This is a genomic window from Microbacterium invictum (genome assembly GCF_014197265.1).
Classification (GTDB): Bacteria; Actinomycetota; Actinomycetes; order Actinomycetales; family Microbacteriaceae; genus Microbacterium; species Microbacterium invictum.
Map to the genome: position 1 here is coordinate 1,245,333 of NZ_JACIFH010000001.1, position 225,971 is coordinate 1,471,303.

General features: G+C 69.3%; 223 protein-coding genes, 1 tRNA gene, 3 rRNA genes and 1 pseudogene (2 of these 228 cut by a window edge). 65 read left to right on the forward strand and 163 right to left on the reverse strand.

What is annotated here, in order from left to right:
• A protein-coding gene (pknB, locus tag BKA10_RS06035; RefSeq protein WP_183499066.1) for a Stk1 family PASTA domain-containing Ser/Thr kinase crosses the window boundary here: on the forward strand, positions 1-585 show its 3' end. 1,356 nt of this gene lie to the left of the window's left edge; 585 of the gene's 1,941 nt are visible here — the last part of the coding sequence; its start codon lies beyond the left edge, outside the window; it ends in the stop codon at positions 583-585.
• Between the two features lie 79 nt (positions 586-664).
• Here pknB and BKA10_RS16615 read toward each other — a convergent pair whose 3' ends face one another.
• The 4 genes from BKA10_RS16615 to BKA10_RS06050 form a co-directional block, all read right to left on the reverse strand.
• A complete protein-coding gene (locus tag BKA10_RS16615; protein WP_277816517.1) occupies positions 665-796 on the reverse strand; it encodes a hypothetical protein in 132 nt (43 codons plus the stop codon).
• Positions 797-1,029: 233 nt separating this feature from the next.
• Positions 1,030-2,367, reverse strand: a complete 1,338-nt coding sequence (locus BKA10_RS06040) for a class II 3-deoxy-7-phosphoheptulonate synthase (RefSeq protein WP_183499067.1) — start codon at positions 2,365-2,367, stop codon at positions 1,030-1,032.
• A 38-nt stretch (positions 2,368-2,405) separates the two neighbouring features.
• Complete coding sequence (locus tag BKA10_RS06045) at positions 2,406-3,089, reverse strand: lysophospholipid acyltransferase family protein (protein ID WP_183499068.1); 684 nt, start codon at positions 3,087-3,089, stop codon at positions 2,406-2,408.
• Positions 3,090-3,092: 3 nt separating this feature from the next.
• Positions 3,093-4,028, reverse strand: a complete 936-nt coding sequence (locus BKA10_RS06050) for an ROK family glucokinase (protein ID WP_183499069.1) — start codon at positions 4,026-4,028, stop codon at positions 3,093-3,095.
• A 200-nt stretch (positions 4,029-4,228) separates the two neighbouring features.
• On the opposite strand from BKA10_RS06050, the gene BKA10_RS06055 reads away from it, so the two are divergent.
• A complete protein-coding gene (locus BKA10_RS06055; RefSeq protein ID WP_183499070.1) occupies positions 4,229-6,067 on the forward strand; it encodes an AMP-dependent synthetase/ligase in 1,839 nt (612 codons plus the stop codon).
• A gap of 66 nt (positions 6,068-6,133) precedes the next feature.
• Here BKA10_RS06055 and BKA10_RS06060 read toward each other — a convergent pair whose 3' ends face one another.
• The 3 genes from BKA10_RS06060 to BKA10_RS06070 are packed head-to-tail and all read right to left on the reverse strand — an operon-like array spanning position 6,134 to position 11,536.
• Positions 6,134-6,622: a peptide deformylase gene (locus tag BKA10_RS06060; protein ID WP_183499071.1), complete on the reverse strand. Its 489-nt coding sequence runs from the start codon at positions 6,620-6,622 to the stop codon at positions 6,134-6,136.
• Positions 6,622-8,082, reverse strand: coding sequence for a MinD/ParA family ATP-binding protein (locus tag BKA10_RS06065; protein ID WP_183499072.1), 1,461 nt, complete (start codon positions 8,080-8,082; stop codon positions 6,622-6,624). Before BKA10_RS06065 ends, BKA10_RS06060 begins: the two co-directional genes overlap by 1 nt.
• 46 nt (positions 8,083-8,128) lie before the next feature.
• Positions 8,129-11,536: a pyruvate carboxylase gene (locus tag BKA10_RS06070; RefSeq protein ID WP_183499073.1), complete on the reverse strand. Its 3,408-nt coding sequence runs from the start codon at positions 11,534-11,536 to the stop codon at positions 8,129-8,131.
• Positions 11,537-11,630: 94 nt separating this feature from the next.
• Here BKA10_RS06070 and BKA10_RS06075 point away from each other — a divergent pair, with 94 nt between their 5' ends.
• Positions 11,631-12,440: an AAA family ATPase gene (locus tag BKA10_RS06075; RefSeq protein ID WP_183499074.1), complete on the forward strand. Its 810-nt coding sequence runs from the start codon at positions 11,631-11,633 to the stop codon at positions 12,438-12,440.
• A gap of 206 nt (positions 12,441-12,646) precedes the next feature.
• On the opposite strand, the gene BKA10_RS06080 is transcribed toward BKA10_RS06075, so the two are convergent.
• The 3 genes from BKA10_RS06080 to BKA10_RS06090 all read right to left on the reverse strand — a co-directional run bounded on the left by BKA10_RS06080 (position 12,647) and on the right by BKA10_RS06090 (position 14,470).
• Entirely contained in the window at positions 12,647-13,204 is a 558-nt protein-coding gene (locus tag BKA10_RS06080) for a MerR family transcriptional regulator (RefSeq protein ID WP_183499075.1), read from the reverse strand.
• 100 nt (positions 13,205-13,304) lie between these two features.
• Positions 13,305-13,985, reverse strand: coding sequence for a transcriptional regulator FtsR (gene ftsR / locus BKA10_RS06085; RefSeq protein WP_183499076.1), 681 nt, complete (start codon positions 13,983-13,985; stop codon positions 13,305-13,307).
• The gene (locus tag BKA10_RS06090) at positions 13,982-14,470 is read right to left on the reverse strand and encodes an FHA domain-containing protein (protein WP_183499077.1); all 489 of its coding nucleotides are present in this window, start codon (positions 14,468-14,470) and stop codon (positions 13,982-13,984) included. The genes ftsR and BKA10_RS06090 overlap by 4 nt, the downstream gene beginning before the upstream one ends.
• Positions 14,471-14,646: 176 nt before the next feature.
• Between BKA10_RS06090 and BKA10_RS06095 the strand changes: the two genes are divergently transcribed.
• A complete protein-coding gene (locus BKA10_RS06095) occupies positions 14,647-14,994 on the forward strand; it encodes a hypothetical protein (protein WP_183499078.1) in 348 nt (115 codons plus the stop codon).
• A 10-nt stretch (positions 14,995-15,004) separates the two neighbouring features.
• On the opposite strand, the gene BKA10_RS06100 is transcribed toward BKA10_RS06095, so the two are convergent.
• Positions 15,005-15,418 carry a four-helix bundle copper-binding protein gene (locus BKA10_RS06100; protein ID WP_183499079.1) on the reverse strand — a complete coding sequence of 138 codons (414 nt, stop codon included), beginning with the start codon at positions 15,416-15,418 and terminating at the stop codon, positions 15,005-15,007.
• A 100-nt stretch (positions 15,419-15,518) separates the two neighbouring features.
• Here BKA10_RS06100 and BKA10_RS06105 point away from each other — a divergent pair, with 100 nt between their 5' ends.
• Positions 15,519-16,070, forward strand: coding sequence for a copper resistance CopC family protein (locus BKA10_RS06105; RefSeq protein WP_183499080.1), 552 nt, complete (start codon positions 15,519-15,521; stop codon positions 16,068-16,070).
• 9 nt (positions 16,071-16,079) lie between these two features.
• On the forward strand, positions 16,080-17,480 hold the full coding sequence (gene lpdA, locus BKA10_RS06110; protein WP_183499081.1) for a dihydrolipoyl dehydrogenase: 1,401 nt from the start codon (positions 16,080-16,082) through the stop codon (positions 17,478-17,480).
• Positions 17,481-17,547: 67 nt separating this feature from the next.
• Here lpdA and BKA10_RS16620 read toward each other — a convergent pair whose 3' ends face one another.
• The 5 genes from BKA10_RS16620 to BKA10_RS06130 all read right to left on the reverse strand — a co-directional run bounded on the left by BKA10_RS16620 (position 17,548) and on the right by BKA10_RS06130 (position 21,198).
• Complete coding sequence (locus BKA10_RS16620; protein WP_277816515.1) at positions 17,548-17,670, reverse strand: YciI family protein; 123 nt, start codon at positions 17,668-17,670, stop codon at positions 17,548-17,550.
• 16 nt (positions 17,671-17,686) lie between these two features.
• On the reverse strand, positions 17,687-18,370 hold the full coding sequence (locus BKA10_RS06115; protein ID WP_183499082.1) for a CYTH domain-containing protein: 684 nt from the start codon (positions 18,368-18,370) through the stop codon (positions 17,687-17,689).
• Positions 18,367-18,600, reverse strand: a complete 234-nt coding sequence (locus BKA10_RS06120; RefSeq protein WP_183499083.1) for a response regulator — start codon at positions 18,598-18,600, stop codon at positions 18,367-18,369. The genes BKA10_RS06115 and BKA10_RS06120 overlap by 4 nt, the downstream gene beginning before the upstream one ends.
• A 65-nt stretch (positions 18,601-18,665) precedes the next feature.
• A complete protein-coding gene (locus BKA10_RS06125; RefSeq protein ID WP_183499084.1) occupies positions 18,666-20,174 on the reverse strand; it encodes a CoA-acylating methylmalonate-semialdehyde dehydrogenase in 1,509 nt (502 codons plus the stop codon).
• 22 nt (positions 20,175-20,196) lie between these two features.
• A complete protein-coding gene (locus BKA10_RS06130) occupies positions 20,197-21,198 on the reverse strand; it encodes an NAD(P)-dependent oxidoreductase (RefSeq protein ID WP_372491419.1) in 1,002 nt (333 codons plus the stop codon).
• 83 nt (positions 21,199-21,281) lie between these two features.
• Between BKA10_RS06130 and BKA10_RS06135 the strand changes: the two genes are divergently transcribed.
• Positions 21,282-22,211 (forward strand): LysR family transcriptional regulator, encoded by a 930-nt coding sequence (locus BKA10_RS06135; RefSeq protein WP_308221556.1) that lies wholly within the window; start codon positions 21,282-21,284, stop codon positions 22,209-22,211.
• On the opposite strand, the gene BKA10_RS06140 is transcribed toward BKA10_RS06135, so the two are convergent.
• The 3 genes from BKA10_RS06140 to BKA10_RS06150 form a co-directional block, all read right to left on the reverse strand.
• Positions 22,172-24,673, reverse strand: coding sequence for a glycogen/starch/alpha-glucan family phosphorylase (locus tag BKA10_RS06140; protein WP_248198925.1), 2,502 nt, complete (start codon positions 24,671-24,673; stop codon positions 22,172-22,174). The two genes, BKA10_RS06135 and BKA10_RS06140, sit on opposite strands and share 40 nt — an antisense overlap.
• Before the next feature lie 102 nt (positions 24,674-24,775).
• Positions 24,776-25,534 carry an NAD(P)H-hydrate epimerase gene (locus BKA10_RS06145; RefSeq protein ID WP_183499086.1) on the reverse strand — a complete coding sequence of 253 codons (759 nt, stop codon included), beginning with the start codon at positions 25,532-25,534 and terminating at the stop codon, positions 24,776-24,778.
• Positions 25,527-26,690, reverse strand: a complete 1,164-nt coding sequence (locus BKA10_RS06150) for a YihY/virulence factor BrkB family protein (protein ID WP_183499087.1) — start codon at positions 26,688-26,690, stop codon at positions 25,527-25,529. Before BKA10_RS06150 ends, BKA10_RS06145 begins: the two co-directional genes overlap by 8 nt.
• A gap of 213 nt (positions 26,691-26,903) precedes the next feature.
• On the opposite strand from BKA10_RS06150, the gene BKA10_RS06155 reads away from it, so the two are divergent.
• Positions 26,904-28,517, forward strand: coding sequence for a GspE/PulE family protein (locus tag BKA10_RS06155; protein WP_338402329.1), 1,614 nt, complete (start codon positions 26,904-26,906; stop codon positions 28,515-28,517).
• Between the two features lie 67 nt (positions 28,518-28,584).
• Here BKA10_RS06155 and BKA10_RS06160 read toward each other — a convergent pair whose 3' ends face one another.
• Positions 28,585-29,931: an HNH endonuclease gene (locus BKA10_RS06160; protein ID WP_183499089.1), complete on the reverse strand. Its 1,347-nt coding sequence runs from the start codon at positions 29,929-29,931 to the stop codon at positions 28,585-28,587.
• 198 nt (positions 29,932-30,129) lie between these two features.
• On the opposite strand from BKA10_RS06160, the gene BKA10_RS06165 reads away from it, so the two are divergent.
• Complete coding sequence (locus tag BKA10_RS06165; RefSeq protein WP_183499090.1) at positions 30,130-31,653, forward strand: SulP family inorganic anion transporter; 1,524 nt, start codon at positions 30,130-30,132, stop codon at positions 31,651-31,653.
• 97 nt (positions 31,654-31,750) lie between these two features.
• Here BKA10_RS06165 and BKA10_RS06170 read toward each other — a convergent pair whose 3' ends face one another.
• The 15 genes from BKA10_RS06170 to BKA10_RS06240 all read right to left on the reverse strand — a co-directional run bounded on the left by BKA10_RS06170 (position 31,751) and on the right by BKA10_RS06240 (position 45,036).
• Positions 31,751-33,034, reverse strand: a complete 1,284-nt coding sequence (locus BKA10_RS06170) for a type II secretion system F family protein (RefSeq protein ID WP_308221555.1) — start codon at positions 33,032-33,034, stop codon at positions 31,751-31,753.
• Positions 32,986-34,164, reverse strand: coding sequence for a type IV pilus twitching motility protein PilT (locus tag BKA10_RS06175; protein ID WP_183499091.1), 1,179 nt, complete (start codon positions 34,162-34,164; stop codon positions 32,986-32,988). Before BKA10_RS06175 ends, BKA10_RS06170 begins: the two co-directional genes overlap by 49 nt.
• Positions 34,165-34,170: 6 nt before the next feature.
• On the reverse strand, positions 34,171-34,956 hold the full coding sequence (locus BKA10_RS06180; protein WP_183499092.1) for a hypothetical protein: 786 nt from the start codon (positions 34,954-34,956) through the stop codon (positions 34,171-34,173).
• Positions 34,953-35,597 carry a hypothetical protein gene (locus BKA10_RS06185; protein WP_183499093.1) on the reverse strand — a complete coding sequence of 215 codons (645 nt, stop codon included), beginning with the start codon at positions 35,595-35,597 and terminating at the stop codon, positions 34,953-34,955. Before BKA10_RS06185 ends, BKA10_RS06180 begins: the two co-directional genes overlap by 4 nt.
• Positions 35,597-36,661, reverse strand: coding sequence for a pilus assembly protein PilM (pilM, locus tag BKA10_RS06190; protein WP_183499094.1), 1,065 nt, complete (start codon positions 36,659-36,661; stop codon positions 35,597-35,599). The genes BKA10_RS06185 and pilM overlap by 1 nt, the downstream gene beginning before the upstream one ends.
• A gap of 25 nt (positions 36,662-36,686) precedes the next feature.
• On the reverse strand, positions 36,687-37,526 hold the full coding sequence (locus BKA10_RS06195) for a prepilin peptidase (protein WP_183499095.1): 840 nt from the start codon (positions 37,524-37,526) through the stop codon (positions 36,687-36,689).
• Positions 37,523-39,229 (reverse strand): polymer-forming cytoskeletal protein, encoded by a 1,707-nt coding sequence (locus BKA10_RS06200; protein ID WP_183499096.1) that lies wholly within the window; start codon positions 39,227-39,229, stop codon positions 37,523-37,525. Before BKA10_RS06200 ends, BKA10_RS06195 begins: the two co-directional genes overlap by 4 nt.
• Entirely contained in the window at positions 39,217-39,759 is a 543-nt protein-coding gene (locus tag BKA10_RS06205) for a PulJ/GspJ family protein (RefSeq protein WP_277816513.1), read from the reverse strand. The genes BKA10_RS06200 and BKA10_RS06205 overlap by 13 nt, the downstream gene beginning before the upstream one ends.
• Positions 39,756-40,196: a type IV pilus modification PilV family protein gene (locus BKA10_RS06210; protein WP_183499098.1), complete on the reverse strand. Its 441-nt coding sequence runs from the start codon at positions 40,194-40,196 to the stop codon at positions 39,756-39,758. Before BKA10_RS06210 ends, BKA10_RS06205 begins: the two co-directional genes overlap by 4 nt.
• Positions 40,197-40,280: 84 nt before the next feature.
• Entirely contained in the window at positions 40,281-40,712 is a 432-nt protein-coding gene (locus tag BKA10_RS06215; RefSeq protein WP_183499099.1) for a type II secretion system protein, read from the reverse strand.
• Between the two features lie 271 nt (positions 40,713-40,983).
• The gene (locus BKA10_RS06220) at positions 40,984-41,280 is read right to left on the reverse strand and encodes a DUF1905 domain-containing protein (protein ID WP_183499100.1); all 297 of its coding nucleotides are present in this window, start codon (positions 41,278-41,280) and stop codon (positions 40,984-40,986) included.
• 66 nt (positions 41,281-41,346) lie between these two features.
• Positions 41,347-42,171, reverse strand: coding sequence for an ABC transporter ATP-binding protein (locus tag BKA10_RS06225; protein WP_183499101.1), 825 nt, complete (start codon positions 42,169-42,171; stop codon positions 41,347-41,349).
• A complete protein-coding gene (locus BKA10_RS06230; RefSeq protein ID WP_248198920.1) occupies positions 42,168-43,238 on the reverse strand; it encodes a FecCD family ABC transporter permease in 1,071 nt (356 codons plus the stop codon). Before BKA10_RS06230 ends, BKA10_RS06225 begins: the two co-directional genes overlap by 4 nt.
• Positions 43,235-44,278 carry an iron chelate uptake ABC transporter family permease subunit gene (locus BKA10_RS06235; RefSeq protein WP_183499102.1) on the reverse strand — a complete coding sequence of 348 codons (1,044 nt, stop codon included), beginning with the start codon at positions 44,276-44,278 and terminating at the stop codon, positions 43,235-43,237. The genes BKA10_RS06230 and BKA10_RS06235 overlap by 4 nt, the downstream gene beginning before the upstream one ends.
• A complete protein-coding gene (locus tag BKA10_RS06240) occupies positions 44,275-45,036 on the reverse strand; it encodes a helix-turn-helix domain-containing protein (protein WP_183499103.1) in 762 nt (253 codons plus the stop codon). Before BKA10_RS06240 ends, BKA10_RS06235 begins: the two co-directional genes overlap by 4 nt.
• A 118-nt stretch (positions 45,037-45,154) precedes the next feature.
• Between BKA10_RS06240 and BKA10_RS06245 the strand changes: the two genes are divergently transcribed.
• The 6 genes from BKA10_RS06245 (at position 45,155) to BKA10_RS06270 (ending at position 50,265) form a co-directional block, all read left to right on the forward strand.
• On the forward strand, positions 45,155-46,159 hold the full coding sequence (locus BKA10_RS06245; protein WP_183499104.1) for an ABC transporter substrate-binding protein: 1,005 nt from the start codon (positions 45,155-45,157) through the stop codon (positions 46,157-46,159).
• 11 nt (positions 46,160-46,170) lie between these two features.
• On the forward strand, positions 46,171-47,934 hold the full coding sequence (locus BKA10_RS06250; RefSeq protein ID WP_183499105.1) for a siderophore-interacting protein: 1,764 nt from the start codon (positions 46,171-46,173) through the stop codon (positions 47,932-47,934).
• Between the two features lie 24 nt (positions 47,935-47,958).
• Complete coding sequence (locus BKA10_RS06255; protein ID WP_241739905.1) at positions 47,959-48,234, forward strand: hypothetical protein; 276 nt, start codon at positions 47,959-47,961, stop codon at positions 48,232-48,234.
• Positions 48,235-48,359: 125 nt separating this feature from the next.
• Complete coding sequence (locus BKA10_RS06260; RefSeq protein WP_183499106.1) at positions 48,360-48,713, forward strand: hypothetical protein; 354 nt, start codon at positions 48,360-48,362, stop codon at positions 48,711-48,713.
• Between the two features lie 22 nt (positions 48,714-48,735).
• Entirely contained in the window at positions 48,736-49,890 is a 1,155-nt protein-coding gene (locus tag BKA10_RS06265) for a serine hydrolase domain-containing protein (protein WP_183499107.1), read from the forward strand.
• Positions 49,891-50,010: 120 nt separating this feature from the next.
• On the forward strand, positions 50,011-50,265 hold the full coding sequence (locus BKA10_RS06270) for a hypothetical protein (protein ID WP_183499108.1): 255 nt from the start codon (positions 50,011-50,013) through the stop codon (positions 50,263-50,265).
• 8 nt (positions 50,266-50,273) lie between these two features.
• On the opposite strand, the gene BKA10_RS06275 is transcribed toward BKA10_RS06270, so the two are convergent.
• From BKA10_RS06275 to BKA10_RS06285, 3 genes are read right to left on the reverse strand one after another with little or no spacing between them, the layout of a single operon-like run.
• Entirely contained in the window at positions 50,274-51,194 is a 921-nt protein-coding gene (locus tag BKA10_RS06275) for a L,D-transpeptidase (protein ID WP_183499109.1), read from the reverse strand.
• A 42-nt stretch (positions 51,195-51,236) separates the two neighbouring features.
• Positions 51,237-52,226, reverse strand: coding sequence for an aldo/keto reductase (locus tag BKA10_RS06280; protein WP_183499110.1), 990 nt, complete (start codon positions 52,224-52,226; stop codon positions 51,237-51,239).
• Between the two features lie 9 nt (positions 52,227-52,235).
• Positions 52,236-53,270 carry an FUSC family protein gene (locus tag BKA10_RS06285; RefSeq protein ID WP_183499111.1) on the reverse strand — a complete coding sequence of 345 codons (1,035 nt, stop codon included), beginning with the start codon at positions 53,268-53,270 and terminating at the stop codon, positions 52,236-52,238.
• A gap of 102 nt (positions 53,271-53,372) precedes the next feature.
• Between BKA10_RS06285 and nrdI the strand changes: the two genes are divergently transcribed.
• Positions 53,373-53,801: a class Ib ribonucleoside-diphosphate reductase assembly flavoprotein NrdI gene (nrdI, locus tag BKA10_RS06290; RefSeq protein ID WP_183499112.1), complete on the forward strand. Its 429-nt coding sequence runs from the start codon at positions 53,373-53,375 to the stop codon at positions 53,799-53,801.
• Positions 53,802-53,833: 32 nt separating this feature from the next.
• Positions 53,834-55,462 carry an acyl-CoA dehydrogenase family protein gene (locus BKA10_RS06295; RefSeq protein WP_183499113.1) on the forward strand — a complete coding sequence of 543 codons (1,629 nt, stop codon included), beginning with the start codon at positions 53,834-53,836 and terminating at the stop codon, positions 55,460-55,462.
• Positions 55,463-55,603: 141 nt separating this feature from the next.
• Here BKA10_RS06295 and BKA10_RS06300 read toward each other — a convergent pair whose 3' ends face one another.
• Positions 55,604-56,173: a TetR/AcrR family transcriptional regulator gene (locus BKA10_RS06300; RefSeq protein WP_206686496.1), complete on the reverse strand. Its 570-nt coding sequence runs from the start codon at positions 56,171-56,173 to the stop codon at positions 55,604-55,606.
• Between the two features lie 49 nt (positions 56,174-56,222).
• Here BKA10_RS06300 and BKA10_RS06305 point away from each other — a divergent pair.
• Positions 56,223-56,417, forward strand: a pseudogene (locus tag BKA10_RS06305) (MMPL family transporter); the annotation flags it as partial.
• A 200-nt stretch (positions 56,418-56,617) separates the two neighbouring features.
• On the opposite strand, the gene BKA10_RS06310 reads toward BKA10_RS06305, so the two are convergent.
• A complete protein-coding gene (locus BKA10_RS06310) occupies positions 56,618-57,394 on the reverse strand; it encodes an IclR family transcriptional regulator (RefSeq protein WP_183499115.1) in 777 nt (258 codons plus the stop codon).
• Between the two features lie 196 nt (positions 57,395-57,590).
• On the opposite strand from BKA10_RS06310, the gene BKA10_RS06315 reads away from it, so the two are divergent.
• On the forward strand, positions 57,591-58,139 hold the full coding sequence (locus BKA10_RS06315; RefSeq protein ID WP_183499116.1) for a type 1 glutamine amidotransferase domain-containing protein: 549 nt from the start codon (positions 57,591-57,593) through the stop codon (positions 58,137-58,139).
• 128 nt (positions 58,140-58,267) lie between these two features.
• Here BKA10_RS06315 and BKA10_RS06320 read toward each other — a convergent pair whose 3' ends face one another.
• Positions 58,268-58,459, reverse strand: coding sequence for a hypothetical protein (locus BKA10_RS06320; RefSeq protein WP_183499117.1), 192 nt, complete (start codon positions 58,457-58,459; stop codon positions 58,268-58,270).
• A gap of 146 nt (positions 58,460-58,605) precedes the next feature.
• On the opposite strand from BKA10_RS06320, the gene ligD reads away from it, so the two are divergent.
• Positions 58,606-59,820, forward strand: coding sequence for a non-homologous end-joining DNA ligase (gene ligD / locus BKA10_RS06325; protein ID WP_183499118.1), 1,215 nt, complete (start codon positions 58,606-58,608; stop codon positions 59,818-59,820).
• A gap of 58 nt (positions 59,821-59,878) precedes the next feature.
• Here the strand turns inward: ligD and BKA10_RS06330 are convergent, their stop codons facing one another.
• The 3 genes from BKA10_RS06330 to BKA10_RS06340 all read right to left on the reverse strand — a co-directional run bounded on the left by BKA10_RS06330 (position 59,879) and on the right by BKA10_RS06340 (position 61,535).
• Positions 59,879-60,370 (reverse strand): hypothetical protein, encoded by a 492-nt coding sequence (locus BKA10_RS06330; RefSeq protein ID WP_241739904.1) that lies wholly within the window; start codon positions 60,368-60,370, stop codon positions 59,879-59,881.
• A 245-nt stretch (positions 60,371-60,615) separates the two neighbouring features.
• Positions 60,616-61,251, reverse strand: a complete 636-nt coding sequence (locus BKA10_RS06335) for a group I intron-associated PD-(D/E)XK endonuclease (RefSeq protein WP_183499119.1) — start codon at positions 61,249-61,251, stop codon at positions 60,616-60,618.
• Positions 61,252-61,461: 210 nt separating this feature from the next.
• Positions 61,462-61,535: transfer RNA gene (locus BKA10_RS06340), tRNA-Pro, on the reverse strand.
• Positions 61,536-61,637: 102 nt separating this feature from the next.
• On the opposite strand from BKA10_RS06340, the gene BKA10_RS06345 reads away from it, so the two are divergent.
• The 3 genes from BKA10_RS06345 to BKA10_RS06355 all read left to right on the forward strand — a co-directional run bounded on the left by BKA10_RS06345 (position 61,638) and on the right by BKA10_RS06355 (position 63,332).
• Entirely contained in the window at positions 61,638-62,222 is a 585-nt protein-coding gene (locus BKA10_RS06345; protein WP_183499120.1) for a GNAT family N-acetyltransferase, read from the forward strand.
• A gap of 70 nt (positions 62,223-62,292) precedes the next feature.
• A complete protein-coding gene (locus tag BKA10_RS06350; protein WP_248198918.1) occupies positions 62,293-62,976 on the forward strand; it encodes a lysoplasmalogenase family protein in 684 nt (227 codons plus the stop codon).
• Positions 62,976-63,332: an RNA-binding S4 domain-containing protein gene (locus tag BKA10_RS06355; protein ID WP_183499122.1), complete on the forward strand. Its 357-nt coding sequence runs from the start codon at positions 62,976-62,978 to the stop codon at positions 63,330-63,332. The genes BKA10_RS06350 and BKA10_RS06355 overlap by 1 nt, the downstream gene beginning before the upstream one ends.
• A gap of 74 nt (positions 63,333-63,406) precedes the next feature.
• Here BKA10_RS06355 and BKA10_RS06360 read toward each other — a convergent pair whose 3' ends face one another.
• Positions 63,407-63,826, reverse strand: a complete 420-nt coding sequence (locus tag BKA10_RS06360) for a ribosomal maturation YjgA family protein (RefSeq protein WP_183499123.1) — start codon at positions 63,824-63,826, stop codon at positions 63,407-63,409.
• Between the two features lie 19 nt (positions 63,827-63,845).
• Positions 63,846-64,742, reverse strand: coding sequence for an NUDIX domain-containing protein (locus tag BKA10_RS06365; protein WP_183499124.1), 897 nt, complete (start codon positions 64,740-64,742; stop codon positions 63,846-63,848).
• A 230-nt stretch (positions 64,743-64,972) separates the two neighbouring features.
• Between BKA10_RS06365 and BKA10_RS06370 the strand changes: the two genes are divergently transcribed.
• Together BKA10_RS06370 and BKA10_RS06375 are read left to right on the forward strand one after the other, a co-directional pair.
• Positions 64,973-66,790, forward strand: coding sequence for a ribonucleoside triphosphate reductase (locus BKA10_RS06370; RefSeq protein WP_183499125.1), 1,818 nt, complete (start codon positions 64,973-64,975; stop codon positions 66,788-66,790).
• On the forward strand, positions 66,787-67,524 hold the full coding sequence (locus BKA10_RS06375; protein ID WP_183499126.1) for an anaerobic ribonucleoside-triphosphate reductase activating protein: 738 nt from the start codon (positions 66,787-66,789) through the stop codon (positions 67,522-67,524). Before BKA10_RS06370 ends, BKA10_RS06375 begins: the two co-directional genes overlap by 4 nt.
• Before the next feature lie 211 nt (positions 67,525-67,735).
• Here BKA10_RS06375 and der read toward each other — a convergent pair whose 3' ends face one another.
• From der to BKA10_RS06445, 14 genes are all read right to left on the reverse strand, one after another.
• A complete protein-coding gene (gene der / locus BKA10_RS06380; RefSeq protein WP_183501080.1) occupies positions 67,736-69,208 on the reverse strand; it encodes a ribosome biogenesis GTPase Der in 1,473 nt (490 codons plus the stop codon).
• 40 nt (positions 69,209-69,248) lie between these two features.
• Positions 69,249-69,944 carry a (d)CMP kinase gene (gene cmk, locus BKA10_RS06385; RefSeq protein WP_372491418.1) on the reverse strand — a complete coding sequence of 232 codons (696 nt, stop codon included), beginning with the start codon at positions 69,942-69,944 and terminating at the stop codon, positions 69,249-69,251.
• Complete coding sequence (locus tag BKA10_RS06390; protein WP_183499128.1) at positions 69,934-71,058, reverse strand: prephenate dehydrogenase; 1,125 nt, start codon at positions 71,056-71,058, stop codon at positions 69,934-69,936. Before BKA10_RS06390 ends, cmk begins: the two co-directional genes overlap by 11 nt.
• A gap of 14 nt (positions 71,059-71,072) precedes the next feature.
• Complete coding sequence (locus tag BKA10_RS06395) at positions 71,073-71,855, reverse strand: pseudouridine synthase (RefSeq protein WP_183499129.1); 783 nt, start codon at positions 71,853-71,855, stop codon at positions 71,073-71,075.
• Positions 71,852-72,469, reverse strand: a complete 618-nt coding sequence (scpB, locus tag BKA10_RS06400) for an SMC-Scp complex subunit ScpB (protein ID WP_183499130.1) — start codon at positions 72,467-72,469, stop codon at positions 71,852-71,854. Before scpB ends, BKA10_RS06395 begins: the two co-directional genes overlap by 4 nt.
• On the reverse strand, positions 72,459-73,304 hold the full coding sequence (locus tag BKA10_RS06405; RefSeq protein WP_183499131.1) for a segregation/condensation protein A: 846 nt from the start codon (positions 73,302-73,304) through the stop codon (positions 72,459-72,461). Before BKA10_RS06405 ends, scpB begins: the two co-directional genes overlap by 11 nt.
• A complete protein-coding gene (locus tag BKA10_RS06410) occupies positions 73,288-74,193 on the reverse strand; it encodes a ParA family protein (protein ID WP_206686495.1) in 906 nt (301 codons plus the stop codon). Before BKA10_RS06410 ends, BKA10_RS06405 begins: the two co-directional genes overlap by 17 nt.
• A gap of 70 nt (positions 74,194-74,263) precedes the next feature.
• Positions 74,264-75,187, reverse strand: a complete 924-nt coding sequence (xerD, locus tag BKA10_RS06415; RefSeq protein ID WP_183499132.1) for a site-specific tyrosine recombinase XerD — start codon at positions 75,185-75,187, stop codon at positions 74,264-74,266.
• On the reverse strand, positions 75,184-75,834 hold the full coding sequence (locus BKA10_RS06420; protein ID WP_183499133.1) for an NUDIX domain-containing protein: 651 nt from the start codon (positions 75,832-75,834) through the stop codon (positions 75,184-75,186). The genes xerD and BKA10_RS06420 overlap by 4 nt, the downstream gene beginning before the upstream one ends.
• Positions 75,827-77,524, reverse strand: a complete 1,698-nt coding sequence (pyrG, locus tag BKA10_RS06425; protein ID WP_183499134.1) for a CTP synthase — start codon at positions 77,522-77,524, stop codon at positions 75,827-75,829. Before pyrG ends, BKA10_RS06420 begins: the two co-directional genes overlap by 8 nt.
• Before the next feature lie 6 nt (positions 77,525-77,530).
• The gene (gene recN / locus BKA10_RS06430; RefSeq protein ID WP_183499135.1) at positions 77,531-79,234 is read right to left on the reverse strand and encodes a DNA repair protein RecN; all 1,704 of its coding nucleotides are present in this window, start codon (positions 79,232-79,234) and stop codon (positions 77,531-77,533) included.
• Entirely contained in the window at positions 79,231-80,193 is a 963-nt protein-coding gene (locus BKA10_RS06435; RefSeq protein WP_183499136.1) for an NAD kinase, read from the reverse strand. The genes recN and BKA10_RS06435 overlap by 4 nt, the downstream gene beginning before the upstream one ends.
• On the reverse strand, positions 80,190-81,002 hold the full coding sequence (locus tag BKA10_RS06440) for a TlyA family RNA methyltransferase (RefSeq protein ID WP_183499137.1): 813 nt from the start codon (positions 81,000-81,002) through the stop codon (positions 80,190-80,192). The genes BKA10_RS06435 and BKA10_RS06440 overlap by 4 nt, the downstream gene beginning before the upstream one ends.
• Positions 80,999-81,163: a hypothetical protein gene (locus BKA10_RS06445; protein WP_183501267.1), complete on the reverse strand. Its 165-nt coding sequence runs from the start codon at positions 81,161-81,163 to the stop codon at positions 80,999-81,001. The genes BKA10_RS06440 and BKA10_RS06445 overlap by 4 nt, the downstream gene beginning before the upstream one ends.
• Positions 81,164-81,259: 96 nt before the next feature.
• Between BKA10_RS06445 and BKA10_RS06450 the strand changes: the two genes are divergently transcribed.
• Positions 81,260-82,282, forward strand: coding sequence for a peptidoglycan-binding protein (locus tag BKA10_RS06450; protein WP_183499138.1), 1,023 nt, complete (start codon positions 81,260-81,262; stop codon positions 82,280-82,282).
• A 59-nt stretch (positions 82,283-82,341) separates the two neighbouring features.
• Here the strand turns inward: BKA10_RS06450 and BKA10_RS06455 are convergent, their stop codons facing one another.
• Positions 82,342-83,373, reverse strand: a complete 1,032-nt coding sequence (locus BKA10_RS06455) for an HAD-IIA family hydrolase (RefSeq protein ID WP_183499139.1) — start codon at positions 83,371-83,373, stop codon at positions 82,342-82,344.
• Positions 83,373-84,260, reverse strand: coding sequence for a hypothetical protein (locus BKA10_RS06460; RefSeq protein ID WP_194385630.1), 888 nt, complete (start codon positions 84,258-84,260; stop codon positions 83,373-83,375). The genes BKA10_RS06455 and BKA10_RS06460 overlap by 1 nt, the downstream gene beginning before the upstream one ends.
• A 6-nt stretch (positions 84,261-84,266) precedes the next feature.
• Between BKA10_RS06460 and BKA10_RS06465 the strand changes: the two genes are divergently transcribed.
• Positions 84,267-85,064, forward strand: a complete 798-nt coding sequence (locus BKA10_RS06465) for a hypothetical protein (protein ID WP_183501268.1) — start codon at positions 84,267-84,269, stop codon at positions 85,062-85,064.
• 118 nt (positions 85,065-85,182) lie between these two features.
• Here the strand turns inward: BKA10_RS06465 and rrf are convergent.
• The 3 genes from rrf to BKA10_RS06480 all read right to left on the reverse strand — a co-directional run bounded on the left by rrf (position 85,183) and on the right by BKA10_RS06480 (position 90,428).
• A 5S ribosomal RNA gene (gene rrf / locus BKA10_RS06470) occupies positions 85,183-85,299 on the reverse strand.
• A 102-nt stretch (positions 85,300-85,401) separates the two neighbouring features.
• Positions 85,402-88,508 (reverse strand): 23S ribosomal RNA (locus BKA10_RS06475).
• 396 nt (positions 88,509-88,904) lie between these two features.
• Positions 88,905-90,428 (reverse strand): 16S ribosomal RNA (locus BKA10_RS06480).
• The 16S, 23S and 5S rRNA genes sit together here, the layout of an rRNA operon.
• Before the next feature lie 760 nt (positions 90,429-91,188).
• On the opposite strand from BKA10_RS06480, the gene BKA10_RS06485 reads away from it, so the two are divergent.
• Together BKA10_RS06485 and BKA10_RS06490 are read left to right on the forward strand one after the other, a co-directional pair.
• Positions 91,189-92,484, forward strand: coding sequence for a CoA transferase (locus BKA10_RS06485; protein WP_183499140.1), 1,296 nt, complete (start codon positions 91,189-91,191; stop codon positions 92,482-92,484).
• A gap of 21 nt (positions 92,485-92,505) precedes the next feature.
• On the forward strand, positions 92,506-93,621 hold the full coding sequence (locus BKA10_RS06490) for a pyridoxine/pyridoxamine 5'-phosphate oxidase (protein WP_183499141.1): 1,116 nt from the start codon (positions 92,506-92,508) through the stop codon (positions 93,619-93,621).
• On the opposite strand, the gene BKA10_RS06495 is transcribed toward BKA10_RS06490, so the two are convergent.
• Positions 93,607-94,428, reverse strand: coding sequence for a DUF4184 family protein (locus tag BKA10_RS06495; protein WP_183499142.1), 822 nt, complete (start codon positions 94,426-94,428; stop codon positions 93,607-93,609). The two genes, BKA10_RS06490 and BKA10_RS06495, sit on opposite strands and share 15 nt — an antisense overlap.
• Before the next feature lie 10 nt (positions 94,429-94,438).
• Positions 94,439-95,740 (reverse strand): tyrosine--tRNA ligase, encoded by a 1,302-nt coding sequence (gene tyrS / locus BKA10_RS06500; RefSeq protein ID WP_248198916.1) that lies wholly within the window; start codon positions 95,738-95,740, stop codon positions 94,439-94,441.
• Positions 95,741-95,865: 125 nt separating this feature from the next.
• On the opposite strand from tyrS, the gene BKA10_RS06505 reads away from it, so the two are divergent.
• On the forward strand, positions 95,866-96,450 hold the full coding sequence (locus tag BKA10_RS06505) for a hypothetical protein (protein ID WP_183499143.1): 585 nt from the start codon (positions 95,866-95,868) through the stop codon (positions 96,448-96,450).
• 25 nt (positions 96,451-96,475) lie between these two features.
• Here the strand turns inward: BKA10_RS06505 and BKA10_RS06510 are convergent, their stop codons facing one another.
• Together BKA10_RS06510 and argH are read right to left on the reverse strand one after the other, a co-directional pair.
• Entirely contained in the window at positions 96,476-97,144 is a 669-nt protein-coding gene (locus BKA10_RS06510; RefSeq protein ID WP_241739903.1) for a SatD family protein, read from the reverse strand.
• Between the two features lie 75 nt (positions 97,145-97,219).
• Positions 97,220-98,650, reverse strand: coding sequence for an argininosuccinate lyase (gene argH / locus BKA10_RS06515; protein WP_183499144.1), 1,431 nt, complete (start codon positions 98,648-98,650; stop codon positions 97,220-97,222).
• A gap of 343 nt (positions 98,651-98,993) precedes the next feature.
• Here argH and BKA10_RS06520 point away from each other — a divergent pair, with 343 nt between their 5' ends.
• Positions 98,994-100,034, forward strand: a complete 1,041-nt coding sequence (locus BKA10_RS06520) for a putative endonuclease domain-containing protein (RefSeq protein WP_183499145.1) — start codon at positions 98,994-98,996, stop codon at positions 100,032-100,034.
• Positions 100,035-100,212: 178 nt separating this feature from the next.
• Here BKA10_RS06520 and BKA10_RS06525 read toward each other — a convergent pair whose 3' ends face one another.
• From BKA10_RS06525 to infC, 19 genes are all read right to left on the reverse strand, one after another.
• Positions 100,213-101,289 (reverse strand): DUF418 domain-containing protein, encoded by a 1,077-nt coding sequence (locus tag BKA10_RS06525; protein WP_248198914.1) that lies wholly within the window; start codon positions 101,287-101,289, stop codon positions 100,213-100,215.
• Positions 101,268-102,191 (reverse strand): ornithine carbamoyltransferase, encoded by a 924-nt coding sequence (gene argF / locus BKA10_RS06530; protein ID WP_183499146.1) that lies wholly within the window; start codon positions 102,189-102,191, stop codon positions 101,268-101,270. The genes BKA10_RS06525 and argF overlap by 22 nt, the downstream gene beginning before the upstream one ends.
• Positions 102,188-103,441, reverse strand: a complete 1,254-nt coding sequence (locus tag BKA10_RS06535) for an acetylornithine transaminase (RefSeq protein ID WP_183499147.1) — start codon at positions 103,439-103,441, stop codon at positions 102,188-102,190. Before BKA10_RS06535 ends, argF begins: the two co-directional genes overlap by 4 nt.
• Positions 103,438-104,340 (reverse strand): acetylglutamate kinase, encoded by a 903-nt coding sequence (gene argB / locus BKA10_RS06540; RefSeq protein ID WP_183499148.1) that lies wholly within the window; start codon positions 104,338-104,340, stop codon positions 103,438-103,440. Before argB ends, BKA10_RS06535 begins: the two co-directional genes overlap by 4 nt.
• Positions 104,337-105,494: a bifunctional glutamate N-acetyltransferase/amino-acid acetyltransferase ArgJ gene (gene argJ, locus BKA10_RS06545; RefSeq protein WP_183499149.1), complete on the reverse strand. Its 1,158-nt coding sequence runs from the start codon at positions 105,492-105,494 to the stop codon at positions 104,337-104,339. The genes argB and argJ overlap by 4 nt, the downstream gene beginning before the upstream one ends.
• Positions 105,491-106,534 carry an N-acetyl-gamma-glutamyl-phosphate reductase gene (argC, locus tag BKA10_RS06550; protein ID WP_183499150.1) on the reverse strand — a complete coding sequence of 348 codons (1,044 nt, stop codon included), beginning with the start codon at positions 106,532-106,534 and terminating at the stop codon, positions 105,491-105,493. Before argC ends, argJ begins: the two co-directional genes overlap by 4 nt.
• A 223-nt stretch (positions 106,535-106,757) precedes the next feature.
• Positions 106,758-107,732: an NAD-dependent epimerase/dehydratase family protein gene (locus BKA10_RS06555; protein ID WP_183499151.1), complete on the reverse strand. Its 975-nt coding sequence runs from the start codon at positions 107,730-107,732 to the stop codon at positions 106,758-106,760.
• Positions 107,733-107,858: 126 nt separating this feature from the next.
• Positions 107,859-109,439: a hypothetical protein gene (locus BKA10_RS06560; protein ID WP_183499152.1), complete on the reverse strand. Its 1,581-nt coding sequence runs from the start codon at positions 109,437-109,439 to the stop codon at positions 107,859-107,861.
• On the reverse strand, positions 109,421-110,221 hold the full coding sequence (locus tag BKA10_RS06565; RefSeq protein WP_183501086.1) for an ABC transporter ATP-binding protein: 801 nt from the start codon (positions 110,219-110,221) through the stop codon (positions 109,421-109,423). The genes BKA10_RS06560 and BKA10_RS06565 overlap by 19 nt, the downstream gene beginning before the upstream one ends.
• 79 nt (positions 110,222-110,300) lie before the next feature.
• The gene (gene pheT, locus BKA10_RS06570) at positions 110,301-112,865 is read right to left on the reverse strand and encodes a phenylalanine--tRNA ligase subunit beta (RefSeq protein ID WP_183499153.1); all 2,565 of its coding nucleotides are present in this window, start codon (positions 112,863-112,865) and stop codon (positions 110,301-110,303) included.
• Positions 112,865-113,905 carry a phenylalanine--tRNA ligase subunit alpha gene (gene pheS, locus BKA10_RS06575; protein ID WP_183499154.1) on the reverse strand — a complete coding sequence of 347 codons (1,041 nt, stop codon included), beginning with the start codon at positions 113,903-113,905 and terminating at the stop codon, positions 112,865-112,867. Before pheS ends, pheT begins: the two co-directional genes overlap by 1 nt.
• Positions 113,906-113,953: 48 nt before the next feature.
• Entirely contained in the window at positions 113,954-114,874 is a 921-nt protein-coding gene (locus BKA10_RS06580; RefSeq protein WP_183499155.1) for an amino acid ABC transporter permease, read from the reverse strand.
• The gene (locus BKA10_RS06585) at positions 114,871-115,518 is read right to left on the reverse strand and encodes an amino acid ABC transporter permease (protein WP_183499156.1); all 648 of its coding nucleotides are present in this window, start codon (positions 115,516-115,518) and stop codon (positions 114,871-114,873) included. The genes BKA10_RS06580 and BKA10_RS06585 overlap by 4 nt, the downstream gene beginning before the upstream one ends.
• A gap of 75 nt (positions 115,519-115,593) precedes the next feature.
• Positions 115,594-116,499: a glutamate ABC transporter substrate-binding protein gene (locus tag BKA10_RS06590; protein ID WP_183499157.1), complete on the reverse strand. Its 906-nt coding sequence runs from the start codon at positions 116,497-116,499 to the stop codon at positions 115,594-115,596.
• A gap of 59 nt (positions 116,500-116,558) precedes the next feature.
• Entirely contained in the window at positions 116,559-117,350 is a 792-nt protein-coding gene (locus BKA10_RS06595) for an amino acid ABC transporter ATP-binding protein (RefSeq protein ID WP_206686494.1), read from the reverse strand.
• Between the two features lie 82 nt (positions 117,351-117,432).
• Positions 117,433-118,239 (reverse strand): TrmH family RNA methyltransferase, encoded by an 807-nt coding sequence (locus tag BKA10_RS06600; RefSeq protein WP_183499158.1) that lies wholly within the window; start codon positions 118,237-118,239, stop codon positions 117,433-117,435.
• A gap of 186 nt (positions 118,240-118,425) precedes the next feature.
• Positions 118,426-118,809, reverse strand: coding sequence for a 50S ribosomal protein L20 (gene rplT / locus BKA10_RS06605; RefSeq protein WP_183499159.1), 384 nt, complete (start codon positions 118,807-118,809; stop codon positions 118,426-118,428).
• 45 nt (positions 118,810-118,854) lie between these two features.
• Positions 118,855-119,049, reverse strand: a complete 195-nt coding sequence (gene rpmI / locus BKA10_RS06610) for a 50S ribosomal protein L35 (RefSeq protein ID WP_183499160.1) — start codon at positions 119,047-119,049, stop codon at positions 118,855-118,857.
• 82 nt (positions 119,050-119,131) lie between these two features.
• The gene (infC, locus tag BKA10_RS06615) at positions 119,132-119,761 is read right to left on the reverse strand and encodes a translation initiation factor IF-3 (RefSeq protein ID WP_366932107.1); all 630 of its coding nucleotides are present in this window, start codon (positions 119,759-119,761) and stop codon (positions 119,132-119,134) included.
• A 217-nt stretch (positions 119,762-119,978) separates the two neighbouring features.
• Between infC and BKA10_RS06620 the strand changes: the two genes are divergently transcribed.
• Positions 119,979-120,374 (forward strand): DUF1844 domain-containing protein, encoded by a 396-nt coding sequence (locus BKA10_RS06620; RefSeq protein ID WP_183499161.1) that lies wholly within the window; start codon positions 119,979-119,981, stop codon positions 120,372-120,374.
• Between the two features lie 131 nt (positions 120,375-120,505).
• Here the strand turns inward: BKA10_RS06620 and BKA10_RS06625 are convergent, their stop codons facing one another.
• Genes BKA10_RS06625 through BKA10_RS06650 form a run of 6 tightly spaced genes read right to left on the reverse strand, consistent with a single transcriptional unit; the run spans position 120,506 to position 124,840 of the window.
• Complete coding sequence (locus tag BKA10_RS06625) at positions 120,506-121,291, reverse strand: SseB family protein (RefSeq protein WP_183499162.1); 786 nt, start codon at positions 121,289-121,291, stop codon at positions 120,506-120,508.
• A complete protein-coding gene (gene priA, locus BKA10_RS06630) occupies positions 121,275-122,021 on the reverse strand; it encodes a bifunctional 1-(5-phosphoribosyl)-5-((5-phosphoribosylamino)methylideneamino)imidazole-4-carboxamide isomerase/phosphoribosylanthranilate isomerase PriA (protein WP_183499163.1) in 747 nt (248 codons plus the stop codon). The genes BKA10_RS06625 and priA overlap by 17 nt, the downstream gene beginning before the upstream one ends.
• Positions 122,022-122,071: 50 nt before the next feature.
• On the reverse strand, positions 122,072-122,722 hold the full coding sequence (gene hisH, locus BKA10_RS06635; protein WP_183499164.1) for an imidazole glycerol phosphate synthase subunit HisH: 651 nt from the start codon (positions 122,720-122,722) through the stop codon (positions 122,072-122,074).
• Positions 122,719-123,330, reverse strand: coding sequence for an imidazoleglycerol-phosphate dehydratase HisB (gene hisB, locus BKA10_RS06640; protein WP_183499165.1), 612 nt, complete (start codon positions 123,328-123,330; stop codon positions 122,719-122,721). The genes hisH and hisB overlap by 4 nt, the downstream gene beginning before the upstream one ends.
• Positions 123,331-123,370: 40 nt before the next feature.
• Positions 123,371-124,444: a histidinol-phosphate transaminase gene (locus BKA10_RS06645; protein ID WP_183499166.1), complete on the reverse strand. Its 1,074-nt coding sequence runs from the start codon at positions 124,442-124,444 to the stop codon at positions 123,371-123,373.
• 24 nt (positions 124,445-124,468) lie between these two features.
• On the reverse strand, positions 124,469-124,840 hold the full coding sequence (locus tag BKA10_RS06650) for a LysM peptidoglycan-binding domain-containing protein (protein ID WP_183499167.1): 372 nt from the start codon (positions 124,838-124,840) through the stop codon (positions 124,469-124,471).
• 269 nt (positions 124,841-125,109) lie between these two features.
• Here BKA10_RS06650 and lexA point away from each other — a divergent pair, with 269 nt between their 5' ends.
• From lexA to BKA10_RS06665, 3 genes are all read left to right on the forward strand, one after another.
• A complete protein-coding gene (gene lexA, locus BKA10_RS06655) occupies positions 125,110-125,775 on the forward strand; it encodes a transcriptional repressor LexA (RefSeq protein ID WP_183499168.1) in 666 nt (221 codons plus the stop codon).
• A 92-nt stretch (positions 125,776-125,867) separates the two neighbouring features.
• On the forward strand, positions 125,868-127,253 hold the full coding sequence (locus tag BKA10_RS06660) for a hypothetical protein (RefSeq protein ID WP_183499169.1): 1,386 nt from the start codon (positions 125,868-125,870) through the stop codon (positions 127,251-127,253).
• Between the two features lie 25 nt (positions 127,254-127,278).
• Positions 127,279-129,189, forward strand: a complete 1,911-nt coding sequence (locus BKA10_RS06665) for a dipeptidyl-peptidase 5 (RefSeq protein ID WP_183499170.1) — start codon at positions 127,279-127,281, stop codon at positions 129,187-129,189.
• A gap of 10 nt (positions 129,190-129,199) precedes the next feature.
• Here BKA10_RS06665 and hflX read toward each other — a convergent pair whose 3' ends face one another.
• Entirely contained in the window at positions 129,200-130,720 is a 1,521-nt protein-coding gene (hflX, locus tag BKA10_RS06670; protein ID WP_183499171.1) for a GTPase HflX, read from the reverse strand.
• An 82-nt stretch (positions 130,721-130,802) separates the two neighbouring features.
• On the opposite strand from hflX, the gene BKA10_RS06675 reads away from it, so the two are divergent.
• Entirely contained in the window at positions 130,803-131,444 is a 642-nt protein-coding gene (locus BKA10_RS06675; protein WP_183499172.1) for a class I SAM-dependent methyltransferase, read from the forward strand.
• A gap of 20 nt (positions 131,445-131,464) precedes the next feature.
• Here BKA10_RS06675 and dapF read toward each other — a convergent pair whose 3' ends face one another.
• The 17 genes from dapF to BKA10_RS06760 form a co-directional block, all read right to left on the reverse strand.
• Positions 131,465-132,337, reverse strand: a complete 873-nt coding sequence (gene dapF, locus BKA10_RS06680) for a diaminopimelate epimerase (RefSeq protein WP_183499173.1) — start codon at positions 132,335-132,337, stop codon at positions 131,465-131,467.
• Between the two features lie 40 nt (positions 132,338-132,377).
• The gene (locus BKA10_RS06685) at positions 132,378-132,800 is read right to left on the reverse strand and encodes a GNAT family acetyltransferase (RefSeq protein WP_183499174.1); all 423 of its coding nucleotides are present in this window, start codon (positions 132,798-132,800) and stop codon (positions 132,378-132,380) included.
• Positions 132,797-133,726 carry a tRNA (adenosine(37)-N6)-dimethylallyltransferase MiaA gene (miaA, locus tag BKA10_RS06690; protein ID WP_183499175.1) on the reverse strand — a complete coding sequence of 310 codons (930 nt, stop codon included), beginning with the start codon at positions 133,724-133,726 and terminating at the stop codon, positions 132,797-132,799. The genes BKA10_RS06685 and miaA overlap by 4 nt, the downstream gene beginning before the upstream one ends.
• Positions 133,723-135,276 carry a tRNA (N6-isopentenyl adenosine(37)-C2)-methylthiotransferase MiaB gene (gene miaB, locus BKA10_RS06695; RefSeq protein ID WP_183499176.1) on the reverse strand — a complete coding sequence of 518 codons (1,554 nt, stop codon included), beginning with the start codon at positions 135,274-135,276 and terminating at the stop codon, positions 133,723-133,725. Before miaB ends, miaA begins: the two co-directional genes overlap by 4 nt.
• 54 nt (positions 135,277-135,330) lie before the next feature.
• The gene (locus tag BKA10_RS06700; RefSeq protein ID WP_183499177.1) at positions 135,331-136,089 is read right to left on the reverse strand and encodes a regulatory protein RecX; all 759 of its coding nucleotides are present in this window, start codon (positions 136,087-136,089) and stop codon (positions 135,331-135,333) included.
• Positions 136,090-136,123: 34 nt separating this feature from the next.
• A complete protein-coding gene (gene recA / locus BKA10_RS06705) occupies positions 136,124-137,194 on the reverse strand; it encodes a recombinase RecA (protein ID WP_183499178.1) in 1,071 nt (356 codons plus the stop codon).
• Between the two features lie 311 nt (positions 137,195-137,505).
• Positions 137,506-137,730, reverse strand: coding sequence for a DUF3046 domain-containing protein (locus BKA10_RS06710; RefSeq protein WP_183499179.1), 225 nt, complete (start codon positions 137,728-137,730; stop codon positions 137,506-137,508).
• An 8-nt stretch (positions 137,731-137,738) separates the two neighbouring features.
• Positions 137,739-138,059 carry a helix-turn-helix domain-containing protein gene (locus BKA10_RS06715; protein ID WP_183499180.1) on the reverse strand — a complete coding sequence of 107 codons (321 nt, stop codon included), beginning with the start codon at positions 138,057-138,059 and terminating at the stop codon, positions 137,739-137,741.
• 146 nt (positions 138,060-138,205) lie between these two features.
• The gene (locus BKA10_RS06720; protein WP_183499181.1) at positions 138,206-138,754 is read right to left on the reverse strand and encodes a CinA family protein; all 549 of its coding nucleotides are present in this window, start codon (positions 138,752-138,754) and stop codon (positions 138,206-138,208) included.
• Entirely contained in the window at positions 138,751-139,317 is a 567-nt protein-coding gene (pgsA, locus tag BKA10_RS06725; protein WP_183499182.1) for a CDP-diacylglycerol--glycerol-3-phosphate 3-phosphatidyltransferase, read from the reverse strand. Before pgsA ends, BKA10_RS06720 begins: the two co-directional genes overlap by 4 nt.
• Positions 139,318-139,336: 19 nt before the next feature.
• Positions 139,337-141,994, reverse strand: a complete 2,658-nt coding sequence (locus tag BKA10_RS06730) for an FtsK/SpoIIIE family DNA translocase (protein ID WP_183499183.1) — start codon at positions 141,992-141,994, stop codon at positions 139,337-139,339.
• A gap of 87 nt (positions 141,995-142,081) precedes the next feature.
• Positions 142,082-142,573, reverse strand: a complete 492-nt coding sequence (locus tag BKA10_RS06735; RefSeq protein WP_183499184.1) for a GNAT family N-acetyltransferase — start codon at positions 142,571-142,573, stop codon at positions 142,082-142,084.
• 45 nt (positions 142,574-142,618) lie between these two features.
• Positions 142,619-144,295, reverse strand: coding sequence for a ribonuclease J (locus BKA10_RS06740; protein ID WP_183499185.1), 1,677 nt, complete (start codon positions 144,293-144,295; stop codon positions 142,619-142,621).
• Positions 144,295-145,272 carry a 4-hydroxy-tetrahydrodipicolinate synthase gene (gene dapA / locus BKA10_RS06745; RefSeq protein WP_183499186.1) on the reverse strand — a complete coding sequence of 326 codons (978 nt, stop codon included), beginning with the start codon at positions 145,270-145,272 and terminating at the stop codon, positions 144,295-144,297. Before dapA ends, BKA10_RS06740 begins: the two co-directional genes overlap by 1 nt.
• 76 nt (positions 145,273-145,348) lie before the next feature.
• Positions 145,349-146,113, reverse strand: coding sequence for an SDR family NAD(P)-dependent oxidoreductase (locus BKA10_RS06750; protein WP_183499187.1), 765 nt, complete (start codon positions 146,111-146,113; stop codon positions 145,349-145,351).
• 466 nt (positions 146,114-146,579) lie between these two features.
• Entirely contained in the window at positions 146,580-147,065 is a 486-nt protein-coding gene (locus tag BKA10_RS06755) for a dihydrofolate reductase (RefSeq protein WP_183499188.1), read from the reverse strand.
• Complete coding sequence (locus BKA10_RS06760; RefSeq protein ID WP_248198908.1) at positions 147,062-147,868, reverse strand: thymidylate synthase; 807 nt, start codon at positions 147,866-147,868, stop codon at positions 147,062-147,064. The genes BKA10_RS06755 and BKA10_RS06760 overlap by 4 nt, the downstream gene beginning before the upstream one ends.
• Positions 147,869-147,974: 106 nt before the next feature.
• Here BKA10_RS06760 and BKA10_RS06765 point away from each other — a divergent pair, with 106 nt between their 5' ends.
• The 4 genes from BKA10_RS06765 (at position 147,975) to BKA10_RS06780 (ending at position 150,407) form a co-directional block, all read left to right on the forward strand.
• The gene (locus BKA10_RS06765; RefSeq protein ID WP_183499189.1) at positions 147,975-148,409 is read left to right on the forward strand and encodes a TlpA family protein disulfide reductase; all 435 of its coding nucleotides are present in this window, start codon (positions 147,975-147,977) and stop codon (positions 148,407-148,409) included.
• On the forward strand, positions 148,402-148,977 hold the full coding sequence (locus BKA10_RS06770) for a DUF4395 domain-containing protein (RefSeq protein ID WP_183499190.1): 576 nt from the start codon (positions 148,402-148,404) through the stop codon (positions 148,975-148,977). The genes BKA10_RS06765 and BKA10_RS06770 overlap by 8 nt, the downstream gene beginning before the upstream one ends.
• Positions 148,978-149,077: 100 nt before the next feature.
• Entirely contained in the window at positions 149,078-149,503 is a 426-nt protein-coding gene (locus BKA10_RS06775) for an OsmC family peroxiredoxin (protein WP_183499191.1), read from the forward strand.
• Positions 149,496-150,407: a TIGR01777 family oxidoreductase gene (locus BKA10_RS06780; RefSeq protein WP_183499192.1), complete on the forward strand. Its 912-nt coding sequence runs from the start codon at positions 149,496-149,498 to the stop codon at positions 150,405-150,407. Before BKA10_RS06775 ends, BKA10_RS06780 begins: the two co-directional genes overlap by 8 nt.
• Position 150,408: 1 nt before the next feature.
• On the opposite strand, the gene BKA10_RS06785 is transcribed toward BKA10_RS06780, so the two are convergent.
• On the reverse strand, positions 150,409-150,855 hold the full coding sequence (locus BKA10_RS06785; protein WP_183499193.1) for a tetratricopeptide repeat protein: 447 nt from the start codon (positions 150,853-150,855) through the stop codon (positions 150,409-150,411).
• Positions 150,852-151,664, reverse strand: coding sequence for a 4-hydroxy-tetrahydrodipicolinate reductase (locus BKA10_RS06790; RefSeq protein WP_183499194.1), 813 nt, complete (start codon positions 151,662-151,664; stop codon positions 150,852-150,854). The genes BKA10_RS06785 and BKA10_RS06790 overlap by 4 nt, the downstream gene beginning before the upstream one ends.
• Positions 151,665-151,731: 67 nt before the next feature.
• Between BKA10_RS06790 and BKA10_RS06795 the strand changes: the two genes are divergently transcribed.
• Complete coding sequence (locus BKA10_RS06795; protein ID WP_183499195.1) at positions 151,732-152,205, forward strand: GNAT family N-acetyltransferase; 474 nt, start codon at positions 151,732-151,734, stop codon at positions 152,203-152,205.
• Here BKA10_RS06795 and BKA10_RS06800 read toward each other — a convergent pair.
• From BKA10_RS06800 to BKA10_RS06815, 4 genes are all read right to left on the reverse strand, one after another.
• On the reverse strand, positions 152,195-153,043 hold the full coding sequence (locus BKA10_RS06800; protein WP_183499196.1) for an aminoglycoside phosphotransferase family protein: 849 nt from the start codon (positions 153,041-153,043) through the stop codon (positions 152,195-152,197). The genes BKA10_RS06795 and BKA10_RS06800 overlap by 11 nt on opposite strands.
• Before the next feature lie 26 nt (positions 153,044-153,069).
• Positions 153,070-153,669 carry a histidine phosphatase family protein gene (locus BKA10_RS06805; RefSeq protein WP_183499197.1) on the reverse strand — a complete coding sequence of 200 codons (600 nt, stop codon included), beginning with the start codon at positions 153,667-153,669 and terminating at the stop codon, positions 153,070-153,072.
• Between the two features lie 79 nt (positions 153,670-153,748).
• On the reverse strand, positions 153,749-154,783 hold the full coding sequence (locus tag BKA10_RS06810; RefSeq protein WP_183499198.1) for an aldo/keto reductase: 1,035 nt from the start codon (positions 154,781-154,783) through the stop codon (positions 153,749-153,751).
• Between the two features lie 271 nt (positions 154,784-155,054).
• Entirely contained in the window at positions 155,055-157,334 is a 2,280-nt protein-coding gene (locus tag BKA10_RS06815; protein ID WP_183499199.1) for a polyribonucleotide nucleotidyltransferase, read from the reverse strand.
• Between the two features lie 295 nt (positions 157,335-157,629).
• Here BKA10_RS06815 and BKA10_RS06820 point away from each other — a divergent pair, with 295 nt between their 5' ends.
• The 3 genes from BKA10_RS06820 to BKA10_RS06830 all read left to right on the forward strand — a co-directional run bounded on the left by BKA10_RS06820 (position 157,630) and on the right by BKA10_RS06830 (position 158,675).
• Positions 157,630-157,812: a DUF5302 domain-containing protein gene (locus BKA10_RS06820; protein ID WP_183499200.1), complete on the forward strand. Its 183-nt coding sequence runs from the start codon at positions 157,630-157,632 to the stop codon at positions 157,810-157,812.
• 33 nt (positions 157,813-157,845) lie between these two features.
• A complete protein-coding gene (locus tag BKA10_RS06825; protein WP_183499201.1) occupies positions 157,846-158,022 on the forward strand; it encodes a hypothetical protein in 177 nt (58 codons plus the stop codon).
• 68 nt (positions 158,023-158,090) lie between these two features.
• On the forward strand, positions 158,091-158,675 hold the full coding sequence (locus BKA10_RS06830) for a gamma-glutamyl-gamma-aminobutyrate hydrolase family protein (RefSeq protein ID WP_183499202.1): 585 nt from the start codon (positions 158,091-158,093) through the stop codon (positions 158,673-158,675).
• Between the two features lie 3 nt (positions 158,676-158,678).
• Here BKA10_RS06830 and BKA10_RS06835 read toward each other — a convergent pair whose 3' ends face one another.
• The 3 genes from BKA10_RS06835 to BKA10_RS06845 all read right to left on the reverse strand — a co-directional run bounded on the left by BKA10_RS06835 (position 158,679) and on the right by BKA10_RS06845 (position 161,815).
• Positions 158,679-159,323: an FMN reductase gene (locus tag BKA10_RS06835; RefSeq protein WP_183499203.1), complete on the reverse strand. Its 645-nt coding sequence runs from the start codon at positions 159,321-159,323 to the stop codon at positions 158,679-158,681.
• 2 nt (positions 159,324-159,325) lie between these two features.
• On the reverse strand, positions 159,326-160,555 hold the full coding sequence (locus BKA10_RS06840; protein ID WP_183499204.1) for a CE1758 family FMN-dependent luciferase-like monooxygenase: 1,230 nt from the start codon (positions 160,553-160,555) through the stop codon (positions 159,326-159,328).
• A 96-nt stretch (positions 160,556-160,651) separates the two neighbouring features.
• Positions 160,652-161,815 (reverse strand): N(5)-(carboxyethyl)ornithine synthase, encoded by a 1,164-nt coding sequence (locus BKA10_RS06845; protein WP_183499205.1) that lies wholly within the window; start codon positions 161,813-161,815, stop codon positions 160,652-160,654.
• A 105-nt stretch (positions 161,816-161,920) separates the two neighbouring features.
• Between BKA10_RS06845 and BKA10_RS06850 the strand changes: the two genes are divergently transcribed.
• The 4 genes from BKA10_RS06850 to surE all read left to right on the forward strand — a co-directional run bounded on the left by BKA10_RS06850 (position 161,921) and on the right by surE (position 166,290).
• A complete protein-coding gene (locus BKA10_RS06850; protein WP_183499206.1) occupies positions 161,921-163,117 on the forward strand; it encodes an acyltransferase family protein in 1,197 nt (398 codons plus the stop codon).
• 225 nt (positions 163,118-163,342) lie between these two features.
• Complete coding sequence (locus BKA10_RS06855) at positions 163,343-164,359, forward strand: isopenicillin N synthase family dioxygenase (RefSeq protein ID WP_183499207.1); 1,017 nt, start codon at positions 163,343-163,345, stop codon at positions 164,357-164,359.
• Positions 164,360-164,485: 126 nt separating this feature from the next.
• Complete coding sequence (locus BKA10_RS06860; RefSeq protein ID WP_183499208.1) at positions 164,486-165,502, forward strand: 1-phosphofructokinase family hexose kinase; 1,017 nt, start codon at positions 164,486-164,488, stop codon at positions 165,500-165,502.
• Positions 165,499-166,290 carry a 5'/3'-nucleotidase SurE gene (surE, locus tag BKA10_RS06865; protein WP_183499209.1) on the forward strand — a complete coding sequence of 264 codons (792 nt, stop codon included), beginning with the start codon at positions 165,499-165,501 and terminating at the stop codon, positions 166,288-166,290. Before BKA10_RS06860 ends, surE begins: the two co-directional genes overlap by 4 nt.
• Positions 166,291-166,360: 70 nt before the next feature.
• On the opposite strand, the gene rpsO is transcribed toward surE, so the two are convergent.
• From rpsO to BKA10_RS16635, 3 genes are all read right to left on the reverse strand, one after another.
• Complete coding sequence (rpsO, locus tag BKA10_RS06870) at positions 166,361-166,630, reverse strand: 30S ribosomal protein S15 (protein WP_183499210.1); 270 nt, start codon at positions 166,628-166,630, stop codon at positions 166,361-166,363.
• A gap of 235 nt (positions 166,631-166,865) precedes the next feature.
• Positions 166,866-167,519, reverse strand: a complete 654-nt coding sequence (locus BKA10_RS16630) for an HNH endonuclease (RefSeq protein ID WP_366932111.1) — start codon at positions 167,517-167,519, stop codon at positions 166,866-166,868.
• Positions 167,464-168,336 (reverse strand): DUF222 domain-containing protein, encoded by an 873-nt coding sequence (locus BKA10_RS16635; protein WP_366932108.1) that lies wholly within the window; start codon positions 168,334-168,336, stop codon positions 167,464-167,466. Before BKA10_RS16635 ends, BKA10_RS16630 begins: the two co-directional genes overlap by 56 nt.
• Positions 168,337-168,397: 61 nt before the next feature.
• Between BKA10_RS16635 and BKA10_RS06880 the strand changes: the two genes are divergently transcribed.
• From BKA10_RS06880 to BKA10_RS06890, 3 genes are all read left to right on the forward strand, one after another.
• Positions 168,398-168,619, forward strand: a complete 222-nt coding sequence (locus tag BKA10_RS06880) for a DUF167 family protein (protein ID WP_183499211.1) — start codon at positions 168,398-168,400, stop codon at positions 168,617-168,619.
• Positions 168,616-169,944: an MFS transporter gene (locus BKA10_RS06885; protein ID WP_308221554.1), complete on the forward strand. Its 1,329-nt coding sequence runs from the start codon at positions 168,616-168,618 to the stop codon at positions 169,942-169,944. The genes BKA10_RS06880 and BKA10_RS06885 overlap by 4 nt, the downstream gene beginning before the upstream one ends.
• A 94-nt stretch (positions 169,945-170,038) precedes the next feature.
• The gene (locus tag BKA10_RS06890) at positions 170,039-170,974 is read left to right on the forward strand and encodes a DMT family transporter (RefSeq protein ID WP_372491417.1); all 936 of its coding nucleotides are present in this window, start codon (positions 170,039-170,041) and stop codon (positions 170,972-170,974) included.
• Positions 170,975-170,982: 8 nt separating this feature from the next.
• Here the strand turns inward: BKA10_RS06890 and BKA10_RS06895 are convergent, their stop codons facing one another.
• The 10 genes from BKA10_RS06895 to BKA10_RS06940 form a co-directional block, all read right to left on the reverse strand.
• Entirely contained in the window at positions 170,983-172,101 is a 1,119-nt protein-coding gene (locus BKA10_RS06895; RefSeq protein WP_241739901.1) for an ABC transporter permease, read from the reverse strand.
• Positions 172,098-172,748: an ABC transporter ATP-binding protein gene (locus BKA10_RS06900; RefSeq protein WP_183499212.1), complete on the reverse strand. Its 651-nt coding sequence runs from the start codon at positions 172,746-172,748 to the stop codon at positions 172,098-172,100. The genes BKA10_RS06895 and BKA10_RS06900 overlap by 4 nt, the downstream gene beginning before the upstream one ends.
• Positions 172,745-173,797 carry a peptidoglycan-binding protein gene (locus tag BKA10_RS06905; RefSeq protein ID WP_248198903.1) on the reverse strand — a complete coding sequence of 351 codons (1,053 nt, stop codon included), beginning with the start codon at positions 173,795-173,797 and terminating at the stop codon, positions 172,745-172,747. Before BKA10_RS06905 ends, BKA10_RS06900 begins: the two co-directional genes overlap by 4 nt.
• Before the next feature lie 126 nt (positions 173,798-173,923).
• Positions 173,924-174,442, reverse strand: coding sequence for a hypothetical protein (locus BKA10_RS06910; protein WP_183499214.1), 519 nt, complete (start codon positions 174,440-174,442; stop codon positions 173,924-173,926).
• 532 nt (positions 174,443-174,974) lie between these two features.
• A complete protein-coding gene (locus tag BKA10_RS06915; RefSeq protein WP_183499215.1) occupies positions 174,975-175,439 on the reverse strand; it encodes a hypothetical protein in 465 nt (154 codons plus the stop codon).
• The gene (locus tag BKA10_RS06920; RefSeq protein WP_183499216.1) at positions 175,436-176,449 is read right to left on the reverse strand and encodes a hypothetical protein; all 1,014 of its coding nucleotides are present in this window, start codon (positions 176,447-176,449) and stop codon (positions 175,436-175,438) included. Before BKA10_RS06920 ends, BKA10_RS06915 begins: the two co-directional genes overlap by 4 nt.
• A complete protein-coding gene (locus tag BKA10_RS06925; RefSeq protein ID WP_183499217.1) occupies positions 176,421-176,951 on the reverse strand; it encodes an RNA polymerase sigma factor in 531 nt (176 codons plus the stop codon). Before BKA10_RS06925 ends, BKA10_RS06920 begins: the two co-directional genes overlap by 29 nt.
• Positions 176,952-177,762: 811 nt before the next feature.
• Complete coding sequence (locus tag BKA10_RS06930) at positions 177,763-178,329, reverse strand: YceI family protein (RefSeq protein WP_183499218.1); 567 nt, start codon at positions 178,327-178,329, stop codon at positions 177,763-177,765.
• Positions 178,330-178,507: 178 nt separating this feature from the next.
• Positions 178,508-178,876, reverse strand: a complete 369-nt coding sequence (locus tag BKA10_RS06935) for an FKBP-type peptidyl-prolyl cis-trans isomerase (RefSeq protein ID WP_183499219.1) — start codon at positions 178,874-178,876, stop codon at positions 178,508-178,510.
• Positions 178,877-179,028: 152 nt separating this feature from the next.
• The gene (locus BKA10_RS06940; RefSeq protein WP_183499220.1) at positions 179,029-180,186 is read right to left on the reverse strand and encodes a PrsW family intramembrane metalloprotease; all 1,158 of its coding nucleotides are present in this window, start codon (positions 180,184-180,186) and stop codon (positions 179,029-179,031) included.
• 65 nt (positions 180,187-180,251) lie between these two features.
• On the opposite strand from BKA10_RS06940, the gene BKA10_RS06945 reads away from it, so the two are divergent.
• Positions 180,252-181,136: a fumarylacetoacetate hydrolase family protein gene (locus BKA10_RS06945; protein WP_183499221.1), complete on the forward strand. Its 885-nt coding sequence runs from the start codon at positions 180,252-180,254 to the stop codon at positions 181,134-181,136.
• Between the two features lie 55 nt (positions 181,137-181,191).
• On the opposite strand, the gene BKA10_RS06950 is transcribed toward BKA10_RS06945, so the two are convergent.
• The 5 genes from BKA10_RS06950 to BKA10_RS06970 form a co-directional block, all read right to left on the reverse strand.
• Positions 181,192-181,713 carry a DUF4190 domain-containing protein gene (locus BKA10_RS06950; protein WP_183499222.1) on the reverse strand — a complete coding sequence of 174 codons (522 nt, stop codon included), beginning with the start codon at positions 181,711-181,713 and terminating at the stop codon, positions 181,192-181,194.
• A gap of 84 nt (positions 181,714-181,797) precedes the next feature.
• Positions 181,798-183,240: an aspartate ammonia-lyase gene (locus BKA10_RS06955; protein WP_372491411.1), complete on the reverse strand. Its 1,443-nt coding sequence runs from the start codon at positions 183,238-183,240 to the stop codon at positions 181,798-181,800.
• 96 nt (positions 183,241-183,336) lie between these two features.
• A complete protein-coding gene (locus tag BKA10_RS06960; RefSeq protein ID WP_183499224.1) occupies positions 183,337-184,236 on the reverse strand; it encodes a phosphodiesterase in 900 nt (299 codons plus the stop codon).
• Between the two features lie 42 nt (positions 184,237-184,278).
• Positions 184,279-184,614, reverse strand: coding sequence for a peptidase (locus tag BKA10_RS06965; RefSeq protein ID WP_183499225.1), 336 nt, complete (start codon positions 184,612-184,614; stop codon positions 184,279-184,281).
• A complete protein-coding gene (locus tag BKA10_RS06970) occupies positions 184,611-185,951 on the reverse strand; it encodes an inorganic phosphate transporter (protein WP_183499226.1) in 1,341 nt (446 codons plus the stop codon). The genes BKA10_RS06965 and BKA10_RS06970 overlap by 4 nt, the downstream gene beginning before the upstream one ends.
• A 189-nt stretch (positions 185,952-186,140) precedes the next feature.
• Between BKA10_RS06970 and BKA10_RS06975 the strand changes: the two genes are divergently transcribed.
• Complete coding sequence (locus BKA10_RS06975; RefSeq protein ID WP_183499227.1) at positions 186,141-188,249, forward strand: S9 family peptidase; 2,109 nt, start codon at positions 186,141-186,143, stop codon at positions 188,247-188,249.
• A gap of 153 nt (positions 188,250-188,402) precedes the next feature.
• Here the strand turns inward: BKA10_RS06975 and BKA10_RS06980 are convergent, their stop codons facing one another.
• From BKA10_RS06980 to BKA10_RS07035, 12 genes are all read right to left on the reverse strand, one after another.
• Positions 188,403-189,254 (reverse strand): DUF559 domain-containing protein, encoded by an 852-nt coding sequence (locus BKA10_RS06980; RefSeq protein ID WP_183499228.1) that lies wholly within the window; start codon positions 189,252-189,254, stop codon positions 188,403-188,405.
• 462 nt (positions 189,255-189,716) lie between these two features.
• Positions 189,717-190,745, reverse strand: coding sequence for a 6-phosphofructokinase (locus BKA10_RS06985; protein WP_183499229.1), 1,029 nt, complete (start codon positions 190,743-190,745; stop codon positions 189,717-189,719).
• Between the two features lie 185 nt (positions 190,746-190,930).
• Complete coding sequence (locus BKA10_RS06990) at positions 190,931-193,087, reverse strand: DEAD/DEAH box helicase (protein ID WP_183499230.1); 2,157 nt, start codon at positions 193,085-193,087, stop codon at positions 190,931-190,933.
• A 229-nt stretch (positions 193,088-193,316) separates the two neighbouring features.
• A complete protein-coding gene (locus BKA10_RS06995) occupies positions 193,317-194,213 on the reverse strand; it encodes a glycerophosphodiester phosphodiesterase (protein ID WP_183499231.1) in 897 nt (298 codons plus the stop codon).
• Between the two features lie 95 nt (positions 194,214-194,308).
• The gene (locus BKA10_RS07000) at positions 194,309-195,172 is read right to left on the reverse strand and encodes an aldehyde dehydrogenase family protein (protein ID WP_183499232.1); all 864 of its coding nucleotides are present in this window, start codon (positions 195,170-195,172) and stop codon (positions 194,309-194,311) included.
• Complete coding sequence (locus tag BKA10_RS07005; RefSeq protein ID WP_183499233.1) at positions 195,169-196,635, reverse strand: aldehyde dehydrogenase family protein; 1,467 nt, start codon at positions 196,633-196,635, stop codon at positions 195,169-195,171. Before BKA10_RS07005 ends, BKA10_RS07000 begins: the two co-directional genes overlap by 4 nt.
• Before the next feature lie 10 nt (positions 196,636-196,645).
• On the reverse strand, positions 196,646-197,650 hold the full coding sequence (gene deoC / locus BKA10_RS07010) for a deoxyribose-phosphate aldolase (RefSeq protein ID WP_183499234.1): 1,005 nt from the start codon (positions 197,648-197,650) through the stop codon (positions 196,646-196,648).
• Positions 197,647-198,609: a bifunctional riboflavin kinase/FAD synthetase gene (locus BKA10_RS07015; protein WP_183499235.1), complete on the reverse strand. Its 963-nt coding sequence runs from the start codon at positions 198,607-198,609 to the stop codon at positions 197,647-197,649. The genes deoC and BKA10_RS07015 overlap by 4 nt, the downstream gene beginning before the upstream one ends.
• Positions 198,606-199,058, reverse strand: a complete 453-nt coding sequence (locus tag BKA10_RS07020; RefSeq protein ID WP_183499236.1) for a hypothetical protein — start codon at positions 199,056-199,058, stop codon at positions 198,606-198,608. Before BKA10_RS07020 ends, BKA10_RS07015 begins: the two co-directional genes overlap by 4 nt.
• Positions 199,059-199,082: 24 nt before the next feature.
• The gene (locus BKA10_RS07025; protein ID WP_183499237.1) at positions 199,083-199,451 is read right to left on the reverse strand and encodes a hypothetical protein; all 369 of its coding nucleotides are present in this window, start codon (positions 199,449-199,451) and stop codon (positions 199,083-199,085) included.
• Positions 199,448-200,341, reverse strand: a complete 894-nt coding sequence (gene truB / locus BKA10_RS07030) for a tRNA pseudouridine(55) synthase TruB (RefSeq protein WP_183499238.1) — start codon at positions 200,339-200,341, stop codon at positions 199,448-199,450. The genes BKA10_RS07025 and truB overlap by 4 nt, the downstream gene beginning before the upstream one ends.
• Positions 200,338-201,015: a nucleoside/nucleotide kinase family protein gene (locus BKA10_RS07035; RefSeq protein ID WP_183499239.1), complete on the reverse strand. Its 678-nt coding sequence runs from the start codon at positions 201,013-201,015 to the stop codon at positions 200,338-200,340. The genes truB and BKA10_RS07035 overlap by 4 nt, the downstream gene beginning before the upstream one ends.
• A 23-nt stretch (positions 201,016-201,038) precedes the next feature.
• Here BKA10_RS07035 and BKA10_RS07040 point away from each other — a divergent pair, with 23 nt between their 5' ends.
• Positions 201,039-201,905: an HhH-GPD family protein gene (locus BKA10_RS07040; RefSeq protein ID WP_248198898.1), complete on the forward strand. Its 867-nt coding sequence runs from the start codon at positions 201,039-201,041 to the stop codon at positions 201,903-201,905.
• Positions 201,906-201,908: 3 nt separating this feature from the next.
• On the opposite strand, the gene BKA10_RS07045 is transcribed toward BKA10_RS07040, so the two are convergent.
• On the reverse strand, positions 201,909-203,228 hold the full coding sequence (locus BKA10_RS07045; protein WP_241739900.1) for a glycosyltransferase: 1,320 nt from the start codon (positions 203,226-203,228) through the stop codon (positions 201,909-201,911).
• Positions 203,229-203,313: 85 nt separating this feature from the next.
• Here BKA10_RS07045 and BKA10_RS07050 point away from each other — a divergent pair, with 85 nt between their 5' ends.
• Positions 203,314-203,847 carry a TetR/AcrR family transcriptional regulator gene (locus tag BKA10_RS07050; RefSeq protein ID WP_183499240.1) on the forward strand — a complete coding sequence of 178 codons (534 nt, stop codon included), beginning with the start codon at positions 203,314-203,316 and terminating at the stop codon, positions 203,845-203,847.
• Positions 203,848-203,883: 36 nt separating this feature from the next.
• Here BKA10_RS07050 and rbfA read toward each other — a convergent pair whose 3' ends face one another.
• From rbfA to nusA, 4 genes are all read right to left on the reverse strand, one after another.
• Positions 203,884-204,318, reverse strand: coding sequence for a 30S ribosome-binding factor RbfA (rbfA, locus tag BKA10_RS07055; protein WP_183499241.1), 435 nt, complete (start codon positions 204,316-204,318; stop codon positions 203,884-203,886).
• Between the two features lie 133 nt (positions 204,319-204,451).
• The gene (infB, locus tag BKA10_RS07060; RefSeq protein WP_183499242.1) at positions 204,452-207,208 is read right to left on the reverse strand and encodes a translation initiation factor IF-2; all 2,757 of its coding nucleotides are present in this window, start codon (positions 207,206-207,208) and stop codon (positions 204,452-204,454) included.
• Positions 207,209-207,266: 58 nt separating this feature from the next.
• Entirely contained in the window at positions 207,267-207,539 is a 273-nt protein-coding gene (locus BKA10_RS07065) for a YlxR family protein (RefSeq protein ID WP_183499243.1), read from the reverse strand.
• Between the two features lie 30 nt (positions 207,540-207,569).
• Positions 207,570-208,559 (reverse strand): transcription termination factor NusA, encoded by a 990-nt coding sequence (gene nusA / locus BKA10_RS07070; protein WP_183499244.1) that lies wholly within the window; start codon positions 208,557-208,559, stop codon positions 207,570-207,572.
• A 147-nt stretch (positions 208,560-208,706) separates the two neighbouring features.
• On the opposite strand from nusA, the gene BKA10_RS07075 reads away from it, so the two are divergent.
• Positions 208,707-209,519 (forward strand): DUF1206 domain-containing protein, encoded by an 813-nt coding sequence (locus BKA10_RS07075; RefSeq protein WP_248198894.1) that lies wholly within the window; start codon positions 208,707-208,709, stop codon positions 209,517-209,519.
• A 12-nt stretch (positions 209,520-209,531) separates the two neighbouring features.
• Here the strand turns inward: BKA10_RS07075 and BKA10_RS07080 are convergent, their stop codons facing one another.
• Entirely contained in the window at positions 209,532-210,590 is a 1,059-nt protein-coding gene (locus tag BKA10_RS07080) for an LOG family protein (protein ID WP_183499245.1), read from the reverse strand.
• Positions 210,591-210,687: 97 nt separating this feature from the next.
• The gene (locus BKA10_RS07085; RefSeq protein WP_183499246.1) at positions 210,688-212,445 is read right to left on the reverse strand and encodes a proline--tRNA ligase; all 1,758 of its coding nucleotides are present in this window, start codon (positions 212,443-212,445) and stop codon (positions 210,688-210,690) included.
• Between the two features lie 72 nt (positions 212,446-212,517).
• On the opposite strand from BKA10_RS07085, the gene BKA10_RS07090 reads away from it, so the two are divergent.
• Positions 212,518-213,963 carry an RNB domain-containing ribonuclease gene (locus tag BKA10_RS07090; protein ID WP_183499247.1) on the forward strand — a complete coding sequence of 482 codons (1,446 nt, stop codon included), beginning with the start codon at positions 212,518-212,520 and terminating at the stop codon, positions 213,961-213,963.
• Positions 213,964-214,016: 53 nt separating this feature from the next.
• Positions 214,017-214,445 carry a VOC family protein gene (locus BKA10_RS07095; RefSeq protein ID WP_183499248.1) on the forward strand — a complete coding sequence of 143 codons (429 nt, stop codon included), beginning with the start codon at positions 214,017-214,019 and terminating at the stop codon, positions 214,443-214,445.
• A gap of 33 nt (positions 214,446-214,478) precedes the next feature.
• Here the strand turns inward: BKA10_RS07095 and BKA10_RS07100 are convergent, their stop codons facing one another.
• On the reverse strand, positions 214,479-214,970 hold the full coding sequence (locus BKA10_RS07100; protein WP_183499249.1) for an Lrp/AsnC family transcriptional regulator: 492 nt from the start codon (positions 214,968-214,970) through the stop codon (positions 214,479-214,481).
• 114 nt (positions 214,971-215,084) lie between these two features.
• On the opposite strand from BKA10_RS07100, the gene BKA10_RS07105 reads away from it, so the two are divergent.
• The 4 genes from BKA10_RS07105 to BKA10_RS07120 all read left to right on the forward strand — a co-directional run bounded on the left by BKA10_RS07105 (position 215,085) and on the right by BKA10_RS07120 (position 218,166).
• On the forward strand, positions 215,085-216,302 hold the full coding sequence (locus BKA10_RS07105) for a trans-sulfuration enzyme family protein (protein ID WP_183499250.1): 1,218 nt from the start codon (positions 215,085-215,087) through the stop codon (positions 216,300-216,302).
• A gap of 177 nt (positions 216,303-216,479) precedes the next feature.
• A complete protein-coding gene (locus BKA10_RS07110) occupies positions 216,480-217,499 on the forward strand; it encodes a 1-aminocyclopropane-1-carboxylate deaminase (RefSeq protein WP_183499251.1) in 1,020 nt (339 codons plus the stop codon).
• Positions 217,500-217,520: 21 nt separating this feature from the next.
• Entirely contained in the window at positions 217,521-217,793 is a 273-nt protein-coding gene (locus BKA10_RS07115) for a type II toxin-antitoxin system Phd/YefM family antitoxin (RefSeq protein WP_183499252.1), read from the forward strand.
• On the forward strand, positions 217,774-218,166 hold the full coding sequence (locus BKA10_RS07120; protein ID WP_183499253.1) for a type II toxin-antitoxin system VapC family toxin: 393 nt from the start codon (positions 217,774-217,776) through the stop codon (positions 218,164-218,166). The genes BKA10_RS07115 and BKA10_RS07120 overlap by 20 nt, the downstream gene beginning before the upstream one ends.
• 36 nt (positions 218,167-218,202) lie before the next feature.
• Here BKA10_RS07120 and ispG read toward each other — a convergent pair whose 3' ends face one another.
• A complete protein-coding gene (gene ispG, locus BKA10_RS07125) occupies positions 218,203-219,333 on the reverse strand; it encodes a flavodoxin-dependent (E)-4-hydroxy-3-methylbut-2-enyl-diphosphate synthase (protein ID WP_183501096.1) in 1,131 nt (376 codons plus the stop codon).
• 234 nt (positions 219,334-219,567) lie between these two features.
• Between ispG and BKA10_RS07130 the strand changes: the two genes are divergently transcribed.
• On the forward strand, positions 219,568-221,508 hold the full coding sequence (locus BKA10_RS07130) for a chorismate-binding protein (RefSeq protein WP_183499254.1): 1,941 nt from the start codon (positions 219,568-219,570) through the stop codon (positions 221,506-221,508).
• A gap of 9 nt (positions 221,509-221,517) precedes the next feature.
• Here the strand turns inward: BKA10_RS07130 and BKA10_RS07135 are convergent, their stop codons facing one another.
• From BKA10_RS07135 to BKA10_RS07145, 3 genes are all read right to left on the reverse strand, one after another.
• On the reverse strand, positions 221,518-222,777 hold the full coding sequence (locus BKA10_RS07135) for an RNA polymerase sigma factor (RefSeq protein WP_183499255.1): 1,260 nt from the start codon (positions 222,775-222,777) through the stop codon (positions 221,518-221,520).
• Positions 222,774-223,142 carry a YciI family protein gene (locus BKA10_RS07140; RefSeq protein ID WP_183499256.1) on the reverse strand — a complete coding sequence of 123 codons (369 nt, stop codon included), beginning with the start codon at positions 223,140-223,142 and terminating at the stop codon, positions 222,774-222,776. Before BKA10_RS07140 ends, BKA10_RS07135 begins: the two co-directional genes overlap by 4 nt.
• Positions 223,143-223,237: 95 nt before the next feature.
• Positions 223,238-224,542: a site-2 protease family protein gene (locus tag BKA10_RS07145; protein WP_183499257.1), complete on the reverse strand. Its 1,305-nt coding sequence runs from the start codon at positions 224,540-224,542 to the stop codon at positions 223,238-223,240.
• 75 nt (positions 224,543-224,617) lie between these two features.
• Between BKA10_RS07145 and BKA10_RS07150 the strand changes: the two genes are divergently transcribed.
• Positions 224,618-225,220 (forward strand): hypothetical protein, encoded by a 603-nt coding sequence (locus BKA10_RS07150; protein WP_183499258.1) that lies wholly within the window; start codon positions 224,618-224,620, stop codon positions 225,218-225,220.
• A gap of 127 nt (positions 225,221-225,347) precedes the next feature.
• On the forward strand, positions 225,348-225,971 hold the 5' portion of the coding sequence (locus BKA10_RS07155; protein WP_183499259.1) for a DUF1775 domain-containing protein. It continues 75 nt past the right edge of the window; only the first 624 of its 699 coding nucleotides appear in the window; its start codon is at positions 225,348-225,350; its stop codon lies beyond the right edge, outside the window.

Consider the following 225,971-nt stretch of genomic DNA (forward strand, 5'->3'; position numbering starts at 1 on the left):
GACGCCACGGCGGCGCTCGACGGCATCCACATCACCGTCAGCGACACTCCCGAGCGCTTCACCGAGGAGGCCGCCGGCACGGTCATCGATGCGACCATCACCACCGGAGTGGGCGGCGATGCCCACGAGGTCGGCTGCGCCCAGGGCTGCACCGCGCTGGAAGGCTCCACCGCCGTCCTGTACGTCTCGCTCGGCCCGGTGCCCGACGTCGTCGGCGATACGCTCGATGAGGCGACGTCGACTCTGAAGGACGTCGAGCTCGAGGTGACGAGCGCCGAGGAATACAGCGACACCGTCGAGTCGGGCCGCGTGATCAGCATGGGTGAGCGCGAGGACGGCGGCAACTTCCGCCCCGGCGACACCGTGCACCTCGTGGTGTCGAAGGGCCCGGCTCCGATCCAGGTGCCCGACGTGGTCGGACGCACCGTCGCCGACGCGATGCAGATCCTCCGCGACGCCGGCTTCGAGGCCGGCACCGCGCTGCCCGAGCTCGTCTGGGGCATCTTCACCGTCAGCAGCACAGATCCCGAGGCGTGGGAGTGGCGGCAGCGCGGTACGAACGTCACCGTGCGGGCGACCGGCTGATCACCGAGTCGCACAACCGCGCCAGTTCGCGGCATCCGCGCCATCAATACCTGGAGCGGATGCCAGAAACAGGCGCGGATCAAGCGTGAGGGCGCCGTGAGAAGGCGCGAATGCCGCGCGCGCGTCGGCGGCTACGCCGGCTCGGCATCGTCGCCGCTTCGAGGTATTCGTGCACGGCCGCGTCGGTCGGCACGGTCTTCAGTTCGCTCATGGGAGCCAGCTCCAAGCTCTGCATGTGGTTCGGGCGCGGGTCCAATGTGACGGCTGGGTGCGCCCGCCTCACAGCCTGAATAGCTGCGGTCACCTGAGTTGGGGAGCGGGCGTCGTCGCCGGAGGAAGGCGATTCGCCGGAGGAAGGCGAAATGCGGCGCAAAACTGCCTTCCTCCGGCTATCTGCCTTCGGCGGGCGAGGGCCGGTGAGGGATGGCGACGGGCGCCCGCGCCTCAGAGCTTCTCGAGCTCCTCGGCCACCAGGAACGCCAGCTCCAGGCTCTGCATGTGGTTCAGTCGCGGGTCGCACAGCGACTCGTAGCGGGTCGCGAGGGTCGCCTCGTCGATCTGCTCCGAACCGCCCAGGCATTCGGTGACGTCGTCGCCGGTGAGCTCGACGTGGATGCCGCCCGGGAACGTCCCGACCGCGCGGTGCGCCTCGAAGAAGCCGCGCACCTCGTCGACCACGTCGTCGAAGCGACGCGTCTTGTAGCCCGTGGGGGTCGTGATGCCGTTGCCGTGCATCGGGTCGGTGACCCACAGCGGCGTCGCGCCCGAGTCCTTCACGGCCTGCAGCAGCGGCGGCAGCGCGTCGCGGATCTTGCCGGCGCCCATGCGCGTGATGAACGTGAGACGCCCGGGCTCGCGCTCGGGGTCGAGCTTGTCGATCAGCGCCAGCGCCGTCTCGGGCGACGTGGTCGGTCCGAGCTTCACGCCGATGGGGTTGCGGATCTTCGAGAAGTAGTCGACGTGCGCGCCGTCGAGGTCGCGCGTGCGCTCGCCGATCCACAGGAAGTGGGCCGACGTGTTGTACGGGGTCATGGTGCGCGAGTCGATCCGCGTCATGGGCCGCTCGTAGTCCATGAGCAGGCCCTCGTGGCCGGTGTAGAACTCGACGCGCTTGAGCTCGTCGAAGTCGGCGCCGGCAGCCTCCATGAACTTGATGGCCCGGTCGATCTCGTTCGCGAGACGCTCGTACTGCTGATTGGCGGGGTTCTTCGCGAAGCCCTTGTTCCAGGAGTGCACCTCACGCAGGTCGGCGAAGCCGCCGGTGGTGAACGCGCGGATCAGGTTGATCGTCGACGCGGCGGTGTGGTACCCCTTCAGCAGCCGCTGCGGGTCGGCCTGGCGCGAGAGGTCGGTGAAGTCGTAGCCGTTGACGATGTCGCCGCGGTATGCGGGCAGGGTCACATCGCCGCGGGTCTCGGTGTCGGACGAGCGCGGCTTGGCGAACTGGCCCGCCATGCGACCCATCTTCACGACCGGCATCGAGGCGCCATAGGTCAGCACGACCGCCATCTGCAGCACCGTCTTGATGCGGTTGCGGATCTGCTCGGCCGTCGCCCCGGCGAACGTCTCGGCGCAGTCGCCGCCCTGCAGCAGGAACGCCTTGCCGCTTGCGGCACGCGCGAGCCGGTCGCGCAGGTTGTCGACCTCACCGGCGAAGACGAGCGGCGGCAGCGTCGCGATGTCAGCGGACACCGCGGCGACGGCATCCGGATCGGGCCAGGAGGGCTGCTGCTTGATCTCAAGAGCGCGCCAGTGATCGAGATCATCGTGCAGGGAGGGCATCCGCCAAGTCTAGCCATGCGCGGCGGTCCCCCGGCGCCTCATGACGGGGGTCTGCGGTCCTTCACCGTCGATGCGTAGACGTCGTCGTACTCCTGCGCGCCGAGCCGCTGCAGCGCGACCATGATCTCGTCGGTCACCGATCGCAGCACGTAGCGGTCGGACTCCATTCCGGCGAAGCGGGAGAAGTCCAGCGGCTCGCCGATGATCATTCCCACGCGGCCGATGCGCGGAACCGGGCGGCCGATCGGCATGATGGCCCCGGTGTCGACCATCACGACCGGGATCACCGGGACGCGGGCCTCGAGCGCCATGCGCGCCAGCCCGGTGCGACCCCGGTAGAGCTTGCCGTCGGGACTGCGGGTGCCTTCGGGGTAGATCCCGAGCAGGCTCCCGGAGCCGAGCACCTGCAGGCCGGTGTTGAGCGAGTCCTCCGACGCCTTGCCGCCGGTGCGGTCGATCGCGATCTGGCCCGTCGCCTTCATGAACATCCGGGTCGCCCAGCCCTTGATGCCCTTGCCGGTGAAATAGTCGCTCTTGGCGAGGAACGACATCGGCCGGTCGATCATCAGCGGCAGGAAGACCGAGTCGCTGACCGACAGGTGATTGCTGGCGAGGATCCCCGGACCCGAAGCGGGGATGTTCGTCCGGCCCACGATCCACGGCCGGAAGATCGCCTTCACGATCGGTCCGATCACGATGTACTTCATGAACCAGTAGAACATCGGCTACCCCCGGATGTGGGCCAGGTCTGCGACGCCGATGAGGCCGGCGTCGTTTCCGAGCGTAGCGATGGCGAAGGATGCCACGGGGCGCGCGCCGTGGCCCGGGAGCGCCGTGGCGTACGCGGCCTTGACCGGTTCGAGCAGCCGGTCGCCGAGGCTGGCGACCCCGCCGCCGATGACGAACAGGTCGGGGTCGAGGACCGCCTGGAACTCGCCGCAGGCCTCGCCGAGGGCCGTCGCCACGCGGTGGATGGCCTCGAGGGCACCGGCATCCCCCGCCTGGACGAGACGTTCCATCTCGGCGCCCGGGATGACCCCTTCGGCCGTGCGCGCGTCGGCCAGAGCGGCGCCGATGCCGCCCGCATCGGCGATCTCGTTCGCCTCGCGCTGCAGGGCGCGGCCCGACGCGTACTGCTCGAGGCAGCCCAGCTGTCCGCAGCCGCAGGGGCGCCCGCCGCGGATGAAGCGGATGTGGCCCAGCTCGCCGCCGATGCCGTTGCCGCCGATCAGCAGCTCGCCGCCGATGATGACGGCGCCGCCCACGCCGGTGCCGAGCGTCAGCATCGTCATGTTCGCGGAGCCCCGCCCGGCGCCGAAGCGGTACTCGCCCCAGCCGGCCGCGTTGGCGTCGTTCTCGAGGGTGACGGGGCGGCCGATGCGCTGCTCGAGCTCTGCGCGCAGCGGCTCGTCGTGCCAGTCGATGTTGGGGGCGTGGATGATCACCGAGCGGGTCGCGTCGATGAACCCGGCCGCGGCGACGCCGACGGCGTGGATCTCATGGCGCTCGGCGAGGGCCCCGACCATCTCGGCGACGGCATCGGCCAGCGCAGCCGGCGCTTTCGGGGTCGACACCCGCAGCCGCTCCATGATCGTGCCGTCCTCTGCCACGACGCCACCGGCGATCTTGGTGCCCCCGATGTCGATGCCGACGTTGCGCACGCCACTCCTCTCCGTCGTCGCGGATGGTGCGACAACCCTGAAGTCTAGTGCGCTGCCGAACCCATCCGCAGGCGGCGCGGTCACGCGCGGCCCGTCCCGCGACGAGCGGACTGAGACCGGTATTCGGGCCGGACCGGCAGGTAGACTCGGGGCAACCCGAAGCCACCTGGCCCCACCGGTACCAAAGGAGTTGCCGCCTCATGAGCGCCGTACAGTTCGAAGTCCCCGCCATCGTCCCCCCGGACCCGCAGGCGGGTGTCGCCGATCTGCTCGTGGAGCGGGTCAAGAGCACACCCTCCCTGGCGCTGTTCGCCGTCCCCGACGGTGAGGGCTGGCGCGACATCACGGCTGCCGAGTTCGAGCGCGACGTCATCGCCCTGGCCAAGGGCTTCGCCGCCGCCGGCATCGAGCCCGGCGACAAGGTCGGCTTCATCGCCCGCACCACCTACGAGTGGTCACTGGTCGACTTCGCGCTGTTCTACGCCGGCGCCGTGATGGTCCCGATCTACGAGACGAGCTCGCCCGCCCAGGTCAGCTGGATCCTGTCGGACTCCGGCGCGATCGCGGTCGTCGCCGAGTCGGCCGACCACGCCGCCCGCATCGCCGAGATCCGCTCGGAGGTGCCGCTGGTCCGCGAGGTGTGGACCATGGCATCCGGTGACCTCGACACGCTGCGCGGCAAGGGTGCCGAGGTCGGCGACGAAGAGATCGCCCGGCGCCGCCAGCTCGCCGTCGGCAGCGACATCGCGACGCTCATCTACACCTCGGGGTCGACCGGTCGGCCGAAGGGCTGCGTGCTCACGCACAGCAACTTCGTCGAGCTGTCGCGCAACTCCGCCAAGGCGCTCAAGGAAGTCCTCGACGCGCCCGGCGGCGCCTCGACCCTGCTGTTCATCACCACGGCGCACGTGTTCGCGCGGTTCATCTCGATCCTCAACATCCACGCCGGTGTGAAGACGGGCCACCAGCCCGACACGAAGCACCTGCTGCCGGCGCTGGGCTCGTTCAAGCCGACCTATCTGCTGGCCGTGCCGCGCGTGTTCGAGAAGGTCTACAACTCGGCCGAGCAGAAGGCCGAGGCCGGTGGCAAGGGCAAGATCTTCCGCGCCGCGGCGGCCACGGCCGTGCAGCATTCGCAGCTGCTCGAAGACGGCAAGAAGATCCCGTTCGGCATGAAGATCAAGTTCGCCCTGTTCGACAAGCTCGTCTACAGCAAGCTGCGCACCGCCATGGGCGGCCGCGTGACATACGCCGTGTCGGGCTCGGCCCCGCTCGGCCCGCGCCTGGGTCACTTCTTCCACAGCCTCGGCGTCACGATCCTCGAGGGGTACGGCCTGACCGAGACCACGGCACCGGCGACGGTGAACCTGGCCACCAAGTCGAAGATCGGCACCGTCGGACCGGCGCTTCCCGGTGTCGGCGTCCGCCTCGCCGAGGACGGCGAGGTCGAGGTGCGCGGCATCAACGTCTTCAAGGAGTACTGGCAGAATCCCGAGGCGACGGCGGCGACGTTCGACGGCGACTGGTTCAAGACCGGAGACATCGGCTCGTTCGACGACGAGGGCTTCCTCACGATCACGGGCCGCAAGAAGGAGATCATCGTCACTGCCGGCGGCAAGAACGTCGCCCCGGCCGCGCTCGAAGACCCGATCCGCGGCAACCCGGTCGTCGGCCAGGTCGTCGTCGTCGGCGACCAGAAGCCGTTCATCGCGGCGCTGATCACCCTCGACTCCGAGATGCTGCCGACGTGGCTGGGTAACAACGGCCTGCCCGCCGACATGTCGCTGGCGGATGCCGCGAACAACGCCTCGGTGCGCGCCGAGGTCCAGCGGGCGATCGACATCGCCAACAAGAACGTGTCGCGCGCAGAGTCGATCCGCAAGTTCACGATCCTCGACACCGAGTGGACCGAGGACAGCGGACACCTGACCCCGAAGCTGTCGATCAAGCGCAATGTGATCCTCGACGACTTCGCCGGTCACATCGATGAGATCTACAACGTCGGCGTCAACACCACCAACGTCGCCCTGGGCGGCTGACCCGTCCGATTCAGGAGCCCCGGTCCACCGCGGTGGGCCGGGGCTTCGTCGTGGGCGGGGCCGGCGTCAGAACCAGTCGCTCTCGCGGACCTCGCGCATCGCGACCTTGCGATCCTCGGGCGTCAGACGCGACAGGTAGAGCATGCCGTCGAGATGGTCGCACTCGTGCTGCAGCGCCTGGGCCATCAGCCCGTCGCCCTCGAGGACGATCTCGTTGCCGTCGAGGTCGATTCCGGTGACCTTGGCATGGGGATGCCGGATCGCATCGTGCCATAGCCCGGGTACCGACAGGCATCCCTCGCCCACCGGCTCGGGCTCGCCCGACACCTCGAGCACGGGGTTGAGCACGTAGCCGATGTCACCGTCGATGTTGTAGCTGAACGCGCGCACGCCCACACCGATCTGCGGCGCCGCGACGCCGGCGCGGCCGGGCGGGGTGACCGAGTCGATCAGATCCTGAACGAGCGCGCGCACGCCCTCGTCGATGGTCTCGATCGGCGCACACGCGGCGCGCAGCACAGGGTCGCCGAAGAGGCGGATCTGCCGGACGGCCATCAGGCCGGGACCTGCGCGCGCAGACCTTCGACCACGGCGGCCGCGAGATTGCGCGCGGCCAGACGTGTCGCGGGCTGCAGGTCCTTGAAGTTGATGGCGCTTCCGGCGGCGATGTGCGCGTCGTAGGGCATGCGCACGACGGTGCGGACCCGGCTGCGGAAGTGCGCCTCGAGCTCGTCGGCGCGCACCAGAGCGGTGCCGGGACGCGACGTGTTCAGCACGACGACAGCACCGCGGACCTGCTCGGCGAAGCCGTTGGTCTCGAGCCAGGTGAGGGTCTCGGCGGCCAGGCGTGCCTCGTCCACGCTGAGTCCGGCCACGATCACCATCTGGTCGGACAGCTCGAGGGTCGCCTCCATCACCGAGTGGACGATGCCCGTGCCGGTGTCGGTGAGTACGACCGAGTAGTAGTGCGCGGCGATCGCGGCGACGTCGTGATAGTCGCGGTCGTTGAACGCCTCGGAGACGCGCGGGTCGGAATCGGATGCCACGACGTCCAGTCGCGTCTCGTCGCGGGCGACGACGGCGGACAGGTCGTTGAACCCGACCACTTCGCCGCGCATGCGCACGAGGTCACGGACGGTCTTGCCGCTGGTGCCGCCGATCCGCTCGGCCAGGGTGCCGCGGTCGGGGTTGGCGTCGACGGCGATGACACGGTCGTCGCGGGCGTCGGCCAGTGCCATGCCGAGCAGGGTCGTGACGGTCGTCTTGCCGACGCCGCCCTTGCGCGAGAGCACCGGGACGAACCGGGCCCCGCCGTTCAGTGGTGCGGCGATGCGGTGGTCCAGCTCCTTGCGGGCCCGCGCCCGCTTGCCGTCACCGAGGTTCACCTTGCGCGCGGTGACCGTGTAGACGAAGTGCTGCCACGCGCCCTCGGGCTCGGGACGCACGCGCTGCGACGGCTCGAGCAGACGGTCGGCGGTCAGCAGGTCGCTGGTCTCGCGGTCCGCCTCGAACTCGCCGAGCCGGCGCGACTGCAGCGCGACATCGGCCGTGCGGGGGTTGCGGATCCGCTCCACGGCGTGCCTCTCGTCGCTGTCGTGGTGGAACGCCGCGCGCCTGGTCGCCGGAAGCGCTCCGGTCGAGGTGTCCTCGACCACATCGGCGTCGACGGTGTCGCCGGTGCCGCGTGTGCTCTCGGCGATGGTCGCCTCGGCGGCGTCGTCCTCGAGCACCTCAGCGGTGTACGTCTCCCCCGTGTACGGCTCGGCGGTGATCGGCTCGTCCTCGACCGCGGCATCCTCGATCGCAGCGCTCGTGCGTGCGTCGTCGGCCACCGCGACCGAGACGTCGTCGTCGACGAGGTCGTCGTCCTCGGCGCCCAGCGGCGGCAGTGTCACGTCGACCTGCGCGGTGGCGCCGTCGGTGATGCCGAAGGCAGCGGTGTCGAGGTTGCCGGTGCTGGCGAGCACGCCGTTCTCGGCCTCGTCGGGCACGTTGTCATTTCGGTCAGGCGTCACAGCTGCTCTCTCCACGTCTCAGGGCGCGCACGCCCGACGCTCCAGATTAGTCCGTGGGCTTCACCACGAGCAAAAGGTCGCCGGCTTCGACGGGCGCGGTCTCGGCGATCGCGAGCCGTTCGACGGTGCCGTCGACGGGGGCGGTGATGGCCGCCTCCATCTTCATCGCTTCGATGGATGCCACCGGCTGACCCGCTTTGACGGTGTCGCCGACGTCGACCTTCAGCGTCACGACGCCCGAGAACGGCGCGGCGACCTGGCCCGGCTTGGACGTGTCAGCCTTCTCGGCCTGACGCGCCTGGACCTCGACCGAACGGTCGCGGACGAACACCGGGCGCAGCTGACCGTTGAGGGTCGTCATCACGGTGCGCATGCCCTTGTCGTCGACCTCGCCGATCGCCTCGAGCCCGAAGAACAGCTGCACGCCGCGCTCGAGCTCGACCACGTGCTCGGTGCCGGGCACCATGCCGTACAGGTAGTCGGCGGTGTCGAGCATGCTGAGGTCACCGTAGGTCTCGCGAACCTCCCGGAATGCCCGCGTCGGCGCCGGGAACAGCAGGCGGTTGAGCATGTCGCGGCGCTCCGCCGACTCGGCGCCCAGCGCTGCGGACTCTTCGTCGGTCAGCTCGGTGATCCCCACCCTGACCTCGCGGCCGGCGAGGACCTTGGTGCGGAACGGTTCGGGCCACCCACCGGGCAGGTCACCCAGCTCCCCAGCCATGAAGCCGACGACCGAGTCGGGCACGTCGTACTTGTGCGGATTGGCCTCGAAGTCGGCGGGGTCGGCCTTCACTGCCGCCAGGTGCAGCGCGAGGTCGCCGACGACCTTCGACGACGGGGTGACCTTGGGCACGCGGCCGAGGATGTCGTTCGCGGCGGCGTACATGTCCTCGATGAGCTCGAAGTCGTCCGCCAGCCCGAGCGCGATGGCCTGCTGACGCAGGTTCGACAGCTGGCCGCCCGGGATCTCGTGGTGGTACACGCGGCCGGTGGGGCCGGGCAGGCCCGACTCGAACGGCCGGTATATGTGGCGCACCGCCTCCCAGTACGGCTCCAGATCCGTGACCGCCGCCAGGTCGAGGCCGGTGTCGCGGTCGGTGTGCGACAGCGAGGCCACCAGGGCCGACAGCGAGGGCTGGCTCGTGGTGCCCGCCATGGGCGCAGAGGCCGCGTCCACGGCATCCGCCCCCGCAGCACTCGCGGCGAGCAGGGTGGCAAGCTGTCCGCCGGCGGTGTCGTGGGTGTGGACGTGGACCGGAAGGTCGAACCGCTCGCGCAGCGCCGTGACGAGGGTCGTCGCGGCGGCCGGCCGCAGAAGCCCGGCCATGTCCTTGATCGCCAGCACGTGCGCACCGGCGTCGACGATCTGCTCCGCGAGGCCCAGGTAGTAGTCCAGCGTGTAGAGATCTTCGCCCGGCGAGAGCAGGTCGCCGGTGTAGCAGAGGGCGACCTCGGCCACCGCCGTGCCGGTGTTCAGGACCGCGTCGATCGCGGGCCGCATCTGGTTCACGTCGTTGAGCGCGTCGAAGATGCGGAAGATGTCGACCCCGGATGCCGCGGCCTCGGCCACGAACGCGTCGGTCACCTGCGTGGGGTAGGGCGTGTAGCCGACGGTGTTGCGGCCGCGCAGGAGCATCTGGATGGCCACGTTCGGCAGAGCCTGGCGCAGTGCGTCGAGACGCTCCCAGGGGTCCTCGCCGAGGAACCGCAGCGCGACGTCGTAGGTGGCCCCGCCCCACGCCTCCACGGACAGCAACTGCGGGGTCAGCCGGGCCACGTACGGCGCGGCGGTGACGAGGTCCTTCGTGCGGACGCGCGTGGCCAGCAGGGACTGGTGCGCGTCGCGGAATGTGGTCTCGGTGACGGCGAGGGCCGTCTGCTCGCGCAGGGCCTTCGCGAAGCCGGCGGGGCCGAGCTCGAGCAGGCGCTGGCGCGAACCGGGAACGGGCTCGGCAGTGCGGTCGATCGTGGGGAGCTTGGATGCCGGGTCGACCGACACCGGGTTCTCTCCGTGCGGCCGGTTGACGGTGACGTCGGCCAGCCACGAGACGATCTTCGTGCCGCGGTCCTTCGACTCGCGGCCGTTGACCAGATCGGGCCGCTCGTCGATGAACGCCGTGCTGAGGTCGCCCGCGATGAACGCCGGGTCGTCGAGCACGCGCTGCAGGAACGGGATGTTGGTGGAGACGCCGCGGATGCGGAACTCGGCAAGGGCCCGGCGCGAGCGCTGCACGGCGGCGGCGAAGTCACGGCCGCGGCAGGTGAGCTTGGTGAGCATGGAGTCGAAGTGCGGGCTGACCTGCGAGCCGGCGGCGGTCGTCCCGCCGTCGAGGCGGATGCCGGCGCCGCCGGGCGACCGGTAGGTGGTGATCTTGCCGGTGTCGGGCCGGAATCCCTGGGCGGGGTCCTCGGTCGTGATGCGGCACTGCAGGGCGGCGCCGCGCAGGTGGATGTCCTCTTGCCGCAGCCCGAGCTCGTCGAGGGTCTGGCCGGCGGCGATGCGCATCTGCGACTGGACGAGGTCGACGTCGGTCACTTCTTCGGTGACGGTGTGCTCGACCTGGATGCGCGGGTTCATCTCGATGAAGACGAACTCGCCGGTGCGGGGGCCGGCGGTCTCGAGCAGGAACTCGACGGTGCCGGCGTTCTCGTAGCCGATCGACTTCGCGAAGGCGATGGCGTGTGCGTGGAGCGCGTCGCGGACGTCGGGTTCCAGGTGGGGGGCCGGGGCGATCTCGACGACCTTCTGGTGGCGGCGCTGCACCGAGCAGTCGCGCTCGAACAGGTGCACGGTGTGCCCGGTCTTGTCGGCGAGGATCTGCACCTCGACGTGACGCGGCCGCTGCACCGCCTGCTCGAGGAACACCCGGGCGTCGCCGAATGCGCTGCCGGCTTCGCGCATCGCCTCGGCGAGGGCGGGCGCCAGCTGCTCGGGCGTGGCGACGCGGCGCATCCCGCGCCCGCCACCGCCGGCGACGGCTTTGACGAAGATGGGGAAGCCGATGTCGGCGGCCTGCGAGACGAGCAGATCGACGTCGTCCGACGCCTGGGTCGACCGCAGCACCGGCACGCCGGCGGCGATGGCGTGCTCCTTCGCGGTGACCTTGTTGCCGGCCATCTCCAGCGCGCCCTCGGGCGGACCGATGAAGGCGATACCGATCTCAGCCGCTTTGGCGGCCAGCTCCGGGTTCTCAGAGAGGAACCCGTAGCCCGGGTAGATGGCATCCGCCCCGCTCTCGGTCGCGACGCGGATGATCTCGTCGACATCGAGGTAAGCGCGCACCGGGTGACCCCGCTCGCCGATCTGGTAGGCCTCGTCCGCCTTGAGCCGGTGCAGCGAATAGCGATCCTCGTAGGGGAAGACCGCGACCGTGCGCGCCCCGAGTTCGAAGGCCGCGCGGAATGCGCGGATCGCGATTTCGCCGCGATTGGCCACCAGGATCTTGCGGAACATGCTCACCTCTTGAGATGCCAGGGCGCCTCTGCGTCGGGTCGCCGTGCGCGTGCTGAGTACCTTCACAGCCTAGGGGAAGGTAACGTAGAGCCTCGTGCACGTACTCTCCGTCAGCTCGCTGAAGGGCGGCGTCGGCAAGACGACCGTAACCCTCGGGCTCGCCTCTGCGGCGTTCGCCCGTGGGGTGCGGACCCTCGTCGTCGACCTCGACCCGCAGTCCGACGTGTCTACGGGCATGGACATCCAGGTCGCCGGCCGCCTCAATGTGGCCGATGTCCTCGCGAACCCGAAGGAGAAGGTCGTCCGTCAGGCGATCACTTCGAGCGGGTGGGCGAAGGTGCATCCGGGCACCATCGACGTCATGATCGGCAGTCCGTCGGCGATCAACTTCGACGGCCCGCACCCGAGCGTCCGCGATGTGTGGAAGCTCGAAGAGGCCCTCGCGACGATCGAGAGCGAGTACGACCTCGTGCTCATCGACTGCGCGCCATCGCTGAACGCACTCACGCGCACGGCGTGGGCGGCCTCGGACCGGGTGGTCGTCGTCACCGAGCCGGGCCTGTTCTCGGTCGCCGCCGCCGACCGCGCGCTGCGGGCGATCGAGGAGATCCGCCGCGGCCTCTCCCCCCGTCTGCAGCCGCTGGGCATCGTCGTCAACCGCGTGCGCCCGCAGTCGATCGAGCACCAGTTCCGCATCAAGGAGCTGCGCGACATGTTCGGCCCGCTGGTGCTCTCACCCCAGCTGCCCGAGCGCACCTCACTGCAGCAGGCGCAGGGCGCGGCCAAGCCGCTGCACATCTGGCCCGGCGACTCCGCTCAGGAGCTCGCGGCCGACTTCGACTCGCTGCTGGACCGCGTGCTGCGCACCGGCCGGATCGCCGGCACCGGCGAAGCCCGCGCCTGAGCCGGTCCGGTTCGCGCCGAGTTCGGGCCGGACACGCGCCTCACAGTGCGTCCGAGGTTCGATTCGCAGGACAGAAGCCCGATCCCGGGCGTGGCGGCGGGGTGACACGCCGTGCGCGACAGAATCTCCTGCGAGCCGAACGCGCGGCGGGTGCGTCGTCAGGCTGAGCGGGGCGGGATGCCGGGGCTCCGCCGGACGGGAGCGGGTCAGGCGGACTTGACGGCGCGACGCGCGGCGAGTTCGTCCACCGGGTCGGGCACCTGCGGGTCGAAGTCGAGCAGGGTCGACTCCACCTCGTGGAGCACCTTGCCCACGGCGATGCCGAACACGCCCTGGCCGCGGCTGACCAGGTCGATGACCTCGTCGTTCGAGGTGCACAGGTAGACCGAGGCACCGTCGCTCATGAGCGTGGTGCCGGCGAGATCCCGGATGCCGGCGGCGCGCAGCTGGTCGACCGCGGTGCGGATCTGCTGCAGCGAGATGCCGGTGTCGAGCAGTCGCTTGACGAGTTTGAGCACGAGGATGTCGCGGAACCCGTACAGTCGCTGCGAGCCCGAGCCGCTGGCACCGCGGACGGTGGGGACGACCAGTTCGGTGCGAGCCCAGTAGTCGAGCTGGCGGTAGGTGATGCCGGCGGCGCGCGCCGCGACGGCGCCGCGGTAGCCGACCTCGTCGTCCATCGCGGGAAGACCGTCGGTGAACAGCAGCTCGTTGGCGAACTGGGGACCGGACGGCGGTCCGCCGGGCGCATCGTGCGCAGTCATGTTCGCCTCCTGCCGTGTTCGGGGTGTGATCCCACGCTAGATGCTCCGGACGGTCGCGGCAACGACATCCGGCCGTGTCGCCCCGGCGTGTCGTGACCGTTCAGGGCAGCAGCCGCTCGAGGGCGACCTGCACGAAGCCGGCACGCACCTCATCGAGGCGTCGCACGAGCTCGGGTGCGAGCTCGCCGGCACGCCCGCGCGATGCGGCATCCGTCCGCCGCAGCAGCGGCGCCAGCGCGCTCTCGACGAGGGCGACCTCACGCTCGGCGGCCTGGCGCAGACCCCGCACGTGACGCGGCTGGATGCCGTGCGCCTCGAGCGCGACGAGCGCGCGCAGCAGCGCCAGGGTGTGTTCGTCGTAGGTCTCGGCCGCGGCGATCAGACCCGCACTGACCGCGTCGTTGAGCAGCGGCGCCGCGGCACCGGCGGTCTTCAGCAGCTCCTCGCGCTTGTAGCGCCGCGCGGCGGGCACGAGCGAGGTGGGCACGGTCGGGGCTGCCCCGTTGCCGTTCTCATCGAGGTACTCGCGGATGCGTGCCAGCGGCAGGTAGTGGTCGCGCTGCAGGGTGAGCGCGACGCGCAGCCGATTGACGTCGGCGGGCGAGAACTTGCGGTATCCCGACTCGGTGCGCATCGGTGTGACGATGCCCTGCACCTCGAGGAAACGCAGCTTGCTGCTGGTGAGATTCGGGAACTCGGGCGTCAGTCGCGCCAGGACCTGGCCAATGCTGAGGTGACCCGCGGCCGCCGAGCGGCTTCGGGGAGAGGCGGCGGGCGTCACGCTCCGTTCACCGAACCGCGGTCGAGTGGGGCGGCGAAGAAGTTCAGACGGAACTTGCCGATGCGCAGCTCGGCACCGTCGGCGAGGGTGGCACGATCGACGCGCTCGCCGTTGACGTACGTGCCGTTGAGCGAGCGCTGGTCGACGAGTTCGAACACGGTGCCGGTGCGGACGATCTCCGCGTGCCGGCGCGAGACGGTGACGTCGTCGAAGAAGATGTCGGCCTCGGGGTGACGACCCACGGTGGTCACATCGGTGTCGAGCAGGTAGCGGGCGCCCGCCGTCGGTCCGGAGCGCACGAGCAGCAGCGCGGAGCGTGACGGAAGCGCCGCGATCGCCTCGCGCTCGACGTCGCTCAGCTCGCTGCCGAACGGCACGAACGACAGGTCGGAGTCATGCCCGAACGTCTGGGTCGTGTCCGACGGACGTTGCTGTGCAGCATCGCCCTCACGCCGAATGTCGCCGGGTCGACTGTTCTCCTCCACCGTGGCCTCCTCCTGACCCACCCTAACGGATCGACCGGCCGGGCGAAGGGTCGGATTCGGGCCGAACGGGCGATGACTCCGTGTTTCGCCATGTGTCGCCCGGCATGACGCGCGCGGCGGGGGCGGCTTAGCCTGACGGCATCCTCAATCGGAGGACCATCGGAAAGGAATCGCTCGTGTCCACGTCGCAGAATCACCTCACGCCCACCCCGGTGCGTCAGGACACGGTCTGCATGTGCGCGCGCGGCGGCGCCTGCTCGTCCTTCGCGCCGGGTCACGCGGTGCATCTGATCCAGGCGCGGCTCGTGTCGGCGACGCCTGCCGAGTGGGTGGATGCCACGGTCTCCGAGCACCACGAAGACGGCACCCTCGTGCTGCATACGCTGGACGGCGAGCGCATCGAGCTGTGGAACGGCGCCGGCGCGGCCGGCACTGTGCGCAGTGGCGAGCCGGTGGCCCTCCACTCCCGCTACCACGCACTGTCTGCCGCGGGACGCCTGTTCAACGCCCTGCGACTGAGCTGATCCGGCCGGTTCAGCCGGCCATCATCATCTCGCGCATCTTCATGCAGGCGTCCATGCACGCCTGACACGACTCCGCGCACATCTTGCAGACCGGGCTCATGTCGGCGTGCGGCATGCACATGTCCATGCAGTTCTGACACATCGCGATGCAGGCGTCGAGCATCGCCATCATCGTGGCCGGCGTCATGCCCTGCATGCGCATCATCGAACGCATCATCGTGTTGCACATGTCGGCGCAGTTCATGCAGGCCGGTGCGCAGTCCATCATCTGCGTCGAGCAGACCGTGCAGGCCTGTTCGCATGCGGCGCACGCGTCCATGCACGCCTGCATGACGGCCATATCCATGGCGGGCATGCCCTCCATCGACATCATCTCGCCGGACTGCATTCCCTCGGTCATGGCCTTCATCACCATGGCATCCATTCGCGTCTCCTCCGTCGCCGTCGCGAGCAGGTGCCCGCCTTGCCGCCATGGTAGATCCGCGGCCCCGCCGGCACCAGGCATCGGTACGCTCGATCAGGTGATGTCATCAGGAATTAACAGGCGCTCCCGGATCCGCGCATCGATCGCGGTGCTGCTCGGACTGGTGCTGGCCGGCATCGCCTCCCCCGCTTTCGCCCACGATGAGCTGATCGGCACCGAGCCCGCCGCGCAGTCGACGGTCGAGGCGCTGCCGGATGAACTGGTCCTCACCTTCAGTGGCGTGCTGCTGGACGACGCCGGAGCGACCGCGGTCGCGGTGCTCGACGCGTCGTGCACATCGCTGACCGCCGGCGATCCCGTCATCGACGGCACCAAGGTCATCCAGCCGGTGACGGCAGGGGCGGACGGCGTGGTCACCGTGCAGTGGCGGGTGGTCTCCAGCGACGGTCACCCCATCTCGGGCGAGTACACGTTCACCGCCGGCGAGGGCGGGTCGGCGCAGGCCTGCGACGCTGCTCCCGATGAGGAGACGGATGCCGGGGCCTTCCCGATCGGGATCGTCATCGCCGTGCTGGGCGTGGGCATCGTCGCCGCCGGCGGCGGGGCGCTCGCGCTCATGCTCAGGCGCCGTCCGGCGCAGCACGAGGACTAGGCTTGACGCATGCCTCATTACGACGTCGTCATCCTCGGTGCCGGCCCCGGCGGCTATGTCGCGGCAGTGCGATCCGCCCAGCTCGGCCTCTCCGTCGCCATCATCGAAGAGAAGTACTGGGGCGGTGTCTGCCTGAACGTGGGCTGCATCCCCTCCAAGGCTCTCCTGCGCAACGCCGACCTCGCGCACACCTTCACCCACCAGGCCGAGCTGTTCGGCATCCGCGGTGACGTGACGTTCGACTTCGGCACCGCGTTCGACCGCAGCCGCAAGGTGTCCGAGACCCACGTCAAGGGCATCCACTTCCTGATGAAGAAGAACAAGGTCACCGAGTACGAGGGCCGTGGGTCGTTCACCGGACCCAAGGCCATCACCGTGACCCGCGCCGACGGCTCGACCGAAGACGTCACCTTCGACAACGCGATCATCGCCACCGGCTCGACCGTGCGGCTGCTCCCCGGCGTGCAGCTGAGCGACAACGTCGTGACCTACGAAGAGCAGATCATGACGCGCGAGCTGCCCCGCTCGATCGTCATCGTCGGCGCCGGCGCGATCGGCATGGAGTTCGCCTATGTGCTCTCCAACTACGGCGTGAAGGTCACCATCATCGAGTTCCTCGACCGCGCCCTCCCCAACGAGGACGTCGACGTCTCGAAGGAGATCACCCGCCAGTACAAGAAGTACGGCATCGACATCCTCGCCTCGACCAAGGTCGAGTCGGTCGTCGACAACGGCTCGTCGGTCACCGTCTCGTACAGCGCGAACGCCGACGGCACCCAGGGCCAGATCGAGGCCGACAAGGTGCTCATGTCGATCGGCTTCGCCCCGAACATCGAGGGCTTCGGTCTGGACAAGACCGGCGTGAAGCTCACCGAGCGCGGCGCGATCGAGATCGACGACTACATGCGCACGAACGTCGAGGGCATCTACGCGATCGGCGACGTCACCGCGAAGCTGCAGCTGGCGCACGTCGCCGAGGCGCAGGCGGTCGTGGCGGCCGAGACCATCGGCAAGGCCGAGACCCAGACGCTGGGCGACTACCGCATGATGCCGCGCGCGACGTTCTGCTCGCCGCAGGTGGCCTCGTTCGGCCTCACCGAGCAGCAGGCGCGCGACGCCGGCTACGACGTGAAGGTCGCGAAGTTCCCGTTCAGCGCGAACGGCAAGGCCAACGGCCTGGGCGAGCCCATCGGATTCGTCAAGCTCATCGCCGACGGCGAGCACCTCGAGCTGCTCGGCGGCCACCTCATCGGCCCCGACGTGTCGGAACTGCTGCCCGAGCTCACGCTGGCGCAGAAGTGGGATCTGACCGCCCTCGAGGCCGCGCGCAACGTGCACACGCACCCGACGCTGTCGGAGGCATTGCAGGAGGGCTTTCACGGCCTCGCCGGTCACATGATCAACATGTAGGCTGACTGACCATAGCTGACGCCGCCCCAACCGAAGCCGGGGGCGGCGTCAGTGCGTTCGGGGGTGTTCAGCCGGCGGCGTCGTCCATGAACTCGCGCTGCTCCTGCCGGCACCGGCACGCCGTCGCGATCTTGGCGGCCCACTCGACGGCTTCCTCGCGCGTGGCCTGCAGGTCGCCGGTCAGATCCATCTCACCGCGAGCCGACTCAGCCGCCCAGGGCGCGTGCGAGTTTCGATCCGGATGCCGAGACGTGCCCGCCGGCCCGCTCGACCAGCGTGTCCGCGGCGGCGAACAGCACGGCCCGGGCGGTCGCGGCGGTCGGCGCGGCGGGGCCGAGTTCGAGTTCCCACTCCCGCCACGTGGTCTCCACGCGTCGGCGCAGGTCGGTGGCGGTGACGCGGTCGTCGACGAACTCCGCGAGCACACCCCCGTCGGTGTCGTACAGCGCGTACGCGGTGCGGGCGTTGCGAATGCGCGCGACGACGGCGAACGGCCCGGCCGTGATCTCTGTCAGCGCCGCGATGACCGCTGCCGGCGGGAGCGGTGCGATATCGGCCGCATCACCGGCATCCACCCGCCCTGCGGGAACCCGCTCGATGCCCGCCTCGAGCGGCCACTGCGTCTCGAGCTTGCCCTCCGGCGTGGAGCGCTTGATGTGCCAGCCGGCGTCGGGTCCGCCGGTGCGTCGGCGCAGCGCCGTGAGCGCCTGCGCGAGTGCGGCGTCGGCCGTGTCGAAGTATCGCGCGTCGAGGTCGCGCGGCTCGGGCTCGCCGACGCGCGCGACGCCCGGCAGCGCCGACCAGTCCGGGACGCGCGTGTCGTCATCGACGTCGTACTTGCGCTCGATCTCGAGCGAGTGGGCGGGCGTCGTGTTCTCTGCCGCGGTCACTCGCCGTTGTCGTGCTCGTCGGGGTCGGGGTCGATGTCGTCCTCGGCGTGCACGAACCGGAACTCCGCCTCGGTGGGGCCGTCGCCGCTGCCCGTGTTCTCGAGCGCACCGGCGCGCGCGTAGACGATCTGCGTCTCGCTGTACGGCAGGATCAGCTGGTCCTGCTTCGGGTCGTCGAGCGGGATGACCTGTCCGTCCAGCGGACCTCCGTGCAGTCGTGCAATCGCCATGGTGACCTCCTGCGGCAAGCCTAGACCCGCACCCGGCCGGGTGGCCGCAGGAGGTCCCGTGGTTCTCAGTGGGTGGGGAACCCCAGGCTGATCTGGCTCTCGCTCGGGTCGGGCCAGCGGGTGGTGACGACCTTGCGGCGCGTGTAGAAGTTGAACGCCTCGGCCCCGTACATGTGGGTGTCGCCGAACAGCGAGTCCTTCCAGCCGCCGAACGAGAACGCGCCCACCGGCACCGGGATCGGCACGTTGATGCCGACCATGCCGACCTCGATGTCGTACTCGAACTGCCGCGCGGTCTTGCCGTCGCGCGTGAAGACGGCGGTGCCGTTGGCGTACCGGTTGCCGTTGATGAGCGCGACGGCCTCGTCGTAGGTGTCCACGCGCACGACCGACAGCACCGGTCCGAAGATCTCCTCGTCGTAGACGCGCATGCCGGGGGTGACCTTGTCGACCAGCGAGGGCCCGATGAAGAAGCCGTCACCGTCCACCTGCAGCTCGCGCCCGTCGACCACCAGCCGGGCGCCCTCTCCCTCGGCGCCGGCGACGAAGCCGTCGACGCGGTCGAGGGCGTCGCGCGTGATGAGCGGACCCATCTCGCTGGCGGGGTCGGTGCCGTCGCCGACCTTCAGCCCGCCGATGCGCTCGGACACCTTCGCGATGAGGTCGTCGGCGACCTCGCCCACGGCCACGACGACCGAGACGGCCATGCACCGCTCCCCCGCCGATCCGTACCCGGCCGACACCGCAGCGTCGGCAGCGGCATCGAGGTCGGCGTCGGGCATGACGATCATGTGGTTCTTCGCCCCGCCGAGGGCCTGCACGCGCTTGCCGTTCTCGGCGGCGCGGGCGTAGATGTATTTCGCGATCGGGGTCGAGCCGACGAACGAGACGGCGCGGATGATCGGATCGTCGAGGATCGCGTCGACCGCCTCCTTGTCGCCGTGGACGACGTTGAGGATGCCGTCGGGCACCCCGGCCTCGGCGAAGATGTCGGCGAGCCAGACGGCGGCGGAGGGGTCGCGCTCGCTGGGCTTGAGGATGACCGCGTTGCCGGCGGCGACCGCGGTCGTGACCATCCACAGCGGCACCATCGCCGGGAAGTTGAACGGCGTGATGCAGGCGACCACGCCGACCGGCTGGCGCACCTGGTGCACGTCGACGCCGCCGGCGACCTGCTCGGAGTACTCGCCCTTGAGGTGATGCATGAGGCTGGTGCAGAACTCGACGTTCTCCAGGCCCCGGGTCACCTCGCCGTGGGCGTCGCTCACGGTCTTGCCGTGCTCGGCGGTGATGATGCGCGCGAGCTCGTCGCCGCGTGAGGCGATCAGGTCGCGCAGCCGGAAGATGATCTGCTGCCGCTTCACCAGGCCGGTGTCGCGCCAGGCCCGCTGGGCGGCCTGCGCGGTGCGGGCCGCCTCGTGCACGAGATCGGCCGATGCCAGGGCGACCTCACCCGTCTGCTGCCCGGTGGCGGGGTTGAACACCGGCCCGACGCGGCCGTCGGCGGGCACGTGGCGCCCGCCGATGACGTGTGGGATCGCGGTGAGGGTCGTGGTCTCAGTGGTGGTGCTCATGGTTCTCCCTGGGTGAAGCGAGTCAGACGTGGGCGGTGTCGAGGGCGGGCTCGTAGCCGCGCAGCGTGCCGTCGGGGGTGTTGAAGCGGGCGACGAGGGTGCAGTCCTTGTCGGCGAGGCCCTCGTCGACGAGCTGCTGCAGCTGCGCGACGGCGAGCGTGCCGGCGGGCAGATGGATGCCGGTGGTCTCACCGGCGGCGACCGCGAGGCCGCCGTCCTTGTGGGCGAGCCCGACCGAGAACGTGGCATCGAAGTTGCGGTTCGACGCGGCCGTGTCGACGACGCCGGGCACGGGGTACCAGGTCTTCAGCGCCCACGATGAGCCGCTCGAGACGCTCGCGACGTCCCAGAACACCTTCGGGTCGAGGCCGAGCTGCTCGGCCAGCTGCGCGCCCTCGGACATGGCCATCACGTTGATCAGCAGGATGAGGTTGTTCGCGAGCTTCGCCGCGATGCCGGTGCCGTCGCCGCCGCACCGGATGACGTTGCCGGCCATCGGGTCGACCAGCGCGGCCGCGCGTTCGACGGCGTCGGGCTGCCCGCCGAGCATGAACGTGAGCGTGCCGGCCTCGGCGCCGGCGGTGCCGCCCGAGATCGGCGAGTCTACGAAGGCGAGTCCGCGGGCCGCCGCCTCGTCATGGCACCAGCGCGAGGTCTCGACATCGACGGTCGAGGTGTCCAGCAGCAGCATGTCCGCCGTCGCGTGCGCGAAGACGCCGTCGGGGCCGCCGAACACCGCGCGGACGTGCTCGGGTTTGGGCAGCGATGTGACCACCGCGTCTGCCCCGGTGACGGCTTCGGCGATGGATGCCACGACCTCGACGCCGTGCGCGGCGGCAGCCGCCGCGGCATCCGGATTCGGATCCACTCCCCGCACGGTGTGGCCGGCGGCGATGAGGTGGGCGGTCATCGGCGCACCCATGTGGCCGAGTCCGATCCAGGCGATCGTGGTCATGTTCTGCTCCCTGCGACGTCGAAGGTGAGGGGGCGTGCCATGGTCGGCCCTCCCCGTGCCTACGTCCAGGCTAGGCAGACTCGTTCTGCCGATCAATGCACATGCCCGTCACAATCTTGCACCGACGCTGTGCATCAGTGCACACTCGATGGGTGCCCCCCACGCCACAGCAGCCACCGCTCGACGCCCTGATGACCTTCCTCGCGGTCGCGCGGCTCGGCCGCTACACCGCGGCTGCCGAAGTCCTCGGCGTGAACCACTCGACGGTCTCGCGCCGCATCGCCGCTTTGGAAGAGGCGATGGGCGGCCGGGTACTCGTGCGCTCGGCCGGCGGGTGGGAAGTGACGATGCTCGGCCGCCGCGCGGTCGAGGTCGCCGAGCGCATCGAGGCGTCGATGGGCGAACTGGTCGCCGGCGACGACGGCAACCTGGTGCGCGGGGTCGTGCGCATCGCCGCACCGGAGGCGTTCACGTCGGTCTTCCTGGTGCCCGCGATGGCGCGGTTGCGCGAGCGGCACCCGGATCTGTCGATCGAGCTGCTCGCCGCAACACGGCGCGTGCGCCAGAACCGCTCCGGCGTCGACCTCGAGATCGTCGTGGGCCGCCCGCAGGTGCTGCGCGCGTACGCGACGCCGGTGTGCACCTACGAGCTGCGGCTCTACGCGACCCCGCAGTACCTCGCGCGGACGAGCACGCCGACGTCGCTGGCCGACCTCGCCGCCCACCCGCTCGTCTACTACGTCGAGGCGTCGCTGCAGGTCGACGAGCTCGACCGGGCGGTGCAGTCGCTGCCGGCCTCTCCCCCGTCGATCCGGTCGACGAGCGTGTTCGCGCACGTCGAGGCGACTGCCGCGGGGGCCGGCATCGGGGTGCTGCCCGACTTCCTGGGCGAGCACGATCCGCGCCTCGTGCAGGTGCTTCCGGGCGCCTACTCGCATCCGCTCGCCTATTGGGCGGTCGCCCGCGACGAGGGTGCGCGCAACGTCGCGATCGCCGAGACGCTCGCGGCGATCGCCCGTCACACCCGCGTCGCGCAGGCCGATCAGCGGACCGGCTCGGCCCTCCAGATGCGGTCGAGGTAGTCGCGCATCGAGCGGTCGGACGAGAAGTAGCCGGTGCGGGCGACGTTGAGGATCGCGGAGCGGGTCCACGACTCGGTGTCGGCGTACGCGGCATCCACCCTCTCCTGCGCCTGCAGATACGACGAGTAGTCGGCGAGGACCATGAAGCGGTCGTCGTAGAGCAGGTTCGACACGATCGGCTCGAACACCGACGCGTCGCCGCCCGAGAACGCGCCCGAGGCGATGAGGTCGATCGCGCGGCGCAGGCTGTCGTCGGCCTGATAGAAGTCGGCGGGGCGGTAGCCGCGCGCCCACAGCGCCTCGACCTCGGGCTCGCTCTGGCCGAACAGGAAGAAGTGGTCGTCGCCGACGAGTTCGCGGATCTCGACGTTCGCGCCGTCGTCGGTGCCGATGGTGAGGGCTCCGTTCAGCGCGAACTTCATGTTTCCGGTGCCCGACGCCTCCTTGCCGGCGAGCGAGATCTGCTCCGACAGGTCGGCCGCGGGAATCAGGCGCTCGGCGAGGGTCACGTTGTAGTTCGGCGGGAACAAGACCCCCAGCCGCCCCTCGACGCGCGGGTCGGCGTTGACGACCTTTCCGACCGCGTTGATCAGGTGGATGATGCGCTTGGCCATCACGTAGCCCGGCGCCGCCTTCGCGCCGAACACGAACGTGCGCGGCGTGACGTCGGCGGCGGCCACCCGGCCCGAGGTGATCCCCTCGTACAGCGTGACGATGTGGAGCAGCTTCAGCATCTGCCGCTTGTACTCGTGCAGGCGCTTGACCATGACGTCGACCATGTGGCCGTCGGCGATCTCGAAGCCGTCGCGGGCGCGGAGCACGTCGTTGAGGTGGCGCTTGTTGGCCGCCTTCACTTCGGCGAACGCGGTGCGGAAGTCCGGGTTCTCGGCGTACGACTCCAGCTCGCGGAGCCGCTCGAGATCGGTCAGCCAGCCGGTGCCGATCGCCTCGGTGATGAGGTCGGACAGGCCCGGGTTGGCGAGCTTGATGAACCGGCGCGGCGTGATGCCGTTGGTGACGTTGATGAACTTGTCGGGGAAGAACTCGCTGAACTGCGGCAGCACCTTGTCGCGCAGCAGCTGGGAGTGCAGCTCGGCGACGCCGTTGACCTTGGCTCCGGCGATGGTCGCGAGGTAGGCCATCCGGACGCTGCGCTCGGGGAACTCCGCGATGATCGACATGTCGCGCAGGCGCATGAGGTCGTCGCCGTAGCGCTCGCGCACCCGATCGAGGAACTCCTCGTTGATGCGGTAGATGATCTCGAGGTGGCGCGGCAGCAGGCGGCCGAGCAGCTCGACCGACCAGACTTCGAGCGCTTCGGGCAGCAGCGTGTGGCACGTGTAGGCGAAGCACTTCTGGGTGATCTCCCACGCGGCATCCCATTCGAGATGCATGTCGTCGACCAGCACGCGCATGAGCTCGGGGACGGCGATGACCGGGTGGGTGTCGTTGAGCTGGAAGATGACGCGGTCGGGCAGCGTCGACGGGTCGCCGTTCGGCAGCAGCCGGACGACGTCGGCGATCGAGGCCGCGACGAAGAAGTACTGCTGCTGCAGGCGCAGCTCCTTGCCCTGCGGCGTGGAGTCTTCGGGGTACAGGACCTGCGAGATGTTCTCGGCGTAGGTCTGCGAGCGGACGGCCTCTTCGAAGTCGCCGGAGTTGAAGATGCGCAGGTCGAACGCGTTGGTCGCCTTCGCGCGCCACAGGCGCAGCGTGTTGACGCGGCCGTTGAGGTAGCCGGGCACCATGTAGTTGTAGGGCACGGCTTTGACGCCCCACGCCGGGATCCAGCGGCTGCGAGTGACGCCGTCGTCGTCGTAGGTCTCGGTGTGCCCGCCGAAGCGGACGTCCTGCGCGAACTCGGGGTGGGGGAACTCCCACGGCGAGCCCATCGTCAGCCACGAGTCGGGCTGCTCGACCTGCTGGCCGTCCTCGAAGGTCTGCCGGAAGATGCCGTACTCGTAGCGGATGCCGTAGCCGACGTTGGCGACGCCCATCGTGGCCAGCGAGTCGATGAAGCAGGCGGCGAGGCGCCCGAGGCCGCCGTTGCCGAGGCCGGGCTCGACCTCTTGCTCGCGCAGCTCGTAGATGTCGATGCCGCATGCGGCCATCGCCTCGGTGGCGATGTCGGTCAGGCCGCTCGCGAGCAGGTTGTTGTCGAGCTGGCGGCCGAGCAGGTACTCCGCCGAGAGGTAGCAGACGACCTTCGCCTTCGACGCGAGCTGGCGGCGCAGGTCTTCGAGCCAGCGCGCCATGAGATAGTCGCGCACGGTCATGGCGAACGCGAAGTAGCGGTCGGCGACATTCGATGCGGACAGCGTGACGCCGCGTTCGTAGTTCAGATTGCGCAGGAACTGCCGGACGAAGCCGTCGACAGAGCTCGCGGGCCCCGCGACGGGGGCGAGGGCGAGCGGGTGGGTGGCGCCTGTTGCGGGCGCAGGTGTGATGTCGTTCTCGGGCACCCTAGAACGCTATCGTGACCGGCTGACTGCGACGCCCGCTGCGAGCGTGAATTCACCTGGCCGTGACACGAGTTCGCCTGCGCGTCACGCGGTGGCGTCGCGTCATACGGACATGTCGCTGAAGCGTGTGACCTGTGCCGAGCCGGCTCCGTCGGGCAGTGGAAGGCCGAGGTCGACGAGAACGATCTCGCCGGTGAGGCCCCGGGCTGCGGCGAGTCCGGTCTTGACGGCACCGAAGGTGACGGTGATGGATGCCGGCAGGACGACGTCGTCGGCCGTGCGGCCGGTGTCGGGCTGAAGGCCGCTGGGCAGGTCGACGGCGACGACCCGGGTGCGTCCGTCACGGATGGCGGGCAGCAGCGCCGACACCACGGTGCGGGCGGTGCCGCGGAGGGCGGGTTCGGCGCCGGTGCCGATGCCGAGGATTCCGTCGACCACGATCTCGTAGTCTGCGGCCACGATCGGGTCGTGCGGCACGGCTCCGGCCGCCGTTGCGGCAGCGAGCGCCTGAGGATGCGCCCGGGTGCCGGTGAGAATGACGTCGACGTCGGCACGCTCGGTGAGGTGGGCGGCGGCGAACAGTGCGTCGGCGCCGTTGTCGCCGCTGCCGGCGAGCACGAGCACGCGCGGGCGAGCGGGCGCCGATGCGGGTGAGGCCGGTGAGAGGGAGCTGTCTGTGGCCGGTGAGTCGGCAGCGTCTTCGGCCGCAGCGCCCGTCGTCTCGGGCAAGAGGCTGAGCACGACGCGGGCGAGGGCGTCGGAGGCCTGCGCCATGAGCGGGACGCCCGCCTCCAGCAGCGGGGCCTCGGCCGAGCGGACCTGCGCGGCCGAATAGGTGGGGACGCGTACGTGATCAGTCATCGGGCTCGTCCTTTCTCACCGGGCTGACCGGAGCGCTGACGTCGGCGCGGCGTCTGGCTTCGGGTGCCGCGTCGGGCCTGGCACCGCGTTCGACCTCGGGCGCTTCTTCGGCCTGAGGGGTGCGCTCCTCGGCTTCGGCCTTGTGGGCCTCCTCGGCCTGTTGAGCGCGCTCGTCGGCTTCGGCCTCGCGGGCGGTGCGCAGCTCGGCGCTCGCGACGGCGACGGCGTCTTCGGCGCGGCGGACGCGACGCTGCGCGAAGGTCTCGGCGCCGTAGCGCGCGCGGATCCGGTCTTCGTCCTCTTCGACGCCGGTGACGATGTACGACGAGGCGATGAGGATGACCTGTGCCGACAGGTTGAGCCACAGCAGCAGGGCGATCAGCGACGCGAAAGAGGCGAGGAGCGGGTTCGAGGAGGCGCCGCCGACGAACAGTCCGGAGAGCTGCTGCAGCACGGTGAGCCCGACAGCTCCGAGCAGCGCACCGCTCCACAGGGCGCGGGCGCGGGCGCGGACTCCGGAGAGCACGCGGAACAGGACGGCGATGATCGCGGCATCCAGGACGAAGGTGACGAGGATGACGATCCAGCGGCCGCCCCAGGTGACGAGCGGATGCCCGTGCGGCAGGCCGAAGACGTCGGCCATGATGTCGAGTCCGGCTGTTCCGATGACCGTCGCTGCCGCCGACGCCCCGAGTCCTGCGCCGATGCCGACGGCGAGGGCGAGGTTGCGCAGCATCACCCAGCCGAACCAGAGGTCGTCCGAGAGGGTGCCGGCGATGGTGCGCATGGCGATGCGCAGCGATCCGATCGCGCCGATGGCGGCGCCGACGAGACCGATGAGCGAGATGATGCCGGTCAGCGAGAAGCCGATCGGCTGGCTGAGCGCATCGAGCTGGATGAGGCCGTTCTCCCCGACGAGTCCGGGAATCACGTTGTCGACGGCGTCGACGAGCGCATCGATCGCGTCCGGATTGCCCGCGAGCCAGAGCCCGGCGATCGAGAAGCCGAGCAGGACGCCGGCGAAGACGCTGAACAGGGTGCGGTAGGTGACGCTGTCGGCGAGCATCGGCCCGCGGCTCTCGCCGTAGCGGAGGAATGCGCGGACGGCCTTGAGGGTGAGAACCCACGCGATGACCTTCGAGATGATCCGCTTCATCGCGCCAGGCTAACCATTCCGGGTGACGGGTGTCACAGGGGTCGACAGGAGCATCACTGTTCGCTACATGTCGGTAGGCGTCACAGATGCCACATGAACCTCACTGTTCACATCTGCCCCGTGAGCAGAATATGATCTAGCACAGGGGAAGGAAGTTCCATGCGAGGACTCGCCGAAACCCTCGTGCGTTCTGGGGTCGTGGGCGCTGAGGACATGTGGGATGCCGTTGCCGAAGTCGGTGAGGGCGAAGAATTGCGCGCGCGTTTGGTCGCGGCGAAGTTGGCGACTGAGACGCAGATCGCGCAGGGTATCGCCGAGCAGACGGGCTACACATTCGTCGATCTCTCGGGGCTGACGATGACAGCCGAGGTGATCGGTGCGGTGCCCGCAGCGCTGTGCCGCCGGTATCGGTTGATCCCTATTGAACGGGGTCGACGCAGCCTGACGATCGGCATGGTCGATCCCACCGATCTGATCGCGATCGACGACATCTCGACGGCGACGGAGTTGAACATCCGCCCGGCCGTGGTGGCGGTGGATGCGCTCAATACGGCGTTCTCACGGTTCCTGCGGTCGGATGAGGAACTGAGCGACCTGTCGGAGCAGATCGGCGAGAGCGCCATCGCCGACGGCTCATCTTCGACCGAGTCGATCGAAGACACCGCTGACGATGCGCCGATCGTCCGGTTCGTGAATCTGCTCATCTCGCAGGCGATCAGCGACAGGGCCAGTGATATCCATATCGAGCCCGGCGAGAAGCAGCTGACGGTCCGATACCGCATTGATGGTGTGCTGCATGAGATGCAGCGGGCCGATCGGGCCATTCAGGACGGCGTGATCTCGAGGCTGAAGATCATGGCATCCGTCGATATCGCCGAGCGCCGCAAGCCGCAGGACGGGCGTTTGTCGGTGCATCATGACGGTCGCCAGATCGATCTGCGGCTGGCGACGCTGCCGACGGTGTGGGGCGAGAAGATCGTCATGCGAATTCTCGACAGTTCGGCGCAGTCGCTGACGATGAGCGATCTGCGCTTCTCCATTCGCAATGAGCAACGGTTCCGCGGGGCGATCACTCGCCCACATGGGATGGTGCTGGTGACCGGCCCGACGGGCTCGGGCAAGTCGACGACGCTGTACACGGCGCTGAACACGGTGGCGAACCCACGCATCAACGTGATCACCGTGGAAGATCCGGTCGAGTATCGGATGGCCGGTATCAACCAGGTGCAGGTGAATGTGCGGGCCGGGATGACGTTCCAGGCGGCGCTGCGCTCGATTCTGCGCTCGGACCCCGATGTGGTGCTGGTGGGCGAGATCCGCGACCAGGAGACGGCGACGATCTCGATCGAGGCGGCGCTGACGGGCCACTTGGTGCTCTCGACGTTGCATACGAACGACGCGCCGTCGGCGCTGACGCGTCTGGTCGAGATCGGCTGCGAGCCGTTCCTGGTGGGCACTGCCCTGTCGGCGGTGGTGGCGCAGCGGCTCGCACGGCGGCTGTGCGTCAAGTGCCGCGAGGCGTACACCGAGACGACCGAAGTGCTCGGGTCGGTGAAGTTTCCGCACAATCCGCTCGATCCGCCCGTTCTATATCGGGCCGTGGGGTGCTCGGACTGCTCAGGCACGGGGTATCGCGGCCGCGTCGCTCTGCATGAGGTGATGGAGGTGACCGAGGCGCTGGAGGGTCTGGTCGTCGGCCATGCGACCGGCACCGAGCTGCGGCAGGCTGCGCTCGAGGACGGTATGGTTCCGCTGCGCGACGACGGCTTCAACAAGGTGCTCGAAGGCGTCACGACGATCGAAGAGGTTCTGCGCGTCTCGATCTGAGCGCGGACCTTGCGGGAGTCGCGCCACGGCGCCTGTCGGCCCCATCCTGTGGCGCACACCTCCGCGTTCACGCTGCGGTGTGGTCGTAGCGGTGGCGCACACCGAGTTGTGGTGTTCGGCCGGGGTCCACATGGGCAGGTGGAATGAACCAGACTTTCGCTTTGGTGCCGACACCCTCGATGCGGATGTCCCACCCGTTGTCGTGGATCAGATGGTGGCAGGCTTCACAGAGGAGCACGCCGTTGTTCATATCGGTGGTCCCGCCTCGCGACCACCATCTGATGTGATGCACCTTGGTGATGCCGGGCGGGGCGCCGCACCTGGCGCAGCCGTGGTCGCGTTCGCAGATCGCCCGGCGCTGCGCCTTGGTGAATAGGCGCCGCTGCCGGCCCCAGTCGATGATCTCGCTTTCGGTGCCCAGCACGCACGGGATGACGCCGCCGTCGGCGGCCATCCGTCGCACGGTGCCGATGGAGATCGGTGCGGACAGTCCGTCGATGGTGCCGTGCCCGGTGCCGTTCTCAAGGTCTTCCAGGCTCACCCGGACGATCACGGTCGCCCCACCCAGCGGCACGTCGCTGTGCTCGCAGGCCAGGACGTGTTCGCAGAGCCGGACCAGCGCATCGGCTTGGATCATCGGGATCGTCCGGTGCGGCACGTCCGGGTCGTCCGACGCCTCGGCGGCGCGCTGCGCGGCCAGCTCGGCGGTGACGAACCCTTCGATCACGGTCTTGACGGGGGCGGCATGCTCGGGTCCGACCCGACCGTTGAACATCAGCGCCCCGTCGGGGTCTTCCCACATCCGCAGGTAGCGGCTCGCCCGCAGCTCTTCCTCTCGGGCAGCGACTCCCTCGGGGTCGAGGTACGCCTCGGCGCTGCGCACCACCTTCCGCAGCAGGTCGATCGACAGGCCGGCTGCCTGCGCGACGAGGGTCTGTTCGGCCTCGTCGACGGCCTCGGCCCCTGCCCGGATCTGCACCCGCTTCAGCATGGTGGTGATCACCGACGCCGCGGCCGCGCCGATACGCCCCGCCGACAGCGCCGCGGCCACGTGCGGGAACCGCGCCGGGGCCCTCTCGCCGGTCAGCAGCACGCGGGGCGCCGTCGCCTCGCCCACTTCGATCAGCTTGGCGGCTTCACCACCGGTGGTGCCGAGTGAACCCGACAGCAGGCTGTTCGCATTGCGGAACCCGTGCTTCTTCGCCAGCGACTCCGGCCCCAGTTCGGGGCGTGACTGCCGCGAGATCTCGGCAGTCACTTTCGTCACTGCCGCATCCAGCTGCCTCCGCGCGGCGCCCAGCAGATTGTTCACCTTCACCAGGTCGGCGCCCGCGAGCGCGTCGAGCTGCTCCCCCGGCCACAGCTCGCGCACGGCATGGACCGTGTCGGCGAGGGCGTCGAGAGGGGAACTCATGTATCCCACAATACCTGATTCGGTGATTCGAGTCTAGTTCTTTTGTTCGATTCACCATGAGAGTTTTATCATCCTTACCAGGCATTTCTCGGGCCGTTGCATCTTATCGCCCACCTCGGACATCCGTTCGAAACGACAACGCCGGGTAGAGTTCCTGAGGCTGGCGAACGCGCGCCACTTCCCCGTCACAGGAGCATCATGACCGCCGTCGTCCCTGCCCGCGATCCGCGGAGTCGCTACCGCATCGAGCCGACGGTCTGGCAGGCGCTGCGCAGTCCGCGCCTGCTCACTCGCGAGGTGCTCGCCGGCCTGGTCGTGGCCCTCGCGCTCATCCCCGAGGCGATCGCGTTCTCGATCATCGCCGGCGTCGATCCGCGCGTCGGCCTGTTCTCGTCGTTCGTCATGGCGGTGGCGATCGCGTTCCTCGGCGGACGCCCAGCGATGATCAGCGCAGCGACCGGGGCCGTGGCACTGGTCATCGCGCCGCTCGTGCGCGACCACGGCATCCATTACCTCATCGCTACGGTCATCCTCGCGGGGGTGATTCAGATCGTGCTCGGCCTGCTCGGGGTCGCGAAGCTCATGCGGTTCATCCCGCGTTCGGTGATGGTGGGGTTCGTGAACGCGCTCGCCATCCTCATCTTCATCGCCCAGCTGCCGCAGCTGTTCGACGTGCCATGGATGGTCTACCCGCTCGTGACCGCAGGCCTTGCCATCATCTACTTCTGGCCCAAGCTGACCAAGGCCGTGCCCGCGCCGCTCGTCGCGATCATCGTGCTGACGGCGACCGTGATCGTGTTCGGCATCGCGGTGCCGACCGTCGGCGATCAGGGCGAGCTGCCCCAGTCGCTGCCGACGCTGTTCATCCCCGAGGTGCCGTTCACGCTCGAGACGCTCCAGATCATCGCGCCGTATGCCGTCGCGATGGCCGCGGTCGGGCTGCTCGAGTCGCTGCTGACCGCGAAGCTCGTCGACGACATCACCGACACCCACTCGCGCAAGACCCGCGAGGCGATCGGCCAGGGCGGCGCGAACATCCTCTCGGGCCTGTTCGGCGGCATGGGCGGCTGCGCGATGATCGGGCAGACGATGATCAACGTGAAAGTGTCGGGCGCGCGCACGCGCATCTCGACGTTCCTGGCAGGTGTCTTCCTGCTGATCCTGATCCTGGTGCTCGGCGATGTCGTCGCGGTGATTCCGATGGCGGCGCTGGTCGCGGTCATGATCGTCGTGTCGGCGTCGACCTTCGACTGGCACTCGGTGCGGCCGGCGACGCTGAAGACCATGCCCAAGAGCGAGACGGCCGTCATGCTCATCACGGTCGTGATGACCGTCTGGACCAACAACCTCGCCATCGGCGTGCTCGCCGGTGTGCTGACGGCGATGGTGCTGTTCGCGCGGCGCGTGGCGCATTTCACGTCGGTCACCCGCCATGAGGTGATGGATGCCGGGGTGCCCGCCGTCCGCTATGAGGTCGACGGCGAGCTGTTCTTCGCGTCGAGCAACGACCTCACGACGCAGTTCGAGTACACGCACGACCCCGAGCTCGTGGTCATCGACCTGTCGCGGTCGCACGTGTGGGACGCATCCACCGTTGCCGCGCTCGATGCGATCGAGACGAAGTACGAACGACTCGGCAAGCGTGTCGTGCTCGAGGGCATGAACGACGCCACGACGTCGTTCCACGGGCGGCTCAGCGGCGGTGCGACCGGCGGGCACTGACCCGGCGACCCGAGAGCCGCGACGCCGTGCCGAAGGTGCGAAGGCGCCGAGGTGCCGAACGGATGCCGGATTCTCCCCAGCTCTGGCATCCGCTCGACTATTGGTTGCCGAGCTCTCCGTAGATCGAGAAGATCGGCATGTAGAGCGACACGACCATGCCTCCGATGAGGATGCCGATGCCGACGATCAGGATCGGCTCGATCGACGCGGTGAGCTGCTCGGTGGCCGTCTCGACCTCGCCCTCGTAGAAGTCGGCGATGGATGCCAGCATCTCGGGCAGCGTTCCCGACTCCTCGCCGACGGATGCCATCTGCGCCACCATCGGCGGGAACACGCCCGCCTTGGCGAGTGGTGCTGAGAACGTCTTGCCCTGCTTGACAGACTCGCCCACCGCGCGCACGGCTTCTTCCACCTTGTAGTTGTTGGCCGCCTCACCCACGATCTCGAGCGCCTGCACGAGTGGCACGCCGGCCTTGAGCATCATCGACAGCCCGCGGCTGAACCGGGCGACGGCGATCTTGGTCGAGAGCGGTCCGAACACGGGCAGCTTCAGCTTCCAGGGGTCGACGACGCGCCGCACCTTTTCGGTGTTCTTGTTTCGCTGCCACCAGAACGCCCCACCAATGCCGACGACGATCATGAGGGGCAGGAGCCACACCATGTTGTTCGACAGGGTGACGAGGATCTGGGTCGGCAGCGGGAGTTCCGAGCCCATCCCGGTGAACATGTTTGCGAACACCGGCACGATGAAGGTGACCATGCCGATGACGCCGAGGATCGCGATGACGAGGACGATCAGCGGGTAGGTCGTCGCGGACTTGATCTTGTTGTTCAGTTCGGCTTCGTTCTTGTACGTCGCCGCGACGCTGGTCAGCGACTGCCCGAGAAAGCCGCCCGACTCCCCCACGCGCACCATGCTGACCATCAGCGGCGGGAACACCCGTTCGTGCTGGGCCATCGCGGTCGACAGCGGCTGCCCCTGTTCCACCGCGGCGTGGACCTGCAGGAGCGCGGCCTGCAGCTTCTTGTCCTCGGCCTGCTCCGTGAGGATCGCGAGGGTGCGCATGAGCGGCAGGCCGGCGTTGATGAGCCCGGCCATCTGCTTGGCGAACACCGCGAGCGTGTCGGCCTTGACGTTCTTCTCGAGACCGGGGATTGATATCTCTTGATTGAGCCCGGTCTTCGAGGTCAGCGCGACCTCGAGCGGGGTGAGACCCTGGGCGCGCAGCTTCGAGACGACGGCGCTCTCGCTGCCCGCCTCGATCGTGCCCTTGACCATCCCGCCGCCACGCGCGTCGACGGCGCGGTAGGTGTACTCCTCGATGAGCGACATCAGTTGCCCCAGCCCGCTGCCGAACGCTCCGAGGCGTGCATCGTCCACGCCTCCGCGTCGTAGTCCACCGGCCGCACGCGTGCCTCGTCGAACGTCTTCGGGTCTTCCGCGACCTCCTTGGCGAGCGCCAGCGAGATCGTCCCGCTCTCGACGAGACGCTTGAGGTCCTGATCGAGCGTGTGCATGCCGAGCGCACCACCGGCCTGCATCATCGAGTAGATCTGGCTGATCTCTCCCTCTCGGATGAGGTTCGCGATGGCGGGTGTGTTCACCAGCACCTCGGTGGCGATGACACGTCCGGCATCCTGCGCCTTCGGCAGCAGCGTCTGCGTGATGATGCCGCGCAAAGTGTCGCCGAGCTGGGTGCGCACTTGATTCTGCTGATCAGACGGGAACGCGTCGACGATACGGTTGATCGACTTCGCCGCGCTCTGCGTGTGCAACGTGGACATCACGAGGTGACCGGTCTCGGCCGCGGTCAGCGCCGTCGATATCGACTCGGGATCACGGAGCTCACCGATGAGGATGATGTCGGGGTCCTGACGCAGCACGCGGCGCAGCGCCTCGGAGAACGAGGCCGTGTCGCTGCCGATCTCACGCTGATGGATGAGCGCCCGCTTGCTCGTGTGCTGGAACTCCACGGGATCTTCGACGGTGACGATGTGGGCGGGCTTCGTCTGGTTGACGACGTCGATCATCGAGGCCAGCGTCGTCGACTTTCCAGAACCGGTCGGCCCCGTGACGAGCACGAGTCCACGCGGCTTCATCACGAGATCGGCGGCGACACGCGGCACGCCGAGCTCGGCGAAGCTCTTGATCCGGTCGGGGATGAACCGCAGCGCGACCGCCACCGCGCCGAGCTGGCGGAACACGTTGACGCGGAAGCGCGCGACGTTGGGCACCGTGATCGAGAGATCGACCTCGCCGTGCTGGCGGAACTCGGTGACCTGGTCACTGGTGAGCATGCCGCCTACCGCTGAGTCGAGCCAGTTCGCCGTGGTGGGCTCGAGGTATCCGGGGATGTCGGCAAGGTCGCCGTCGACGCGCATGAGCGGTGGGTGGTTCGCCGTCAGGTGCACATCGGACGCGCGCGAGCGCTGCGCGATGCCCAACAGATCGAACAGCGGCGACACACCAGCCGTCGAGGGCGGGGTCGTGGACGTGGTGGGGATCGACATGGCGGTTCAGCCTTCCGTCCGGGTGAAGGTGAGCACCGACAAGGTGAGCTTGCCCGTGGAGTACTCGAGGTTGATCGGTGAGAGCAGGCGTGGTCCGGCGCCGAGGGCATCGACGAACGCCGCAGCCTTCTGCGCGTCAGCGGTCATCTCCGCACGGACTGCAGCGGTGTCGACGTCCTCAGCATCTCCGCTGTCGGAGTCGTCATCCTCGGCGCCGGGCAGGGCATACGGAAGCGTCAGATCGACGGTGACGGTGACGAGCACCTGCATCTGCGGAGACTCGTCCGAGCCGCCGGGCGCTGCGGGAGCGGTCGTTTCGGGAACTGCCGCGTCGCTCACGGCCGAGTCGGTATCGGTCTGCTCAGTCGACGCAGCATCGGCAGCCCCGGTGCTTGCCGCTGCCTCCGCGACCGGGTTGCCGTCGGCATCCAGGCCCGTGCGGGGCGTCCACTGCTCCAACTCGCCGGCGACGACACTTTCAATGCGGATGTCAGCTGTCTCCGCCGCGGCATCGACGATCTCGTGGATGTCATCGAGCTTCGGTGCGGCGGCGATCTCGCTTCGCAGCTCGGCGAGGTTGCGGTCGATCTCGTCGATGCGGTCGTCGGCTGCGGACAGTGCGTCGATCTGCGTCTGGTAGACCGCGTTGCTCTGGTCGACCGAGTCGGCGTTCGCGTTGATGGTCTGCGCCTGCGCGAACATCGGCATCCCGATGAGCGCCACGCCCAAGACCAGCACGACGACGAGGAGGAGGATGCCGAGGAGATTGATCAGCTGCTTGTTGAGGGTCATTGCTGTGCCTCCGCAGCGTAGGTGCCCGTGTACACGGTCTGATCGAACGTGACACGCAGCTCGTAGTCGTATGCGTCGCCGGAGAGGGTCGTCGCCCAGCCATCGGCGTCGAGGACACCGGGCAGTTGACGCACCTCACGGATGAGGGCGACGAAGTCGGTCGGCGTCGCGCTGATGAAGTGGATGCTGCCGGAGGCACCCGCCTCGGTGGTCGGATCTTCCGTGTGCGGCAACCCGCCGGGCGCGAGCGAGTACTCCGAGATGCCGACGTCCGCTGGCAGGACATCCTTCACGGTCTCCAGCAGACCTCCCCATTTCAGGTCGGTGCCCATAGCCTGCGTCCGGAAGTCGCCGAGCTCGGACTCGAGCTGGAGCTTCTGACTGACCGGCTGCAGCGCTGCGACCTGGATGAGCAGCTCGTTGGTGTGCGCGTTCGCCGCCGCGAGGCGCACCGAGGCGGCGGTCAGCAGCGTGAACACCCCTGCCGTGCCGATGGCGACGACCGCGAGGACGGCCACGAAGCCCCAGCCCCACTTGCGCAGCAGACCAGCGCGTTCGCGGCGCTCGACGACGGTGCGCGGCAGCAGGTTTACTCGGGGCGCACCGCCCACGGTGAGGGTCGGTGCCGATGCGAAGGCCATCAGCGATCCCCTCCGAGGGCGAGTGCGGCAGTGGTGATGAGATTCAGGTCGTCGTCGGCCGACGCCACCGCGGTCTTGACTGCGATGACACCACTGGCGGCGAGCACCTGCACGGGCATCGGCAGGCTGGCCCCCAACGCGGCAGGAATGCCGGCGACGGCGGCACCGGCTCCGCTGACAAGCACCCGGGTGATGGGAGCGTCTGCCGAGCGGTCGGCATAGAACCGCAGCGTGCTGCCCAGGCGCAGCACGAGATCGTCGATGGCTGCGGGAGTCATCTCCGTGCTCGGCCGGGCGAGTGCGCGCGCCGCGGAGCGTCGCCGCAGCGGCACCTCGCCGCCTGCGGACGCAGGAACGGTCTGGAGGATCTCCTCCAGAGCGGGCACGTTCTCGGCATCGTGCTCCACGGTCTCGGAGGCGTGGGCGCGCACCGCCGCCGTCGCGATGTCGACCGGGATGATGCGCACGAAGCGGGGCGCGCCGTCCTGCACGACGACGACGTAACTCGTGTGGTCGCCGAGGTGGAGGGCCGCGACCGTCTCGCCCTGCGCCGCGACGCGCGAGACCGCTCGGGCCAAGGCGAACGGAGCGAGGTCGACCACCTCGACGTCGATCTTCGCCTTGGCGATGGTGCCGACGAGCTCCTCGACCGTCTCGGCAACGGCCGCGACCAGCAGGCCTGACACCTGGTCGCCCTCCTGCGAGATCGGGTAGAAGTCGAGAACCGCCTGATCGGCCGGCACCGGCAGCAGGTCCTGGACCTGGAAGGGCAGTGCCTGGGCGAGCAGGTCGGGCCGCATCGCCTGGGTCGTATAGTCGCGGACGAGAATGCGACGGCTGCCGATTCCCAGCACGACGCGCTTCGACTTGATGCCCGCGCGCGACCAGAGCTGGCGGATGGCCAGCGTCACGGCATCCCGATCGAAGACTTCGGAGTCCTTCGCAGCGCCGGGCGGAAGAGGGACGGCGCCGTACGCCACCAGGGTCGGGGACTTCCCCGTCGTCACCTCGGCGGCGCGCACGCCCTCTTCGGTGATCTCCAGACCGACGATCGTCTTCGCCATGTCGCGCTCCTCTCCCCAGGCCGGCTCAGCCGGCGACCAGCATTCCTACGTACCAACGGGCGATCGCCTCGCCCGACAAGACTCCGACCCACGCCCCGGCGACCATGTACGGGCCGAACGGGATCGCGCTCTTGCGCGTCGCCTTGCGCGTCGCCATCAGCGCGAGACCGACGACTCCGCCGATGAGGAAGGCGGCGAATGCGCCGACGACCAGCGCGCCCCAGCCGATCCAGCCGAGCGCGGCTCCGAGCACACCGGCGAGCTTGACATCGCCGCCACCCATACCGCCCGGCTTGACGACGCGCAGCAGGAAGTAGAACGCGAACAGCGCCAAGCCGCCGATCGCCGCGCGCAGCAGCGCCTCCCACGGCACGCCGAGAAGGCACGCGAGGGCGAACAGCGCGGCCAGCACGATATAGCTCGGCAGCACGATGACGTTCGGCAGTCGTCGCGTGTCGAGGTCGATCATCGTGAGCGCAATGCTGATGGATGCCAGGTAGAGGTAGGCGACCAGCACCGGCCAGAACTCGGGCGGGACCGATCCTTGAGCGAGCGCCGCGGAACCGAACGACTCGACCAGCCACCACGTCACGCCGACGAACGCGACTCCCGTCGCCAGTTCGACCAGCGGATACCGCGCCGAGATCCGCACACCACACGACGCGCACTTACCGCGCAAAGCTAGCCATGACACGAGGGGCACGTTCTGCCACGGCCGCACCGGTGCATCGCACACCGGGCACTGGCTGGGCCGGGTGAGCGGGATGCCCGCTGGCACCCGGTAGACCACGACGTTCAGGAACGAGCCGATGATCAGGCCGAGAACACCTGCGAAGACAAGGAGGACGAGTGCAGGAGCTGTCACGGTGACGCCACATCCCGTCGCGAGAGGAGGTCACCGAGTACGGCGCCTCCGCCCTCTTCGACGTCTTCATCCTCGCCCGGATCGACGCTCCCGGGGAACCCGACCGGGGTATACCAATAGTTCGGGTTTCCCTTCATCTGGCCGGCCTGCACCGATCCCAGCCAGTCCTCGCCGGCGTTCGGGAAGTTGACGGTGCACTGCGTGAAGATCATGGCCGAGATCTTCGACTTGCCACCGGCCGGCAACATGCGCGTCGTCGCGATGCTGACCGTGCCCGAGGTGGCGCAGTCGCGCGTGGGCGATTCGGGAACGATGAACCACAGACGGTGCTCCGCCCCGTCTGCGGACTCGTAGGTCTGCTGCTGCACGTTCATGGACGGTGCGACGAAGATGATGTCGGTCTTCAGTCGCATCGTCCCGCTGTAGTTGTGCATGTCCAACGTCGAACAGTGGCTCGCGTCGATGATCGTCGGAGTGGTGAGACTGTTGATCTTGGCGATCATCTCGTGCTCCGGATACCAGCTGTATGCGCACGAACCCGTCCACGCGATCTTCTGGAACACGCCATCCGTGACGAGTTTGTCCAGATCTGCCTGCGTGATTCCCTGCCATTGCGGGGCGTTCGGCAGCTGAGGCACGGTGACATTGGGTTGCAGCGACGTCCTCGTCACCGATGTCACAGCCCAGGCCTCGGCCGGCGGGTTGCTCGGAATGTTGAGAGTACCGCCGTACATGATTCGGTCGCGCGCCGCCGGTGCGCCGCCCGACAGCGTGAGGTTCCCACCCGCATAGATGCTCTGGACGAAGCGGGAGCTGATACTCGTCGCCACCACATTGGCCTTCGCGTGAATGCTCCCGTCGATGGTCATACCGCCGCTCAAGGTGACGTTGCCTGCCGATGACACCACGTCGCCGTAGATCCTCGGGCCGCCGGAGAACGTGATGTCGCCCTTCGCGTACACGCCGCCGTCGATCGTGCTGCCCCCCGACACGTGCACTTTGCCGTTGAGTGACACGAGATCACCGTGGATGTCCGTGCCGGACCCGATGGTGACGTCCTTCTCGGCGTAGACGTCACCCGTGACTTCGCACCCGCCGACGCCGATCACCGTGCCGGCGGGCAGGTACATCGAACCGGCGATCGCGCCGCCGGAGTTGCAGGTGAAGTCGCCGGAGATACCCTCCTCCGGGATGACCCACACCGTCGATGGCACCGCCGGGTCGACCGCCTTGATCTTCAGCGCGGCCAGGTTGAGCGGCGCGCGGGTGATGAGAGCCGGCTCGTTCACGACCATCGGCGCGGGCGTGTACACGTAGACCGCCTCGGTCGTGGTCACGGCGCCGTCGGCGGCATGCCCCTGGGAGCGGAAGATCACGCGTCCCGAGAGACTCACACAGTCGCGCGTGACGGTGAACGTGGATCCGCTGCCCATGTCGCCGCTGACGGGGTCGGGCTCGATCGGCGTGTCATCGCAAATGTCGCCATCGCGCAGCGCCACGGCGAGGGCCTCTGCCAGGCCGGCGTCTGCCGCGGCTCGCGACTGGGCTGTGCTCCGGCTCGAAACCACAGCGCCCGCGGTGTTGACGACGATGGCCGCCAACGCAAGCCCGCCGATCGTCAGCACGAGCATGACAACGAGCACGGTGACGAGCGAGGACCCTCCGTCTCGGTCTCCGCGCAGCCGATCTCTCAGTTCCAGCACAGCAGGCCTCCGTCGCTCACTGCCTGCGCGGTGACGCCGTCGGTCACGGCGATCGTGACCTGATCCATCGTGATCTCCATGCCGATGCGGAGGCTCTTACCGCCGTCATCGGCGAATACCTTCGCGTTGTCGAGTGTGCCGACGACGCCGGTGGCGAGCTTTCCCCAGGAGGAGTCTGCTGCGGGCAGCGCACCACTCGCGTCCACTCGGTACACGAGCGCGCCCCCGGGCAGAAGCTCCCACGCGCGGCACTCAGGCGTCCCGTCCGGCGCGATGTACGTGGCGTCCACCCGCGTGCCCTCGTCGTTGATGTGAAAGCCGGTCGCGTTGCGAACCGATGTCGCGATGCTGCTCGCGACAACATTCGCGGTGCCCGTCGCGCTGTCACGCGCGACACCGTCTCGCTGCACCGTGAATCCGTTGACGAAAGTGATGGCGATGAGGGTGAGAGCAATGGCACCGACCGCCACCGCCACAATCAGCTCGACCAGGGTCATGCCCTGCTCATCGCCGCGACCCCAGCAGGTCATGATGCCGCCCCCACGCTGATCCTCGTCGGAACCGACACCAGCCGTCCTTCACTGTCGGTCACCGTGAACGTGACGAGGATCGAACGGGGATACGCCGCCGCACCGGTCGGGCAGACCGGGTCGCCGGCTTTGTCTGGAGATGCGACCGCGGTGACGGTGAGGTCCCGGTTGCTCGGCTCGTCGGGATCGATCGCCGCGACCGCAGTCAGCAATGCGTTACACGTCCGAACTGTACCCTTCGCCGTCGGGAACTCGTCGCGGAGCTGAGCCAGACGATCGTTCGCGAGAGCAGTCGCCGCGACCACATCACGGTTGACCACGCTCAAGCTCACCCCCGAGATCAGCAACGGGAGAACAGCGAGCGAGATTACCGCGAAGAGGAACAAGGCGATAATGACCTCGACGAGGCTGAAACCGTCGTCTTCGGTCTTGGTCATGCTAGATCGCCTCCGAGCATGGAGTGACGGGATAGTGTCGAAGCCGGCCCGTTCGGGTCGGGCCGGCTTCGATCGTGAAATCGCTTACGGGATGATGCAACCCGGTCCCGCGAACGCAGCGGTCTTGCTCGACGCCGCAACCGCGGTCGGCTTCGTCCCCGTGTATGCGACGACGCAGATAGTCTCGATCGTCGGGTTTCCCGTGCCCATCTGGGCGACTGTGACGTCGTCCTTAGCCAACTGACCAAGCTCCTTCGTGATCGCCGCCGTGAGCTCGGTTGCGTCAGTCACCGATGCGACCTGCGACGCCACGGCGGTGGCACCGTTAGCAGCGATCGTCTCGAGCGACTGCTGCTTTGCCTGATCCTGCAGGCCGGCGAACACCGGGATCGCGATCGCGGCGAGGATGCCGAGGATCACGACGACGACGATCAGTTCGATGAGCGAGAAGCCCTCGTCGCCGTTCTCCTCGCGACGAGCCTTCACCGCCTGGACATAGTTGTGGATGCTGCGCATGTGCGTGCCTTTCCTAGGGGGTTGTGTACAGGAACCGGCCCTTGTGCGCACGCCGAATAACGGTCCGGGGGGACCTAGCTCTTCGGGGGGCTCTCGGTGTCGGGAAACGCCGAGAAGTGCAGAGCCTGGATCGGAAAGCTCGCCGCGAGGACGGTTCTCCCTCTCCGACGCCCATCATTAGAGACTTCTCATCTTCTGTCAATGGTGAATCTGAGAAACCTGTGAAAAAAGTGTTATCCGTTGCGGATGTGACTGGAGTGACGTAGGAGGATCACACCTCGAGCACCTCGAGACGCACCCGGATGACGTCGCCCTCACTGAAGCCTTCGGCATCGCGAACCGCACGCTTGAGCGGGAGAACGTATTCCCGGCGCTGTGCGTCCGGAAAGATCGAGGTGCGCCACTTCGATGTGCCGATCTGCACGTTCACCCGCACAGCACCGAAACCCCGTGGAACCCGTGGAATCTCACGGATATCGGCGCTCAACTCGGCGGGAACACCGACGAAGAACCACGCCTCGGTGCGCGCGTCCCACAGGAACACGTCCCCTTCGAATTCGACGATCATGACGCCAGGTTAGCGACCGGCGCCGTTCTTATGCCGCGCCAGGCATGTATTGCCCGGCGCCCGAGCTCACATCCCGAAGTCCTGCTCCAGCTGCGCGACGGCCCGCCCGCGCGGCAGCACCACCGGTCCCCCGGTGTCAGGGTCGGGAATCACCCGGCACGACAGGCCGAACACCTGCTCGACCAGCTCTTCGGTGACGACCTCGCCCGGCGCGCCCTCGGCCACGATGCGCCCGTCGCGCATCGCGATCAGGTGCGTCGCGTAGCGGGCGGCGAGGTTGATCTCGTGCAGCACCGCGACGACCGTGCGCCCCTCGGCACGCAAGTGCGCGATGAGGTCGAGCAGCTCGATCTGGTGCGCGATGTCGAGGAACGTGGTCGGCTCGTCGAGCAGGAGGATCGGCGTCTGCTGCGCCAGCGCCATCGCCACCCACACTCGTTGGCGCTGCCCACCCGACAGCTCGTCAAGAGGCCGGTTGCGCAGGTCGGTGACTCCCGTGGCATCCATCGCCTCGGCCACCACCCGCTCGTCTTCACGCGACCAGCGCGACATGAGCGACTGGTGCGGAAAGCGGCCCCGCGACACGAGGTCCACGACGGTGATGCCCTCAGGCGCGGTCGACGACTGCGGCAGCAGCCCGAGCCGGCGTGCCACATCGCGCGACCGGTACTCGTGGATGGCCCGTCCGTCGAGCACGACCGAACCGTTCGAGACCGGCAGCAGCCGCGCGAGCGCGCGCAGCAGCGTCGACTTGCCGCACGCGTTGGGCCCCACGATGACGGTGAACGACCCGTCGGGGATCGTGATGTCCACCCCGTTGATCACGGTGCGATCGTCGTACGCGACCTCGAGGGAGGTTCCGTACAGCCGGTCGGATGTCGAATCGGTCATTTGGACTTGGTCTCCCTTGCCAGCAGCCACACGAGGTAGACCCCGCCGATGCACACCGTGACGGCGCCGACGGGGATCGTGATTCCGGGCAGCGCGTGCTGCGCGATCAGATCGGCGAACGTCAGCAACGCGGCACCCGTCAGCGCCGACGTCACCAGGTCTACCGACGCGCTCGTGCGGGTCAGCCGGCGCGCGACCTGCGGTGCGGCCAGCGCGACGAACGCGATCGGGCCGGCGGTCGCCGTGACGATCGCAGTGAACGCGATGCCCAGCGCAATCATCGTGATCTTCGTGCGCTCGACCGGCAGTCCCTGCAACCCGGCGAGCTCGTCGCCCAGCTCGAGCTGGCGCAGCCGCGGTGCGGCGAGCGCGATCAGCACCAGGAGGACGGCGATGACCGCCAGCGACGGGAGCACCTGCGCCCACGTGACGCCGTTGAGCGTGCCGGCGCCCCACACCGCCGCCTGCATCGCGAAGTCGACGTCGACCTTCACCATGATCCACGCGTTCAGCGACGCGAGCATCGCGGCCAGCGCGATGCCCACGATGATGAGCCGGAACCCCTGCACACCCCGTTTGAACGCCAGCAGGTACACGGCCAACGCGGTGATCAGCCCGCCGGCAGTCGCTCCCCCGGCGATGGCCGCGAACCCGGCACCGCCCGCGAGCATCACCAGCAGCACGCCCGTGAACGACCCCATGTCGAACCCGATCACATCGGGGCTTCCGAGCGGGTTCTGCGTCAAGGTCTGGAACACCGCGCCGCTGAGCCCGAGTGCCGCGCCGAACGCCGCTGCGGCCAGGGCCCGCGGCAGCCGCCAGTCGACGACGACCATCCGCACGCGCTCGTCGGCCTGCCCCATCAGCGCCGCGAAGATGTCGGGCACCGACACCGTGTACGTGCCGAGGGCGAGCTGGGCCAGGATGCCGGCGACGACCACCGCGGCGAGGATCACGCACACGATCACCGCCCGCCGGCGCACCCGCGTCGAGAAGCCGCCGAGCCGGAGAGTCGTCACGCCCGGGGTGTCGACGACACCGGCATCCATTCTCTCGATCACACTCACAGCGCCGCCGCCTTCGTCCGGCGCACGAGGTAGATGAGCACCGGCGCACCGAGGAACGCCGACACGATGCCGACCTGCAGCTCGGCAGGCCAGACGATCAGGCGCCCGATGATGTCGGAGACCAGCAGCAGCACGGGCGCGAGCACGAGCGAGAACGGCAGGATCCAGCGCTGATCGGGCCCGGTGAGCCAGCGCACCGCGTGCGGCACCATGAGCCCCACGAACGCGATCGGCCCGACGGCCGCCGTCGCCGCGCCGCAGAGCAGGGTGACCGCGACGACCGTGGCCATGCGCGTGATCCCGATGCGCGCCCCGAGCGTGCGGGCGAGGTCGTCGCCGAGCGCGAACGCGTTGAGCGACCGGGCGAGCAGCAGCGCGATCACGAGACCGCCGACGATGAAGCCCGCGACGACCGGGATCACCTCGGGCTCGCGGTCGGCGAGGTCGCCCGCGGCCCAGAACCGCAGGTGGTTGAAGGCGGTGGGGTTGATGAGGGCGAGGGTGGATGCCATTCCCCCCAGCACTGCGCTCAGCGCCAGCCCGACGAGGGTGAGCCGCAGCGGGGTGGCTCCCCCGCCCCCGCGCCGCGCGATGCCGTACACGACCACGGTCGCGCCGATCGCGCCGATGAACGCGAACGGCAGGTACTGCGTGACCGACGTGACCCCGAAGACCGCGACGCCCAGGACGACGGCGAGGTTCGCGCCCGCGTTGACGCCCAGGATGCCGGGGTCGGCCAGCGGGTTGCGCGTGAACGCCTGGATGAGCGCGCCCGCCACGCCGAGTGCCGCTCCGACGAGCACGCCCAGCACCGTCCGCGGAATGCGCAGCTCGGTGATGATGAGGCTGTCCGGCGATCCGTCGGGGTGGAACAGCCCCGCGAGCACCACGTCGAGCGGCAGCGGCTTCGACCCGATCGCGAGGCTCGCCAGGCACACGATCGCCAGCACGCCGATCGAGACGAGCAGCAGCACCGGGCGCAGTGCGCGCGCCCGGGCCTCGGTCTCGAGCTGGGCCCCGGGTGCGGCGATCGCGGTCATGCGGCGGCGTCGAGCAGCGCCAGCGGCCCGTCTTCGTGGGCGATCAGGTCGGCCAGCGGCACCCCGCACTCGCGGCTCATCGCCTTGAGCAGCCCCTGGCGCGTCTGGAACCCCGACTCGTGCATCGCCGTGCGGATCGTCCCACCCGCGCGCAGGTTCGCGATGGCGGCGTTGAGTCTCGTCCTGGTGCGCCACCGCGCGAACGTCATACCGGTCTCCTCGAGAAACAGCCGTTGCAGGTGCCGGATGCTCGTGAAATGGCGCTCCGCGAGCTCACTCAGTGTGCCGTCGTACACCGCGGCATCCATCGCCACGGCATACGCGACCGCGTGCGTCGGGTATTTCAGCGGGAAGTGCTCGCGCGTCAGCGAGTGCAGCAGATCTTCGAGCGCCTGGCGGAACGGCTCGCGCTCGTCGTCGGTCTCGGGCGCGGCGCACAGCAGCACGGTGATGAAATCCGACAGCATCCGGATCTCCCCCAGGATCCGGGTGCGACCCTCCGGCGGCACGGCCGTGTCGTGCAGGATCGGCCCCAGTGCCATGCCGTCGTCCGAGAGCACCAGGGCGTGCGGTTCGCGCGCGGGGATCCACGCGCTGTGGTGTGCCCGCAGGATCACCGTGCGCCCCTCGACCGTGAGCCGTCCGGTGCCCGACACGAGATGGACGAGGTGCGGCTCGTCGTGGCTGTGCATCTCGTGCCCGTGGAACCGGATCGCGTTCGTGCGCGCCACGACGCGACCGAGTTCAGCGAAGTTCACGCTCGCTCCTTGTGTCGCGTCCGTTGCGGGAATGTCATGCTGGTCGCGATAAACGCGCCCAAGGTGAGGCTAGCCTAAATCGAGTATCCCCCGTTTCCGACATCCCACCCGAGGAAGCATGACTTCGCTGCGCCGCACTGTGCCCGCCCTTGCCCTTTCCGCATCGCTGATCGCCATGGCCGGCTGCGCCACCACCGTGCCCGGTGCGGGCGACACCTCCGACGTGGATGCCGCGGCCCCCGCCACGCGAGTAGTGAGCACCGAGCAGGGCGAGGTCACCATCCCCGCCGATCCCGAGCGCATCATCGTGCTCAACTCGAACCTCGCCGGCTACCTGTTCTCGCTGGACGTGCCGGTGCTTGCGACGCTGCCCGAAGAGGTCGGCGAGGTCGACCCCGAGTATCCGGAGTTCTGGGCCGACGAGGCCACCGAAGCGGGCACCGTGATCCTCCCCTGGAGCGAAGACGGCTTCGACTTCGAGGCCCTGCTCGAACTCGACCCCGACCTGATCATCGCGGGCGGTCAGGGATTCTCCGCCTTCCAGGCCGTCGAGTCGTACGACCGGCTGACCGAGGTCGCACCGACCGTCATGGTGAGCTCGTCCCTGCTCACGTGGCAGGAGCAGCTGGACTTCATCGCCGACGACATCCTCGACGACGCCGCCGGCGGTGCCGAACTGCTCGCCGCGTACGACGACCGGGTCGCCGAGGTCGCGGCATCCATCACCGTTCCCGAGCTGCCGATCGCCTACCTCATCACGACCGTCGACACCCCGTACTCGATCCCCGAGAACGCCGCGCTGCCGCAGGCGCTCGCCGAGCTCGGCTTCGAGCCGGCCACCGTGATCGCCGACAACCCCGGGTTCGAGACCTATGGCACCGGCGACTCGTTCGAGCTGTCGACCGAGCAGCTGAGCACCGTGTTCACCGCACCGAGCATGTTCGTCTTCCCGTTCTTCGAGGGCCAGGGCCCCACGGCCGACGATCTGAAGTCCGACCCGCTGTACTCGTCGCTGCCCGCGTTCCAGAACGACCAGGTGTACGAGCTTCCGGCGTGGGTGTATCGCGCCGACTACCTGAAGTCGATGGCGATGCTCGACGAGATCGAAGCCCAGTTCGGCTGAGCGGCTCACGCATGGCACAGCGCAGCTTCGTCCCCCACCCCATCGTCGTCCGCGAGCTCACCGTCGCGCGGGTCGCCGACGTCACGCCCCGCATGCGCCGGGTGACCCTGACCGGCGCGCAGCTGGCATCCTTCCACCGCGACGGACTCGACCTGCCCGCTTTCGTGAGCACCGGCTTCGACGACCACGTCAAGCTCGTCTTCGCGACCGAAGGCGACGTGCGCGACATGCTGCCCATCCAGCGCGCGCACTCGATCGATTGGACCGACGCCGAGCACCGCGCCCTGCGCGACTACACGCCCCGCCGGGTCACCGCCGATGAGCTCGACCTCGACTTCGTCCGGCACGGCCACGGGCCGGCGGCGTCGTGGGCCGAGTCCACCGCGATCGGCGACAGCCTGTTCATCCTGGGCCCGAAGTCGTCGATCCTCTTCCCGGACGACGTCGACTGGGTCGTGCTGGCCGGCGACGAGACCGCGCTTCCCGCGATCGGCCGCTACCTCGACGAGCGCCCGCTCGACGTGCCGGTGCAGATCGTCGTCGAAGTGCACGACACCTCGGCCGTGCAAGAGCTCGCGCTGCGAACCGGCGACACGCTGACCTGGGTCAAGCCCGGCGAGCTGGTCGACACCGTGACCGGGCTGGAATGGTGGCACGGCAGCGCGTACGTGTGGGCCGGTGCCGAGAGCTCGGCGCTGCTGCCGCTGCGCCGCTGGCTCAGCCGCGAGAAGCAGGTGCCCAAGACGCACGTGAACATCACCGGCTACTGGCATGTGACCGCCGACGATGCCGAGGCCGGCGAGGTGCCGGGCGAGGCGAGTGCCGCAGGCGACATCGAACGGCTGCTGTCGCCGATCCCCTGGTTCGCGGTGCGCACGGCCCTGTCGCTCGGGATTCTCGACCGGGTGGCGGCCGGCCGCCACCGCGCGGCCGACCTGGCTGCCGCGAGCCGCGTTCCGGTGGCCGGGCTGCAGACGCTGCTCGACGTTCTGCTCGCACACGAGATCCTGAGGTCGGATGCCGGGGTGCTGACCCTCGGGCCGGTCGGCGAGCACGTGCTCGCCGACGACCATCTGCGCGAGAGCCTCGATGACACGGCCGAGGCCCGGACGATCCTCGCCCTGGCCCAGCTCGAGGGCGCCCTGCGCGGCGATGTGGCGTTCGCGGAGGTGTCCGGAGCGAGTCTGGCGACGGCCGTGGACGCCGATGCGGACGGGTACGCGGAGCGCTATGACGAGACCATGGGGTTCGATTTCGTCGCCGCCGGGGTGGTCGATCACCTCGGGGACGCGAGGCGGGTGGCGGTCACCGGGCCGGGCAGCGCCGCCTTCTCGAAGGCCGTCGCAGATCGGGCTCACGTGCGCGTGGTCGAGTCGGCCGCGGGTGTCGAGGTGCTGCGCGCGCAGATCTCCGAGCCCCACCGGTCGTTCACGTCGGGGTTCGACGCCGCTGCCGCCGGGTTCGACGCCGACCTCGCTGTCGCCGCCCTGGCCCTGGCGTACCGCACCGACGACGAGGCCACCGAGGTGCTCACCCGCCTGCGCACAGCGTCACCGCGCGGATGGATCATCGAGCAGGTCGCCGCGCCGCACGACGACGCGACGACCCCGCACGCCCACGAGGCCGAGCACGGCCTGCTGACCTTCATGGGCACCGGCTCCGCTCCGCGCACGGTCGCCGACCTCGCGCGCCTGGCCGCGACATCCGGATGGGACGTGGTCTCCCACGAGCCCATCGGCTGGAACCACGAGGTCATCGAGCTGCGCCGGGCTTAGCGGCGCTTCGGCGACCCGACCTCGATGGGCGACCCGACCGACACCGAACGCTGGCTCGGGCCGGTCACCGCCTTTGACGAGATGGCCGAGCTCGAGCTCGCCGGGCGGGAGGGCTGGCACACGGTCGAAGCGGGAATGCTCGCCCACCGCGTGGTGCTCACCGACACCCGATGGGAGCATCGGCGCATCCTGTGGCGCGGGTCGCTCGCCGCCGAGCAGGCAGCGGGCTGGCAGGTCGGATGCCGCGCCTTCCCTTGGATCTACCTGGTCCGCGACACCGGTATCCGGGTCGAACGCTGACCGCCCGCTGCTTCCTCCACAACGGTCGCCCTGTGCCTCCTCTCCACAGTTCGCGTAGTTCCGCGGCTGCGGCCGGCACGCCGGTGGCAGGATCGGGGCAACCGATCCACAATGGAGGTGTGTACGTGTCGATCGAGACCATCAGCATCATCATCAGCGCCGTGGCGCTCCTGGTGACGCTCGGCGGCATGTTCTTCGCCGGGTGCGCCTGGGTGATTCGTCGTATCGACGAACTCGAGCAGCGACTCGGTGCGCGCATCGACGCGGGCGATGAAAAGCTCGGCGCGCGCATCGATAGCGTCGAAGAGAAGCTCGGCGCACGCATCGATAGCGTCGAAGAGAAGCTCGGCGCGCGCATCGATAGCGTCGAAGAGAAGCTCGGCGCACGCATCGACGGCGCGCAGAGGGAACTCGTCGAGCTCAAGATCGGGCTCGCACGGCTCGAGGGTCCGCCTCGGCACCTGATCCCGGCGCGCTGATGCTGTGCGTCCGGACCGAAGCGTGAGGCCGGCAGCCATCGACGACACCGTCGACACGACCATCGACGCCGGCGCACCCCTCGTCATCGCGGGTGTGACCTCTCCCCACGAGACGACCTACCTGCGGTCCGCCGGGGTGCGCACGCCCGGCAATGCGGATCCCGCCACGGCCGACACCGTGATCGCCTTGTACTCGGTGACGAAGGCGTTCACCGCGACAGCGGCGCTGCAGTGCGTCGAAGACGGACTGATCGACCTCGACGCTCCCGCTCGCGACTACGTGCCCGAGATCGGCGACCTCGAGGTGCTCACCGCGCTCGACGAGGACGGCACCGCACACACCCGGCCCCCGGTGCGCGACATCACCCCGCGCATGCTGCTGCTGCACACCTCCGGGCTGGGCTACGACATGTTCGATAGTCGCTACGCCGCACTGTCCCGGCGACGGGTAACCTCGGCGACACCGCTGCGCGACTCGATCACGACGCCGCTGCTGCACGACCCCGGCGACCGCTGGACATACGGCACCTCGATGGACTGGATGGGCCTCGTGATCGCCGCGGTGCGCGGGCAACGGCTCGAGGACGTGTTCCGTGAGCGCATATATGCGCCGTGCGGAATGGCATCCACGTCTTTCGACGTGACACCCGACATGCGGGCACGTCTCGCCACCGTCCACCGGCGCAACCGCGAAGGTGAGATCGTCGCCACGCGTGCAACGCCGCCGGATACGCCCGAACTCGACATGGGCGGTCAGGGGCTGTTCTCGACCGTGCCCGACATACTCGCGCTGCTGCGCGTCTGGCTCGGCGACGGCACCGCGCCCGGCGGGCAGGCGCTGCGGCCCGAGACCCTGGAGTGGGCGGTGCGCGGCCGGCCCGGACTGGAGATCACGCCGTTGCCGGCGGCGATCCCGGCGCTGACCCGGCCGGCCGAGTTCTTTCCCGGCCGCGAGAAGTCGTGGGCCTACTCGTTCCTCGTGAACGACGACGACGTTCCCGGCCGGCGCCGCGCCGGGTCGCTGTCGTGGGCGGGTCTGGGCAACGTCTTCTACTGGATCGACCGCACCTCGGGCGTGGCCGCCGTCTGGGCGGCGCAGCTGCTGCCGTTCTTCGATCCGGTCGCGGCCGACGGCGTCGACGCGTTCGAACGCGCGGTGTATGACGGTGCCCGCTGACGGTGCCTCCTCCCCAATCGGTGCCACGCGGCATCCATCCACAAAATCCCGTGGATCCCCGCTCCGACCGCACTGCCAGTGGCACGATCGGATCATTCGACCGACAATAGGAGGGTGCTCGTGTCGCTCGAGATCATCACCACCGTCATCAGCGCCGCCGCGTTGCTGCTGACGATGATCGGCATGTTCATCGGAGGGTTCGCCTGGGTGATCCGACGCGTCGACGTGCGTATCGGCCGCGGTGAGGACCGGCTCGGCGAACGCATCGACGGGCTCGGCGAACGCATCGGAGGCGTCGAGCGTGAGCTCGTCGAGGTGAAGATCGGCATCGCACGTATCGAGGGACCACCCCGGCGCCTCATGCCCGCGCGGTGAGGCCGAACCTACGGGTGGATCACCACCGGCGTGCCGGCCGGCAGCTGCGCCAGCCGATCGGTCGCGGGGCCGTCGAGGTAGATGCACCCGAACGAGTTCGGGCCCGACCGCACCTTGTAATAGTGGAACGCGGTCACAGCGACCTCTCCCCCGTCGAACCCGGCCATCGCCGGTGACTGCACGCCCAAGTAGACCAGCGGATGCCCCTTCGTGTACGCGAACCGCGGCTCGACCTTGGTGAGCATGATGAACGTGCGACCCGTGGGAGTGGGCGTGGAGGTCTTGCCCCACGAGAAGTCGTTCGCGACACGCTCCCACCCGCCGGCGGTCACGATGTCGATCGTGCGGTCCTCGAGGTGCACGTCGACGTACGAGTCGTTGCGACGCAGCTCGACATCGGCGGTGCGGAACCAGCCGGCCGCCTGACCGGCATCCCCCGACGGCGGCACGCCCTGCCGCCCCGGCAGCAGCACCTTCACCCAGTGCGTGTGTCGCTCGATCACCGGCACGGTCGTCCCGCCGTACGTCTGATTGCGCGGCAGATACGCGAAAGGGTCCTCGCCCGGTTCGGCGAACACCGGTGCGCCCGGATCGAGCGGCTGGGCGACCAAGCCGCTGAGCGCCCCGAACGGGTCATCGTCGACGGGCAGCCGGTGATCGACCACCCAGACGTCGAGCCGCGGCAGGCTCGCGATCCGGTACTCGCCGGTGTCGGCATCCGGTCCCGTTGCGGCGGGGACGACGTCTTCCGGCCCGTCGGCCGGCGGGGTGGATGCCGGGGCCCGGACCTCGATGTCGGCGAGCGCCGCTTCCGGCGCGGTGTCGCCGGGGTGGGTCAGCGCGGCGGCTCCCACCAGCCCAAGCACGCTGAGCACCGACAGCGCCGTGATCAGCCACGGCGCGACCGGAGTCCGGCGGTGCGCGCTCACCCTTCCATGGTCCGCGCCGCCGAGCTCACACGCAACCGGTCGTCACCAGCGCGGGTGGATGCTCTCGCGCAGCAGCCGGTCGTAGACCTCGACCACGGCCGCCTCGAACCCCGACAGATCGACCCCGGCAGCGGTCTCGGCCGCAGCCGCGTTGGCCGCAGCCTGTGCGACGTTGCGGGCACCGGGGATCACGGTCGTCACGCCCGGCCGCGTCGCCGCCCACGCCAGCGCCGCCGCGGGCAGGTTCACGCCGTCCGGCAGTGCGTCGCTCAGCTCGGCGACGGCCTGCAGGCCGGTCTCGAACTCCACGCCCGAGAACGTCTCACCCTGATCGAACGCCTCGCCGTGCCGGTTGTAGGTGCGGTGATCGTCGGCCGCGAACGTCGTCGACGCCGTGTACTTTCCGCTGAGCAGCCCTGATGCCAGGGGCACCCGCGCGAAGATCGAGACCCCGGCATCCACGGCCGCCGGCAGCACCTCGTCGAGCGGCTTCAGCCGGAACGGGTTGAGGATGATCTGCACGTTCGTCACACCCGGCCGCGCAATGGCGGCGAGCGCCTGGGTGCACGTCTCGACCGAGACGCCGTAGGCGGCGATGCTGCCCGCGGCGACGAGGTCGTCGAGGGCGTCGTAGGTGCCATCCGCGTCGATGACGGCGCTGGGCGGGCAGTGCAGCTGCACCAGGTCGAGCGTGTCGACCCCCAGGTTGCGCCGCGACCGGTCGGTCCAGGCGCGGAAGTTGTCGGGCGTGTAGTTCTCGGGCTCCTGCTCCAGGCGCCGGCCCATCTTGGTGGCCACGGTGATGCCGTGGCCGGGGCGGGCGGCGAGGAACCGGCCGATCAACGTCTCGCTGCGGCCGTCGCCGTACACGTCGGCGGTGTCGAACAGGGTGACGCCGGCGTCGGCGGACGCGGCGAGCACGTCGAGCGCCGCGTCTTCGGAGACGTCGCCCCAGTCGGCGCCGAGCTGCCAGGTTCCGAGGCCGATGACGGATACATCGCGGCCGGTGCGGCCGAGGGGGTGTTGCTGCATGCCTTCAGGCTACGCGTTCGGGCGCTCTTGGCGACCGCGCACGTAGGCCGAGACCACCGCCACCGCGGTGCCCACCACGACGCCGATCAGGGTGTCGAGCGTCCGGTCCACGAGCAGCGTGATCGGGTCGGACGGGTACGCCAGCTCGACCATGAGCAGCGCCAGCGGGGTGATGAACAGCATCGCCAGCCCGTAGTTGCGGTTCACGTAGAGTTCCGCGCCGACCTGACACAGCACGGCGACGAGGATCGTCGCCAGCGGCGGCAGGTGCAGCGCGAGCAGTCCGGCGGCGATGACCACACCCAGAAGGGTGCCGACCAGCCGCTGCGACCCGCGCACGAGCCGCGCCTGCAGGTGCGCACCGCCCAGTGCCGCGACGGCCGCGACCATCGCCCAGTACCAGTGGTCGCCGATCAGCAGCAGCCCGACGATGCCCGCGAGCAGCGCGCCGATGCCGATGGTGAGCGCGGCCCCCTTCGCGTGCCGGTCGGCCGGCAGCGGAGCAGGCGCCGGGGCCAGCACGCTCCGGCCGCGACGGGCGAAGGCGATGGCGATCGTGAGCGCGATGCTGAACAGTGCCGAGGCTCCCCCGATGATGATCACGTCGAGAAAGGACGAGACCGTCGCCGGCAGGCTCGCGCACGCACCCGCGGAGAAGACGGCGAACAGCGAGGACGGTGGATGCCAGCGCCAGGCGTGCGCGAGCAGTGCTACCAGCCCTGCGACGACCGCCACGACCACGACGCGCAGAGCGGCCGGGGTGCCGACGACGGACAGCGCTGTGCCGATCAGCATGCAGACGACCATCGTCACGCCGGCCGCGATCTGCATGCGGATGCGATCGGCGTACCGGTCGTAGCGGCCGTACAGCGAGGCGAACGCGCCGAAGCTGGCGTACACGCTCAGGTCGACGCGCCCGACAGCCCAGAGGATCAGCAGCGGCACGGCGATCGAGACCGCGGCCCGGATCGCGACGCGGTGGTCGCCTCGGTGCGGGGCGATGCGGATGAGGCCCGTCATGAACCGACCCTGACTCTCACCCATGCTTCGATCGTACGGCGGTGCCGGTCTCCGGCATCCATTCGCCGGCATTTGTCACGCCGATCTGGCGGTGCGCGGCAGCCGACGGCGGCGCAGACTGGCCGCATGCCGAAGGTGCCGGTGTACTACTACTCCTCTGTGTCGAACCTGACCGGACGATTCGCCGAGCACCTGGCCGCCGTCGACGGCCGCCCCGTGTTCAATCTCGCCGATGCGATGGTGCGCCGCCGCGAAGCCGGCGGGCCGTGGGTGCTGCTCACCCCGTCTTACAAGGCCGGCAATGCCGACGAGGTCACCCTGCCCGCGCCGGTGCGCAGCTTTCTGCGCTCGCCCATGAACCGGAGACGGCTGATCGGCATCATCGGGTCGGGCAACCGCAACTTCGGCGTGTACTACCAGGCCGCGGCACGCCAGCTCGCGCAGCTGTCCGGACGGCCGGTGCTGTTCGAGTTCGAGCTGTCCGGCACGCCCGAAGACGTCGAGCGGTGCGTGGAGATCCTCGACCGGCTCGACGCCGCCGTCGCCGCGGGATGAGTCCCTGGCGCCACCCATCCCCGCCTGATTCGATGGACAGCGTGAGCACCCACGACGTCGTGAACCAGTCCCCGCCCCGCACCGGCCTCGACGAGTACGGCACCCACACGGCGCTCGTCGAAGCCGTCGAGCGGCACGATGCGGGCTGGGCGCACCATCGGCTGCATCTGACCGGCCAGCGCGTCGGCACGGCATCCTTCCAGCGCGACGCGGCACGCGCGAACCGGCACGAGCCCGTCCTGCACACCCACGACCGGTACGGACACCGCATCGACGAGGTGGAGTACGACGACGCCTACCACCGGATCATCGGCGCCGCCGTCGCCGACGGGGCGCACACCTCGGCGTATGTCGAGCCGCGGCCGGGAGCGAGCGTCGCCCGCGCGGCGACCTTCATGCTCTACGCGCAGATCGAGCCCGGCCACGCGTGCCCGATCTCGATGACGCACTCCGTCGTCCCGGTGCTCCAGCAGCACGCCGAGGTCGGCGCCGCCTGGCTCGACCGCGTGTACGCCACCTCGTACGATCCGGCTCTGCACTCCGGCAAGCACAGCGCCCTGTTCGGCATGGCGATGACCGAGAAACAGGGCGGGTCGGACGTGCGCGCCGGCGCCACCGCCGCGCGTCCACTCGGCGACGGGCGATACAGCCTCACTGGGCACAAGTGGTTCTGCAGCGCCCCGATGTCCGACGCGTTCCTGGTGCTCGCCCAGGCGCCCGGCGGCCTCTCCTGCTTCCTCGTGCCGCGGCTGACCGATGAGGGCGAGCGCAACGGCATCCGCATCCAACGACTCAAGGACAAGCTCGGCAACCGGGCGAACGCCTCGAGCGAGGTCGAGTACGTGGATGCCGTGGGCCGGCTCCTCGGCGACGAAGGCCGCGGCGTGCGCACGATCATCGACATGGTCGCCCGCACTCGCCTCGACTGCGTGTACGGATCGACCGCCGGCATGCGGCAGGCCGTCGCCGAGGCCGCGTGGCACGCCCGGCACCGCGCCGCGTTCGGACGCGCGCTCATCGATCAGCCGGCGATGACGGCCGTGCTGGCCGATCTGCAACTCGAGACCGAGGCGGCCACCGTCACCGCGATGCGGCTGGCGCGGGCGCATGACGAGGACGCCTCGGACACCGAGCGCGCCTTCCGGCGCCTCGCCACCGCCGTGTCGAAGTACTGGATCTGCAAGCGCGGTCCCGGGCACGCCTACGAGGCACTCGAATGCTTGGGCGGCAACGGCTACACCGAGGAGTTCCCGCTCGCGATGCGCTACCGCGAGCAGCCGGTGATGGCGGTGTGGGAGGGCTCGGGAAACGTCATCGCCCTCGACGTGCTGCGCGCGATAGCCCGCGAGCCGGCGTCGCTCGAGGCGTTCGACGCCGAGGTGTCGCTCGCCCGCGGCGCAGATGCGCGCCTGGACGCCCACCTCGACCGGACCCGGCGAATGGTCGCGGACGTCGCGGCGGATGTGGAACCGGATGCCGGTGCCCGCGGCCTCGTCACCGCGCTCGCCCTCGCACTGCAGGCCTCACTGCTCGTACGTTTCGCGCCGGCCGCCGTCGCCGATGCGTTCACGGCGACGCGACTGGGCGACGCGGCATCCCTCGGTCTCTACGGCGCGCTCCCTGGTGGGGTGGATGCCGCGGCCATCGCCGCCCGCATCTGACGCGGACGGGGCGCGTGAACCATCGGCGCCGCGGCACCCCAGCGACCCGACGAACCGAATCGGGGTCACCTGTTGCCGCCTCACCCGGCCCGACCCGGCCACACGCGACCCCACTGTCGATCGCGGGCTCAAGACGAGGAACTACGCGCGCACGAGCGCGTCGACCAGGCGCGCGGCGTCGCCGGGCTGGCCCGCCCTGCCGCTCAGCGCCTTGAGCAGCACGGCGCCGACGAGCGCCTCGCTCAGCTCGACCACGGGGGCATCGGCCGGCAGCTGCCCGGCCGCGACGCCTGCGGTCAGCCGCGTGGTCACCGACTCCGCGCCGCCGAGACTGTCACGCAGCCGTGCGCCGATCTCGACGTTCGCCGTCGCCGCGGCGACCAGCGACGTGACCAGTCCGCGCCCGGTCGGCTCGTCCATCAGCGCGAAGATCTGCTCCACCCAGCCGACGAGGTCGCCGCGCAGATCGCCGGTGTCGGGCAGCGTGAGCTGCCCGGGCAGCAGGCGCCCCTCGAGCAGGCACTCCGCGACCAGCGCACTCTTGGTGGGCCACCAGCGGTAGATCGTCTGCTTGCCCACACCCGCCTCGGCGGCGATGCCCTCGATCGTCAGCTGCTCATACCCGCGCTCGGCGAACAGCTGCGCGGTCGCAGCGAGAATCGCCTGCCGCGCGGCCTCGCTGCGCGGCGCACCGCGGCGCTGTTCCGACATGTTCACATCGTATTCGGCAATTGCAAGACGGCGCGTTGCGTATTATTAGTCGGCCACCATTCGGCTGCTCGGCGTCGGGCTCGCGTTCGGCGTGCTGCTCGACGCATTCGTGGTGCGCCTGCTGCTCATGCCCGCGCTCATGCACCTGCTCGGCGCGTCGGCCTGGTGGTTCCCGCGCCGGCTCGACCGGATCGTGCCGAACGTCGAGGGTGCCACGCTGGAGCGCCGCCACCACCTGCGCTGAGAAGCCGGCGCGCCGCTCGGTCTGGGGAAACCGAACGGCGCGCCATCACGGAGAACGATCCGGTTTCGCGATCATGCGCGAGGTCCTGACGCCGCTCTGGGGGAAGCGGGCCGGCGCACCGGATGCCGTTACAGCTCCCACGGTACGACCGCCGATCCGCAGGCGACAGTGCCCGGTTTTCAGATGATGAAGCCCCGGGGTTACGCCGACGAGTCGCCGAGCTGTTCGGCGCCGAGTCGCAGCGACAGGCGATTCGCGATCGTGCGCAGCCGCGCGGCGAGCTCGTCGGGGCTCCCTTCGACCGTGTGGGTCGGCAAGGAGACGGCGAGGGATGCCATGACCCCCGGCGCCCGGACCGGCACGGCCAGGCAGGTGAAGCCGATGGCGTACTCCTGGCGGTCGAGGACGGGACCGACGGGCTGCTCGAGCTGCTGCAGCAAGAGCCGGCGGTCGCTGATCGTGTACGGCGTGAGCTCTTCGAGGACATGCCGCGACAGGTAGTCGTTGCGCTCGTCCTGCGACAGCTCGGCGAGGATCTGCTTGCCGAGCGCGGTGGCATGCGCGCTCGAGTGCAGCCCGACCCACAACTCGACCCGCGGGCTGGACTTCGCATCGACGATGTCGACGAGATGCACCTCGCCGTCGTCGTAGCGCGAGAGGTAGGCGGTCGCACCCAGGCCGTCGGCGACCTCCCGCAGCGACTCGCGCACGCGCGCGACGAAGACCCCGGAGCTCTGCTCGGGCACCCCGAGGAACCGCGATCCGAGCACGAGTCCGTCGGGCTCAGCGGTGAGATACCCCTCGCGCAGCAGCGTGCGCACGAGGTTGTAGGTCGTGCCGAGCGTGAGGCCCGCCACGTGCGCGAGGGATTTCGCGGTGACCGGTCGGGGTGCGTTGGCGACGATGTCGACCAGTCGCAGGGCGCGCTGAACCGAGGCGATCAGCGTCTCGCCGTGCCCCCGCACATCTGAGCTCATCATCGGCTCCCCCGTGTCATCAGGATAGGGCCCCGGGCGCCGGCGCGGGAGGTCGACTTCTCATCCGGCGGCTCCGCCGATCCTCCCCGGCAGGTTCGGACGCGCGCGGAGGATGTCAACCCCCGTGCGACCCGCTCCGGCAGTCCCGTACCGTGCACACGACAGCCGACCTATCGAACGGAGATGAGTGAGAACGATGGCGACTTTGACTGGAAAGAATGTGGCGTTCCTGGCGACGAACGGGTTCGAAGACAGCGAGCTGACCTCGCCCTGGTCTGCGGTGGTGGATGCCGGTGCCACGGCGACGCTGGTCTCGCCGGCGAGCGGATCGATCGAGGGCAAGAAGGGCCACTCCCAGCAGGTCGAGCTGGCCGCCGCAGATGCGCGGGCCGACGACTTCGACGCGCTGATCCTGCCCGGTGGGGTCGTCAACGGCGACCACCTGCGGATGGATGGCGACTCGATCGCGTTCGCCAAGGCGTTCTTCGAGCAGCACAAGCCCGTCGGGGCCATCTGCCACGCCGCGTGGATCCTCGTCGAGGCGGGCGTCGTCGACGGTCGTACGATGACCAGCTATCCGAGCCTGCAGACCGACCTCCGCAATGCCGGAGCCGACTGGGTCGACGAAGAGGTGGTGGTCGACGCGGGCTTCGTCACGAGCCGGAACCCCGACGATCTGCCGGCATTCAACGCGAAACTCGTCGAGGAGATCGCCGAGGGCCCGCATCGGGACCAGACGGCCTGACTCGACCACGTGCGCGCCGGTGGCGGAGACCTCAGCCCTCTCCGCCGCCGGCGCTTTCGGTCGAACAGGAGCGGATCGACTGGGAGTGGGCGACCGCACGCCTCGGTGACGCCTGACAGGTGCGCCCGTCAGTGCGAGCCGTCGTCGGCCGTGCCGTCGAGCGCGAGGTCAGGATCGACGTCGGTCGACTCACCGGCGCCGAAGCCCTCTTCGGGACGATCGGGGCGCGGGGGCGTCTCGGTGTCGCCTTCATCCGGCAGCGAGGGCTCCTGGGGAAGCCCGGTATCCGGGTCGAGCGGAGTCTGGTCGGGGGTGCTCATGCTGAGATCCTTTCGTCAGGTCCGTCGAGCGTGCGCGCCGGGGCGCGACCGGCACACGGTCTTGACGCTGCGCCGGCACGGGTGTAGCGATCGTGCGTGCGTCAACCCCGTGGCATCCATTCGACGACGCTTCTAAGGTGACGTGCATGGCGAAAGACGATGCGGTCACACTCGATGTCGGCGACCATGAGGTGCGCATCACGCACCCCGGCAAGATCGTCTTCCGCGAGGTCGGGTTGACCAAGCGCGATCTCATCGACTACTACCTCGCGGTCGCCGATGGTGCCCTGCGCGGCGCCGCCGACCGACCGATGGTGCTCAAGCGCTTCGTGAAGGGCATCGACCGGGAAGCCTTCTTCCAGAAGCGCGTGCCCGAGAACCACCCCGAATTCATCCAGACCGCGACGCTCGAGTACGCGTCGGGGACGAGCGCCGAAGAGACCGTGATCCGGGATGCCGCGGGCTTGGCCTGGGTCGTCAATCTCGGCTGCATCGATCTGAACCCGCATCCGGTGCGCGCGCGGGACCTGGACCATCCCGACGAGCTGCGCATCGACCTCGACCCCATGCCGGGGGTCGACTGGGCGCAGATCGTCGACGTCGCGTTCATCGCCCGGGATGTACTCGGCGACGTGGGGCTGGCCGGCTGGCCGAAGACGAGCGGGTCGCGCGGGATCCACATTCTCGTGCGGCTCCAGCCGGACTGGGAGTACCCGGACGTGCGGCTGGCTGCGCAGACGCTCGCGCGTGAGGTCGAGACCCGGGCGCCCGGGCTCGCGACCGCGCACTGGTGGAAGGAGGAGCGCGGCGAGAGCGTGTTCGTCGACTTCAATCAGAACGCGAAGGACCGGACGGTCGCATCCGCGTACTCGGTGCGGCCGCTGCCCGATGCGCGGGTGTCGACGCCCCTGGGGTGGGACGAGCTGCGTGAGCGCCGGCCCGAGGAGTTCACCGTGCGCACGGTGCCGGATCGGTTCGCGTCCGCGGGTGACCCGCACGCGGGGATGGATGACGCGGCAGGGTCTCTGGACGGGCTGCTCGCGCTCGCCGCCGAGCTGGGCCCGGCCGAGCGCGCACCGCGCGGCGACGGGTCGGGCAGACGACGGTCGACGATGCCGCTGATCGAGATCGCGCGGGCGAAGACGAAGGATGAGGCGCTGGCGGGACTGGAGCGGTGGAAACAGCGGCATCCGGATGTCGTGGACCAGCTCTCCCCCGCCGACGTCCTCGTCGACGGCATGCGCGGGTCGAGCTCGCTCTGGTACCGGATCCGCGTGAACCTGCAGCATGTGCCCGCGGGCGAGCGCCCGTCGCAGGAGCCGCTCGAGGTCGACTACGACCCGTGGGCGGGGCGCGGGTGACGGTCCCCGCACCACCCCGATCCGAACGGTCCCGACAGACCCGCGCGAACCCGGGTAGTCATTGCCGGCGGCTGAAGCGGGCGAACCGCTGCCTGTCCGACTCCCTCTTGGGTGCTGTCTCGCCGCGGTCGGCGTCAGGGGTGATGTGAGTCGCACTCGCGCCGACGAACTCGCCGAGCGCGCTGGGCGTGGGCAGATCCACCCACAGCCGGATGCTCCCGGTCGCCGGGCCGACACCGTTCACGATCGCCGCGCCTCCCATCCGGTCGAGGAATGGCCCCGTCTCCCCCGCTTCGCGGGTCGGCAGATAGCCCACGCCGCGCCCGTTGGAGAATACGGCGACGTCGGCCACCTCGCGCGAACCGTCAGGCTCACGGCGAAGCACATAGGCGCGTCGCTCACGCCCCTGACGCTCGCGATCGTTCACGAGATAGTGAGTCCGCTCCAATGCGACCGCGCGCGAGGACAGCTGCCGGAGATCGGGCAGGTCGTCATGACGCCGGATGCGCCCTGTCAGGACGTGAACGAACTCTTCCCACCATGCGGGCATGAATACCCTCCCCTCGGTTGATATGCCATCACCGAGGCGGAGCACGTTCCCACTGTCTCACGCCGTGCTGTGGGAGCCCTGACCGGCGCTCTCACACCCTCGCGGCCACTTAGTTGCCGGCGAGGCGAGCAGAGCGCATCCGCGCAGACGTCATCGTTCGATGGGTTGTCCTCGATCGCATCGAAATCGATCAGAGTCACTCATTCGGCAGGACTTCTGCGGTCGTGCGTCGCACGTGTGGCCGTTCACGTCAGAGTGGCTGCGGGCACCGTCTGAGAGATAGTGACAAGCCCAGCGACGCGATACTGCTCGTATGCGCTCAGCTGAATCATGTGTAGGCCGCCGACCGCTTCGACCGGGATGAGATAGCACTCGAGGTCGGCGTTGATGATGAAGAAGTCGTCGATCTCGTCTGGGTCATAGGTCGTGCGTTCGCCATGCGTGGTCGACAGATACACCTGCCACTTGTCGCTTCTTCGGGACGTCGTCGTCTTCACCTGGACCCGACGCATGCCATGGACGGTGTGGACGATCAGATCGAACCGGCTCGGCTCGAGCGGCCAGGACACGTCGTGGCCCGACAGCGTGTACCAGGACGCCGCGAGCAGAGCGCCGGCACGGCCGAGACGGTGAAGATCCAGCTTGGGCGACGGACGAGCATCTGCTGGTATCGGGGTCAGGTGCGACACATCGAGCTCCAAGCGCGCGGCGTGGCCTTTGACAATGGAAACGGCCGATCGCCCGGTGAGTCCCAACGCATCGACGACTTCGGTCCAACTTGTCTCCGTGGCGACAGCTGACTGCAGCTGCTCCTCGTTCCACCGACGCTGACCTGCGAAGTGCCCATACTCGAGCCCGAGGTGATCGGCGCGGCTCCGCACAGACCTCATAGCGCCCGCGGATGTCGCGACGAGGTTCAGCTCACGCAGGACGCCTCGCCACGAGACCGACGCCGCGATCGCATCGTGCAACTGTTCATCGGTGTATGTCCGCTGTCGGGGCATGCGCCGACGGTACGACGGGGTCCCGACACCGTGCACGCCAACGACGAAAGCCCTGGCGAGATCCTCTATCTCATCAGGGCTTTTCCGTCGGGTTGACAGGATTTGAACCTGCGACCCCCTCACCCCCAGTGAGGTGCGCTACCAAGCTGCGCCACAACCCGTTGCCGTCCGCGTGCGGACAACTCCCCTATCCTACCTGCTCGTCGACCGGCCCGCGAACCGCAGCCCTCGACGATGTCGGCGGCCGGCGCTACCGTCGGATCATGTCTGAGATCAGGATCCGCGAAGCCTCGCCGAGCCGCTTCGCCGATATCGAGCACTCCCTCACGGGCGGGGGCGACGGCGCCTCGTGCATGTGCCAATGGTGGACGCTCACGAACGCCGAGTGGAACGACACCGACGCCGACCAGCGTCGCGAGCTTCTCCGCGACGAAGTGGATGCCGGTCCCCCACCGGGGCTCATCGCGTACGTCGACGGCGAAGCGGCCGGCTGGGTGCGTGTGGCGCCCCGCACCGCTCAGGGCCGCATCCCGCGCATGCGCATCATCAAGGGCTCGAACGAGCCGCTCGATGACGACTCCGTCTGGGCGGTCACCTGCTTCGTCGTGCGGCGGGAGTACCGCCGGCAGGGGCTCAACGCGGCATTACTGACCGCCGCCGTCGACTTTGCGCGACAGCACGGCGCACGCGTCGTCGAGGGCTATCCGTTCGACCTCGCGGTGAAGAAGTCTTCGGCGAACTCGCTCTTCCACGGCACCCTGTCGACCTTCGTCGACGCCGGGTTCAGCGAAGTGGCACGCACCGCTCCCCACCAGCCGATCGTCGCCCTCGCACTCGCCGAGACCTGACACCGGACCGCGTACGATGGGGCAGTCCGCTTACCCGAAGCGAACCGGCCACCGGTACGAAGGAGCACCAGTGACACAGATCGAGACGGCACCGTCGACCCGCACGCGCACGCGCTGGTGGGGCTTCTGGCTCTACGCCGCCGTCTCGCTGTTCCACGTCGCCGCGCTCACCTTCGGCTGGAGCCCCGTCGAGTATCCGTCGAAGCTTGTTCTCATGCCGGCGCTGGCATTCGCCGTCCTCTGGGCGCTGCGCGGCACGCGCTGGTCGCTCGACGCAGCCCTCCTGCTGCTCGCCATCGGATTCTCGTGGCTCGGCGACGGCGCCGCGACCTTCTTCCCCTTCGTCGATGAGACGCTCATCCCGATGCTCGCCTGCTTCGGCATCGCCCACCTGCTCTACATCGCGCTCTTCGTGCGCCCCGCCGCCCGCCGGCCGGTTGCACGATGGTCACTTGTCTACATCGCGTGGTGGATCGGCATGCTGATCCTGCTGTGGCCGCACCTCGGCGGGCTCGCGGTCGCCGTCGCCGTCTATGGGCTCGTACTGGGCGGCACGGCCGCGGCATCCACTCGCGGCAATCTGCTCACGACGGTCGGTGGCGCGTTCTTCCTCGCGTCCGACACGATCCTGTCGATCCGCCTGTTCTGGCCCGACCCGACCCTCTTCGCCGGAGGCTGGGTCATGCTCACCTACACGCTCGGACAGGGCCTGCTCGCGGTCGGACTCGTCACCCTGCTGAGGCGCCAGGACTGATGGACAGCGCCCGCGTCGATGCGTGGCTGTGGGCCGTGCGGATCTACAAGACCCGTTCCGCAGCGACGACGGCCTGCCGCGCCGGCCACGTGCGCGTGAACGGCGAGCGCGCGAAGGCCGCGCAGCCCGTGCGCATCGGCGATGAGCTGCGCGTGCGCATCGCCGGGTTCGACCGGATCCTCGTGGTCAAGAAGCTCCTCATCAAACGCGTGGGCGCGCCCGTCGCGGCCGAGGCCATGGAAGACCGCACTCCGGTGCGCGAGCCGACCGCGAAGCTCGCGGTCCGCGATCGCGGGGCCGGTCGGCCCACGAAGCGCGAGCGCCGCGACATCGACCGTCTCCGCGGGCGCGACTGAAGCGCACGCCCACTGCGGCATACGGGCGTCTGAACCACGGGCAGCGGGTGACCCGGAGCCCGCACCGTCTCACGTCACCGCGAGCGGACCGCGGCGACCCGACGCGCGGCCAGGTCGAGCACCACAAGCCCGACCGCCGCAGCCGTGTAGACGAGCAGGTCGCGGGGATCGAAGACCGTGCCGAGCACGAGCATGATCGGCCAGAACACCGCACCCCACGCCTCCGGCAGGCCGGTCAGCTGGAACAGCTCCACCGCGATGCACCAGACGGCGGTGAGCACTCCGATCCAGAGTGGATGCCAGCGGGGCGCACACACGGCGATGAACAGGTACACGGCGACGACGTAGAGCACGTCGCCCGCGATGTCGCTGCCGGCCGTGTCCGGCAGCACGAAGTGCACCAGCATCCCCGCAGCCACCGTGACGACGATGCCGCAGACCGCGACCAGGCGACGGCGCGAGGTGGGACGTCCGACGACGGCGCCCCCGCTCATCGGCACACCGTGCAGGTGTTCACAGCTGCTCGCGCAGCCACGACACCGGCCGCGCCTGAGCGCCGAGGGCGGTCACCCGCTCGGTCAACTCGCGGTCGCTCGTGACCACGGTGACCTCGCGTCCCGCGGCCGAAGCCGCCTCGGCGTCGGCGACGATCGCGTCGTCGCCGTGCCCCTGAGCACGCACCACCTTCACACCGGTCACGTCCGCCGCATCGCGCGCCGCACCTTCGACCACCACGTGGAACTCGGGGAACCACGTGTCGGCCGGAAGGCCGAGCCCACCGGCATCCATCCCCCGCGCGGCGAGCGTCGCGACACCAGCGAGCAGCCGCGCCGCGGCACCGGCCCGGTCACGCCACCAGCCATCCGGCACCGAGCCGACGACGTTCGCGGCGTCGACCACGACCACGGGCCGCACCGTCAGCAGCTCGCGCAGACCAGGCCACGCCGCGGCGAACCCGGGGTGCAGCGGATACTCGTCGATCCGATCGGCCGGTACCCACGCGAGCTCGCGGCTCTCGGGGTCGCTGATGACGGGCTCGAACGGCACCGTCACGTCGGAGACGACGGTCGCATAGGTCCACACGTCGAGGTCGAGCACGCTGATGAAGCGCGGCGTCACAGCGTCGCGCGGCACCCCCGCCTCTTCGGCCGACTCGCGCAATGCGCCCTCGCACGCCGACTCGCCCTCATGCCGCGCGCCGCCGGGCAGTGCCCACGTGTCGCCGAAGTGACTCCACGACACGCGATGCTGCAGCAGGACGCCGCGGTTCGGGTCCAGTGCCAGCAGGCCGGCCGCACCGAACCGCCCCCAGTACCGTGTGCCGTCCTCGGCGACGACCCACGCGTCCCCCGGATCACGCGGCCCGAGCGGACGCCGCGGCTCGCCGGGAGCGGGGGGAACGATCGTCACCCGTCCAGACTCTCACACGGTCGCCGCGCCGGCCCTACACCCGCTGCAAGAAATGACATCGCACGACACGCGAGGCTGTACACCCTCACAAAGCGACCGTCCTTCATGGATTTTCCACGTGGGCGCACCCTACATATAGGTTTCCCAAGCGCAACGACCACTACATATAGTGGTCACGCGTACCGGTGGTCGGAAGAACGCAGCCAGCCCGAACCCTCAAGGAGAACACCATGCGCACACCGGAATCCCAGCCCCAACCGCGGACGGTCGCGGTCGGAGCGACCGTGAACGAGTACCTCTCGCGTGGCGATTGGCGCGTCAACGCGAACGCCAACCAGGGCTACTCACTGGGCGGCCTCATCCTCAACTCGGCGGGCAAGCTCATCGCCAATTACTGGCTCGACGAGGTCTACGCACCCGAAGCGGGCGTCGCGCACCGCGAGGGCGACCTGCACATCCACGACCTCGACATGTTCGCCGGCTACTGCGCCGGCTGGTCGCTGCGCATGGTTCTCGAACAGGGCTTCAACGGCGCCCCCGGCAAGATCGCCTCATCCCCGCCGAAGCACCTCACCAGCGCCCTCGGCCAGATGGTCAACTTCCTCGGCACGCTGCAGAACGAGTGGGCCGGAGCCCAGGCGTTCAGCTCGTTCGACACGTACCTCGCGCCGTTCGTCCGGCTCGACTCGCTCAGTCACGCGCAGGTCGAACAGGCCATCCAGGAGTTCGTGTTCAACCTCAACGTGCCCTCCCGCTGGGGCACCCAGACGCCGTTCACCAATCTCACCTTCGACTGGACCGTGCCCGACGACCTCGCCGACCAGCATCCACTCATCGGGGGCACCGTGTGCGACTTCACCTACGGCGACCTGACCGAGGAGATGGCCGTCATCAACCGCGCATTCATCGCGGTGATGAGTCAGGGCGACGCGGACGGCCGCTCGTTCACCTTCCCGATCCCGACCTACAACATCACGAAGGACTTCGACTGGGACGGCCCGCTCACAGACGGGCTGTTCGCGATGACCGCGGAGTACGGACTGCCCTACTTCCAGAACTTCGTGAACTCCGACCTCGACCCGCACATGATCCGGTCGATGTGCTGCCGGCTGCAGCTCGACCTCACCGAGCTCCTCAAGCGCGGCAACGGCCTGTTCGGCTCGGCCGAGCAGACCGGCTCGCTGGGGGTCGTCACCATCAACTGCGCGCGCCTCGGCTTCGTGCATTCCGGAGACGAGGATGCCGTGTACCGGCGCCTCGACGAGCTGCTCGAGATCGCGCGCGACACCCTCGAGGCAAAGCGCCGCATCATCGACCTGCACATCGACGGCGGCCTGTTCCCGTACACGAAGCGGTATCTCGGCAGCCTCGACAACCATTTCTCCACGATCGGTGTGAACGGCCTCAACGAGTTCGTGCGCAATTTCACCCGGGATGCCGCGGACATCACCTCCCCGGCCGGACGTGAGCTCGTCGGGCGACTGCTCGACCACGTGCGTGCGCGGATGGTCGAGTTCCAAGAGGCCACCGGCAACATGTACAACCTCGAGGCGAGCCCCGCCGAAGGCGCCACCTACCGCCTCGCGAAGTCCGACATCGCCCGGTTCGGCGCGGCCATCGTCCACGCCGGCACCGACGCGAACCCGTACTACACGAACTCTTCGCAGCTGCCCGTCGGCTACACCGACGACCCGTTCGAGGCCATGGAGCTGCAGGAGGCGCTGCAGGGCAAGTACACCGGCGGCACGGTGCTGCATCTGTATATGGGTGAGGCCATGGTCTCGGCCCGCGCCTGCAAGACGCTCGTGCGGCGCTCGCTCGAGGGCTTCCGCCTGCCGTACATCACGGTCACCCCGACGTTCTCGATCTGCCCGCAGCACGGGTACGTATCGGGGCATCACGAGCAGTGCCCCGACTGCGGGTCGGAGTGCGAGGTGTGGACACGCGTGATGGGCTACTTCCGGCCGATCTCGTCGTTCAACATCGGCAAGAAGGGCGAAGCGGCCGAGCGACTGTACTTCGACCAGGCTGCCGTGCTGTCGTCATGACCGCGCAGCACACCGGCGCGGCGGCCTGTCTGAAGGTCGCGGGGATGTCGCGCATGTCGAGCGTCGACTGGCCGGACAGGCTGGTGACCACCGTGTTCCTGCAGGGATGCCCGTGGGACTGCTTCTACTGCCACAACCCCGCGCTCATCGACCCGCGCGCTGCCGGTGCGCTGCCGTGGTCCGAGGTGTGGGCGCACCTGACCAGGCGCGTGGGCCTGCTCGACGGTGTCGTCTTCTCCGGCGGCGAGCCGACCACGCAGCACGCGCTGCTGCCGGCCGTGACGGCGGTGCGCGAGCTCGGGTTCGGTATCGGGCTGCACACCGGCGGCGCCTACCCGAACCGGCTCGCCCCGCTGCTGCCGCTCGTGGACTGGATCGGCTTCGACATCAAGGCCACCGCCACCGGCTACGCGCACGTCGTCGGGCGGCCGGGCGCGGCCGACCGTGCGTGGCGCAGCCTCGAGCTCGTCCTGGCCGAGCAGGCGCGTCGCGCCGGCACGCCGACGCCGCTCGAGTTCGAGGTGCGCACGACGGTGCACTCGGCCGCTGTCGACGAGGACGATCTCACCGAGCTCTCATCCCGGCTGGTGGATGCCGGAGTCCGCACCTGGGCGCTGCAGCGCTTCCGCGACACCGGCACCCGCGATGCGATGCCCCGTGTCACCGCGCCCGGGCGGCGCGTCGACTTCGGCGGCGTGCCGACCGACCGGTTCGAACGCGTGATCGTCCGCTGACAGCGCCGTCACCGGCCGCGGCGCCGGACGCCGACCCCCGCGGTGCCCGGCGCCGCACCCCCAGACCCCCTCGCCGTGCGCGACCACCCGCACGGCGAGGGTCACAGACTCCGAGCGAGGGAGAGCCGGGCACGCCCCGCAGGGCCGCGCGCCGGGGTACAAAAGGATGGGCCGGATGGTGATGGATGCCGGAAGCACCGGCATCCATCGCCTACCGCTGGCGGCGCTCGCGGACCCGCATGTTGGTGATGATCGGCGTGCCCTCGAACCCGAACAGCTCGCGCAGCCGCCGCTGGATGAACCGGCGGTAGCCGGGGTCGAGGAACCCGGTGGTGAACAGCACGAACGTCGGCGGACGGGTCGAGGCCTGCGTGCCGAACAGGATGCGCGGCTGCTTGCCGCCGCGCACCGGGTGCGGGTGCTCGGCGACCAGCTCGGCCAGGAACGCGTTGAACTTGCCCGTCGAGATGCGCTGGTCCCACGATGCGAGCGCGGTCTCCAGCGCCGGGACGAGCTTGTCGAGGTGGCGTCCGGTGCGGGCCGAGAGGTTGACGCGGGGCGCCCACGCGACGTGCGCGAGGTCCTGCTCGATCTCTCGCTCGAGGTACCGGCGCCGGTCCATGTTCTCCATGTCGTCGTCGTTCAGGCGATCCCATTTGTTGAACGCGAGCACGAGAGCTCGGCCCGACTCGAGCACGAGATCGATGATGCGCACGTCCTGCTCACTGAGCGGCTCGCTCACATCGAGGACGACGACGGCGACCTCCGCCTTCTCGAGAGCGGCCGAGGTGCGCAGCGAGGCGTAGAAGTCGGCACCCTGCTGCAGGTGGACGCGGCGACGGATGCCGGCGGTGTCGACCAGCCGCCACAGCTTGCCGCCCAGCTCGACGATCTCGTCCACCGGGTCGCGCGTGGTGCCGGCCAGATCGTTGACGACGACCCGCTCCTCGCCGGCCGCCTTGTTCAGCAGCGACGATTTGCCGACGTTGGGACGACCGAGGATCGCCACGCGGCGCGGACCGCCGAGCTCGTTCTTGGCGACGGCCGAGACCTCGGGCAGCACCTTCATGATCTCGTCGAGGAGGTCGGCGACACCACGACCGTGGATCGCCGAGACCGGGTGCGGCTCGCCGAGTCCGAGGTTCCACAGAGCCGCGGCCTCGGGCTCGTGGCGCTGGTCGTCGATCTTGTTCGCGACGAGGAAGACAGGTTTGCCGCTCTTGCGCAGCAGCCGCACGACCTGCTCGTCGGTCGAGGTGGCGCCGACCATCGCGTCGACGACGAACAGCACGACGTCGCACAGGTCGATCGCGACCTCGGCCTGCAGCGCCACGGACTTGTCGATGCCGCGGGCATCGGGCTCCCAGCCGCCCGTGTCGACGAGGGTGAAGGAGCGGTCCATCCACTCGGCCTTGTATGTCACGCGGTCGCGGGTCACGCCCGGGGTGTCTTCGACGACGGCCTCCCGGCGGCCGAGGATGCGGTTCACGAGCGCGGACTTGCCCACGTTCGGGCGTCCGACGATCGCGACGACCGGCAGCGCCGGCAGCACCTCGACGACCTCTCCCCCGGCGGTGAGGCCCGCGAGCAGCTCGGCGTCTTCCTCATCGAGGTCGTAGTCCGAGAGCGAGCTGCGCAGAGCCGCGGCACGCTGCTCGGCGAGCGTCTCGTCGAGCTCGGCCATCTTCTCTTCGAGGCGGTCGGGGCCGCCTTCGTACTCTTGTTCACCGGTCACGGTGCGCTCCTGTCCCCGCACGGACGACGTCGAGGACGGCGTCCACGGTCTGTGCGAAATCTAGTTCGGTGGAATCCACCACGGTCACGCCGGGTGCGGCGTTGAGGAAGTCGACGACTTTCGCGTCGGAGGCGTCGCGCTGGTGCAGTGCGGCGGCGACCGCGCCGGCGTCCTCGCCGGACAGTTCGGCGCTGCGACGTGCCGCGCGCACCTCGGGGGCGGCGGTCAGCAGGATCCGCACCGGCGCGTCGGGCAGGACGACGGTCGTGATGTCGCGACCCTCGACGATGACGCCGGGGGCATCGGCGGCCGCGACGAGTGAGCGGAACAGCGCGTTGACCGCCTCGCGCACCTCGGGCACGCGTGCCACCCCGCTGACGGCTGCGGAAACCCGCGGCTCACGGATGGCGTCTGTGACGTCGGTCTCGCCGACGCGCACCCAATAGCGGTCGGGGTCGAGCGAGATCGCATAGTCGAAGTCCTCGGTGGCGGCGACCACGACGTCGGCGTCCGCGGTCTCGGCCCCGCGGCTCAGCACGTGCCAGGCCAGCGCGCGGTACGCCGCGCCGGTGTCGAGATAGCCGTAACCGAGGCGGCGCGCGGCCTGCTTGGAGACGCTCGATTTGCCGCTGCCGGCGGGGCCGTCGATCGCGACGGCGACCGGTTCACGTGAGTCAGTCAACAGTGGTGCTCGCAATCTTCCAGCCGCGGGCCTCGAGTCCCTCGACGGCGTGGCGGACGGTGCTCGGGACGACACTGATCTCGGCCAGGCCGAACTGCGCCCCCGGCGAGTGCTCCAGGCGCAGGTCTTCGACGTTGACCTCGAGCTCGCCGAGCTCGCCGAACAGACGCCCCAGCTGGCCGGGGGTGTCGTCGATCATCACGACGATGGTCTCGAAGCGGCGGTTCTGGCCGTGCTTGCCGGGCAGGCGCTCTACGCCCTCGTTGCCGCGGCGGATCGTGTCGGCCACCGCGCGGCGCGCGCCGGGGCTGTCGGGTGCGCGCAGTGCGGACGAGACCACGCGTAGGTCGTCGGCGAGAGCGCCCAGGACGTCGACGACCGGCTCTGCGTTGGCCCCGAGGATCTGCACCCACAGTTCGGGGGCGGATGCCGCGATCCTGGTCGTGTCGCGCAGGCCCTGCCCGGTGAGACGCAGCGACCCGTCGGGGGCGTCGACGAGCCGGGCCGCGAGCAGCGAGGCCACCAGCTGCGGCACGTGCGAGACGAGCGCCACCGACCGGTCGTGCTCTTCGGGCGTCATCTCCAGCGGCGTCGCGCCGAGGTCGAGCGCGAGCCCTTCGACGAGCGCCAGATCGGATGCCGGGGTCTCGTGGTCGCGACAGACGACCCACGGCCGCCCGACGAACAGATCGGCGCGGGCGGCGATCGCTCCGCCCCGCTCGCGACCGGCCATCGGATGCGAGCCGATGTAGTGCGTCAGGTCGACCCCGCGCGCACGCAGGGCGTGGAGCGGCTCGAGCTTGACCGATGCGACGTCGGTGACGACGGCATCCGGAAACGCCCTGAGCTCGCGCTCGACGACATCGGCGATGACATCCGGCGGCACGGCGACGACGATCAGGACGGGCCGGTCGTCGTCGCGGGCGGCACGGCCGGCGCCGTAGTCGATCGCGAGCCGCAGCTGCGAGGGCGACGCGTCGGCGAGGGCGACGTCGACGCCGAGCTGTCCGAGCGCGTGGCCGATGCTCGAGCCGAGCAGGCCCGCGCCGACGACCCGCACCACACCGCTGGTGCGTGCGGCGCGCGTGCGCACCGAGGTGTCGGTCGATTCGGTCACGGTTTCTCCGCGGATCAGGGCTGGGGGTCGGCACCGGGCGAGGGCGCGTCGCGGCGTGCCAGAGTCAGCAGAGCGCCGCGTTCCACTGTAGTCAACTCGCGGGCCCTCCCCGCCGGGAGCGTTCCCAGGTGGAGCGGCCCGAACTGGCGGCGCACGAGCTCACGGACGGGGTGCCCGACGGCGGCCATCATGCGCCGCACGATCCGGTTGCGGCCGGAGTGCAGGGTGAGCTCGACGAGACTCGACTGCCCGGATGCGTCGAGCAGGCGCGCCTTGTCGGCGGCGATCGGTCCGTCGTCCAGTTCGATGCCGGCGGTGAGCTTGGCGATCGTCTGCGGCGTCACCCGGTCCTCCACCTTCGCGATGTACACCTTCGTGACGCCGAACGAGGGGTGGGCGAGCACGTGCGCGAGTCCGCCGTCGTTGGTCAAAACCAGCAGACCGCTCGTCTCGGCATCCAATCGCCCGACGTTGTACAGCCGCTCGGGCCAGTCCTTCGTGAACCGGCGCAGATCCGGCCGGCCCTGATCGTCCTTCATCGACGAGACGACGCCGGTGGGCTTGTTCAGCATGACGTAGCGCTTGGTCGCATCGAGCTGGATGGCGGTTCCGTCCACGTCGACGAGATCGGATTCCGGGTCGACACGCGTGCCCAGCTCGGTCACGACCACGCCGTTGACCCGGACCCGGCCCGCGACGATGTAGTCCTCGCAAACGCGCCGCGAGGCGACACCCGCGTTCGCGAGCACCTTCTGCAACCGCTGCCGGCCTTCGTCCTGGAAACCGCTGTCACTCATCGGAGCACCTCACTGTCGAATCCGTCTGCGCCGTCGTCGAGCAGCGGCGAGATGTGCGGCAGCTCGTCGAGCGAGTTGATGCCCAGGTGGGTCAGCAGCGCATCGGTGGTCTTGTAGTTGATCGCCCCGGTCTCGGAGTCGGTGAACGCCTCGGTGATCAGGCCCCGCGCCACGAGCGTGCGCACGACCGAGTCGACGTTCACGGCGCGGATCGAGGCGACCTGGCTGCGGCTCACGGGCTGCTTGTAGGCGATGACCGCGAGGGTCTCCAGCGCCGCCTGCGAGAGGCGTGACGGGGCCTGCGAATTGACGAACTCCGACACGAGGTCATCGTTCTCCTCGCGCACATACAGGCGCCAGCCGCCGCCGACCTCACGCAGCTCGAAGCCGCGGCGCGGCCCACCGGTCTCACCGTCGTAGTCGGCGACGAGGCCCTCGATCGCCTGGCGCACCGCGGGAACGGGTGCGGCGACCGCGGTGGCGAGGGCGACGAGGCTCTGCGGCTCGTCCACCACCAGCAGGATCGCTTCGAGTCGCCGGGCGACGTCGACCGGTTCGGCCGGCGGTGCGAGGCCGGCCTCGTCGTCGTCGAGGGATGCGTCGTCAGTGGTCATAGTCAGCTCCCAGGGTGGCGAGGTTCTCTTCCGACCACCGTTCGGCGGTCCAGCGCAGGGTGAGCTCGCCCAGCGGCTCGAGCTGTTCGAACGACAGGGCGGCGTGGCGGTACAGCTCGAGGACGGCGAGGAACCGCGCCACCACGATGCCCGGCTGCGCGACCCCGGCGATCAGCTCACGGAAGTTGAGGCTTCCGGCATCACGCAGCAGCGTCACCACGACCGCGGCCTGCTCTCGGATCGACACGAGCGGCGCGTGCAGGTGGTCCAGCCCGACATGCGGGATCTCCTTCGGCGTGAAGGCGAGCAGGGCGATCGCGGCGAAGTCCTCTTTCGACAGCGTCCACACGAGCTCGGGCACGGCACGACGGTACTTCTCGTCGAGGCGCACCGCGCGGACGTGCCGGCGATCCTCCCGCTCGAGGCAGCGGGCGAACCACACCGACACCTCCTTGAACGCGCGGTACTGCAGCAGCCGCGCGAACAGCAGGTCACGGGCTTCGAGCAGCGCCACCGATTCTGCGTCGACGAGCTCGCCCTGGGGCAGGAGGCCCGCGACCTTCATGTCGAGCAGGGTCGCGGCGACCACGAGGAATTCGGAGGCCTGGTCGAGGTCTGCTTCGTCGTCGAGACCCCGCAGGTACGAGATGAACTCGTCGGTGACCTTGCTCAGCGACACCTCGGTGATGTCGAGCTCGTGCTGCGATATGAGACTCAGCAGCAGGTCGAACGGGCCGTCGAAGTTGCCGATCGAGACCTGGAATCCGGATGCCGGTGCGTCGGGCGTCGGGGCTTCCTCGGGCGGGCGCGCCTCGTCGTCAGGCGACGGCGCCACGAGCGACCAGCTCCCGCGCCAGCCGCAGGTAGGCCTGGGCGGCCGGATGCTCGGGCGCGAACTTCGTGATCGGGACCCCCGACACCGAGGCGTCCGGGAACTTGACGGTGCGACCGATCACGGTCTCGAGCACGTCGTCGCCGAACGCGTCGACGACCCGCTCGAGCACCTCGCGCGAGTGCAGCGTGCGCGCGTCGTACATCGTGGCCAGCACGCCGTCGAGCTTGATCGACGGGTTCAACCGGTCGCGGACCTTGTCGATGGTCTCGATCAGCAGCGCAACGCCGCGCAGGGCGAAGAACTCGCACTCGAGCGGGATGAGCACGCCGTGGCTGGCGGTGAGTGCGTTGACGGTGAGCAGGCCCAGTGACGGCTGGCAGTCGATCAGGATGACGTCGTAGTCGTTCGCCACCTTGCGCAGCACCCGGGCGAGGATCGTCTCTCTGGCGACCTCGTTGACGAGGTGCACTTCGGATGCCGACAGGTCGATGTTCGCCGGGAGGATGTCGAGATTCTCGACCGCGGTGCTGACGACGACCTCCTGCGGATCGCGCTTGGAGTCCAGCAGCAGGTCGTAGATCGTCGGGATGTCGTGGGTGGCGATGCCGAGTCCGGCCGACAGCGCGCCCTGCGGGTCGAAGTCGACCGCGAGCACCTTGCGCCCGTACTGCGCGAGCGAGGCGGCCAGGTTGATGGTGGTCGTCGTCTTGCCGACGCCGCCCTTCTGGTTGCACAGCGCGATGATACGCGCGGGGCCGTGACCGTTCAGCTTCGGCGGGGTGGGGAACCCGTGATACGGACGCCCTGTGGGTCCGATCGGGGTGTCACCCTCTGCGGGCTTCTTCGCGCCCTGCTTGCTGCCCGCCACCGGCTCTCCTGCCTTCACCATCTCGCCACTGATTCTAGTCACGACGCGCTCAGGCCCGTCGGCGGCGCTTCGACAGCTGGGAAATCCGTTCTCACCGGGCCCGTGGGTGGGAAGTGGCATACACGTCGCGCAGGGCGTCGACGGTGACGTGGGTGTAGATCTGCGTGGTGGCCACCGACGCGTGCCCGAGCAGCTCCTGCACCACGCGCACGTCGGCGCCGCCCTGCAGCAGATGGGTCGCGAACGAATGGCGCAGCGTGTGCGGTGACACGTGTGCGGTGAGCTTCGCACGTTCAGCGGCCTGCTGGATGATCAGCCACGCGCTCTGCCGCGACAGCGCCGCTCCGCGCGCCCCGAGGAACAGGCGCGGCGTGGCCTTCCCCCCGCGCGCCAGCTCGGGACGCACGCGCGCCAGATAGGCCGACACCGCCGCCTGCGCGTACGTCCCGACGGGGATGATCCGCTCCTTCGAGCCCTTGCCCCGCACCCGCACCACATCGCCGTGCGCGAGATCGTCCACGTCGAGTTGGATGACCTCGGACACCCGGGCGCCGGTGGCATAGAGCAGTTCGAGCAGCGCGCGGTCGCGCAGACGCAGGGGCTCGGCGTCGACGGCATCGCCGGGCTCGGGGCCGGCGGCGGCGAGCAGGGCCATGACCTGCTCGATCGTGAGAGCCTTGGGCAGCCGCTGCGGAGTCTTGGGCGGGCGCAGCCGGCCGGTGGGGTCATCGGCGGTGATCCCCTCGCGCACGAGGAAGCGGTGCAACCCGCGCACCGAGGACTGCAGCCGTGCGAGGGACGTGGCCGCCGGTGCGGGCTGTGCCGATGCGCGCTCGGCGGCGAATTCCGCCACGAGCGGCTGCGACACGGCATCCACGTCATCGATGTCGCGACTGGCCAGCCACTGCGCATACCCCGCGAGATCGCGCCGGTACGCCTCGACGGTGTGCTCCGACAGCCCGCGCTCGATCGAGATGTGCCGCAGGTAGGCGTCGATCGCGCGGTCGAGCTTCACGCCTCGGGCTCGCCGATCGGACGGGAGCGGCGCGGCCACGGCGCGTCGGCCGGAGCGAGCGTCCGCCAGTCTCGGGCGCGCGAGGCATGGGCGGCCATCGCGCCGACGACGAGCGACGGGTTCTGCAGGCGACGGTCGAGCACGGCGTCGACGACCTCGTCCAGCGGCGCCCATCGCACCTCGATATCGGCCTCTTCCGCCGAGCGCGCGAACGCCTCGGGAGCGGCCGACAGGCCACGCGCGAGGTAGACGCGGATCGCCTCGTCGCTTCCGCCGGGGGTCGTGTAGAACTCGGCGAGCACGTTCCATTCGGATGCCACGAGGTCGGCCTCCTCGGCCAGCTCCCGCTGAGCGGCCGGCAGCGCGTCCTCCTCGGCGACGTCGAGCAGTCCCGCCGGGATCTCCCAGTCACGGACCCGCACCGGATGCCGGTACTGCTTGATCAGCAGTACCCGGTCGTCGTCGTCGAGCGCCAGGATGGCCACGGCACCGGTGTGGTCCATGTACTCGCGCACGATCGTCTCGTCGCCGTACACGACCTCGTCGCGGCGGATGTTCCAGACCCGGCCCTCGTACACCGTCTCGCTGCGGGTGACCTCGGCGGCGGCGGGCTCGTCCTGCAGCACGTCGGTCGTGGCGTCAGTCATTGTCGACGTCGAACAGCTCGCTCGCGCGGTGACGGTCCAGTGCCGCCGCGATCAGGCCGCGGAAGAGCGGGTTGGCCTCGGTCGGCCGCGACCGCAGTTCGGGGTGCGCCTGCGTGGCGATGTAGTACGGGTGCACCTCGCGGGGCAGCTCGACGTACTCGACGAGGTCACGGGTGGGCTCCAGACCCGAGAACACCAGGCCGGCCGCGGCGATCTGGTCGCGATACCTGTTGTTGACCTCGTAGCGGTGGCGGTGCCGCTCGGACGCCTGCGTCGATCCGTACACCTCGGCTGCGAGCGACCCCTCGGCGAGCTCGGCCTCGTACAGCCCGAGCCGCATCGTGCCGCCCAGGTCGCCGCGGTCGAGGATGTCGACCTGCTCGGCCATCGTCGCGATGACGGGGAACTCGGTGTCGGGGTCGAACTCGGTCGACGACGCCCCGTCGAGCCCGGCCATGTTGCGGGCGTATTCGATGACGATGCACTGCAGGCCGAGGCAGATGCCGAGAGTCGGGATGCCCTGTTCCCGTGCGAACCTCAGCGCACCGAGCTTGCCCTCGATGCCGCGGATGCCGAAGCCGCCGGGCACCACGATGCCGTCGATGCCCGCGAGCGCCTTCTCGGCGCCTTCCGGCGTCTCGCACAGGTCGGAGGGGATCCAGGTGACCTGCACCTTCGTCTCCTGCGCGAACCCGCCGGCCTTGAGCGCCTCGGTGACCGACAGGTACGCGTCGGGCAGGTCGATGTACTTTCCGACGAGCCCGATGGTGACTTCGTGCTTCGGGTTGTGGACGGCCTGGAGGACGGTGTTCCAGCGAGTCCAGTCGACGTCGCCGGCCTTCTCCGCCAGCCCGAGGCGGCGCGCGATGTAGGTGTCGAGTCCCTGTTCGTTCAGCGTCGAGGGGATGTCGTAGATGCTCGGCAGGTCGACCGTGTTGACGACTCCCTCGATGTCGACGTCGCACATCAGCGCGATCTTGTTGCGGTTGCTCTCGCTGACGGGACGGTCGCTGCGCAGCACGAGCGCGTCGGGCTGGATGCCGACCTGCCGCAGTGCCGCCACCGAGTGCTGGGTGGGCTTGGTCTTCTGCTCGCCCGACGCGCCCATGAACGGCACGAGCGAGACGTGCACGAAGAACACGCTGTCGCGGCCGAGCTCATGACGCAGCTGGCGGGCCGCCTCGAGGAAGGGCTGCGACTCGATGTCACCGACCGTGCCGCCGACCTCGGTGATGATGACGTCCGGCTTCGGCGTCTCATCGGCCTGCAGCCGCATGCGGCGCTTGATCTCGTCGGTGATGTGCGGGATCACCTGCACAGTGTCGCCGAGGTACTCCCCGCGACGCTCCTTCGCGATGACCTGCGAGTAGATCTGCCCGGTCGTGACGTTGGCGGCCTGACTCAGCTCGATGTCGAGGAACCGCTCGTAGTGGCCGATGTCGAGGTCGGTCTCGGCGCCGTCGTCGGTGACGAAGACCTCGCCGTGCTGGAACGGGTTCATCGTCCCCGGGTCGACGTTCAGGTACGGGTCGAGCTTCTGCATGACCACGCGCAGGCCCCGCGCGGTGAGGAGGTTCCCCAGACTCGCGGCGGTCAAGCCCTTCCCCAACGACGAAACGACACCGCCCGTCACGAAGATGTGCTTGGTGGTGTCGTTCGAAAAATGGCCCGAGTGAGAAGTGTCCGTCACGGGCTTTCATCCTATCAGTCGTGGAGAGCCGAGGCTGAGCAGCTCCCGGGCATGTTCCAGGGCGGTGTCCGAATCGCTGAGTCCCGACAGCAGGCGCGCCATCTCGGCTTCACGATCAGGACCGTCGAGCACGCGAACACTGGATGCCGTGACCGAACCGTCCCCGGCCTTGACCACGCTGAGGTGGTTGTTCGCGAACGCGGCGACCTGCGCGAGGTGGGTGACGGCGATGACCTGGCTGGATCGTGCCAGCTGCGCGAGCCGCCGGCCGACCTCGATGGCCGCGGCGCCGCCGATACCGGCATCCACTTCGTCGAACACGAACGTCGGCACCGGATCGGTCGCGGCGATCACGACCTCGATGGCGAGCATGACGCGGCTGAGCTCGCCGCCGGAGGCCCCGCGCGCGACCGGCCGCGGATCGGCGCCGGGATGCGGCGACAGCAGGATCGTCACGTCGTCGCGGCCGGCGGCGGTCTCGGTGCCCGGCTCGACGGTCACCACGACTCGCGCATCGGGCAAGGCGAGGTGGCGCAGCTCGGCGGTGACCTGCTCCCCCAACTGTGCGGCGGCGGCGGTGCGGGCCGCGGTGAGGGCGGCTGCCGCCTCGTCGAGTATGGATGCCGCGGTCTCGGTCTGTTCGGTCAGCCGTTCGATGCGGTCGGAGTCGTCGTCGAGGTCGGCCAGCCGGAGTGCACCGGTCTCGCGCACGGCGATGGCCGCGTCGAGCGTTCCGTGGGCACGGATGATGCCGCTCAGCGCGGCACGACGCTCCTCGACGGCGGCCAGCTCGTGCGGACCGGACTCGTCGAGGTCGGCGAGGTAGCCGCTCAGCTCGCCGGCGACATCGGCGACGCGGTAGCCGAGCTCTTCCAGCGTCGCGGCGAACCCGCCGAGGACTTCGTCGCTGTGGGCGGCGCGTTCGAGCACCCGGCGGGCCTCGCCGAGCAGCGCCTGCACGTCGGGCTGATCGTTCTCGCTCGACAGCGCCTCGTGCGCGAGGGCCGCAGCCTGCCGGAGCTCCTCGGCGTTCGCGAGGCGCTCGGCCCGCTGCGCGAGTTCGACGTCCTCGCCCGGCTGAGGGTCGAGCTGCTCGAGCTCCTCCAGCGCGGCGCGCAGGTCTTCGGCCTCCCGGGCACGGGCATCGCGTTCGCCGGAGAGGATGCGGAGCTCTTCGGTCACGGCGCGCCAGTGCGCGTGCGCGGTGCGATAGGTCTCGATCACTGCGGCGATCGTGTCGCCGCCGAACCGGTCGAGGGCGTCGCGCTGGGCGGCGGCCGATTTCAGCCGCAGCTGGTCGGACTGGCCGTGGACGACCACGAGCTGATCGGCAAGGTCGGCGAGCACGCCCGCCGGGGCGGTGCGTCCGCCCACGGTGGCGCGGCTGCGTCCCTCGCTGGACAGCATCCGGCCGAGGTAGAGCTCGGCGCGGCCGTCGCCGACGGGCTCGACTTCTCCCCCGGCATCCTGCACCCGCTCGGCGACCGCCCCGTGCTCGGGGACGAGCCAGACCCCGTCGACGGCAGCCTGCGCCGCACCGGAGCGCACGGCGCCGGAGTCGGCGCGCTGGCCGAGCAGCAGGCCGAGCCCGGTGACCACCATGGTCTTGCCCGCGCCCGTCTCGCCCGTGATGGCAGTGAATCCGGGGCCGATCGGCAGGGTGGCCTCGGCGATCACCCCGAGGTCGCGCAGCCGGATCTGCTCGATCACGGGGCGGCCTCCGCGCGCTTCTGCGCCGCGATGGTGCGAATGGCCGTGGTGGGTGTGCCGGGTCCTCGCCACCCCTCGACCGGCAGGTGGAACTTGCCGACGAGCCGGTCGGTGAACGCGGCCGGGTGCAGGCGGGCGAGGCGCACGGGACGTTCCGAACGGCGAACGACGACACGGGCGCCCGGCGGCAGGTCGTGCGAACGACGCCCGTCGCACCACAGGATGCCGGCGGTCATGTTGCGCTCCAGCAACTCGATCGCGACCGCATGCTCGGGTCCGACCACGAGGGGCTTGGCGAACAGGGCGTGCGCCGACAGCGGAACCACCGAGATCGCCTGCACCGTCGGCCAGATGACCGGACCGCCGGCGGAGAAGTTGTACGCCGTGGAGCCGGTCGGCGTGGACACGACGACGCCGTCGGCCCCGAAGGTCGACAGCGGGCGACCGTCCACCTCGATGACGAGCTCGAGCATGCGCTCACGACTGGCCTTCTCGACAGTGGCCTCGTTCAGCGCCCAGGTCTCATAGACGATGGCATCCGCCGCATCCTTCACCCGCACCTGCAGCGCGAGACGCTCTTCGACCTCATAGTCGCGCGCGATCACACGGTGGACGGCGGCGTCCATGTCATCGCGTTCGATCTCGGCGAGGAAGCCGACGTGGCCCATGTTGATGCCGAGCACCGGCGCAGTGCCCTCGCGCACCAGCTCGGCCGCGCGCAGGATCGTGCCGTCGCCGCCGAGGACGATCGCCGCTTCGATGTCGGCGATGGCCACATCGGCGCCGAGGAGGGCGGCACCGAGACCGGCGACGGCCTCGAGCAGAGCCGGGTCGTCGGACGGCACCACCGGGCATGCCCCGGCGGCGTGCAGCGCCGTGATGACGCGGCGCGCGGCGTCGACGGTGTCCTCGCGATGCGCGTGCGCCACCACGAGGATGTTGCGAGGGGCACTGGTCATGGAGCTCCTGCCAGTCGGTTCACCGTGCTCACCCATTCTGTCGGATTGCCGGCGTCTTCGTCCGCGCGCTGTGAACGAAACCACGCCACGAACTCGGCGTTGCCATGGGTGCCGACGATCGGCGAGGCGATCACCCCGTACGTGCCGAGCCCGACGTCCCACGCCGACCACAGCACGCCGGCGACGGCGTCGGCGCGACGGGTCGGGTGGGTGACCAGCCCCTCGCGGACGCCGGTGCGCCCGACCTCGAACTGCGGCTTGATCAGCAGTACGATCTCGGTGCCTGGTGCTGAGACGGCCGCGACGGCCGGCAGCACGTGTGCGAGCGAGATGAAGGACAGGTCCCCGGTGATCACGCGCGGTGCTCCGGTGATGCCGGCCGCCTCGGCCAGGCTCTCGGGTGTCATGTAGCGGACGTTGAAGCCCTCGACGGCGATGACCCCTCGGTCCCCGGCGACGGGACCTGCCAGCTGTCCGTGCCCGACGTCGACGGCGATCACCGGATCGGCGCCCCGCTCGCGCAGCACCTGCGTGAACCCGCCCGTCGACGCGCCCATGTCCAGCGCCAGGCGGCCCGAGACATCGATCTCGAAGCTGTCGAGACCGGCGATGAGCTTGTGTGCGGCGCGGCTGACGTAGTGGTCGGATGCCGCGACCTCGATCACCGCATCGTCGGCCACCCGCGCCGAAGCCTTGACGATCGCCGTCCCGTCGACGCTCACGACGCCCGCGTCGATGAGCTGCGCAGCATGGGTCCGTGATCGCGCCAGGCCGCGTGCGGCGACGGCAGCATCGAGGCGGGTCGTCATGCGGGCAGGTCGCGGGGCCCGGACTCGAGGCGGCGGGCCAGTTCGTCGTGAAGCGCGGCATACGCGGACGCACGTTCGCCCAGGGGCTGTCCCTCGATCACCTCGAGCGCGGACAGCAGATCTTCGCGGCGCTCGTCCGAGCCGGCGGCATCCATCGACATGCCCTCCACGATACGCGGGCTCGTGGGCAGAACTGCCCATTCACGCGGGGTTGCGTGCCCCCTAGCCTGGCGACGCCACCACCGATCGGAGGAATCATGAAGACCGGCACAACCACGCGGAAACTGGTCGCCATAGGCGCGGCTCTGACTCTCGCACTCACGCTCGCCCCCACGGCGGCGTCGGCGGCCAACTACAAGGAGAGCGACTACCCCAAGGCGGTCATGACCTACCGGGCTCATCCCGCCGGTTTCAACGATGCCGCCGAGGTGACCACGCCCGGCCCGCGCTGCAGCATCACCACGACGGTGGTCTCTGCGGGCGGCGTCCGCGTGTCCGTGCGCAACGAGCTCGCCTCTCTCGTGCGCGAGCTACTCGCCCGCACGAAGCAGATGGGGTACACCATGGAGGCGGCGAGCACGGGCGGTTACAACTGCCGCTACATCGGCGGCACGACCACGCCCTCGAACCACGCGTACGGCCGTGCCGTCGACATCAACTGGAACCAGAACCCGCACAGCTACACCTTTCGCAGCACGATCCCGCCGGCAGTGGTGAAAATGTGGATGAACGCGGGCTTCTACTGGGGCGGCCATTACGCGAAGCACGACACGATGCACTTCGAGTACGTCGGGGCCAAGAGCGCGATCGGCACGTACTACAAGAAGCTCACCGGCCAGTCCGTGCCCACTCCCCCCACGCCGCCCGCAGCCACCGAGACGTCGTTCCCGTCCCTGAAGCAGGGCAGCACCAACACGGCCGCGGTCCGCACGCTGCAGTACGGGCTCACCGCGCGCGGGTACAGCCTGACCGCTGATGGCGTGTTCGGCGCCAAGACGAAGGCCGCGCTGGTCAAGTTCCAGAAGGCCAAGGGCCTCGCGGCCGACGGCATCGCGGGCGCCAAGACCTGGCCGGCTGTCCTGCCGACGGTCAAGTCGGGTTCGACGGGGGCCGCGGTGAAGGCGCTCCAGACCGAGCTGCGAGCCGCGGGCTATTCGCTGACCGTCGACGGGTCGTTCGGGGCCAAGACCAAGGCCGCGGTCGTCGCCTACCAGAAGGCCCAGCGCCTCACCGCCGACGGCATCGTCGGAGCGAAGACCTGGGGGTCGCTGGTCGACTGAGCACGCAGGCCGCTGGCGGCTGCGACGGCACGATGCGTCGCAGCCGCCTTCTGCGCGTTTCAGGGGCGGTGGAACGGATCCGCGTAGAGACGTTCCGGAACGCGGAACCCGTAGATCGCGCGACCGGAGTTCCAGATCGCGGCCGCGCCGGCGCGCACGAGGTCGATCGGGCGGTTGCCTTCGGAGACGATGTGCAGATCGGCGCCGTCGATGCGAACCGCCGCGCCGCCCACGGTGGTCGTATCGCCCTTGACGATCGTCTCGGGATAGGGCTCATGCAGCTCGCGCAGGTCGCCGACGATGAAAGTCGGGCGCGACGTCGACGGAGCCGCGAGCACGTGCTTGGGCCGGTCGACGCCGGTGAGCACGAGCACGGATGGCATGCCGGCGGCCTGCGCCCCGGCGATGTCGGTGTCGAGGCGGTCGCCGATGAACAATGGATGCCGGGCCTCGAACCGCGCGACCGCGACATCGAAGATGGGACGTTCTGGCTTGCCTGCGACCACGGCCAAGCGGCCGACCGCGGTGTGCACGGCGGAGACGAGCGTGCCGTTTCCCGGGGCCATGCCCCGCGCCTGCGGAATGGTCCAGTCGGTGTTGGTGGCGATCCAGGGGATACCGCCCTCGTCCTCCGGCGTCGCAAGGGCGTACGCTGCTTCGGCCAGGTGCTCCCAGCCGACTTCCGGTGCGAAGCCCTGCACGACGGCCGCGGGGCTGTCGTCGGCGCTGCGGGTCACCGAATAGCCGGCACGCTCAGCCTCGAACACGAGCCCGTCTCCGCCGACGATGAGGATGGTGGCACCGACCGGTACGCGCTCGCGCAGGAGTCGCATCGCTGCTTGCGGGCTGGTCACCACGTCACCGGGCTCCGTGCGCAGGCCAAGCTCACGCAGGTGGGCGGCGACGGTCGCGTCTCGACGCGAAGCGTTGTTGGTGATGTAGGCCAGCCGCGCATTCTCGGCAGCCCGGTTCAGGCTGTCGACGGCGTACGGAAGCGCGCCCGGTCCCGCATAGACGACCCCGTCGAGGTCGGCGAGCACCAGGTCGATGCCCGCCAGCGGGGTCGGCAGGCTACGCGAGAACAGCGCCATCAGTCCTCGTCCTCCGCGCCCCCGGGCTCTGCAGCAGGGGACGTGTCGGACTCAGACTCGTCCGTCTCGCCGAGGAGTTCGGCGACCTCGGCCTCGATGGCCGCGGCTTCACTCAGCTCTACGACCTCGGCCTCGACAGGCGCATCGTCCACCGACTCCACGTCGGCAGGCTCGATACCGGGCACGTCCTCGTCTTGCACCGTCTCAGCCGCGTCGTCGAGGGGCTCGGCCACGACGTCGATCGGCTCATCTTCGCCGTCCACGGGCTGGACCTCATCGTCGACGGACTGAACCTCATCGCCGACGAGATGGTCTTCGTCATCGATGAGCTCTTCGATCTCGTCGACCTCAATGGTCTCGAGGTCAGCGTCGACGTCGCCCAGCGCGGCCTCAGCCACGACGGCGCGACGCTGCCACTGCTGTGCTTCATCGTCGCGGCCGAGCTCCTCGAGCACAGCTGCGCGTGCGGCGAACAGACCGGGGCTCCAAGAGAAGGCGCGGTCAGGATCGAGCTCGGGGATGTCGAGCTCCTGGAGCGCACGCTCGGTCTCGCCGAGGTCGAGCCGCGCTCCCGACATCGCGATGGCCAGTTCGACGCGCACTTCGATCGGCAACGTGGCGCGATCGACACCGCGTCCCACCTCGAGTGCACGGTCGGGCCGGCCGACACCACGCTCGCTGTCCACCAGGAGCGCGATCTGATCATCACTGCCCGAGATTCGGCGGTACGTGCGCGCCTCACGGAGGGCGAGCGCATAGTCCCCGACGGCGTACGCGGTGATGGCCACAGTCTCGCGGACGACTCCGACGCGTCCCGCGCTGCGCGACGCAGCGAGCGCGTGCTCGTGCGCCTGGGCGGGATCGTCGTTGATGAGGCGCGCGACCATCGCCAGGTGGCGAGCGACCTGCTCTGCGTTCTCCTTGGAGAGCGTCTTGAGTTCGTTGCGTGCAGCACCGTGCAGATCGCGGGGCGTCACATCATCCGGAATGATCGGTCCGGACGGCTGCTGCCGACGCTCGGCATCCTGCGGCGGACGCGACGAGCGGCGGTCGCCGCCGCCATCACGCTTGGCGTACGGCTTGCGGTCACCGTCACGCTGGTACGGCTTACGCTCACCATCACGGTTCCCGTAGGGCTTCCGCTCTCCATCGCGCTGGTACGGCTTGCGGTCGCCATCACGGCTTCCGTGGGGCTTCCGCTCTCCATCACGCTGGTACGGCTTGCGGTCGCCATCGCGGCTCCCGTAGGGCTTCCGCTCGCCATCACGCTGATACGGCTTCCGCTCACCATCACGCTGATACGGTTTCCGCTCACCATCGCGCTGGTACGGCTTGCGGTCGCCATCACGGCTTGCGTGGGGCCTGCGGTCACCATCGCGCTGGTACGGCTTGCGCTCACCATCACGGCTTCCGTAGGGCTTTCGTTCCCCATCGCGCTGGTACGGCTTCCGCTCACCATCACGCTGATACGGCTTGCGCTCACCATCACGGCTCCCGTGAGGCTTACGATCGCCATCAGGCTGATACGGCTTCCGCTCACCATCACGCTGATACGGCTTGCGGTCACCGTCACGGCTTGCGTGGGGCTTGCGGTCACCATCGCGCTTTGCGTGTGGCGTGCGGTCGCCCTGCTTGGCCGGCGGTTTCCGCTCGCCGTGACGCTCCGAGCGGCCGTGCGAGTTCCCCGATGAGGGACGCTGCGCACCCTCAGAACGGGAACGATCGTCTTCTGTCATCGGCTGGATCCTCTCACAAAGCGCGTTAACGAGAAATGGCCACCCATCAATGGGTGGCCATTTCACGAAAGAAGTCCGGCGGTGTCCTACTCTCCCACAGGGTCCCCCCTGCAGTACCATCGGCGCTGAGAGGCTTAGCTTCCGGGTTCGGAATGTAACCGGGCGTTTCCCTCTCGCTATGGCCGCCGAAACACTATTGATGTTTCAAATCGTGCATAACAAAGTCATTGTCATGCGGTTCTCGACCGTACATCGAGAACCACTCAGTGGACGCAAGCACCAAAAACGGTGTGTTATCAAGTCATCGGCTTATTAGTACCGGTCAGCTTCACGCGTTACCGCGCTTCCACATCCGGCCTATCAACCCAGTAGTCTGGCTGGGAGCCTCTCGCCCGAAGGCATGGAAGTCTCATCTTGAGGCCGGCTTCCCGCTTAGATGCTTTCAGCGGTTATCCATCCCGAACGTAGCTAATCAGCGGTGCTCCTGGCGGAACAACTGACACACCAGAGGTTCGTCCAACCCGGTCCTCTCGTACTAGGGTCAGATCCTCTCAAACTTCCTACGCGCGCAGCGGATAGGGACCGAACTGTCTCACGACGTTCTAAACCCAGCTCGCGTACCGCTTTAATGGGCGAACAGCCCAACCCTTGGGACCTACTCCAGCCCCAGGATGCGACGAGCCGACATCGAGGTGCCAAACCATGCCGTCGATATGGACTCTTGGGCAAGATCAGCCTGTTATCCCCGAGGTACCTTTTATCCGTTGAGCGACAGCGCTTCCACAAGCCACTGCCGGATCACTAGTCCCGACTTTCGTCCCTGCTCGACCTGTCAGTCTCACAGTCAAGCTCCCTTGTGCACTTACACTCGCCACCTGATTGCCAACCAGGTTGAGGGAACCTTTGGGCGCCTCCGTTACTTTTTGGGAGGCAACCGCCCCAGTTAAACTACCCACCAGGCACTGTCCCTGAACCGGATTACGGTTCGAAGTTAGATATCCAGAGTGACCAGAGTGGTATTTCAACAATGACTCCACATGAACTGGCGTCCATGCTTCAAAGTCTCCCACCTATCCTACACAAGCCACACCGAACACCAATACCAAGCTGTAGTAAAGGTCACGGGGTCTTTCCGTCCTGCTGCGCGTAACGAGCATCTTTACTCGTAATGCAATTTCGCCGAGTTCGCGGTTGAGACAGTTGGGAAGTCGTTACGCCATTCGTGCAGGTCGGAACTTACCCGACAAGGAATTTCGCTACCTTAGGATGGTTATAGTTACCACCGCCGTTTACTGGGGCTTAAATTCTCAGCTTCGCCTTGCGGCTAACCGGTCCTCTTAACCTTCCAGCACCGGGCAGGCGTCAGTCCGTATACATCGTCTTGCGACTTGGCACGGACCTGTGTTTTTAGTAAACAGTCGCTACCCACTAGTCTCTGCGGCCTCCAAACGCTTTCGGAGCAAGTCCTAATACGTCGAAGGCCCCCCTTCTCCCGAAGTTACGGGGGCATTTTGCCGAGTTCCTTAACCACGATTCTCTCGATCTCCTTGGTATTCTCTACCTGACCACCTGAGTCGGTTTGGGGTACGGGCGGCTAGAACCTCGCGTCGATGCTTTTCTTGGCAGCATAGGATCACCCACTTTTTATCCGCATCGTGTCTCAGCCTATGTGAGAGACGGATTTGCCTATCTCTCGGCCTACGCACTTGCCCCGGGACAACCATCGCCCGGGTTGGGCTACCTTCCTGCGTCACACCTGTTAATACGCTAGCCGCACCAGCATGGGGTCGAGCGTTCGCTCGGACGTCTTCACCCCGAAGGGATCCGTACATTCCGAGTTAGGACTCTTAGCACCACTGGATTAGCTTGGGCGGTTCTTCGCCGGTACGGGAATATCAACCCGTTGTCCATCGACTACGCCTGTCGGCCTCGCCTTAGGTCCCGACTTACCCAGGGAAGATTAGCTTGACCCTGGAACCCTTGGTCTTTCGGAGGACGTGTTTCTCACACGTCTTTCGCTACTCATGCCTGCATTCTCACTCGTGTAGCGTCCACGGCTGGTTCACACCGCCGCTTCACTCGCCACACGACGCTCTCCTACCCATCAACACGGCTGGACCACGAAGGCCTACCAATAATGTCAATGCCACAACTTCGGTGGCGTGCTTGAGCCCCGTTACATTGTCGGCGCGGAATCACTTGACCAGTGAGCTATTACGCACTCTTTCAAGGGTGGCTGCTTCTAAGCCAACCTCCTGGTTGTCACAGCAACTCCACATCCTTTTCCACTTAGCACGCGCTTTGGGACCTTAGTTGGTGGTCTGGGTTGTTTCCCTCTCGACTATGAAGCTTATCCCCCACAGTCTCACTGCTGCGCTCTCACTTACCGGCATTCGGAGTTTGGCTGACGTCAGTAACCTTTTGGGGCCCATCGGCCATCCAGTAGCTCTACCTCCGGCAAGAAACACGCAACGCTGCACCTAAATGCATTTCGGAGAGAACCAGCTATCACGAAGTTTGATTGGCCTTTCACCCCTATCCACAGCTCATCCCCTCAGTTTTCAACCTAAGTGGGTTCGGTCCTCCACGACGTCTTACCGTCGCTTCAACCTGGCCATGGATAGATCACTTCGCTTCGGGTCTAGGACACGCGACTGAATCGCCCTATTCAGACTCGCTTTCGCTACGGCTACCCCTCTCGGGTTAACCTCGCCACGTATCGCTAACTCGCAGGCTCATTCTTCAAAAGGCACGCTGTCACAGCTGCTAGGGCTGCTCCAACGGTTTGTAAGCAAACGGTTTCAGGTACTATTTCACTCCCCTCCCGGGGTACTTTTCACCTTTCCCTCACGGTACTTGTCCGCTATCGGTCATCTGGGAGTATTTAGGCTTATCAGGTGGTCCTGACAGATTCACACGGGATTTCTCGGGCCCCGTGCTACTTGGGATACTCTTCGCGTCAAGGGAGGCATTTCGACTACGGGGTTGGCACCCTCTATGACCCGCCTTTCAATGCGGTTCGTCTATACCTTCTTGTAACGCCGGCTGCTCGGCAGAACAGCCTGAAAAGTCCCACAACCCCGAATACGCAACTCCTGCCGGATATCACACGTACTCGGTTTAGCCTGTTCCGGTTTCGCTCGCCACTACTAACGGAATCGCGGTTGCTTTCTCTTCCTGTGGGTACTGAGATGTTTCACTTCCCCACGTTCCCTCTACCCGCCCTATATATTCAGGCGGGAGTCACTGGGTCGGCACGCCGCCCAGCGGGGTTTCCCCATTCGGAGACCCTCGGATCAAAGTGTGCTTATCCACTCCCCGAGGCTTATCGCAGATTGCTACGTCCTTCTTCGGCTCCAGATGCCAAGGCATCCACCGTTTGCTCTTAAAGACTTGAAATCACATGAGTTAAATCGTCAATTGAAATTGACTAATGATCTTTAAGATCATCTTTACGAGAACGATCAAAGATCGTCTCGAAGATGCTCGCGTCCACTGTGTAGTTCTCAAAGTACGGGCGGTACCTTCCCCGCTTGCCTGATTCGGCAGCCAAGAAAGGTCCTGAGGTTCGTCTGCTCCCGATCCGAAGATCGAAGCGCATCCGGTCCCTCAGGACCCAACAGCGTGCACGTGCCGGCTGACTTGCTCCGGACCGTTCCAGCTGCAAGCAGCGTACTGAGTTCGAAGGTCACCCTCCGGCACCTCGTCAAATGTTCCACCCATGAGCTGACCAGTCGAGAACATTCGTCTCGAGTCTGGCTCTGGAAGCTCCGAAGAGCTCCAAATGCTCCTTAGAAAGGAGGTGATCCAGCCGCACCTTCCGGTACGGCTACCTTGTTACGACTTAGTCCTAATTACCGATCCCACCTTCGACGGCTCCCTCCACAAGGGTTGGGCCACCGGCTTCAGGTGTTACCGACTTTCATGACTTGACGGGCGGTGTGTACAAGACCCGGGAACGTATTCACCGCAGCGTTGCTGATCTGCGATTACTAGCGACTCCGACTTCATGAGGTCGAGTTGCAGACCTCAATCCGAACTGGGACCGGCTTTTTGGGATTCGCTCCACCTTACGGTATTGCAGCCCATTGTACCGGCCATTGTAGCATGCGTGAAGCCCAAGACATAAGGGGCATGATGATTTGACGTCATCCCCACCTTCCTCCGAGTTGACCCCGGCAGTATCCCATGAGTTCCCACCATTACGTGCTGGCAACATAGAACGAGGGTTGCGCTCGTTGCGGGACTTAACCCAACATCTCACGACACGAGCTGACGACAACCATGCACCACCTGTTTACGAGTGTCCAAAGAGTTGACCATTTCTGGCCCGTTCTCGTATATGTCAAGCCTTGGTAAGGTTCTTCGCGTTGCATCGAATTAATCCGCATGCTCCGCCGCTTGTGCGGGTCCCCGTCAATTCCTTTGAGTTTTAGCCTTGCGGCCGTACTCCCCAGGCGGGGAACTTAATGCGTTAGCTGCGTCACGGAATCCGTGGAATGGACCCCACAACTAGTTCCCAACGTTTACGGGGTGGACTACCAGGGTATCTAAGCCTGTTTGCTCCCCACCCTTTCGCTCCTCAGCGTCAGTTACGGCCCAGAGATCTGCCTTCGCCATCGGTGTTCCTCCTGATATCTGCGCATTCCACCGCTACACCAGGAATTCCAATCTCCCCTACCGCACTCTAGTCTGCCCGTACCCACTGCAGGCTGGGGGTTGAGCCCCCAGATTTCACAGCAGACGCGACAAACCGCCTACGAGCTCTTTACGCCCAATAATTCCGGATAACGCTTGCACCCTACGTATTACCGCGGCTGCTGGCACGTAGTTAGCCGGTGCTTTTTCTGCAGGTACCGTCACTTTCGCTTCTTCCCTGCTAAAAGAGGTTTACAACCCGAAGGCCGTCGTCCCTCACGCGGCGTTGCTGCATCAGGCTTTCGCCCATTGTGCAATATTCCCCACTGCTGCCTCCCGTAGGAGTCTGGGCCGTGTCTCAGTCCCAGTGTGGCCGGTCACCCTCTCAGGCCGGCTACCCGTCGACGCCTTGGTGAGCCATTACCTCACCAACTAGCTGATAGGCCGTGAGCCCATCCCAGACCGAAGTTCTTTCCAGCTGCTGAAGATGCCTTCGCAGCTCGTATCCGGTATTAGCAGCTGTTTCCAACTGTTATCCCAGAGTCCGGGGCAGGTTGCTCACGTGTTACTCACCCGTTCGCCACTGATCCAGCAGAGCAAGCTCCGCTTTCACCGTTCGACTTGCATGTGTTAAGCACGCCGCCAGCGTTCATCCTGAGCCAGGATCAAACTCTCCGTAAAAGAATTTTGCTACGTCAGCCGGAATATGGCCGAGGCAGCGAGTTTGATCTGACCAAAGGGATGTCATTGCTGACTATCCGTGGACAGCCATCACTGACTATCCGTTGCCGGCCCGAAGGCCGGTCTTTGATCCAAAGGAATCTCTTCCAGCCGAAGCTGGAACGAGGTTATTTGGCATTTGACAAGTGCACGCTGTTGAGTTCTCAAGGATCGGATGCTCCTGCTGCTCAGCCTCTCGGCCTTGCCCGCAGGGCAACTTCTCAATCTTATTCGTGGTGATCCGTTTGTCAAATCGGCGCTTTTCGGCTGGAAGCCGGCTGGCATTCGACGTTGACCCGTCTCACCAAGAGAGATCCGCTACCCGCTCTCCCGACCGATCCGGCCGAGTCGCTGGGCAACTTCTCTATCTTATCCCTCTCGCTCAGCTTGTCAAATCGGCTGTCCGTGACTGTTTCAGCGTCTCCGGCAGCACTCTTCGACAGCTTCGAGGAGTGGGAACCTCCATCCTAGACCAGAAGGTCACGACACTCAATGAAGAGTGTTGATCAGATGGGGGGTTGGTTCTCCGCTTGAGGGGGCGAGGCCTTCCGGCCCTTCGCTCTTCCCTGTGGGGCGAACAAGTAATAAGTTACGTGGCTCCCGGGGATCGGGCAAATCCGGCCCGCATCCCGGGCGTGTCGCGAGTGCAAGCCGCGTATTTTCGCGGGTGGGGTCTTCAGGGACCTCGCGCGCACGTCGCCCTGGCGCGTACGGTTCGGACATGTCCGTGCCACGCGTCGTACCGCTGCCCGCACGCACTGACGTGGGCTCCCTCGCGTGGTCGAGCGTCGTGGCCGCGTCGCGCGCTGCGTCAGAACTGGCCGGCGCGCCCGAACCCCGGCTCGACCCCGCCCGGATCGCCGTCGCGTACTCGAGCGAGCGCTGGCTCCGCATTGCCGGCGCGCGTCCTGTCGCGTTCGCTCCTCTGTCCGGTTTCTTCCGGACGGCGGACGGCTGGGTGCGCACCCACGGCAACTACTCGCACCATGCCGACGCGCTCCGCCGTGCACTCTCACTCGATCTTGAGGCGGATCGGGATGCCGTCGCCGCGGCGCTCTCGGCTCGCCCGACAGGCGAGGCGATCACATCCGTCGACGCGCGCGGCGGACTCTGCGTCCGGGTCGATCGCGAGCGCCCGGAGGCGGATGCCGCCCTGCGCGAGTCGGAACTCGTCGAGGTGACGCGCCTCGGCGCCGCTCCCCCGTCTTCGCGCCCGGACGGTCCGCGCCATGCCCCGCTGCACGGCGTCCGCGTCCTCGACCTCACGCGTGTGATCGCCGGACCGGTCGCCACCCGCACCCTCGCGCTGCTCGGAGCCGACGTCCTGCGCGTCGACCCGCCGCAGCCGACCGAGATCGCCGTCCAGCACCTGGACACCGGTCACGGAAAGCGGTCCACGCTGCTTGACTTGACGGCATCCACCGCTCGCACCCGGTTCGACGCACTCCTGGAGACAGCCGATATCGTCGCCCTCGGCTATCGGCCCGCCGGTCTCGATCGGCTCGGCCTCTCACCCGCCACGCTCGCCGCGCGGCGCCCCGGACTGATCGTCCTGCAGCTCTCGGCCTGGGGTGCGTCCGGCCGCCGCGGCTTCGACAGCCTGGTGCAGGCAGAGTCCGGCATCGCCTGGCTCGAGTCGGTGGATGGCGAGACGCCCGGCGTGCTCCCGGCGCAAGCCCTGGATCACAGCGCCGGCTACCTCCTGGCGGCCGCGGTGCTCCAGCTGCTCGCGCGGCGGGCGGTCGAGGGCGGGTCATGGCTCGCCGAGACGTCGCTGCGCCGGGTGGCTGCCGACCTGCTGGGACGGCCCCGGACCGCCGGGCCCGAGCCCACGGCATCCATCGCCGATGCATCGGCGCACGTACAGGAGTTCTCCGTCGCCGGCATCGACCTCACCACGGCCGCCCCCGCGCTCGCCTACCCGGGTGGCCCGCGCGCGTTCGCCGCGCCTCGACCGTGGGGTGGCGACCGTCCGGTGTGGCGGGACCGCGTCACCGGACAACCCGAAGCTGTCTGACCCGGGCGCTACCGTCGAAACATGAGCGGTCGGCAGTGGATCACGGCAGATGACATCGCGAAAGCGCGGCAGGACTTCATCGACGCGATCCCCGGGTGGCGCGCGCCGACAGCCCACGGCGTCGCGTTCGTGCCCGGCGGTGGCCAGGCGATCGCGCCCGGGCATTTTCCGCTCGTGAACACTGCGGAGCACCTGCTGCCCGCCGCGGTTCTCGCCACCGTCGTCGGGCACACGGCGGGATCCGCCGCCTACGCGCTCACCCCACAGCAGCTCGACGAGGCGATCGCGCTCATCGAACCGGCCGAGGCGTCGACCGTATACGAGCATCCCAACCTCTGGCGATGGCGCGATCACATCCGTCCCGCGTGGCAGCGGGACCCCGACGCCCAGGTCATCGCGGTCTACATCGGCGACGATGCCGTCCGAGCAGACGACCACCCCGCCGTGACCGCGCTGCGCTCGGCGGCCGCGGAGCGCGCGCTGCCCTGGCGACAGAGGCTGCGTGCGCTGCCCACCTTCGACGGCCCGCTCCCCCGGTTCACCCCCGAAGCCGCGCCCGACGATCCGCGCGCGCTGTTCGACACATGGCTGCGCGCGGCGATCGCCGAGGGCGTCCACGCACCCCACGCCGCGACGCTCGCGACCGCCGACGCCGGGGGCGGAGTCAGCGCCCGCACACTGGTCCTGAAGGACGTCGACGAACGGGGTTGGTGGTTCGCGTCACGCACCGACGGACGCAAGGCGCGGGATGTGCGATCGAACCCGCGCGCGGCGATGACGTTCTTCTGGCGCGAGCACGGCCGGCAGGTCCGACTGTCGGGCCGGGTGATGGATGCCGGGAGAGCGGCCGCCGACGCCGACTTCCTCGCCCGCCCCGTCCACTCGCGCGCAGCCGCCATCATCGGCGAGCAGAGCACCCCATTGCCCTCGCGCGCCGAGTACGTGTCGGCGTTCGACTCGGCCCAGGCGGATGTGGCCGCCCACCCCGACCGGACCAGCGACACGTGGGCGGCGTTCATCCTGCAGCCGCTCGTCGTCGAGTTCTGGGCCACGACCGCCGACACCGGTCATGTCCGCCTCGAGTACCGGCGCAACGAGACCGCCGACCCCTGGCGGCGCGGCCTACTGTGGCCGTGAGCGGCGACGGGCACGCGCGACCTGGACGAGCACGCACAGCACGAGCGTGATCACGCCCCAGACCGCACACGCGGGTGGGAGCACGAGGTACGCCAGATGCGGCGGGGTCCACCCCGCCGTGAACGGACCGTGGGCGGCCATGCCCGCGAGCCACGCGACGACCAGGATGCCCGGCAGTGACAGCCACCAGGCCCAGCGCACCCAGGCAGGCAGCACACCGCCGACGGACGCTGCCGGGGCGCGCCGGATCAGCCAGACCAGGGCCCAGACCGCGATGATGACGAGCCCGCCGATGCTCGAGCCGTACTGCAGCCACTTGTAGCCCGGCAACGGCCCCCACGACTCGGTCAATGCGGGGAAGACGTCGAGTCCCCAGCGCCCCTCGTGCGTGAACGCATCCCAGACGACATGCGAGATCACCCCGATCAGCAGCGAGATGGCCAGCAGTGCGGCAAAGACGCCCCCGTCACGCCAGACCGGATTCCGCGCGCCGGGCCGCGGCCGGTGCACCGTCTCGACGATGTCGAGGCCGACGGCGTCCCAGTCCTCCGGAAGGCGCACCGACAGCCACCTGGGGCCGAGTTCACGCACCGCGGGGCGCAGTACCGCCCACCACACCAGCAGGAGCACGAGAGCGACGAGTGCGGTGAGGACGACGTTCGCGTGGGTGGCGCTGTACGTCAGCGGCGTGCCGCGCAGGAAGAGCGGCACGTCAGGCGTCATCGCGCCGACCGCGATCGCCGCCGGGATCAGCGGCGTGCGGACGAACGGCAGTGCGACGACCGCGTGCGACGGCGTGAACGGCACGGGGTCACGCTCAGCCGACGAAGACGCCGGCGAGCGTCTTCTTGCCGCGGCGCAGCACCGACACCCCGCCCGGCAGTCCCCCGGTCACCACCGCCGAGTCATCCTCGACGCGTACTCCGTCGAGCGAGACACCGCCCTGGGCGATGGCGCGGCGCGCCTCGCTGAGGCTCGCCACCAGGCCGCTGTCGACGAGGCCCTGCACCACCGGCGTTCCCGGGGCGACGTTCACGTTCGGGAGCTCCTCCAGCGCGGTACGCAGAGTCGCGGCATCCAGCTTCGTCAGATCGCCCTGCCCGAACAGCGCTTCGGATGCCGCGATGACGGCCGCCGTGGACTGAGGTCCGTGCACGGTGGTGGTCACTTCGAGCGCGAGCCGCTTCTGGGCCGCCCGGCGGAACGGCTCGGTGTCGACGAGCTGCTCGTACTCCTCGATCTGCGCGCGCGTCAGGAACGTGAACACTTTGAGCCGGTCGATCACGTCGCCGTCGTCGGTGTTGAGCCAGAACTGGTACATGCGGTAGGGGCTGCACATCGCCGGATCGAGCCAGATGGCGTTGCCCTCGCTCTTGCCGAACTTGGTGCCGTCGCTGTTCGTGATCAGCGGTGTGCCGATCGCGTGCGCCGAGACCCCCTCCACGCGGTGGATCAGGTCGGTGCCGCTGGTGAGGTTGCCCCACTGGTCGGACCCGCCCGTCTGCAGCACGCAGTCGTACTGCCGGTACAGCTCGAGGAAGTCCATGCCCTGCAGGATCTGGTAGCTGAACTCGGTGTAGCTGATGCCCGCATCCGAGTTGAGGCGCGCGGCGACGGCATCCTTCTTCAGCATCGTGCCGACGCGGTAGTGCTTGCCGATCTCACGCAGGAAGTCGATCGCGGACAGCGGCGCGGTCCAATCGAGGTTGTTGACGAGCCGCGCGGCGCTGTCGCCCTCGAAACTCAGGAAGCGCTCGACCTGAGAGCGGAGGTAGCCCACCCACTCGGCGACGGTGTCCTTGGTGTTGAGGGTGCGCTCGGCAGAGGGTCGCGGATCGCCGATGAGGCCCGTCGAGCCGCCGACGAGTCCGAGCGGCTTGTGGCCCGCCAGCTGCAGCCGGCGCAGCAGGAGGAGCTGGACCAGGTTTCCCAAGTGGAGGCTGGGGGCCGTCGGATCGAAGCCGCAGTAGTACGTGATCGGGTCCCCGGACAGCAGCGCGCGCAGCGCTTCCTGGTCGGTGGACACGTGCACCAGGCCTCGCCAGACGATCTCGTCCCACACGTTCTCGAACGTGGGATCGTTGGCGGGCGCGAGGGCGCTCACGACGGTTTCAGACACGCGCTCCAGGCTATCAGCGGGGCAGCCACGGCTCCTTCACGCGGGCCCGTCCGTCCGTGTCGCAACCATGTTGCCTCGCGGTGTCGCACGGGTGCCGTGTCGGCGGTGCGTGCCACACTGGCCCCATGGTGCCGGATGTGATGCTGACCGCGATGCTGTCGATCTTCCTCTTCCTGGTGCTGTGCGGTGCCCTGGTGCTCGCGGTCGTGAGTCTGCGCAAGCCCACGACGCTGCCCCTCGCGGCCGCCGCCGGTCTGCTCGTGCTGGCGACCACCGTCGCCGCCGTCTCGCCGGTCAACGTCCCGACGATCATGGGGCTCATCGTGGCGGTGCTCGGCATCACCGTCGCCGTGATCGGCGGCAATCCGCTCACCCGGCAGGTGCTCGACATCGCGACCGGTGGTCGGGTCCGTGAGACGCCGGACGGCGGCATCCTGCTACCGTCCTCGCGCCCGAACCACGAAGCGGGCGAGATGGAGCCGCTGCTGCGCGGCGGCACCACCATCGGCTATCTCGAGCGTCTCGGCGTCGCGATCGGCATCATCGCGGGCTATCCCGAGGCGATCGCGGTCGTGGTGGCCGTCAAGGGCATCGGCCGGTTCTCGGAGCTCGCCGCGGCAGAGGCGCGCGAGCGCTTCATCATCGGCACGCTCGCGAGTCTGCTGTGGGCGTGCATCGCCGGAGGGCTGGTGCGGCTCGCGATCTGGTGAGTCACGTGCCGGTGGGCCGGTCGCGTCAGCGACTCACGTGCAGCTGCTGGAAGCCCTCGACGATCGCCGAGGCACCTCCGGTGGCGAGTGCCTGAGACACCGCCGACTGGGTGATCTCTTCCTGCGCGGCGAGCTCGCGCTGGGTCACGCCGAGGCAGCGCCCGTAGGTGAGCCGGCGTGTCCGCTCACTCATCGTGACCACGAGCTCGTCACGTGCAAGCAGGTACGCGTTCGCCAGGCGTACGGCCCGGTGGATCTCGTCGCCGAGCTCAGTGGATGCCGCGATCCACGTCCGCGCACGCGGAGCGCGGCGCTGCTGCAGCGCGTGCAGATGGTCGATGGCGTCGCGGGCCGCCCACCAGCCGGGGCCCTCGGCGATGTCGCCGCCGACGGCTTCGACGACGCCGATGGCGCCGATGCCCAGGCCGAAGCGGCACTCGATGCCGTCGGGCAGCGCGAGCTGGAGCAGGAGCAGCGCCGCGAGCGCTTCGTCGAGACCCGGATAGACCCCCTGCTGCTCATCCCCCACCGTGGGCCGCAGCGGCCGGATCGCGAGCGGAAGGTCGCGCTCGACGCGGGCGATCGCCTCATCGAGCGTGCGCTGGGCGACCGTCCGGTCCACGAGCTGTCGCGAGCCGATGATGTCGGCTGTCACAGCGACCGGGCCCATCTGGGTGGTGCCTGCTGAACTCATGACATGAGCTTATCACTGATGTTTTGTAAATATCAGTCTTAAGCTTATTTGTCGGGCCGATCAGCTGTGGCCGTGTCAGAGGCCGAGCGCGTGCGCAGCACCCTGGGCGCGCGCGGTGAGCTCGGCGCGTTGCTCGGTGACGCGCACCGGGGCGGTGCCGCCGACACCGGTGCGACTGGCGACCGATCCCTCGATCGTGAGCACCTCGCGCACGTCGGGCACCAGGTGCGCGGAGACCTCCGCGAGGAGGGCGTCATCGGCATCCTCCAGCCCGATTCCGCGCTTCTCGCACGCCTGGACGAGCGCTCCGGAGATCTCGTGTGCATCACGGAACGGCACCCCCCGCTTGACGAGCCACTCTGCGACGTCGGTCGCGAGGGAGAAGCCCTCCGGTGCCAGTGCCGCCATGCGGTCGACGTCGAAGCGGAGCGTGGCGACCATGCCGGCGAATGCGGGCAGGACGACCTCGAGTGTGGTGATGGAATCGAAGATCGGCTCCTTGTCCTCCTGCAAGTCGCGGTTGTAGGCGAGCGGCAGCGCCTTGAGCGTCGCCAGCAGTCCGGTCAGATTGCCGATCAGCCGCCCCGCCTTGCCGCGCGCGAGCTCGGCGATGTCGGGGTTCTTCTTCTGCGGCATGATGCTCGACCCGGTCGAGTAGCCGTCGTCGAGGGTCACGAACCCGAACTCACGGGTGTTCCAGATGATGATGTCCTCGGCGAACCGCGACACATCGACGCCGATCATGGCGGCGATGAACGCGAACTCCGCGACGACGTCGCGGGCGGCGGTGCCGTCGAGGGAGTTCTCGGCAGGACGGGCGAGGCCGAGCTCGGTCGCCACCAGCTGCGGGTCGAGGCCGAGGGTGGCGCCGGCGAGTGCTCCCCCGCCGTACGGCGAGACGCGCGCGCGCGCCGACCAGTCGCGGAGACGCTCGAGGTCACGCACGAGCGGCCAGGCGTGTGCCTGCAGGTGGTGGGCCAACAGGATCGGCTGGGCGTGCTGCAGGTGGGTGCGGCCGGGCATGATCGCGGTGGGGTGCGCCTCGGCCTGCGCGACGATCGCGTCGATCACGCGCAGGATGTCGCGGGCGATCACCCGCGCGTGGTCGAGCAGGTAGAGCCGCACGAGCGTCGCGATCTGGTCGTTGCGGCTGCGGCCGGCGCGCAGCTTGCCACCGAGCTCTGGCCCGACCTCGGCGATGAGCGCCGCTTCGAGCGCACCGTGGACGTCCTCATCCTCGGGCTGCGCGACGAGCGTTCCGTCCTGGATGCCACGGGCGAGCGCATCGAGTCCCGCATGCATGCGGGATTCCTCGTCGGAGGTGAGATACCCCGCGACGGCGAGCGCCTTGGCGTGTGCGTGCGAGCCGGCGAGGTCGTAGAGCGCGAGCGCCCAGTCGAAGTGCGTGGACTTGCTCAGCGCCGCGAGTTCAGGCGAGGGCCCAGAGGCGAATCGCGCGCCCCAGAGGGCACCTTCGTTCGTGCTGTGCGGGTCGGATTCGGTCACCGGACCAGCCTAGCCCGGCGGGCCCGCGCGGGTTCATCCGGCCCGACCTGCCCCCATCCCGCCGCATGGCGACACGTCGCGACAGACGAGTGTCGCCGCCCGGGACAGCCGCACCGTTCATCCGGCCGAAGTTGCCATTGGGTCGACCGATAGCGGCGCTCTGCGACGGATGAGCGGGGTGGGTGGCTCGGAGAGGTCACAGACGGATGCCGGGATACGGCGCCCGGCGTGGGCGACGCACCCGCATCCGCCGCCTCCTCCACATCCGATGATGATCGCGAAGCTGTCCACAGACGCCGAGCGCGGAGGCGACGCCGGCTCTGGGGCGGGCATGCTCACAGGCATGGCCCGCAGACCTCGACCACTCCCGGACGCTCTGGGTGACGCCTTCTCGGTGGAGCAGGCGCGAGTCGCAGGGGTCAGCTCGGGACGGCTTCGCGGCTCCGATCTGCTCCGCCCGTTCCGCGGCACGAGGATGCGTCCGATCTGCGTCGACGACGACACGTCGGACGACGATGTGAGCCCGATGATGCGGGAAGCCAACGCCTTGCAGGCTGAGATCGGGCGTCGTGCACAGGCTCTCGCGACGGTCGCACCGCCGGCCTGGGTGTTCACCCATGCCACCGCGGCCGTGCTGTGGGGGCTGCCGATGCCCCTCCACCTGCTGAGACTCGTGCTCGACGGTGAGCCGCGGGCAGCGATTCCACCCCGGGGCCTCGATATCGCCACCCTCGATGCGCGTCGAGCGCCGCGAGGCTCGGGCATGTGCGGCCATCAGCTGAAGTCCACGATGGTCTCCGTACGGTCCCGCCATGGTTTGCGCGTGGCCGACCCCGCCGGAGTGTGGGCACAACTCGCGCCGCTGCTCACCATCGATGAGCTGATCGCGATCGGCGACGCAATCGTGCACATCCCGCGCCGCCGCGGCATGAAGCGCGGTACGAGTCGCGACGCGCTGGGGACGCCGGCGGAGCTCGCTGCCGCCCTCGTCGCCGGACGCCGCGAGGGCATAGGGAAGCTGCGGGAAGCACTCCCCCGGATAAGAGTCGGCAGTGCGTCACCGGGCGAGACGCGGATCCGTCTCGCGGTCGTACGTGCAGGGCTTCCCGAGCCCGACCTGGATGTCGACGTGGTCGCCGCGGACGGCACCCCGATCGGATACACCGAGCTGGCCTACCCGCGCTGGCGCCTGCTGGTGGAGTACGAGGGCGACCATCACCGCGTGAGCCGGGCACAGTGGAATCGCGACATCGAAAAGCACGCGGCGTGTGCGGCCGAAGGACTGACGGTGATTCGTCTGACCTCGGCACATGCGTATCCGAGCACAGGGCCGGCCGTGCGCCGCATTCGTGATGCACTTCAGCGCGCCGGCTGGCATCCGTGAGACCCGGGTCGTCGCGGCACCCGTCATCCGGCCGGAACTGCCGCCGACCGGGCCGGTGACGACAAGACGCGACGGATGAACCGCCGCCGCTCGCCGGCGGCATCCCTCATCCGGCCGGAACTGCCGCCACCGGGCGCCGTGACGACAAGACGCGACGGATGAACCCAGCCCAGAGGGGTCAGCGCGGCGCGACGATGCGGCATACCCAGGCGGTCAGGCGCTCGAGCGGGCCGCGGCCGAGCAGCAGCGCCCACGCGGTGCACGCGATCAGGGTGACGATCGTGAAGGGCCAGAACGGCTCCAGCGCACGGAAGCCGGGCAGGTCGCCGGTGTCGCCGAGGATGATCGCCGCCATCACGGCCCAGACCACGAGCTGGCCGACGTAGGCGGTGAACGGCATGGAGCCGACGGCGCGCAATGGCAGTGCCACCCAGGTGAGGGGCGTGCGGCACAGCAGCAGGCACGCCCCGATGGTGGCGAGCGCGAAGCCGCCCGAGCCGATCACCTCGAGCAGTCCGCCGGTGTGCGGTCCGCTCGCCCAGACCTCGGCGAGATAGGTGTCCGGGGGCGCCGCGAACGTGGCATCCATCGCCATCGCCAGCACCGCCGCACCGGCACCGGACAGCAGCAGCCCCCGCGAGGTGGCACTGCGCCGCAGGTCCGACCGGCCGGCGGCGAGCCCGGCGACCAGGAAGGCAACCCACAGCGTGAAGGGATAGTGCCAGCCCAGCACCAGCGACAGGGAGCCGCCGGTCGCGCCCTCCCACACCGGCAGTGCGTTCAGCAGCGGCTGGACCCACGGCATGACGAGCGCGAGCACGGCGGCGATGATCCAGAGTGTGCGCGCACGCAGCTGCACGAGCGGCAGGGCGAGCAAGAAGAGCACCCCGTAGGCGGGCAGGATGACGTACACCGGCACTCCGGTCGCGATCAGCGCGATGCCGAACAGCCAGAGCATCGCGGCGCGCACCGCGATGCGGCGCCGTGCCAGGCCGAGGGCGGACCTGCCCAGCGGGCGCGGGCCACCGGTGATCAGGGCGATCGACACGCCCGCGAGCACCGCGAACAGGATCGACGAGCGCCCGTTGGCCAGGTCGATCCACGTGAGCGGGTCGGCCGCGACGAACTCCGGGGTGACCAGCAGATGCGCGCCGAACATGCCCAGCACCGCGAGTCCGCGAGCCAGGTCCACGCCCTGCAGCCGGCCGGGGCCGTTCAGGGCGCGCGCGAACGTCACTGCTGACGCAGCAGCCACACCAGCAGGGCCTTCTGGGCGTGGAGCCGGTTCTCCGCCTCGTCCCAGACGACGCTCTGCGGCCCGTCGATCACCTCGGCGTCGACCTCATAGCCGCGGTCGGCGGGCAGACAGTGGATGAAGATCGCATCGTCCTGGGCCTGCGCCATGATCTCGGTGGTGACCTTGTAGCCGCCGAGGTCGCGGAGGCGCGTGGCCTTCTCCTCCTCCTTGCCCATCGACACCCACGTGTCGGTCACCACGACGTCCGCCCCGGCTGCCGCCTCGTTCGGGTCGGTGTAGAGCGTCACCGAGCCGCCGGTGGTCTGGCCGATCGTGTCGGCGTCGGCGATCACGTCCTCGCGCGGCGCATACGCCTCGGGGGACGCGACGCGCACGTGCATGCCGGCGGTGACGCAGGCCAGCACGTAGGAGTGGCCCATGTTGCACCGGCCGTCGCCGAAGAAAGCAAGGGTGAGGCCCTTCAGATCGCCCTTGTGCTCACGGATGGTGAGCAGATCGGCCAGCAGCTGACACGGGTGGAAGTCGTCGCTGAGCGCATTGATCACGGGGACCGTGGTCCCCGCTGCCATCTGCTCGAGGCCCGCCTGCGCATACGTACGCCACACGATCGCGGCGACCTGGCGCTCGAGCACCCGCGCCGTGTCGGCGGGGGTCTCCTTGCCGCCGAGCTGGCTGTTCGCGGTGGAGATGATCAGCGGCGACCCACCCAGGTCGGCGATGCCGACGGCGAACGAGACCCGGGTGCGGGTCGAGGACTTGTCGAAGATGACCGCCACCGTCTGCGGACCCTCGAGGGGCTTGAGCTTCCAGCGGTCCTTCTTCAATGAGAGGGCGAGATCGAGGATCTCATCCTGCTCGGCGGTGCTCAGGTCGTCGTCGCGGAGCAGATGGCGGGTCATGCGGGGGCCTCCGTGGGGGTGTGGTCGAGCAGCATCGCGCTCTCGACGGTGTGCAGTGCCCTGCCGAACTTGTCCTGGAACTCGTCGATCTCGACGTCGCCGATGGTCAGCGGGGGCGCGAGCCGGATGGTCGATTCGTTCGCGGCGTTGATGATCAGGCCGTGCTCCTGGGCCGCGGCGACGACCGCGCCGGCGAGTGGATGCCGGAGTGCGACGCCGATGAGCAGCCCCATCCCACGCGTGCCTTCGACCAGCCCGGAGCCGATCGCGTCGACTGCGTCGCGCACCTGTACGCCGCGCGTGGTAGCGGCCTCCACGAGCCCCGCCCGCTCGACCTCCTCGAGCACCGCGCCGGCGACGGCGGTCGCGAGCGCGTTGCCCCCGAAGGTCGAGCCGTGCGTACCCGGATAGAACAGTTCGCTGGCTGCCCCGAAGGTGATGAGCGCCCCGATCGGGAAGCCGTTGCCGATGCCCTTGGCCACCGTGATGGCGTCGGGCGTGATGCCGGCGTGCTGGAACGCGAACCACGCGCCGGTGCGCGCGGCACCGGTCTGGATCTCGTCGACGATCAGCAGCGCGCCGTGCCGGGCGGTGATTTCGCGCGCCGCCTGCAGGTATCCCTCGGGCAATTCGAGCACGCCCGCCTCGCCCTTGATCGGCTCGACGAACAGGGCGGCGACGCGGTCGTCCATCGCCGCTTCGAGCGCCTCGACGGTCGAGTCGATGAACTCGACACCGGGCACCATCGGCTCGAACGGCTCCTGCATCGCGGGCTTGCCGGTGAGGGCGAGGGTGCCCATCGTGCGGCCGTGGAATGCGCCGGTGAGCGCGAGGATGCGGGGCCGGCCGGGCTTGCCGTCGCCCGCGAGCCCGTGCAGCCGCGCGAGCTTGAACGCGGCCTCGTTGGCCTCGGCGCCCGAGTTGCCGAAGTAGACGCGGCCGTCCGGGCCTGTGCCGGCGAGGCGCTTCAGCCGTGCGGCGAGCGCGAGCTGCGGCGGGGTGGCGAAGTAGTTCGACACGTGCGCGAGGGTGGCCGCCTGGGTCGCCACCGCGTCGACGAACACCGGATGGGCGTGACCGAGCGAGACGACGGCGATGCCGGCGAGGAAGTCGAGGTAGCGCTTGCCGTTCTCGTCCCAGACGTAGGCGCCCTCACCGCGGGTGAGCATCTCGTAGCGGTCGCCCGCACTGCGCACCAGATCCCGCGATGCGTCGTTCCGCCAGTCCTCGACTGATTCTGCCGTGCTCACCGTGCCACCACTTCCGTTCCGATTCCCTGTTCTGTGAAGATCTCCACCAGCACCGAATGCGGCTGACGTCCGTCGATGATCGCCGCCGTGTCGACGCCGCCGTCGACGGCATCCAGGCACGCCTGCATCTTCGGGATCATGCCCGACTCGAGCGTCGGCAGCAGCGCACGCAGCTCGGTCGCCGTCAGGTGCGAGACGAGCGAGTCGCGGTTGGGCCAGTCCGCGTACAGTCCCGGCACATCGGTCAGCACCACGAGCTTCGTGGCGTTCAGCGCGACTGCGAGGGCCGCGGCCGCGGCATCCGCGTTCACGTTCAGCGACTGCCCCTGATTGTCGAGATCGGGAGCGATCGACGACACCACGGGGATGCGGCCGGCCGCGAGCTGGTCGAGGACCGGCTGCGGATCGACCTCGACCACGTCGCCGACGTTGCCCAGATCATGCTCGGCGCCGTCGACGATCACGCCGCGGCGACGGCCGCCGAAGAGTCCGGCATCCTCCCCCGACAGCCCGGTCGCGAGCGGCCCGTAGGCGTTGATCCGCGCGACCAGCTGCGGGTTGATCTGCCCGGTGAGCACCATCCGCACGACGCTGATGGCCTCGGTGCTGGTGACCCGGTAGCCGCCCTTGAACTCGCTGGGGATCGACAGCCGGTCGAGCATCTGCGAGATCTGCGGTCCGCCGCCGTGCACGACGACCGGCTGCACGCCGACGAAGCGGAGGTAGGCGATGTCCTGCGCGAACGCCTGCTGCAGCTCCTCTGAGACCATGGCGTTGCCGCCGTACTTGATGACGACGATCTGGTCGCGGAAGCGCTGCAGCCAGGGCAGCGACTCGATGAGGACGGCGGCCTTCTCGGCGGCCTCCTCGGGCGTGGTGTGCTGGATCTTGTCGGTCATGACGAATACGCGCTGTTCTCGTGCACGTAGTCGTGCGTCAGATCGTTGGTGAGGATCGTCGCTTCGGCGTCGCCGACCTTGAGGTCGATCAGGATGCCGGTGGCGCGCGGCGTCAGGTCGACTTCTTCGCGCGGGCGGTCGGGGCCGCCGGCGGTGCACACGCGCACCCCGTTGAACCAGACGTCGACGTCATACGGGTCGAAGCGGGCGTCGGTCGTGCCGATCGCGGCGAGCACCCGGCCCCAGTTGGGGTCGTTGCCGAAGATCGCGGCCTTGAACAGGTTGTTGCGGGCCACCGACCGGCCGACGGCGACAGCCTCTTCATCGCTCGCGGCGTGCACGACCTGGATGCTGATGTTGTGGCTCGCGCCCTCCGCATCGGCCTGCAGCTGCTGCGCGAGATCCTGGCAGACCTCGGTGAGCGCCATCGTGAAGGCGCTGTGATCGGGGTGGATGCCGGTGGCTCCGGATGCCAGGAGAGTGACCTGGTCGTTGGTCGACATGCACCCATCCGAGTCGAGCCGGTCGAAGGTGAGGTGGGTGGCCGTGCGGAGCGCCCTGTCGGCTTCGCCGGCGTCGAGCACTGCGTCTGTGGTGATGACGACGAGCATCGTCGCGAGACCCGGCGCGAGCATGCCGGCGCCCTTGGCCATGCCGCCGATGGTCCAGCCGTGGCGGCTCACGACGGCCCGCTTGGGCTGCGTGTCGGTGGTCATGATCGCCTCGCTGGCCGCATCGCCGCCGTCGGGTCCGAGCCCGGCGATTGCAGCGGTGGTGCCGGCGAGCACCTTGCCGCGGAAGACCTCGTCGCCGGTACCGATCAGGCCCGTCGAGCACACGAGGATGTCACCGGCGCTGACATCGAGCAGTTCGGCGGCCTTCTCGGCGGTCTGGTGGGTCGTCTGGAAGCCGAAGCTGCCGGTGAAGCAGTTGGCGCCGCCGGAGTTGAGGACGACGGCCTCGACGACGCCGTCGCTGACCGCCTGCTGCGACCACAGGATCGGGTTCGCCTTGGCGCGGTTGCTCGTGAAGACGGCCGCGCCGACCTTGAGCGGGCCGCGGTTGACGACGACCGCGACGTCCTTGTTGCCGGTGGACTTCAGGCCTGCGACGACGCCGGCCGCCTCGAATCCCTGGGCTGCGGTGACGCTCACGGCGCGACTCCGTTCACGGTCAGGCCCGTGGTCTCTTCGAGGCCGAGGGCGATGTTCATCGACTGGACGGCGGCACCGGCGGTGCCCTTGGCCAGGTTGTCGACCGCGGTGACGACCACGACGCGGTTCGCGTTGCGGTCGATCGCGAGGCCGATCAGCGCCGTGTTGGCGCCGAGCACGTCGGCGGTGCGTGGGAAGTGACCCTCGGGCAGCAGCTGCACGAACGTCTCGTCGCCGTAGGCGTCTTCCCACGCGGCGCGGATCTGGGCGTCGGTCACCCCCGGGGCGATCGGCGCGGTGGAGGTGGCCAAGATGCCCCGGGACATGGGCACGAGCACGGGAGTGAACGAGAGGCGGATGTCGGTGCCGCCCGCGCCCGCGAGGGCCTGCTGGATCTCGGGGATGTGCCGGTGCGTGCCGCCGACGGCGTAGGGGTTCGCGGTGCCGAGGATCTCGGATGCCAGCAGGTTGGGCTTGAGGCTCTTGCCGGCGCCCGAGGGCCCGACGGCGAGGACGCTCACGATGTCGCCCGGGTCGATGACGCCGGCGGCGACGCCGGGTGCGAGGCTCAGGCTGACCGTGGACGCGTTGCAGCCGGGCGCGGCGATGCGGGTCGCGCCGACGAGGTGCTCGCGCTGCTTGCGGCCGCCGACCAGGAGCTCGGGGACGCCGTACGTCCACGGCTCGTGGAAGTGCCCGCCGTAGAACTGCTCCCACGCCTGATCGGACGTGAGCCGGTGGTCGGCGCCCGCGTCGATGACGAGCGGCACAGCGCCGAGCGCGTCGGTGTACTGCCCGGACTGCCCGTGCGGCAGCGCGAGGAAGACGATGTCGTGACCGGCGAGGATCTCGGGCGTCGTGTCCTGCAGGGTGAGGTGCCGCAGCGAGCGCAGATGGGGCTGGTGGTCGATGAGAGGCTGTCCGGCGTTCGAGTGCGCGGTGACGGTGCGGATCTCGATGTCGGGATGGGCGGCGAGCAGGCGCAGGATCTCGCCGCCGGCATAGCCGGAAGCGCCGGAGACGGCGACCGAATAGGTCATGGTTCAACCTTATTGTCTGAGGAACGGGGGCCGGGGACGGCGACACCGGCGGCTCGACCCGCCGCCGGCGGGGAGCTCGCAGGGTCGCCTAGAGTCGGCGGCCGGTGTTCAGACGTCGGCGCGCGCGAAACACCGTCGAAACGGTGCGGATCGCGGCCGAAGGCATGCCGCGACGATATCGCCGCCCACCCCTTCGCCGCAAATCGCCGTGGCGCGCGAGCGGCTACAGGTCGGCGATGATCCCCCGTTCCTCGGCGCGCGTCAGGCCGGCCTGGCGGTCGCGGTCGAGCCCACGCGTCCGCTCATCGGCGAGCACGCGCGCCGCGGTCTCCTCGAGTGGACGGATGCGACCGCCGGCCGCTCGATAGGCGGTGCCGTCGTGGGCGGCGAAGCCTGGCATGTCCGGCGGGAGCCACAGCGGCAGCGAGCGCGGACCTGCCCAGTAGGCGACGTCGTGGGCGAGGAGCTGGTCCGGGGATGCCGGGACCTGCGGCCCCGTGTGACCGGCCACCGCGCGGATGACGGCCAGGGTGTCGGCCAGCGGCCGGGTGGGGCTGATCGCGTTGACCGTTCCCGTCCACGCGCGCGCTCCGGCATCCACGATGAAGGCGGCCACATCGTCGACGTCGATGACCTGCGAGGCGAGTCCGTCGCCGACCGGCACCAGGACAGGCTCCTCACCGGCGAGCGCGAAGCGGGCAGGCCAGTAGCCGAAGCGGTCGCTCGGGTCGCCGGGACCGACGATGAGCCCGGGCCGGATGATCGCGACGCGGTCGTCGCCCAGGGTGCGGACGGCGCGCTCGGCAGCAGACTTGGCACGCGAGTAGTCGTACTCGTCACCCGGCTCGGCCGGTGCCGCGAGCGGGGCCGATTCGTCGGCGCCGATGACATCGCTGTGGGCGTAGACGGACAGGCTGGAGACGTAGCTCCAGTGCGCGGCGCGGTCGCCGAGCGCGGAGACGGCGGCTTCGACCGCGGCGGGATCCGACGAGATGTCGACGACCTCGTCCCAGTCGCGGTCGGCGAGCGCGGCGTAGGCGCCGGGCCGGGTCCGGTCGCCGCCGACGAGCCGTGCGCCCTCCGGCGCGGGACGTCCGCCCCGGGCGAGGCAGGTGACAGCAGCTCCGGCATCCAGCCAGTGACGGGCGATGCGCCCGCTCACCCAGCCGGTGCCGCCGAGGATCAGAACGTCGGTCATGCGGGCTATCTCAGCACAGCCCGACGCACGTGCACAGGCATGTTCACTCGCGGCGGACGCGCGACATAGGCGCGGACGCCAGACGCACGCGCTCGAGGTGAGACACGCGCGCTCGAGGCAAGGGGGTCAGGTGGGGAAGGCCTTGATCCGGGCAAGCAGGTCGGGGCCGCTCCGGTCCAGGGTGCGGCCGCCGATGATCACCCCGCCGACGATGACGACGCCACCCCAGAGCACACCGACCAGCAGGGCGGCGACGCCGAGCGGCGACGACTGCGTGTTCAGCGCCATGATCCCGAGCACGAGCGCGGGCAGGGCGAGCACCGTGCACGCGCCCCACACCAGGAACACGAGCAGACCGCTGAGGAAGGTCTGGCCCGGCACGCTCTTGAACGGGCTGTCGCCGGCTGCGGCCACCGGCACCACGATCAGCGACGACGAGATGGCCGAGACGCCGTAGCCCACCAGCAGCAGCCCCCACGCCGTGCCCAGCACGGCGGGAAGCTGCGCCCACGAGTCTGCGAGCGCGGCGGTGGCCACGGCGACGATCCCCACTGCCGGCACACCGACGGTGGCGGCGCCCAGCACGCGTCCCCAGCGGTCGGCCCGTCCGCGCACGCCCGCCGAGAGCACCGAGGCGAAGGCGGTGCCGTCGTAGGAGATGTCGGCATACCCGCCGATGGCGAGGATGAAGGCGACGACGACCGCCGACGCGGCGAAGAAGAAGCCGTCGACGCCACCCGTGAAGGCGAACAGTGCGGGGAACAGCGGCACGAAGATCAGCTGCCGCAGGTACCGGGGGTCGCGCAGCCACGCGGTGAGAGACCGCGCCCACGTCGCGCCCACGCCGCCGGTCGGCATCGCGCCGAACAGGCCCAGCGCGCCCGCCTTCACCGCGCGGGTGGCCTGTCGCGGCAGGGTGGATGCCGAGGCCTCGAGCACCCGGGCCCACACCACCCACAGCACCACGAGCGTCGCGGCGGCGATCAGGAACTTGGCGAGCGCGGGCAGCCACGCCCCGGCGGCGACGTCGCCGGGCACGGCCCAGGCCGCCCCGATCGGCGTCCATCCCAGGATCCCGCCGATCTGCACGAACCGTGAAGCCGCATCGTCGCCGAGGTCGAGCAGGCTCACGATGCCGGTGATGATCGGACCCGTCATGATGAGCGCGGCGAGCACCACGGTTCCGATGATCTCGCGCCCGCGGCGGTTGCCGCCGAGCCCGCGGGAGAGAGTCGCGACCAGCCGGCTCGCCACGACGCACGTGGCGATCGCCACGAGGGCCGTCGGAAGTGCGACCACGGCCGCGGCCGGCCACCGCACCCAGAGGATGATCGTCGCCAGGCCCGCCAGCGTGGTGGCGATGCCGGGGATGCCGGTCAGTCCGGCTCCGGCCAGGGCGAGCATGAGCTGCCGGGTGGTCAGCGGGAAGGGTGCGAGCTGTGCGGCATCCACCGTCGAATCGGTGCCGGCGATCAGCAGCGGCCCGATCACCCAGCCGAGGATGAGCGCCGCGCCGCCGACGATCGCGACCGCGCGCGAGAGGCCCAGGTCGTCGACGAAGCTCAGCGCGACCAGACCCGCAACGACCATCCCGAGTATCCACAGCGCACCGAGCATGCCGAAGCAGAAGCCGACCAGCTGCCAGGGCCGGCGGACCAGTGTGTTGCCGAGGACGCGGTAGCGCAGGCTCAGGACTGTCGCAACCACTGCGGGCCTTCCGAGGTGTGTCGGCCGCCGACGAGCGAGATGAACCGCTCCTGCAGGCTCTCGCCCGCGCGCACGTCGTCGACGGTGCCGGCCGCGAGCACCCGCCCGGCGGCGATCACGGCGACGTGGTCGCACATGCGCTGGACGAGGTCCATCGAATGGCTCGAGACGATGACGGTGCCGCCCGAGCCGGTGTAGCTGCGCAGCACGTCTTCGATGTTGGCCGCGGAGACCGGGTCGACCGACTCGAACGGCTCGTCGAGGACGAGCAGCCGGGGCGCGTGCACGAGCGCGCACGCCAGCGCAATCTTCTTCGTCATGCCGGCCGAGTAGTCGGCGACGATGGTTCCGGCCGCCTCGCGCAGATCCATCAGCTCGAGCAGGTCGGCCACCCGCTGGGCGATGTCGGGCCGCGGGAGGCCGAACATCATGGCCGTGTAGGTGATCAGCTGCTCACCGGTCAGACGGTCGAACAGGCGCACGCCGTCGGCGAGGTTGCCGATGATCCGCTTCGCATCGACGGGCTGACGCCACACGTCGATCCCGTAGACCGAGGCCGTGCCGGCATCGGGACGCAGCAGCCCGGTCGCCATCGACAGCGTCGTGGTCTTGCCGGCGCCGTTGGGGCCGACGAGGCCGAAGAACGACCCCGCCGGCACCTCGAGGTCGATGCCCGCCACGGCGAGCTTGTCGCCGAAGCGCTTGACCAGTCCGGTCAGCTGGAGGGCCGGCGCGTGCGACGCGGCGGCGGGCACGGCCGGTGCGGGGCTGGGCGCAGGCATGTACGCCGGGATGGCGGGGGTGTCACTCACGAGGCGAGCCTAACGGGCCGGTTGCTCGGGGCGCACACCACGTGCGCTCCTACTCGCGCAGGGTCGCACCGAACCGCTCGGCGGCCACCGCGACACCGGCGAGCTTGGCCTCGGTGGCCTCGGCTGCGGTGAGCGTGCGGTCGCCGGCGCGGAAGCGCAATGCGTACGTCAGGCTCTTCGCGCCCTCGGGCAGTCCCTGTCCGCGGTAGTCGTCGACGAGGCGCAGCGACTCGAGCAGCGCGCCGGCGCCATCGAGCAGCGCGCCGCGCACGGCGGCGGCCGGCACTTCGGCGTCGACGACGAGCGAGACGTCCTGTGTCGCGGCGGGGTATCCCGAGAGGGATGCCGCGACGACGCGCTCGCCGGCAAGCGACAGCACGAGGTCGAGATCCAGTTCGGCGACGATCACGCGGCCGGGGATGTCGGCATCCGCCGACACCGCCGGCAGCACCTCGCCGACGTACCCGACCTCGACGGCGGCACCCGAGGCGGCGTCGGCGACCGACAACACGCCGGTGCGCCCGGGGTGCAGCGCAGCGCGCCGGCCCTGTTCGACGTCGATGGTCACGCCCGCCGCGAACGCGATCGTCCGGACGGCGTCGAGCGCATCGCCGAGGCCGGCCGGCACGGCGGCCTGGCCTGGCTGCTTGGCGACGAGGCTGCCCGTCAGCAGCACCGCGACGTGGCGTGGCTGCGGCGGGATCGACCCGTCCAGTGCGGCCAAGGTGGCGGCATCCGGTCGCACCGCCAGCGGCGGGACCTGCGGCGTGCCGTACGTGACACCCGGCTCGGGGAGGAAGACCACTCCGGTCTCGAACAGCACCAGATCGGTGAAGCCGCGCGCGATGTTGCGGTGTGCTGCCTGCAGCAGCCCCGGGATCAGCGAGCGGCGCAGGAAGGGCGCCTGGCCGTCGAGCGGGTTGGCCAGCTTCACGGAGGGAAGACGCTCCCCCGACTCCGACCCGTGCAGGTCGTTGAGCTCCTCGGTGACGAACGGGAACGATGGGGTCTCGACGTAGCCGGCGGCGGCGAGCGCGTTGGCGATGCGGCGGCGACCCTGCTGCGCGGCCGTGTGCCCGCGGCCCGACGGCGGGACGGGCAGGACGGACGGGATCCGGTCGTAGCCCGTGATGCGGGCGACCTCTTCGGCCAGCGTCCACTTGTCGGTCAGGTCGGGGCGCCACGTCGGCGGGGTGACCCACCACTGCTCCGCATCGGCCTCATCGCCCAGGTCCGAGATCTCGCATCCGATCATCTCGAGTGACCCGGTGATCTCGGCCTCGGTGTAGTCGACGCCGATGAGTGCGGGCACGAACGGCTTCGGCAGCGCGATCGCGTCCTGCTCGACGGTTGCGAACAGCGCGCCGCCCACCTCGGTGTCGAGGGTCCCGCCGGCGTACTCGACCATGAGATCAGCGACCCGCCGTGCGGCCACGAACGGGATGAGCGGGTCGACGCCGCGCTCGAAGCGCCGCGATGCCTCGCTGGGCAGCTTGTGCCGCCGGGCGGTGCGGGCGATGGACACGGTGTCGAAGATCGCCGCTTCGATGAGGACGTTGCGGGTGGTGCCCGACATCTCGGTCGTGCCGCCGCCCATGACGCCGGCCAGCCCGATCGGGCCCGACTCGTCGGTGATCAGCAGGTCTTCGGTGCTGAGCGTGCGCTCCTTGTCGTCGAGCGTCGTGAGCTTCTCGCCCTCGCGCGCGCGACGGACGGTGATCCCGCCCGTCAGCTTGTCGAGGTCGTACCCGTGGATGGGGTTGCCGAGCTCGAGCATCACGTAGTTGGTGATGTCGATGAGGATGCCGAGGGAGCGGATGCCGGCGAGGGTCAGCCGCGCCACCATCCACGCCGGGGTGGGCTTGCCCGGGTCGACGTCGCGCACGATGCGCACGACGAACTCGCTCGCACCCACGGTGCCGCGGATCGGCGACTGATCATCGACGACGACGCTGAAGCCCTCGGCGGGCTGCTGCAGCTCGCCCCACTCGCGGTCGCCCGGGTCGCGGAAGGCCGCTCCGGTCGCGTGCGCGTACTCGCGGGCGACGCCGCGCAGCGACAGCGCATAGCCGCGGTCGGGCGTCACGTTGATCTCGATCGCGACGTCGTCGAGACCGAGCAATGCGATCGCGTCGGTGCCGACGGGTGCGTCGATGCCGAGCTCGACCAGCCGCAGGATACCGTTGTGCTCCTCGCCCAGGCCCAGCTCCTTCGCCGAGGCGATCATGCCGTCCGAGACATGCCCGTAGGTCTTGCGCGCGGCGATCGGGAACGGGCCGGGCAGCACCGCTCCCGGCAGCGTCACCACGACCTTGTCGCCCTCGAAGAAGTTGCGGGCGCCGCACACGATGCCGTGCACCGCGTCACCGCCGTCCGCGGCGGTCTCACCCTCGGGCGCGACCCGCACCTGGCACCAGCGGATCGTCTTGCCGTTGGACTGCGGCTCTTCGACGAACTCGAGCACTTCGCCCACGACGATCGGGCCGGTCAGCCCGAAGGTGTGCACGTCCTCCTCTTCGAAGCCGACCGACACCAGCGCCGCGAGGACGTCTTCGGGCGTGGCCGTCTGCGGCACGTCGACGTACTCACGCAGCCATGAGAGTGGGACGCGCATCAGACCACCATTCCGAACTGTTCGCTGAAGCGGACATCGCCCTCGGCCATGTCGCGCATGTCCTTCACGTCGCTGCGGAACATGAGCGTCCGCTCGATGCCCATGCCGAACGCGAAGCCCGAGTACTCCTCGGGGTCGATTCCGGCGGCGCGCAGCACGTTCGGGTTCACCATGCCGCAGCCGCCCCACTCGATCCAGCGCGCGCCGCCCTTGAAGGTCGGATGCCAGAGGTCCAGCTCGGCGGACGGCTCGGTGAACGGGAAGAAGTTCGCACGGAAGCGCGTCTTGGCCTCGGGACCGAACAGCTGGCGGGCGACGTGATCGAGCGTGCCCTTCAGGTGCGCCATCGTGATGCCCTTGTCGATGACGAGACCCTCGAACTGGCTGAACACCGGCAGATGGGTCGCATCGAACTCGTCGGTGCGGTAGACCCGGCCCGGGCAGATGACGTAGATCGGCAGGTCGCGTTCGAGCATCGAGCGCACCTGGACGGGGCTCGTGTGGGTGCGCAGCACCAGGTGACGGTCGACGGGGTCGACGAAGAACGTGTCCTGCATCTGCCGCGCGGGGTGGTCGACGTCGAAGTTGAGGGCGTCGAAGTTGAACCACTCGTGCTCGAGCTCGGGACCCTCCGCGATCTCCCACCCCATGCCGACGAAGATGTCGCCGATCTGGTCCTGGAGCAGGGTGAGCGGATGCCGGGCGCCGACGCGCGCGTGCGACGCGAGTGCGGTGATGTCGACGCGCTCGGCCTCGAGCCGGGCGGCCGTCTCGGCGGCCGCGAGCTCCTCCTCGCGCGCCGCGAGCGCCTGGGCGACCCGGCCGCGGGCCTGTCCGACGAGCTTGCCGAACTCGGCCTTGCGCTCGTTCGGGACGCTGCGCAGCTGCGCGTTCAGCTGGGCGAGGGTCGAGCCCTCGCCGCCGTGCGCGGCGCGAGCCGTCTTGAGGTCGCCGGTGGTGCCGGCGGCGGTGATGGCATCCAGTGCGGCCGCGACGGCGGCATCCACTGCCTCAGGGGAGATTTCGGGTGCGTCAGACACGAGAGATGAGTCTACCGGGGGCCGGTGACGCCCCCGGTCGTGCCCTCGCTATGCGGAACCGCCTCTGTCGTCGTGCTTTCCGGCGCGCACGCGCAGCGCGATCGACTCGGTCTTGGTCGCCGGATCCAGTCCGGCGCCGTCTGTGGGTTCGAGCCCGGTCGCCTTGTCGGAGCGCCGCAGCCCCTTCTCCACCCGATAGGCGAGGTAGGACAGGGCCAGGCACATGGCGATGTAGATCGAACCGGCGACGATCGCCGACGGAATGAGCGGCGAACCGAACTGGGCGTTGGAGCCGAGCGTCTTGGCGTAATAGAGCAGCTCGGGGTAGGTGATGATGAATCCGAGTGCGGTGTCCTTCAGCGTGACGACCAGCTGGGCGATGATGACGGGCATCATCGCGCGGATCGCCTGAGGCATGAGGATGAGTCGCATCACGCCGGACTTGCGCAGCCCGATGGCGTACCCGGCCTCCTTCTGGCCTCGCGGCAGGGACTCGACTCCGGCGCGCAGCACCTCGGCGAGCACCGAGCCGTTGTACGCGATCAGCGCGATCACGACCGCCCAGTACGACGGCAGCCGGACGCCGAGCACGGGCAGGCCGTAGTACAGCAGGATCATGAAGACGAGGACCGGGACGGCGCGCAGCACCTCGATGATCCATACGGCCGGGACCCGCACCCAGGCGTGGTCGCTGAGCCGCGCGATCGCCAGCAGGAAGCCGAGGATCGGCGCACCGACGCCGGCGACCGCAAAGGCTGCCAGGGTGCGCAGTGTCGCCTGGCCGAAGCCCTGCCAGATGGCGCCGTAGCTGAAGACCTGCCACTTCTGGGCGGAGAACTGGCCGGCCTCGGCCATCCGCCAGATGACGAATCCGATCGCGCCGAGGACGACGAGGACGGTGACCACACCCAGGATGCGGTTGCGAAGCACCGCGCGGGGGCCGGGGACGTCGTAGAGCACAGAAGTCATCGCGCGACCCTCCACTTGTTCTCGAGGATGCGTTGCAGCCACGCCAGGAGGAGCACCATCACGACGAACGCGACCATCACCCACAGGATCGTGATCATCTGGTTCTCACCGTTCTCACTCATCTCGGCGCGGATGTTCCCCAGGTTCAGGACGGAGAAGCCGGAGGCAACCGTCGTGTTCTTCAGCAGCGCGATGAGCACGCTCATCATGGGCGGGATGACCGAGCGCGACGCCTGCGGCAGGACCACGAGCGACATGACCTGGCCGAAGGTGAGCCCGAGCGCGCGTGCGGCCTCTGCTTGACCGACCGGCACCGTGTTGATGCCCGACCGGATCGTCTCGGCGACATATGTGGCGGTGTAGATGCCCAGCGCCCAGATCGCCAGCACCGTGAAATCGACCCGGAAGTCCACCAGCAGTGGGATGCCGAAGGCGAAGAAGAAGAAGATCAGGGTGAGGGGCGTGTTGCGCACCGTGTTGACGTACACCGCGCCCACAGCACGCGCGATCGGCACCGGCGAGACTCGCATCGCCGCGACCAGCAGCCCGAGCACGAGAGCGATCACACCGCCCGCGACGAACAGCAGCAGCGTGCCCCACAGCGCGTCGAGCCAGAGGTCGGGGTAGTCGAAGATCTGGTTCACTGAGCTCCTTCGCGGGCTTCGGAAAGCGGGGACGGAAGGTGACGGCGCCACCGGGATGGCGCCGTCACCGCCGCATCAGCCGATCGGGTCGACCGCGGGCTGCTCCGCGGTCACACCGGACGCGCCCAGGTTGTTGTCGAAGATGGCCTGCCAGATGTCGCCGCCATCGGTGAGCGTCGTGTTCAGGTGCTCCTGGAGGGCGGTGTCACCCTTGGGGATGCCGATGCCGTAGCGCTCCTCGCTGAAGACGTCGCCGACGACCTTGAGGTTGTCCGGGTCTCCGGCCGCGTAGCCGATGAGGATCGCCTCGTCGGTCGTCACGGCGTCGACCTGGCCGGCGTTGAGCTGCTCGACGCACTGCGAGTAGGTGTCGAACTCCTCCGTGTCTGCCTCGGGGTGCTCGTCCTTGATCCGCTGGATCGACGTCGAACCGGTCGCCGAGCAGACCACCTTGCCATCGAGCGTGTCGACGCCCGTGATGTCGCTGTCGGCGGCGACCAGCAGCCCCTGACCGGTGATGAAGTACGGGCCTGCGAAGGAGATCTGCTCCTTGCGGTTGTCGGTGATCGAGTACGTGCCGACGTACAGGTCGATGTCGCCGTTGATGAGCGCCTGCTCGCGGTTGGCCGACGGGATGGTCGTGAACTCGATGTCGTCCTCGTCGAAGCCGAGGGATGCCGCCATCCAGCGTGCGATGTCGACGTCGAAGCCGGTCCGCTCGTTCGTGGTGGGGTCGAGATAGCCGAGACCGGGCTGGTCCTCCTTGACACCGATGTTGATCTGGCCGCGCGATGTCATCGCGTCGAACGTGTCGCTGCCCTCGAGCGAGACGTCGGTGGCGACCGTCCACGGCGTCTCGCTCGTGCCGTCACCGTCGGTGTCACCGGGGTCCGCGCCGGGGGTGCCGCTGTTGCAGCCGGCGAGGGCGAGTGCCGCGATCGCGATTCCGGCGAGCGCGCCGCCGATCCGTGTCTTGCGCATGTGATCCTCCAAGTTCGGGGTCTTCTTCGGTTGCCGCGCCGTTATGCGGCGCGGACGTCTCAGTGGGTGAGGAGCTTCGAGAGGAAGTCCTTCGCGCGGGAGCTCTTCGGGTTGGTGAAGAACTCCTCGGGCGTCTCCTCTTCGACGATCTGCCCGTCGGCCATGAACACGACGCGGTCCGCCGCCTTGCGGGCGAATCCCATCTCGTGCGTGACGACGACCATCGTCATGCCGTCCTGCGCGAGCCCGACCATGACGTCGAGCACCTCGTTGATCATCTCGGGGTCGAGGGCGCTGGTCGGCTCGTCGAACAGCATCACCTTCGGCTGCATGGCGAGGGCCCGGGCGATCGCGACGCGCTGCTGCTGGCCGCCCGACAGCTGCGCGGGCAGTTTCGCGGCCTGCTGTCCGACACCGACGCGATCAAGCAGTTGCTTTGCGAGCGCATCGGCATCCGCCTTCTTCATGCCCTTCACCTTGATGGGACCCAGCGTCACGTTCTCGAGGATCGTCAGGTGGGCGAACAGATTGAAGGACTGGAAGACCATGCCCACGTCGGCGCGCAGCGCCGCGAGGGCCTTGCCCTCCTTCGGCAGCTCCTTGCCGTCGATCGAGATCGTGCCGCTGGTGATCGTCTCGAGTCGGTTGATCGTGCGGCACAGCGTCGACTTTCCTGAGCCGGACGGGCCGATCACGACGACCACCTCACCGCGGTTGACGGTCAGATTGATGTCTTTGAGCGCCTGGAAGTCGCCGTAGTGCTTCTGCACATCCGAGACCACGACGAGCGGATCGCCGCGGCGCACGTTGATGTTCGATGTCTTCGGTGCGGCATCGTCGGGTGTCGTCATAAGCGAAACACTAGGAGTCCGCACCGACATCTGTCAGCGCCTGGCCGTCACCTTTACCGACTTGTAACAGGAACGGAACGGCTCAGGAGGCGTCTCCGGCTCGCTGCGCGAAGGCGGTCTCGTACAGGCACACGCTGGCGGCAGTGGCCAGATTCAGCGATTCCGCGGAGCCGTAGATGGGCAGCCGCAGGGCGAGATCGACCTGTCCGAGGGTGTCGTCGTCGAGCCCGCGCGCCTCGTTGCCGAACAGCCACGCCGTCGGCTCGGCGAGCAGATGACGGGAGTCGAGGAAGTCCTCTCCCCCGACATCGGCGGCGATGACCCGGATGCCGGCAGTATGGGCCTTCTCGATCGCGGCGGACAGATCGACCCCGACCGCGATCGGCAGGTGGAAGAGCGACCCGGTCGTCGCCCGGACGACCTTCGGGTTGTACGGGTCGACGGTGCGCCCGGTGAGCACGACCGCATCGGCGCCGGCCGCGTCGGCGGCGCGGATGATCGTGCCGAGGTTGCCCGGATCGCGCACTTCCTCGCAGATGGCCACGAGCCGCGGCGACGCCGCGAACACCTCGCGTACTGAGGTCGGTGACTGCCGGGCGACCGCGACGATCCCCTGCGGCGTCACCGTGTCGGCCATCGCGTCGAGCACCGACTCAGAGGTGAACACGACCTCGATGCCGGCGTCCCGTGCCGCATCGCGGACATCCTGATGCTTGTCCATCGCCGTCGGCGTCGCGAACAGCTCGACGAGGGTGTCGGGGCGGAACCTGAGCGCCTCGCGCGCGGCTTGCGGACCCTCGAGAAGGAACAGTCCGGTCTCATGGCGGGCGCTGCGCTTGCTCAGCTTGGCGACGGCGCGCACGCGCGGCGAACGGGGGTTCTCGAGCACGCCTCCAGTGTAGGGGGCACGGCTCTGCGCCTCACCGCGAAAGAACAACCGGACGCCGAGAGAACGGTCGGCGCCCGTTCTCTCGGCGCCGTAGTGTTCTCTCGCCGATGGAGCGGGAGTCCGTGGCGGGGGCATGCGGAAGGGGCGCCCTCCGGTGGAGGACGCCCCTTCGGGCAGTGCGTGAGGTCAGGACGCCTTGGGCGCGTTGACGTCGGCCGGGAGTGCCTTCTTCGCGGTCTCGACGAGGCTCGCGAACACCGCGGGCTCGTTCACCGCGAGTTCGGCCAGCATGCGCCGGTCGACCTGCACACCCGCGAGGCCGAGGCCCTGGATGAAGCGGTTGTAGGTGATGCCGTTCTGGCGGGCAGCGGCGTTGATGCGCTGGATCCAGAGGCGGCGGAAGTCGCCCTTGCGCTTGCGACGGTCGCGGTACGCGTAGACGAGGGAGTGGGTGACCTGCTCCTTCGCCTTGCGGTACAGGCGCGAACGCTGTCCGCGGTAACCGGAGGCGCGCTCGAGGATGACGCGACGCTTCTTGTGGGCGTTTACTGCCCGCTTGACTCTAGCCATTTCTTCTGTTTCCTAGCTTGTCTTGAACTCAGTGTGCGTCGGCGCTCAGCGACCGAGGAGCTTCTTGGCGACCTTCGCGTCACCGGGAGCGAGGACCTGCTCGCCGTTGAGGCGGCGCTTGCGCTTGCTGGCCTTGCCCTCGAGGTTGTGGCGCATGCCGGCCTGCTGCTTCATGAGCTTGCCGCTACCGGTGGCCTTGAAGCGCTTCTTGGCACCCGAGTGGGTCTTCTGCTTCGGCATTTCTCTTCCTTCGTTGTGGTTCCCGCGGGGCGGGAGTCTGCGGGGCGTCTACTCGGAGGGAGCAGTCGCGGGTTCGGCACCGTCAGCGGGAGCTGTGCGGGCCCTGGCGAGCGGCTTCCTTGTTCGCCGCGCGGGCGGCGTTTTGTTCCGTCTTCACCTCGGACTTGTTCTTGTGCGGTCCGATCACCATCACCATGTTGCGGCCGTCGATCGTCGGGTTGGACTCGACGCTGCCGAACTCGGCGACATCCTCGGCGAACTTGCGGAGCAGGCGCACACCCTGCTCGGGCTTCTGCTGCTCGCGACCGCGGAACAGGATCATGGCCTTGACCTTGTCACCGGATTTGAGGAAGCCCTCAGCGCGCTTGCGCTTGGTCTGGTAGTCGTGGGCGTCGATCTTGAGCCGGAACCGGACCTCCTTGAGGACCGTGTTCGCCTGGTTGCGTCGCGCTTCCTTGGCCTTCTGCGCTGCCTCGTACTTGAACTTCCCGTAGTCCATGATCTTGACCACGGGGGGCTTCGAGTTGGGGGCAACCTCGACCAGGTCGAGCTCGGCCTCCTGGGCAAGACGCAGGGCGGCTTCGATGCGTACGACGCCGACCTGCTCTCCGTTGGGACCCACGAGGCGGACCTCGGGGACGCGGATGCGCTCATTGGTGCGGGGATCGCTGATGCGGAACTCCTCTTCGTGCGGGAACGGCCACCGGGACACAGGGCTGCATCTCGGGCGGAAGAGAGTCACGTCCACCCCGCACGATGCGCGCGCATCGGCATAAAGTGTTCTGCACCCTGGCTACCCCGGACGCATGACGGCCGGGGCGGAGTGCATAACCCGGTAGCCTGGAACGGCAAGCGCGGGTGGGATGTGATCCTCTTTCGATCCGGAGTAGAACACTCCGGTGCCCGCATAGTCTATCAGAGAGCAGCACGTGGACACGATCTCCCCTTCCCCCGGTCCGGACGACGAGCGCCAGGCTCGCTGGGAAGAACAGGAGAAGGCCTCCGAGGCGGCCACACGCGACATCGCGGACGTTCCCGCGGTCGAGGTGATCACCACCACGGCCGTGCACCTGATGAGTGCGGCGGCGGTCAAGCTCGGCCTGGCCGACGATCCCGACGCGCAGATCGACCTCGACGAGGCGCGCAAGCTCATCAACGCGCTCGCGGGACTCATCACCGCGGGTGCCCCGGAGATCAGCAGTGCGCATGCCTCGCCGCTGCGCGACGGGCTGCGATCGTTGCAGCTGGCGTTCCGGGAGGCCTCGGTCATCCCCGACCCGATCGGCAAGGGGCCGGGCGAGAAGTGGACCGGGCCCGTCAACTGACTCCGGGTTCCGGGCTCCGAGGGCCGGGCTCCGGGATTGTCGTTTTCGGCCAAGAGCGGGGACCCCTGCACCCCGATTGTCCGAAAACGACAATCCCTCCGCCCTCGCGGCGTCGGTGAAGCGGGCGGGGGTTACGGGGCGTCGCGGAGGAGTTTCACGGTCAGGGAGTCGACCAGGACGGCGATGCGGTCGTCGGCGGCCCAGCGGGCCGCAAGGCGCTGCAGCACGGCATCCAACTCCTCCTTGTCGAGTCCGTCGATCAGGTGCAGCCGCACGATGAGCTCGGGGCCGCGCAGGCGCGCGGCGGGATCGCCCGGTGCGACCGACAGGTCGAGGACGGCCAGCTCTCCCCCGATGCTCTGCTGCAGGCCGGCGAACACCTCCGGCGACTGATCGGCCGGCTCCCACGGCTGCCCCTGGCCGATCGCCCATACGGCGGGCCGGCGCAGCACGAACTCGGTCGGCGAGCCGGGGTCGATCACGATCAGATCGGTGTCGTCGGCGGCGGCCGACAGCGCGGTGCGCACGCCGTCCGCGGGCACCGGCCGGGCGTTGGCGTCCCAGGCGGACATGGCCGCGACCGAGGTGAACACCGGCAGCACGCGCCTGCCGTCAGGGGCGGCGACGGTCACGATCGCGAGCTCCTGGGTCTTGTCGACGGTCAGTCCGGTCGGGCCGACGCCCTCGTCGCCCTTCTCCGCCACGAGCGGGATCAGCAGTCGCGCGGTCCGGTAGGCCTCGACGACGGCGACGGGGTCGCCGTCTCCGTCGCGGAACGAGAGGAGAGCCGCCAGCAGGGCTGCGTCGGCCGATCCGTCGTCGTGGGAGTGCGGGTTCGTCTCGAAGCTGCGCCCGGCCCACGGCTGGCCGGCCGAATCGCCGGGCGGCTCGCAGGAGCGGTCAGTCTCCGGCGACATCCAGCGCCTCGGCGAGCGTGAACGCACCCGCATACAGGGCCTTGCCGACGATCGCGCCCTCGACGCCCAGCGGCACCAGTTCGCGCAGCGCGATGATGTCGTCCAGGCTCGACACGCCGCCTGAGGCGACGATCGGCTTGGCGGTGCGGCTCGTCATCTCGCGCAGCAGCTCGAGGTTCGGGCCGCGCAACGTGCCGTCCTTGGTCACATCCGTGACGACGTAGCGACGGCATCCTGCTTCTTCGAGGCGCGCGAGCACCTCCCAGAGGTCGCCGCCCTCCTTCGTCCAGCCACGGGCGGCAAGGGTCGTGCCGCGCACATCGAGTCCGACAGCGATCGCGTCGCCGAAACGCGCGATGACATCTGCCGCCCATTCCGGGTTCTCCAGCGCCGCCGTGCCGAGGTTGACGCGGCTCGCGCCGCTGTCCAGCGCCGCCTCGAGGGACTCGTCGTCGCGGATGCCGCCTGACAGCTCCACCTGCACGCCCTTGAGGTGCTTGATGGTCCGGCGCAGGATCGCGGTGTTCTCACCGCGACCGAAGGCCGCGTCGAGGTCGACGAGATGGATCCACTTCGCGCCGCCGTTCGCCCAGTTCAGGGCCGCCTCGACGGGGTCGCCGTAGCCGGTCTCGGTGCCGGCCTCACCCTGCGTGAGACGCACGGCCTTGCCGCCCGCGACATCGACGGCAGGCAGCAGGATCAGTTCAGGAGTCGACGCGAAATCGTTCATTGTTCCCCGGGGAGTGTGATCGCACGCCCAATGGCGCACAAGCCGACAGCCTACTCGGACTGCGGCAGCGACTCGATCCAGTTGGCGAGCAGGCGGATGCCGGCTGCTCCCGACTTCTCCGGGTGGAACTGGGTCGCCGACAGCGGCCCGTTCTCGACGGCGGCGAGGAACGGCGTGCCGTAGTCGCACCAGGTCAGCGCCGGCGCCGCGAAGGGACGCATGGTCTCCAGCGTCCAGTGCTGCGCGCCGAACGAGTGCACGAAGTAGAACCGCTCGTCCTCTATGCCACGCAGCAGCACCGAGCCCTCGCCGGCACGCACGGTGTTCCAGCCCATGTGCGGCAGTACCGGAGCGTCGAGTTCGGTCACTGCGCCGGGCCACTCCCCCATGCCCTCGGTGTCGACGCCGCGCTCGACGCCGTGCTCGAAGAGGATCTGCATGCCGACGCAGATGCCGAGCACGGGGCGCCCGCCCGCGAGGCGTCGCCCGATGAGCTCATCGCCGTGGCCTGCGCGCAACGCGGCCATGACCGCGCTGAACGCGCCGACACCGGGCACCACGAGGCCGGCCGCGTCCTGGATCAGACCGCGGTCTGCGGTCAGCCGCGCGTCGGCTCCGGCGGCGGCGAGGGCCTTGACGGCGGAGTGGACGTTGCCCGACCCGTAGTCGAGGACCGCGACGATGGGCGCCGGTGCGGTCACAGGGCGCCCTTCGTGCTCGGGATGCCGGAGACCAGCGGGTCGAGCGCTTTGGCCTGGCGGAACGCGCGTGCGAACGCCTTGAACTCCGCTTCGGCGATGTGGTGCGGGTCGCGCCCGCCGAGCACCGTCACATGAACGGTGAGGGCTGCGTTGAAGGAGATGGCCTCGAACACGTGACGCACCAGCGACCCGGTGAAGTGACCGCCGATGAGGTGATGCTCGAATCCGGCGGGCTCGCCGGAGTGCACGAGGTAGGGCCGCCCGCTGATGTCGACCACGGCCTGCGCGAGCGCCTCGTCGAGGGGCACCAGTGCGTCGCCGTAGCGGGAAATGCCGGATTTGTCTCCGAGGGCCTCGCGGATCGCCTGACCGAGGACGATCGAGATGTCCTCGACGGTGTGGTGCGCGTCGATGTCGGTGTCGCCCGACGCGCGGACGGTGAGATCGGTCAGCGAGTGCTTCGCGAAGGCGGTGAGCATGTGGTCGAAGAAGGGGACTGTGGTGTCGATCCGGCTCGTGCCGGTGCCGTCGAGGTCGAGTTCCAGTTCGACGGTGGACTCGCTCGTCGCTCGGCGGATGCTGGCCGTACGTGACCCGGTGCTGCTCATGCCCCGAGTCTATCGAGGCGCGGGCGGACGGGACGAGCGGTCAGACCGATGCCAGCGCGTCGAGGAAGGCCGTCGTCTCCTGCTCTGTCCCGGCGCTGACACGGAGGCTGCGCGGGATGCCGACGTCACGGATCAGCACGCCCTGGTCATACAGCGCCTGCCAGGTCGCGGCCGGGTCCTCGACCCCGGAGAACAGGACGAAGTTGCTCCAGCTCTCGTGCGGGGTGTAGCCGAGCGCCTCGACGGTCGCCGAGATGCGGTCGCGCTGCGCGACGATCTCGTCGACCATCTGCAGCATCGTCGGTGCGTGGCGCAGCGCCGCCGAAGCCGCCGCCTGCGTGAGCGCACTCAGGTGATAAGGCAGGCGCACGAGGCGCAGCGCATCGATGACCGCCGGGTCGGCGGCCAGATAGCCCACCCGCGCGCCGGCGAAGGCGAAGGCCTTGCTCATGGTGCGCGAGACCACGAGACGCTCGCGGCCGGGCAGCAGCGTCAGCGCGGAGCGCTCCTCGCGCGGCGCGAACTCCCAGTACGCCTCGTCGACGATGACGATGCCGTGGCTGGCGTCGTACACCGCCTCGATCACGTCCAGTGGCAACGGCGTACCGGTGGGATTGTTCGGGGCGCACAGGAAGACGATGTCGGGGCGAGCACCATCGACCTGTGCCGCGGCATCCTCCGTGCTCAGGGTGTAATCGACGCCGCGTACGCCTGCCAGGAACTCGGCGCCGGTCGCCCGGGTCAGCAGCGGATACATCGAGTAGGTCGGCGCGAAGCCGAAGGCGGTGCGGCCCGGTCCGCCGAACGCCTGCAGCACATGCTGGAGGACCTCGTTCGACCCGTTCGCCGCCCAGATCTGGTCACGGGTGAGGCTGTGTCCGAGGTAGTCCGCGAAGCCCTCACGCAGAGCGGTGAACTCGCGGTCGGGGTAACGATTGATCTCGCCCAGCGCCTGACCGATGCCGTCCAGGATGTCATCGGCGACCTCGGGCGGCACCGGGTGGGTGTTCTCATTGACGTTGAGGGCGACCGGCAGCGGCACCTGCGGGGCGCCGTACGGTGTCAGGCCGCGGAGGTCATCACGTATCGGAAGGTCTTCCAGACGAGCAGTCACCCTTCCATGCTAGGCCCGCGCGGGTCAGCCGCCGACGGTGTACTCAGCCGGGATCGCGATGGTCTGCCCGGCGTCGATCCCGGCACCGGGCAGCGCGTTGAGCCGCATGATCGCATCGACGACGTCGCGCGGGTCGGAGGCCGGCGCCACCTGCTCGGCGATCGACCACAGCGACTCGCCGGGCATGACCGTCACCGTCGCGAAGGAGCCGGCCTCCGCGCCGGACGCGGAGGATGCGATGGCTCCACCGCCGGAGATGACGGCGATGCTCAGGGCGACGGCGGCCGGGACCGATGCCAGGGTCGCCAGCACGCGGCGGCCACGGGTGGTGAGTCGCAGCCGCGTCTGACGTGCCGCGGGGATCCGATGGATGCCGGCGATGTCGATGGTGGTCATCATTCCTCCTGTGGCGGGCCCGAGGGCCGGTGTCAGAGATTCGCACCCGGCGCCTCGGCCGGGAGGGTCGGGTGCGAATCTCTATTCCGAATGTATCTTCGAGCTGGTAGAGTGTCAAGTGGTAGCCGGATCGGAGATCGAATCGCCCGCGACACGCGGATGCTTGTCGGCCGACTCGTCCGTCACCGGATACCGTTTCGATGAGAAGAGCCCATCACCTACCTCCGACATTCGAAGTCGGGACCGAGGGCCGCGAGAAGGAGCGGGACATGACCGACAAGCCGCAGACACGCCGGCGCAAGAGCCTCAGCGACAAGCAGGTGGCGATCCTCGAGGTGATCCAGCGTTCGATCGCGCGCCACGGATATCCGCCGAGCATGCGCGAGATCGGCGACGCCGTCGGGCTGAAGTCGCTGTCGAGCGTCACGCACCAGCTCAACCAGCTCGAGCTGAGCGGGTACCTGCGGCGCGACCCCGGCAAGACCCGCGCGATGGAGGTCCTCATCGACCTCCCGGGGTTGAACGGGGAGAACCCCGATGACGGAGCGCCCACCGTCGGCGATGCCGCGCTGGTCCCGCTCGTGGGTCGCATCGCCGCCGGCGTGCCCATCACGGCCGAGCAGCAGGTGGAGGAGATCTTCCCGCTGCCGCGTCAGCTCGTGGGCAAGGGCGAGCTGTTCATGCTGAAGGTCAGCGGCGAGTCGATGATCGACGCCGCGATCTGCGATGGCGACTGGGTCGTCATCCGCTCGCAGTCCACCGCCGACAACGGCGAGATCGTGGCGGCGATGCTCGACGGCGAAGCGACCGTCAAGACATTCCGTCAGCGCGACGGCCACACGTGGCTGCTGCCGCGGAACTCGGCGTTCGAGCCGATCCTCGGCGACGATGCCACCGTTCTCGGCAAGGTCGTGGCCGTACTGCGCGCGGTCTGACGGCCTGCTCGGCTCACCCTCTGCGGGCGATCGCTTCCGCCAGGAGGGTGAGACCTGTGCACCGTGCCCTCCCCCTGCCGCACAATGGGCCCATGAGCCAGAGCGCCGCCGCCGACGCGGACCTCACCGTCCGCCTCGCCGAACTCGAAGCTGAGAACGCGCGATTGCGCGCCGGGGCGGTCACCGACCGCGCGTTGAAGGAGCCTGCGGGCACCCGCTGGCGAGGGTTCTTCTCAGGGCTGTGCATCGTCATCGCCGCCATCCTCGTGCCGATCTCGATCGTGAGCGCGTGGGCGCGTGTTCAACTGGTCGATGAAGACGCCTTCGTCAGCACTCTCGCCCCTCTGGTCGATGATCCCGCGGTACAGGATCTCGTCATCACCGAGGCGATGGAGGCGATCAATGCGCAGGTCGACTTCGCCGAACTGACCGGCGAGGTCTTCGATGGCGTCGTCGATCTCGGCGTCGGTCCGCGCGCCGAAGCCGCCCTGCGCCTGCTCCAGCAGCCCGCCGCGGACGGCCTGCAGAACCTCGTGGGTTCAGCAGTCACCACGGTCGTCGAGTCGGACGCCTTCTCGGACGTCTGGGCGACCACGGTGCGCGGCGTCCATCGTGCGCTCACCCTGGCATCCACCTCCGACGGCGGCGGCGTCGTCGTGATGACGTCCGACGGGGTCGGCATCCAGCTGGCACCGATCATCGCGCAGGTCAAGCAGAACCTCGAAGAGCGCGGCGTGGGCATCGCGTCGCTCATCCCGGTCGTGGACCGGACGATCATCATCGGCTCGGGCGAGACGCTGACGACGATCCGCACGGCCTATGCGATCGCGGAGACTGCCGGCTGGTGGCTGCCTGTGATCACCCTCGCCCTGTTCGCGCTCGGCATCCTGCTGGCGCGGCGTCGCAGCGTCGGCATCCTGGGCACCGGCGTCGGACTCGCTGTCGGCGCAGGCGCGTTGGGTGCGACGCTGGGGATCGGCGGCACCGCCATGGGCATGGCGGCAGCGCAGCTCGATCTCTCACCCAGCGCGCTCGACGTGATCTACCGCCAATTGGTCGACGACATGACCCAGACCGCCTGGGTGCTCGCCCTGTTCGGAGTCTTCGTCGCCGTCCTCGGCTGGGTGATGGGACGCTCCCGCGCCGCCCGCAGCACCCGCGGAGCCGTCCATTCGCTCAACGCCTCGGCACGGGCGGGCTTGGCCGCACGCGGTCTGCGCACCGGCGGGTTCGGAACCTGGATCGGCGCGCATCGCGTGTTCGTGCGCAGCGTCATCGCGGTGCTCGCCGTGCTCTGGCTGTTCCTGCTGCGACCCCTCTCCCTGAGCGAGATCGTGCTCGTGCTCGTGGTCGCCTTCGGTGTGGCATGGGTGCTCGAGCTGCTGCAGCGCCGCGACGACGACGCGGTGGTCGCCGAGGTTCATGACGACGCGTCAGACCCGGAGGAACCCACAGTGGCGACGGGTATCCGCGCGTAGACGCACCGCCGCGTAGCGTGGAGTCATGGTCGACGCACTCCCCTACGGTTCCTGGCCCTCTCCGCTCACCGCCGACTGGGCGTCAGGCGCCTCACCGCGGTTCGAAGGCGCGGCGTTCGTCGGCGACGAGGTCTGGTGGGGTGAATCGGTGCCGTCCGAAGGCGGCCGCACGACAGTACGGCGGGGCACCGCAGACGGCCTCATCGAGGACCTCCTGCCGGCACCGGGAAATGCGCGCTCGCGGGTGCACGAGTACGGCGGCGGCGCGTGGACGGCAAGCGCCGACGGGCGGCTCTTCTTCGTCGAGAAGGAGGATCAGCGGATCTGGATCCGGATGCCGGGAGTCGCGCCCCAGCCACTGACGTCGTCTGACGCAGACACGCGGTTCGGCGGTCTGCGGTGGCAGGCCGGGATGCTGCTCGCCGTGCGAGAGCGACACGGCACCCAACCCGTCCCACAGCGGGACATCGTGGCCGTCGCCGAGGACGGCACCGTCGTCTCGCTGGCTGCCGGGAGCGACTTCGTCGCACAGCCCGCACTGTCTCCGGACGGCCGCCATCTGGCTTGGGTCGCGTGGGACCATCCGGACATGCCGTGGGACCGCACTCAGCTGCGCGTGGGTCGTATGCAAGGCGGCGCGGTCACCGATGTCTTCACCGTGGCCGGCGGCCAGACCGCGGCCCTGCAGCCCGAGTGGGTCGGCGACGACACACTGGTCTACATCGACGATCCGAGCGACCGCTGGAATCTCTGGCGGGCACGTCTGGACACCGCATCCGGCAGCGTGAGCGCACGCGAGCCCGTCGCGCCGGCCGATGCCGACACCGGCGGCGGGCTCTGGGTGCTGGGCCTGCGATGGTTCTCCCCGCTCGAGGAGGGCGGGTTCATCGCGGTGCGCACGCACGGCAGCGACGAGTTGATCGCGATCGGCCCCGACGGCAGGGCAACCGCGCTCGACGTGCCGCCCACCGCGCGTCTCGTCATCGAGGACTGCGACGGTGCTCGGGTGCTCGTCTCCGGCGCGGCCGTCGGCGGGACGGGTCTGTGGCTCGTCGCTCCGGGCGCACCGGCCGTGCGCATCGCCGGCGGACCCGGCGACATGGCTGCGGACTGGTACCCCCGGGGCCGCCCGGTGACCTTCGAGGGGCCGCACGGCCCGGTGCATGCGTTCGACTATCCGCCCACGAACCCCGAGGTCACCGCCCCCGACGGCGAACTCCCGCCGTATGTCGTGTTCGTCCACGGCGGGCCGACGTCGCATGTCGGCGGTGTCGCCGAGAGCAAGGTCGCCTTCCTCACCAGCCGTGGCATCGGCGTGCTCGATGTCAACTACGGCGGCTCGACGGGATACGGGCGTGCGTACCGCGACCGGCTCAAGGGGCAGTGGGGCGTCGTCGACGTCGACGATGTGATCGCCGCGGCGACCGCGCTGTCGGATGCCGGGGCCGCCGATCCCGCACGACTGGCGATAGCCGGGGGTTCGGCGGGCGGATGGACGGTGCTGTGCTCGCTGACCCGATCGGACGTGTTCACAGCCGGGATCAGCCGCTACGGGGTCGCCGACCTCCGCCGGCTGGTCGCCGATACGCACGACTTCGAGGCACGCTACCTCGACGGCCTGGTCGGAGAGCTGCCGGCGGCCGAGGCCGTGTACGTCGAGCGGTCGCCGCTGTCACGTCTCGATCGCCTGCGCACTCCTCTGCTGATCGAGCAGGGGCTCGAGGACGAAGTCGTGCCGCCGTCGCAGTCGGAGGCCGTGCGCGACGCCCTGGCGACCAACGGCGTTGCGCACGCCTACCTCGCGTTCGAGGGCGAGGGACACGGGTTCCGCCGCGCCGAGACCATCGTGCGCACCCTCGAGGCCGAGCTCGCGTTCCTCGGCCAGGTGTGGGGTTTCGCCACCCCGGGCGTGGCTCCCGTCGATCTCGACGGGTAGCCGCGCCCGGTCAGCTCACCGCGTAGGGCGCCAGTTCGGCGGCGAGACGCTCGGACACGTGCGCGTGCACGGACGTCCCGTCGGCCTCGTGACTCGTCGAGACGATGAGGCCCGACTCGTGCACCGCGTTGACCAGGTCGCCCCGGTCGTAGGGCACCAGCGCGTGGACTTCGACGGCCGGCAGCGGCAGAGCGGCCTCGATCGCCGCCCGCAGCCCGTCGACGCCCTCGCCGGTCCGCGAAGACACGAAGTGCGCCGTGGGCTCGAGCCCGTGCAGGACCAGCCGGGTGTCGTCGTCGACGAGATCGGCCTTGTTGAACACGACGATCTCGTTGGTCGACCGCGCACCGACGTCGCCCATCACATCGCGCACCGTCGCCAGCTGTGCCGCCGGATCGGGGTGCGAACCGTCCACGACGTGCACGATGACGTCGGCATCGCCGACCTCTTCGAGCGTCGAGCGGAACGCCTCGACGAGCTGGTGCGGGAGGTTGCGCACGAACCCGACCGTGTCGGTGAGTGTGAAGACGCGGCCGTCCTCGGTCTCGGCACGTCGCACCGTGGCATCCAGTGTCGCGAAGAGGGCGTTCTCGACAAGCACGCCGGCGCTGGTGAGCCGGTTGAGCAGGCTGGACTTGCCGGCGTTGGTGTACCCGGCGATCGCGACCGAGGGGATCGTGTTGCGCTTGCGCTCGGCGCGCTTGGCGTCGCGTGCCGGCTCGAAGTCGCGGATCTGCCGGCGCAGCAGCGCCATGCGCGTGCGGATGCGGCGCCGGTCGAGCTCGATCTTCGTCTCACCCGGACCGCGCGAGCCCATGCCCGCGCCGCCGGCGCCGACCTGACCACCGGCCTGCCGGCTCATCGAGTCACCCCAGCCGCGCAGGCGTGGGAGCAGGTACTCGAGCTGGGCCAGTTCGACCTGCGCCTTGCCCTCACGGCTCTTGGCGTGCTGGCTGAAGATATCGAGGATCACCGTGGTGCGATCGATGACCTTGACCTTGACGACGTCCTCCAGCGCGCGGCGCTGGCTGGGCGCGAGTTCGGTGTCGGCGATGACGGTGTCGGCGCCGACGGCGGCCACCAGGTCGCGCAGCTCGGCGGCCTTGCCGCGGCCGATGTAGGTGGCGGGGTCGGGGTGCGGACGCCGCTGCAGCACGGCATCCAGCACGACGGCACCGGCGGTCTCGGCCAATGCGGCGAGTTCGCGCAGCGAGTTCTCGGCGTCCTCGTGCGATCCCTGCGGGTACACGCCCACCAGGACCACGTTCTCGAGCCGCAGCTGGCGGTACTCGACCTCGGTGACGTCTTCGAGCTCAGTGGAGAGCCCCGGCACGCGGCGCAGCGCGGCGCGCTCCTCACGGTCCCACTGCTCGCCGTCGGTGTCGCCGTAGGCCACGGTCGTCTCGTCTTGCAGCGCCTGCGCGGCACCGAACACGCGCACTCCCGACCGCGCTTCGGCGCGCGCCAGCACTCGGTCCACCGGGTCGACCGGTGTCTCGTCGGTGCTGTTCGGGGTGGTGGTGTCTGTCATATCGTCCTTTCGGGGTGGCTCTGCGGCCACCCGTGCACTCTAGCCTCCCGCGCCGGGCGGCTCCTCCGCTACGCTCTACTGCGTGCCGAGCGACCATTACTTCAGCGCGTCTCCATCCAGCGCCGAACATCTCCGTCGCGTCCACGTGCGTCTGGCCGGGCGTGATCTGGAGGTGACCACGGCCGGTGGGGTGTTCAGTCCCGACCATGTCGACGGCGGCACCGCGGTGCTGCTTGCCAACACGCCTTCGGCGCCGCCCGGGGGTCATCTGCTGGACCTCGGCTGCGGGTGGGGACCCATCGCCCTGTCCTTGGCGCTGGATGCCCCGCACGCCACGATCTGGGCCGTCGATGTCAACGAGCGTGCCCTCGATCTGGTGCGCCGGAACGCGGCCGAACTGGGCCTCGACAATGTCAACGCCGTCCTGCCCGACGATGTTCCCGATGACATCGTCTTCCGCACGATCCGCTCCAACCCGCCGATCCGCGTCGGCAAGAACGAGTTGCACGGTCTGCTCGAGCGGTGGATTCCGCGGCTCGACGAACGCAGCGACGCGTGGCTGGTGGTGCAGCGCAACCTGGGGTCCGATTCGCTGCAGCGCTGGCTGGCGGCGACCTTCGACGACGGCTACACGGTGACGCGCGTCGCGACCGGTCGTGGCTTCCGGGTGCTGCGGGTGCGGCGGCACGGCACGCCGCCCACAGCGCCGATCGACCTTCCCTGACGTTCAGGGGCCGGATCGGCTCACGCCAGCGCGACTTCGCCTGAGAAGACGAGGGATGCCGGTCCCGACAGCAGTACGTGCTGCCCGTCCTCCCGACCGACGACCCGTACGCCGAGCCGCCCGCCCGGCACGTCGACCGTCCACCGATCGGGCGCGGCAGTGCCGGCCCAGCTGCGCACCGCCAGGGCCGCTGCCGCGACACCGGTCCCGCACGAGAGCGTCTCGCCGACGCCGCGCTCGAACACCCGCATCCGGATCATGCCGACACCGTCGTGCACGAGCGGGTCGGCGGGGACGACGAACTCGATGTTCGCGCCCGCCGGCGGCAGGGGTGCCAGGATCGGCTGGACCGTGAGGTCGACTTCTTCGAGCTCGGTCGCGCTCGAGAGGGCGACCACGACGTGGGGGTTGCCGACGTCGATGCCCAGACCCGGTCGCGGCACGTCGAGTCCGCGCGCGCGCACGACCACGTCATCTGCTTCCTCGCGCCACACGCCGAGGTCGACTTCGAGGCCGAGGTCGCTCCGCGTGAGGGTCTTGACCCCGGCACGCGTGCCGATCGGCAGGGGGCCGTCGTCCAGCGAGGCCCAGCCGGTCTCCGCAAGATACCGGGCGAAGACGCGGGTGCCGTTGCCGCACATCTCAGCGGCGGATCCGTCGGCGTTCCGGTAGTCCATGAACCACTCGACCCCGGATGCCGCGGCCTCGGCGCCGTCGGGGATCGCGCCGGCGCGGACCACCCGCAGCATGCCGTCGCCGCCGATTCCGAAGCGCCGGTCGCACAGCGCCGCGACCTGCGCGTCGCTGAGGTCGAGAGCGCCGTCGGGATCGGGGACGATCACGAAGTCATTGCCGGTGCCGTGGCCCTTTGTGAATGCGATGGTCTCCGGCATCCCCCTATTCTACGGGCGCGCCGGTGGGCCGGCCGGGTGCTCAGTCCGGGATGAGGCGCTTGCCGGTCGTCCAGGTCTCGAACGGCTCGTACTCGAGCGCCTCGTAGAAGCCCTGAGCGATGCCGTGCTCGGGTCGGACCATGATCTGCACCTTGGGGCAGCCCATGTCGACGAGTCGCGCCTCCGCGGTCTCCACCAGGCGGCGGGCAATGCCCTGACCACGGCGGTGCGGGTCGGATGCCAGGTAGTACAGCCATCCGCGGTGACCGTCGTAGCCGGCCATCACCGAACCGACGACGCTGCCGTCGTCGACGGCGACCAAGAACAGTTCGGGCTGGACCTTCAGCTTGCGGCTGATGTCCTGGTGCGGGTTGTTCCAGGGGCGGGTGAGCCCCGCCTCATGCCACAGCGAGACGACGGCCTCGGTATCGGGCAGTTCGAACGAACGGATCTCGACAGTCATGCGACCGAGTCTGCCAGGGCACCGGCGTCAGCGGGAGGCCCGACCCACCGGATGTCGTCATACCGTTTGAACCACGACACCTGGCGCCGCGCGTAGCGCCGCGTGAGGGCTTGGGTCTCGGCGATGGCCTCGGCTTCGGTCTTCTCCCCTGCCAGTTGCGCGAGCGCCTGCGCGTAGCCGATCGCCCGACGGGCCGTCACCCCCGTCTCGAGGCCCTGCTGCTGCAGCCCGGCGACCTCGGTGAGCAGGCCGTCCCGCCACATGTCCACGACCCGGGCGTCGAGCCGTGCGACCAGGTCGGGCCGGTCGAGGTGGACGCCGATGATCGTGGTGGGCTCGTGCCACAGGGTCGGCTTCTCGGGCAGAGCAGCCCCGTGCGTGGCCTCGCCCTGCAGGACGACCTCCAGCGCGCGGACGACCCGCCGGCCGTTCTGCGGGTCGATGCGTGCCGCGGTGATCGGATCGAGGTCGCGCAGGCGCGCCAGCAGCGAGCCGGGTCCATCCCGGTCGAGGTCGGCTTCGAGGCGTGCGCGCAGGCCGTCGTCGTGCGGCGGGAACCGGAAGTCGAACAGCACGCTCGACACGTACAGCCCCGACCCGCCGACGAGGATGGCGTCGGCACCGCGCGCGAAGATCCCCTCGACGGCGATGCGGGCCGCCGGCTGGTACACGGCGACGGTGGCCTCGTCTGCGACGTCGAGGACGTCGAACATGTGATGACGGATGCCGCGGCGCTCGGCTTCAGGCAGCTTCGCCGTGCCGATGTCCATGCCGCGGTACAGCTGCATCGCGTCGGCGTTGACGATCTCCGCCGGCCGGCCGCGTGCAGCGAGCGCTTCGGCGAGGTCGAGCGACAGTCCGGTCTTGCCGGTGCCGGTCGCCCCGACGATCGCCCAGAGCCGCGTGGGCGCACCGGGCGAGGTCACTCGGCGGAGGTCGGGCGCAGCGTCGGCAGACCCAGCGAGACGGCGCGTGGTGCGCCGGTGGATGCCGGTGCCGGCACACCGCAGGATTCGGCCTGCGTGCGATCCCAGGCGTCGCCGGCCCGCGTGCGGCGGATGCGCAGCGGCGAACCGTCGGGGCTGTCGGCGAGCAGGTGGAAGGGGGCGGCGTGGGTGACGACGACCGAGGCGACGTCCCCGGGACGGGGAGTCTCACTGCCGGCGGGCAGCTCGAAGTGGACGAGACGGTTGTCCTCGGCGCGGCCCGTGAGGCGATGGGTCGCGGCGTCCTTCTTGCCTTCGCCGGTGGACACGAGCACCTGCAGTTCGCGTCCTACCTGCTTCTGGTTCTCCTCCAGGCTGATGCGCTCCTGGAGTGCGATGAGCCGCTCGTAGCGTTGCTGCACGACCCCCTTGGGCACCTGGTCGGCCATGGTCGCCGCGGGCGTGCCCTCGCGAATCGAGTACTGGAACGTGAACGCGCTCGCGAAGCGTGCCTGCTCGACGACCCGCATGGTGTCTTCGAAGTCCTCGTCGGTCTCGCCGGGGAAGCCGACGATGATGTCGGTCGTGATCGCGGCGTCCGGCATCTTGGCCCGCACGCGGTCGAGGATGCCGAGGAACTTCTCGCTGCGGTACGAGCGGCGCATCGCCTTGAGGATGCGGTCGCTGCCGGACTGCAGGGGCATGTGCAGCTGCGGCATGACCGCCGGGGTCTCCGCCATCGCGTCGATGACGTCGTCGGTGAAGGCGGCCGGGTGCGGACTGGTGAACCGGATCCGCTCGAGGCCGTCGATCTCGCCGGCGGCACGCAGGAGCTTGCCGAACGCCTGCCGGTCGCCGAATTCGACGCCGTAGCTGTTCACGTTCTGTCCGAGCAGCGTGACCTCGATCGCACCGTCGTCGACGAGCAGGCGGATCTCGTTCAGGATGTCGCCGGGGCGACGGTCCTTCTCCTTGCCGCGCAGGCTCGGCACGATGCAGAAGGTGCAGGTGTTGTTGCAGCCGACCGAGATCGACACCCAGCCGCTGTACACCGAGTCGCGCTTGGTCGGCAGCGTGGACGGGAACACGTCGAGCGACTCGAGGATCTCGAGCTCTGCCTCTTGGTTGTGCCGCGCGCGCTCGAGCAGGCTCGGGAGCGAGCCCATGTTGTGCGTGCCGAAGACGACGTCGACCCACGGGGCTTTGTCGAGGACGGCGTCCTTGTCCATCTGCGCGAGGCATCCGCCGACAGCGATCTGCATGCCCTCGTGCTTGTCCTTGCGGCTCTTGAGGTGCCCGAGGGTGCCGTAGAGCTTGCCCGCGGCGTTGTCGCGCACGGCGCAGGTGTTGATGACCACGATGTCGGCTTCGGCGCCGGCGTCGGCGGGCACGTAGCCGGCGCTCTCCAGCGACCCGGACAGGCGCTCGGAGTCGTGAACGTTCATCTGGCAGCCGAACGTGCGCACCTCGTACGTGCGGACGCCGCCGTCAGCAGTGACAGCGGCGGGCGACGGCGCGATCAGCGTCGGGGTGGAGGATGGCGAAGACATGATGCGACCATTCTACGAGCGCATGACCATGCCACGGCCCGGGGCTGCTGCGACTCAGGTGAAGCGCACTCCCGAACGCCCACCGCCACGGCCCGTGCACGCCTCGTCGAGCGCCCGCCGTGCGGCGTCGAGCGCCTGCGCGCCGTAGCCGCGACGGGCGAGCTGGCCTGCGAGCCGGCGCAGAGCGACGTCACGGTCGAGGTCGGTCATCGCCCGCGCCTTCTGCCGGGCGAACTCGAGCGCGCGGTCGGCGTCGTCGTCGGGCAGCTCTGCCAGCGCGGTGTCGATGACGTCTCGGCCGATGCCGCGCTGCGCGAGCGCCTGGGCGATCACCCGGCGCCCCTGCCCCTTGCGTTCGACGGCTGTGTGGATGAGCTGATCGGCGAGCTTGGCGTCGTCGAGGTACCCGTTGTGGACGAACCGGTTCAGGACAGTGTCGACCGACGACGCGTCGAGATCATGACTGCCCAGAGCCGTGCGCGCTTCGCGGATCGACAGCGAGCGGCCGCGCAGCTTGCGCAGGAGCGCCGCCTCGGCGGCATCCATCCGTTCGCGCTCATCTTCGTCGACGTCGACTGCGGGCGGCTCGTCGTCGGCAAGCCAGCTGGTGTGCCAGCGCCCGTCGGCCGGCACGCCCGCCTCCGCGTCGTCATCGGATGCGCCGGTCCGTCGGTCGTCATCCCTCCCGCCCACGGGCGCGCCGGCGACCGACGGCGACCGCGCAGCGCCGCGGTCGCCGAAGAGCGGGATGACCGGGGCGAGCCCGTTCTCCGGTTCGGAGACCGGCAGGGACTCGCCCCCGTCATCGCTCATGCGTCTGCTCATGAGTGACCAGTCGGCCCGCGCATCACGCCGGACGGCGGGCAGTGAGTTCGTCCGAGGCCGACGTCGGGGCCTCGACCGGGGTCTCTACCGCGCGCGGAACGCCGATGCCGAGCTTCTGCTTGATCTTGGTCTCGATGTCGGCGGCGATGTCGGGATTCTTCAGCAGGAAGTTGCGGGCGTTCTCCTTGCCCTGCCCGAGCTGGTCACCGTCGTAGGTGTACCAGGCACCCGACTTCTTGACGATGGCGTGCTCGACGCCGTAGTCGATCAGGCTGCCTTCGCGCGAGATGCCCACGCCGTACAGGATGTCGAACTCGGCCTGCTTGAACGGCGGCGCCATCTTGTTCTTCACGACCTTGACGCGGGTGCGGTTTCCGACCGCCTCGGTGCCGTCCTTGAGCGTCTCGATGCGACGGATGTCGAGGCGCACCGATGCGTAGAACTTCAGCGCCTTGCCGCCGGCGGTCGTCTCGGGCGAGCCGAAGAACACGCCGATCTTCTCGCGCAGCTGGTTGATGAAGATCATCGTGGTGTTGGTCTGGTTCAGGCCACCGGTCAGCTTGCGCAGCGCCTGCGACATGAGGCGTGCCTGCAGGCCGACGTGCGAATCGCCCATCTCGCCCTTGATCTCGGCCTCGGGAACGAGCGCGGCGACGGAGTCGATCACGACCAGGTCGATCGCGCCGGAGCGGATCAGCATGTCGGCGATCTCGAGGGCCTGCTCGCCGGTGTCGGGTTGCGAGACGAGGAGCTGGTCGATGTCGACGCCGAGCTTCTGCGCGTAGTCGGGGTCGAGTGCGTGCTCGGCGTCGATGAACGCGGCGATGCCGCCGGCGCGCTGCGCGTTGGCGATGGCATGAAGGGTCAGTGTCGTCTTACCCGACGACTCCGGACCGTAGATCTCGACGATGCGGCCGCGCGGGAGCCCGCCGATGCCGAGGGCGGCATCGAGGGCGATGGACCCGGTCGGGATCGTCGCGACCGGGGCGCGCTCGTCACTGCCCAGTCGCATGACCGAGCCCTTTCCGAACTGCCGGTCGATCTGGGCGAGAGCCGATTCGAGGGACTTCTCGCGCTCAGCGGGTGAGGGCATGGCGTGCTCCTTATTGCTCGCATTCCGTCGCCTGTAGGCTGTCGCGCTCCGCCCCGGTGGGGCGGCTGCTGCGACAAGGCGTGTGGTGTCATCTGACGCTGATCACGGTATGCGGACCCTCCGACATCGCGTCGGCGTACCCGCACAGCCGTGGACAACTTCCGTGTGACACCGCTTGTGCAGGAGACTACGCCGCACCTCGAACGAATTTTCGATGACACGCCGAACGAGAAGGTGGTTCTTCCGCAATGTTGCCTTGCGGCATCGATGTCCGAATCGCCGGTCGCGCGACCGGGTTCACGGTCGAACCGTCAGTCGCGCGGCGGGTCCTGCAGTCCGACTCCGTGCCGGCGAGCGAGCGGAACGTCGGCCTCGACGCACAGGGCCCGCCAGATCTCCCGCGGCGGAACACCCGCACCGAGGCACTCGGCGGCGGTGCGATGCGCCAGCTGTGAGAGCGTCAGATCGGCGACGAGGGTCGCGCCGCCGGCACCGAACTCGTGCTCGACGGCGCGCTCGAACTCGCTGAGCCGCATCTGCGACGTCAGCGCAGCGAGAGCTCGGGCCGGACGAACTCGTCGTCCAGCGACGCGAGGTCGTCGGGCACCACATCGGGGATGGCGTGCAGGCCCTCGATCACCGAGATGCGATCACCCACCTCGCGCATGATGGAGGAGATGGGCACATCGAGTGCCTCTGCCACCGCGGCGAGGATCTCGCTCGATGCCTCTTTCTGACCGCGCTCGACCTCGCTCAGATAGCCGAGCGCGACACTCGCGCGCCCCGCGACCTGACGGAGGGTGCGGCCGCGCTGCAAGCGAAGATCACGCAGCACATCACCGATCTCTTGACGTACCAGGATCATGTCAGGCCCCCTCCTCTACCTACTTCTTCTGTGTCTCGGGTGGACAACAGTACCTCACCTTTTGGTCACCATATCGCCCTCGCGCTGAGGAATACATGGGAATCACTGATACGTAACAGGTTCGACACGTTGGGTATTCCGCCCTGTCACAGCACATCGAGGATCAGTCTCAGCGCGCGCGCCGTGGCCTCGGCGCGGATCGTCTCGCGGTCGCCGGTCAGCAGCAGTGATTCGACACGTGAGCCCAGCGGCGTCGAGACAGCGATGTGCACGGTGCCCACCGGCTGCCCGTCGGGCGAGAGCGGGCCGGCGATGCCGGTGGTGGCGATGCCGACGTCGGTCGGCACGCCCTCGTGTCCCAGCACGCGGCGGGCGCCGTCGGCCATCTGCCGCGCGACCCGCGGGTGCACCGGGCCGTGCGCCTCGAGCAGTGCGGCATCCACCCCCAGCAGGGACTCCTTGATCTCCGTCGCATACGCGACCACACCGCCGCGTACGACCGCGGACGCACCCGGCACGTTGATGATCGAAGCGACCACCAGTCCGCCGGTGAGCGACTCGGCGACGCCGAGCGTCCAGCCGAGCTCCTTCATCCGGGCGACCAGTCGTTCGGGATCGGAGCGGCGGCCGGGCGAGACGAGGGTGGACTCCAGTTCGTCGGGCAGGTCGTCGGCGGGGGCGGGATGCCGGTTCATCGACGTGCTCCCGTACGCGCACGGATCGCCGTGATGACGTAGTCGACACCGCTCGCGATGGTGAGAACGACGGCGATCGTCATCGCCACGGCGTTGACGATGTGGATCCAGTCCCCCACGACCGTCCACAGCGGCAGCAGCGCGAGCGAGAGCGCGACCGCCTGGGCGACCGTCTTGAGCTTGCCCATCCAGGCGGCGGCGACCACGTGGTCGGTGGCGACGATGAGCCGGTCCACGGTGACGCCGACCTCGCGCACGAGCACGACGACCGTGATCCACCACGGCAGCTCGCCGAGGATCGACAGGCAGACGAAGGCGCTGCCGGTGAGCACCTTGTCGGCGATCGGGTCGAGGAGCTTGCCGAGGTCGGTGACGATCTCGTACTTGCGGGCGAGGTACCCGTCGATGCCGTCGGTCGCGATGGCGACGATGAACAGCGCGGCGGCCCACCAGCGCAGCGCGCCGTCGGCCCCGGCATCCGCCAGCAGCAGCCAGATGAACACGGGTGCGCACAGGATGCGCACGATGGTGATCGCGTTGGGCAATTGCCTCGGGATGGCCACCCACCGAGCCTATCGGGCCTCAGTCGCGGCCCGTGAGCCCCCAGGCGTCTTCGCCGCCCTCGTCGTCGCCGTTCACGACCTCATAGCCCTCGAACTGCGACTCGACGGGGTCCGGCCCGTATCCGTCGACGGGCTCGGCGGGCGGGTCCTCGCCGCGCAGCCGCGCGAGCACGCCGGGCAGCTGCTCGGGTGTGACGAGCACATCGCGGGCCTTCGAGCCCTCGGACGGACCGACGATCTCGCGCGACTCGAGCAGGTCCATGAGGCGCCCGGCCTTGGCGAAGCCGACGCGGAGCTTGCGCTGCAGCATCGAGGTGGAGCCGAACTGCGTCGAGATGATCTGCTCGGCCGCAGCCAGCAGCAGCTCGAGGTCGTCGCCGATGTCGGCGTCGATCTCCTTCTTCTCCACGACGGCGGCGACATCGCGGCGGTACTCGGGCTCGGCCTGGCCCTTGACGTGGCTCACGACCTTCTCGATCTCGGCCTCGCTGACCCATGCACCCTGCACGCGGATCGCCTTCGAGGCCCCCATCGGCAGGAACAGCCCGTCACCCTGGCCGATGAGGCGGTCGGCGCCGGGCTGGTCGAGGATGACGCGCGAGTCGGTGACGCTCGTGACGGCGAACGCGAGCCGCGACGGGACGTTGGCCTTGATGAGTCCGGTGACGACGTCGACAGATGGTCGCTGTGTGGCCAGGACCAGGTGGATGCCGCTGGCGCGGGCGAGCTGGGTGATGCGCACGATCGAGTCCTCGACGTCGCGCGGGGCCACCATCATGAGATCGGCGAGCTCGTCGACGACCACGAGGAGGTAGGGATAGGGCTTGAGGACGCGCTCGCTGCCGGCCGGCAGGGTGATCTCGCCCGCGCGCACGGCCTTGTTGAAGTCGTCGATGTGGCGGAACCCGAACGACGCGAGGTCGTCGTACCGCATGTCCATCTCCTTCACGACCCACTGCAGCGCCTCGGCGGCCTTCTTGGGGTTCGTGATGATCGGCGTGATCAGGTGCGGGACGCCGGCGTAGCTGGTCAGCTCCACCCGCTTGGGGTCGATCAGCACCATGCGCACGTCACTGGGTTTCGCGCGCATCAGCAGGCTCGTGATCATCGAGTTCACGAAGCTGGACTTGCCCGAGCCGGTGGAGCCGGCCACCAGCAGGTGGGGCATCTTGGCGAGGTTCGCGACGACATAGCCGCCGCCGACATCCTTGCCGACGCCGATCGTCATCGGGTGGGTGGATGCCGTGGACGCGGGCGAGCGGATCACGTCGCCGAGCGTGACGATCTCGCGGTCGGTGTTCGGGATCTCGACGCCGATCGCGCTCTTGCCGGGGATCGGCGCGAGGATGCGCACCTCGTTGGAGGCGACCGCGTAGGCGATGTTGTTGGTGAGCGCCGTGATGCGCTCGACCTTGGTGCCCGAGCCCAGCTCGATCTCGTACTGGGTGACCGTCGGCCCCCGTGAGAAACCGGTGACGCGGGCGTTCACGGAGAACTGCTCGAACACACCGGTGATCGCGGCGACGACCTTGTCGTTGGCCTCGGAGCGGGCCTTGTGGGGGGTGCCCTGGGCGAGCGCTCCGGTCGACGGCAGCACGTAGGGCGCCGACGGCGGGCGCCCTTCGCTCTCGCCGCCGAGGCCCGACAGCCCGGGCAGCAGCCCGTCATCGATGACCTCGGTCGCGTCGTCGCGGATGCCGGTGTCGGCCCTGCGCGCGGCCTTCTTCGCCCCGGCGACGACGGACGGGTCGATGATCTCGGTCGGTGCGTCTGCGGCGGGGATCGGCGTCGTGACGGGGTTGTCGAACCCGCCCACGCCCGAGGCGTCGAGAAGCGCGGTGAGGTCGTCGGAGCCGAGGTGGCCGTCGTTCTCCTCTTCGCGCCCGCTCTTGTTGCGCCGCCACCAGGGCAGCGAGCCGGTGGCATCCTTCTCGTCCTCGGTGAAGGCCACAGTGCCGGGCTCGGCGGGCTCGGGGCGCTCGGCGCCGAACATCCAGGCGTACAGGTCGCCGAGGCGACGGCCGATGCGGTTCGGCGGGGTCTTGGTGATGATGAGCACACTCAGCCCAGTGAGCAGCCCCAGCACCGCGCCGGCGCCGATCGGCGTCAGAAAGCTGAGCGGTTCGCCGATCATCCAGCCGAACAGGCCCCCCGCCTCGCTGAGCCCCGGCAGCCCGTTCTTGGGCTGCGGACGGCCGCCGAAGACATGACAGAACCCGGCGATGGCCAGGACGAACAGCCCGAAGCCGATGCCGATGCGACCGTTGTCGTGCACCGAAGACGGATGGCGGAACAGCCACCCGGCGAGGACCAGCAGCAGGACGGGCAGGATGAACGCGACACGCCCCAGGAGCGCACCGACGCTGAAGGCGCTGATGTTGGTGCCGACGTCGGTGCCGATGAGGAACCACTCCACGACCGCGCCGACGACGGCCAGCAGCACCAGGACGAAGGGGAACCCGTCGCGGCGCTGGTCCTTCTCGAGCGTCTCAGGCCCGAACGCGCGGAACGCACCGCCGGTGGCGTGAGCGAGGCCCATCCAGGCCCGCACCGCCACGGGAGGCTTCTCGACGTCGTCGACGTAGCGTTTGGGCGCCGGCGCGGGCTTCTTGGCGCGCGAAGACGACCCCTTCGCGGACGCGCGGGGGCCGGTGGTCGGACTCGTGCTCCTGGCCATTCCTCTACGGTAAGGCGCACTCCCCCGTTTTCCGCGGATCGACGCGGCTCCGGGCGAACGCCGCGGGCCGAAGGCTGCGCCGCGCTCTCACCGCAATCGCTTGACCATGGTGTCGCGACCGACACCGCGCTGGGTGACTGCGAATCCTTCGCTGCGGTAGAGCGTGCGCGCGAAGTTGTCGCGATCGACCGACAGGCTCAGTCGCGCGAAGCCCTGCTGACGCGCGTGCTCGCACAGTTGCCGCAACAGCGCGCGTCCGACCCCGTGGGCGCGCCAGATCGGGCGGACGCCGATGACGAGCTCGGGGACCCCGGTACCGACGTACCCGAACCCGGGGTCGCCGCGCGGCAGCAGTCGATACCAGGCGGCGCCGATCGGATCGTCCTGCTCATCTGTCGCGACCACCCCCGCATCGCCGGGTCGCATCCACCCCGACAGGTACCGGCTGTGCGCGGGGTCCGCCAGAATCTCATGGGCGGGCTGTCCCCGACCTTCGCGCCATTGGGCGGCCGCCACGACCATCGCGCCCAGGAAGACGGCATCGGCCTGGACTGCGGGCCGGACGGCGAACGCGGTCATGGGCCGATGGTACGACCCCGGTGTACCGCCGGTGCGACCCGGGTGTTACGCCTCGATGACGAGCGGGACGATCATCGGCCGGCGGCGCAGCTGCTGGTTCACCCAGCGGCCGATCGTGCGGCGCACGACCTGCGACAGCGCGTGCGTGTCGCGCACGCCCGACTGCGCGGCCTCGGCGAGCGCGGCGGCGATCTTCGGCTTGACGGACTCGAAGACGGTGTCGTCCTCGGCGAAGCCGCGGGCGTGGATCTCGGGTCCGGTGATGATGCGGCCGGTCGCCGCGTCGACGACGACGATGACGGAGATGAATCCCTCTTCGCCGAGGATGCGGCGGTCCTTCAGATCGGCATCCGTGATCTCTCCCACGGTCGATCCGTCGACGTACACGAAGCCGAGGTCGAGCTGGCCGGCCACCCGGGCGACGCCGTCCTTCAGGTCGACGACGGTGCCGTTCTCGCCGATGATCGTGTTCTCGGCGGGGATGCCGGTGTCCTGGGCGAGCTTGGCGTTGGCCAGCAGCATGCGGTACTCGCCGTGTACGGGCAGCACGTTGCGGGGCTTGAGGATGTTGTAGCAGTAGAGAAGCTCGCCGGCTGCGGCGTGACCCGAGACGTGGACCTTGGCGTTGCCCTTGTGCACGACGTTGGCGCCGAGCTTGGTGAGGCCGTCGATGACGCGGTAGACGGCGTTCTCGTTGCCGGGGATGAGGCTGGATGCCAGGATCACGGTGTCACCGGGACCGGGCTCGATCGCGTGATCGAGGTTCGCCATGCGGCTGAGCACGGCCATCGGCTCGCCCTGCGACCCGGTCGACATGTAGACGATCCGGTCGTCGGGCAGGTCCTTGGCCTTCTTGTAGTCGATGAGGACCCCGTCGGGCACTTTGAGGTAGCCGAGGTCTTCGGCGATGGTCATGTTGCGGACCATGCTGCGGCCGAGGAACGCGACGCGTCGGCCGTTGGCGGCGGCGGCGTCGATGACCTGCTGCACGCGGTGGACGTGGCTCGAGAAGCTCGCCACGATGACCCGGCGCGGCGCCTTGGCGATGACCTGGTCCAGGACCGGGCCGATCGCGCGCTCGAGCGGCGTGAAGCCGGGAACGTCGGCGTTGGTGGAGTCGACGAGGAACAGGTCGACGCCCTCCTCCCCCAGCCGCGCGAACGCCCGCAGGTCGGTGAGCCGGCCGTCGAGCGGCAGCTGGTCCATCTTGAAGTCGCCGGTGGCGAGGACCAGACCCGCCGGCGTGCGGATCGCGACGGCGAGCGCGTCGGGGATGGAGTGGTTCACCGCGACGAACTCGAGGTCGAACGGACCGACCTGTTCGCCTTGTCCCTCGCTCACCGTGAGCGTGTAGGGCTTGATCCGGTGCTCTTTGAGCTTGGCCTCGACCAGCGCCAGGGTGAGCCCCGACCCGATGAGGGGAATGTCGCTCTTCAGCTTGAGCAGGTACGGGACGGCCCCGATGTGGTCTTCGTGGCCGTGCGTGAGCACGACGGCGACGATGTCGTCCAGGCGCGACTTGATGGGCTCGAAATCCGGCAGGATCAGGTCGACGCCGGGCTGGTGCTCTTCGGGGAACAGCACGCCGCAGTCGACGATCAGCAGTTTGCCGTCGTATTCGAAGACGGTCATGTTGCGACCGACTTCACCCAGGCCGCCCAGCGGGGTGACGCGGAGCGTGCCGGCTGCGAGGACGGGGGGCTCGGACACTTCGGAGGGCATCAGCGCGTCGTCCCGTGGACCTTGGGCAGCGCGCCGCCGGCGGCGGCGTTGCGGTCAGGCCGGAAGTTCGAGAAGTCGGCACCTTCGATGCCGGTGACCAGGGCGAGTTCGTCTTCGATGAGTGCTGCTTCCCATTCTTCGGGGCCGACGAGCGGCAGGCGCACGCGCGGGCTCGAGATGCGCCCCAGTCCGTGCAGGATGTATTTCGCGCTCACGGTACCGGGAACGTGTGTCATGACCGCACGAACGAGCGGCTCGAGCTGCTTGTGCGCGGCGGTGGCGGCGGCCAGGTCGCCACGGTTCACGGCATCCACGATCACCCGATAGGGGGCGGCGGTGATGTTGGCGGTGACGCCGATCAGCCCGGTGGCACCGATCGACAGGTGCGGCAGGGCGTTGGCGTCATCACCCGAGAAGTACATGAGGTCGGTCTGGTTGAGCACCCGGCTCACCTCGCTGAAGTCGCCCTTGGCGTCTTTCACCGCGAGGATGTTCGGGTGCTTGGCCAGGCGCAGGATCGTCTCGTACTTGATCGGCACGCCGGTGCGCCCCGGGATGTCGTAGAGGATCACCGGCAGGTCCGTCGCGTCCGCCACGAGCCGGAAGTGGGTGAGGATGCCGGCCTGGGTGGGCTTGTTGTAGTACGGCGTGACGATCATGATGCCGTCGGCACCGGCCTTCTCGCTGGCCTTGTACAGCTCGATCGCGTGGGCGGTCTCGTTGGAGCCGCCGCCGGTGATGATCTTCGCACGGCCGGCCGAGACGTCCTTGCCGACCTCGACGAGCCTGAGCTTCTCGGCGTCGGTGAGCGTCGAGGTCTCGCCCGTGGTGCCGGTGACGACGATGCCGTCGGCACCGCCAGTGATGACATCGTCCATGTGCTTCTCGACGGCGGGCCAATCGACCTCGCCGTCGGCCGTCATGGGGGTGACCAGCGCGACGAGTACCTGACCGAAGGGATTGCCGGTATGCGTCATGGGTCAAGGCTAGCGGGTGGTGCGCTCGGCCGGTGCCGGGGGCGGACCGCCGTTGAGGGTCGGCCTCGTTCGGCCCTCAGCGCCCGGTCGCGGCCAGCCGGGCCGCCAGCGGCGAGGGCAGGATGCGCATCACGCCGATCAGCACCTTGAAGCGCATCGACGGGATCGAGACGGCACTGCCACGGGCGGCGTCGCGCAGCGCCTCGCGGACGACGTCCCGCGCGTCGAGCCAGAGGATCCCCGGGATGCCCTCGTGGCCGGGCGGCAGGCCCATCCGCTCGTGGAAGTTCGTGTGGGTGAATCCGGGACAGACGGCGGTCACCGTCACACCGCGGGGGCGGTAGGCGGCATTCGCCCAGCGGCTGAACGAGACGATCCACGCCTTGACGGCGCCGTACGTGCCGCGCGGCAGGAAGGCGGCGACCGAAGCCACATTGATGATGCGCCCGCTCCCCCGCTCGAGCATGGGCTGCAGGGCCGCATGCGTCAGCCGCATCGTGGCGCGCACGTGCAGGTCGAGGTGACGCTCCTCGTCGGCGACGTCGTTGCGCTCGAATCGCAGATCGAGCCCGAACCCGGCGTTGTTGACCAGCACCTCGATCGGGCGGTCGCGATCGGCGAGCCGGGCGGCCACGCTCTCGAGGCCCGCCGGGTCGGTGAGGTCGGCGTCCAGCACCTCGCACGACACCCGGTGCTCGCGCTCGAGGCGTGCCGCCAGTTCGGCGAGCGCGTTCCGGTCGCGCGCCACGAGCACCAGGTCGGCGCCGCGTCCGGCCAGCTGCCGGGCGAACTCCGCCCCCAATCCCGAACTGCCTCCCGTGATCAGCGCTGTCTTGGCCATGGCTCCACGCTATCGCGCGGGCCGATGCCGGGCCCGGGCGGTACGGTTCGCAGGACTTCTGTGCCCATCCGGCCGCGACACGCCGGCGACCCGCCCGGGATCCCCAAAAAGTCCTGCGAACCGAACACCGCCCGTCGCACGGGGTCCGCCTGAGCCGGTGAGCGGCCCGCGGGTCACCAGGGCAGCGGGCCGGCGGGTAGCGAGCAGCGGCCGGCGGGTAGCGGTCAGCCGGCCGGCGGACCAGGCCAGCGGGCCAAGCGGCCGGCGGGTAGCGAGCAGCGGCCGGCGGGTAGCGACCAGCGGCCGGCGGACCAGGCCAGCGGGCCAAGCGGCCGGCGGGTAGCGACCAGCGGCCGGCGGACCAGGCCAGCGGGCCAAGCGGCCGGCGGGTAGCGGTCAGCCGGCCGGCGGACCAGGGCAGCGGGCCAGGCGCGCCGGCGGGTCAGCGGGTCAGCGGGTCAGCGGGTCAGCGGGTCAGGGTGAGGAAGCGGTAGCGGATACCGGTGCGCGACGTGTGCCAGTCGCCCGCCGCTTCGATGCGCCAGCCGTCGCGCGGCGGCCCGTAGGTGTCGCCGTCGACGGCGAGGTCGAGTTCGGTCACCTCCAGCACGTCGGCGCGGTCGATCGCCTCGCGGTAGAGCTGTCCGCCGCCGATGACCCAGGCGGTGTCCGCTTCTGCGGCCATGACCAGCGCCTCGTCGAGCGACGCGGCGCGCTCGGCTCCGGCATCCCCCCACCCGCTGTTGCGGGTCACGACGATGTTGCGGCGTCCCGGAAGGGGGCGGAACCGGTCGGGGAAGGATTCCCAGGTGCGGCGGCCCATGATGACCGGCGCCCCCGTGGTGGCGGCCTTGAAATGCGCGAGGTCCTCGGGAACGTGCCAGGGCATGGTGCCGCCGGCGCCGATCACGCCGCCGCGGGCCTCGGCCCAGATCAGACCGATGCGGGTCATACCGCGACGGCGCCGCGGATGGCCGGGTGGTGCTGATAGTCGTCGAGGACGAAGTCGTCGAAGCGGTAGTCGAAGATCGACGCGGGCGTGCGCGCGATGCGCAGGGCCGGGTACGGGTACGGCTCGCGGGTGAGCTGCTCGCGCACCTGCTCGAGGTGGTTGTCGTAGATGTGGCAGTCTCCGCCGGTCCAGACGAAGTCGCCGGGCTCGAGGCCGGTCTGCTGCGCGATCATCAGCGTCAGCAGGGCGTAGGAGGCGATGTTGAACGGGACGCCGAGGAACATGTCGGCGCTGCGCTGGTAGAGCTGGCAGGACAGCTTGCCGTCGGCGACGTAGAACTGGAACAGCGCGTGGCACGGCGCGAGCGCCATGTCGGGGATGTCGGCGGGGTTCCACGCCGACACGATGAGGCGCCGTGAATCGGGCGTCGCGTGGATCTGCTCGATCAGCTGCGAGATCTGGTCGATGTGCCGGCCGTCGGGCGTCGGCCAGGAGCGCCACTGCACGCCGTACACCGGGCCGAGTTCGCCGTCGGCGTCGGCCCACTCGTCCCAGATGGTGACCCCGTTCTCGCGCAGCCAGGCGACGTTGGAGTCGCCGCGCAGGAACCACAGCAGCTCATACGCGACCGATTTGAAGTGCACGCGCTTGGTCGTGATGAGGGGGAAGCCCTGCGACAGATCGAAGCGGATCTGCCGGCCGAAGATGCTCGTCGTGCCGGTGCCGGTGCGGTCGTCTTTGTGGGTGCCGCTTGCCAGCACCTCGCGCAGCAGATCCTCGTACGGCGTGGGGATGTCGGTCACGCGAGCCAGGTTACCGCGAACCGGGCACCCCGGCTCTGTGACACCGTGCGACATGCGAATGGACATGCGGCCCACCCACAGTCCGAGAGGGATACGCTGGTCTGCTGTGACCCTTGTCGATGCGCTCCTCGTTCTCACCGGGCTGCTCGCATTGACACTCGGCATCGGCGGGTACGTGCGCTGGCAGCAGAACCGGCCGCGGCCCGAGAGGCGCGGCGAGGTGGTCGAGGCGCAGCGGCTCGGGGCGGAGAGCCTCGGCGAGGCGGCCACCCTGCTGCAGTTCAGCACGGAGCTGTGCGCGCAGTGCCCCGGCGTGCATCGCACGCTCACCTCGATCGCCGACGAACGGGCGGGGGTGCTGCACTTGAATGTGGACCTCACGCACCGGCCCGACATCGCGAAGCACTTCAACGTGCTGCAGACACCGACGACCCTGATCCTCGATCGGCACGGCGTCGTGCAGACACGGTTCGGCGGCGCACCGCGACGCGACGTCGTCGAGCTCGAGCTCACTCGCGTGACCGAGCAGTCCTATGCCTGAGATCGGTCGGATCGATCCCCGCGGCCCGCGCTTCGGCGCCGCGATCACGTCGGTGCTGCTGCTGGTCACCGTGTTCCTCGGGCTCACCGGACTGTCGGTGCAGCAGAGCGCCGCCTCGTTCGGTTGGTTCGCGTATCAGCCGCTGGCCAGCGAGTTCCTCTTCCCGGGCGGCGGCTGGGCGATCACGGCTGCGTCCCTCGGGGAACGGGCCGCAGACCCGGCGTTCCTCGCGCTGCTGGTCGTCGCCCTGCTGTTCCTGTGGGGTCTCATCTCGCCGCGCACCGCGCCGTGGGGCGTGCTCTACCGCAGCGTCCTGCAGCCGCGGCTGGCGCCGCCCGCCGAGCTCGAGGACCCGCGCCCGCCGCGGTTCGCGCAGGGGGTCGGCCTGTTCGTGAGCATCGTCGGGCTCACGCTCCATCTCATCGGCGTGCCGTGGGCGCTCCCGATCGCCGCGGCGGCCGCGTTCGTCGCCGCGTTCCTCAACGCCGTCTTCGGGTTCTGCCTCGGCTGTCAGATCTACCTGCTGCTGCAGCGCACCGGGCTCATCGGCCGCGCGCAGACCGCCTGAACCGCACCGGCTGTTCCCCTCACCGGGCGGCCCGCCTAAGCTCGAGATGAGCAGAGACTGCGGGGCGCAAGCGCTTCGCGAACCGTCGAGGAGGAGCCAGATGAGCGTCACGAGCGAAGCCACCACCACCTGGAAGGGCAGTCTGTTCGAAGGATCGGGCGACGTCGCCCTGGAAAGCTCGAACCAGGGCCCGTTCGCGGTGAACTGGAAGGCGCGCAGCGAGGGCTCCACCTCGGTCACCACGCCCGAAGAGCTGATCGCCGCGGCGCACTCGTCCTGCTTCAGCATGGCCCTGTCCAACGCCCTCGCCGACAACGGCACCCCGCCCGAGAGCGTGGAGACCACGGCATCCGTCACCTTCATCCCGGGCACCGGCATCACCGGATCGCACCTGAACGTCAACGCGACGGTGCCCGGACTCTCACCCGAGGACTTCGCCCGCCTGGCCGAAGGAGCCAAGGCCGGATGCCCGGTCTCGGCGGCGCTGAGCGGCATCGAGATCACGCTTGAGGCGACGCTTGCCTGAAGCCCCCGCCGCCGGCCGCGTCGTCATCGCTGGCGCGTCGGGCCTCATCGGGAGCGCGCTGGCCGATTCGCTGCGCGGCGACGGTATTCCGGTCGTCCGGCTCGTGCGTCATGCGCCCGTGAACCCCGATGAGGTCACGTGGGACCCGGCCCGCCGGCGCCTGGACCCCGCGGTGCTTGCGGGCGCCCGCGCCGTCGTGGGGCTCAACGGCGCGAGCATCGGCCGGTTTCCGTGGACCGCGCGGTACAAGCACGAGCTGGTCTGGTCGCGCATCTCCCCCACGCAGAACATCGCGCGCGCGATGCGTGAGCTCGGCACCGACGCCCCGGTCTTCGTCTCTTCGTCGGCCGTCGGCTACTACCCCTCCGCGCCGGGCGTGTCGCTGACCGAGCAGTCTCCCCGCGGCGACACCTTCCTGGCCGACCTGTGCGGCGAGTGGGAAGGGGCGACGCGGCTCGCCGGTGAGCACGCGCGTGTCGTCCTGCTGCGCACGGCGCCGATCCTGCATCCGAAGGGCGTGCTGGCTCCCCTCATGCTGCTGACCCGGCTGGGGCTGTCGGGCCCGATCGGCCGCGGCACGCAGGTGTGGCCGTGGATCTCGCTGGACGACGAAGTGCGCGCGATCCGGCACGTCATCGACCATGACATCGCCGGCCCGGTGAATCTCACCGCTCCCGAACGGGCGACCGCCAACGACATCGGGTTCACGCTCGCGGTGCGCATGAACCGCCCGTATCTGCTGCGCGTTCCGGAGTGGGCCCTGCCGCTCGTCCTCGGGCGCGATGCGACGCGTGCGCTGCTCACCAGCGACATGCATGTGCTGCCGGAGGTGCTCACGGCATCCGGATTCACCTTCACCCAGCCGACGGTGATGGATGCCGTGAACGCGGTCGTCCCGGCCTGAGTCAGCCGCGCGCTGAGCGGTCGAGGGCGATGGCCTTGCGGACGGCCTGACGTGCGCGGCTGCGGTCCCCCGCGCCGTCGTACGCGAGCCCGAGCCGGTACCAGGCGCGCCAGTCGTCGGGATGCTCTTCGACGTCGGCGCGGAACGCGGGGAACAGGGCGTCCACCGTGTCTCGGTCGGGCTTGCCGCTGGGCGAGACGGCGACCACGTCCGCCGGAAGCGCACCCTCGGACTCGAGCCGCGCACCGAGCTTCGAGGCCCGCAGGCCGAATGACACCTCGCGCCACAGCGCCCACGCGGCGATCACCGGCAGGACGATCAGCGCAACGCCCATGCCGACGCCGATCGGCTCGCCCGTTGCGACCAGCAGCACGGCGCGGTGGCCGACCAGCACGATGTACAGGGCGAGCATCGTCGCCATGATGGCGACGCCGATGCGTGCGCTCATGCGCCGGTGGCGCGGGCGACCTGCCCCGGCACGTCGCCTTCGGCCACCGGTGGTGCCGCCGGGGTCCCGGGCGTGCGGATGCCGATGTCGATGAGGCTGTCGAGGCCGACCGTCACACCGCGGGTGTCGCGCGCGGCGAGAAGGGCGACGCGGATGCCGGGGGCGTAGGCGGCGGCGGGGTCGACCGTGTCGTGAACCACGGCGAGCGACTCCCCCGGCCCGGACAGGATGGTCTCCTGCCGCGCGACGACACCGGGGCGTCGCAGCGAGTGGATCTGGACGCCGGCGACCTGCTGCCCGCGGGCGCGCTGATCGACGTGGGCGGCGGCGACGGGGCCGGCCTCGGTGCGGGCCGCGGCGATGAGTTCGGCGGTGCGGACGGCGGTGCCGCTGGGCGAGTCGACCTTGGTCTCGCGATGGGTCTCGACGATCTCGATCGACGGGAAGAACGGTGCGGCCGCCGCGGCGAGGGCACTGCCCAGCACCGAGCCGAGCGAGAAGTTCGGGATGAACACGGCGCCGGTGCCGGCCGCCTCCACCAGCGGACGCACGAGCGCGATGCGCTCGGCCGACCATCCCGAGGTGCCGACGAGGAGATTGATGCCCCTCTCGATCGCGGCGCGGGCGACGTCGATCGAGACGGCGGGGGTCGACGCGTCCACGACGAGGTCGGCGCCGTCGATCTCGCTGAGGTCGCTCGCCGAGCCGAGCACCGCGACGGTCTCGAAGTCGTCGCTGCCGTCGATCACACCCGCGATGATGGCGCCGAGCTTGCCGGTTCCGCCCACCAGTGCCACACGTGTCGTCATGGCATCCAGCCTACGGTCGTTCGAGGAGCGCCCGGTGCATGCCGGCCGCGCGATTAGGCTGAAACGCATGGTGAGCCTGCGTGCCGTGTCGACCGACGATCCCACCGCCCACGAGCTGCTGGCCGAGTACTTCGCCGTCCGCGCCGAGGAGTTCCCCGGCGCCACCTACACGACGGTCTTCCCCGACCCGGCGGCGTTCGAACCGCCCGACGGGGTGTTCCTCATCGTCACCACCGACGAGGGTCGTGATGTCGGCTGCGGGGGCATCCGCCGCATCGCCGACGGTCCCGACGGCGTACGCTACGAGGTCAAGCACCTCTACCTGCGCGCCGAGACCCGCGGGCGCGGCTGGGGCCGGACCCTGCTGGACGCGCTCGAGGAGCGCGCACGGGCGGTCGGCGCGGCCGCCGTCGTCCTCGACACGCACCACACCCTGACCGCCGCCGGCGGGCTGTACTCGCGCAACGGCTATGCCGAGATCGCACCGTACAACGCCAACCCGAACGCGACGCGGTGGTACGGCAAGCGGCTCACGCGGTGAGCTGGGTGCGGGCGTGCCGAGCCACGGCACGGAAGCCCGGATCGTCGGAGTCGACCGAGATGAGAGCCAGGGCTGCCGCCCAGCCGCGCGCCCGGGTCCAGTCCGACTCGTCGTAGAGGTCGGCGAGGGCGGCGCGAAATGCCGTGCGACCGGTGGCCGTGAACGCGAGCCACGCGACGGAGAGGTCGGATGCCGGGTCTCCCGAGCACATGTCGCCGAAATCGATCAGCGCCCCGATGCGGTCGCCGTCGAAGATGACGTTGCCCGCGTGCATATCGCCGTGCAGCCAGACGTCCGGCCCGCGCCACTCGGATGCTGCCAGACCCGCCTCCCACACCGGCAGCAGCTCGGGAGCGATGGCGAGCCGTTCGCGGATGACGTCGTCGCGCTGGCGCATGGGCACGCCGCGGAACGGGTTCACGGGTGCGGTGGTCGGAGCGGGCACGTGCAGGGCACGCAGGACACCGGCCAGTTCGACCGCCACCGCGTCGCGCTCGTGCGGCGCGAGGTCGAGGCCACGACGGCCGGGGAACCAGGGCACCACGCTCCAGTGCCACGGGAAGTGCTCATCGGGCACGCCGAGAGCCACCGGCACGGGGATGGGCACAGCCAGTCGCGGCGCCAGCTCCGGCAGCCAGCGCTGCTCGTTCTCGATCAGATGTGCGGCGAGCTCGCGCCGCGGCAGCCGCACGGCGAGATCGTCACCGAGGCGGAACACGTCGTTGTCCCAGCCGTGCGCGACGCGCGTCAACGGTCCGCGCAACGCGGGATGCTGGGTGGCCAGCAGCCGGTCGACATCGGCGACGGCGATGTCGAGGTCGGCGGGCGGCGGTTGCATCCGAAGAGCCTACTCCCGGCGACGGATCAGACCAGCGCGACCTCGGGCAAGCCGGTCCGCAGCTCCATCGGCAGATGGCCGAGGTCATTGTGTGTCACGAGCGTCCATGGCCGCCCCGCGCGCTGCGCGAGCACGGTCAGCCCGCAGTGTGCCTGGTTGATCGTCATCCACCGCCAGGCCTCGGCGCCGAGCACTTCGCGCACGAACCACGCGATGACGAAATTGTGGGTGATGAGCAGCTCATGGGCGGCGGGCTTGCGCACCAGGAACTCCGCCACGGCGTCGGCCATCTGCGCGGACCCCGCCTCGACCTCCGCTTCGGTGACCGAGCCGAAGAACGGCTCGTACAGCGCCGGCGTCTGAGGTGTCATCCCGGTGGGGATGCAGTCGAACAGCAACGCCGTGGGCTCCGGCGTGACCGACGGCAGCCGTTCGGCGACCGCGCGAGCCGTCTCAGCCGCGCGCTCGAGCGGCGAATGCCACACCGCCGTCAGCGGCACCCCGGACAGCCGGTCCGCCAGCAGTTCGGCCTGGCGCCGACCGCGCGGAGAGAGCGGGCCATCGTCGAGACCGTGCTCCGCGTCGAGGTGCTCGCCATGGCGCACAAGATACAGATAGTGCGTCACTGTCACTCGCTTCGTCGGGATATCGCAGGAGATTCCAGCCTACGTCACGTCTCGGACAGCGCGGCCTTGGGACGGCGTGTCACGCGGCGGCGCGCGCGATCTCGGCGAGATGGACGCGACTGAGGTGCGCCCCGATGCCCTGCACGACTTCTTCGATGTGCTGCACCGCATATGCATTCATGATCGGCGCGGCGACGATCCGCTGGGCCAGGAGCCACGCGACGGCGACGGCGGCCGTCGGAATCGACAACTCGGCGCCGATCTTGTCGAGGGCGCGCAGTGTGCGGGTGCCGCGACGGTTCATGCTCGAGGCGAGCTGGAGGCCGCGCACGGACTGGCCGACGACCGAACGGGACCGGTGCGCGCCCGACAGGTAGCCGTGCTCGAGCGCCTGCGAGGGGGTCACCGCGATGCCCTGCGCATTCGCGACGAGCCGCAGGTCTTCGTCGAACTCCTGACGGCGCAGCACGTTGTATGCCACATCGAGCACCGTGAAGCGGGGGTACCCGGCGGATGCCAGGATGCGCGCCTCGACCAACTGTGCGGCGGTGTGGCCGAACGAGCCGAGCGCGCGGACCTTGCCGGACTCGACGAGCCATTCGGCGGTGGCGAGCGCGTCTTCGAGCGACGTGGTCGTGTCGCTCGTGGCGTCCAGATACAGGACGTCGATGTGATCGGTGCCCAGCCTGGTCAGCGATGCCTCGACCGCACGAACCAGGTTGACGGCGCCGAGGCCGGGATGCTCGGGATTGGTTCCGACCCGCACACCGACGACGACGTCGTCCCGGATGCCGCGGCTGTGCAGCCACTGGCCGATGATGTGCTCGCTGCGGCCCGACGCATACCCGTCCGAGGTGTGCACCGCGTTGCCGCCGAGGCCGCGGTAGGCGTCGAGGATCGCGTGGGCCTTGCCGAGGTCGACGTGCCAGCCGAACTCGGCACCGCCCAGGATGAGCGGAAAGGTGTTCAGTCCGCTGTCGCCGAGCGGGACGCGGAACCTGTCGCCGACCGGTCGGCCCTGCACCGGGATGGGCGAAGACGGGTGCTCACTCGAGGGCGCATCCACGACGAGACGCGGCGTCTGCGCCGGTGCGTCGCGGTCGGAGAACCCCATGGTTCGCGCCTCACGTTCCTCTCTGTGGAGAGTACGTGTGCCCACGCACCCCCCGATGCGTTACTCCGAGGCTAGGGCAGACCTCCGACAGTTCCGTTCACCACGGCACACGTCAGGTAAACATTCGATAACGCTTTCGTCGTGGGAGCGCGCCCACCGGAGGAATGTCCCCCAAACGGCGGACAGGGCCACGACTACCGACGCGAGAAACACGCACGCCCGCCCCTCCGAACGGAGAGGCGGGCGTGCGTCGGACTGCGATGCCGGCGGATCAGCCTTCGGCAGGTGCCTCGGGGCCGGGGTTGGCCGCCGCGCGACCCTCCTGGTCGGCCGCCTCTTCGAGCACGGGCTCGAGCGAGAGCTTGCCGCGGTCGTCGATCTTGGTGATCCGGACGAGCTGCTTCTGCCCGACCGAGAGCACGTCCTCGACGTTCTCCACCCGCTTGCCGCCGGCGAGCTTGCGGACCTCGCTGATGTGCAGCAGGCCGTCCTTGCCGGGCAGCAGCGAGATGAAGGCGCCGAACGTCGCGATCTTCACGACGGTGCCCAGGAACTGCTCGCCGACCTCCGGGTTGGTGGGGTTGGCGATCGCGTTCACCTGCGCACGCGCGGCTTCGGCCGAGGGCCCGTCGACGGCGCCGATGTAGACGGTGCCGTCCTCCTCGATGGAGATCTGCGCGCCGGTCTCGTCCTGGATCGAGTTGATCGTCTTGCCCTTCGGGCCGATCAGCTCGCCGATCTTGTCGACCGGGATCTGCACGCTGATGACGCGCGGCGCGGTGGGCGCCATCTCGTCAGGAGCGTCGATCGCCGCGTTGAGGACGTTCAGGATCGTGAGACGGGCCTCCTTGGCCTGGGTCAGCGCGGCCGACAGCACCGACGACGGGATGCCGTCGAGCTTCGTGTCGAGCTGGATCGCCGTGACGAACTCGCTCGTGCCGGCAACCTTGAAGTCCATGTCGCCCAGCGCGTCTTCAGCACCGAGGATGTCGGTCAGCGCCGCGTAACGGGTCTGTCCGTCGACGGTGTCCGAGACCAGGCCCATCGCGATGCCGGCGACCGGTGCGCGCAGCGGCACACCCGCGTTCAGCAGCGAGAGGGTCGAGGCGCAGACCGAGCCCATCGAGGTCGAGCCGTTGGAGCCGAGAGCCTCGGAAACCTGACGGATCGCGTACGGGAACTCCTCGCGGGTGGGCAGCACCGGCACGAGCGCGCGCTCGGCCAGGAAGCCGTGCCCGATCTCGCGACGCTTCGGGCTGCCGACGCGGCCGGTCTCACCGGTCGAGTACGGCGGGAAGTTGTAGTGGTGCATGTAGCGCTTGTGCGTGACCGGCGACAGCGAGTCGATCTGCTGCTCCATCTTGAGCATGTTCAGCGTGGTGACACCCAGGATCTGGGTCTCGCCGCGCTGGAAGATCGCGGAGCCGTGCACGCGCGGGATGACCTGGACCTCGGCATCCAGCGGACGGATGTCCGCCAGGCCACGGCCGTCCATGCGGACACCCTCGGCAAGGATGCGACCGCGCACGATCGTCTTGGTGACCGACTTGTAGGCGGCGGAGAACTCGAGCGTGGCAACGGCCTGCAGCTCGCCCGACTCGACGGCGGCGAGCAGTTCGGCCTTGACGGCGTCCTTGAGCTCGTCGTCGGCGTTCTGACGCTCCTGCTTGTCGGCGATCTGGTAGATCGGGACGAGCTTGTCGTAGGCGCGGTGCGCGACGAAGTCGTACGTCTCCTGGCTGTACGGCAGGAAGACGGGGAACTCCTTGATCTCCTTCGCGGCGGTCTTCGCGACGCTGTTCTGCGCCTCGACGAGCTGCTTGAGGAAAGGCTTGGCGGCTTCGAGTCCCTGAGCGACGACCTCTTCGCTCGGCTTGACGGCGCCGCCCTTGATGAGGTTCCAGCTGTGCTCGGTGGCCTCGGCCTCGACCATCATGATCGCGACGTCGCCGTCGGGCAGGACGCGTCCGGCGACGATGAGGTCGAAGACGGCCTCCTCGAGCTGCGCCACGGTCGGGAATGCGACCCACTGGTCTTCGTGCTGACCGTGACCGGGGATGAGCGCGAGGCGGACGCCGGCGATCGGACCGGAGAACGGCAGACCCGAGATCTGGGTCGACAGCGATGCGGCGTTGATGGCCAAGGCGTCGTAGAACTCGCCCGGCGCGATCGACAGCACGGTCACGACGATCTGCACCTCGTTGCGCAAGCCGTCGACGAACGACGGACGCAGCGGGCGGTCGATGAGACGGCAGACGAGGATCGCCTCGGTCGAGGGGCGGCCCTCACGGCGGAAGAACGAACCGGGGATCTTTCCCGCGGCGTACGAGCGCTCTTCGACGTCGACGGTCAGCGGGAAGAAGTCGAAGCCCTCACGCGGGTGCTTTCCGGCGCTGGTGGCCGAAAGGAGCATCGTCTCCTCGTCGAGGTAGGCGGCGACGGCTCCCTGCGCCTGCTGGGCGAGGCGGCCGGTCTCGAAGCGGATGGTGCGGGTGCCGAAGCGTCCGTTGTCGAGGACGGCTTCGGCGGCGGTGATTTCAGGACCTTCCAAGAGGTCTCTCCTTCTTTTTTTAGACTCGCACGCGCGTTTCGCGCACGAGATCGTGCGAAGGAGCAGGAACAGGCAGATATGGGCGCGCGGGCATGTCACAAGGACATGGCCGCGAGGTCCGCCTGCGCTGGTCACCAGTCGAAGAGCACCGATCCGGATCGGATCGGGATTCCACCACAGGGGACCAGCTTCCTGCCGGCCTGCGCCATGAGCTCAGTGTGTAATTGAGCGGATGCCGGGAGGGCAACCTTCTCAACCCTACCAGCGTGCCCCGCTCGTGCGTATCGTTGGGGGCATGAGCAGTGACGACAAGCCCGCAGGCGCGGCATCCGAAGATATGAAGCGCAAGTTCCGCGAAGCGCTCGACAAGAAGAATGCGCAGCACCGGGAAGGCGAGTCTCACCTGGACGGCGACTCGGCGGTCCACGGCACCCACGGGGCCGTGACCAAGCGGGAATTCCGCCGCAAGAGCGGCTGAGCGCGGGAGAGGGACAGCGAGGACGGGGAACCAGTGAGCGAGTTCCGAGAGACGATTCCGGACGACGAGCGCGACGTGCCGCTGGACGACGAGGTGGAGCTCGAGCTTCCGCCGCCGACGCTCGACGAGCGCGAATCGATCGAGGAGGAGCCCGAGGACGAGGAGCGGGAGTCTGCGATCGAGGCCGGCGAGGTGGACCCCGGCGACTGAGCCCACGACGCTGAGGCCTCGATGCCGAGACGCGGTCAGGGCTGGACTCGGGATGCGCTCTGGCAGTCGTGCGCGACACCGACCTGACCGGCTTCGACGGGCTCGTGCTGCCCGGTGGTGGCGATGTCGACCCGGCCCGCTACGGCGGTGACCCGGCGGCGGCGTGCTACGACGTCAACCCGGCGCAGGACGACCTGGATCTGGGGATCGTCTCGGCGGCGACGGATGCCGGCATCCCGATCCTCGGGGTCTGCCGCGGCCTGCAGGTGCTCAACGTCGCCTTCGGTGGCACCCTCGTCGAGGATCTTCCGGCTACAGCGGTGCGGCACACACCCGGCTCGGCCGGGACCGAACCGGAGTGGATGTGGCACCCCGTCGCCGTGGCGGCGGGCTCCCGGCTGCATGCCGAGGTGGGCGCGACCGAGATCGACGTCGCCTCGGGACACCATCAGGCGATCCGCACGCTCGGCGAGGGCCTTGTGGCCAGCGCGACGGCGGCCGACGGCGTGATCGAAGCCGTCGAGCACGTGGACGCGCCGGTCCTGGCCGTGCAGTGGCACCCCGAGGCGGACGGCACTCCCGCCGTGCTGGCGGCAGCGCCGTTCGCCGTGTTCGCCGACCTGGTCCTTGCGCGCCGGGTCCGTGCCGCCTGAGGGCTACTCCCCCGCCAGGCCTCCGAGCAGGTGGCCGAACGAGCGGCCCTCGCCGAGGTAGTTGGCCGGGTCGAAGGGGTCTGTACCGGTCACCGGGTCGCGCCGGGCGATCGCCTCGGCGAGCTCGCGCCCGCCACGCTCGACGCGAGCGCTGAGCGGTGCGACAGCGTCGGCGGCCGCGCCCCAGTCGCTGGATGCGGCGAACACCCCGGTCGAGACCGGTTCGGCGTGCAGGTACGTGAACAGCGGGCGGATCGCGTAGTCGATCGCCAGTGAGTGGCGGGCCGTGCCGGCGTTCGCGCCGATCAGCACCGGCATCCCGGTCAGCGCATCCGGATCGAGGATGTCGATGAACGACTTGAACAGCCCCGAATAGCTGGTCGAGAAGATCGGCGTGACCGCGATGACGGCATCGGCCGACACGACCGTGTTGATGGCCGTCTCCAGCGGCGTGGGCGCGAAGCCGGTGAGCAGGTTGTTCGTGATGTCGTGGGCGAGGTCGCGCAGCTCGATGGTATCGGTCTGCGCGTCGATGCCGCGCTCTTCGAGCTCGCGCAGCGTCGCCGCCGCGAGGCGGTCGGAGAGCATGCGGGTCGAGGACGGGTTCGACAGCCCGGCGGAGATGACGGCGACGCGGCGTGCGCTCATGATCAGGCTCCTGTCTTCACTGCGGCGGCGCCGAAGGCCGAGCCGGCCTTGGGCGCCGTGTCCTGGTACGGGTTCGGGCCGCTGAGGTTGTCACCCCGGTTGGCGCGGGGGCGGGCCTGGCGGGGCTCGGTGTCGCCGTAGACCGCCTTCACACGGGCGGCGTGGGTGGGCCCGTCGGGGGTGTTGGCCGGACGATCCTTCGCGAACTCCTTGCGCAGCACGGGCACGACCTCGCCGCCGAGGAAGTCGATCTGCTCGAGGACGGTCTTCAGCGGCAGTCCGGCGTGGTCCATGAGGAACAGCTGGCGCTGGTAGTCGCCGAACATGTCGCGCATGCCGGCGTAGCGGTCGATGACCTGCTGCGGTGACCCGACGGTGAGCGGAGTCATCTGCGAGAAGTCCTCGAGCGTCGGGCCGTGGCCGTAGACCGGCGCGTTGTCGAAGTACGGGCGGAACTGGGCCACGGCATCCTGCGACTTCTTCGCCATGAAGGCCTGGCCGCCCAGGCCCACGATCGCCGTCTCGGACGCGCCGTGGCCGTAGTGCTCCCACCGCTGGCGGTACAGCGCGATCAGGCGCTGGTAGTGCTCGGCCGGCCAGAAGATGTTGTTCGCGAAGAACCCGTCACCGTAGTAGGCGGCCTGCTCGGCGATCTCGGGAGTGCGGATCGAGCCGTGCCACACGAACGGCGCGACGCCGTCGAGCGGGCGCGGGGTCGAGGTGAAGCCCTGCAGGGACGTGCGGAACTCACCGTCCCAGTCGACGACGTCCTCGGTCCACAGCTTGTGCAGCAGCGCGTAGTTCTCGATCGCGAGCGGCAGGCCCTGACGGATGTCCTTGCCGAACCACGGGTAGACCGGACCGGTGTTGCCTCGGCCCATCATGAGGTCCATGCGGCCGCCCGAGAGATGCTGCAGCATCGCATAGTCCTCGGCGATCTTCACCGGGTCGTTCGTGGTGATCAGCGTGGTCGCCGTCGACAGGAGGAGCCGCTCGGTCTGCGCCGCGATGTACGCGAGGGTCGTCGTGGGCGAGCTCGACCAGAACGGCGGGTTGTGGTGCTCGCCGATCGCGAAGACGTCGAGCCCGGCCTGTTCGGCATGGCGCGCCATCGTGACGGTGGCCTGGATGCGCTCCGCCTCGCTGGGCGTGTGCCCCGTCGTCGGATCCTGCGTGATGTCGCTGACGCTGAACAGCCCGAACTGGACCTGCGGTGCGGTGTTTTCGCTCACGGTGTGACTTCCCTGTTCCCGGATGCCGCGGCATCCGACTCTATCCAGATGAATATACCTCCTGTAACGCGTGCGCGGGACTGGTATTCCCGGCGATCACCCGATCGCCGCTTCCGCCACCGTGTGCGGGGCGCGCGCGCTGCGGCCCTGGAACTCGAGAATGGCAGGATTCTGGATGACGCCGTCCCGGATCTCGATCGCACGGCTGATGGCCTCGCTCGCCGACCACGCATCGGCTCCCGCCATCACGGTCGGCACGAAGCCGAGGAGCGCTTCGCTGATCTCCCAGCTGGCCGAGTTCCACAGGTACGAGGGGCTGTGGTCGACGCCGTAGTAGTTCGTGCTGGCCCCGACCGTGAACATCGGCTCGGCGAAGCTGGTGGGTCGCGCCCACTCGAATGCCATCGCCTCGTCGCACGAGACATCGACGATCAGGCTGCCCGGGCGGAATGCGCCCAGGTCGCTCTCGCGCAGATACAGCAGCGGATGGTTCGGGTCCTGCAGGGTGCAGTTGACGATGATGTCGCTCTCGGCGAGGAACGGCGCGAGCGGCACCCGCCCGTCGTCGGTGATGACCTCGCTCGAGTAGGGCGCCTCGTCGTGATCGAACTGGACGATCTGAGCGGCGTGGATGGGTGAGGCGACCGAGGCGGTGCGGCGATTGGTCAGCACCCGCACGTCGTGCACGCCGTGTGCGCGCAGCGCGGTCACGGCGCCGCGCGCGGTCGCCCCGAAGCCGATCACGGTGGCCGTGAGGCGCCGGCCGTAGTCGCCGGTCGAGCCGCACAGCTGCAGTGCGTGCAGAACCGAGCAGTAGCCGGCGAGCTCGTTGTTCTTGTGGAAGACATGCAGACCGAAGGCGCCGTCCGAACCCCAGTGCTGCATCGCCTCGAACGCGATCATCGTGAGGCGCTTGTCGATCGCCAGCTGGGTCAGCTCGCGATCCTGGACGAGATGCGGCCATCCCCACAGCGTCTGCCCGTCACGCAGCTCACGCACGTCGTCGGCCTGGGGCTTGGGCAGCAGGACGATGTCGGTCGCAGCGATCACCTCGCTGCGCGGGACGAGAGCGCCTACGAGCGGGCGCAGCACGTCGTCCATCACGCCGAACCGCTCGCCGTATCCGGCCTCCACCACCAGGCGCGAGCGCAGCGTGTCGGGCAGACGTTCGAAGTGACCGGGATGGATGGGCACCCGCCGTTCGTCCGGTTTGCGTGATGAGCCGATGACTCCGAGTGTCGGGGGTGCTGCGATCGTCATGATCGTCCTCGCTGTACGCGGGGGCTTGGTCGACCCCGGGAGTGCCGACGCTACAGGGGCCCGCTGGGGATCCGCCCGTCGCAGGATATGGTGGCCTACGCCGTTATGACCGAATCGACCAACGACCCCGCTGCCCCGGCATCCACTCCCCCTGCCGTCCCGCCGACAGGCCGGACGCCCCTGCCCCGCGCGAAGCGGCGAGTGCCGCTGTGGGACAACGCGCGTTTCGCGTGCATCGTCCTGGTGGTGCTCGGGCACGCGATCCAGCGACTCACCTACGATTCCCAGATCGCGCTGGGCCTGTACCTGCTGGTCTACGCGTTCCACATGCCCGCCTTCGCGCTCATCTCGGGCTATTTCTCCAAGTCCGACGCCCCCACCCGGCGCCAGATGGCCCGCATCCTCACCGACATCGTCGTGCCGTACATCATCTTCGAGGGCCTCTGGACCCTCACGAAATGGCTCGTGGAGGGCCGCGCGAACCCGAACCTGACGCAGCCGTCCTGGACGCTGTGGTTCCTGCTGGCCCTCGCGATCTTCCGGCTCGTGCTCCGCTACCTCGCACTGCTGCGCTGGCCACTGCTGTGGACGGTCGTGATCTCGATCAGCGTGGGCTACCTGCCCAACATCGACTCGACCCTGTCACTGTCGCGCACGCTCGGCCTGCTCCCCTTCTTCACCCTGGGGTGGTGGCTGAAGCACCACGGCATCCTGGAGCGCCTCGATCTGCTGCGGCGGCGCCGCTGGTGGGTGCGCGCCCTCGCGATCGCGACGTTCGCGGTCACCGGATGGGTGTGCTGGTTCTTCGTCGAGACCTGGCAGGCGATCGACCTGCGCCTGTGGCTCTTCTACGAAGACAGCTACGCCGACCTCGCCGGCGGTGCCTGGTGGGGCGGGCTGGTGCGGCTCGCGCTCATGGCGATCGCCCTCGTGCTCAGCATCGCCTTCTTCGCCCTGATCCCACGGGGCACGCACCGCTGGACGCACTTCGGCCAGTACACGATGTACGTCTACCTGCTGCACTCCTTCGTGCTCTATCCGTTCCGCGAGTCCGGCGTCCTGCGCGACCTCGATCCGACCTGGATCTGGCTGCCGCTGGTGATCGTGGCCTCCGTGCTGATCGCCGTGGGACTGGCGACCAAGCCGGTGCGCACGGTGTTCCGACCGCTGGTCGAGCCACGGCCCGCATGGCTGTTCGACGACCCGACACTGGCCGGGCGCGAGGGACGCCGCAGCGACCCGACCGGCTCGCGCCGGCCGCGCGAAGACCCGTCGAGGCAGGGCAAGCGGCCGCGCGCCTGACCGGGCCTCGCCCACCGGCATCCATCACCTCATTCTCACGATGTGGGTCGTGCCGACCTCAACCGCCGCAAGGACGCCGATCACGAACCCGGACATCGATCGCCCGGGGGTGAGGCGGGCGCGGCGGGCGGGGACCGCGTGTCCTCGTGCGTCCGATGTGAAATATGACGGCGGGAGGCATGAAACAAACGAGTGGATGCCGGGGCGGGCGCCTACTGTCGTGCCATGACCGATGTGAACCTGCCGATCCTCGACCTCGCCCAGCTCGACGCCGGGCCCGAAGCCGCCGCCCGCTTCCGCGACGACCTGCGTGCCGCGACGCACGACGTCGGCTTCTTCTACCTGACCGGCACAGGCGTCACCCCCGAACTCGAAGCCCGGCTGCACAAGACCGCGCGGGACTTCTTCGACCTCCCCGAGGCGGACAAGCTCGAGATCGAGAACGTGCGCAGCCCGCACTTCCGCGGCTACACGCGCATCGGCGGCGAGCTGACACAGGGCAAGGTCGACTGGCGCGAGCAGATCGACATCGGACCCGAGCGGGATGCCGTGACCGACCCCGACGCTCCGGACTTCGCCCGGCTCACCGGCCCCAACCAGTGGCCGAGCGCGCAGCCGGAGCTCCGAGAGGTGGTCGACGAGTGGCAGGAGCACCTCACCGGTGTCGCGCGCAAACTGCTGCGCGCGTGGGCGGTGGCACTGGGCGCCGAGGAGAACCACTTCGAGCAGCACTTCGGCGACCCGGCGTCGTTGCTGAAGATCGTCCGCTACCCAGGCAAGGAAGACCCGACCCCGCAGCAGGGCGTCGGCGCGCACAAGGACTCGGGCGTGCTGACCCTCCTGTGGGTCGAGCCGGGCAAGGGCGGCCTGCAGGTGCAGCGTGACGGCGAATGGGTCGATGCCCCCTCGGTCCCGGGTGCCTTCGTCGTGAACACCGGCGAGATGATGGAGTATGCGACCGGCGGCTACCTGATCGCCACGAACCACCGGGTGATCTCGCCGAAGTACCCGGACGACCGCATCTCCGCGCCGTTCTTTTTCAACCCCGCGCTCGATGCAAAGCTGCCGCTGATCGAGCTGCCGGCCGACCTGAAGGCCCAGGCCCGCGGCATCACCCAGGACCCGACGAACCCGATCCACTCGCTGTTCGGCGAGAACGCGCTCAAGTCGCGGCTGCGGGCGCACCCGGACGTCGCCGAGATCTGGCACGCCGATCTGCTGGCCGAGCGCACCGCGGGGTGATCCGGCCCGCGGCCTGAGAGCGCGCCGCACCTCGCCGGCGTGCACAGAAGGGGCCGCCCTGCCAGAGGTCGCACTCGCCCGCAACCCCCTGGCCGACCGGCCTCCCGCGCACGTATCGTGCCCGGCATGAGCGATGTCGTCGTATTCGCCCCTTCGCCCGTCCTCACCGTGACGGTCGAGGAGCATTCCGCCGGGCCAGACATCCACGTGCACGCAGGCGGGCAGGGGGTGTGGCAGGCCCGAATGCTCATGCGGCTCGGGGCATCGGTGACGATGTGCAGCGTGATCACCGGCGAGACCGGCGGCGTGGTGCGCCATCTGCTCGAGGAAGACGGCGTGACCGTCGCCGGCCCCACTCGTGAGGGCCGGGGTGCCGCATACATCCACGACCGCCGCAGCGGCGCCAGAGAGGTGGTCGTCGAAGCCGACGGCGACGCGCTCGGACGGCATGAGCTCGACGAGCTGTTCAGCGCGACACTGCGCGAGGGCGCGGAGTCGGGCCTGGTGATCCTCAGCGGCCCGCAGGGCGACGGCGCGCTCGATGCCGACACGTACCGCCGGCTCGCCAACGATCTGAAGCAGGCCGGCGCGCGCGTCGTCGTCGACCTGGCCGGCGACCGGCTGAATGCTGCCCTCGCCGGCGGCGTCACCGTACTCAAGGTCAGCGACGAGGAGCTTCACGATGACGGCTTGCTCGACGACCCCTCACATCCCGCGCTGCTGCGCGCCATGCGCACCTTGCGCTCCCGCGGCGCCGACACGGTCATCGTGACGCGGGCCAGCGAGCCGCTGCTGCTGCTCGACGGCGAGGGATTCCTCGAGATCACCCCGCCGCGGCTCGAAGTGGCCGACACACGCGGTGCGGGCGATTCGCTCACCGCGGGCATCGCCGCCGGTCTCGCACGCGGTGAGTCGCCGCGCGAGGCGGTGACGATGGCCGCAGCGGCTGGCGCGCTGAACGTCACGCGTCACGGCCTCGGCACCGGCGACCCGGAGGCGATCGCCCAGCTCCGCAAGGAGGTCACCACGCGCGTGATCGATGACCAGAGCGAGAGTGACATGCCCCAGCCCGACACCGGCCGGGTGAGCCCCGATGGCCTCGCCGCGCTGGCGCAGCCCGACGACGAGGAGGCGGAGCGGTGACCCGGGTTCTGGTGACCAACGACGACGGCATCGACGCCCCCGGCCTGCACGCCCTGGCACGGGCCGCCGTCGCCGCAGACCATGAGGTCATCGTCGCGGCACCCGCGCGACAGTCCAGCGGGGCGAGCGCCTCGATCGTGGCGGCCGAAGAGGATGGCCGCATCGCCGTCGAACGACGCGAACTGACCGGGCTCGACGGCGTACCGGGCTTCGCGGTACGCGGCGGGCCCGGCCTCATCGCCCTCATCGCCGCGCACGGCGCGTTCGGGGAGCCGGCCGATGTGGTGCTGTCGGGCGTGAATCACGGCGCGAACGTGGGTCGCGCGATCCTGCACTCGGGTACGGTCGGCGCCGCACTGACCGGCGGCCTCAACGGCGCGTGGGGCATCGCCATCTCACTCGACGTCGGCATGCATCCGGAGCACTTCCATTGGGATGCCGCGGCGGAAGTCGCCTTGAGCCTGCTGCCGTTTCTGGTCGAGCGACCCCGCGGCACCGTCATCAACGTCAACGTGCCCAACACGCCGGGCAGCCGCGGCATCCGCGAGGCGGGCCTCGCGCCCTTCGGCATCGTGCAGACCACGCTCAGCGAGCGCGGCGAGCACCACCTGCGCCTGGCGGTCGAAGACCTGCCGAATGTGCCCGAACCGGGGACGGATGCCGCGTACCTCGCCGACGGATGGGTCACGGTCAGTGGGCTCGACCCCGTCTCGCACGTGCCCCTCGGCTACCCAGAGTCCCCGGCATCCACGCCGCCGGCATCCACATCACCGGCATCCACACAATGACGAAGGCCGCCCACACCGTGGACGGCCTTCTCAAGAATGTTTCGCGCGATTGAACGCTGGCTGCGATGCCTTAGCGGCGGAGCCCCAGCTTCTCGATGAGCGTGCGGTAACGCACGACGTCGATGTCCTGGAGGTAGCCGAGCAGACGGCGGCGCTGACCGACGAGCAGGAACAGCCCACGACGCGAGTGGTGGTCGTGCTTGTGCTCCTTGAGGTGCTCGGTGAGGTCCTTGATGCGCTGCGTCAGCATCGCGACCTGCACCTCGGGGGATCCGGTGTCACCGGGGTGCGTCGCGTACTCTTCGATGATCGCCTTCTTGACGTCTGCTTCCAGTGCCATAGGTGATCCCCTCTCTGTTCGTTGCGCGGCGCCCGACGCCTGATGCGTGGGCTCTCTTTATCCGCGGCCGATCAAACGGCAACTGCAAGAGTCTACCAGTGTTCGCGCACCGTCATAGTCGAGTGGCGCCCCGGCGAAGAGAGCGATCGTGACCAGGGGCGTCACCGATGAAGCGGCAGCTGCGAGCAGGACCTACCGCCGGTGAAGGGCATCTGCGGCCGTGCCACCGCGGCACTCACGCAGCGGGGGTGTAGTCGAAACGTCGGCGTCCGCCGAGGCGTGGGGTGCGATGTCGGTCGACGTGCGCAGGTGGGATGAACCAGACGGTGGCGTCGGTGCCGACTCCGACGATCCGGATATCCCAGCCGTTGTCGTGGATCTGATGATGACAGGTTTCGCAGAGCAATACCCCGTTGACCAGGTCGGTGGTGCCGTGGTGTCTGGCCCACCATTTGATGTGGTGGGCTTTGGTTATTCCGACCACTGCACCACAGGCGGCGCAGCCGCCGTCGCGTTCGCAGAGTGCTCGGCGTTGCGCCTTGGTGAACAGTCGCTTCTCGCGCCCCCAGTCGAGGATCTCACTGTCCGACCCGAGCACCATCGGGATGATGCCGCCGTCGGCGGCCATCCGCCGGGCGGTGCAGATCGAAATCGGCGTGGACAGCCCGTCGATCATGGCGTGTCCGGTCCCGGCCTCAAGATCTTCCAGACTCAGCCGCACGATCACCGTCGCGCCCGCGAGGGGAATGTCGGGGGTGTCGCAGGACAGAATGTGCTCGCAGATGCGGGTGAGTGCATCGAGCTGAATCATCGCGACCGTTCGGCGTGGGGCGTCAGGGTCGCCTGAAGCATCGGCCGCTCTCTGCGCGCCGAGTTCGGCCGAAGTCATCGCCTGCAGCACCGCCACGATGGGGGGCCCCGTGCTCGGGATCAGCCTTGCCGTTGAACACGAGCGCGCCCGACGCGTCTTCGCGATACCGAAAGAACCGCTGCGCGCGCAGCTCTTCTTCGCGCGGCTCGACGCCGTCGGGATCGAGGTAGGCCTCGGCGCGGCGGATGAGCTTGCCCAGCTGATCGACCGAGAGTCCCGGCGCCTGCTCTACCAGCGTCTTCTCGGCCGCATCGAGTTCCTCGACACCGGCGCGCAACGCGACCCTGTCGAGCAGCCCGATGATCGCGGCGGCGGCCGGCGTTCCGATCCGTCCCCGGGAGAGCGCCTCGGCCACGTGCGGATGCTTCGCGGGTGCCGTGTCACCGGTCAACAGCAGCCGCGGCGCGGTAGCCTCGCCCACCTGCACCAGCTTGAACGCCTCGCCGTTCGTGGTGCCCAGAGTGGAAGAGAGCAGGTTGTTCGCGTTGCGGAACCCGTTCTGCTTCGCGAGGCTGTCGGATCCGAGTTCGGGGCGAGACTGCCGGGCGATCTCTGCCGCCACTTTCGTCGTGGCGGCATCGAGTTGCCGGCGCGCTTGCCCGAGCAGGTTGTTGATCTCCACCAGCCTCGCCCCATCGGCGCCCTCAATGCGCTCCTCCGACCACAGCTCGCGCAACGTACCGACAGTACCGGCGAGGGGGTCAAGTGGGGAACTCATGTTCTCTATACTACCGGCGTCAATGGCATTTGTATAGAAGATTTCTTCGTTGAGTGATGAGAGTTTACAAATGTTGACCGGGCATTTCTTTTCTGACGCAAGCGTACCGGCTGCCACCGACACCCCCAGAAGGGGCCCCGGACCACGTGTCGCCCGAAGTGCGGGATAGTCTCGTACGGTGCAGATCACCGTCCGCGTCAAGCCCGGCAGCCGCAAGGGGCCGCTCGTGGAATCGGATGCCGGCAGTCTCACCCTCTTCGTCCGCGACCGTGCCGTCGACGGCGCAGCGAACGATGCGGTCGTGCGGCTGCTCGCCGACCATTTCGGCATCCCTCAGCGCGATGTCACGATTCTGCGCGGGCATACCTCGCGGATCAAGCGCGTCGAGGTGGACGCGTGACCGCGCCCCGTGTGCGACGTGGAGGGCTGCGGCGCGACCACTTCATCGATCTGCGCCCGCTGACGACCAGTCCGGCGTTCGCCCGCATGTGGATCGGGTCGACCCTCGCCGGCCTCGGCGGGCAGCTGACCCTCGTGGCGATCATGCTCCACATGTACGAGCTGACGGCATCCACCTTCGCGGTGTCGATGATCGCCGTCGCCGGGCTCGTGCCCATGATCTTTGCGGGCCTGTACGGCGGCATGCTCGCCGACGCGTTCGACCGGCGCCGTGTCGCACTCCTCGCGGCGAGCGTCACCTTCGCCTCGACCGCCGTTCTCATGGTCCTCACCTGGACCGGCATGGAGTCGGTGGCGTGGCTCTACGTCATCGCGGTCGTGAACTCGTCGGCCAACTCGGTCGTGATGGCGGCGCGGCAGGCGATCGTGCCGCGGCTGATCCCGGCCGCGCTGCTGCCAGCCGCTTCGGCACTGGGCGGCATCACCATGGGCATCATGGTCTCGATCGGGCCGGCCGCCGCGGGCATCCTGGTCGCCTTCACCGGTTACGGCTGGACCTACACGATCGACCTCGTGCTGATGTCGGCGCTGTTCCTGGGCCTGTGGACGCTGCCGGCGATCAAACCCGAGGGCGAGATCGTCCGGCCCGGGCTGAAGTCGCTGGTCGACGGCTGGCAGTTCCTGCGGCGGGCGGGAAACATCCGCATGCAGTACATCCTCGATATCACCGCGATGACGTTCGGGCAGCCACTCGCACTCTTCCCGGCGATCGGGGCGCTGCTGCTGGGCGGCGGCGCGATCACGACCGGCGTGCTGACCGCCGCGATCGCCGTCGGCGCGTTCTTTTCGAGCCTGCTGTCGGGGCCGGTGGCCCGGTACCGCTGGCACGGCCGCGGCATCGAACGGGCGATCATCGCGTACGGGGCGTCTATCGCGCTGTTCGGCCTGATGCTGCTGCTGGCCGCGTTCGGCCTGTTCGCGCCCGAGGTCGTCGACGAGACCTCGGCCAACATCGTGATGCTCGTCGCCGCGTGCTTCGCCCTGGCAGGTTCGGGCGCCGCCGACAACATCAGCTCGATCTTCCGCAGCACCATGATGCAGTCGGCTGTCCCCGACGCGATCCGCGGGCGCCTGCAGGGCATCTTCATCGTGGTGGTCGCCGGCGGACCACGCGTGGGCGCCCTCTACGCCGGCACGCTCGCCACCTTCACGGCGCTGTGGTTCCCGCCGCTGCTGGGCGGGTTCGTCATCATCGGCCTGGTCCTGTTCCTGGTGCGACTGAGCCCGCGGTTCCGCGCGTACGACGCCGAGCACCCCGTGCCCTGAGGCAGGGTTCCGGCCGCATATCTGCGGAATTCGGACGTCACATCCCGGGACGCGCCGCGGCGTCGCAGGCCGGAGCTAGAGTCGCCGAGTGAGCATCACACCCACCCCTGTGGCCGCCGCCACAGCCGCACGCGCCGCCAGCGTGACGATCCTCGTGCAGTTCGTGTTCACGGGCATCATCTGGGGCTCGAGCTTTCTGTTCATGAAGGTCGCGCTCGAAGGAATTTCCCCGGCCCAGGTCGTCCTGGCACGCCTGGTGCTCGGCGGCCTGACCCTCGGGCTGTTCGTGCTGCTGCGGCGGGAACGCCTCCCCCGCCGTCGCGTCGTCTGGGCGCACATGACGGTGCTGGCCTGCTCGTTCTGCGTCATCCCGTTCCTGCTGTTCTCGTGGGCGCAGCAGCATGTCACGTCAGGACTCGCCAGCATCTACAACGCCACGACGCCGATCATGACGGCGATCATGGCGTGGCTCGTCTTCCGGGTCGAGAAGCTCAACGCGGTGCAGATCACCGGCATCCTCGTCGGCATCTCGGGCGTCATGGTCATCATCGCGCCGTGGCAGGGCCTCGACTTCAGTCAGAGCCTCGTCGCGCAGTTCACGATTCTCGGGGCCACCGCCTGCTACGGCTTCAGCCTCGCGTACATGCGGCGCTTCGCGTCGAACACCGGCATGTCGGCGCTGACCTTCTCGTTCTTGAACATCGGTATCGCCGCGGTGATCATGGTCGCGCTCGCGCCGCTGATCGCCACCACTCCGGTGCGGCTCGACCCGTGGATCATCGGCAGTCTGCTGCTGCTCGGCTGCCTCGGCACCGGCGTCGCGTACATCTGGAACCAGAACGTGCTGCGCGCTTGGGGCCCCACCCGCGCCTCGACGGTGACCTACATCACCCCGGTGGTCGGCGTGATCCTCGGCGTCATCGTCCTCGGCGAGCACCTGTCGTGGAACGAGCCGGCCGGTGCCGTGCTGGTGTTCCTCGGCATCCTCCTCGCCCAAGACCGTCTGCGGCGACGCGCTCGCACCGCGTGACGATCGCGCTACGGCACCCGGAGCTCACGGATGGGTTCGCGGCGGCTGGCGACGAGGGCGGGCACGAGCGCGGCGATGGTCGCGGTGGCGATGGCGAGCACGCCGATGGCGAGCAAGAACACTCCCCCGGGTAAGGGGTCGCCGGTGGCGATGAGCACCCCGGCACCAACCGCAGCACCCAGCACTGTCCCGCCGACCGCGAGGATCGCAGTCTGGGTGAGGAGCAGCCCGACGATCAGCCCGCGGGTGGCGCCGAGGGCGCGGCGGCGGCCGAAGTCTTTGCGGCGCATCATGACCAGGCCGTAGAGGATGATCGCGACGAGGGTGCCGGTGATGGCGAGCATGACGAGCACCAGGCCGCGTGAGAAGGTGCCGAGCTGCCCCTTCACGAGAGCGCGCAGCTCGGCGAGCGCTTCACTGGTCTGCACGGTGACCTTCGTGGGGTCATCGGCGGCGAGTACCGACAGTACGGCGTCGGACACGGGGGCGACCAGGTCGGGGCGTTCGGCGATCACAACGAGGATGTTGACGGTCTCTGCACCGGTCGCTTCGGGCTGCGGTACGAGCACGACCGGCTCGAACCCGGTGAGGAAGTCGGGGGTGTCGATGGTACCGGCGACGCCGTAATCGGCGCCGGTGGTGAAGGTGATCCCGCCGGCCACGTCGGGCAGGCCGAGCTGGTCGAGGGCGAGCGGCGACGCGTACGCGAGCCCGCCGGGCACCGGTGAGTCGATGGGGATACCGAGCCGGTCGAGCCCGGTGCCGTACGCGTAGCGGACCGGAACCCGGGTGCCGTCGGGGATGAGCGTATTGGTGGCATCCATCGCCAGCGAGAACGCGGCAGTCCATTCGATGCCCTCGACCCCGGCGATCCGGTCGAGCACGTCGCTGGTGATCCCGGCGCCGTCCTCGGCACGCACCGTTATCGAACGAGTGCCGGCCGAGTCGATCGACGACAGCACGCTCTGCTCGGCGGCAACCGTGCGGCCGGTGGTGAGCATGACGGTGACGATCATCCCCGCCACCATCAGCATCGTGAGCACGGATGCCACAGGCTGCGACCGCGCCGACGCGAACGCCTCCGCGATGATGCCCGCCGCGCGCCCCGCCGCTGAACCGCCGCTCATAGTCGGATGTCCTCGTCGCAGGCGGCGGCCACCTCGGGCGAGTGGGTCACGACGATCACGGCGGCGCCGCCGGCCGCGTGCTCGCGCAGCGCGTCGACGACCAGATCACTCGTGACCGGGTCGAGGTTGCCGGTCGGTTCGTCGGCCAGAAGCACCCGCGGCGCGTTCAGCAGGGCGCGGCACAGCGCGATCCGCTGCGCCTGCCCGCCCGACACCTGACCGGGTTTGCGCAGCGGCGGCACGTCCACCCCGAACCTCTCCAGCAGACCGAGCGCGTCCGCGCGGGCGTCGCGGCGCGACTGCCCCCGGTACAGGGCAGTCTCGGTGACGTTGTCGAGCACGGTGCGGGTCTGGTCGAGCGCGGCGTCTTGGAACACGAAGCCGAACCGGTCGGCCCGCAGCCGTGCCCGTGCAGCATCCGGCATCCGCGTCGCATCCATCCCGTCCACGGCGATGTGCCCCTGCCCCGGGTGCAGCATGAGCCCCAGCAAGTACAGCAGGGTCGACTTGCCCCGGCCCGACGGACCGGTCAGCGCGGTCATCGACCCGGCCCGGAACGACGCCGACCACCCGTCGAGCACCCGCACGCCGGGCACGTATTCGAACCCGACGTCCCGGGCCTGCAGCACCGGCGCCTCGGTGGTCATGATGTGGTTCCGGATGCCGGAACTCGCACCCGCGTGCCGTCCGCGACCCCGTCGACCACACTCATGCCGCGTGCCGACGCGGTCATCGTCACCGGTATCCGCTCGCCGTCTTCGTCGATCACCGCGATCTGCCCGTCACCGCCGGTCACCAGCGCCGCCGACGGCACCACCAGCCCCGCGACCGTCTCGACCGTCACGATGCGCGAGGGCAGAGGCGCCTGCCCGGTCACCGGGATCTGCCCGCACTCGTCACCGCAGATCACACTGTCATCGACGCCGGAGAGCGAGACGATCACCGTGCCGGACTGCTCATCGCGACGCTGGTCGACGACGAACCCGATCCACTCGCCACCCTCGGGCGACGCGATTTCGACCCGCGTGCCCGGCGGCATCATGCCCGCCTGTGAGTCGGTCACCGGCACCGTGAACGACGGCGACGCCGGCAGTCCCCGCAGCACCGCCTCGCCACCGCTGACCGACGCGCCACGCGAGATCACCTCGGTGTCGAGCGACACCCGGGTCGGCAACGTGGGCACGAAGATCACGTCGCCGACGCCGACCGTACCGGTCTGCTCGACTCCGAGCGACTTCTGCCATGCTCGTACCGCGGCCGTCGTGCTCCACATCGCGCGGCCGTCGATATCGCCCGAATAGAAGCCGAGGGCGTCGAGCATTCGCTGCAGCTGCGCGACGTCATCGCCGCGCACGCCCGACTCGATCGGTCGGTACGCCGGAACGTCACCCTGAGCGACGACCACCGGCCGCTCGTCGACGCGGTACAGCACCGACCCCTGCTGCACCTCGTCGCCCGCAGCCACCACGACCTCGGTCACCGTGCCCGTGGCCTTGTTGGCACCCACGGGCACCGGCGCCCACTCGGCCACCGTGTTCAGGTTGATGCTCGACCCCACCTCACCGGGTGCCACCGCGACGTAGGTGAACTCGGTCGCCTCGAGCGGGTCTTCAGCGGGCGTCAGCACCGTGGCCGCGGCCCACCCGACACCGGCGCCGAGCCCGACCAGCACGAGCCCACCCACCAGCCACCCCACCCAACGCGCACCCCGTCGAGACGTCGAAGAACCCTCAGTCGTCGGCAATGCCCGCTCCTCGTCCATCGTCACAATACTGGCGCGAACTTGCGCCCCTACCTGGATGCGTTAGCCCGCCGTTAGGTTTCACCCGTTCTGGCCGAACGTCTCGAATGGATCGGCGCACGTCAGTCGGAGCTCGCTATCGTAGGACAACCCCGCCGCGTCGGAGGTGTCGTAGACGTCACCGCGAACCAGCATGTCGTCCTCATACTGCTGGTAGCTCGGCAACTCGGGCGCATCCACACCGTGCTCGATCAAGCACTCCCGGTACCGCACCTGCGCGTCGTACTCGATTCGAGCCAGTTCAGGCGTCCACTCCATCGACTGCGGCACGTTCGGCGCCCCCTTCGCGGCGCATTCCTCGATATCCCGAACGTATACGTCGTGCTGAGCCTCTGTGGATCCCCCGCGTATGGAGTCGCCGTCGAGTGCAACGTCCCAGCCGAGTTCTTGCAGGCAAGCAGCGCTCCATACCAGGATCTCGCGCGAGCTGACCTTCCCGTCAGCATTGGTGTCGGCGGGCTGTCTCGCATCCGGGTCGGCAGACGCGGTAGGTTCCTCCGGCCCGGGCGCGGTCGCGTCCGGGCCGGAGGAGGTGCCCACCTCAGTCGCAGCGTGCGCACAGCCGCTCAAGGTGCTGAGCGAGGCCGCGACAGCGAGAGCCAGGAGCAGTCGCCGTGTCACGTGATCTTGGGCCCGCAGGTGCCGCGAGCAGTGTCGGACGTGTGCGGTGTGTACGCGCTCCACGAGCCGGCGCTCGCGTTGTTGCCCCGCGTCGAGTTCTTGTACCCACCCCCATAGAACGGGCGACTGTCAGCACTCGTATAGGTGTGGAGCGTGACGGTCGTGGTCGTCCAACCCGCGTTCAGACGCGTCTGAATCCCGTAGCCCTGAGACGAGCTACAGGATTGGTACCCACTTGCAGTGACTGCTGCGGCGGGACTACTCATGGTGACCACGAGCGCAATCGCGGCGATCGCCCCGCCAATCCCAAGGTGCTTCTTGCGCATCCGATACTCCATTGTTTCGATGTGTTGCTCCAGCCCATCTGGCGCCGGAGTTGTCTCCTACCTATATACGTTCAGTCGCGCCGATTCCTGACCAAATTGGTCGCCACAGCTCCGGATCCGCGCCGCTAGAGGCATCGCACGTTCGTCACCGTTCCGTAGACGTTGACGTAGTTGCCTGCGCCCGCAGTGGCCAGGACCGTGGTGGCGTTGCGAGCCTGGACCGAGTTCACAGAGCGGGCGCCCGCGACTGACAGGACGTTGGGGAGCGCCGCAGTCGAATGGACCGCGCACGTCGCCCAGGTCAATCGCGTTCCCGTCTCGTTGTGCCCGCCAAAGGCGCAGATGAGCCCGGTGGGGCACTTGGACGACAGCCCACGCGCAGCGACGGACGAAACGGTCAACTCCATTCCAAGGTGCGGCCACACGACTGTCGCCTCGTCGACCACGATGCCACCCGGTTCGTGGGCCAGTGCGTACGCGATCGCGGGATCAACGCTGGCAGCAGCGGCTGATGTCGTCGAAGCACCGATAATGATCGCGGCACCCGCGACGACGGAGAAGAGGCGTGAGCGAAACCACGGTCTGATCATTCGGTCTCCCAAAGGGTATATGCGGTGACGGAGCCGGCGGGCAGCCGGTCCAACGGAGCGAGACGGACATCTTCCGTGCCGACGATCCGCCCGGTCTCCCCAGAGACAAGCAGGAGGTGGCGAAAGTCAGGGTTGAGAGTCGAGTCGGCTCCGAGAACGATCACTGGGCGCCCGCCTCGATCCGTGGCTTCGCCGACGAATTCAAGGCCGGAAGCAGCGCGCAACATGTCCAGCAGGTGGTGATGCTGAGCATCGGTCATCGTCCACGAATGGAATAATCCGTCAATACCGATCATCAGCGCGGAAGCAGACGGCCTCTCGGGCACGCCGAACGCAGTGAGCACGGCGCGCATGTCGTCGTAAGACTCGCCGGGATCGTCATCGACCGGTGGCGGGTCGAACCCGCCGGGGCCGTGTGTCACATCGTGGAGGACTGTGCCGGGTTCTGGCGCCGCGAGCTGTCCTTCTGGCGGTGTCGACCCGTCGGCGAGATACGGCACTCCGGCGACCACGAGCATGCGGCCGGATCCGTCATACTCCCAGGCGAAAGTCGTGACCTCCGGAGCGATCGTCGCCGTCCGGGTACCGTCGGCGGCCTCGTCGAGATGGAGATACCAGCCCACCGCGTGCGTGCGACGTTCAATCGCAGCCGGCCCGCTGGTCGCTGTGAGGCGACGTTGCGCCATATCGATCACCTCGTCCACCCCGATCGCCAGCGGCGATACCTGCAGCGGTGCGGGCGTCAATGCCACGGCCCGTGACGGCGCCACCCATGGCCATACGAGGACGAATGCCACCAGTATGACTGCGGCTGTGAGGAGGACCTGCGCGGTGGGGGCGCGCCTCGTCGACGACACCAGAGAGTGCGACCCCGTGGCCATGATCCTGTCTCGCAGCGCGATCTCGTCGGCAGTCAGCGGGCGATCTACCCGTTGACCGCGCAGCGGATCGAGCGAGGCGATCATCGCGTCCAGTTCGTCGTCATCGACTCGATGCTGATCGAACGTCATACTCCACCCCCCCGGAATGCGGCTCGTCGCTGGCAGTCGGCCACACTTCGCGCAACGCAGCGCGTGCGCGACTCGCCCGTTTCCATACCGCTGGCTCGGAGCATCCGAGCACAACCGCGGCGTCAGCCGCCGACATCTCATCCCAGATGATCAGTTGAAGAACCACCCGGTGTACCTCCGCGAGTCTGTCCCACGCTACGTCGAGATCCCTCAGGAGTGGATCGGCATCGTCTGCCACGTTCACCACGGCGTGGTCACGCAGGGCAGCGCGCTCACGTTCACCCTCACGCGCTGCACGGTTGATTGCGAACCCCGCAGCGCGAACGAGCCAACCGACGGGGTTCGGGTGATCTGCCGGGAGTTTTTCCCACGCGAGTTGGAACGCCTCCGAGCAGATGTCCTCGGCTCGCTGGTCATCGCCGACACGCCGGCGCGCGTATCGCCACACCGGTCGCCACGCATGTTCGTACAGCGCAGCGAACTCGTCGCGGGTCAGCGTCATCGTGGTCCTTGTGCCGGGACCGCCATGGCCCCCTCACCATGTATATGTCGGATTCGGCAGAATCCTGACATCTGCGGCTCGAACGATTTCAGATCGGTACACCGAGCATCGCTCCTCGAGTCAGTTGTCTCCCCAGGTGTCCATCGGATCTGGGCAGGAGCGACGCACGATCGGATCATCGACATGGGTGTCGCCGCGATTGGCGCCAGTCCGTACAGGTCGATGGCTTCTGCCCGTTCGAAGAGAGCGTCGCTGAACACTTGATAGGTCGGCAACTCCGGAGGAATGAGTCCGAGTTCAACCAGGCACGCGCGAAGTCCTTGCTGCGCCGCATACTCGCTCTCGGCCAACGCCGGGGTGATGGGCGCGGCCTGCGTCGTCCCTACGCCGGCGGCCTCCGCACATTCAGCGTCATCTGCACGATAAACCTCGAGCTGCTCGGGCGGCGTCTCGACGCTGAACCCGCCGTTACCCACGTACTCGACATCCCAGCCGCGCTGCGCGAGACACTCACCCACCGCGCGAGCCACCTCGTCGGGAGTGCGGGGCGTCATCTCTGCCCCGGGTGCCATCGAGGCTGCGGCTGACGCAGACTCCCGCGAAGCGCCAGGTGCCGGGGAACCAGCGGCACACCCGCCAACCGCGAGAATCGCGGCCAGAACCCCTCCTGCCGCAAGACGCCTGCTCACACTTCTTTATGTCGAAACACGGAGAAACCTGACCTGATGAGTGCCCGACCATTGAATCAAGAGCGCACACACGCAAGCGGGGTGGATGCCGTGGCATCCACCCCGCTTGCGAAGTCGAACGATCAGGCCTGCAGTGAGCCCTGCAGGTCGAGCGTGATGGTCACGTCCTTGCCGACCAGGACACCGCCGGTCTCGAGCGCGGCGTTCCAGGTGAGGCCGAAGTCCTCGCGGTTGATGACCGTCTTCGCGGTCGCGCCGGCCTTGTAGTTGCCCCACGGGTCGGTGCCGAAGCCGCCGAACTCGAGCTCGAAAGTTACCGGCTTGGTGACGCCGTGGATGGTGAGGTCACCGTCGACGAGGAAGTCGTCGCCGGCGACGCGCACGCCGGTCGAGACGAAGTCGATCGTCGGGTAGGTCTCGATGTCGAAGAAGTCGCCCGAGCGCAGGTGGGTGTCGCGGCCCTCGTCCTTGGTGTTGATCGACGCGGCGTCGGCGCTGGCGGTGACCTGCACCTCGAGCGGGTTGGCGGGGGCGACGATTGTGGCGCTGCTCACGCTGAAGGAGCCGCGCACCTTCGAGATCATCATGTGGCGGACGCTGAACGAGATCTCGCTGTGCGCGGGGTCGAGCACCCAGGTGCCTGCCTTGTAGCCGGGGATTTCGATGGCGGTGGTCGTGGTGTCGGTCATGAGGGGTGGCCTTTCGGTCAGGGAGTCGGTCTGCGAAGGTTCAACGCGTCCGCGCGATATCTATTCCAGAGAATGTAAAAAAGTTCTGGGGCTTGTTGAAGACCTGACCGGACGCCCGGACCGAACGTGACAGGGGGTGGATGCCGTGGCATCCACCCCCTGTCACGTTCGAAGTCTGTCAGCCGACCTGCTCGAGGTCGATCACGAAGACGAGCGTCTTGCCGCCGAGGAAGTGACCGCCGGCGGGGCCATATGCCAGGTGCGGCGGGATGACCAGCTCACGGCGCCCGCCGACCTTCATGCCCGGGATGCCGTCCTGCCAGCCCTGGATGAGGCCTCGGAGCGGGAATTGGATGGTCTCGCCACGGCTCCACGAGGAGTCGAACTCTTCGCCGGTGTCGTACTCGACGCCGAGGTAGTGGACGGTCACGGTGTCGCCGGGCTTCGCCTCGGTGCCGTCGCCCACGATGATGTCGCGGATGACGAGCTCGGCGGGGGCGGCGCCTTCGGGCGCGTCGATCTCGGGCTTGGTGCGGTCGGTGCTCATACATCCATCCAAGCACGCCCGCCGCCGCCGTGGGACCTCTTGACACCGTCGAAGCGCCGCGGTGACAATGGGGGCAGACCAACTCAGCGCTCGGGAGACACGCCGGCATCGCCGCGGCACCGAGCGCTGAGTCTTGTTGTGGGCGGCCCCGCTCAGCGCGCCATCAGCTGTGCACGCGCCGCCGTGGCACGGGCGAGGTACACCCGCTCGTCGTCCGCGGCCTGCAGGTCGCGACCCGACAGGGCGCGCTGGCGAGCGGCGGCCAGCGACGTCGCCTCGGCGATGAACCGCCGCATGAGCCCCGACCGGTCGCCGGGCAGGCTGCGCGCCCACGTCATGCCCTGACGGCGGCCGCGAGGCGTCGCGAGCATCTGCACCTCGGTCGGGGTGAACCAGCCGGCGACGGCGTACTCCCCCAGCCGATCGCGCGTGAGCCGCGCCTCTTCACGACGCAGCAGGATGATGCCGACGATGAAGCAGATGAACAGGGGCACCTGAAGGGTGAAGTACAGCAGGAAGAAGTCGGCGAACATCGCCGAGCCGTTCCAGAACGCGTGCAGGATCGTTGCGCCGGCGATGCCCGCCAGCCAGTATCCCCCGGCCGTCCGGCCTTGCCGCACCGCACGGCCGAGCAGGAACCCCGTGACGGCTGTGAACATGGCGTGCGCGAACGGCGACATGATCCCGCGCATGAAGAAGGTCATCGTGACGTCGGTCACGCCGCCCTCGATGAGGCTCGTGGCGAAGTAGAGGATGTTCTCGGTGAACGCGAACCCGGCGCCCACGAGCGCGCCGTAGACGACGCCGTCGACAGGTCCGTCGAACGCGCGACGGCCGATCACGAGAATCAGGAGCACGCCGAGACCCTTCGCCAGCTCTTCGACCAGCGGCGCCTGGATGACCGTCGAGAACGTCTCGCGCACCGGCGACGCGTCGACGCCGATGGCGAGGGTTATCAGCGCGTCGACCAGCAGCGCGAGCGCGACGGCGGCGATCGCTCCCCAGGCGACGGCGAAGACCGTCAGCGACCGCGGTTCGGGTTCCCACCGGTCGACCAGCCGTACCGTCAGCAGCACGCCGGTGAGCGGGATCAGGGCCAGCACCATGCCGATGACCGACGCGGCGGTCCCGAGGAAGGTCAGCAGGTAGGCGGCGAGCGCGATGAGCAGGACGATGAGGATGCCGAAGCCCCACAGCGGCGCCGACCGCCCCTTGCGGGCTGGAACCGGCAGCGGCGGCGCGACCGGCGCCGGTGAGATCGGCGCCCCCGCACCGTGCTCGGGCTGCGCGAGAGGCGACGGGTAGATCATGCGGTTCAGCCTATGGTTACCATCAGCGCCAGCCCGCGCGCGTGCGCGACCGGTAGCCTGGAACGATGCGCTTCGCCCACGTCATCGCCGCCGGAGCCACCCCCGAAATGAGCGTCTCGCGGCTCGCGGTCATCCAGGATGACCGCGCCCTGCCGGTCGCCGGACTGTTCGAAGGTGCGCCTTCGCGGCTGCAGTCCCTGATCGAGGGCGGCGACCCGCTGCTGGCCCGCGTGCGTGAGGCCGCGGCGGCCGCGGACGTGGCCTCGTGGCATCCACTTGACGCGTTCTCCTTTGCCTCGGCCGTCCAGACGCCGCCGGTGATCCTCGCAGTCGGCCTGAACTATGCCGCGCACTCCAGCGAGCTGGGGCTGAAGGCCGACAAGGCGCCGACCGTGTTCGTGCTGTGGCCGAACTCGCTCACCGCGCACGATGCCACGACCACGTGGCCGCGGACTCTGAGCGAATCGGTGGATTACGAGGCTGAGCTCGGCGTCATCATCGGCGCTCCCGCGCGTGACGTCACCGAGGAGAACGCCCTCGACCACGTGTGGGGCTACACGGTCGTCAACGACATCACCGCCCGCGACATCCAGTTCTCCGAAGCGCAGTGGTCGCGCTGCAAGTCGTTCGACGGGTTCACCCCGACCGGCCCGTTCGTGGTCACCGCGGATGAGATCGCCGATCCCCAGGATCTGCACATCTGGGCGATCGTGGACGGCCAGACCGTGCAGGACGCGAACACGGGGCAGATGATCCGCTCGGTCGCGACGCTCGTCGCGCACCTGTCGCAGTCGGCGACGCTGCTGCCGGGCACGCTGATCTCCACCGGCAGCCCGGGCGGAGCCGGCTACTCGCGCGACCCGCAGATCTTCCTGCGCGACCGCTCGACCGTGACGGTCGGGATCGACGGCATCGGTCAGCTGACGACGCATTGCCGTATCGACGGCTGAAAAGCGGAACGGCGGCGGATGCCGGAGCACCCACCGCCGCTCGATGAGGTTCGGATCAGCGTCCGGCCTGGTTCAGCACCTCTTCGCACGACAGCTGCTGGCCCCACACCTCGATGTAGCCGGTGCCGCCGTTCGCGATGCACGCCTCGACCTGCGAGTTGATGTCACCGACGGCGCTGGCGAAAAGGGTGAAGACCACAATGCCGACGATCACGCCGAGCACGATCAGCACCGAACTCACGATGATCGCGGCGAGCGCCATGCCGTTCTTCTGACCGGCCTTCTTGCTCTGGACGAGCGCGACGATGCCGAGGATCAGACCGACCAGCTGCAGGCCGATGGGAACGATCGCGAGGATGAGCGCCACGATGCCCATCGTCTTGCCGGGGTTGACCGGCTGCGGCGCGCCGTAACCCTCGGTCGGATAGGCAGGCGCCGCATACGCGGGAGCCGCACCGGGCTGCTCGGGGGCCGAAGCGCCGTAAGCCGGCGCCTGATACGAGGCCGGGTCGCCTGCGGGGGGCTGGTATGCGGGCGGCTGGTCGCCGGACGGCGTGGGGTTCTGGGGGTCGGTCATGAGGCCTCCTAAGTCGTGCACGGGTGATCCCGGCAGTGCGAAACTAGCCGATCATGCGGTTGCGGCGCAGTATGCGCGCCGCAATCAGCTCTCGACGACGTTCTCGGCGGGCTGAACGATGGGGATCGCCTGGGTGATCGCCTCGAGGCCCGACAGACGCGCAGGCGAGAGCTGCTTGTCGACCTCTTCGCGGCTCATGAGTCCCGCCTCGACGACGAGGTCGCCGACGTTGCGGTGCGTCAGCAGCGCGGTCTTGGCCAGTGCCGCCGAGGCGGCGTAGCCGAGGAACGGGGTCAATGCCGTGACGACGCCGACCGACGAGCCGACCATCGCGCCCAGCCGCTCGCGGTTCGCGGTGATGCCGTCGACGCAGTTGACGCGCAGGGTCCTCATGCCGCGCCGCATCCAGGTGATCGACTGGAAGATGGAGTGGGCGATGACCGGCTCGAACGCGTTCAACTGAAGCTGGCCGGCCTCGACGGCCATCGTCACCGTCATGTCGGCGCCGACGACGGCGAACGCCACCTGGTTGACGACCTCGGGGATGACGGGATTCACCTTGCCGGGCATGATGCTGGAGCCCGCCTGCTGCGCCGGCAGGTTGATCTCGCCGAACCCTGCCTGAGGCCCGCTGGAGAGCAGCCGCAGGTCGTTGCATATCTTGGAGAGCTTGATCGCGTTGCGCTTGAGCGACGATGAGAACGACATGAACGATCCGGTGTCGCTGGTGGCTTCGACGAGGTCATCGGCGGTGGCGAGGTCGAGCCCGGTGATCTCGCGCAGATGGTGAAGCACGCGAGGGGCATACGCGGCGTGGGTGGTGATGCCGGTGCCGATGGCGGTGGCGCCCATGTTGATCTCGTACAGGAGGTACGCGTTCTCGGTGAGCCGCTGGTGGTCGTAGCCGAGAGTCGTCGCGAACCCGTGGAACTCCTGCCCGAGGGTCATCGGCACGGCATCCTGCAGCTGCGTGCGCCCGATCTTGAGGACATCGTGGAATTCGACTGCCTTGCGCAGGAAGGACTGCTTGAGCAGGTCGAGTTCCTCGAGCAGAGTCCTCAGATCCAGGCCGAGTCCTACCTTCACCGCGGTGGGATAGACGTCGTTGGTCGACTGGCTGCGGTTGGTGTGGTCGATCGGCGACAGGAACGCGTAGTCGCCCTTCTCGCGGCCGGCGAGTTCGAGCGCGATGTTGGTGATGACCTCGTTCGCGTTCATGTTGGTCGAGGTCCCCGCCCCGCCCTGGATCACCCCGACGACGAACTGGTCGTGGAACTCACCGTCGATCACCTTCTGCGACGCGCGGTCGATGAGGTCCGCCCGCTCGGGGTCGAGGACCCCGATCTCGCGATTGGCTCGGGCCGAGGCCTGCTTGACCATCGCGAGAGCGACGACGAGGTCGCGGTAGACCGAGATCGGTCGCTGCGAGATCGGGAAGTTGTCGAGTGCCCGAGCGGTATGGATGCCCCAATAGGCATCGGCGGGGATCTCCTTCGAGCCCAGCGAGTCGGTCTCCGTGCGCGTCATTGCGTCAGCCATGTGTCTGCAGTCCTTGTGGGTCGTCACAGTGCGGGTGGGTGTCCGTCCAGCCTACTGCCGGACACCGCCGAGCGCCGGGTCGGCTCAGCGCTTGCGCGAGAACGCCTCGAGCCGCTCGTCGGGCGTCAGGCGCGCCATCGCAGCCACCCATTCGGCCGTGAAGTACTCCCCCGTCGGCGCTTCGACCACCGGGACCACCGTCGAGGTGATGGTGTCGTCGTACACGTGGACCAGGTGGAACGACTGCCCGGCATCCATCCCGTTGACAGCCACCGCGGGCCGCTGCAGATTCATCGTGTAGCAGGTGGCCGCGGCGACGCTCACCGGCACCCCGGCGAAGGTCCCGGTCATCGAGTAGTGCAGGTGCCCGGCGAGAATACCGCGCACGTCGCTGCCGGCGATGACGTCGGCCAGGGCGTCTTGGTGCCGCAGCTCAAGGATGTCGAACAGCGGCAGGTGGCTCGGCAGCGGCGGGTGGTGGAGGGCCAGGATCGTGCCGAGGGGCGCAGGCTCGGCGAGGACCTCGCGCAGCCAGTCGAGCTGACTCTGGTCGAGGTCGCCGTGGTGCCAACCGGGAACGCTGGAGTCGAGGGAGATCAGGCGCAGGCCCTGCAGGTCCCAGACACCGGTGACGGGCTCGGGTGTGGGCGCGCCGCTGAGCAGGCCTTCACGCAGCGCGGGCCGCTCGTCGTGGTTGCCGGCGACCCACACAACCGGCGCGCCGAGGCGCTCGGCGAACGGCTCGACCGCCGACCGCAGCGCCGCGTACGCCTCGGGCTCGCCCAGGTCGGTGAGGTCACCAGTGAAGACGAGGGCATGGGGGCGGATGCCGGTGCGCTCGACCGCGGTCAGTGCGGCGGTGAGGTTCGCGGCAGTGTCGTAGACGCCGCCCAGCGGTGCGTTGCCCGCCATCAGGTGCGTGTCGCTGAGGTGGACGATCACCCGCTGCGCGGGCGGGTGCTGACCGAACTGCACGGCATCCATGAGCACAAGCCTATGGGCGGGTGGCGACGTCGGCGGTGCCGCTCAGTGGTTGAAGACGATCAGCAGCAGGCCGCCGAGCACGGCGGCGGCGCAGACGGCGAAACTCGCGTAGGCGCCGACCAGCGAGAGGCGCTTCTGGAACTCGGTGAGCGGGCTCTTCCGGGCCGCCTTCGCCGCGGCCTTGGCCGCGCGACGCGCTTCCTTCTCGGTGATCACGGTGATCGCGTCGGTGAACTCCGCCGGCGCGACGACCGGCGCGCGGCCGGCGCGCACCAGCAGCCGCAGGCCGATGGCGTAGAAGGTGACGACGATCGCCGCGGCCAGCAGCGCAGCGCAGGCCACCTGGACGAACGCGAACCAGTCGATCTGGATACTCATCGGTCGGCATCCTTCCCGGTGCGCGTGGTGTCTTTGACCGCCTTCTGCTGGGTCTTCGCCGCGCGGGCCGCGGCCTTCGACTTCGCTTTGGCCTCAGCCTTGGCCTTGGCTTCCGCTTCGGCGCGGACGCGCGCCTCTTCACGCAGGATGGCGCGCTGGCGTCGCGTGGGCGGCGGGTTGCGTTTCACCTTGACGGCACGGCCGGACTCGGCGACGTCGGCCATCGCGTTGCCGGCCGTGACCTGGTTGCGGCGCGAACGGATGAAGATGGCCAGCACGACGATGACCGCAAGCGCCGCGCCGATGAGGACGCCGACCAGCTGGCCGAACCAGACCACCAGCAGCGCGGCCAGCGCGCCGACGGCGCCGGCGGCCGGGAGGGTGAGCAGCCAGCCGATCATGATGCGACCCGCCGTGCGCCAGCGCACCTTCGACCCGCGCCGGCCGAGGCCGGAGCCGATCACCGAGCCCGAGGCGACCTGCGTCGTCGACAGCGCGAAGCCGAGAGCACTGGAGGCCAGGATCGTCGATGCCGTGGATGCTTCGGCCGAGAACCCCTGCGCGGGCTTGACATCGGTCAAGCCCTTGCCGAGCGTGCGGATGATGCGCCACCCGCCCATGTACGTGCCGAGGGCGATCGTGAACGCACACGCGACGATGACCCACGTCTGCGGCTCATGGTGCGCAGCGGACTGCCATCCCACGGTGATCAGCGCGAGGGTGATGACGCCCATCGTCTTCTGCGCATCGTTGGTGCCGTGCGCCAGGGCGACGAGTGAGGAGGTGAAGATCTGACCCCACCGGAAGCCATCGCGCCCGTCGGGCTTGCTGTCGTAGCGACGGGTGACCGCATAGGCGATCTTCGTCGCCGTGAACGCGATGAGCCCCGCTGTCAGCGGTGCGATCAGGGCCGGCAGCACGACCTTCGACATCACGGTGCCGAAATCGATCGCCGCGGCGCTCGCCCCGACGAGCGTCGCTCCGATCAGTCCGCCGAACAATGCGTGCGATGAGCTGGACGGCAGCCCCAGCAGCCACGTGAGCATGTTCCACGTGATCGCGCCGATGAGACCCGCGAAGATGATCGCGGGGAAGATCGCCGCCGATATCTCGTCCTCGCGGATGATGCCGCCCGAGATCGTCTTGGCCACTTCGGTGGACAGGAATGCGCCGACGAGGTTCAGTCCGGCCGCCAGGAGAACGGCGACCTTGGGCTTGAGCGCGCCCGTCGCGATGGGGGTGGCCATCGCGTTCGCGGTGTCGTGGAATCCGTTGGTGAAATCGAAGAACAGCGCCAGTGCGATGACGAGCACGACGATGAGGGCTGCGGTCTCCACAGTTCGCTTTCAGTCGTTTTGGGTGGGGAGGATGCCGAAGAGAATCGGCGGTGCGAACGAACAGTTCACCGTGGGTTCATGTTCCGGCAACCGGACCGTTGAAATCTTCGCACATCCGACCCCGATCGCAGAACCTGGGCGACCGGTTTCAGAGCGCTTCCATAGGCGCGTGTCGCGTAGCGTGGAGCGATGACCAGCCCGGACCTCACCGCCCCTGTCGCACCCACCCGTCCGTTCACTCGCAGCCACCACGGCGACGACGTCGCCGACCACTACGAATGGCTGCGCGCGAAGGACGACGAAGTTGTGATCGCGCATCTGAAGGACGAGAACGCCTACACCCACTCGCGGACGGCGCACCTGGCCGGGCTGCGCGAGGACATCTTCCAGGAGATGAAGCAGCGCACCCTCGAGACCGATCTCTCGGTGCCCACCCGGCGCGGGAACTGGTGGTATTACAGCCGCACCGTGGAGGGTTCGCAGTACGGCATCCACTGCCGCGCTCCCCTGGCCGACCCCGACGACTGGACTCCTCCGGAACTCACCGCCGACACCGAAATCGACGGCGAGCAGGTGATGCTCGACGGCAACGTCGAGGCGGAGGGGCACGAGTTCTTCTCGCTCGGCAGCTTCGATACCTCCACCGACGGCACGCGCCTGCTCTACGGCGTCGATCTGGCCGGCGACGAGCGCTACACGCTGCGCATCCGCGATCTGTCCACCGGCACGGACCTCGCCGACGTCGTCCCGAACACCTCGGCCGGCGCCTCCTTCTCCCCCGACGGCCGGTTCGTGGTCTACACGACCATGGACGACGCGTGGCGCCCTGACACGGTCTGGCTGCACGAAGTGGGAACGGATGCCGCGGCCGATCAGCAGCTGTTCCACGAGCCCGACGAGCGCTACTGGGTCGGCGCCGGGTTCACGCGCAGCGACAAGTACCTCATGATCGGCGTGGGTTCGTCGATCACGTCCGAGGAGTTCCTCGTCCCCGCCGACGACCTGCGCGCGCAGCCGAGGTCGGTGTGGCCGCGCCGCGAGGGGGTCGAGTATGAGTCGACCCATGCCGTCGTGGACGGCGAGGATGTGCTGTACATCCTGCACAACGACGGGGCCCTCGATTTCGAGTTGGTGCGGGTTGCGGCATCCACCCCCGACGGCGAGCGCGAGATCGTCCTCCCCCACCTGCCGGGCCGCCGACTGCTGGACATGTCGGCGTTCCGCGACTGGGGCACCGTCGCGTACCGGCGCGACGGGATCGTGCGGATGGGCTTGCTCGACTACGGCACCGGCGCGGTGCGCGAGCTGGACTTCGACGAGCCGCTGTACACGGTGGGCGCCTCGGGCAATCCGGAGTGGGCGCCGCCGATGATCCGGCTCGGCTACGGCTCGTTCGTGACCCCGGGCACCGTCTACGACTACGTCGTGGACACTGCCGAGCTGCTGCTGCGCAAGCGTCAGCCGGTGCTCGGCGGATTCGACCCGGCCGACTACGGCCAGGAGCGGGTGTGGGCGGTCACCGAAGACGGTGTGCGCGTGCCGGTCTCGCTCGTGTGGAAGCGATCGTTCGGCGCTCCCGGCGACGGGCCGCGGCCGGTGCACCTGTACGGCTACGGATCGTACGAGCATTCCATCGATCCGGGATTCTCGATCGCTCGGCTGTCGCTGCTGGACCGGGGGGTCGTCTTCGCCGTCGCGCACGTGCGCGGGGGCGGCGAGATGGGCAGGCAGTGGTACGAGGACGGCAAGCTGCAGTCCAAGCGCAACACGTTCACGGACTTCGTCGCCGTCGCCCGGCACCTGGTCGACGCCGGGTACACGACGCCCGACCGGATGGTCGCCGAAGGCGGCTCGGCGGGCGGGCTGCTGATGGGCGCCGTCGCAAACCTCGCGCCGGAGCTGTTCGCCGGGATCCTCGCCGACGTGCCCTTCGTCGATGCGCTGACCACGATCCTCGACCCCTCGCTGCCGTTGACGGTCATCGAGTGGGACGAGTGGGGCGACCCGCTGCACGACGCCGGTGTCTACGAGTACATGAAGTCGTACACGCCGTACGAGAACGTGCGCGCAGGGGTGCAGTATCCGCGGATTCTCGCGGTCACCTCGCTCAACGACACCCGGGTGCTCTACGTGGAGCCGGCCAAGTGGGTCGCGCGGCTGCGCGAGGTCGGCGCCGACGCGCTGCTCAAGTGCGAGATGGTCGCCGGGCACGGCGGCGTGAGCGGTCGGTACAACGCCTGGCACCAGCGCGCGTTCGAGCTCGCCTGGCTGCTGGACGTGCTGGGTCTCGCCGCCTGAGCCTGGGCGTGGTCCGGTGCCTCTTGGCGCCACCCCCGGCATCCCCTCCCCTCAGTCACGGAGACAGGAGAAGTCACCGGCACAGGACATGTGATCGATAACACCTCCTGTGCTCGCGATTTCTCCTCTCTGAGGGAGTTGCCGGCCGCCGCGTCACCGGCGGGCGGGCGCGAGGTGGAGACCCTGGGCCATCGCGGTGGCCACGGTCGTGAGGACCTCATCGGCGCAGAAGAGCACCTGGTAGTAGTCGAACCGGAGCACCGTGTATCCGAGCAGCACCAGGCGGGCGTCGGCGCGAAGGTCGCGGCGGCGATCGGCGGCCTGGTGGTGGGCGAACCCGTCGAGCTGGACCACCAGCGTCTCGCCCACGAGCGCGTCGACCGGATGCCCGTCGATCCACACCTGCTGCCGAACCGAGACACCGATCGATCTCATCAGGTGCGCGAAGCGGGTCTCCAGCCCCGAATCGGACAGGTCCGACGCCACCTTCGCCAGCATGCGAGCCCGCGTGCTGCGCCAGGCGACCCGTTCGAGGACCTGCGCCGACACCCGCCCCTGGCGGATCGCCGATTCCCAGACGCTGAGTGCGTCGATCACGGCGACACAGCGAGCGGCGTGGAACAGGACGTTGATGACCGGATCTGCGACCTCGCTCGCACCGACGGGCATGGGGCCACGTGACCAGTGCAGCCGCAGTCCCGCAGAGTCGATTCCCGACGCGGTGGGCGGCAGCGCCAGGTGGAGGTGTTCGTGGGAGGGAGTCCACAAGTTCAGTCGCTGGGCCCCGGTCAGACAGGTGACTCGCCCGCCCGCTTGGGCTGCGCGGCGGAGCTCAGGGTCCGCATCCGGCGTCGCGAGCCAGGACCGTCGCACCCACCGCACCGCGCCCGCCGCGAGCGCCGAACGGATGCCGTGTGTGGTGAACCCGGCGGCGCGGAGCGGTTGAGTGTGTGCGACGCCACCGCGAGCGGCGAGCCAGGTGCGCATCTCCTCGATCGTCCGCATGGCGCCCAGCCTGGTCGCTGTTTCACCCCGGTCGCACCGCGAGCGGCCGATCTGTGGATGGATCTGACATCCATCCACCTGTGCAGGAAGCTTCGCGCCCCGGCCAGCGCGTCGCCGGTGCAGGCGGAGTCACCGGTACAGGAGAAGTCACCCGTGCAGGAGAAGTCACCAGCGCAGGAGAAATCACCGGTACAGGAGAAATCACCGGTACAGGAAAAGTCACCGGTACACGAGAAGTCACCGGTGCAGGAGAAGTCGCCGGTGCAGGAGAAGTCACCGACATAGGAGATGACAACGGTCACACGTCCTGTGCCGGTGATTTCTCCGGTGTTCGCGATGCGCGTGGCGCCAGAGATGAGTGGATGCCGGTGACACGGCCCGTCTCGACCATTTCGCCTGTCTGCGCGACGCGCGACGCGCGGCGACGCGCTGCATCATCCGAACGTGGAGATGCGGCGGGGATCACCCGAACAGCGCGGCGGCCTCTTCGTAGCGGTACAGCGGCACGGTGTTGAGCTCGCCGAGGGCCTCGTCGAACGGCACGCGGACGATGTCGGTGCCCTTCAGGGACACCATCTGGCCCCAGGCGCCGTCGACGATGGCGTCGGCGGCGTGCAGGCCCAGGCGGGTCGCGAGCACCCGGTCGAAGCCCGACGGCGAGCCGCCACGCTGAATGTGGCCCAGCACGGTGGAGCGGGTCTCGATCCCCGTGAGGCGCTCGATCTCGGGGGCGAGCACCTCGCCGATGCCACCCAGCCGCGGACGGTTGAAGGCGTCGAGGCCCTTGTCGCTGTACGCCTCGTCCATGCCGGTGAGGGTGAAGCCCTCCGACACGACGACCAGCGGCGCGCGGCCGCGATCGTGGGCCTTGGTGACCTGGGCGACGATCTCGTCGATCGACATGGGAACCTCGGGGATGCAGATGACGTGCGCCCCGGCGGCGACGCCGGAGTGCAGGGCGATCCAGCCGACGTGACGACCCATGACCTCGGCGATCATGCAGCGCTGGTGCGAGTCGCCGGTGGTGCGGAGCCGGTCCATCGCGTCGGTCGCGATGTTGACGGCGGTGTCGAAACCGAACGAGTAGTCGGTGGCGCGCAGGTCGTTGTCGATGGTCTTCGGCACGCCCATGACGTTGATGCCGTCGTTGTACAGGCGGTTCGCCGCCGCGAGGGTGCCCTCGCCGCCGATCGCGATGATGCCGTCGATGCGGTGCCCGTAGAGGGTCTTTGCGATGTTCTCGGCACCGCCGCGCGGCCCCTCGTACGGATTGGTGCGGCTCGTGCCGAGGATCGTCCCGCCGACCTTCGACAGGCCCTTCACCTCGTGGCGCGTGAGGGGGAAGAAGTCACCGTCGACCACGCCGCGCCAGCCGTCGCGGATGCCCACGAACTCGATGTTGTACGTGGTCGTGCCCTTCAGCACGACGCCGCGGATGACGGCGTTCAGGCCGGGGCAGTCGCCGCCGCTGGTGAGGATGCCGATCTTCATGGTGTGAGGATCCTTCGTTATTCGGGGAACTCGATACGGCGTCGTCGCCTCGGTTTGAGACTATCGCCGTGAGGCTCTCGCGTGCCACACCAGGAGCCGTGCCTACGCCTTGCCCACGCGTGTGCACCCGGCGCCGGCGCGGCCGCCTCGAACAGCGCCCGCCGGCCTCGCTCGAGCCGCCGGCGCTACGCGGCGCCGAGCGACTGGCGCAGCAGGTGCATGAGCGCGGACATCTGCACCGAGTCGCTCGAGGTCGGGTCGACGGCCTCGCCGTCCAGCGCGCGCGCGGCCAGGCCCTGCTTCGAGTCGATGAGCTCGGCGATCTTGGTGTCGATCGTGTGCGCGGCGATGATCCGCCACGCGGTGACCGGCTCGTCCTGACCGATGCGGTGGACGCGGTCGATCGCCTGGGTCTGCTCGGCTGCCGTCCACGACAGCTCCGCGAGCACGACGTTCGACGCGGCCTGCATGTTCAGTCCGACGCCGGCCGCGGTCAGCGAGCACACCGCGATCGCGACATCGGGGTCGCTGTTGAACGCATCGATCGCCTGCTGCCGCGCGGGCGTGGTCTGGTCACCGCGAATGGACACCGTACGCAGACCGGATGCCGCGAAGTGCGCCTCAGCGGCATCCATCACATCGATGTGCTTCGCGAAGAAGACCACCTTGTCGACGGATCGCTGCAGCTGCACCGCGTAATCGGCCGCGAGGTGCGCCTTGGCCTGGCCGATGCGCCGGACCATCGTGAACACGTTCTCGGCCCCGGGCCCGGCGGCCTTGGTCTCTTCGAGCTCACCGTGCGCCACGAGACGGACGATGTCCTCGTCCACCTCACCGAAGACGACGGTGTCGCCGCGCGCCTCGATGATGCGGCGGTACTTCGCGGCCAGCCGTTCGCCCAGCTCGCGCTCGGCGTCGCGGATCGAACGGCCGTACTCGTCGTCCAGCTCGACCGGCAGGTCGGCGATGAGCTTGTCGGGCAGGTCGGCGGCGACGTCCTTCTTCTTGCGCCGGACGATGCCCATCGAGATCACCGCGTCACGGGCTTCGGGGTAGAACGCCTTGTCCGCGGGGGTGAGGCCGGTGGCATCCAGCTTCTCCATCAGCTCGGGACCGGGCTTCTCACCGTTGGTCCACCCCAGGAACCGCCAGATCGCGTCGAAGTCCTCGACGTCGTTGATCAGCGGGGTTCCGGTCAGCGCCAGCATGAGCGGGTCACTGACCTGCTCGCGGATGCGCGTGGCCAGCCCGAGCACGTTCTGCGAGCGCTGCGAGGTGAGGTTCTTGATGAAGTGCGCCTCGTCGACGACCATGCCTTTGAGGCCGAGGGTCGCGAGCCACGACAGATGCCGGTCGAGCACTTCGTAATTGACGATGAACACGTCCGCGAACGCGTCGACCTGGGCGCCGTCACCGTGGATGACGGTGGCGCGGCGCTGCGGGGTCCACCGCTCGACCTCGCGGGCCCAGTTCATCTTGACGACGTTCGGCACGACCGCGAGCAGCGGGTAGGCGTCAGCGACGGATGCCGCGAGCACCGACTCGGCGGTCTTGCCCAGGCCCGGCTCGTCGGCCAGCAGGAAGGATCGGTGTCCGGCCCGCACCGCCTCGAGGAAGCGGGACTGGTGGACCATGATCTCGAGCCCCTTGGGCGAAAGACGGTCGAACTCGGGCACCGGGGGCAGCTCCATCGTGGCCGCTCCCCCGCCGGCGCCGGTCTCGAACGCCTTGTACAGCGGGCCCATGAGCTCCCAGCCGTCCAGGCGCCGACGCGGGGTCGGTGCCGGTGCGCGCAGGCTGAAGTCGGGGGCGAGGAACGGGTTCGACTCACGGCGCGTCTCGATCTGCGGAGGCGTGACCTGACGGTCGGCGAGCCCGGCGGGAACGACGGGCGCGCGCACCGGCTTGACGTCGGTGATGATGAGCTCATCGTCGGGCAGCTCGGCGCCCGACTCGAGCAGCCAGTCACGGCGCATGCGGCGCGCGACGGGCGAGGTGGCCTGATCGACCTCGAGCAGCTGGATCAGCGACGTGTCGCGGGCCGCGGTCTTGGCCAGGATCGTGGCCACGCCGTCGAGACGCTTGAGCAGCTCGGCGCGTGCGCCGTCGGCGATCTCGGTGTCACCCTTCACCCGGGCGCGCTCTTCGCGCACCAGGAAGGCGATGACCTGGAACTTGACGCGGTTGGTCGGGCCGAGTTTGCCGCGCTGTGCTTTGGCCTCGACCTCGCGCACCTTGCGCGCGAGGATGGGGATCAGCGGCGCATCGTCGTGCTTGCGGGCCGACGAGGCGCCACGACGTCGCGAAGACGTCCTGGAAGCGGTGGATGCCGTGGGCGGCATGCTCCTCCTGAGCGTGAGTGCCGGTGCGGTGTGGACGATACGCTGTCAGCCGACCGGGCGGTTGGCGGCACGGATGCCGCATCGGGGATAGCAGGGACCGATCCTGTCGGCCGCGGAGTACTCGCTTCTGCGAGCTGCGACGACGCCGGGACGTGGTCCTCACGTGAAGTCTAGCGCGCCGGTGCCCGACCATGCGATTCGATCCCGAGCGACACGCGCCCGCTCGCGGTCACCGGCCGAGGGCCGTGCGCTGCCAGTCGTCCAGCATGACCGGGTCGTCGGTGACGATGCCGTCGACGCCGAGGTCGGTCACCTCGCCCCACTGCCGGTCGCTGTTGAGCGTGTACACCACGATGCGCAGCCCCGCCGCGTGCAACTCGTCGACCACCTCAGGGCGCTTCGCGAGCGCGCGGCGGTCGACGATCACGCCCGACACCCCGAACTGCTGGGCGGCCTCGACGATGTCATCCGGGATGACCTTGAGCGTCGCCATCCGCGACAGTTCCGGCGCTTGGGCGACCAGCGCGGCGAGCGTGCGGGCGTCGAAGCCCGCAGCGACGACCCTGTTCGACAGGCCGCGCACCTCGATCTGCGCGGCGAGGGTGGCCACGGCCCCGGCATCCCATCGCCCCTTCAGATCGAGGAGTGCGCGGCCGCCCTCCGTGACCAGCAGATCGAGCACCTCCTCGGCCGTGGGCACGGGCGTGCCCCTGTACGCCGGAGCGAACGTACGTCCGGCGTCGAGGGCACGAAGCTGCGCGAGCGTCAGGTCGACGACCCGACCGTGCCCGTCGGTCGTGCGGTCGACGGTCTTGTCGTGCATGAGCACGGCGTGGCCGTCGGCGCTCAGAGCCAGGTCGACCTCGACGTACTCGAAGCCGCCGCGCAGCGCCTCGCGGATCGCGGGCAGCGTGTTCTCGGGCGCCGTGGCACCGCCGCCGCGGTGCGCGGCGATGAAGGCTCGCTCCCCCGGGTCGCGCGCCTGGCCCAGCATGTCGGTGGCCGTGGCGCGTGCGGGCGCCACATCGGCCAGGGCGATGACGAGCATGCTGGCCACCGCGAGCACGCAGACGATCAGCAGAGCGTAGATCCGCTCACGGGGAGCGGATGCCGCGGCGTCGGGCATCGGGCATGTCCTTCGGTCGAGCAGCCCCGTCGCCGTCGACGGGGTGCGACCACCCTACCCGATTCGTTACCGTTCCGTTATCTTTTTTCTGTTTCTCAGACCATGCTCTTGGGGTGCCAGACCGTCTTCGTCTCGGTGAAGGCGGTGATCCGCTCGAGGCTCGGGGCCGCGGCATCCGTCCCCCGCTCGGGCGGGAGCACCCGGGTGAGGGTCTCGGCCGCCGCGATCTGCAGCGACACCCAGTCGAGGTCGCCCGCGCCCACGAGGTCGAGCGCGTGCACGTCGGGGTGGGATGCCAGCCAGGGTGCGATCTCGGCCGGCGCGCCGGTCAGGATGTTGACGACGCCGGCGGGCAGGTCGGAGGTGGCGAGCACCTCGGCGAGCCCGATAGCGGCCAGCGGATGCGCCTGCGCGGCGATCACGATGACGGTGTTGCCGGCCACCAGCGCCGGCGCGATGGCCGACACGAGACCCAGCAGCGCGGAGTCCTGCGGCGCGACGATGGCCACGACGCCGGTGGGCTCGGGAACGGAGATGTTGAAGTACGGGCCGGCGACGGGGTTGCCGCTGCCGGTGACCTGGGCGAACTTGTCGCACCAGCCCGCGTACCAGACCCACCGGTCGATGGCCTCGTCGACCTCGGCGCCGGCGACGGCCGCGGTCACGCCGCCGGTCCGGACGATCTCGTCGATGAACTGCGCACGGCGCCCCTCGAGCACCTCGGCGACCCGGTAGAGCACCTGCCCGCGGTTGTAGGCGGTCGCTCCCGACCAGCCCTTCACGGCGCCGCGGGCGGCGACGACGGCGTCGCGGGCGTCCTTGCGGGAGGCCAGCGCCGCATTGGCGAGGAACTCTCCCGCAGGCGTGGTCACCTCGTACGTGCGCCCGGATTCGCTGCGGGGGAAGGTGCCGCCGATGAACAGCTTGTACGTCTTCGGCACGGTCAGTCGCTTGCTCACGCGCCCGCTCCCTTCAGATAGGCCAGCAGGCCGTGTCGGCCGCCCTCACGGCCGTAGCCGGACTCCTTGTAGCCGCCGAACGGGCTGGCCGGGTCGAACCGGTTGAACGTGTTGGCCCAGACGACGCCGGCGCGGAGGCGATCGGCGACGGCGAGGATACGCGAGCCCTTGTCGCTCCAGATGCCGGCTGACAGACCGTACGGGGTGTTGTTGGCCTTCTCGATCGCCTCGGCCGGGGTGCGGAAGGTCAGCACCGACAGCACCGGGCCGAAGATCTCGTCGCGGGCGATGCGGTGGCTGGCCTGCACGTTCGTGAAGATCGTCGGCGCGAACCAGAACCCGTTCTCGGGGATCGCGCAGTCTGCGCTCCAGCGCTCGGCGCCCTCCTGCTCGCCGATCGCGCTGAGTTCGCGGATGCGGTCGAGCTGCGCCCGCGAGTTGATCGCGCCGATGTCGGTGTTCTTGTCGAGCGGGTCGCCCAGGCGCAGGGTCGACAGGCGGGTCTTCAGCCGGTCGACGACCTCGTCGTGGACCGATTCCTGCACCAGCAGCCGGCTGCCCGCGCAGCACACGTGCCCCTGGTTGAAGAAGATGCCGTTGACGATACCCTCGATGGCCTGGTCGACCGGCGCATCGTCGAACACGATGTTCGCCGCCTTGCCGCCGAGCTCGAGCGTCACCTTCTTCTGCGTGCCGGCGACCGCCTTGGCGATCTCGCGGCCGACTCCGGTCGACCCGGTGAAGGCGATCTTGTCGACCCCGGGGTGGCGGACGAGGGCCGACCCGGTCGATCCCGCGCCGGTCACGATGTTGACGACGCCCGGCGGGAGGTCGGCTTGCTGCAGGATCTCGGCGAAGATCAGCGCCGACAGCGGCGTGGTCTCGGCGGGCTTGATCACGACGGTGTTGCCGGCGGCGAGCGCGGGGGCGATCTTCCACGCGAGCATGAGCAACGGGAAGTTCCACGGGATCACCTGGGCGGCCACCCCCAGTGCGCGCGGGTTCGCTCCCAGCCCGGCGTAGTCGAGCTTGTCGGCCCAGCCGGCGTAGTAGAAGAACCACGCGGCCACGAGCGGGACGTCGACGTCGCGGCTCTCCTTGATCGGCTTGCCGTTGTCCAGACTCTCGGCCACGGCGAGCTCGCGGGCACGCTCCTGCACGAGCCGCGCGATGCGGAACAGGTACTTGCCCCGGTCGCGGCCACTGAGCTTCGACCAGGTCTTGTCGTACGCGCGGCGCGCTGCGGCAACGGCAGCGTCGATGTCGGCGTCGTCCGCATTCGACACCGTCGCGATGTGCGACTCGTCGGCCGGTGAGATCGTCGCGAACGGCTCCCCCGATCCGGGGCGGAACTGGCCGTCGATGAACAGGCCGTACTCGTCTCGCAGGTGCAGGATCGCCCGCGACTCGGGGGCGGGCGCGTACTCGAGGAAGCCTCGGCCGGCGGGCTGGATGTCGGTCATCTCGGTCACCTCAGTCGATCGTCACGTAGTCGGCGCCGGTGTAGTGACCGGTCGCGAGCTTCTGGCGCTGCAGCAGCACGTCGTTGAGCAGGCTCGACGCGCCGAAGCGGAACAGGTGCGGCTGCAGCCATTCCTCGCCGACGGTCTCGGCGACCGTCACGAGGTACTTGACGGCGTCTTTCGCCGTGCGGATGCCGCCGGCCGGCTTCACGCCGACCTGCTGGCCGGTCGCCCGGTACCAGTCGCGCACGACCTCGAGCATGAGCAGGGTCGTGGGCAGGGTGGCGGCCGGCTGGGTCTTGCCGGTGGAGGTCTTGATGAAGTCGCCGCCGGCGAGGACTGCGAGCCACGATGCGCGCTTGATGTTGTCGTAGGTGTTCAGCTCGCCGGTCTCCAGGATCACCTTGAGCGATGCGGACGTGCCGTCGTCGCGGCGGCAGGCGGCCTTGACCTGCGCGATCTGGTCGAACACCAGGCGGTACCTGCCGGCGAGGAACGCGCCACGGTCGATGACCATGTCGATCTCGTCGGCCCCGGAAGCCACTGCTTCGGCCGTGTCGGCCAGCTTGATCTGCAGCGAGGCACGGCCGCTGGGGAAGGCGGTCGCGACAGCGGCGACGCTGACGTCCCCGTCGTCGGGGTCGCCGTGCGCGGCGCCCAGGGCGGCGACCGCGTCGGGCACCATGTCGCCGTACACGCAGACGGCGGCCACGCGCGGGCACGTGGGATCACCGGCATCCGGATGCAGCGCCTTGGCCACGAGCGAGCGCACCTTGCCCGGCGTGTCGGCGCCTTCGAGCGTGGTCAGGTCGATGAGCGTGATGATCTTGTCGAGCGCCCACGCCTTCGACGTGGTCTTGATCGAGCGGGTGCCGAGCCCGGCGGCACGCTGCTCGAGTCCGACTGCGTCCACGCCCGGGAGCCCGTGCAGGTAGCGCCGCAGCGTCGTGTCGTCGGGCACACCACCCAGCAGCGCGACCGCGTGCTCTGACGCACTCTGGATTTCCACTGTCATTGCAGGAGCCTCCGCACCTCGGTGACGTCGTCTTTCATCTGAGCGATGAGGGCATCTACGCCCTTGAACGCGACCATACCGCGCACGCGCGCCACAAACTGCACCTCGACGGAACGGCCGTAGAGGTTCAGGTCGGTCTCGTCGAGGACGTATGCCTCGACCTGCCGCACCGGCACGTCGTCGAAGGTCGGATTGGTCCCCACCGAGATGGCGGCCGGGTACCGCGTCACGGCGTGCGTGCCGCCATGCGAGTCGGGCCACCCCTCATCGCGCAGCCACCCGGCGTAGACGCCGTCGGCGGGGACGAACCCGTCGGTCTCGGTCTCGAGGTTCGCCGTCGGGAAGCCCAGTTCGCGGCCGCGCTTCAGACCGTGCACGACTTCCCCCTGCACCGCGTGCGGTCGCCCGAGCAGGCGGGCGGCGCCGGCGACGTCACCGGCGGCGAGCATCTCGCGCACCCACGTCGACGAGACCCGGCGGCCGCCGCCCTGGACGTCACCGACCACATCGGTGCGGAAGCCGAATTCGCTGCCGAGCTCTGCGAGGACGGCGGGATCGCCGGCGCCGCCCTTGCCGAACCGGAAGTCGTCGCCCACGAGCACCCGCACGACGCCGAGGGCGTCGACCAGCACGTGCTCCACGAACTCGCGTGGCGAGAGCCCCGCCAGTGCCGCGTCGAAGCGGAGCACGAGCGTGGCATCCACCCCCTCACCGGCCAGCAGCCCCAGCTTCTGCGCGAGGCTGACCAGCGGCTCGGGGCACAGCTCGGGCCGCAGGAAGCTGAGCGGGTTGCGGTCGAACGTGACCGCGACGACCCGGGCGTCCGCCTCGGCGGCGGCGACACGGGCGCGGTCGATGACGGCGCGGTGGCCGGAGTGCACGCCGTCGAACTTGCCGATCGCGACGACGGACGGGCCGAAGCCGGACGGGACCTCGGCGGGGTCGCGGAAGACGATCACCAGCTCGACCTCTCTGCGACGGGTTCGGGCTCCACCGGGGCGGGGGCGCCGGGGCGGTGCTTCACGAGCCACCACAAGCCGATGAACGGGAGGATCAGCGGGATCCACAGGTAGCCGTAGCCGAAGCCCGACCACACGGTCGCGTCATGGGCGAACAGCTCGGGCAGCACGAGGCTGAGGGTGCCGACGATCAGGACGCCGGCGAGCTCGAAGCAGATGGCGATCCACGCCACGACGTACCAGCCCGTGGAGCCGGCGCCGATGAGCGCGACGGTGGCCAGGATGTACACGACGGCCGCGGCAGCCGACAGCGTGTACGCGAGAGGGGCGGCGCCGAAGTCCTCGACGATCTGGACGAAGGAGCGACCGGTCGCGGCGAGCGCCATGATCGCGTAGACGATCACGAGGACTCGGCCGATGCCGGTCATGCGGGGACGAGGCGAAGACATGACCTCACAATGATAGGCGCGTCGTCAGGCGACCTGGACCGTCCAGATGGTCCACATGCGCCACACCATGACCGCCACTGCGAGTGCGGCGATGCCCATGATGACCGTGCTCCACCGGCTGCGCTCGAGGAGAGCCCAGGCGACGGATGCCGGGGGCAGCAGCACGGCGGAGACGAGGTACACCCAGAACTCGAGCAGACTGCCGGTGGGCGCGTTGCCGGTCAGCGGCGCGACGATCGCGACGACGACCTGGGCGATCAGCAGCAACAGGATCAGCGCCATGCCGCCGACCGTCCAGTCGCTGGGGCGGCGGCCCATCAGGCCCGCGACGACCGCGAACACCCCCGCCGCCACGGCGACGACGACCTGGACGATCGTGAACCACAGGATCATGCCTGCTCCTCCGACATGTTCATGATGCTCTTCACGTCGGCGCCGCGTCGTTGGACGATGCCGACGAGCCGGCCGTCCGGGTCGATCGCCGCGGGGGTCGCGCCGTCAAGCCGGGCTGCGGCGCCGGCGAGCCGTTTGCCGTGGCGCAGGTCACGGGCCTCGTCGGCCGACACGGCGAAGGTGCCGAGAATGGATGCCGCGACCTCGGCGTCGCCGCGCAGGGTCATTTCGGGCGTGAGCTCGGCGACGGCATCCACGACGTCGAAGGGACCGATGCGGGTGCGCCGCAGGGCGGTCAGGTGCCCGCCCACGCCCAAGGCCGAACCGAGGTCACGGGCGAGCGCACGGATGTAGGTGCCGCTGGAGCAGTCCACGACGACGTCGAGGTCGAGGTGTTCGGCCGTGCGACGCTGCGCGCGGACCTCGAAGCGCGAGACCGTGACCTGGCGCGCCTTGAGCTCGACCTGCTCCCCCGCCCGCGCGAGGTCGTAGGCGCGCTTGCCGTCCACCTTGATGGCCGACACGGTGCTCGGCACCTGCGAGATCTCGCCGGTCAGTTCGGCGATGCCGGATCGGATGGCGTCGTCGGTGACGGCGGCGAGGACTCCGGCATCCACTCGGTTCGTCTCGGTGCCGTCTGCGTCGTCGGAATCGGTCGCGACGCCGAGACGGATGGTGGCTTCGTAGGTCTTGTCGAGTCCGACGATGAACGTCAGCAGCCGCGTGGCGGGACCGACACCGAGGATGAGCAGGCCCGTGGCCATGGGGTCGAGGGTGCCGGCGTGGCCGATCTTGCGGGTGTTCAGCGCGCGGCGGGCCCGGGCGACGATGTCGTGGCTGGTCACGCCGCCGGGCTTGTCGACCAGCAGGATGCCCTTCGGAGCGGTCATGCCGCTGTCCCCCGTGTCGGGTGGCCGGGGTCGGTGTTGTCGATGACGGCGTTCGCCTTCTCTCGGGGGTGCGACTGGCGCACGTACAGGTCGAAGCCCTCCCGGTAGCGCGCGTTCGACGCGGCGTCGGGGTCGGGGTCGGTGCCGTCGCGGGCCGCCATGCGGGCGGCGGCCACGGCGGGCGGCACGTCGAGGTAGATCGTCCAGTGCCACAGCGCGTCCAGCTCCCGGCGCTGCAGGAACAGTCCGTCGACGATCAGGACGGCGTCGCGGGGCGCGGTCACCCACTCGGCCTCGATCGGCGCGTCGCGATGCAGGTCGAAGGCGCGCAGCTGGAACCCGGTGTCGTCGACGTCGCCGCCGCCGAGGAACGGGTCGACGAGCACGCGCCGGAATGTCGCGTAGTCGTACGAGTCGCGGTAGTGCCCCTCGGGCGAGGTGCGCCCGCGCGCGTAGCGTTCGAGGCGCGGGCGGTGGAAGTCGTCGAGAGATGCCCGGACGGCGGCGCGCCCGGTTTCGGTGAAGACCGATGCCAGGCCGTCGGCGAAGACGGTCTTGCCGGCGCCGTCGCGGCCGTCGACTCCGACGAGGACGCGGCCCCCGCGGTAGCGCGCCATGATCTCGTCGCGCAGTGCGCGCTGCAGCGTCGAGGCGGGTGTGATCGGAAGGCGCATGGGATCAAGCCTAGGCTTGTGCGGTGCCCGATCTCGTCCGCCCACTGGTGCAGTGGTACCGCGAGCACGCCCGCGATCTGCCGTGGCGCCGGGCCGGGTTCGGCGCGTGGGGCGTGCTGGTCAGCGAGTTCATGCTGCAGCAGACGCCGGTCAGCCGGGTGATCCCGCATCTGGAAGCCTGGCTGTCGCGCTGGCCCGAGCCGGCCGATCTCGCCGCGGACGCGCCGGCCGAAGCGGTGCGGCAGTGGGCGAACCTCGGATATCCGCGCCGCGCGCTGTGGCTGCATCGCGCCGCCGTCGAGATCCGCGACCGGCACGACGGCGTGGTTCCGCGTGACGTCGACGATCTGCTGGCGCTCAGCGGCATCGGCGACTACACCGCGCGGGCGGTCGCGGTCTTCGCGTACGGAGACCGGCATCCGGTGGTCGACACGAACACGCGCCGGGTCCTCGCCCGGACCGTGTCGGGCATGTCGCAGCCGGGGCCGCCGTCGAAACGCGATCTCGAGGCCATGACGGCGCTGCTGCCCGCCGATCGCGGCGAGGCGGCCGTGTTCAACGCCGCGACCATGGAGCTCGGGGCGGTCGTGTGCACATCGCGGTCGCCGCGGTGCGAGGTGTGTCCCGTCGCCTCAGCGTGCGCGTGGCGGGCGGCCGGCTACCCCGACACCGGCGATACCCGGCGGCGGCAGGCGCGCTACGAGGGCAGCGATCGGCAGGCGCGCGGCGCGGTTCTCAAGGCTCTGCGGGATGACGCTACCCACGCCGTGCCGCTCACGGACGTCATCCCGGAATGGCCGGACGCTCAGCAGCGCGACCGTGCGATCGACTCGCTCGTCACGGACGGGCTCGCCGACGCGTCCGGCGGGATGCTGCGGCTCCCGGCCTGACGATCAGCCGTGCACCGCGACGAGTTCGTCAACCATCTTCTCGAGTCCGGCGACACCGGGTGCCGCCGCGGCTTGCGCCTGGAGGGAACGCGCACGCTGCCGGTACGACGGTTCCGTGAGCACCTCGTCGACGGCCCGCTCGATCGCAGCCGCTTCGGGGACACCCGTCTGCAGATTGATCCCGGCCCCCGACCATTCCACGCGCCGCGTCGTCTCCTCCTTGTCCTCCGTGTCGCCGGCGACGACGATCGGCACGCCGTGGGCGATGGCCTGGTTCAGTCCGCCGTAGCCTCCGTTCGTGACGAAGACGTCGACTTTCGGCATGAGCACGTCGTAGCCGATGAACTCTGCAGCCCGCGTGTTGTCCGGCAGCGGCCCGAGGTCGGCAACGGGAGCACCGCCCGTGGTGACCACGACCAGCACGTCGCGGTCGGCGAGCCCGCGAAGGGTGGGCAGGATGAGCTCGTCGAGATGCGTGTTCGCGATCGTACCCTGCGACACGTGGACGACCGGCCGCGACCCGTCGACATCGGCCCACCACGGGGGAAGTGCGACCGATCGCGGGATGCCGGCGACCGGGCCCACGAACACGACGTTGCCGGGAAGGTCGCGGCGAGGGCATTCGAAGCCCGCGACCGTGAACTGTGCATAGCGCTCGGCATGCACCGCCCAGTCCATGAAGTAGACGCCCAGGTCCGAGCCGGTCGCCTCGTGCACGAACCCCGCGACCTGGTGCTGCGGCTTGCGCAGGATGACGTGCTTGGCCATGAGGTTCAAGAAGCGATTGCGGAGTCGGCCCATCGGGTCGTCGCGAGGGAGGATGCCGAGTCCCCAGGGCGCCGTGTCGACGCTGGAGAGCCCGAGGGGCAGGATGCCGCACGCGATGATGGGCGGCCGCGGCTCGCGCGACAGCGCCAGCGCCGCCGCGCCCACGACGGTGAACTCGGTCAGCACGGCATCGGTCGGCTCGGCCGCCACGGCGGCTCGCAGCGCGCGGTACTGTGCCATCGCGGGCGCGACGAAGATCTCCTCGACGTCGAGCACCATCCCCCGCGTCCCGGTGCGGCGGTCGCCTGCGGCACGCGTTGCGGCGATCACGGCCGCGTGGTCGATCTGCGCCGCCGCAGGCCAGGGGAGGAACTCGGCTCCCGCACCCCTGACCGCGTCGGCGAATCGATCGCCGGTGAGGAACCGCACGCGATGCCCGGAGGCGGCGAAGTGCGTCGCGACGCCGAGCACGGGTGCGACGTGGCCATCGGCGACGTGGGCGGCGAGCAGAACCGAGTACATGGCGACCTCCAGCGGAGTGTCCGCTCGTGTCATTCCGGCTCGGGCGGAATTTCGTGTTAGTTATATATACATGAAATCTCGTGCCTACACCAGCCCCCTGCGTGAACGAGCAGCGGAGATGACGCGGGAACGTATCCTGCAGGCCACGCTCGTGCGGATCTCATCGGCCTACTACGACGACGTCACCCTCGACCAGATCGCGGCCGACGCGGGTGTCACCGTGCAGACGGTGCTGCGCCGGTTCGGAAGCAAGGAAGGCATCGTCCGCGCTCTCAGCGAATCGATGACGCCGGACGTGACGGCGCAGCGCGATGAAGCGCCCGTCGGCGATGTCGCCGGGATCATCGCGAACCTCGTCGAGCACTACGAGGCGATCGGCGACCTCGTCATGCTGCTGCTGCGGCAGGAGGAGCGCGTGGCGCCGTTCGCCGAGGTCACGGCGTCCGGCAAGGCATACACGGTGGGCTGGATCGACCGCGTGTTCGCACCGTGGCTGGCCGAGCGCCCGGAAGAGGAGCAGACGCTGCTGCGCGCGCAGCTGTTCGCCGTGTGCGACACCTACATGTGGCATCTGCTCCGACGGGAGCGGCGGCTATCGCCCGAGCACACCGAACAGGCTCTGGTCGAGCTCGTGAAAGGGCTGCTCGCGTAAGGCGGCGCTGCGGGCCCTCACACGCGCGGGCGCGTGCTATTGCCCGTCGTCGAGCTCGCGTGGCTTGATGTAGGGGTCTTCGTCCCCTGCATAGGCGGCCGACGACGCGAGCCCCGCCACCTGAGCATCGCTCTCGCGCGCGGCGCGCAGGAGGTCTTCGATGTGGCCGGCGTTCTCGGGGATGCCGTCGTGGATGAACTCGAGCGTCGGGGTGAGCCGCACGTTCAGATGCTTGCCCAGCTCCGAGCGCAGCATGCCGGTCGCCGACTTGAGCGCCTGGCCCGACGCCTCGCGCTCCTCAGCAGAGCCGAGCACGGTGTAGAACACCGAGGCGTGCTGCAGGTCGCCCGTCACGCGGACGTCGGTGATCGTGACGAAGCCGAGGCGCGGGTCACGCAGCCCCTTCTCGAGGCGCTCCGCCAAAATCACGCGGATGCGGTCGCCCAGTCGCGCTTGCCGTTCACCGGCCATTTCCTTCTCCCCTGTCTCATCCGCCCGCATGCGGCGGGACGGTTCTTGCGGAGGTGACGGATGCGTCTTCGATAGTCGGGGTCTTGGGGGTCCCGTTATCGAAGACGCATCCGTCGCCGGAGCCAACAGCCGGTCAGCCGCGCGGCTTCTCCACCATTTCGATCGTCTCGATCTCGTCGCCGATCTGGATGTCGTTGAACTTGCCGAGGCCGATACCGGCTTCGAAGTCCGTGCGCACCTCGGTGACGTCGTCCTTGAATCGACGCAGCGACTCGATGGCGAGGCCATCGGCCAGCACGACGCCGTCGCGGATGACCCGCGCCTTCGCGTTGCGCGTGATGGTGCCGGACCGGACGATGACACCGGCGATGTTGCCGACCTTCGAGGAGCGGAACACCTCGCGGATCTCGGCGACACCCGACTGGACCTCTTCGAACTCCGGCTTGAGCAGGCCCTGGAGCGACTGCTCGACGTCGTCGATCGCGTTGTAGATGACCGAGTAGAACCGGACGTCCACACCTTCGCGAGAGGCACGCTCGCGCGCCTTCGTGTCGGGCCGCACGTTGAAGCCGATGACGATCGCGTTGTCGATCGTGGCCAGGTTGATGTCGGACTCGGTGATCGCACCGACGCCGCGGTGGATGATCCGCAGCTGCACCGACTCGTCGACCTCGATCTTGAGCAGCGACTCCTCGAGCGCCTCGACGGCACCGGAGACGTCACCCTTGATGATGAGGTTGAGCGACTCGACCTTGCCCTCTTCGAGCGCACGGGTGAAGTCCTCGAGCGAGATCCGCTTGCGGGCCTTGGCCAGCTGGGCGTTGCGCTCGGCCGCTTCGCGCTTCTCAGCGATCTGACGGGCCGTGCGGTCCTCCTCGGTCACGATGAACACGTCACCGGCACGGGGCACGGAGTTCAGACCCTGCACCTGGACCGGACGCGACGGGTAGGCCTCCTCGACCGGATCGCCGTTCTCGTCGATCATGGCGCGCACGCGGCCGTAGGCCGTGCCCGCGACGATCGCGTCGCCGACGCGCAGCGTTCCCGACTGGATCAGGACGGTGGCAACCGAGCCGCGCCCCTTGTCGAGCTTGGCTTCGATCGCGACACCGCGCGCGGCCTTGTTCGGGTTCGCCGTCAGGTCGAGTCCGGCGTCAGCGGTGAGGAGCACCGCATCGAGCAGGTTCTGGATGCCGGTTCCCTCACGTGCGGAGATGTCGACGAACATGACGTCGCCGCCGTACTCCTCGGCGACCAGTCCGTACTCGGTCAGCTGCTGGCGCACCTTGGCCGGGTTCGCGTCGGGCTTGTCGACCTTGTTCACCGCGACCACGACCGGCACACCTGCCGCCTGGGCGTGGTTGAGCGCCTCCACCGTCTGCGGCATGATGCCGTCGTCGGCGGCGACCACGAGGACCGCGATGTCGGTGACCTGCGCACCACGGGCACGCATGGCGGTGAACGCCTCGTGACCCGGGGTGTCGATGAAGGTCAGCGCCCGCTCATGGCCGTCGTGCTCGGTCCACACCTGGTACGCACCGATGTGCTGGGTGATGCCGCCGGCCTCACCGGCGACCACGTTGGTCTGCCGGATGGCGTCGAGGGTGCGGGTCTTACCGTGGTCGACGTGACCCATGACGGTGACCACCGGCGGGCGGATCTCGAGGTCGTCCTCGCTCTCCGCCTCCAGCTCGGCCTCGAGGTCGAGACCGAAGCCCTCGAGGAGCTCCTTGTCCTCGTCCTCGGGCGAGACCATCTGGATCTTGTAGCCGAGCTCGGCACCGAGCACCTCGAAGGTCGCCTCATCGAGCGACTCGGTGGCCGTGGCCATCTCACCGAGGTTGAACAGGATGGTCACGAGCGTACCGGGCTGCACGGTGTAGCCGGTCAGCGTCTCGATCTTGTCGGCGAAGTCCGAGATCGATGCGCCGCGGCGCATGCGGATGATCTCGCCGTTACCGCGCGAGACGTTGACGCCGCCGACGACCGGCGCGTCCCTCATCTCGAACTCTTGCCGCTTCGCCCGACGCGACTTGCGCTGACGCGACTTGCCGCCGCCCTTGCCGAACGCCCCCGCAGTACCGCCACCGGGGCCACGACCGCGGCCACCGCCGCCACCGGGACGACCGGCGAAGCCGCCGCCAGGACGACCCGGAGCGCCTGCACCTGCGCCGCCACCGGCACCGCCCGGACGACCGGGGCCGCCGGGACGCTGCTGGAAGGGCGCGCCGCCGGGACGACCGCCGCCGGGACGACCTGCGCCGCCGGGGCGCGGTGCACCGGGGCGAGGCGAACCGGGGCGCGGTGCCTGCGGACGCGGGATGTTGCCGGGGGTGGGACGCTGACCCATGCCCTGCGCAGATGCGAACGGGTTGTTGCCCGGACGGGGACCGGCGGGCCGCTGACCCATGCCCTGCTGCGACGCGAACGGGTTGTTGCCCGGACGCGCGCCACCGGGACGCGGTGCCTGCGGTGCGGGCTTGGCTGCGTCGGGCGTCGACGCATCGCCCGAGGCCGGAGCCGCGGGTGTCTGCGCAGCCGGAGCTGCCTCAGCAGCGGGTGCGGATGGTGCCGCAGGAGCGGCGGGGGCGGCGGATGCCGCGGGCGCGGCCTCGGCGGCCGGAGCCGGCTTCGCGGCGGGCCCCGCCGGACCGGGGCGACCGGGCGTCGCCTTCGCCGGCGCGGTCTGGGCGGGCGCGGCGGCCTTGACCTCGGCGGCCTTGCCGGCGCCTTCGGCTTCGAGCGCAGCCCGAAGCTTGCGAGCCACGGGGGGCTCGATGGTGGATGAGGGGCTCTTGACGAATTCGCCGAGCTCCTTCAGCTTCGCGAGCGCGACCTTACTGTCGACGCCGAGCTCGGAAGCGATCTCGTGCACGCGTGGTTTTGCCACAATTCTCCTGTCTGGGGGCCTACCCCGGACAGGGCAGACCGTTACTTGCGGACGGGTCTCATTTCGAGCCGTTCACTTTGTGTCCATAGCCGTTCAGCCGTTTCTCGATGGTCTGCGTGTCAAGCGGGCCTGACACACGCAATGCTCGCACGAACGCACGGCGCCTTATGGCGGCATCCATGCACTCAATGGTCTCGTGCACCCACGCGCCCCGCCCCGGCAGCTTCGCCTGCTCGTCGGGGACGAGCGTCGAATCCACGGCGACCACCCTCAGGAGAGTGGATCGGGGGGCACGTACGCGGCATCCGACACACGTTCGTACAGCTTCCATCGTACACCTCGGGACGTGGGGCCCGTCCGCTCACCCTTCTTCGAGGATGCTGTCGGGCTGGATGTCGATCTTGGCACCGGTCAGCTTTGCTGCGAGCCGCGCGTTCTGGCCCTCTTTGCCGATCGCCAGTGAGAGCTGGTAGTCGGGAACGAGGGCGCGCACGGCCTTGCTGCCCGCATCGAGGATGAAGCTCGATGTCACCTTCGCCGGCGACAGCGCGTTGGCGACGAACGCCGCCAGCTCGGGGTCGAAGTCGACGATGTCGATCTTCTCGCCGCTGAGCTCATCGGTCACCGCGCGGACGCGGCGGCCGAGCTCGCCGATGCAGGCGCCCTTCGCGTTGATCGACGGGTCCTTCGCGATCACGGCGATCTTGGTGCGGTGCCCGGCTTCGCGCGCAAGCGAGACGATCTCGACGAGCCCGGAAGCGATCTCGGGAACCTCGAGGGCGAAGAGCTTGCGAACCAGGCCCGGGTGGGTGCGTGACACCGTGATCGACGGGCCCTTCATGCCCTTGGAGACGCTGGTCACGTACACGCGGATGCGGGAGCCGTGCGTGTACTCCTCCCCCGGGACCTGCTCTTCGGGAGGCAGGATCGCCTCGACCGTGCCGAGGTCGACGTGCACCATGCGGGGGTTCGGTCCCTGCTGGATGACGCCGGCGACGATGTCGCCCTCTTTGCCGCGGAACTCACCGAGGATCGCGTCGTCGGCGATGTCGCGCAGCCGCTGGCTGATGACCTGCTTCGCGGCGAAGGCCGCGATCCGGCCGAAGTCCTCGGGCGTGCTCTCCTCTTCGCCGATGACGACCTCGTCCTCGTCCCGCAGCGGAACGTAGATGGCGACGTGGCCGGTCTTCTGGTCGAGTTCGGCGCGTGCGCCGTCGGGCAACTCGCCGGTGGGCGAGGTGTGCTTGGCGTACGCGGTCAGGATGGCCTGTTCGATGATCCGCACCAGTTCGTCGAAAGGGATCTCCTTCTCCCGCGACACGGTGCGCAGCAATCCCATATCGATGTCCACGGCGGCCTCCTCATATTCACTTCACAGTGTTCGATTTTCTGCGGCGCGAAACGCGCGCCGGCATCTCGTCAACGTTACCGGATGCGGACCTGAGCGATCCTGCGAAGACCCTGGTCCCAGCGGCGCCGACTTCGTCATACTGGCCGGGTGAGCGATGGCATGAAAGCAGCCGCCCGAGAGGCGCAGTCATCGACGCCGGTCCGCGTCCTCGCCCGCGGCGGGTTCGCGGCGAACGGTGTCGTCCATCTCGTCATCGGCATCATCGTGCTGGTCATCGCCTTCGGCGGTCGAGGCGAGAGTGATCAGGCCGGCGCGTTCAAGGCGATCGCGGCCGCGCCGCTCGGGTACGTGGCGCTGTGGCTGCTCGCTGTGCTCCTGGCTGCCCTGGGCGTCTGGCATCTGATCGACGGCCTTCTCGCCGACCGCGGCCGGCGGGACTCGGATACGAAGAAGTGGGGCGCGCGCATCTCGTCGTGGGGGCAGGCGCTGGTCTTCCTGACGCTGGCGGTGATCGCCGCGGCCGTGGCACTCGGCGCGCGACCCGATGCCGATGACAGCGCGACCGAGGCCAGCCGCGGCGTCCTGACCCTCCCTTTCGGCGCCCTTCTGCTGGGTGCGGTCGGCGTCGGGATCGGCGTCGCGGGCATCGTGTTCGGCGTGATGGGCGTGCGGCGCTCGTTCCGCAACCGCGTGACGATCCCGGCCGGCGGACTCGGCACGGTCGTGACGACGCTCGGTGTGGTCGGCTTCGTCGCCAAGGGCGTGGCACTGCTGATCGTGGGCGTGCTCTTGATCGTCGCGGCCGTGCGGGTGGATCCGGAGGCGGCCGGTGGGCTCGACGCGGCGATCCAGGCGCTTCTGGACGTGACCGGCGGCCCGTTCCTGGTCGGACTGGTGGGGGCGGGGCTGATCGCCTACGCGGTGTTCTGCTTCTTCCGCGCCCGGTACGCGCGATTGTGACGGCTGAGGGGCTCAGGCCGCGCGGGCGGGCCCGGCCGGTGCGCTGGGCAACTCGTTGACCGCGCGGATGAGCTGGTACAGCGAGCCGACCCGGAACTGGTCGTAGACCATGACCAGGCGCGGCAGGTCGAGCAGGTCGTCGTCATCGATCTCACGCTGCAGCGGCCCCCGCCGTTCGATGCGTCCCTCGGCGACCAGGTGCCCGAATCGCGCGTTGAGGTCGTCGACCTCGGCATCGGTCGGCTCGGCACGCAACCGCATGACCAGACGCTTGCCGACCCACCGCAGCGAGTCGTAGTTCCGCCAGAATTCTGTGATCGCCTCGGCGGCGGCGGTCACCGACTGGGTGACGAAGACGCGCTCGAGGTCGTCCGGAGAGATCACGCCGGACGGGATGAGCTGCTCGTCGGCGAAGCGCTGCAGCCCGGCCCAGAACGTGCCGTCCGGCCGGTCGAGCAGCACGATCGGCGTGGGTTCTGCCTTGCCGGTCTGCTGCAGCGTGAGCAGCTCGAACAGCTCGTCGAGCGTGCCGAAGCCGCCGGGAACGCAGACGAACCCGTGCGATTCCTTGACGAGCATCAGCTTGCGCGTGAAGAAGTACTTCATGGCCACGACGTTGCTGCTGTCGGCCACGACCATGTTCGGCTTCTCCTCGAACGGAAGCCGGATCGAGACGCCGATCGACTGCTCGGGGCCGGCGCCTTCAGCCGCCGCCTGCATGATGCCGGGGCCTGCGCCGGTGACGACCATCCACCCGCGCTCGGCGAGCGCATGCGCCACGGCTGAGGTCGCACGATAGAGATCGTCGTTGTTCTTCGTCCGCGCCGACCCGAAGATCGTGACCTTCGGCACGCCCGCGTGCGGAGCGAAGACCCGGAAGGCGGCGCGCATCTCGGCGACGGCCGCCGAGGTGATCTTCAGGTCGAGCCGCGACGGCTCGTCGAGACCCAGGCCCACGCCGGTCGCGAGGATCCGGGCGACCAGATCCGTGTGGACCGAGATTCCCGCTTCGGCGATGACTTCACGCAGGGCGTCGGTTACTTCGGGTGGGATCTGTGCGCTGTCCGGCATGACACCAGCGTCCCACTTCTGCGCAACAGGCGGCGAACGCACGGCGAACAGAGGGTGTCGGCGCACATTCGACGCGTGTCCTACGCGCTCGGGCGGATCAGCGCGCCGAGAGGTGCGCGACCGCGTCGGTGGCCGCCACCACTTCGCGGTCGCCGGTGCGACGGTCCCACAGCTCGACCTGGCCATCGGCGGCGCCACGCCCCACGATGATGATCTGCGGCACGCCGACCAGCTCGGCATCGCCGAACTTCACTCCGGGCGACACCTTGGGGCGATCGTCCAGCAGCACGTCGAAGCCGGCGGTCTCGAGGTCGGCGCTGAGCTTCTCTGCGAGATCGAACGCCGCGGCGTCTCGCCCGGTCGCCACGACATGGACGTCGAACGGCGCGACCGATGCCGGCCAGATCAGGCCTTTGTCGTCGTTGTTGAGCTCGGCGATGATCGCGAGGATGCGGGTGATGCCGATGCCGTACGAGCCCATCGTGACGGTGACGAGCTTGCCGTTCTCGTCGAGGACCTTGAGCCCGAGCGTCTCGGCGAAGAAGCGGCCGAGCGCGAAGACATGGCCGATCTCCATGCCGCGTGCGAGCTCGACGGGACCGGAGCCGTCGGGCGCGGGGTCTCCCGCGCGCACGTTCGCGACCTCGACGAAGCCGTCCGACGCGAAGTCGCGACCCGCGACGAGCGAGTGCACGTGCTTCTGGTCGATGTTGGCACCCGTGATCCACGACGTTCCGTCCACGACGCGGGGGTCGAGGAAGAAGCGGATGCCGGTGGCCGACTCTTCACCGAGGATGGCCCCCTGCTCCGACCACGGTCCGATGTAGCCCTTGACCAGCAGCGGCTGGCGCTGGAAGTCCTCGGGGGTCGCCGCCTCGACGGCGGCGGGCGCGAACGCGACCTCGACGCGCTTGTCGTCGACCTCGCGGTCGCCGGGGATGCCGACGACCACGAGCTCGCGTGTGCCGTCGGGGTGCGTGAGGGCGAGCACGACGTTCTTGAGCGTGTCGGCGGCCGAGTAGTCGCCCTCGAGCACGGCGTTGGAGTGCGCGACGAGGGTCTCGATCGTCGGGGTGTCCGGCGAATCGAAGATCACGGGCGTGGGAAGACCGTCGAACGGGATCGCGTCGGGGGCGACCGTCGTGAACGCCTCGACGTTGGCCGCGTAGCCGCCCGCCGAGCGCACGAAGGTGTCCTCGCCGACGGGGGTGGGGTGCAAGAACTCCTCGCTGCGTGCGCCGCCCATGAGTCCGTTGTCGGCCGCGACGATGACGTACTCGAGCCCGAGACGCTGGAAGATGCGCTCGTACGCGTCGCGCTGCGCCTGGTACGAGGCATCCTGGCCGTCGTCGGTGTAGTCGAACGAATACGCGTCCTTCATCGTGAACTCGCGGCCGCGCAGGAGTCCTGCGCGGGGACGCGCCTCGTCGCGGTACTTGTCCTGGATCTGGTAGATCGACAGGGGCAGGTCCTTGTACGACGAGTAGAGGTCCCTCACGAGGAGCGTGAACATCTCCTCGTGCGTCGGGGCGAGGAGGTAGTCGGCGCCGCGCCGGTCCTGCAGCCGGAAGATGCCGTCGCCGTAAGAGGTCCAGCGGCCGGACGCCTCGTAGGGCTCGCGCGGCAGCAGCGCGGGGAAGTGCACCTCGTACGCGCCCGCGTTGCCCATCTCCTCGCGGACGACGGCTTCGATCCTGGCCTTGACCTTCAGCCCCAGCGGGAGCCAGGTGAAGATGCCGGGTGCGGCGCGACGGATGTAGCCGGCGCGGACCAGCAGCCGGTGGCTCGTGACCTCGGCGTCGGCCGGGTCTTCACGGAGCGTGCGGAGGAAGAAGTGCGAGAGACGGGTGACCACGAGCACCAAGCTTACTCAGCGCGGTCGACGGTCCCGCCGGGCGGACCTGCACCGGCGACCTACACTGGCCCCGTGCCCCGCCGCCGTTCCCGCATCGTCCCGACCGCAGCGCGCGGCGACCTGGCCGACTCCCTCTCGGCCCTGCGCGCCGAGCTCGGCCTGCCCGAGTCGTTCCCGCCGGCGGTGCAGGCCGAAGCGGACCTCGCTGCGCAGTCCGTGCCGGTCGAGCCGGCGGCATCCACTCTCGCGGATCTTCGGCACATCGAGTTCCTCACGATCGACCCGGCCGGATCGACCGATCTCGACCAGGCGCTGCATCTGGAGCGGACGGCAACGGGTGCCGTCCTCCACTACGCGATCGCGGATGTCGCGGCCTATGTCGTTCCCGAGGGGGCGATGGATGCCGAGGCGCGCACCCGTGGCCAGACCATGTACGCCCCCGACGGGCGCATCCCGCTGCACCCGGCAGTGCTGAGCGAGGGGGCCGCATCGCTGCTGCCAGGCCATGACCGCCGCGCATTCGTCTGGCGCTTCGTGCTGGACGAGGGCGCGCGACCGGTGGAGACCACGCTGACCCGCGCCGTCGTGCGCTCGCGTGCGCAATGGTCGTACGTCGACGCGCAGGCGGCGGTGGATGCCGGAACGGCACCCTACTCGCTGACGGCCCTGCCGTGGTTCGGCGCCGAGCGCGCCGCGCGTGAAAGCGAGCGGGGTGGCGCGAGCCTGAACATCCCCGAGACGCGGGTGGTGAGAGAGCCGGGCGGATACCGGCTCGAGCGCAGTGACGGGGTCCCGCTCGAGGACTGGAACGCGCACGTCTCGCTGCTGACCGGGATGGCGGCCGCGGAGATCATGCTGGCCGGCCGCATCGGGATTCTGCGCACGATGCCGCCCGCCGCTGCCGAAGACATCGAGGAGTTCCGTACCCAGACGGTGGCGCTCGGACTGCCGTGGCTGGAGCGGCAGCCCTACGGCGACTACCTGCGCGATCTGCCGCGCACCCCGGCCGCACGGGCGGTGCGCGAGCACGCGGGCGGGCTGTTCCGCGGTGCGGGATACGTCACGTTCGACGGCGAGGTGCCCGAGCAGACGGTGCAGTCCGCGATCGGAGCGGCGTACGCACACACGACCGCTCCCCTGCGCCGGCTCGTCGATCGCTGGGTGCTCGTGATCTGCGAGGCCCTGGCGAACGGACGCGAGGTGCCGGCCTGGGCGCGAGGGTCGCTGGCCGAACTTCCGGCGCTCATGACACGCAGTTCGCAGCGTGCGAGCCAGCTGAATGCCGGCGCCCTCGACCGGGTCGAGGCCGCCGTGCTGCACGGCCGTGAGGGCGAGGAGTTCGAGGGCCTGGTGCTCGCCCGGCGAGGCGACGGTGCACGCGTGCAGCTGCGCCGCCCACCGGTCGAGGCGAAGGTGAAGGGCCTCGATGACGTCGCACCCGGGACGATCGTGAGGCTGCGCCTGGTTCGCACCTCGATCGCCGACGGCACAGCCTCGTTCACCCCGGTGGTGTCGTGAACGAGTCGGCAGCCCGGAGTAACGTGGCCCCGACGTCGACGTCAGGAGCAGTCATGGCCACTCTCGGCAACATCACGTTCTACGCGGACGACCCGCGTGCGCTCGCGCATTTCTGGTCCGGTGTGTTCGGCTATCCGGCGCTGGAGTGGGAAGAGCCCATGAAGAGCGAACTGCTGGCCGCGGGACTCACCGAAGCCGACCTGGCCACCCGCGCTCTGGCCGAAGATCCCGAGGGAATCGGCCCGCGGCTGTTCTTCCATCACGCCGACGGCCCCAAACGGGGCCGCAACCGGCTGCATCTGGACGTGTCGGTCGCTCGAGACGGCGACGGCGACCACCGCTCACGGCTTGAGACCGAGAAAGACCGCCTGGTGGCGCTCGGCGCGACCGTCGTGCGACTCGTGGACCAGCAGTGGGGGCCGTGGCCGGACCTCTATTACCAGCTCCGGGACCCCGAGGGGAACGAGTTCTGCCTGCAGTGAGCCGACCTCAGCCGATCTGTCGTCGCGCGCGCCCTACGGCATGACGCGTGCGAGGGGGCCGATCCCCTCCCGGCGTTCGAACACCAGGTGCGTCTCGGTCGTGCGGACCGTCTCGTGCACCGTGATGTGCTGCAGCACGATGTCGCGCAGCGCGGCGGCGTCTTCGACCGCGACATGCACGAGGAAGTCATCCTCGCCGGCGACGTGGAACACCTCGATCACTCCCGGCGTGCGCTCGAGCGAGTCGAACAGCCGGCCCACGCCTTCGCGCGTGTGCCGGCCCAGGCGCACCCGGATGACCGCCTGCAGCGGGAGCCCGAGTGCGGCCGGATCGAGGACCACGCGCACGCCTGCGATCACCCCGCGGGATCGCAGCAGCCGCACCCGGTAGGCGCAGGTCGACTCCGCCACGCCCAGCTCGGCGGCGAGCGCCTTGTTGGAGCGGCCCGGCTGCCGCACGAGGGCAGCCAGAATCCGCAGGTCGAGGTCGTCAAGGCCTGACGGCGAGGCTTGTGGATCGGACAATCTGCGTCTCCCTCCGGCATCCATCCTTGGCGGATCTTCAATGATCTGGCGGATTGACGTCGCGTTCCACAGTATCGTTCGACAGTCACCGCCTGTTCAGCAACACTCGACGGCATGACCCGTCCACAGCATCCCGACACCCTCGCCGTCCACGGCGGTCGCGACGACCTCGCCGCGCTCGGCGTGCACGCTCCCCCGCTCGACCTCTCCTCGACCTACCCGCTCCCGGATGTCGGGCTCGGCGGCGACTCATACGAGGCGCTGGCATCGGGCGGCACGCCCATCGAGGGCGGCAGTCATGTCTACGCCCGGCTCTGGAACCCGACGGTCGCACGCTTCGAAGAGGGCTTGGCACGGCTGGAGGGCACCGAGGCGGCGGTCGCATTCGCGTCGGGGATGGCCGCGCTGACGGCTGTCCTGCTGTCGCACACGGTCTCGGTCGGCAGGCCCCACGTCGTCGCGGTGCGCCCGCTCTACGGCGGCAGCGACCACCTGCTGGCGACGGGACTGCTCGGCACCGAGGTGTCGTACTGCAGTCCCGGCGAGGTCGCCGCCCACATTCGCGAAGACACGGGAGTCGTGCTGCTCGAGACGCCGGCCAACCCGACGCTGGAGGTGGTCGACATCGCCGGCGTGGTCGCCCGGGCCGGGCGTGTGCCGGTCGTCGTCGACAACACGTTCGCGACGCCGGTGCTGCAGAACCCCACGGCCCACGGCGCGGCGATGTCGCTGCACAGCGCGACGAAGTATCTCGGCGGCCACGGTGACGTGATCGGCGGCGTCGTCGCGTGCTCGGAGGAGACGGCCGCGGCCCTGCGCCAGGTGCGCGCGATCACCGGGTCGATCCTGCACCCGCTGGCCGCCTACCTGCTGCACCGCGGCCTGCAGACGCTGCCGGTGCGCATGCGCGCGCAACAGCAGTCCGCCGCCCGCATCGCCGCGTGGCTGCAGCGTCACGACGCGGTCGCGCAGGTGTTCTACCCGGGTCTTGCGGACGACCCGCTCGTGGGAACCCAGCAGCGCGGCGGCGGGGCGATGGTGTCGATGCGGCTGCGCGGCGGGTACGACGCGGCCGCGCGCGTCGCCGAGTCGACCGCGCTGTTCACGCACGCGGTCTCGCTCGGCGGCGTCGACTCGCTCGTGCAGCACCCAGCAGCTCTGACCCACCGGCCGGTGGCGCCCGAGGCCCGACCGGGCGCCGACATCCTGCGACTGTCCATCGGACTGGAGCACGTCGACGACCTCATCGCCGACCTCGCGCAGGCCCTCGACGGCACTCTCGTGCGTTCGGACCCGGATCGCGTGCCGGCGGAGCAGGTCGCGGTCGGCTAGGCCCGCGACGCCACCGCGCACGCCCACTCGATCGCCAGCGCAGGCGAACTCACCGACACAGGACGTTCCGGGCCGAGATCGTCCTGTGTGCGCGATTTCTCCTGCGTGGGTGATGTCCGCGACACGCGGGCGCCGCGCACACGACACAGCGCGGAACAAGGTGGGAGGATCCACGACATGACGCTCCACCAGTTCCCCCGCTATCCCCTGACGTTCGGGCCGAGCCCGCTGCAGCACCTGAAGCGCCTCACGCAGCACCTCGGCGGTGCCGAGATCTGGGCCAAGCGTGAGGACGTCAACAGCGGTCTCGCCTTCGGCGGCAACAAGACCCGCAAACTCGAGTACATCGTTCCCGACGTCCTGGCATCCGGTGCCGACACGCTCGTCTCGATCGGCGGCTACCAGTCCAATCACACCCGCCAAGTGGCCGCCGTCGCGGCTCACCTGGGGCTGAAGGCACGCCTCGTACAGGAGAAGTGGGTGCCGTGGGACGACCCCACGAACGACCGCGTCGGCAACATCCTGCTCTCTCGGATGATGGGCGCCGACTCGCGGCTCGATGATGCCGGGTTCGACATCGGCATCCGCGATTCGTGGACGCAGGCGCTGAGAGAGGTGGAGGATGCCGGGGGCACGCCGTACCCGATCCCGGCCGGCGCCAGCGAGCATCGCCTCGGCGGGCTGGGCTTCGCGAACTGGGCGTTCGAGGTCGCCGAGCAGGAGAAGCAGCTGGGGGTCTTCTTCGACACGATCATCGTCTGCACCGTCACGGGTTCGACGCACGCCGGCATGATCGCCGGCTTCGCGGCTCTGGAAGAGCTCACGGGTGTCAGGCGGCGCGTGCTCGGCATCGACGCCTCGGCCACTCTCGAGAAGACCCGCGACCAGGTCGCGCGCATCGCCCGGAACACCGCAGAGCTGATCGAGCTGGGCCGCGAACTGCGTGACGACGAGATCCAGGTGCTCGAGGGCTGGGCCGGCGAGCTGTACGGGTTGCCGGTCGAGTCGACGATGGATGCCATGACTCTCGGCGCCCAGCTGGAAGCGATGATCACGGACCCGGTCTACGAGGGCAAGTCGCTCGCGGGCCTGATCGACCTCGTGCGCGGAGGCGACATCCCGAAGGACTCGACGGTGCTGTACGCGCACCTGGGCGGGCAGCCGGCGATCAATGCCTACCACTCGCTGTGGGGCTGAGCGCGCCGTAGACTAAGTCACATGACTAAGTCGGATTCCCCCGCCATCACGGTGGTCGGCGTACATGAAGCGAAGACGAACCTTTCACGGCTTCTGCGAATGGTCGAGAGCGGCGCGGAGGTGGAGATCAGGCGCGGGGGCTCCCCGATCGCGCGACTCCTCCCGATCGACGACGCCCCACCGAAACGGCAACTCGGGATCGACAAGGGAAAGATCTGGATCTCCGACGATTTCGACGAGCCGATGACGGAGATCGAACAGGCGATTGCGAGCAATGACCTCTTTCCTGCTTGATACACACGTCTGGCTGTGGATGCTCGACGACAACCCTCGGTTGCGTGGGCGCATCCGAGCCATCGTCCAGGACGAGTCCTCTGACCTCCATCTGTCTGCCGCCAGTCTGTGGGAGATCTCCATCAAGATGCATCAGGGCCGATTGCGCCTTGCCGGATCGACCGAGGAGCATCTTCGAGATCGCCTGCGCGTCACCCGGGTCTCGGCCGTGCCCATCGACGCCTCCGACGCCTTCGCGGCCGGTGCGCTGCCACACCACCACGCTGATCCCTTCGACCGGATGATCGTCACCCACGCGCGCGCACTGAAGGTGCCACTGCTCACCGCCGACCCGCGGCTCGCGGCGTACGACGTCGAGACCGTCATGGACTGAGGCGAGTGAGCCGACCGGCCCGGACAGCGCACCGGGTCAGACCGTGACGACCTGCGCGGTGCCCACCGCGGCATCCGGACCCATCTCATCGGCGATGCGACGGGCCTCTTCGATCAGCGTCGCGACGATCTCGGACTCGGGCACGGTCTTGATGACCTCGCCCTTCACGAAGATCTGTCCCTTGCCGTTGCCGGACGCCACGCCGAGGTCGGCCTCGCGCGCCTCGCCCGGGCCGTTGACGACACAGCCCATGACGGCCACGCGCAGCGGCACCGTCATGTCCTTGAGTCCCTCGGTCACATCGTCGGCGAGCGTGTAGACGTCGACCTGCGCACGACCGCACGACGGGCACGAGACGATCTCGAGCTTGCGCTCGCGCAGGTTCAGCGACTGCAGGATCTGATGGCCGACCTTGACCTCTTCGGCCGGTGGCGCTGACAGCGAGACGCGGATCGTGTCGCCGATGCCCTCGGACAGGAGGATCCCGAACGCGGTCGCGCTCTTGATCGTCCCCTGGAACGCCGGGCCGGCCTCGGTGACCCCGAGGTGCAACGGCCAGTCGCCGCGTTCGGCGAGCTGCCGGTACGCCTTGACCATGACGATCGGGTCGTTGTGCTTGACCGAGATCTTGAAGTCGTGGAAGTCGTGCTCTTCGAACAGCGATGCCTCCCACACGGCGCTCTCCACGAGCGCCTCGGGCGTGGCCTTGCCGTACTTCTCGAGCAGACGCTGGTCGAGCGACCCCGCGTTCACGCCGATGCGCAGCGAGACACCGGCATCCTTCGCCGCCTTCGCGATCGCACCCACCTGATCGTCGAACTTGCGGATGTTCCCGGGGTTCACGCGCACGGCGGCGCAGCCGGCGTCGATGGCCTGGAACACGTACTTCGGCTGGAAGTGGATGTCGGCGATCACCGGGATCTGACTCTTCTTCGCGATGATGTGCAGCACGTCGGCGTCGTCCTGGCTCGGCACGGCGACACGCACGATCTCGCAGCCGGAGGCGGTGAGCTCGGCGATCTGCTGGAGCGTGTGGTTGATGTCGGTGGTGGGCGTGGTCGTCATCGACTGGACGCTGACCGGCGCGTCGCCGCCGACAAGGACCTTGCCGACCTTGATCTGACGGCTCTTGCGGCGGGGCGCGAGCACCTCTGGCACACGCGGCATTCCGAGATTGACTGCTGGCACCCACCCAGCCTACGACCCGGTGCCCGTGCCCGGGCTGAGTGCCGTCGGCCGGCCCGGCGACCTGCTATCGTGACGGCATGTTCGCGCGCACTTCCTGGTGGCCCACCCGCTGACGGCGGTGTGCTCGCGACCCGAGAACACAGACCGCCCCTCGAGGCGGTCTTTTTCGTTCCGCGATGACGCGACCGCCCGATATGCAGAAAGGCCCCGGCCATGACCGCGCGCCCCTCCCCCCTCGCCGCCGCGATCGCCGGTGACCGCCCGTTCGCCCTGCTCGCCCGAGACGGCCAGACCGTCGAGGTGCTCACCGGCGCGGTGGTCGATGTGCCCCTGCTGGCCGACATTCCGCTGATGGATGCCGCGGGCGCGGCCCGGGAGGTGCTGGCTCTCGTGCCGTTCCGCCAGGTCGTCGAGCGCGGCTTCGAGTGTCATGACGATCAGGCACCGCTGCGCTGCCTCGTCGTGGACGACCACGACGCCGTCCCGCTGGCGGAGGCGCTGACCGAGCTGCCCGACGCCGCCGTACCGCTGATCGATGCCGGGTTCGACATCCCCGACGCCGAGTACGCCGACATCGTGCGGCGCGTGATCGCCGACGAGATCGGCCGCGGCGAGGGGGCCAATTTCGTCATCCGGCGTGACTTCACGGCATCCATCGACGTCGACGCCGTCACCGCGGGGCTCACCTGGTTCCGCGCGCTGCTCGAGCACGAGCGCGGCGCGTACTGGACCTTCCTCATCGTCACCGACGGACATCTCGCCGTCGGCGCGAGCCCCGAGGCGCACGTGAGCGCGCAGGGCGGCGCGCCGGCGAAGCCCGGCTTCAGCACCGTCACGATGAACCCGATCTCGGGCACCTTCCGCCACCCCGCCGGCGGCGCGACCGTCGACACCCTGACCGAGTTCCTCGGCTCGACCAAGGAGACCGAAGAGCTGTTCATGGTCGTCGACGAAGAGCTCAAGATGATGTCGGCGGTGTGCGGCGACGGCGGGCGCATCACCGGTCCGCATCTCAAGGAGATGTCGCGGCTCACCCACACCGAGTACATGCTGCGAGGGCAGAGCACGATGGACCCCCGCGACATCCTGCGCGAGACGATGTTCGCGCCTACGGTGACCGGCTCGCCGATGCAGAACGCGTGCACCGTCATCACCCGGCACGAGCGGTCGCCGCGAGGCTACTACTCCGGCGTCGCCGCACTGTTCACCCCGACGCCGGACGGACGCCATGACCTCGATGCGCCGATCCTCATCCGCACCGCGTACCTCGTCGACGGGCAGCTGCGCGTGCCGGTCGGTGCGACGCTCGTGCGCCACTCCGATCCGGACGGCGAGGTCAGCGAGACCCACGGCAAGGCCGCCGGCGTGCTCGGAGCGATCGGCGCCGTCGAACGCGACCCGTCGCCGGCACCGGTCGTCGACACGGATGCCGTGGACGAAGACGCCCCGGCCGCGCAGCCGCGGCTGCTCGCCGATGATCCCGGCATCGCGACGCTGCTGGCCGGACGCAACGAGCGCCTGGCTGCGTTCTGGCTGAACCCGCAGGATGCCGGGGGCCACGGCCCGTACGCCGGTCGCACCGCCGTCGTGGTCGACGCGGAAGACCGCTTCACGACGATGCTCTCCCATCAGCTGCGTCACCTGGGCTTCGAGGTGACGATCACCCGCTGGAGCGATGCCGACCCGGCCTCCCTCGACATCGCGGACCTGGTCGTCGCCGGCCCCGGGCCCGGTGACCCGCGCGACGACGCCAGCGACCGCATCACGGCGATGCGCACGGTCGTCGATGCCCGCCTGGCCGAGGAGCGACCGCTGCTGGCCGTGTGCCTCAGCCACCAGGTGCTCGCGCACCGCCTCGGCATCGAGCTCGCACCGCTGGCGGCACCGCACCAGGGGCTGCAGAAGACCGTGGATGTGTTCGGGCAGCCGGCATCCATCGGCTTCTACAACACGTTCACCGCGCGGGTGGATGCCGGGACCACGACTGTCGGCGTGACCGAGGTGTCCGCCGATCCGGCGTCCGGCGACGTGTACGCGCTGCGCGGACCCGGCTACGCATCGGTGCAGGGCCACCTCGAGTCGATCCTCTCGCGCGACGGGTTCGAGACGCTGCAGCGCCTCGTGGCGCACGCGCTGGCGCCGTCCGACCTCTGAGGGGCCGGTTCAGCGTTCGCGTGCGAGTCGCGCCGCGAGCAGACGCCGCTCGGCCTCGTTGGCGGTGAGTTCGAGCGCCCGCTCGTCGGCCCCGGTCGCCTCGTCGTCGCGCCCGAGCGCGCGCAACAGCCGAGCGCGCACGGCGTGCCAGAGGTGGTAGCGCTCGAGCGCGCCGCGGAGCCCGTCGACCTCGTCGAGGGCACGCGCCGCGCCGGCGACCTCGGCGAGCACAACGGCCCGGTTGAGGCGCACGAGGGGTGACCGGTCGTATCGAAGCAGCATGTCGTAGAGGACGAGCATCTGCGGCCAATCGGTCTCCTGCCACGTCCGCGCATCGGTGTGGCACGCCGCGATCGCCGCGTGCAGCTGCCACCGGCCGGGAGTGCGGAGCGCGGCGGCCCGGGCCAGTTCCGCCTGCCCCTGTGCGATGAGCGCACGATCCCAGCGGCTGCGGTCCTGGTCGCCGAGAAGCACGAGCTCGCCGTCGACGGCACGTGCCGCCTCGCGCGCCCGGTGGAACAGCAGCATGGCGCGCAGTCCGGCAGCCTCTGCCTCACGCGGCAGCGCGTCGGCCACGACGCGGGCGAGCCAGAGCGCGTCTTCGGCGAGATCACGGTCGGTGCCTGCGTCGGCTCCGGCCGCGAGATGCGCGGAGCCGTACATGACCGAGAGCACCGTCAAGACGATGTCGAGACGGTCTACGCGCTCGGACTGCTCGGGAATGCGCAGCGGGATGGCGGCATCGGCCATCTTGCGTTTCGCGCGGGAGATGCGCTGGCCCACCGTCGCGTCCCGCTCCAGCGTCGCGCGGGCGATCTGCGCCGTCGTGACCCCGAGGACGGCCCGGAGGGTGAGCGCGAGCTGGGCCTCGGGTGCCAGCGCGGGGTGGCAGCAGCCGAACAGGAGCGACAACCGCTCGTCGGCCTCGGGCTGCGCGGTCTGCTCGTCGGCGCGAGTGGCGAGCAGCGCGAGCTTCGCACGGTACGTCTTGTCGCGGCGCATCCGGTCCAGCGCGTTGTGGCGCGCGGCCTGCATCAACCAGCCGCCCGGGCGCGGCGGGACACCACGCCGCCGCCAGTCGTGCAGTGCCTCCTCGATCGCTGAAGCGGTGGCCTCCTCCGCCACGTCGAGGCTGCCCGTCGTGACAGTCAGCGACGCGACGATCCGCGCCGCCTCATCACGGACGAGGTGCGCGAGTTCGCGATCGGATGCCGTGGCTCGGGCAGTGCTGCCCGCCGCGCCCGGAGCCACGGCATCCTCGCGGGTCACGGCTCGAACTGGTCGTAGTCGGTGACCATCGGACGGATCTCCACGCTGGTGCTCGGAATGGTCAGGCTCGGCCAGGTCTTCACCAGCGCGATGGCGGCATCGAGGTCGGGAACGTCAATGATGGCGAAGCCGCCGATGACCTCCCTCGCCTCGGAGAACGGGCCGTCCACCACGACGGGGCCGTCTGCACCGTACGTGACGGTGGTCGCCGTCGTGACCGACTGCAGCTCCGCGCCGCCGTCGGCCATCTTGTCGGCGTTGTCGGTGAACCACTGGTAGATCCGCGCGTAGTCCTCCTGCAACTGCTCGGCAGGGATCTGCGCGTCGGTCTCGGGATCGGACGTGAACATGATGACGTACTTCACTGCGGCCTCCTCAGGTGGGGTTCCCGTCGTACACGGGAACCGTTTCACCCCCACAGCGAACAGGCAAGCCCGATTTCGACAGACGTGCCGATGATTCAGCCGAAGAGGACCACCGGGTTGAAGACGTCGGCGAGGATCAGGATGCCGCCCATCACGACCAGGGCGATCACGACCGCGAAGGTGACCGGCACCAGTTTGGTCGCGTCGACCGGCTTCGGCGGCGGGCGGCGCAGCAGCTTCGCCCACGCACGCTTGAGTCCGTCCCACAGGGCGACGATGACGTGTCCGCCGTCGAGCGGCAGCAGCGGGATCAGGTTGAAGACGAACAGGGCGATGTTCAGCGCCGCGAGCAGCTCGATGATGGCGGCCGCGCGGTTGAGTACGGGTGCGTCGATCGCGGCGACCTCGCCGGCGATCCGACCGGCGCCCACGACCGACAGCGGCCCGTTCGGGTCGCGCTCCTGCCCGGTGAACAGGTCGACCGCGGTCTCGTAGACCTTCACCGGCAGCTGGGCGATGATGCCGATCACCTGCCCGGTGCGGTCGAGGGCGATCCGCGGGCCTTCCCAGATCGGCTCGCGGACGTACTCGACCGCGGCGGTCATGCCGACGAAGCCGACCTCGGCTGTGGTGATCTCGCCGTCTTCGCCGACCACGTCCCGCTCGGCGAGCATGGGGGTCATCTGCAGGGTCAGCTGCCGGCCGTCGCGCTCCACCACGACCTGGAGGGTCTGGCCGGGCGCGTCCTGGATGAGCGCCGAGGCGTCGGGGAACGTCGACACCGGGGTGCCGTCGACCGAGACGAGCACATCACCGGGCTGCAGGCCCGAGGCCGCGGCGGGCGATGCGGGGTCGTCGGGGCCGCATTCGGTGGCCGTGGTGGATGCCGGGAGCGCACAGACGCTGACCTCCGCCACGGTCGTGGTCGCGGTCTGCACGCCGATGCCGCTGACCACGATGCCGAACAGCACGAAGGCGAGCAGCAGGTTCATCGTCGGTCCGCCGAGCATGACGATGACGCGCTGCCAGACCGGGAGCTCATAGAACGCGCGCTTGGTGCCGACGTCTTCGAGCGTCTCGGCGTTGGCGACCCTGGCATCCTGCACCATCGTGGCGAAGAAGCCGCCGGCGGCGCGGCCCCCACGGCTGGTGGCATCGGGGGCCGGCGGGTACATGCCCGCCATCGAGATGTAGCCACCGAGGGGGATGGCCTTGAACCCGTACTCGGTCTCGCCGAACCGGCGCGACCACAGGGTGGGTCCGAAGCCGATCATGTACTGGCCGACGCGCACGCCGAACTTCTTCGCGGGCAGCAGGTGGCCCATCTCATGGAGCGCGATCGAGACGGCGAGGCCGATGACGAGCAGCACCACACCGATGACGAAAGCGAGGACGGTCACGAGAGCCCAGGCTAGTGGCGGCGGCTTTGAGTTTGCCGTGCCGCTCGCGGGCTCTGGCGCGGATAGGCTCGAGGCGTGGAATCGGTGGACAGATCGCAGCGGCGTGGCCGCGCAGTGCGCGGTGCCGCCGCCGCAGCCGTGGCGACCACCGTCGCGGCCACCGCCCACACCCTGTCTGGCGGAGATGCGCCGCCGGTGTGGCTGCTGGTCGCGGTCACCCTGCTGGCCACGCCGATCGCCGTCCTGCTCACCGGGCGGCGGCCGTCGCTATGGCGCACGACGTCGGTCGTCGCGGTGAGCCAGCTGCTGCTGCACCTCGCCTTCGCCACCGTCGGCACCGCCGGTCCTGCCGGAGGACGCCACGTGCACGGCGCGGCCGTCAGCCTCGCAGGCTCCGGAGGCGATGGGGCCGGCGCCGTCGGCGCGCTCGCGAGCGACCCGCTCATGCTGGCCGGGCACGTCGCGGCGGCGGCCGTCACGGTGCTGCTCGTCAGCCACGGCGAGCGCGCGCTCCGCGCGATTGCGGCCGGCCTGCGCCACGTCGTGGAACGCACGGTGATCGCGTGGCACCGGCCCGCTCCTCTGCTTCGCGTCATCGCTCTCCCGCTGGGCACCGCACGCGGCGCCGTCGCGCTGACCTCGGTGTCACGCCGGGGCCCACCCGTTCTCTCGCTCTGACCCACGCCGCAGCAGCGGCATCCCCTGGCGCACCACTGCGGCATCCCGAGACACGACTGGTCCGGCGAGCGCCGCCGGTGCCGCGCCGACCTGCGACATCGTCGCGCCACCCACAGAGAGACCATCCATGACTTCTTCCCGCATGTCCTCCCCCGCCCGCCGCCGCACACGTCTGGCTGCCGGCCTCGCCGCCGGTGCGATGCTGGCCGTGGCCGTTCCGCTGGCGGCATCCGCCCACGTCCACGTCTCACCCACCGACAGCGCCGCCGGCATCAGCACCCGCCTCGAATTCGACTTCAGCCACGGGTGCGACGGCTCCCCCACCACCGGCCTCGTCTTGGACATTCCCGAGGGCATCGACGCGGTCACACCCGTGCTCGACGGCGCCTGGTCGATCTCACGCGAGCTCGGCACCGACGGCATCGCCACTCAGGTGGTCTACACCGCGGTGGTTCCGGTCGAGGACGGCGTGAGCGCGACCGTCGCGCTCGACGTCGTCTTCGCCTCGTCGGTCGCCGGCACCGACGTCGCCTTCCCTGTCACCCAGCAGTGCGCCGACGGCGAGACCGGGTGGACCGAGATCGCCGACGAGGGCCAGGATCCGCACGAGCTCGACTCCCCGGCCCCCGTGGTCGCCGTCGGCGACGTGGCGGCCGCGGACGATGGCCACGGTGACTCCCACGCCGACGCAGACGCGAGTGCGGACGGCGACACCGACACGACGGCCGCCGGCGACCCGGTCGCACGGTGG

Coding starts and splice junctions, on each gene's coding strand:
- BKA10_RS06715 (WP_183499180.1), bottom strand. CDS start 138,059: ATGATCCTGGTACGTCAAGAGATCGGTGATGTGCTGCGTGATCTTCGC.
- BKA10_RS06770 (WP_183499190.1), top strand. CDS start 148,402: ATGCCTGAGATCGGTCGGATCGATCCCCGCGGCCCGCGCTTCGGCGCC.
- lexA (WP_183499168.1), top strand. CDS start 125,110: ATGACCGACAAGCCGCAGACACGCCGGCGCAAGAGCCTCAGCGACAAG.
- BKA10_RS06510 (WP_241739903.1), bottom strand. CDS start 97,144: ATGAGTTCAGCAGGCACCACCCAGATGGGCCCGGTCGCTGTGACAGCC.
- argF (WP_183499146.1), bottom strand. CDS start 102,191: ATGACCCGCCATCTGCTCCGCGACGACGACCTGAGCACCGCCGAGCAG.
- dapA (WP_183499186.1), bottom strand. CDS start 145,272: ATGACGCATACCGGCAATCCCTTCGGTCAGGTACTCGTCGCGCTGGTC.
- argB (WP_183499148.1), bottom strand. CDS start 104,340: ATGACCGACAAGATCCAGCACACCACGCCCGAGGAGGCCGCCGAGAAG.
- deoC (WP_183499234.1), bottom strand. CDS start 197,650: ATGACAGTGGAAATCCAGAGTGCGTCAGAGCACGCGGTCGCGCTGCTG.
- BKA10_RS06945 (WP_183499221.1), top strand. CDS start 180,252: ATGCGCTTCGCCCACGTCATCGCCGCCGGAGCCACCCCCGAAATGAGC.
- BKA10_RS07110 (WP_183499251.1), top strand. CDS start 216,480: ATGACGCTCCACCAGTTCCCCCGCTATCCCCTGACGTTCGGGCCGAGC.
- BKA10_RS06980 (WP_183499228.1), bottom strand. CDS start 189,254: ATGCGGACGATCGAGGAGATGCGCACCTGGCTCGCCGCTCGCGGTGGC.
- BKA10_RS06420 (WP_183499133.1), bottom strand. CDS start 75,834: ATGACTGACGCCACGACCGACGTGCTGCAGGACGAGCCCGCCGCCGCC.
- BKA10_RS06895 (WP_241739901.1), bottom strand. CDS start 172,101: ATGAGCGGCGGTTCAGCGGCGGGGCGCGCGGCGGGCATCATCGCGGAG.
- BKA10_RS06105 (WP_183499080.1), top strand. CDS start 15,519: ATGTCATCAGGAATTAACAGGCGCTCCCGGATCCGCGCATCGATCGCG.
- BKA10_RS06120 (WP_183499083.1), bottom strand. CDS start 18,600: ATGGCGATTGCACGACTGCACGGAGGTCCGCTGGACGGACAGGTCATC.
- BKA10_RS06250 (WP_183499105.1), top strand. CDS start 46,171: ATGGCACAGCGCAGCTTCGTCCCCCACCCCATCGTCGTCCGCGAGCTC.
- BKA10_RS06750 (WP_183499187.1), bottom strand. CDS start 146,113: ATGGCCAAGACAGCGCTGATCACGGGAGGCAGTTCGGGATTGGGGGCG.
- BKA10_RS06185 (WP_183499093.1), bottom strand. CDS start 35,597: ATGGCCTTCGCATCGGCACCGACCCTCACCGTGGGCGGTGCGCCCCGA.
- BKA10_RS06740 (WP_183499185.1), bottom strand. CDS start 144,295: ATGCCCTCCGAAGTGTCCGAGCCCCCCGTCCTCGCAGCCGGCACGCTC.
- BKA10_RS06315 (WP_183499116.1), top strand. CDS start 57,591: ATGGCGACTTTGACTGGAAAGAATGTGGCGTTCCTGGCGACGAACGGG.
- BKA10_RS07105 (WP_183499250.1), top strand. CDS start 215,085: ATGACCCGTCCACAGCATCCCGACACCCTCGCCGTCCACGGCGGTCGC.
- BKA10_RS06410 (WP_206686495.1), bottom strand. CDS start 74,193: ATGGTGAAGGCAGGAGAGCCGGTGGCGGGCAGCAAGCAGGGCGCGAAG.
- BKA10_RS06920 (WP_183499216.1), bottom strand. CDS start 176,449: ATGACGTTCGATCAGCATCGAGTCGATGACGACGAACTGGACGCGATG.
- BKA10_RS07050 (WP_183499240.1), top strand. CDS start 203,314: ATGACGCGGGAACGTATCCTGCAGGCCACGCTCGTGCGGATCTCATCG.
- BKA10_RS06145 (WP_183499086.1), bottom strand. CDS start 25,534: ATGACTGATCACGTACGCGTCCCCACCTATTCGGCCGCGCAGGTCCGC.
- BKA10_RS06590 (WP_183499157.1), bottom strand. CDS start 116,499: ATGCGCAAGACACGGATCGGCGGCGCGCTCGCCGGAATCGCGATCGCG.
- BKA10_RS06915 (WP_183499215.1), bottom strand. CDS start 175,439: ATGATCAGACCGTGGTTTCGCTCACGCCTCTTCTCCGTCGTCGCGGGT.
- BKA10_RS07025 (WP_183499237.1), bottom strand. CDS start 199,451: ATGATCCTGTGGTTCACGATCGTCCAGGTCGTCGTCGCCGTGGCGGCG.
- BKA10_RS06565 (WP_183501086.1), bottom strand. CDS start 110,221: ATGCCTGCGCCCAGCCCCGCACCGGCCGTGCCCGCCGCCGCGTCGCAC.
- BKA10_RS06080 (WP_183499075.1), bottom strand. CDS start 13,204: ATGACTGCGCACGATGCGCCCGGCGGACCGCCGTCCGGTCCCCAGTTC.
- BKA10_RS06730 (WP_183499183.1), bottom strand. CDS start 141,994: ATGGCCAGGAGCACGAGTCCGACCACCGGCCCCCGCGCGTCCGCGAAG.
- BKA10_RS06850 (WP_183499206.1), top strand. CDS start 161,921: ATGACCGAATCGACCAACGACCCCGCTGCCCCGGCATCCACTCCCCCT.
- BKA10_RS06160 (WP_183499089.1), bottom strand. CDS start 29,931: ATGAGTTCCCCTCTCGACGCCCTCGCCGACACGGTCCATGCCGTGCGC.
- BKA10_RS06520 (WP_183499145.1), top strand. CDS start 98,994: ATGGCCCGCAGACCTCGACCACTCCCGGACGCTCTGGGTGACGCCTTC.
- BKA10_RS06060 (WP_183499071.1), bottom strand. CDS start 6,622: ATGGCCGTCCGGCAGATCCGCCTCTTCGGCGACCCTGTGCTGCGCGCC.
- BKA10_RS06900 (WP_183499212.1), bottom strand. CDS start 172,748: ATGACCACCGAGGCGCCGGTGCTGCAGGCCCGGGACGTCGGGTTCGAA.
- BKA10_RS06665 (WP_183499170.1), top strand. CDS start 127,279: ATGGTCGACGCACTCCCCTACGGTTCCTGGCCCTCTCCGCTCACCGCC.
- BKA10_RS06330 (WP_241739904.1), bottom strand. CDS start 60,370: ATGCCCGCATGGTGGGAAGAGTTCGTTCACGTCCTGACAGGGCGCATC.
- BKA10_RS06820 (WP_183499200.1), top strand. CDS start 157,630: ATGAGCAGTGACGACAAGCCCGCAGGCGCGGCATCCGAAGATATGAAG.
- BKA10_RS06720 (WP_183499181.1), bottom strand. CDS start 138,754: ATGAACCGGCATCCCGCCCCCGCCGACGACCTGCCCGACGAACTGGAG.
- scpB (WP_183499130.1), bottom strand. CDS start 72,469: ATGACCACTGACGACGCATCCCTCGACGACGACGAGGCCGGCCTCGCA.
- BKA10_RS06735 (WP_183499184.1), bottom strand. CDS start 142,573: ATGACCGCGTTCGCCGTCCGGCCCGCAGTCCAGGCCGATGCCGTCTTC.
- BKA10_RS06300 (WP_206686496.1), bottom strand. CDS start 56,173: ATGTCGGAACAGCGCCGCGGTGCGCCGCGCAGCGAGGCCGCGCGGCAG.
- BKA10_RS07115 (WP_183499252.1), top strand. CDS start 217,521: ATGACTAAGTCGGATTCCCCCGCCATCACGGTGGTCGGCGTACATGAA.
- miaB (WP_183499176.1), bottom strand. CDS start 135,276: ATGTCTTCGCCATCCTCCACCCCGACGCTGATCGCGCCGTCGCCCGCC.
- ligD (WP_183499118.1), top strand. CDS start 58,606: ATGGCGAAAGACGATGCGGTCACACTCGATGTCGGCGACCATGAGGTG.
- BKA10_RS06205 (WP_277816513.1), bottom strand. CDS start 39,759: ATGACCTGCTGGGGTCGCGGCGATGAGCAGGGCATGACCCTGGTCGAG.
- BKA10_RS06295 (WP_183499113.1), top strand. CDS start 53,834: ATGGACAGCGTGAGCACCCACGACGTCGTGAACCAGTCCCCGCCCCGC.
- BKA10_RS06975 (WP_183499227.1), top strand. CDS start 186,141: ATGACCAGCCCGGACCTCACCGCCCCTGTCGCACCCACCCGTCCGTTC.
- BKA10_RS06965 (WP_183499225.1), bottom strand. CDS start 184,614: ATGAGTATCCAGATCGACTGGTTCGCGTTCGTCCAGGTGGCCTGCGCT.
- BKA10_RS06950 (WP_183499222.1), bottom strand. CDS start 181,713: ATGACCGACCCCCAGAACCCCACGCCGTCCGGCGACCAGCCGCCCGCA.
- BKA10_RS06555 (WP_183499151.1), bottom strand. CDS start 107,732: ATGACCGACGTTCTGATCCTCGGCGGCACCGGCTGGGTGAGCGGGCGC.
- BKA10_RS06395 (WP_183499129.1), bottom strand. CDS start 71,855: ATGAGTGACAGCGGTTTCCAGGACGAAGGCCGGCAGCGGTTGCAGAAG.
- BKA10_RS06940 (WP_183499220.1), bottom strand. CDS start 180,186: ATGATCTACCCGTCGCCTCTCGCGCAGCCCGAGCACGGTGCGGGGGCG.
- BKA10_RS06990 (WP_183499230.1), bottom strand. CDS start 193,087: ATGCCGCCCACGGCATCCACCGCTTCCAGGACGTCTTCGCGACGTCGT.
- BKA10_RS06175 (WP_183499091.1), bottom strand. CDS start 34,164: ATGTCGATCCCCACCACGTCCACGACCCCGCCCTCGACGGCTGGTGTG.
- BKA10_RS16620 (WP_277816515.1), bottom strand. CDS start 17,670: ATGGATCTGACCGGCGACCTGCAGGCCACGCGCGAGGAAGCCGTCGAG.
- BKA10_RS06490 (WP_183499141.1), top strand. CDS start 92,506: ATGAGCGGTCGGCAGTGGATCACGGCAGATGACATCGCGAAAGCGCGG.
- BKA10_RS16615 (WP_277816517.1), bottom strand. CDS start 796: ATGAGCGAACTGAAGACCGTGCCGACCGACGCGGCCGTGCACGAATAC.
- BKA10_RS06995 (WP_183499231.1), bottom strand. CDS start 194,213: ATGCCCGACGCCGCGGCATCCGCTCCCCGTGAGCGGATCTACGCTCTG.
- BKA10_RS06955 (WP_372491411.1), bottom strand. CDS start 183,240: ATGACGCGCACGGAGACCGACTCGCTGGGCTCGAAGGAGATCCCCGCC.
- hisB (WP_183499165.1), bottom strand. CDS start 123,330: ATGAGCAGCACCGGGTCACGTACGGCCAGCATCCGCCGAGCGACGAGC.
- BKA10_RS06245 (WP_183499104.1), top strand. CDS start 45,155: ATGACTTCGCTGCGCCGCACTGTGCCCGCCCTTGCCCTTTCCGCATCG.
- BKA10_RS06775 (WP_183499191.1), top strand. CDS start 149,078: ATGAGCGTCACGAGCGAAGCCACCACCACCTGGAAGGGCAGTCTGTTC.
- BKA10_RS06625 (WP_183499162.1), bottom strand. CDS start 121,291: ATGTCGCCGGAGACTGACCGCTCCTGCGAGCCGCCCGGCGATTCGGCC.
- BKA10_RS06855 (WP_183499207.1), top strand. CDS start 163,343: ATGACCGATGTGAACCTGCCGATCCTCGACCTCGCCCAGCTCGACGCC.
- BKA10_RS06845 (WP_183499205.1), bottom strand. CDS start 161,815: ATGACGATCGCAGCACCCCCGACACTCGGAGTCATCGGCTCATCACGC.
- BKA10_RS07080 (WP_183499245.1), bottom strand. CDS start 210,590: ATGCCGGACAGCGCACAGATCCCACCCGAAGTAACCGACGCCCTGCGT.
- dapF (WP_183499173.1), bottom strand. CDS start 132,337: ATGCCGGAGACCATCGCATTCACAAAGGGCCACGGCACCGGCAATGAC.
- BKA10_RS06180 (WP_183499092.1), bottom strand. CDS start 34,956: ATGACCCTCAACAAGCAGCTGATCAATCTCCTCGGCATCCTCCTCCTC.
- nrdI (WP_183499112.1), top strand. CDS start 53,373: ATGCCGAAGGTGCCGGTGTACTACTACTCCTCTGTGTCGAACCTGACC.
- BKA10_RS07095 (WP_183499248.1), top strand. CDS start 214,017: ATGGCCACTCTCGGCAACATCACGTTCTACGCGGACGACCCGCGTGCG.
- BKA10_RS06700 (WP_183499177.1), bottom strand. CDS start 136,089: ATGAGCGATGACGGGGGCGAGTCCCTGCCGGTCTCCGAACCGGAGAAC.
- BKA10_RS06345 (WP_183499120.1), top strand. CDS start 61,638: ATGTCTGAGATCAGGATCCGCGAAGCCTCGCCGAGCCGCTTCGCCGAT.
- BKA10_RS06960 (WP_183499224.1), bottom strand. CDS start 184,236: ATGGATGCCGTGCAGTTCGGTCAGCACCCGCCCGCGCAGCGGGTGATC.
- pheT (WP_183499153.1), bottom strand. CDS start 112,865: ATGCGCGTCCCACTCTCATGGCTGCGTGAGTACGTCGACGTGCCGCAG.
- BKA10_RS06310 (WP_183499115.1), bottom strand. CDS start 57,394: ATGAGCTCAGATGTGCGGGGGCACGGCGAGACGCTGATCGCCTCGGTT.
- BKA10_RS06225 (WP_183499101.1), bottom strand. CDS start 42,171: ATGACCGATTCGACATCCGACCGGCTGTACGGAACCTCCCTCGAGGTC.
- BKA10_RS06235 (WP_183499102.1), bottom strand. CDS start 44,278: ATGACCGCGATCGCCGCACCCGGGGCCCAGCTCGAGACCGAGGCCCGG.
- BKA10_RS06100 (WP_183499079.1), bottom strand. CDS start 15,418: ATGGATGCCATGGTGATGAAGGCCATGACCGAGGGAATGCAGTCCGGC.
- BKA10_RS07005 (WP_183499233.1), bottom strand. CDS start 196,635: ATGACCGACATCCAGCCCGCCGGCCGAGGCTTCCTCGAGTACGCGCCC.
- BKA10_RS06660 (WP_183499169.1), top strand. CDS start 125,868: ATGAGCCAGAGCGCCGCCGCCGACGCGGACCTCACCGTCCGCCTCGCC.
- BKA10_RS06790 (WP_183499194.1), bottom strand. CDS start 151,664: ATGACGACACGTGTGGCACTGGTGGGCGGAACCGGCAAGCTCGGCGCC.
- truB (WP_183499238.1), bottom strand. CDS start 200,341: ATGACCGCTCCGAAGGGCATCCTGCTGGTCGACAAGCCCGGCGGCGTG.
- rplT (WP_183499159.1), bottom strand. CDS start 118,809: ATGGCTAGAGTCAAGCGGGCAGTAAACGCCCACAAGAAGCGTCGCGTC.
- BKA10_RS06835 (WP_183499203.1), bottom strand. CDS start 159,323: ATGAGCGCACGCCGCGTCGCCGTCATCTCCGCCGGGCTGTCGAACCCG.
- BKA10_RS06930 (WP_183499218.1), bottom strand. CDS start 178,329: ATGACCGACACCACGACCACCGCCATCGAAATCCCCGGCTACAAGGCA.
- BKA10_RS07035 (WP_183499239.1), bottom strand. CDS start 201,015: ATGCGCCTTCCGATCACACCCGCCTCGACGCTGCAGCGCGCACTGCGC.
- BKA10_RS06045 (WP_183499068.1), bottom strand. CDS start 3,089: ATGTTCTACTGGTTCATGAAGTACATCGTGATCGGACCGATCGTGAAG.
- BKA10_RS06810 (WP_183499198.1), bottom strand. CDS start 154,783: ATGGGGTTCTCCGACCGCGACGCACCGGCGCAGACGCCGCGTCTCGTC.
- BKA10_RS06440 (WP_183499137.1), bottom strand. CDS start 81,002: ATGACGACCCGCCTCGATGCTGCCGTCGCCGCACGCGGCCTGGCGCGA.
- BKA10_RS06210 (WP_183499098.1), bottom strand. CDS start 40,196: ATGACCAAGACCGAAGACGACGGTTTCAGCCTCGTCGAGGTCATTATC.
- BKA10_RS06435 (WP_183499136.1), bottom strand. CDS start 80,193: ATGACCAGTGCCCCTCGCAACATCCTCGTGGTGGCGCACGCGCATCGC.
- priA (WP_183499163.1), bottom strand. CDS start 122,021: ATGAACGATTTCGCGTCGACTCCTGAACTGATCCTGCTGCCTGCCGTC.
- BKA10_RS06215 (WP_183499099.1), bottom strand. CDS start 40,712: ATGCGCAGCATCCACAACTATGTCCAGGCGGTGAAGGCTCGTCGCGAG.
- BKA10_RS07120 (WP_183499253.1), top strand. CDS start 217,774: ATGACCTCTTTCCTGCTTGATACACACGTCTGGCTGTGGATGCTCGAC.
- BKA10_RS06150 (WP_183499087.1), bottom strand. CDS start 26,690: ATGAAGCGGATCATCTCGAAGGTCATCGCGTGGGTTCTCACCCTCAAG.
- lpdA (WP_183499081.1), top strand. CDS start 16,080: ATGCCTCATTACGACGTCGTCATCCTCGGTGCCGGCCCCGGCGGCTAT.
- BKA10_RS06055 (WP_183499070.1), top strand. CDS start 4,229: ATGAGCGCCGTACAGTTCGAAGTCCCCGCCATCGTCCCCCCGGACCCG.
- der (WP_183501080.1), bottom strand. CDS start 69,208: ATGGCCGAGCTCGACGAGACGCTCGCCGAGCAGCGTGCCGCGGCTCTG.
- BKA10_RS06255 (WP_241739905.1), top strand. CDS start 47,959: ATGGGCGACCCGACCGACACCGAACGCTGGCTCGGGCCGGTCACCGCC.
- BKA10_RS06650 (WP_183499167.1), bottom strand. CDS start 124,840: ATGACCACCATCGACATCGCCGGCATCCATCGGATCCCCGCGGCACGT.
- BKA10_RS06795 (WP_183499195.1), top strand. CDS start 151,732: ATGGTGAGCCTGCGTGCCGTGTCGACCGACGATCCCACCGCCCACGAG.
- BKA10_RS06370 (WP_183499125.1), top strand. CDS start 64,973: ATGCGCACACCGGAATCCCAGCCCCAACCGCGGACGGTCGCGGTCGGA.
- BKA10_RS06580 (WP_183499155.1), bottom strand. CDS start 114,874: ATGACTTCTGTGCTCTACGACGTCCCCGGCCCCCGCGCGGTGCTTCGC.
- BKA10_RS06505 (WP_183499143.1), top strand. CDS start 95,866: ATGGTGCCGGATGTGATGCTGACCGCGATGCTGTCGATCTTCCTCTTC.
- rbfA (WP_183499241.1), bottom strand. CDS start 204,318: ATGGCCGGTGAACGGCAAGCGCGACTGGGCGACCGCATCCGCGTGATT.
- BKA10_RS06860 (WP_183499208.1), top strand. CDS start 164,486: ATGAGCGATGTCGTCGTATTCGCCCCTTCGCCCGTCCTCACCGTGACG.
- BKA10_RS06450 (WP_183499138.1), top strand. CDS start 81,260: ATGAAGACCGGCACAACCACGCGGAAACTGGTCGCCATAGGCGCGGCT.
- pilM (WP_183499094.1), bottom strand. CDS start 36,661: ATGGCGAAGACGATCGTCGGTCTGGAGATCACCGAAGAGGGCGTGCGC.
- BKA10_RS06360 (WP_183499123.1), bottom strand. CDS start 63,826: ATGAGCGGGGGCGCCGTCGTCGGACGTCCCACCTCGCGCCGTCGCCTG.
- BKA10_RS06125 (WP_183499084.1), bottom strand. CDS start 20,174: ATGAGCACCACCACTGAGACCACGACCCTCACCGCGATCCCACACGTC.
- BKA10_RS06800 (WP_183499196.1), bottom strand. CDS start 153,043: ATGCAACCGCCGCCCGCCGACCTCGACATCGCCGTCGCCGATGTCGAC.
- BKA10_RS06320 (WP_183499117.1), bottom strand. CDS start 58,459: ATGAGCACCCCCGACCAGACTCCGCTCGACCCGGATACCGGGCTTCCC.
- BKA10_RS16630 (WP_366932111.1), bottom strand. CDS start 167,519: ATGACTTCGGCCGAACTCGGCGCGCAGAGAGCGGCCGATGCTTCAGGC.
- BKA10_RS06070 (WP_183499073.1), bottom strand. CDS start 11,536: ATGTTCCGCAAGATCCTGGTGGCCAATCGCGGCGAAATCGCGATCCGC.
- BKA10_RS07045 (WP_241739900.1), bottom strand. CDS start 203,228: ATGACACGAGCGGACACTCCGCTGGAGGTCGCCATGTACTCGGTTCTG.
- BKA10_RS06685 (WP_183499174.1), bottom strand. CDS start 132,800: ATGACTGTCGAGATCCGTTCGTTCGAACTGCCCGATACCGAGGCCGTC.
- BKA10_RS06285 (WP_183499111.1), bottom strand. CDS start 53,270: ATGGGTGAGAGTCAGGGTCGGTTCATGACGGGCCTCATCCGCATCGCC.
- ispG (WP_183501096.1), bottom strand. CDS start 219,333: ATGCCGCGTGTGCCAGAGGTGCTCGCGCCCCGCCGCAAGAGCCGTCAG.
- hflX (WP_183499171.1), bottom strand. CDS start 130,720: ATGACAGACACCACCACCCCGAACAGCACCGACGAGACACCGGTCGAC.
- BKA10_RS06355 (WP_183499122.1), top strand. CDS start 62,976: ATGGACAGCGCCCGCGTCGATGCGTGGCTGTGGGCCGTGCGGATCTAC.
- recA (WP_183499178.1), bottom strand. CDS start 137,194: ATGCCCTCACCCGCTGAGCGCGAGAAGTCCCTCGAATCGGCTCTCGCC.
- BKA10_RS06460 (WP_194385630.1), bottom strand. CDS start 84,260: ATGGTCGCGCGCCTCATCAACGACGATCCCGCCCAGGCGCACGAGCAC.
- BKA10_RS06985 (WP_183499229.1), bottom strand. CDS start 190,745: ATGAAGATCGGCATCCTCACCAGCGGCGGCGACTGCCCCGGCCTGAAC.
- BKA10_RS06040 (WP_183499067.1), bottom strand. CDS start 2,367: ATGCCCTCCCTGCACGATGATCTCGATCACTGGCGCGCTCTTGAGATC.
- BKA10_RS06755 (WP_183499188.1), bottom strand. CDS start 147,065: ATGACCCGCATCGGTCTGATCTGGGCCGAGGCCCGCGGCGGCGTGATC.
- BKA10_RS06485 (WP_183499140.1), top strand. CDS start 91,189: ATGTCCGTGCCACGCGTCGTACCGCTGCCCGCACGCACTGACGTGGGC.
- BKA10_RS06455 (WP_183499139.1), bottom strand. CDS start 83,373: ATGGCGCTGTTCTCGCGTAGCCTGCCGACCCCGCTGGCGGGCATCGAC.
- BKA10_RS06710 (WP_183499179.1), bottom strand. CDS start 137,730: ATGCGGCTCAGCGAGTTCGAGCGCGCCGTCGAGCACGAGTTCGGTGCC.
- BKA10_RS06935 (WP_183499219.1), bottom strand. CDS start 178,876: ATGAGCACCGACCGCACCAAGCCCGAGATCGACGCGCCCGAAGGCGCC.
- BKA10_RS06445 (WP_183501267.1), bottom strand. CDS start 81,163: ATGTCGATGGATGCCGCCGGCTCGGACGAGCGCCGCGAAGATCTGCTG.
- BKA10_RS06595 (WP_206686494.1), bottom strand. CDS start 117,350: ATGACGACACCCGACGATGCCGCACCGAAGACATCGAACATCAACGTG.
- BKA10_RS06165 (WP_183499090.1), top strand. CDS start 30,130: ATGACCGCCGTCGTCCCTGCCCGCGATCCGCGGAGTCGCTACCGCATC.
- BKA10_RS06280 (WP_183499110.1), bottom strand. CDS start 52,226: ATGCAGCAACACCCCCTCGGCCGCACCGGCCGCGATGTATCCGTCATC.
- BKA10_RS07065 (WP_183499243.1), bottom strand. CDS start 207,539: ATGGAAGCTGTACGAACGTGTGTCGGATGCCGCGTACGTGCCCCCCGA.
- rpsO (WP_183499210.1), bottom strand. CDS start 166,630: ATGGCACTGGAAGCAGACGTCAAGAAGGCGATCATCGAAGAGTACGCG.
- BKA10_RS07130 (WP_183499254.1), top strand. CDS start 219,568: ATGACCGCGCGCCCCTCCCCCCTCGCCGCCGCGATCGCCGGTGACCGC.
- BKA10_RS06155 (WP_338402329.1), top strand. CDS start 26,904: ATGTGGGATGCCGTTGCCGAAGTCGGTGAGGGCGAAGAATTGCGCGCG.
- BKA10_RS07020 (WP_183499236.1), bottom strand. CDS start 199,058: ATGTCTTCGCCTCGTCCCCGCATGACCGGCATCGGCCGAGTCCTCGTG.
- BKA10_RS06925 (WP_183499217.1), bottom strand. CDS start 176,951: ATGACGCTGACCCGCGACGAGTTCGCTGCGCTGTACGAACATGCGTGG.
- BKA10_RS06375 (WP_183499126.1), top strand. CDS start 66,787: ATGACCGCGCAGCACACCGGCGCGGCGGCCTGTCTGAAGGTCGCGGGG.
- argC (WP_183499150.1), bottom strand. CDS start 106,534: ATGACCTATTCGGTCGCCGTCTCCGGCGCTTCCGGCTATGCCGGCGGC.
- BKA10_RS06785 (WP_183499193.1), bottom strand. CDS start 150,855: ATGAGCGCACGCATCGGCGTCGCCATCATGGCGACGATGCTCGCCCTG.
- rpmI (WP_183499160.1), bottom strand. CDS start 119,049: ATGCCGAAGCAGAAGACCCACTCGGGTGCCAAGAAGCGCTTCAAGGCC.
- BKA10_RS06220 (WP_183499100.1), bottom strand. CDS start 41,280: ATGATCGTCGAATTCGAAGGGGACGTGTTCCTGTGGGACGCGCGCACC.